We start from the raw sequence: 230,686 nt of genomic DNA, 5'->3' as shown, positions 1-230,686 counted from the left end.
TGTTAGCTAGCATATCGAAGAAAGAAAAGGAAGAACGAGAAAATACATATAAAAAAAGCCGCCGCACCCGTTGCAGGCGCGGCGGCTTTTTGTGGCATCATTACCAGCCTGGATTTTGCTGTAGTTTGGATAAATCAATGTCTTGTTGCGGAATAGGTAGCAAACGCGACTTATTCAACTCAAAGTTGTTGAAGTCAGGGTCGCGGCTTTTCAGCTGGCTTATTCCTGCCTGATCTTTTAGCAAGCCCCAACGTTGCAAGTCAAACCAGCGCAGGCCCTCGCCGGTAAGCTCGGTAATACGCTCGTGCATCAGCTGTGTGCGCAAGCTTTCACGATTGAAGTTACCCGCTACCAACGGTGCTAAGCCGGCACGCTCGCGCACTTGGTTGATAAGGGGAATAGCATCACTTGTTCGGCTTTGCTCATTTAATGCTTCGGCTTGTAGCAGCAGCACATCGGCATAGCGCATCACCCGAAAGTTGATGGGCGAATCGAAGTTCTCTGTGTTGCGGTAATAGTCGGTTTGATATTTACGCCAGTAGACACGCTGCCTATTCGCAAGATCAGGGTAGCGCGACCAGTAGCCTCTGCCATATACAAGCGTATCAGCATCAACAGGTAGCGCAGTGGCAAACTGCCGGCGATTGTAGAAAACGGTAGCCGCCAGGCGCGGATCGCGAGTTCCAGCGGCAGTGCCTTCTTTCAGGAACTCATTCACTACCCAGGTGCGCACTTCCCCATCGCTATACCCTACGCCGAGCGGCCCAAAGAACTGCGAGCGTTGGCCGCCTTCTGAGGAAGTGGCATCGTCGCCATCATTACCGCCAAGCTTAGCGTCCGAATACTGTACTTCAAAGATAGATTCCGAGTTGTTCTCCGAAGTGTGACGGAAATTATCCGTGTATGCGCCGGTCAGGCTGTATTTACCAGAACCTATTACTTTTTGAAACTGGGCGCTGGCATCAGCCCAACGACCATTCTGCATATATGCTTTTGCCAGCAAGGTACGGGCTGCTCCTACCGTTGCCCGGCCTAAGTCGTTGCCAGCGTACGTGTCATATAAATTAGGGGCAGAATCGGAGCCTATTGCTTCCTGCAAATCGGTGTATACTTGCTCCCACACCTGTGCTTCTGTTGCTTGCCCTGACAGTGCAGGCGGATCTATTGGCTCTAGCACCAACGGCACATTACCATAGAGCGACGCTAGATTGAAGTAGAACAGCGCGCGCAGGAAGTGCGCTTCGGCCACTACTCTTCTTTTCAGTCGGGCGTCCATCTCAATGTTAGGCACATTTGCCAACACTTGGTTGGTGCGCCAGATAGCCCGGTAATGGTCGCGCCAGATATTTTGGTTTACCTCGAAGTTGTAGTTGGTGATGATAAACTTCGTGAAGTTGGATAGCTCGCCCCAAGGACTGTTACTCAGCCCCTCGTCGGAGCGCAAGTCATAAGCAAAGTTGAGCCACCGGCGGTAGGTACCCAGTTGCTGCAAACCACTGTAGGCAGCATTAATGCCTTTTACCGCATCGTTGTCGTTGCGCCAGAACAGCTCCGTTACGGTTTCGTTGGGGTTCGTCTGGTCTAGCAGATCTTTTTCGCACCCAGTAGTCAGCAGCAAACCGCCTACCAGTGCAGCAATATGAAGAGGATATCGTTTCATGGAATTTCGAAAGAAGAAAGCTTAGAAGCCAAGCTGTATGCCAGCCGTAAACGTGCGGATGTTGGGGTAGCTGCCGTCGTCTACTCCACGTGCCAGGGTGCCAGCACCGGCTGTTTCGGGGTCATAGCCTTTGTATTTGGTGATGGTAAATATGTTCTGCCCTGTTACATACACCCGCAGGCTGCCTACCCCCTTCAAGCGCTCTAGCGCCGTAGCCGGAATGGTGTAGCCGAGTTGTACCGTTTTCAGGCGTAGATAAGACCCATTTTCCAACCACCGGGTAGAGTTCAACCGAGCATTCTCACCCGCCGATGCCCCAGAAATAATAGCGCGCGGGGTGGTAGTAGAAGGATTCGTTGTTGTCCAAGGGTTCAGGTCGCTACGGTAGTTGCTGTTGTCATCCAGGCGGTCGAGCCACCAGCGGCTAAGGTTCAGAACATTATTGCCCTGCACTCCCTGGAAGAAAGCCGTCACATCGAAGTTGGCATAGCTGGCATTCAGATTCAGGCCATACTGGATTTTCGGGAATACCCGTCCAACGTGTTGAATGTCTTCTGTAGTAATTACCCCATCGCCATTCACATCTTTGTACCGAACATCACCGGGTTGGGCATTGGGCTGGGCACTGCTGGCAATGTCTTCGCCTTGCTGGAAGATACCATCGAACTGGTAGAGGTAGAAAGATCCAAGTTCATACCCGGCTTCTGTGCGTGCCAGCTCGAAATTGTTAAAATTGTTCGAGAAGAAGAATGGATTACCTGCTGCGTCATTTAAACGCGTTACTTTATTACGAATCGTGGTCAGGTTACCACTAACGCCATATTTAAACGTACCACGGCTTTCATTGTAGCCTAAGGCTAGCTCAAAGCCTCTGTTTTCCAAGCGCCCAATAGGCTGGTAGGGGTTGGCACCATCATTACCATAGATTAGCGCGATGGGTGGGTCGACTAGCGCGTTACGAGTTTGCGATACGTAATAATCAGCTGACAATGTGATACGGTCTTCCAGGAAGCCGGCATCAAACCCTATGTTCGCTGTGCGGCGCTCTTCCCACGTAATACCTGGGCTAGCTAAGGCCGTTTGAATCTGACCATTCAGGATAGTTTGGCTAGGCCCCAACGGATAGTTCACATTGGGATTGATGGTCCCCTGATAACGGTAGGATCCTCCGTAAGCGCCGCCAATAAAGTCGTTGCCTAAGCCGCCATAACTAGCACGTAGCTTCAGGTTGCTGATTTTATCGTTTAAGCCTTCAAAGAATGCTTCGCGTGAGATACGCCAACCGGCTGAAGCCGCCCAGAAAGTACCCCATCGGTCAGCGAAACGTGAAACCCCATCTCGGCGGATAGCCCCCGTGAGCAGGTAGCGCTGTTTGTAATCGTAAGTACCCTGGCCAAAGAAGGATTGTTTAGCCCAAGTGTATTGATTGCCCTCTACCTGTGGGGCGGTACTACCAGCGCTCAGCGCCCAGTTGTAGTTGGGTCCGACGCCATAGTCGTTATTTCGACCGCGTGTAAACTCATTGTGCTGACGCTGTACGCTATAACCAGCTACTGCTGTCACATTATGATCTCCAAAGCTTTTGTCAAACGTCAAGGTATTTTCAGCTAGCCCAAAAAGCTCATTCCCTTGGTTTTCGGCATAGTACGACGGGTTATCAGGGTCGCCGAAGCGCCAGAAGCCGTATTGCCGCTTTTCCTGGTCATGGTAGGCATGATACTCCGTAGCTAAGTTCAACCGGTAGCGCAGGAAGCTGAAAATGTCGAACTCACCGTAGATGCTCCCTTGTAACCGGTTGGAAGTACCCGTGTTGTTAAACAGCTTTTGCAGTGCAATCGGGTTGGTGCCGTACGTTGGCGCATTGTTATCCCCATACCCGAAACCACCCGGATGCGTGTTGTCATACACCGGAATGACAGGCAGCATTCGGCCCAGATCGTTGAAGGGCGTGCCATTTAAGCGGGTTTGGTTGGTCCGCGTCAGCAGAGCACTTTCGCCTACCCGTAGGCGTCCGCGGGTGAAGCCGGAATTCAGACGCATGCTGTAGCGCTCGAACTTCGGCCCAACTACTGTTCCCTTCTGGTTGAAATAACCAGCCCCTATCAGAAAATTGCTGGATCCTTTTTCGCCGTTATTGCCACCCGAAAAGCTCAGGTTATAGTCTTGTACTGATCCTTGCTTTATAAACTCTTTCTGCCAATCGGTATCTACTATCTGCCCATTCGGATCTAACTCCCCGTTGGCATTACGACGCGGCAGTGCATTGGCAAAGGGTAAGCGAGCAACACCTGCGTTGTCGTGCGCTTGGTTGTTGATGTTGGCCCACTCCTGTGCATTCATCAGATCATAGGTCTTCCGAATGTTTTGCACCCCGGCGTAGGCGTTGAAGTTAATGGCTGGGGTGCCCGCCTTACCACGCCGCGTAGTGATGATGATGACACCGTTGGCTCCGCTAGATCCGTAGGGAGCCAGAGAAGCCGCGTCTTTCAGCACCTGTACACTTTCTACATCTTGTGGGTTAAAGTCGCGTAGGTTGGTTGTCCACAGACCATCAACCACATAGAGTGGCCCACCACCACTGGAAATAGACCCTACTCCTCGAATGTTCACCACAGGAGCTTGACCTGGTATACCTGTATTGGTAACCTGCACACCGGCTAGGCGCCCTTGAATAGCCTCGCCCAGGGTAGCTACAGGCGCTTGCTTCACCTCGCGCGCTCCCACAGAGGCCACGGAGCCCGTTACATCCTCGCGCTTCTGCGTGAGGTAGCCCACTACCACCACATCGTTCAGCGTCTGGGCATCGGGTGCCAACGAAATGTTAACAGAAGTACGGCCATTCACGGCTACCTCCTGGCTGGTGTAGCCCACGAAAGAAAAAACCACGGTAGCATTGTCTGGTACCGTAAGAGTATACCTACCATCAGCATCGGTTTGGGTGCCATTGCTGGTACCTTTTACAACTACGTTTACACCGGGTAGGCCCGTACCTGTTTCATCTACTACTCGGCCCGATAGGGCTACATCAGCCACTTCAACCGCATCGTGGGTTGCAGTGCGTGCTACTGGCGGCGCTGCGGCCGCCAACGTCATCGGCAAACAGCAGAGTAGCGAGGGTAGCGCTATCTGCTGTAGGTAACGTACATTCTTTTTCATGAGGGATAACTAAAAGGGAAGTGGGAATGGGAAACTTCTTGCAAACGTTTGCTTATAAATCGTCAATAAAATATTCGCAAACGTTTGCACATAAGCAGAAAAAAAGGCCTTAGAGCGCAAATCAACGTACTGATAACGGGAATTTACCAAGATACCGGGTAACCAAGCGAGTCAAAAGAGCACCACCTTGCGCGAAAGAATAAATGCAATTTTAGGTGTTCAGTGCGCTAAATTCAACATTTTACGTTAAATAATTATAATTTAAAGCATTCTATAAGTCTTTGACAGGGAAGTATTGGACTTATAAACCACTACTGACAAAAGACTTATCAACTCTTGAGAACTATTTACTGACAATCGGACAAACGTTTGCGTAAATTTTGTTCTTTTGCATTCATCCTTCTGTTCCATTTACTCTCTGTAATATGCTTTCAGCTACCGTTGAGGCCGCTTTTCGGCAACACTTTTCTGCTACTCCCCTATTGATCCGAGCACCGGGCCGGGTCAATCTGATCGGGGAACACACCGATTACAACAACGGCTTTGTGTTGCCGGCAGCCATCGATAAGGAAATCTGCTTTGCCGTGGCGCTGAATGACCAGTTGGAAGCGCGCTTGTATTCCGTAGATCAGGAGGAGCACTACGTAGTGAACCTGAAGGATGTGCAGCCGGGCAAAACCCAGTGGGCCAACTACCTCAAAGGTGTGGTGGCAGGATTTCAACAGCGGGGCGTTACGGTGCCGGGCTTCGATTGTGCTTTCGGCGGCAACGTGCCCATTGGGGCTGGCTTGTCGTCGTCGGCGGCGGTGGAGTGCGGACTGGCGTTTGCGCTAAATCAGCTGCTTGCTGCCGGTTTCAGTCGGATGGAGCTGGCCCTAATTGGGCAGCAGGCCGAGCACCAGTTTGCGGGCGTGCGCTCCGGCCTGATGGACCAGTTTGCCAGCCTATTCGGCAAAGCCGACCACGTAGTGCGCCTCGACTGCCGCTCGCTGGACTACGAGTATTTCCCGTTCGACACCGCTACCTGCCATATTGTATTGTGCAACTCCGGCGTGAAGCATTCCCTGGCCAGCTCGGAGTACAACACCCGCCGCCAGGAGTGCGAGAAGGGCGTACAGATTCTACAGCAGTACTACCCCGAAATCGAAAGCCTACGCGATGCTACCCTGGCACAACTAGAGCAGCACCGCGAGGAGCTGGGCGATGTAGTATACCGCCGCTGCACCTACGTGGTGCGGGAAAACCAACGCGTAGAAACCGCCTGCCAGCATTTGGTGCAGGGCGACCTAGCCGCATTTGGACAGGAGATGTACGCCTCACACGCCGGACTGCGCGACGATTACGAAGTGAGCTGCCGCGAGCTGGACGTGCTGGTGGAAATTGCCCGCGAAACGCCCGGCATTCTGGGCTCCCGTATGATGGGCGGCGGGTTTGGCGGCTGCACCATCAACCTGGTGCCTACGGAGCTGGTGGACAGTTTCTGCGAGCGGGCAGCGGCTGAATACCAAAGCCGCCTAGGCTTGCACTTGGAGACGTACAAAACCTCCATTGTGGCCGGGGTAGAAGCGTTGCCAACTACCATAGAATCGGAGCGGAAGCCAGATAGCCGACGCTAGCCTGTTGCCATTTTCGGCGGAGGCGGCGCTACCTACGTATGCTTCCTACCCCACCGGCGCCCGCGTAGGGCCTGTTTTTCACCTTTCAGATTCCAGACCGTTATGGCTGAATTCAACTTCAACGACCACCCCCATCGCCGCTTCAACCCCTTGCTGGGGGAGTGGATGCTGGTTTCGCCCCAACGCTCGAAGCGGCCGTGGCAGGGCCAGCAAGAAGAGCCCGACCGGGCCGAGCGCCCCGCTTACGACCCTACCTGCTACCTCTGCCCCGGCAACGTGCGCGCCAACGGCGAGCATAACCCGCAGTATACCGGCACCTTCGTGTTCGACAACGACTTCGCCGCCCTGCAAGCAGATGTACCTGCTGGCGACCTGAACGTGGAAGGACTGCTGCAAGCCAAGGCCGAATCGGGAGTAGGGCGCGTGATTTGCTTCTCGCCCCGCCACGACCTCACCCTACCCGAAATGAGCGTGGAGGCCATCCGTGGGGTAGTGGATGTGTGGGTGGAGCAGTTTCAAGAGCTGGGCGCCCAAACGGACATCAACTACGTGCAGATTTTCGAGAATAAAGGCTTTATGATGGGCTGCTCGAACCCGCACCCGCACGGCCAGATCTGGGCGCAACGCCACGTGCCCGGCGACCCGGCCAAAGAAACCGTGCAGCAAGAAGCGTATTACAAGGAGCACGGCAAGACCCTGCTGGCCGATTACCTGGCCCTAGAGCTACGCACCAAAGAGCGGGTGGTAGTTGAAAATGACCACTTTGTGGTGTTGGTGCCTTTCTGGGCAGCCTGGCCCTACGAAACCCTGGTGCTGCCACGCCGCGTGGTGCAGGATATCACCCAGCTATCGGATGAGGAGCGCACAGCCTTCGCCGACATCATCCGCCGCCTCACCATTCGCTACGACAACCTGTTCCAGACCTCGTTCCCGTACTCCGCCGGCCTGCACCAGCGCCCCACCGACGGCCAGGAGCACGAAAGCTGGCACCTGCACATGCACTTCTACCCGCCGCTACTACGCTCGGCCACCGTGCGCAAGTTCATGGTAGGCTACGAATTGCTGGCCGAAGCCCAGCGCGACATCACCGCTGAGTACGCCGCCCAGCGCCTCCGCGAGCTGCCGGAAGTGCATTACAAGGCTAATTTGTAAGTCAGAGACTGCCTGTCATCCTGAACGCAGTGAAGGACCTTATCACGTTGAACGAGTCGTTAATACGATAATAGTTCAGCGTGATAAGGTCCTTCACTGCGTTCAGGATGACAGATTTTATATCCTTCCCTCGCTCACTTCTCCCCGCTCGGCCGCGCCAGGGGCGTACCCGTCGCTACCGGCACGCCGAAGTTGGGCGTACCGTCGGCGTTCCAGGTGAAGCGTTGGGCGCGGGGCGAGCGGAACCCGCCGCAGCCTTGGCCGGGCTGGTTGTTGGCGTGGTAGAGAATCCAGTCCTGCTTGCCGTCCGGCGACTTGAAGAAGCTGTTGTGGCCGGGCGCGTACACGCCGTTAGTGGGGTTGGCTTGAAACACCGGCTCGGGGCTTTTGGTCCAGCTTTCGGGCTTGGTCAGGTCGCTTTTGGCGGAGGCCGTGAGCATCCCAAGCTTGTAGGAATCAGTCCAGCACCCGCTAGCGGAGTAGATGAGGTAGAGCTTATTGCCGTGGCTAAGCACCTCGGGGCCTTCGTTCACATCTACGTGGGGCGGGTTGCTGGTGGCGCCCAGGTCGCCGTCCTTTTCCCAGGGGTAGGTAGGGGTAGACACCAGCACACGCGGGCCGTCTATGGTCCAGGGGTTTTTCAGGTGGGCCAGGTAGATGTTCTGGCGGCCATTCACGTCGCCTTCCCACCCCGACCATACCATATACAGCTCCTTGTTGTGCTCGAAAATGGAACCATCAATAGCCCACTTGTTGGTAGCGTCGGTGAGCTGGCCTTTGTCGGTCCAGGTGCCTTGCAACGGGTCGGGCGAGTCGTTTTCGAGTACCCAGAGGCGGTGCGTTTGGTTGTTGCCAGCATCGGCGGCATAGTACACGTACCACTTGCCGCGCAGGTAGTGCAGCTCCGGCGCCCATATTTCGCGGGAGTTGGGGCCAGTGGCGGGAGGCGTCCATACCACGCGCTTCTCGGCCGTACCCAACTGGCTCAGCGACTTGGTTTTCCAGAGCGTAATGTTCCGGCCCGTGGTGTGTGTGTAGTAGTAATAGCCGTCGTGGTAGATGCTCCACGGGTCGGCGCCGGAGGGTAGCAGCGGATTAGTGAAAGTAGCCTCTGGAGCTGTAGTCGTAGCAGACGCATCGGCGGGGGCGGTAGCAGCCGGGCGGGTGCAGCCCCCTACCCCGCCTAGCAGTGCTACGCTCAGCAGCAAGCTGCTCAGCCACCGCACAGGTGCTATGCTTCTCATTGGAGGGAGCGTGCGTAAGGAAATTAACAGAGTCATAGCTTATTTACCGTTCAGCTTTTTGATGAGGTCGGCTTCATCCTGGCGGTAGGGCGTGCCGTCTTTGCGGAACACTTCGTGGAACCACTCAATGGGCTCCGAGCCATCGGCCAGGGGCGTATCCCAGGCGTATTTTGTGTTGGTTTTGCCGTCAACCAAGCCCCAGTTGATGGCGCCTACGTTCTCTTTTTTCAGCATGGGCATGGTGGTGGCGAAGCGGCTGTTGCGCGGCCGGGCCATATACTCGGTACAGATCAGTGGGCGGCCGTTGGCTTTCAACAGCTGCACTACCCGGCGGTGCCAGGCTTCTTCCTCGTAATCGTGGTAGGTCACCACATCGGAATGGCCGAGCTGAAAGGCGTTCAGCTTCTCAAAGTCCCAGTTCCACAGGCCAACGCTCAGGGGCTGCGAAGGGTTGACTTCGCGGGCCCAGGCAAAGGTGTTGCGCAGCAGCGGCAACGACGTATCGCCCTTACCGGAGTTGCCGGGCTCATTGTATAAGTCCCAAAGCAAGATGCGCTTATCATTGGCAAACGTGCGCACCACGTCCTGCACGTAGGGCTTCAGGGCCATGAAGGTAGCCGAGTCGCGCGAGGCCGGGTCGCCGGGGTCCTGCACCCAACCCGAGTTATGAATACCGGTTTTGGGCGCCGGCTGTGTGCCGGGCTGCGACGTCTTGTTCCAACAGTCATCAAAAAACACGAAAATCGTCTGGATGTGGTGCTTGTCGGCAATAGCCAGGTAGTCGTTCATGCGTTTCTTGAAGCCCGCCTGGTCTTCTTTCCAGGCCACGCTGTGTAGAAACACGCGCATGGCGTTGAAGCCGATACCCTCGGCCCAGCCTAGCTCCTTATCGATGGTAGCGGGGTCGAAGGTTGCGGCCTGCCACATTTCCAGTTGGTTGATGGCCGTGCTGGGCGTGAAGTTGGCCCCATTAATCCAGGGATGTTGCTTGTACCAGGCGTTGGCCTTGTCGGCCGACCACATCTGGCCGGTGGTGGCCGTAGCTACGGCGCGGCTTTTGGTCTTGGCTTTCGTCTTTTGCGCCTGCGCGCCGGTGGTCGTCAGCAGCGCCAACGACAGATAGAGCAATAGTTTTTTCATAGGGTAGGGAAAGTGGGAATGGAAAGATGAAAAGCGAAAAGGCGAATTATCTGTCATTTCGAACGCAGTGAGAAATCTGAGGTCTGTCAGTAGCTGACGATTCCACCAGTTGCAAGCATCAGATTTCTCACTGCGTTCGAAATGACAATCCCTACCCTACCGACCCGCGGGCCAACGCAGGGGTGTTTCCAACGAAACCGGCACGCCGAAATCGGGCGAGCCATCGGGGCGCCAAGTGAAGGGCTGCATACGGGAACTACGGCCCTCACATTTGCCATCGGCCTGTGATTTCGCGTGGTACACTAGCCAGTCCCGACCGTCGGGCGACTTGGCAAAACCGTTGTGGCCGGTGCCCCACACGTGGTTTTCAGGCGAGGGTTTGAACACCGGCTGCGGTGCCTTGGTCCACGACTCGGCCCGGAGCGGGTCTTGGCCTTTTGCGGCAGTCAGCATGCCCAGCGAGTAGTTGTCGTCCCAGCAGGCGCTGGCCGAGTACACAATAAACAGCTGGCCTTTTTTGCCCTGCAAGAACTCCGGTCCTTCCAGAATCTGCCTACCCCCGCCTTTTTCCCACGCGTAGGTAGGACGGGCGATGATGGCTTCTTTGCTTTGATCAATCGTCCAGGGGTTTTGCAGGGGCGCAATGCAGAGCACGCTTTGCGGCCCCACGTAAGCCGAGTAGAGAAAATACTGCTTGTCGCCGTGTTTGAATACCGAGCCATCGAGGCCAGTATACTTCGTGTTCACTTTGCCTTTGTCTACCCACTGGCCCCGGGTAGGGTCGGCCGAGGCATTTTCCAGCACAAACACGTAGCGGTGGTCATCGTCGGGGTGGGCTTTGTCGGCGGCGGTGTAGTAGAGGTACCACTTGCCCTGGAGGTAATGCAGCTCTGGCGCCCATATCTGGGTGGAGTTAGGACCGGTGGCTGGTGGCATCCAGACCGTAACGGGCTGCGCTTTCCCTACCTCGCTTAGCTGCTGGGTTTTCCAGAGTGCGATGCGGTTGCCGAGCGTATTGGTGTAATAGTAGTACCCGTTGCGTTGCGCTACCCACGGGTCGGGGCCATTGGTTTGCAATGGGTTCGTGAAAGATTGTTGGGCCCACGCTTTTGCTGGCAGCACCACCACTAGCAGGCTCAGAGCTACGCCATACCGCAGTGCCTGCCATACATGCCGGGCAACCAGCTTGCTGGGTTGGCCATGGTGATAAGACAAGCTGGTGGAAGGTTGAACTGTGCTATATTTCATGCAAACGTTTGTCTGAAAACCCAAGAACAATAGTGTATCGAAACAACAGGTTGACTGTTTATAGAAACTGTCTGATGAGATTTCGCATTACATTACTACCCGCGCTAATCAGGATGCATATTTCTATTTGTGGAGTCCTATCCAGATAAGAATCTGCAAGCTAACCGACTTTACCCAATGATGCAAACGTTTGCATATTCGGTGAAAAATGCGCCTATTTGCTGAGAGTATCTACATCACTTCTTGCCTTTTATGCTTTCTCGTCGTCATTTTCTGCAACAGTCAGCTGCTGGCTTGGCTGCGCTGGCTCTTGCTCACCAACAGGTTATGGGTGCGGCCCGCACGTATACCAACCCCGTCTACTCTGGCTCTTTTCCCGACCCTTTCGTGCTACGCCACGGCAAGCGCTATTATGCTTTTGGTACCACTGGCCAAAGCCGCACGAGTGATGGCCGTATTTTCTCGCTGCTTACTTCTGACAATCTAATTGATTGGCAGCCAACGGATGGTGCCCTTCTCCCCCCGCCCGAGGCCGAAGGCGCAGACTTCTGGGCGCCGGAAGTGGTAGAGCATGCGGGCACTTTTTATATGTACTACTCCAAAGGCGGCGGGGCCATTGCTTCCTCCGTGGGTCACCGTCTCTACGTGGCCACCAGTCAGAAACCCGAAGGCCCCTACCAGCAGGTGGCCATGCTGGACGTGCCCGAGAGCAAGTTCACCATCGACGCCCACGCTTTCCGCGACACCGATGGGCAATGGCACCTATTCTACGCCCGCGACTTCACGGACACCGACAACGGCTACCGCCCCGGCACCGGCCTGGCCGTAGACCGCCTCGTAGGCATGACCAAGCTGGCCGGCGAAAGCCGCACCGTGATGCGCGCCCGCCACGACTGGACCGTGTTCGAGAAAAATCGCACCATGCCGCTCTACGACAACCGCACCTTTGCGGAGTGGCACACGCTGGAAGGCCCCTTCGTGCGTCGGCACAAGGGCAAATATTACTGCTTCTACAGCGGTGCTAATTTCCTAACTGACCGCTACGGCGTGGACTACTGCGTGGCCGATACCATCATGGGACCTTACCAGGATACCGGCTCCGACAAAGGTGCCCGCGTGCTCCACTCCATTCCGGGCAAAGTGCGCGGTCCCGGCCACCACTCGCACATCATGAGCCCCAATGGCAAAACCGAGTACCTGGTGTACCACGCCTGGAACGAAGGCATGACCGAACGACAACTGTGTATCGACAAGTTGCTTTGGACCGATCAGGGCCCACGCTGCCAGGGTCCTACCTACACGCCCCAGCCAGCACCTCGGTAGCAGTATCTGCTGTGTTGTTGGCGATGATGTGCGCCCGTAACTGAGCCAGCAGCGCATCCATTCGCAGGTTTTTATTCGTGAGATTGCGCAACAATTTGCGCAACTTTGCGGCAACCGTTGTGCTTCCTTACCCTCCCTCCCTTGGCCCGCACGAAAGCCTCCATTACCGACCTAGCGCAGCAGTTGGGCATCTCCGTTTCCACTGTTTCGCGGGCACTCAGCAACCACCCCAGCATCAGCGACGCCACCAAGCAGCGTGTCTGGAAGCTGGCGAAAGAGCTGCACTACCAGCCCAACCACCTGGCCGCTGGCCTGCGCAAGGGCCGTAGCAAGCTACTGGGCGTGATTGTGCCGCACATTGATGGGCACTTCTTTACACTGGTGGTGAAGGGCATTGAAACGGTAGCCACCAAGGCCGGTTTCAACGTACTCATCTGCCAGTCGAACGAAGATGTGGCCCATGAGCGCCAGAACATCGAAACCCTGCTGGGGGCGCAGGTAGAAGGTATTTTGGTGTCGTTATCGCGCACCACGCGCGACTTCCGGCACTTCGAGAAGGTGCAGCGGCAGCAGATTCCGCTGGTATTTTTTGATCGTGTGCTGGATGGGCTGGATGTGAGTGCCGTGGTACTCGATGACCGCGCCGGCGGCTACCAGTCCACCAAGCACCTCATTCAGCAAGGGTACCGCCGTATTGCGCACTTCGGCGGCCCGCAGCACCTCAATATTTACAAAGACCGGCGCCAGGGCTACCTCGATGCCTTGCGGGAGCACGACCTGCCCGTGGAGGAAGACCTAATCCACATCGGCAACATGAAAATGGAAGATGGAGCGGCTGGTATTGCGCACCTGCTCTCCCTACCCAACCCGCCGGACGCCGTGTTTTCGGCCAGCGACTTTGCCGCCGTGGGTGCCTTGCAGGCGCTCAAGCAGCGCGGCCTGCGCGTACCCCAGGACATGGCCCTGGCCGGTTTCAGCAACGAAACCTTCACGTCCCTCACTGAGCCCATGCTCACCACCATCGACCAGCGCTGCGAGCAGATGGGCCAGGCCGCCGTGCGCCTGTTCCTGGAAATTCTGGCCGAGCCCTCCGGCGACTTCTCGCCCCGCCGCGTAGTGCTCCGCCCCGATTTGCTGGTGCGCGATTCTTCACAAGCGGTATAGGAACGGTGTAGAGACGCATACTTGCGTCTCGTCGTTGAACGATTTAGGCGGCGGACGTTCAACGACGAGACGCAAGTATACGTCTCTACACCGTTCGGCCGGCCGCTACGCTCGGCATACACAGCCCATTAGGCAACCTTCGCGGTACTTTCGCTTCTTTTGCGTCACAATTCCCTTTCCATCTATTTTTCTCTGATGAATAAAGCCTTTTTGCTGAGCTTGGGTCTGTTTCTGACCGCCGCTACTGTGCAAGCACAAACCCCGGCTACGGCTACCAATGTTGCCGAGGCTACCCCCTACCGTGCCACTGCTACGAAGCGCAACGATTTGGTACACACCAAGCTCGATGTACGCTTCGACTATAAAAAGCGCTACCTCTACGGCAAAGAGTGGGTGACGCTAAAGCCCCACGCCTACCCCACCGACTCGCTCCAGCTCGATGCCAAGGGCATGGATATTCAGACAGTGGCCCTGGTGAATGGCAATGCCAATCAGCCGCTGAAATTCACGTACGACGAAGAATTTCTGCGCATCAACCTGGGCAAAACCGTGCAGCCGGGCACCGACTACACAGTGTATATAGAGTACACAGCCAAGCCCGACGAGCTGAAAGTGAAAGGCTCGGCGGCCATTACCGATGCCAAGGGTCTTTATTTCATCAACCCTGACAGCTCGGTGGCCGGCAAGCCCGTGCAAATCTGGACGCAGGGCGAGACGGAAGGCTCCTCGGCGTGGTTCCCGACCATTGACCGGCCCAACCAGAAAACGACCTCGGAGATTTCGATGACCGTGCCCAGCAAGTACGTGACGCTGAGCAACGGCAAAATGACCGACAGCAAGCCCGCCGGCGCCGGCCTCCGCACCGATACCTGGAAGATGGAGCTGCCCCACTCGCCCTACCTGTTTATGATGGCCGTGGGCGACTTCAAAATCACGCACGACACGTGGCGCGGCAAGCCCGTCGATTATTACTTGGAGCCCAAATACGCGCCCTACGCCAAGGAAATCTTTGGCAAAACGCCCGAAATGATGGAGTTCTTCTCAAACCGTCTGGGCGTGGAGTATCCTTGGAACAAGTATGCCCAAGTGGTAGCTCGCGACTACGTGAGCGGCGCCATGGAAAACACTACTGCTACCCTACACGGTGAGGCGGTGGCCGGCACGGCCCGCGAAATGCTGGACCGCCCCTACGGCAGCAGCGAATCTATTGTGGCGCACGAGCTGTTTCACCAGTGGTTTGGCGACTACGTGACGGCCGAGAGTTGGAGCAACCTGACTGTAAACGAGTCATTTGCCGACTTCTCGGAGGCTTTATGGGCCGAGCACAAGTATGGCAAAGACGCCGCCGATGCCCACCGCTTCGGCTACATCCGGCGCTACCTCAGCGGCCCCGGCAACGAGAACAAAGACCTCGTGCGCTTCCACTATGCCGATAAAGAGGATATGTTTGATGGCGTGACCTACCAGAAGGGCGGCGCCATCCTGGACATGCTGCGCACCTACCTCGGCGACGATGTATTCTTTAAATCGCTCACCAAATACCTCACCGACAACAAGTTCGGCAACGGCGAAGCCCACCAGTTGCGCTTGGCCTTCGAGGCCGTGTCGGGTAAGGATTTGAATTGGTTCTTCAACCAGTGGTACTTTGGGGCCGGCCATCCTGTTGTTACCATCGATTACGGCTGGGATGCGACTAAAAAGCAGCAAAGCGTGACCATCAAGCAAACGCAGGAAGGACAGAAGTTTATCCTACCCCTGGCTATTGATGTGTATGTGAAAGGCAAGGCCGAGCGCCACCAAGTGCTAATGACGGAAGGCACGCAAACATTCAGCTTTGCCGCCGCCAGCCAGCCCGAGTTGGTGAACGTGGATGCCACCAAAATGATGCTGTGGCAGAAAACCGACAACAAGCCCTTTAGCGCCTACGTGTATCAATACCAGCACGCGCCCTTGTACCTCGACCGGCGCGAGGCATTGGTAGCGGCCCAGTCGCGGCAGAAGGACGATGCCGCTGCTCGTGCTCTCTTGCTCTCGGCCCTCAACGACAAGTTCTACGGCCTGCGCCTGGCCGCTGCACAGTCGCTGGATTTGAAGAATGCCGATATACGCAAAAAAGCCGCCGACGCGCTGCGCAAACAGCTGAATCAGGAGAAGGAAACCGCCGTGCAGGCCGCCTTGCTCACAAATCTGGCCGTTCTCAACGACAAGCGCGACCAAAAGCTCTACGAAAAGTACCTCGACAACCAGTCGTACAACGTGCAAGGCGCAGCCCTCAACGGCCTGAGCCTGACCAAACCCACTGAGGCCCTGAGCCGCGCCAAAACACTGGAAGCCGATAGCCACGGTGCCCTCACTGAAGCTATTGTGGAAGTATACGCCAAGCAAGGTGACGCGGCGCAATGGCCCTACATTCAAGCGCAGTTCGACGAGGCCGGTGCGCAGCAGCGCATCAACATGCTGGAAGCGATGGACGAGGTGATGGTGCGCACCACCGACCCGGCTGTCTTCAATGCTGCCCTCACCCGCGTGAAAGACCTGGGCATCAAGTACAAGCAGTACGGCATCGACCGGGCGGTGCTGGGCTTGCTGGGTGATGTGCAACAGCGCAAAACCGGTGCTACGGCTACCCAGGCCCAGCAGGAGATTGAAAAAGCTACGCAGGAAATCCAGCAGGCGAAGTAAGACGAGCTTGTGAAGTAGAAAAACCGTCTGTCATCCTGAGCTTGCGAAGGACCTTCTCACGTGTGAACGACAAGCGTAACAACGACTTGTCCTAACGTGATAAGGTCCTTCGCGAGCTCAGGATGACACTTGTTTTTTTGACAGACGGTTTTTCTACCCGTACCTCGCCTACTCATTCACTGAACTTTCCGCCGCTCAAGCGTGTCGGGAGCTATGCGCACGACCACTCTGCTGACGGCTACCGGCTTGCTCCTGCTCGCCGGCTCGGCCCGCACCCTGGCCCAAAGCCTCCCCTCCAACCCTGTTGCCAACGCAGAAACACCCTTTATCCGCAACCTCCGCCCCGACCGGCCCGGCCAAACCGTTACGACGAGCATGCTGTATCCCGGCCAGGTGCAGGTAGAGTTGGGGACGTTGCGCTACGCGCCGCCGGACGGCTTGGGGCCGCGCCGCACGCTTTCGTCGGCCCTATTGCGGGTAGGGTTTTTCAACCACATAGAGTTGCGGGCTTCGCAAGGTTATTTGGCTGATGTTTCCGCACGTCCTACCCTTGGCGATGCGCCGCAACCTAGCCTACCCTCTTATCCCAACGGCTTCGCGCCCCTTACGGTGGGCGCTAAGTTCTTGGCTTCCAGCAACCAAGACGCCCGCTCTCAGGTGGTGCTACTCACTGAGCTGACACTGCCTACCGGTGACGCGTCCTACCTTAATCAAACCTACGAGCCGGCAGCTCGCCTGCTAGTGTCGCAGCAGTTGGGCCAGCGCTACGGCCTGGAGGCCAACGTAGGCTTTCGGCAGCGTGGGTTTCGGGCCGAAGGAACCAGCCAAGGGCAATACCTGGGTACATTGGCCCTAAATGGTGCTATTCTGCCCACCGTTGGCTTTTTTGCGGAAACTTATACCTTCTGGCAACGCACCTACGGTTGGCAGCCGGGCCTCACGGGTGGCCTCTATTGGCGCCCCCTACCCGGCCTGCGCCTCGACCTAAACGCCGGCAACACCTGGCGCGAAGGCCGCGCCGCCCCGCAGGTAGGCGCCGGCCTCAGCGTGCGGCTGCCGAAGTAGTGAGGTGGTGAGATAGTGAGTAAAAAAGGTGTGTCATCCTGAGCTTGCGAAGGACCTTATGTCCACAGAACGAGTCGTTATGACGTCTGTCGTTCACACGTGAGAAGGTCCTTCGCAAGCTCAGGATGACACACCTTTTTTACTCACTATCTCACCACCTCACTATAGCCCTACTCCTTCGCCACGCGTGTGGGCGTTTGCTGACCTGATATGATACCGGTAGCGCTGCGGGCAATGGCGTTGATAACGGCCGTCATATTCTGTAGATCCAGACTCTCGATTTCGTCGTCGACGGAGTGGTAGAGCTTGTCCGTGGGAATCTGGTCGGTGCTGATGGTGTGGGCTGGCACGCCTAGCTTCGCCAGCGTGGCGTTGTCGGAGCGGTAGAACAGGTTTTGCTCGGGATACGGGTCAGGCTCGAAGCGGAATGGCGAGCCTTGCAAGTTCTGCTGCAACAGCGGGCCGAAGTCGCTCCGCTCGTAGCCGGTGATGAAAGCCGTGTTGGGGCCGAACTTCGCTACCTTGCCAATCATCTCAATGTTGAACATCGCTACCACCTTGTCTGGGTCGAGCTGACGAGAGAAATACTGCGAGCCAAACCCACCGATTTCTTCTGCCGTGAAAGCTGCGAAAACTAGCGTGCGGGCGTTCTTTTTCTGCTTTTTTGTAGTACTCAGCCAGGGCCACTACGGCCGTGGTACCGCTGGCGTCGTCGTCGGCACCATTGGCAATGGAGTCGCCGGCTACGGCCTGGGTGATGCCCAGGTGGTCGTAGTGCGCGGAGAAAACCACCATTTCCGGGGCCAGCTTTTTGTCGCGGCCGGGTAGTATCCCTACCACGTTGCGCATAGCAACGGGTTTGATGGTAGTGGTAGCCGTTACGGCGTAGGTAGGCGCAGCACCTTCTAGCGGTGCAGTCGCCAGCAACATTGCAACGGCGTGTGCTGCTGGCTGTTGGGCCTTCACCGACCCCTTATTCAATCCTAGCAACCGCTTAAACTGCGCCTGATGCGCCGGATCGACAATGACCACGGTGTTTTCGTGCAGATCCAGCAACGGCCGCACCACCTGAAACAGATTGTCCTGCGCCCCTACCATCACTGTGCGTATCGTCGCGTCGGTATTTGTCCAGTCCACCTGGGGCAGACCCGAAGAAAGCACGATGTTATCGGGGGGTAGGGCCGTACCATTCAGGGTGGCGGTCCGGGCGCTCGTCTGCGCTTCATAGGCCTCAAACTCCTGCAAAAAATTGTCCTTGGCCGGCAGCGGCTTCAAGCCAATACGCTTGAACTCAGCGGCCAGAAACTGACCAGCTTTCAGGTTGCCGGGGCCGGCGCTAGGGCGGCCGGCCATGTCGTCGGCGGTGAGGGTACGGGCCACGCGCTCCACAGTAGCCGCCGATACGGCCGGTTGCTTTTGGGCGGTGGCCTGAGAGCCAACCAATAGGCCAGCAGCAAGTAAAAAGAAGTGTTTCATAGGACAAGCTTACTGCTTTGCGGTAGGTTCTACAATTGCATCACGTTGTTGGGTCTACTACCCGCAGCAGCGCTATCAAGTCAGCCTCCGATTTGCCCATGCTCTTGTTGCGGTCGGCCTCGCTTTTCAGCTTAGCTGCTAGCTCCGGCGCCGCGCTCTGCAAGGCTTTCAGCGTGAGCTTATTGATGGGCACTACCATGCCATCGGGCCGGCGTAGGTAGTACGTTTCTTTGGTTACCAGCTCGTCATAGCGCTTGTCCTGGCTGTAGGCGCCTTTGTAGCTGGCTTGCTCCAGCTTCTTCTGGTACTGCTTGAGCACCGTGTACTTGCCTTCGTGCAACACCTCCACAAACTCACGGCCCTGCGCCGGTTCCGGAGCCTCCACGAAGCGTCGAAACCGGCGCTCAGGCACCGTGCCGGTAGCATCTGTCAGCACGAAGCTTTTCACGCGGTTCTCGTTCAGCAGCATCGAGTCAGTGCGGGTAGGCTGACGGGCGTAGAGGAGTTGCTGCACCACATCGTATTTCAGCAGCACGGGTTGCAGCTTCACGTCATGGTCGGTGGTGACGACGGCTGGCAGCCAGCGCGCAATAGCGTAAGGCGAGCCTACCAAGCCCTGATATCGCGTATCAATGGTGTATCCCTGTCCACCACGCGCAATGGAGTTGATGTTTTCCTGAGCCATCACGCCGCTGCCGCTGGTAGGCACCTGGCTCACTTGGGCCTTACTTTGTTGGACGGATAATCCTACCAACAACCCGGCGATAATCCCGCCCCAACCAACTGCCCGACGTGTAGTTGCGTACTGCCTCATGGTATTGCTTTTTAGTAGATACTATACTGTTGGTTCTAACGGTTCTGCTTGCGTAGCAGTATCTGCTAGCGTTTCTGGCTGCAACCAATAGCAATCGGCAAGCTAAAAGATTTCATCTTTGTTGCCTATTCCCTCGTTTTTTCCCTCATCTATCTCATGCGTATTTCTTCGTTTTTCGCTTCCGTAATCACCGCGGCACTGCTCGGCAGTTGCGCCGGCCGCGAGCCTGCCGAAACCACTCAAACGCCCACCGCAACCACCACTCCCCTACGCGGTACGTATTGGGTACTCGAGCAACTAGGTGATTCTGCCGTAACTACCCCCGAAAACAGCCAGGAAATATACCTGACATTGGCTGCCGACAGCAGCAACCGCGCCGAAGGACAAGCTGGTTGCAACCGCTTCCGGGGCCGCTTCACTCTGGCTGCCAACGATCAGTTGAGCTTTTCGCCGCTTATGTCGACTAAGATGGCCTGCCCGCGTGTGTCCCTGGAAACCCGCTACCTCAACGCCCTCGAAACAACCACGCGCTATCAGCTAGAAGGTGACACCCTCCGCCTATTGGGTGCCCCTGCAGGTACGCAAGTGGTAGCACAGTTTCACGCCGGCGAAGCGCCGGAGTAGAGTTTATAAAAGCAGTTAGCCGTTGGCTGCTAGCGTTTAGTCTTTCGTTTACTGAAAAGGCTAAACGCTAGCAGCCAACGGCTAACTGCTTTTATAAACTCCTACCCCAATGTCAGTACCAAATCGTCGGCATTCACGAGGGTGCCCTCTTCCAGGGTTACGGCTTCCACGGTGGTATCGTCGGGGGCAGTGATAGTGGTTTCCATCTTCATGGCCTCAATGATGAACAGCGGGGCGTTGCGCTTCACTTCCTGCCCAGGTTCCACCAATACGCGCGACAGCAGCCCCTGCAACGGTGCCCCTACCTGGCGCGGATTGGCTTTATCGGCCTTGGCGTGCTGTACTTTCACCACTTCCACCGAGCGGTCGCGCACTTCCAAGTTGCGGGTTTCGCCATTGATGGAGAAGAACACCGTGCGCTTGCCCTCGTCGTTGGCAATGCCTAGGGAGCGGAATTTTACGATGATGCTCTTGCCGCGGGCAATGTCGATGATGCTTTCCTCGCCCGGTTGCAGGCCGTAGAAAAACAACCGCGTGGGCACCACCGACACGTCGCCGTACTCCTGCACAAAGGCCCAGTATTGCTCAAACACTTTAGGATAGAGCAGGTAGGAAAGCAAGTCCGTGAACTCCACACTCGGCCCAAACTTCTGCTGAAACACCTTCCACTCCGCATCAAAGTCGATGACTTCGAGGTGCTCGTTAGGCCGTTCGGTGTAGGCCGGCTGGCCTTTCAGGATAATCTCCTGCAAGCCCTCGGGCCAACCGCCTTCGGGCTGCCCAATATCGCCGCGAAACAGGCTCTGCACCGATTCGGGGAAGTTTAGCGTCTGGCCTTTGTCCCACACATCCTGGGTGGTAAGGTTGTTGGACACCAGGAACAGCGCCATATCGCCTACTACCTTCGAAGAAGGCGTGACCTTGGTGATGTCGCCAAAGAGCTGATTGACATCGGCAAAGGTCTTTTTGATCAGTTCGAACTTGTCGCCCAGGCCCAGCGCTACAGCTTGCGGGCGCAGGTTGGAGTACTGCCCACCCGGAATTTCGTGCTGGAACACGTCGGCCGACCCAGCTTTCAAGCCCGACTCAAACGGCTGGTAGTAGGTGCGCACGCCTTCCCAGTAGTTGCTGAACTCGTTGAGGCTCTGCTGGTCGAACTCGCGGTGGCGGGGCGTGTGGCGTAGCATCTCCACGGTGGCGTTGAAGTTGGGCTGCGAGGTTAGCCCTGACAGGCTTCCCAAGGCCACGTCAATCACATCCACACCTGCTTCCACAGCCTTGAGGTAGGTAGCGGCTTGCAGGCTGCTGGTGTCGTGGGTGTGCAGGTGAATAGGTAGGCTGATGGTATCGCGCAGGCCGGCAATCAGCTCCTGCGCGGCATAGGGCTTCAGGAGGCCCGCCATATCCTTGATGCACAGAATGTTTGCGCCGGCGTCCTCAATTTGTCGGGCCAGGCGCAGGTAGTAATCGAGGTTGTATTTCTTGTTCTGCGGGTCCAGCAAATCGTTGGTGTAGCAGATGCTAGCCTCGGCCAGCCCCCCCGTCTTCTCGCGCACAAACCGGATGCAGCTTTCCATACCCGGCATCCAGTTCAACGAATCAAAAATGCGGAACACGTCGATGCCGGTTTCCCAGCTCTGCTGCACAAAGCGCTCTACCAGGTTGTCGGGGTAGGCCTTGTAGCCCACGCCGTTGGCGCCCCGAATCAGCATTTGTAGCAGGATGTTGGGCACGGCCTCGCGCAGCTTGGCCAGGCGCTCCCAGGGGTCTTCGTGCAGGAAGCGCAGGGCCACATCGAAGGTAGCACCGCCCCAGCACTCCAGCGAAAACGTCTGGGGGTGCTGCTTGGCGAAGCGCTCCGCCACCTTCAGCATATCAAAGGTGCGCATGCGCGTGGCCAACAGGCTCTGGTGGGCGTCGCGCAGGGTAGTATCGGTGTAGTGAATGAGGGTATCCTCGCGCAGCCACTTGGCAAAGCCCTCAGGACCTAGTTCGGTAAGGCGGTTTTTGGTGCCGGGGGGGTAGGGTGCGGTGGCGTCGTAGTGGGGTAGCTTGGGCTTGGGCAGGTCGCGGGCCGGGTCCTGGGCGCCGTGCACGTCGGGGTTGCCGTTCACGATGATGTCGCCCAGGAAGGTCAGCAGCTTGGTCCCACGGTCTTGGCGCACCTCAAACTTGAATAGCTCGGGATGGTCTTTGATGAAGTCGACGGTGGCGCTACCATTCTGAAAATCAGGGTGCGCCACAATGTTTTGCAGGAACTGAATATTAGTGCGCACACCCCGAATCCGGAACTCCGATAGGGTGCGCAGCATCCGCTCGGCCGCCTCCTTAAGGGTAGGCGCCTGGGCCGACACCTTCACCAGCAGCGAGTCAAAAAACGGCAGAATCTTGGCGCCCTGGTACACCGAGCCCTGGTCCAGCCGGATACCGAAACCGCCCGCCGAGCGGTAGGCCACAATGGTGCCGTAGTCGGGCTTGAAGTCGTTTTCGGGCGCTTCGGTGGTGAGGCGGCACTGCAACGCAAAGCCCGTAATGCGGGGCCGCACCTGCGGGTCGAGGTTGATTTCGGGGTCCTGCAAGTGGTAGCCCGACGCGATGTAAAGCTGGGTTTTGATGAGGTCGACACCCGTGACCATTTCCGTGACAGTGTGCTCTACCTGAATGCGCGGGTTCACCTCAATGAAGTAAATCTCACCTTCCTCCGGCTTCACCAGAAATTCCACCGTGCCCACGTTGTTGTAGTTCACGGCGCGGGCCAGGCGCAGGGCGTAGTCGTATAATTGCTCGCGTAGTTCCTCGGCTAGGCCCAGGGCGGGCGCTACCTCCACTACCTTCTGGAAGCGGCGCTGCACCGAGCAGTCGCGCTCGTAGAGGTGCGTTACGCTGCCGTAGGCGTCGGCCACTACCTGCACCTCAATGTGCTTGGGTTGCTCCACAAACTTCTCAAGGAATACGGTGTCGTCGCCGAATGCTTTCAGGGCTTCGTTGCGGGCCTCGAAGAAGCCTTTCTCCAGCTGGTCGTCGTCGCGGATGACGCGCATGCCTCTACCGCCGCCGCCGCTGGCAGCCTTCAGCATTACGGGGTAGCCGATGCGGTTGGCTTCGGCGCGAGCTGTTTCGAAGTCATTCAACTCTTCTTCACTGCTCTGAATAATAGGCACTTGCTCGCGCAAGGCCACTTCCTTGGCGCGCACCTTGTCGCCGAGCGCCTCCATCACCTCGGGCCGCGGCCCCACGAAGATGATGCCTTCCTCGCCGCAGCGCCGGGCCAGGGTCGCGTTTTCGCTCAAAAACCCGTAGCCGGGGTGGATGGCGTCTACACCGTTGGCTTTGGCTATGCGCAGCAGGCCTTCAATGTCGAGGTAGGGCTTCAGCGGCTCGTCGTCTTCGCCAATCTGATAGGCCTCATCAGCCTTGTAGCGGTGCAGGGAGTAGCGGTCCTCGAAGGTGTATACGGCTACCGTGGTGATGCCCAATTCGGTAGCGGCACGCATTACGCGAATGGCAATTTCGCCCCGATTGGCAACGAGGAGTTTGCGAATGTTCATGAGTAGGTAGTGGTGTTTTAGTCAGCGCGGCCTCAAACTAGGCAATAATTTAACAGAAAGGACAAAAAAGGCTGCTTTTTACGATCAAAATGACAATTATTAGGCACTTCCATTCAATTTTGTACTCATGCACTCACCTTCGCACTCGCTCGGCATAGCCGAGCGAGTGCGAAGGCGATTGTGGGTAGTGCTACGAGCAAGTACGAAAGCAAATACTTGCCGCCAACCGCGGGCCTCGTATATTTGCCCTACCGCTCCCACAACGGAGCACTTATCAAGAAAGGCGGAGGGACAGGCCCTGCGATGCCTTAGCAACCGGTAGTCATAGCTACAAGGTGCTACATCCTGAATCTGCGACAGCAGATGAAGATAAGTTACGAAAGGCTTAGTGCCCCGTTTTGGGGTTTGGCTCTTCTGACTTGTCGGAAGGGCTTTTTTTGGGCCTTTTCGGGAAGAAATCTTGGTGAGATGCTTTGGGGTGGAGGCGAAATTTTCCCTCACCTACGGCAGTAGCCGCTGCCTTGATTTCGTTTTCCGCATGACTCGCTCCGACATCCGTATTGGTTTATTTGGTTTTGGCGTGGTAGGCCAGGGCCTGCACACTGTTTTAGAACGCACGCCCGGCCTGCGCGCCCGCATTGGCCGCATTGGCGTGAAAGACCGCGCCAAGCAGCGCAGCCTACCCACCGAGCTGTTTACGTTCGACCGCGCCGATCTGCTGAATGATGAGTCCTTGAACGTGATTGTGGAGTTGATTGACGACGCTGACAAAGCCTACCACATCGTGACCGAGGCCCTGCGCCGGGGCAAAGCCGTGGTGACGGCCAACAAAAAGATGTTGGCCGAGCACTTGCCCGAGCTGATAGAATTGCAGCGTCAAACCGGCACTCCGTTGCTCTATGAGGCTGCCGCCTGCGCCAGCTTACCCGTCATTCGGAACCTGGAGGAATACTACGACACCGACTTACTGGAAGCGGTGGAGGGCATCATCAACGGCTCCACCAACTACATTCTCACGGCCATGCACCGCGATGCCATTTCCTTTGCCGAGGCCCTAAGCAAGGCGCAGGCGTTGGGCTTCGCCGAGAGCAATCCTGCTTTAGATGTGGAAGGTCTGGACGCCCGCAACAAGCTGGTGCTGCTGCTCACGCACGCGTTCGGACTGGTGACCTCGCCCCAGCAAATCCTAGCCGTGGGCATCGACCGCCTAAGCGACCTGGCCTCGGACTACGCCCGCGAGAAAGGCCTGTCGCTCAAGCTCATTGCCGAGGCTCGCCGCCTCCCCGACGGCAACGTGGCGGCTGCCGTACTGCCTACCCTGGTGCGCCCCGAGCACGAGCTAGCACGGGTGCAGGACGAGTACAACGGCCTTATCACCCAGAGCGGCTTTGCCGACCGACAGTTTTTTCTGGGCCGCGGGGCAGGCGCGGTGCCTACCGCCTCGGCCGTGCTCAGCGACTTGTCGGCCCTTACCTACGGCTACCGTTACGAGTACAAGAAAATCAGCCAGAACATCGACTCAGCCCTGACGCCCGACGCTGCTGAAGTAGACGTGCTGGTGACGTTCACGGACGAGCATGTCCCCCAGGAAGCCGACTTCACGCGGGTGCACGAAACCTTCCGCTCGGCCGTGCGCGGGCATTACCTCACAGGTACCATTGGGCTGGCTCAACTGGCGCAAGCCGAGTGGCTGCGGCTGCCCGGCATTTGCGTAGTGCGCCTCCCTACCCCGTTGCGAGCAGCAGCTACCGCTCGGCCCGCCGATACCCAGCTCGCCGGAGCCGCCGCGTATTTTGCCGAGTAATTGATTGTCTATCAACTTATAGTTCGACGGCTATCGGGAAAGAATCCTGCTAGCTGTCGAGCTTTTTTGAGCTGGTAATAACCACCTACAGCCATTCCTGCGTAGCAGAAACTCAACCGTTCACTTGCTTCGCTTTTCATGGAATTTGCTGATAAGAATATTCTCCTGGTAGGTGCATCCTCCGGTATTGGCTTGGCTACAGCTCACCTGCTGCATGGCCTGAAAGCCAATCTGTTCACGGCCTCGCGGCACGAGTCGCCGGAGCTGGCCGAGTTGGGCACCACCTTCCTACCCCTCGACGTTACGCAGCCCCTTGCCGCTACCGCTTTCGACTCCCTACCCGACACCTTGCACGGTGTGGTATACTGCCCCGGCAGCATTCGGCTACGGCCCTTCGAGCGCATTGCGCCGGCTGATTTTCGGCAGGATTTTGAGCTGAACGTGCTGGGTGCTGTGCAAGTGGTGCAGGCCGTGGTGAAGCGGCTGAAAAAAGCCAATGGCGCTTCCATCGTGCTTTTCAGCACCGTAGCCGCCGAAACGGGCATGAGTTTTCATACCAGCGTGGCCACGGTGAAAGCCGCCGTGGAAGGCCTCACCCGCGCCCTGGCCGCCGAGTATGCTGGCGCTAACATCCGCGTGAACTGCATCGCGCCTTCCCTCACCGATACGCCCCTGGCAGCTACCCTCCTCAACACCCCCGAGAAGGCCGAGGCAAGCGCCAAGCGCCACCCCTTGCAGCGCGTGGGGCAGCCCCAGGATATGGCCTACATGACGTCGTTCCTACTATCCGACCACAGCAGCTTCATCACGGGCCAGGTCTTGCCCGTGCATGGTGGCATGGGCCGGTTGAAGTAAGGCAGTGATGTTTTGTAATCTGTCATCCTGAGCTTGCGAAGGACCTTCTCACGCTAGAACGAGTCGTTGTTACGATGGTCGTTCTACCGTGAGAAGGTCCTTCGCAAGCTCAGGATGACAGATTTTTCAGTTGCATAAGAAACAACCCTTATGAAAATCACGATTTTCTGGCACCGGCGCGACTTGCGCATCACCGATAATACCGGCCTAGCAGCCGCTTTGCAAGACAATGCGCCGGTAATACCGCTGTTCATTTTCGACCGCGACATTCTGGATAAACTGCTCAGCAAGCAGGACGCCCGCGTGACGTTCATTTACGACGCCGTGGAGCAGCTGGCGCAGGAAACCCAGGACAACGGCGGCACCATGCTGGTGTTTTACGGCAAGCCGGAGGAGGTTTTCGAGCAGTTGTTGAAGGACTACGACCTAGCCGCCGTGCACACCAACGAGGACTACGAGCCCTACGCCCGCCAACGAGATGAGGCTATTGGCAAACTGTTGGACAAGCACGATGTGCCCTTTACGACGCACAAAGACCAGGTGATTTTTGCTAAGGACGAGGTGCTAACCAAAGCGGGCACACCGCCTAAAGTATACGGTCCCTACAATAAGGCTTGGCGGGCCGCTTTGCAGGACGACAGCTTCCAGGAACGGCCGTCGCGGCGGTTATTCACCAAGGAAAACCTGCACCATATTGCGCATGCTCCGGCTCGCCCTACCCTCTCTGACATGGGGTTTGAACGCTACGAGCAGCCCGTACCGCCCGCTCGCCTACCCAATAAAAATTACGTAGAGGATTACGACAAAACCCGCAACCGCCTCGCCGACGACCACGGCACCACGCACCGCTCGGTGCACCTGCGCCACGGCACCCTCAGCGTACGGCAGCTAATGAGTCAGGCGCAGGACCTCAACGACAAGCTGCTGGACGAGCTAATCTGGCGCGACTACTTTATGATGTTGCTCTGGCACTTTCCCAATACCGTGGAGGAAAGCTACGACAAGCCCTTTCGGCACATCAAGTGGCGCAACAACCAGGAGGAGTTTGCGGCGTGGTGCGAGGGCCGCACCGGATTTCCGCTGGTAGATGCCGGCATGCGCCAGCTCAATGAAACCGGCTGGATGCACAATCGCGCCCGCATCACCACGGCCAGCTTTCTGATTAAGGATTTGCTGATTGATTGGAAATGGGGCGAGCAGTATTTCGCCGACAAGCTCATCGACTACGACATGAGCAACAACATCGGCAACTGGCAGTGGACGGCCGGCACGGGCGTGGTGTCGGCGCCGTGGTTTCGCATTTTCAGTCCCGAAAGTCAGCTCCAAAAATACGACCCCAAGCTGGAGTACGTGAAGGATTGGATACCCGAGTTTGGCACCGACGCCTACCCCCAGCCGATAGTCGACCACAAGGAGGCCCGCCAACGTGCGCTGGATGCCTACCGCGCCGCTCGTAAATAGGTTTTTATCGGCAACTTAAACCCCTACTCAACGGTTATACCATCATGGAAAAGGAAGCTATCAAACTCGCTTATCTCGACTACGTGCTGCGCAAGGGCCAGCCGCCGGTTTCGGTTTATAAGCTCATGCACAAGCTGGGCGCTACCGAGGCCGAATTCTACCAGCACTACTCTACCTTCGCGGCCATCGACCGCGAGATTTGGGCTGATTTTGGGCGCCAGGCCCGCGCCCGCGCCGCCGAGGAACCCGTGTGGGAGCAGTACGGCGCCCGCGAAAAACTGCTGGGTTTCTACTACACGCTGCTGGAAATTCTGAAGCAAAACCGCAGCTACGCGTTGTGGTCGTTGCGCTACTCGCTATCTAAGATGCCCGGCATGACGCCGCGTATTCTGGACGATTTCCGCCAGGGCTTCGAGCAGTTCGTGGCCGATATTCTGCGCGATGGTCGGCGCACTGAGGAAGTGGCTTCCCGCCCCATGATTCAGGAGAAATACCCCCGCGCCTTCTGGCAGCAGATGCTGTTTGTGCTGGGCTTCTTCGCCAAAGACGATTCCCTGGGCTTCGAGCGCACCGACGCGGCCATCGAAAAAGCCGTGACACTCAGCTTCGACCTGGTAGGCCGCAACACCCTGGACTCTGCCGTGGACTTCGTGCGGTTCCTGGTGCAGAGCCGGTAGGGTTGTTTACTCTTGAAAGAACGTCATTTCGACCAGCGGGAGAAATCTCGCGTGCTAACTCCAGCAGGTAATTACCGAAGCACGCGAGATTTCTCCCGCTGGTCGAAATGACGTTCTATTACTCTATTTCATCCCAATGTCTGATTCTCCTAAGCCGCTCGTTTCCCTACCCACTACTAAAGTGGCACGCGCCGCCCGTTTCGCCAAAACGGGCTTAAACGTGGGCGCCAACTACGTGAAGCACTACGCCAAGCGGGCTGTGGGGGCGGAAAGCGCTACGGCTGATTTGCACCAGGCCAACGCCGAGGAGCTGTACGGCGCGTTGAGCGAGATGAAAGGCTCGGTGCTGAAAGTGGCGCAGATGCTGGCGATGGAGAAGAACATCCTACCCACAGCTTATGCCGAGCAGTTTGCCCAAGCCCAGTACCAAACGCCGCCGTTGTCGGGGCCGCTGATTGTGAAGGCGTTCCGGGATGCGTTTGGCAAGTCGCCTTTTGAGCTATTTGATACGTTTGAGTTGAACGCCCGCCAGGCCGCCAGCATTGGGCAGGTGCACTTTGCTGAGAAGGACGGTAAAGCGTTGGCTGTAAAGGTGCAATATCCCGGCGTGGCCGATAGTATCCGTTCAGATTTGCGGATGGTGAAGCCCGTGGCCCTGCGTGTGTTGGGGCTGGATGAGGCCACTATGCGCCCCTACCTGGAAGAGGTGGAAACCCGCTTGCTGGAGGAAACGGACTATCAGCTGGAACTACGCCGCGGGCAGGAAATTGCGGCCCAGTGCGGCCACATTCCGCACTTGCGCTTTGCAACGTACTACCCTACCCTGTCTGCCGCCCGCATCCTCACGATGGATTGGCTGCCAGGCCAGCACCTCAAGGAGTTCCTGGCAACCAACCCTACCCAGGCGGTACGCAACCAACTCGGGCAGGCGCTTTGGGACTTCTACGCCTACCAGATGCACACGCTGCGCCAGGTGCACGCCGACCCGCACCCCGGTAATTTCCTGCTCGATGCCACGGACGGCGGCACGCTGGGCGTGTTGGATTTTGGCTGCGTGAAGAACATTCCGGCCGATTTCTACCAGCTCTTTTTTGCCCTACTCGACCCGTCCGTACTAGCCGACGACACCCGCCTCACCGACCTGCTCACCCAGCTCGAAGTCCTTCGCCCCGATGATGCTCCTACCCTGCGCGACTTGTATCTGCGCACGCTGCGCATTTCGTTGGAGCTGGTGGCGCGGCCCTTCCATCAGCCCGTATTCAACTTCGGCGACCCGGCGTATATGCAGGCGGTGTACGCCCTTGGCGACGACCTGATGCAGGAACCCGAGCTACGCAAGCAGCGCGAACCGCGCGGTTCGCGACACTTCATCTACGTCAATCGCACCTACGTGGGACTTTACGCGCTGCTAGCTGAGCTAGGCGCCGAAGTGCGAACGGCGTAGGGGCGCGTTGCACACGCCCATCGTTGACAGATACAGGGTAGGCACACTGTCTACCCTTAATTTCCCCTCCATCGGACGCATGCTAAGCGTCCATACTTTTCCCACACGTATGCAAAAACTTCTTTCTCTTTTGGTGTTTTTCTTCAGCGCCACCATGTTCGCCTCGGCGCAAATGACGATGAGCTGCTGCACTAAACCCACCGCCGCTACCGAAGCCTTTGCGATGCTAGCCAATGACGACGCCTTCGTGGGTGGTCACGACGCACCCCTACCCTACACCTACCAGGGCGCCGGCGATATGGTTTCCTACCCTACTCCCGATGGCAAAACGGCCAAGGCGTTTATGCTCAAAAGCGCCACGCCTTCCACCAAATACTTATTCGTGATCCATGAATGGTGGGGCCTGAATGATTACATCAAGCGCGAAGCTGCCGGCTTTGCGCGGGAAATGCCCGGCGTCAACATCATCGCCCTCGACCTCTACGATGGCCAAGTAGCCAGCGCCCCTGCTGAGGCCGGCAAGCTGATGCAGAGTGTGCAAACCAGTCGGGCCGAGGCTATCATCAAAGGTGCTATGCAGTATGCTGGTCCGAAAGCGCAGATTGCTAGCATTGGCTGGTGCTTTGGGGGCGGCTGGTCGTTGCAAACGGCGCTGCTCGCCGGCAAGCAGGCCGTAGGCTGCGTGATGTATTACGGGATGCCCGAGAAAGACGTGGCGCGTTTAAAAACGCTGAACACCGATGTACTCGGCATTTTTGCGTTGCAGGATAAAGGCATTTCGCCCGAAGTAGTGGCGCAGTTCCAGAAAAACATGGCCGCCGCAGGCAAAAAGTTAACCGTGAAAAACTACGATGCTGTACACGCCTTTGCCAACCCCAGCAACCCCAACTACAACAAAGCCTACGCCGACGAAGCCCACGATTTGGCAGTAGCGTATTTGAAGAAAAGCTTCAAGTTGAAGTAAGGATAGGTAGATAGTTATCAGAGAAAAGGCCCTGTCATCCTGAGCTTGCGAAGGACCTTATCACGATAGAACAAGACGTTGCTACGTCAGTCGTTCAGGCGTGATAAGGTCCTTCGCAAGCTCAGGATGACAGGGCCTTTTCTCTGATAACTATCTACCTACCTCTCCCCTACCGCACCGCCAATTGCCAGTTACTAGCCAGTAAGGCCGCCAGTTCGGCTACGCTTTCGGTTAACTGCTCCCAGGAGTTGAGCACAAAATATTGGTCCTGATAGTGCGCCTCAGAATACGGCGTGTGCAGTACAGTAGCCAGATCAAACGGATGGCGCACGTCGGTGCTATTCAGCCAGTGGTGAATCTCGCCTGCCGATGACAGTAAACCCGCGCCGTAGATGCGCGTGCTGCCGCCTTCGGTCACGAGGCCGAACTGCACCGTGAAGCCGTAAAGCCGCGCCAACTTTTGCAGTGCCACCGTGTCGTGCAGGTGCTGGCCGGCCACCCTACCCAAGAAGTGCAGGAAATCGGCAAACGCATGGTCTAGCAGCAAGGGCAAGTGGCCGAAGGCGCAGTGAAACAGATCGGGCTGCTCGATGAAATCGAACTGCTGCATAGACCGAATCCAGGTGGTAACCGGGAACTTGCGGTCGGCTAGCAGGCCAAAAAAGGTAGAAGCATCCAACTCACCACCCACGGGCGCAATCTCCCACCCCGTACGCCGCCGCAGCCGTTCGCTCACTTCCTCGAAGCGAGGAATAGCTGTACGCTGAAAACCAATCTGTTGCAGACCCTGCTCAAATGCTACAGCCGCTCGTTTGTGCAGCAGGGCAGTTTGGCGGTCGAACAAAACTTTCCAGACCAATTGGTCTTGGGTGGTGTAGTGATGGTAGTGTTGCGTATCCATAGCTTTTGGCATAAAAAAAGCCCGGCCTCCGGGAGGAGTCGGGCTTTTGTGGTTTACAGCTTCGTACGTCATGATTAGCTTCCGTACTGGCAATACCGCCCGACTCCGTCCTCCGCGGGACGAATATTCATCAGAGTAAAGCGCTTGACAGATTGTTGCTGCATGACAAAACAAATATAGAGAATATTTTTAATTTGATACTTCTTCTCGAAATATTTTATCAAAAAAAGTTGATTAAATATATAAATTCTTCACATAATATAAACTTACAATAAAATTATTATTTTAAATAAGCCTTTATATTGCCAATTACGCAATAAATCATCCGGGTTTATGGTTTCTTTATCCCTTGGTTAAGTCCAAGCTCGACGGCAGCTATTCCAGCTCCTGCCGCAGGGCATAGACGCGGCGTAGGTTGCGGATCAGGCGCGCCGATTCGGCAAAATTCAGGGTTTGGGCACCGTCAGAGGCAGCTTGCTCCGGCTTTTCGTGGGCTTCGTAGATGATGCCATCGGCACCGGCCATCACGCCAGCTAAGGCCATATCGGCCACATAATCTCGAATACCAATGCCGTGCGAAGGGTCTACGATGACGGGCAGGTGGGTTTTTTCCTTCAGGACAGGTACGGCGTTCAGGTCCAAGGTATTGCGTGAGGCCGTTTCGAACGTACGAATACCCCGCTCGCAGAGAATCAGCTTTTCGTTGCCGCCGGAGAAAACATACTCGGCCGATGACAGCAGCTCTTCAATAGAACCCGAAATCCCCCGCTTAATCATTACGGGCTTGTCCACGCCGCCCAGTGCATCCAGCAGGTTGAAATTCTGCGTGTTGCGGGCGCCTACCTGAAACACGTCTACGTAGTCGTGCATCTCCTCTACCTGCGACACCTGCATCACCTCCGTCACGATTTTGATGCCGTGCTGCCGGGCTAACTGGTGAAATAGTTTCAGCCCATCCATGCCCAGCCCCCGAAATGAGTAAGGCGAGGAACGTGGCTTGAACACGCCGCCGCGCATGATGCGCACGTCATTATCCACCAAGTGCTGCATGATACTTTCCATCTGGGCTTCGCTCTCTATACTGCACGGGCCGGCCGCCAGCGTGAGCGTCCCCTCACCAATGCGCACGCCGTCGCCAAGGTCGAGGACGGTAGGGCGCACGCGCCACTTGCGCGACACCAGCTTGTAGTCGTCCGACACGCGGTGAATGTCCACAATGCCAGGCAGTTGGCCCACCGTGCGAATGTCGAAATCGGCCTTGCCGATGCCGATGAGGTAATGCGCGCGTTGCGTGGTCACCTCCGTGACTTTGTAGTTCACCGCTTTGATGCGGTCGATAATCGCCTCCCGGTTTTCGGAAGAAATGGCGGGTTCTAGTTGAATGAGCATGGAGAAAGTGGCTTGTCATCCTTCGCAAGTTCAGGATGACAGGAAAACAGTTAGTTCAGGACCGATTGCACAAACCGACGGGCAGCGGCGGGGGCGTCGTCTACCCCATCCATTGCTTTAATTAAAGCCGAGCCGATGATGGCACCTTCGGCGTACTGGCAGGCGCGGTCAAAGGACGACTTATCGCCGATGCCGAAGCCGATGAGGCGCGGGTTGCGCAAGTTCATGGCTTCGATGCGCTGGAAGTAGGCTTCCTGCACGCCTTCAGCCTGCCCTTGCTGGCTGCCCGTGGTGCCGGGGCCGGAGACGAGGTAGAGGAAAGAATCGGTCAGCTCGTCGATGCGACGGATGCGCTCAGGCGCGGTTTGGGGCGTGATGAGGAACACCGGCCGCAGGTTGTAGCGGCGGAAAATCTCCTGGTACTCCTCCACGTAATCGTCGAGCGGCAAGTCGGGTAGGATGACGCCATCTACGCCGGCTTCGGCGGCTTCGCGGCAGAAGTTTTCCACCCCAAATTGCATCACCGGATTCAGGTAGCCCATCAGCAGAATGGGCGCATCGGGCACGCGTTGGCGCACGCCTTGCAGTTGGCGGAACAGCACGCGCATGTTCATGCCGTTTTGCAGAGCCACCGTGCCGCTGTGCTGAATCACCGGCCCGTCAGCCAGCGGATCGGAAAAGGGCATCCCGATTTCCACGAGGTCGGCGCCGGCTTCGGTTACGGCTTCAATAAGCGGTACGGTGGCTTCCAGAGTAGGATAACCGGCGGTGAAGTAAACGTTGAGCAACTTCTTACCCTTTTGCTCAAAGGTGGTTTTGATACGGTCTTTCATGGGGTATTTCAGTGTCATCGTTCCGTCTGTCATCCTGAGCTTGCGAAGGACCTTATCTCGTTTGGTTACTCACTGAACGCTTGTCGTTCTACTGTGAGAAGGTCCTTCGCAAGCTCAGGATGACAGACGGAATAATACCAGCCCTTTTTATTTCTGCTCCGTTAGTTTTTCAGCGTATTTCAGGTAGGTTTCCAAATCCTTGTCTCCCCTACCCGAGAGGTTGATGACCACCACATCATCCGGCCCAGCCCCAATTTGGTCGAGGGCGGCCAGGGCGTGCGCAGTTTCGAGGGCCGGAATGATGCCTTCAAGGCGGCTCAGTTCGGCCACGGAGCGCAGGGCATCATCATCGGTGATGGCGATGAAGCGCGCACGGCCCGAGTCGCCGAGGTAGGCGTGCAGGGGGCCGATGCCGGGGTAGTCGAGGCCGGCGGAGAGGGAATAGGGCTCGGTGATTTGGCCGTCCTCGTCCTGCATCAGCAGCGTGCGTGAGCCGTGGATGATACCGGGTTTACCCAGCACCGAGGTAGCCGCCGAGTGGCCGGAATCGACACCGTGCCCGGCTGCTTCCACGGCTACCAGCTTCACCGAAGGCTCGTCGAGGAAGTGATAGAAGGCGCCAGCCGCGTTGGAGCCGCCGCCTACGCAGGCCACCACATAGTTGGGCAGCTCGGAGCCGGTTTTTTCCAGCAGTTGCTTGCGCATTTCCTCACTGATAACGGCCTGCAAACGCGCTACCAGGTCGGGGTACGGGTGCGGGCCTACCACCGAGCCGATGATGTAGTGCGTGTCGACGGGATTCGAAATCCAGTCGCGGATGGCCTCGTTGGTGGCGTCTTTCAGGGTTTTGCTGCCGCTGGTAGCGGGGCGCACCTCGGCCCCCAGCAGGCGCATGCGGTACACGTTGGGCTTCTGGCGCTCCATGTCGATTTCGCCCATATACACAATGCATTCCAGGCCCATAAGGGCGCATACCGTGGCTGTGGCCACGCCGTGCTGGCCGGCACCAGTTTCCGCGATAATACGCTTTTTGCCCAGGCGTTGCGCCAGCAAAATCTGCCCTACCGTGTTGTTCACCTTGTGGGCACCGGTGTGGCACAGGTCCTCGCGCTTCAGGTAGATGCGCGTGTTGTACTTTGCCGACAGCCGTTTCGCCTCAAACAACGGGGTAGGCCGGCCCACGTAATCGCGCAGCAGCTGCTGGTATTCCTGTTGGAAGCTGGGGTCAGCCAGAATATCCAGGTATTGGTTGCGCAGCTCTTCCACGTTGGGGTAGAGCATTTCGGGAATGAAAGCCCCGCCAAACTGGCCGTAGTAGCCGCGGGCATTGGGAGCAAAAGCAGAAGTAGCCATAGGTAGAGCCAAAGGTCGCGCTGGGCGCGCATGGTGGTTGGTAGTTGTAGAAAAAAGCCGCCGTTAGACGCTCGAAATGTTGCTGCCGGGCCGGAGCTTCTGAAACAGCTGACGCAGCTTACCTACGTCCTTCTCGCCGGGCGCCAGTTCGAAGCGGCTATTCAGATCGATGCCGAAGAGGCCGGGTAGGCGTAGCGTTTGCAGTTCCTGCGCGTGCGCCAGATCGAGTCCGCCAGCCAGGAAGTAGGGCACCGACAACGGATACTCAGCCAGCAACTGCCAATCGAAGGTCGTCCCGTTGCCCCCCAGCGCCGGGCCTTTGGTATCGAATAGGAAGTAGTTACAGCAGTTTGCATAAGGCGCTACCTGCGCAAAGTCGAAATCTGCTCCCACCGAAAAAGCCTTGATAATGAGGATGCCCGCCGCACGCAACTCGGCGCACTGCGCAGGCGACTCGTGTCCGTGCAGTTGCACCAAATCGAGGCCGTACTCCTGCACACGCTGTTGGATAACAGGCGTTGTTTCATTCACGAACACACCTACCTTCAGGATAGACGGCGGCAGCTTGGCAAGCATTTTTACGTCGAGCGTCGGCACGACGTAGCGCGGCGACTTCGCGTAAAAGATGAACCCCATAAAGTCCACCCCCAACTTCGCTACCTCCCAGATGTTGTTGTCGGAGCGCATGCCGCACACTTTGATGCGCAGGCCTGGGCTGTTGACGGATGACAAAGGATAGGTAGCAAGTGGAGTAGGAAACATACGGTAGTAGTGGAAATTTAAAGAACAATAGCCGGCTCCGTAGCGCGCAGTTCCTGTATCAGCGCCGCGCAGGCCTTTTCGGGTCGGCTGTGACGCATAAAAGCCTCGCCCATCAGGAAGCCCCGGTAGCCCACGCCACGCAGGTAGGAAATGTCAGCAGCCGAGGTGAGGCCGCTTTCAGTTACTTTCACAAACTCCGCCGGAATCTGCTCGGCTAATGCCACAGAAGTTTCTAGGCTTACGGAGAAATCGTGCAAGTTGCGGTTGTTGACGCCTACTAAGCTTACAGCGTCAGGGTGCAGCGTGCGGGTGAGTTCCTCGGCGTTGTGCACTTCCAGCAGCACTTCCAGTCCCAGCGAACGGGCAAATTTGCCCAAACGGGCTACCTCGTCGGCCGATAGCACGGCGGCAATCAGCAGCACCACATCGGCGCCCATGCTCTTGGCTTCGATGATCTGGTACTCGTCAATCACAAAATCCTTGCGCAGAATAGGGCAGAAATTGTAGCGACGCGCAATGGTCAGGTCCTCGGTTTTACCGCCGAAGAACTCCGTATCCGTCAGCACCGACAAGGCCGAGGCGCCGGCCTGCATGTAGCCTAGGGTAGTGCGCTCCACGGGGGCATACTGGTTGATGAACCCCTTGCTGGGCGACTTGCGCTTGAATTCGGCAATGATGCCGCTGAGGTCGTCGCGAAGCAGGTAGCGGCGCAGGCTCAGCGGCTGCGCGTCCATATAGAGGCTGCGTTCCAGCAATTTAGTGGGCACCAGCTCGCGGCGCTCGGCTACCTCGCGACGCTTGTGGGTGATGATTTTATCGAGAATAGTTTCAGTCGACATCGTGCGGTTGCAGTTTCCCACCGTAGTGCGCCGTAGAAACGCTTCGGCGCGTGGTGGGCGTTCAAACAAAGTGAAATTAAGCGGCCAGTAAGCGGCGCAGCGCCTCGCGGGCCCGCCCCGAATCCAGGGATTCTTGCGCCGCCGCCAGAGCTTGTGCAAAGGTAAACTCCGTTTCGCGACACTGTATGGCCAGGGCCGCATTGGCCGTCACCACGTCGCGCTGGGCGGGCGTGGCCCTACCCTCCAGCACATCCAGAAACAGCCGGGCCGACTCCTCCACCGTGCGTCCACCGGCCAAGCTGGCGGGCGTGGTGGTCGTCAGGCCCAGGTCGGCGGCCGTTACTACCCGCTCACCAGTACTGGTGGCTACCTTGGCTGCGCCGGTTAGCGAGAGTTCATCGTAGCCATCCAGAGCGTGAATCACGGTGTAGCGCGTCTGGGTTTGCTGAAAGAGATATTGATAAAGACGCAGCAGTTCCAGGCTGAACGTGCCCGCTACCTGGTAGCGCGGCCGCGCCGGATTCACCAACGGTCCTAGAATGTTGAAGAACGTACGTACGCCCAGCTCCCGCCGGATAGGCCCAGCGTGGCGCATGGCCGGATGAAACGCCGCCGCGTGCAGAAAGCAAATGTTAGCCCGCTCCAGCTGGCGCTTCAGCACGTCGTTGCCTACCCCAAACTCGATTCCCAAGCTCCCCAACACGTCGGCCGAACCGCATACGGACGACACCCCAATGTTGCCATGCTTGGCTACCGGGTAGCCTGCGCCCGCCACCACAAAGCACGCCAGTGTGCTGATGTTGAGCGTGTCTTTACCGTCGCCACCCGTGCCCACAATGTCCACCACGTCGTGCGTGCCCAATTCCGGGTCGCGGGAAAGTTCGAGCAGCGCGTCGCGGAAGCCCGCCAGCTCCGGCACCGTGATAGGCCGCATCCGGTAAATGGTCATGAAGGCCGCCATTTCGGAGGCGTTAGCACCGCCTTGGCCAATTTGCGTCATGGCCTCACGGGCCTCGGCGTGGGTCAGGGGTTGTTGGTCGAATAAGGTATTGAGAAGGTGTTTCACGTGGGAGGGAATTTTCGAGGTAGGAGCGGCTTGCCGCCGCCCGTGGGAACGACTGGCAAACCTTGAAACAACGAGTAGGTACTTATGCGGAACTGTTAGCTCTAGCGCGTCGCACCGACGGGCGAGGACAACGTGCCCCTACCCTTCCAGCCAGTTTTTCAGCATTTCCTTGCCGTATTCGGTCAGGATAGACTCGGGGTGAAACTGTACGCCGCGCACGTCGTACTCGCGGTGGCGGAAGGCCAGTACTTGGCCCTGCGCATCAATGGCCGTCACTTCCAGTTCGGCGGGTATGGAGTCGGGCTGCACCACCCAGGAGTGGTAGCGCCCTACCTTGAACTGGGTGGGTAGGCCGGCAAACAACCGGTCGTTTCCAGTGACGATATCAGCATCGGTGGCAATGCCGTGCAACACAGCCGGCAGGTTGTAGAGCGTGCCGCCAAAGCTCTCAGCAATGCCCTGGTGGCCCAGGCACACGCCCAGCATGCGCTTGGTAGGTGCGTAGCGCTGGATTACCTGCGGCATCAGGCCCGCATCGGCCGGCACGCCGGGACCGGGCGAGAGCATGATGGCATCGTACTGCTCTACCTCTTCCAGCGTCAGCTTGTCGTTGCGGACGACGGTGGTTTGCTCGCCGTAGCCCAGTTCGCGCAGTAGCTGCACTAGGTTATAGGTAAAGGAATCGTAGTTGTCGAGGACAAGAATTTTCATCAGACTAAAAAGCTAAAGCTGTTCTGAGGTTCACATTTTCCTACCCTACACCTGCTCGGCCTCTTTCAGGGCTTTGCGCAGGGCGGCCAGCTTGTGGTGCACTTCGTTGAGTTCGGAGTTGATATCGGAAGCGGCTACTACCCCGGCACCCGCCTGGAAGTAGAGCTGGTTATCGGTGCTGAGGAAAGAGCGAATCATGATGGCGTGGTTGAAGTCGCCATTGAAGCCCAGGTGGCCCAGGCAGCCGCCATAGTAGCCGCGGGCAGTGGGCTCCAGCTTATCAATAAGCTGCATGGCGCTGTGCTTTGGTGCCCCCGAAAGCGTACCAGCCGGGAAGGTATCGGCCACTACCTGTAGAGGATTGGTGCCGGGCAATAGCTGGGCCGTCACCTCACTCACCAAGTGAATAACGTGGGAGTAAAACTGTATTTCGCGGAACACTTTCACCGCTACCTGGTCGCCGTGGCGGGCCAAATCGTTGCGAGCCAGGTCTACTAGCATCACGTGCTCGGCATTTTCCTTAGGGTCGAGCGCCAGCCGTTCGGCAGCGGCGGCATCCTCGGCATCGTGGCCGGTGCGGCGGAAAGTCCCGGCAATGGGGTACAGGCTGGCTTTGCTACCCTTAATAAGGAGTTGCGTTTCGGGCGAGGAACCGAAAATCTTGAAGTTGCCGTAGTCGAAGTAGAACAGGTAGGGCGAGGGGTTAATGGAGCGCAGCGCCCGGTATACATTGAACTCGTCGCCCGTGAAGCCCTGCTGGAAACGCCGGCTCAACACAATCTGAAATACGTCGCCGCGCAGGCAGTGCTGCTGTCCCTGGGCCAGCACCCGCAAAAATTCTTCGTCGGTCTGATTGGTTTCCACCTCTCCCTGGGTCTGAAACCGAAACTCTGGCAACGAGGGATTACGAATGAGATTGACCAGCCGCTTCAGGCCATCCTCGTCCACAGCGTCGTCTTGCAGCGTGTGCTCAAATACGTACAACTCGTTGCGAAAGTGGTTGAGGGCGATGACGTAGCGGTAGGTGCCGTACAGCATCTCCGGAATATCGCCAGCTGCTTGCTTGGCCGCATTCAAATCGAGATCCTCAAAATGCTGCACCGCCTCGTAACCTAAGTAGCCAAACAGGCCACCGGTTATGAAATCGAAGCCATTTTCTTCGGTCTGGAAGCTCTGTGCAAACTCTTGCAACCGAGCCAATGCCGCGCGGGGCTCGGTTAGCGTTTCGGTGGTAACAGTGCCATCGGGGAAAGTTTGCTTCACTACCCCGCGCTGCACCTCAAAGCGAGCCAGCGGGTCGCAGGCCAGGTAACTGAAGGCGTTCTGCTGGCCGTGGTAGTCGGAGCTTTCCAACAGCAGACAGTTGTCGTATCGGTCGCGCAGGCGCAGGTAGAGGCCCACGGGCGTTACGGTGTCGGCCAGCACCCGTAGGTGGCGAGACTTAAGCGTGAAATGCGGCATTCGGCAGAGCGTAGCGAGGTTGGAGTTGGAGAAGGGCTGAAAAACAGAAAGCCCGGCGGTCGGCCGGGCTTTCTGTTGGAGTATGCGGAGTATTATACTTCACCGCACGCACAGGGTATCCCGTCCGGAGTTTCGGAGAGGCCACCACCAAGCTTGCAGGGAAAGTTGCGTTTTCATCAGTTCAAGAAGCGTCTATTCGACGTGCCACAAAGGTAAGCAGCCGAGTTTACGGCGCAAGTATTTTTTTGGTTTCCGCCGAAATTCCGCCAAATAGCCACGTATAAGCCGCTGGAAACTCGCGGCGCCAGAACCACTCGCTGTGTTTTCCGTCCGCTTGCACTGTGTAATGCAGCTGCCGGCTTGACACGCCAGTTTGGTGCAGTTGGTCGCGCAGCTCGGCCATGTAGGGCACCATGGTTTCGCTTTCCTGTGCGCCGGCCACAAGGTAGAAGCGGGTGGTGTGCTTTGGCCGGGCCTGCCGCACAAAACGGTCCAGCGAATCCTTCGCAAACCACAGGGCTGGCGAAAACACTCCTACCCTACCATATACCTTTGGGTAGTGCAGGGCAGTGTATACGCTAATGAGTGCCCCCATACTGCTACCTCCAATGCCCGTATGGCGTCGGCTGGGGCGGGTGCGGTAGTGCTGGTCGATGTAAGGCTTGAGCGTTTCGACCAAGAAGGCCGCGTACTCCCTACCCTCACCCCCACCATACTGCGGGTTGCGCCAGGGCGAGTACTCGTCCAGGCGCTTGTCGCCGCCGTTGTCTACAGCTACCACTATAGCGGCACGTTTTTCCTGGTTCAAGGTTTCGTCTACGCCCCACTCGCCGCTGAAGCTGGTTGCCTCATCAAATACGTTTTGGCCATCCTGCAAGTACAGCACTGGGTAGCGACGGTGGCTGGTTGTGTAGTCGGATGGCAAGTACACCCACACCCGGCGCGTGCGATGCAACTGGGGCACTGTTACTTCCAGCGTCGTGACGGTAGGGGAAACTGTGTGCAGCTTTTGCGCCTGCACCGATACCGACCAGCAGATTGAAGTTAAGCAGATGCTACTTAGTCGCCCCCACCCTAGCATACGCACTACCGCTGACTTACTCTCGCGCATATTTTCTCTATTCTAGTCTAATTCTAGCTTGACAGCAAATGAGCAAAATTTATAGAGAGGATTTAGCAAAAAACAGTTGCTCACAATCTTTTTTTCAACATACTATCTTCATTTTATACAAATTGCTTTGCAAACTGATTTTCGTTAGTTAAGCAAGGTCTCCTATTCATAACCTGTTCGTAATTAACATACTATATTAAGACTACCCAAACGTTTGCGGTAGCAAATACCCAACGGCACTCGGCAAATGTCCGGGCCTCTACTAAGCGTGTCTTTTGAACACCTAGATCACAATTGTTTTTATAGGTTTTATCATAGTATCTTCGTCTTTACATTCAATTTTGGACGAAAAAAAACCGCTTAAGTAGCCAAAGTGTGTAATTTTTCGTAGGAGCCGAAATCGTTTGCAAATCGGCTCTGCCGAAAGTTAAATTCCCAACCCTAATTGTTTTTCAATGAAACACCCTTACCTGGTGAAACTACTGTTTCTCCTGCTATTTGTGTGCGCTGGTTTCACCGGCGCATTCGCCCAAACCGGCTCCGTGAGTGGCCGCGTATTGGACGAACAAAAACAGGGCTTGCCCGGCGTAACCGTTGTGATAGAAGGCACCTCGCTTGGCAACTCCACCAATGCCGATGGTACCTATTCTATTCAGAATGTGCCCACTGGCCCGCAGACACTGATTATTTCCTTCGTAGGCTATAATACGCAACGCCAACCCATTACGGTAAACAATGGCCAGAACACGGCCGTACCCAACGTGGTAATCGGTGAAAACACCACCCTGTTGAACGAAGCAGTGGTAGTAGGCTACGGCACGCAGCGCAAAGAAGACGTGACGGGTGCCGTGACGCAGATTGATGAGAAGCAATTCGTGAAGGGCCAGGTAACCAACCCCGAGCAGCTGATTCAGGGCAAGGTAGCTGGCGTGCAGATCACGACCGGCGGTGGTGCCCCCGGCTCGGCTACCACCATCCGTATCCGTGGGGGCTCGTCGCTGAATGCCAGCAACGACCCGCTGATTGTAATTGACGGTGTGCCAGTAGACAATAGCGGCGTGAGTGGCGCCGCCAACGCGCTGAGCCTCATCAACCCCAACGACATCGAGACCTACACGGTGTTGAAAGACGCATCGGCCACGGCTATCTACGGCTCGCGTGCCTCGAACGGCGTTATCCTTATCACTACCAAGCGGGGTGTGCAGGGCGAGAAAATAACGGTGAACGTTAGCTCGCTGGCTTCTGTCTCGAAGCGCTACAACTCGGTAGACGTTCTATCGGCCAATCAGCTACGCAATACCGTAGCCAGCGTGGCCCCCACCAAAAGCAATCTGCTGGGTTCCAGCAACACCAACTGGCAGGACGAGATTTTCCGCACGGCTTTCACCTCCGATAACAACGTGAGCGTGGCCGGCGCGGCGGGCAAACTACCCTTCCGGGTTTCGTATGGCAACCTGGAGCAGCAGGGTATTCTGCGCACCAACCGCCTTATTCGTAACACGGGCTCCATCAGCCTCACCCCCGTTCTGTTCGACAACACCTTGAAAGTGAACTTAAACTTGAAGGGTTCGATCATTGATAACAACTTTGCTGACGCTGGTGCCGTTGGTGCAGCCCTGGCCTTCGATCCTACCCAACCCGTGCGCAGCGGCGCCGAAGGCTACGGCGGCTACTTCGAGTACCTGCAAAGCGCCGGCGGTGTGCCCCAACAGAACGTACCCCGCAACCCGGTGGCCCTGCTAGAGCTGCGCCGCGACCGGAGCACCGTGAAGCGGAGCATCGGCAACATTCAGCTGGATTACGCCCTACCCTTCTTCCGCGACCTGCACGCCAACGTGAACCTGGGCTACGACATCACCCGCAGCAACGGCAGCAACTTGGTTGATGCAACGGCCGCGGCTGCGTATTTCAACCGCCCCCTGGACGCTTCTATCACCAACCGTCAGGGTGGCTCATTCAACCGCTACGCCCAGAACCGCGACAACAAGCTGCTAGAAGCCTACCTCAACTACACCAAGCAACTCGGCGGAACCCGCCTGGATGTGCTGGCCGGTTACTCTTACCAGGACTTTGTACGGACTTCGCCCAATCTGCCTACTTACTTGGCCGATGGCACTACCGTTTTCCGGGCGGCACCTGTTAATCCGTTCCGCACGCAATACACCATTCTTTCGTACTACGGCCGCGCTAACCTGAGCATCAACGACCGGTACGTGCTTACGGGTACATTGCGTAACGATGCTTCGTCGCGCTTCTCGCCCGAGAATCGCAACGCCTTGTTTCCCGCCGTTTCGGCCGCGTGGAATATCAAGAACGAGTCGATCCTGAAGGACAACAACACGTTCTCGGACCTGAAATTGCGCGCTGGTTACGGTATCACGGGTCAGCAGGACATCGTGGGTGCTGCGGGCAGCGACTACCCATACATTCAGCGCTACGTTGTGAACTCGCTACAGGCGCAGTATGGCTTCTACAATCCTGCTACTAGTCAGTATGAGTACTATATCCCCTACTCTCCGCAGGGCTTCAACCGCAACCTGAAGTGGGAGCAGACCACCACCTACAACGCCGGTATTGATTATGGTTTCCTGGATGGCCGCCTGAGCGGCTCGGTAGACGTATACTACCGCAAAACCAAAGACCTACTGGCCGTTATTCCTATTCCAATCCTGACCAACTACACCAACCAGCTGGTGTCGAACGTGGGTTCGTTGGAAAACAAAGGTGTCGAGCTGAACCTGAACGCGACGCCGGTACAGGGCGAGCACTGGAACTGGACGCTGAACGCCAACGGTACTTATAACGTGAATAAGATTCTGTCGCTCGGGCCACAGGTAGAAGGCTTTGCCGGTATTGAAAACAATGGCGTAGCTGGCGGTACCGGCACCAACATTGGTATCTACCGGGTAGGCGAGCCGTCTTCGTCTTTCTACGTGTACAAGCAAGTGTACGGAACGGATGGCAAGCCGCTGCAAGACGTGTACGCCGACCTGAACGGTGACGGTATCATTAACAGCAATGACCGGTACGTGTACAAGCAGGCCGCGCCGCCAGTTATCCTGGGCTTCAGCTCCAACGTAAGCTACGACCGCGTGAATCTGGCCTTCACGCTGCGCAGCCAGCTTGGCAGCTATTTATACAATAACGTGAACTCGCAGAACGGTACCTACAATGGTCTCACCAGCCAGCCCACGGTGATAACCAACGCTACCCAAGACGCCCTCTACACGGGTTTCACCAACCTGAAGCAGGAGCGCTATTCCTCGGATTACTACATCCAGAACGCTTCTTTCCTGCGGATGGAGAACATAACCCTGGGCTACGACGCCGGCAAAATAATGGGCAACCGCGGGAATCTGCGCCTGACGGCTGCTGTTCAAAACGTGTTCCTGATCACGAAGTATTCCGGTCTCGATCCGGAGATTTTCAATGGGGTTGACAACAACGTGTATCCCCGCCCCCGCACCTACACGATTGGCCTGAACCTCAGCCTATAATTGTCTCTCTGATTGTATAATGAAAACATCATATATTTTTCGTCGCACTTTGGGCCTGGGCCTTGTTGCCGGTTCGATGCTGGCGGTTACGTCGTGTAATGACGACCTGGACCGCGTACCAACCTACGACCTGAATACGGAGAGCGTATACAAGGATGCCGAGGGCTACCAGCGCGTAGCGGCCAAGGTGTACAGCGGCTTTGCTGTAACGGGTGGCCAAGGTCCTGATGCAACTACGGGTGACATTCTGGGCATTGACCAGGGCACTTCCGACTACGTTCGCTCTTTGTGGAGCGCGCAGGAGCTGACCACCGATGAGGCGGTTATCCAATGGGGTGACCCCGGCGTGCAGGACTGGCACAACATGAACTGGACGTCTAGCGGCGTGCTGATTCGGGGTTTGTACAGCCGCATTCTGTACGAGGTAACGCTCTGCAACGGCTTCCTGGCGCAGGCTACCGATGCCAATCTCAGCAGCCGCGGCATTACGGGTGCTGACCTGACCAACATCCAGCGCCTACGGGCAGAAGTTCGTTTCCTACGGGCTTTGGCGTATTACCACGCTCTGGATTTGTTCGGCAACCCACCCTTCGCCACGGAAAACGACGAGATTGGAGGCACCACTCCGCCCCGTCAAACGACCCGGGCTGAGCTATTCACCTACATCGAATCGGAGCTGAAAGCCATTGACGCCGACCTGGCGGCTCCCGGCCAGAACCTCTATGGCCGCGCCGACAAAGCTGCTGCCTGGACGCTGCTGGCGAAGCTCTATCTCAACGCCAAAGTATACACCGGCACGGAGCGCAACGCTGACTGCGCTACCTACGCCAAACGCGTGATTGACAGCGGTGTATATTCGCTGACGCCGCAATACAAGAACCTGTTCCGGACTGATAATAACACCAGCAAGGAAATTATTTTTCCGATTGTGTACGACGGCAAGCGGACGCAAACCTACGGCGGCACTACCTTCCTGACGCACGCTGCCGTATCGGGCACCGCTAACTCCTTCTGGAATCCGGCTCGCTATGGTATTGATGGTGGTTGGGGCGGTATTCGTACTACTCCCCGCCTATACCAGCAATTCCCAGATACGGCTGCCGATGCGCGGGCTAAGTTTGTGACGGGCGGCCAGGCGTTGGAAGTGACGTCGCAAACCACTTTCACCGATGGCTATGTGCCCATCAAGTTCAAGAACATCTCCTCTACCGGCGCTCCTGGCTCCGATCTGGTGTTCGTGGATACCGACTTCCCGATGTTCCGCTTGGCCGATGTGTACCTGATGTACGCCGAAGCAGCCCTGCGCGGCGGCGGCGACCAGGCCCTGGCTCTCACCTACGTGAACCGTGTGCGGGCGCGGGCATTCAACAATGCCCCTGCTGGCAACATCACCAGCGGGCAGCTCACGCTGGACTTCATCCTGAACGAACGTTCGCGCGAGCTGTACTGGGAGGCTACCCGCCGTACCGACCTGATTCGCTATGAGCGCTTCACCACGGGCGATTACCTGTGGGCCTGGAAAGGCGGTGTGGCCGGTGGCCGGGCCGTATCCGACGACCGTCGCTTGTTCCCACTTCCGTCCGCTGACCTGAGCGTGAACCCCAACCTAACGCAGAACCCAGGTTATTAATAAGCAGGCTGCCAAGCGTCAGTTGGCACTTGGCAGCCTGTCTGGTTCCTTTTTCCGACATTATAATTTCCCACACAATGAAAACTTGGTTTACCAAAATATTGGGAATAGGTGCAGTTGCCCTAGCCCTTACCGCGTGTGAAAAGGACGAAGATAGAGCGGTAATTAGCTCGAATGGCGGGCCGACGCTTACAGCTTCATCTACAGCCCTTGGCGCACTTTCTGCCGACAATGCGGCTAAAGAAGCCGTAGTTTTCAATTGGACCAACGCCGATTACGGCTACCCTGCTGCTGTAACTTACACCTTACAGCTTGACGTGAAGGGTAACAATTTTAAATCACCTAGCGAATTCACTACTACTGCTACCAAGCGGGCATTTACGGTAGCAGAATTAAACAGCACGTTGCTGGCTTTAGGAATTGCGCCGGGCTCAACTGGCCAGCTAGATGCACGTGTGCTCTCAAACGTGAGCAGCAACACTACGTATGCGCAGCAATCAGGCGTTACTTCCGTAACAGCCATGCCCTACTTATCCATCATTGCGTACCCATCATTGTACGTTCCAGGCAAGTACCAAGACTGGGCTCCTGAAAAAGCACCCAAGATAGCCTCGCCGGCCAACAACGGCACGTACGAAGGCTACGTGAATTTCACGGATCCTAACGGCTTCAAGTTTACAAGTGCACCTAACTGGGACAATACCAACTATGGTATTTCGGGCACTATTACGACTGATCCTGCTACGGAGGAGGTTTCGGGGAAACTTTCTTCGACTGGTGGTGACATTTCATTGCCCGCTACAGGCTACTATCGCTTGATAGTAAATGTTCCTAATCTGACGTGGACGGCTACGCCTACTACTTGGGCAGCCATCGGTTCTGCTACCCCCGGCGGGTGGGACAATCAAACGCCGCTAACCTACAATACTGCCACCGGCACTTGGTCGGCTACGATGAACCTGAGTGCTGGCGGTGAAGTTAAATTCAGAGCCAACAACAAATGGGATATCAACTACGGTGACACCAAGGCAGACGGCGTACTGGATGCTGGCGGCGACAACATCAAAGGTCCCACGGCAGCTGGTAGCTACCTGGTTACGCTTGATTTAAGCCAGGGTGCTGGTAACTACACTTACTCTATTCGTAAGAACTAACGTTCTTCACTGACCTATTAAAAAAGGCTCCTGATAATAATCAGGAGCCTTTTTTAATGTTACAACTTATCGATAATATTGATTCTACCGGACATCTTCGATTGCGTTAGTATGAATGCTATTGTAGAGTTCAGTTGGCATGCAATAGAAGCCCTTCTGCCTTACCGCAGCTGCACCGACCCGATATCTACGTGCCGGGCTGCTGGTGCAGCAGGCAACACCACCTGAAGCACCTCGGCATCGGCCAACCGCAACGCCGGGGGCTGCGTGGCGGGCTGAAACGTGAGGGGCAGGAAACTAGGGTAGGGCCGCGGACTTAGCAATAAAGGCGCGGGTCGGAAGCTGGTAAGGGGCACGCGTACGGTCTGGTGGTTGGTACCCAAGGTAATGGTAGCAGCATAAGCGGCGGCGTCTTTGGTCACCAATACTACCTGTATAACCGTACCCGCTTGGCTGGCCTGACCTGTGAGCAGCAACTCTTTGCTGTTGAGCAGGTCCTGATGGCGCCCCTGCACCTTGTCGGTAAAGTATGCTCGCAGGCTCATGGCCGGCCGGTTATCGGCAGCGCCAGCCTCCGTTTGAGGCTTGCCAAACAGGCGCACGGCCAGAGCACCCGTAGCGGGGCTGGTCACGTAGTCAGCGTAGCTGCCCTCGCCAATGCGGCCCAGTTCCACCTGGTCGTAGTCGGTGGCGGCGGTGAACAGGGGAAGCGGCGCGGCAGCTGGCACAATGGCTGTTTCCCAGTGCTCGGGGTGGGCGTAATCCCACTGGCGTGGAGAGCCCGCAACATTGCCTGGAAACGTAGTGGTTTTGCTACCCTGCTTCACCACTACCCAGTACCGCAGCTGACCGGGATATAGCAGATCGGCGGGTACTATCGCCTCAAACAAGGGGTAGGCCCCGCGCTGCATAGGAATGGTTTGGGTGCGGCCGTAGTAATGTTGTGCCACCAGCAATACGCTGTCGGTGGGCGCTAGGCCTACCACGTTGGCGGTGAGGCGCAACGGCTGCCCAGCCGCTACTTGAGGGTAGACCTTGTGCACCACCTGTAGTCCGGCAACGGTGGGCGCGGGTGCCACAAACTCACCCAGCCGCAGCGTACCTAACCGCGTTTGGGAAGTCCAGGCAGTGGTTTTCTGCTGCGAAGCCGCTAGCAGGTATACGCCGGGGCGCACAGCTACTGCTCCGTTGGCGGCCTGCGCCTGGGCAGCATTGCCCTCGTTGAGGCCGCGCACAGTGAACTGTTGCCCCAGATCAGCCAGCGAAATACGTAGCGGCTGCGTGTTCCACTCAATGCGCGTGACGGTGCGCCGCAACGACGCTTGCGCGAAAGGGTCATCCACCTGCACGGCATCGGGCATCACCTCCAGGCGCCACACGCCGGGAGCCAGCTGGTCGAGGAAGTAGGCGCCAGTACCCCCGTAGCCTACCACCGGCGACGACCCTACCCCGGCCACGTGCCGGAGGGCGGCGGGTTTCCGGGGCTCCGTGCGCGTGGTACTAGTGTAATAAAATGCTTCCGGCGTGTTCATCTCACTGAGCTGCTCGCGGTAGCTGATGCGGAAGGCCCCAAACGTAGAATCGGTGGGGTAGGCCGGCGTAGCCTGCCCACGCCTCACCTGCCGAAATACCTGCCCAGCAATTAGTAGGCTCAGGGCTTTCGAGGGAGTGTAGGCCAGGTTCAGGTAGTGCGTTTGGTACTCGGTATTGGCGTAGGCAATGGCCAGGGGGTCGTAGGCAAACTGCGTAGCCCACTGGAAGCCCGCGCCCCGGAAGCTGCGCGCCATGGCCGGGTACATAATAGGCTGCAAAATATCGGCCGACTCAAACTCGTACACCATCTTCGCGTTCGAGGTGAAGCGCTTATCCTGACGGTAGGGAATCGGGTATTGATCGACGTAGGGTAGGAAGTTGCCGCGCAGCGTGTGGCCGCTCACCAGACCTTCGGGATACCACTGGTAGGTGAGGCCGTCCACTTTGGCATTCAGGATGGCTTCGTGCACTTGTGGGTTTTCGGCAATGTTATAGAACACCGGCTTGCGGCAGCCGGTGTTGCGGATGGCAGCGGCCATGCGGTCGGCAAAGGCCGTCACCTGCGCGGCGGGCTCGTGGTAGCGCGGCTCGTTGCACACCTCGAAGGCAATGATGTCGGGGTCTTGGCGGTTGAGCTGCTTGGTGTAGGTGTTGCGGTGGTTGAGGAACTGCGTGAGGTAACGCTCCTGCGCCGCGATGGCGCGCGGGTTGGTGTAGGCCTGGCCTTTGTCGTAAATAGACGAGAAGCCCGTCATGGCCGTGTCGCGCTCGGGGTAGCCGTTGCCCCAGTAGGCAATGGGCGTCAGGATAATTTTAATACCCCGCTCCTTGAGGCGGGCCACCAGAAAATCAAGGAGGCGCAGGTGCTCGTTTTCCAGCAGATTACCTACCGTATCGGTGATTTCCACGTCCCACACGTGCACCCGAAATGCATCGACGCCCAGCCGGGCGAGGTGGTATACGTCCTGTTCGATGGCCTGCTCCGGCGACACGTCCAGGCGCCGGTGGGCACGGTAAGAATAGGCAAACGGCGTGGTATAGTTAACGCCGAACAACGCTACCTCCTGCTTACCCTTTTGCCAGCGTAGCACGCCCTGTTTGTCAACATATACGTCGCCCTTGGGACCTGCCTGCTGTTGCGCCCACGCAGCCGGCGCCACCATCAGAGAGCAAGACAAAAAGAAGAACAACGAGAGAAAAAGCTTCTGCATCAGGAAGATAAAATGGGAGGATGTAAGCGTAAGCCGGCACTCGAGTGAGCGAAGCAGTGCCCGCATCAGGTCACTGACTTTAAAACAGCAGCAAGTTAACGCAAACGTTTGTCTAACCCGGAAAACCAATGCCCCTACTCGCCAACCATTGCGTTGCAGTTTGTTACTATTTGCTCTTTCCCTACCCTCTCAGCAACGCCGGGCTGATTGCGTTGTTTTCGCTGATGTTGATCACTCCCTTTCGCCTTCTTTCGAAACCTGTCTATTCAGCCAATCAGCGGTTTTTTTCTTGCGCCATATCATTGCTTTCCAATAACATCATGGCCAACGGCTTTCAACTACCGAAAACTTTTCCGTGCTTCGCTATTCTGCGCTACGTAGTACGTATGCATTCTACCCCAGGATGCTGCGCATTTCTTCTTTTACTTTCTTCTACCCTACCCATGATCATCATCGCTGACGGCGGCTCCACCAAAACCAACTGGTGCTTAATCGACAACGCGGGCACGCGCATTTATTTCAATACCGAAGGCTACAATCCCTACTTCATCAGCACCCAGGGCATTATTGAGTCACTCGAAACAAGCCTGCCCGACAACCTGGACCTGCCGGCCATTAGTGAGGTGTATTACTACGGTGCCGGTTGCTCTACCCCGGAAAAGGTGGAAACCGTAGCCGCTGCCATGCGCCATGTGTTCAAGCAGTCGGAAGTATACGTGGGACACGATTTGCTGGCCGCCGCCCGCGCTCTGCTGGGTCTGGAAAAGGGCTTTGCTGCCATCCTGGGCACGGGCACCAACACGGCCCTCTACGACGGTAAGGACGTGACGCTGAACATCGACTCGCTGGGCTATTTCCTGGGCGACGAGGGCTCGGGCTCGTTCATTGGCAAGCGTCTGCTGCGCGACTACATGCGCGGCTACCTCCCCGACGGCCTGCAAGAGGCCTTCCAGAAGCAATACGAGCTGGACAACGAGGAAATCTTCGACCGCCTCTACAATCAGCCCCTACCCAACCGCTTCCTCGCTAGCTTCGCCAAGTTCGCCTACGACCACAACAACGTGAGCTACTGCCGCGAAATCGTGTTGGAAGGTTTCAACACGTTCTTCGACAACCTGGTAGTGCACTACCCCAACTACCAGGAATACAGCTTCAACTGCATCGGCTCGGTGGGCTACAACTTCCGCGACGCCCTCACGCAGGCGGCCAAAAACCACAACATGGAAGTCGGCAAAATCATCCGCTCCCCTATTGACGACTTGGTAACCTACCACACCGTACTCAGCAAGAAATAGGTTGATGAGTTGATGCGCTGGTATAGTAGCCAGTCATACTTCGACTCGGCTCAGTAGTACAGACTTTCAAACAAAAAAGGCGGCTCCACTTGGAGCCGCCTTTTTTGTTTGAAAACAATCATCACATCAGCCTAGTGCTGCACCACCAGACGCGTGGTTTGCTGCTGCGTTCCGGCTTGCAAGCGCACGAAGTAGATGCCATTGGCCAGGTTGGCCACGGGCAGCGTCAACTCGTGGGTTCCGCTGGTCTGGCGGCCCGATACAGGTATGGTGCGTACGGTGGCACCCAGCATGTTCTGCACGGTCACCGATACGGTAGGCGCGGCGCTGGTTAGCTCGTAGTAGAGCGTGGCGGTGCTACCCGTGGGGTTAGGCGAGGCTAGCAATTTAAGGCCGCTCATGGCCTGCGCTCCTTTTACGGGCAGCACTGAGTTGGCGGGCTTGGTGATGGGCTTGTTGGTATACACGAAATACTCGCCGGGTTGCAGCGTGATGGTCGCGTTGGCATCAGCCACGTTCATGGGCGTGCTGGTGAGGTAGTTATACCAGGTACCGGTTTGCTGAAATTTGGGGTTGACGGTGGTTGCCGTCACACCGAAGTTGCCAAGCACCGTCACGCTCAGGTCGCCGTTTGATAGGTGAATGGCCTTGGCCTGCCCGGTTAGCTCCTGCGAGAAGGAGGTAAGCGCGGCGAATAAAGGCTGCTTTTTCAGTGCAATCAGGGCGCGGTAGGTGTCATAGAGGTGGCGGCGGTCGGCTTGCTGGTAGTAGTCCCAGCGGATGGGCTTGTTGCTGAGGCGGCAGTCGTTATTGATGGTCGTGCCATCGGCGCACACGTTAATGCTGTAGTCGTAGCCTACCTCTCCAAACTGCCACATCAGGCGCGGACCAGGTATAGTGAAGAAAAAGGCTGCCGCCATCTCGTCGCGCTTCAACCCTGTCGCCAAGTCCTTCACGTTGTAGCTGCCACTGCTGTTGCCGAAAGCTGCATTCTTGAATTGCAGACGCTCTTCGTCGTGGCTTTCCATATAGGTAATCAGGTTGGGCTGGTTCCAGTCGCGCTGCCGATAATAGCCCCAGTTGAAATCCCAGCCGTCGCTATACCCCATCGTGGCTTGGTTGTATGCATGGTTTAGATTGCCCCACAGCATCATACCGTAGTCGGCTAGTTCCTTACCTTCTTGGTTGGCGGCAAATGACTCCAGAATAGGATACGACGTATTGTCGACGCTCATTTGGTAGTCGTAGTACTCTTTCCAAATAGCAATGCGCGTAGGGTCATACACAGCGTCATAGGTGGCCTCCGTTTTCTGCACCTGACTGAAACCACCGGCCAAGTCAAAGCGGTAGCCATCAATGTGATATTCTTGCAGCCAGAACTGCATCACGCGCTTCGTGAAATACTTGGTGTAGGCGCTTTCGTGGTTGAAATCGTAGCCCACATTGTAAGGATGCTTGGCATCCTGGTTGAACCACGGGCTATTGGCAGCAGGTTTGTCGCCATCGAAATACAGCTGCACCATCGGCGACTGGCCGAACGAGTGGTTGAGCACCATGTCCAGCACCACGGCAATGCCGCGGCGGTGGCACTCATCAACCAGCTTCTTAAGGTCATTTTTGGTGCCGTAGTATTTGTCGGGTGCGAAATAGAACGAGGGATTGTAGCCCCAGCTTTCGTTGCCCTCAAACTCGTTGACGGGCATCAGCTCCAACACGTTCACGCCCAGGCGCTGGAGGTAGGCCAGCGAGTCGGTCACGGTTTTGTAGTCGTGGCGGGCTACGAAGTCGCGCACCAGCAGCTCGTATATCACCATGTTGGTGCGGGCCGGGCGCTGAAAGTTGGCGGTGGTCCAGGTGTATTCGGTTGCGCCCGGCGACAATACCGACACAATGCCGCTAGTCTTGCCCGTGGGGTAGGCCTTCAGGTTGGGGTAGGTAACGGCCGGAATGTACTGGTCGTTGTTGGGGTCCAGGACTTTCTCGGTGTAGGGGTCGGCGATGCGCAGGCTGCCGTCTACCAGATACTGGTAGGCGTATTCCGTGCCGGGCGTGAGGCCGTCAAGCTGCACCCACCAGCGGCCGTTTTCGGCGTCGTTGGCGTCGGTGCGCTTCATCAGGGTGGCGGCGGTGGGCTGCCAGTTGTTGAATTCGCCAATCACGTACACGCTCTGCTTGCCGGGCGCCGTCAGGCTCAGAATGGCGGAGGTGCCCCCGTTCAGGTAGGTCACGCCATCTTTCTTAGCGCCGGCGGGTAGGGCGGCCGTGGTGATGGTAGGCTGCACCAGCAGCAGGCGCTGATCCGTAACGGTGGTAGTCCCGTCGTTGGCCGTGAGCATCAGTGTGTTGATGCCGGGCTGCGTAACGGCCACCGTGGCCGAGAGGGAGGTAGTGTTGGCCTGCTGAGCCACCTGCGTACCATTGAGGGTAAGGATAAGGGTAGCCGCCGCCGAGGCCGTAGCCGTCACTGCCACTGAGCCACTGCTCACCAGCACCGGGTTATTGTTGCTCGTGGCCGGCGCCGTAATGCTGGCCTGCAAGGCCGTGGTTTGCGATACATCCAGGAAAATATCGGAATTACCAGTGCCTTTGCCCTCGGGTGTGCCATTGGCCCCACGAAACACCATGGCCAGTTGCCGCACGGTTTCACCGGAGCCTTTCAGGCCGGGGTAATAGTCCTCGGGCACAAAAGTGATGCTGTAACGGTGGTTGCCCAGCGCCGTCATCTTTTCGGCCGCAATGGGCGTACCGAAGCCGTTCGGGTTTTTTACGTGTTTCCAGTCGCTGGGCGTGGTGCTCAGGTTGGTGACGACACCGGTGTAGATGTATACGTCGCCGGTGTAGTTGGCCAGACCAGCGTTGCCTTTGGTGGCGTCAAAGGTGATGGTTACCTGATCCGTTGCGCGGAAAAAGGTAGGAGTAGCCGTCACTACCTGCGCCCAGGAGGCAGACGCACTACCTAGCACCATTAGCAGTAAACAGAAGAGTCGAATTGTTTTCATTCAGAACGTTAAGAAAATGGGAATTTGAAAAGCAGTACGATAACGGATTCGTACGAAAACGCTGTTTTTCGGCTCCGTAATCGTTTGCATAGCAAAGGTACGCATTGTCTTTTCCCAGTATCTAATTGCACCCGCGAATTGTGCGTAGTTTTGCTGCCTGCTACTGCTTGCGCCGCTGTAATGTCCTGTTTTCACTCTCTTTGCTGCTGGTTTTCACTCTGGAGCTTGCTGCTCCTACTTCAGCAACCTGCTCAAGCGCAAGCGCTAGCCCAGTTACGCACGGCACCGCAGCTTTCCGGCTTCTCTTATTCTGCGTCGGCCCCATCTGTCCCGCTTGCCCTAGCCGATTCGGCGCGTCAAGCCCACCTCAACCGCCGCCTACCCCTGCTGGCTGGCGGGTTGGTAGTTACCTACACTGGCCTCACCTACGGCCTCGGCAAAGCCTGGTACACGGGCGAACGAAGCAGATTCCATTGGTTCGACGACTTTCCGGAGTGGAAGCAGATGGACAAAGCCGGCCACTTTTGGGGGGCGTTTCATGAGAGCCGGGGCGCCGTAGACATGCTGCGCTGGGCGGGCCTCGACGACCGTAAAGCCATTTGGTACGGCGGCTTTGTGGGATTCTTACTGCAAAGTCCCATTGAAATTCTCGACGGCCACGACCCCGAGTATGGCGCGTCGGCTACCGATCTGGCGGCTAACTTTCTAGGTTCGGTGGGACTTATTGGGCAACAATTGGCTTGGAATGAGGTGCGCATCATGCCCAAAGTGTCGTTTCATACCACACGCTATGCAGCTATGCGGCCTAACGTGCTGGGTCGCTCCTTCGCCGAGCGTCTACTGAAAGACTACAACGGCCAAACCTACTGGCTGGCCTTCGATGTGGGCGCGTTTATGCCCGCCGCCTCGCGCTGGCCCCGCTGGCTACAGCCAGCAGTGGGCTACAGCGCTCAGCAAATGGTATACAATGATGCCGACGCCAACGCTGCCCTGGGCCTGCGCGCCTACCGCCAATACTACCTCACGTTAGACGTAGACCTGCGCCGCATTCCTACCCGTAGCAAGCTACTACGCCGCGTGTTCTACGTAGCCAGCATCTTCCACCTACCCGCGCCGGCCTTGGAGTACAATAGTCGGCGCGGGTTGGTGCTGCATGGCTTGTATTATTAAGTCTGAACCACGGATTCGCTCGGATTTTTCGGATTACGCGGATTTTGTGGACGCTTGTTTTCCGAGGGTAGCGCTCTGGACTGATCTGTAAGAGCGATAGAACTACCTCAGTACAGTAGCCCAGGGTTTCAACCCTGGGCATGCGCGCCAACCGATAGTTGATAACTCACAGCTGACAACTAACAATTCATCCCTGACAACTAATAAGCAACGCTACCACCGTTTGGCCGTTACTTTTGTTGTATTCTGACATTGAACCCACCCCCTCATAATAGATATGCAAGTAGGAGATAGAGTGCGGCTGCTGACTGGCCGCGAAGAAGGCATTGTTACCCGCCTGCTCGATAATGAGCTGGTAGAAGTTGCCATTGATAACGATTTCACGATTCCGGTGCTGCGCCGGGAGGTGGTAGTGGTAGCCGCAGAAGAGCAGAAAGCCTTCGGCAAAACGGCTGCTGCCGTGGCCAATGAGCGCAAAGCCGCTAGCACTGGGGCCGCCCGCGCTGCGCAGGCCGCCGGCGAAAAGCCCGCAGCAGCATCTGCATCAGGTTCGACTAAAAAAGGAAGTGGTCCTACCTCACCTCCTGTTAAGATTGCCAAAGGTCTGTACTTGGCGCTGGTGCACCAGTCGCCGGAGCTGCTGGCCGTGCACGTCATCAACAACACCGATGCCGACGTGCTCTACACCTACGGCGAGGAGCGCCCCGACGGCACCTACCGTGGCCTGGCATCCGACAAGCTCGATTCCAAAGCTGCTAGCAAGCCGTTGGGCCACTGGCATTTGAAGGATTTCGATAAGTGGCCCGCTGTGCTGGTGCAGCTTCTCCCCCACCAGCTCAACGGCACTACGGCCTACGATCTGCTCAGCAAGCGCACGCAGTTCAAGGCAGCTACCTTCTATAAGAGCCGCCAGCAGGCACCCATCATCCAGAAAGAAGCCTACCTCTTCCAGCTCGACGAGAAACCCGCCGCGCCTCTCGCGCCGCCTACCCCCGAGAAGCTGGCCGAAACCCTAAAGGCCCAGCTCTCCGGCAACGCGCCTGCTAAGCCCGCCACCGTGGCGCCTACCCAGGAGCCCGCCAAAGCCCTAGTGGCCCCGCCCCACGAGCTGGACCTCCACATCGAAGCCTTACGCCCCGAGGGCGCCGAGGGCCTCAGCAACACGGCCATGCTTAAGCTTCAGATGGATACGTTTGAGGATGCGTTGTCGCGGGCGTTGGCTACCAACATGCACGAAATCGTCTTTATCCACGGGGCTGGCAATGGCACGCTGCGCAAAGAGATTCACAAGCAACTGAGCCGCAACAAGGACATCAAGTTCTTTGAGGATGCCCGCAAGGAGAAGTTTGGCTACGGCGCTACCCTGGTGCGGCTGAAATAAGCAGCAACTGCTAGCTTAATAAGAATTCGCCTGTCATCCTGAGCTTGCGAAGGACCTTCTCACGATAGAACAGGACGTTATTACGTCAGTCGTTCTGGCGTGAGAAGGTCCTTCGCAAGCTCAGGATGACAGGCGAGTTTTTTGCGCTTTGGTACGCATAAGGCTTTATAGAAAGCCAGGCTCGCTTATTGCGTACTTTGCGCCATGTTTCGCACCCTTTCTCTCGCTTCTCTGCTGGCGCTTGGTTCCTTTGCTGCGCAAGCGCAACAGCCCCTACCCATCCCGCGCAACCTGGCGGCCACCTATGCCGCTGGCACCCGTGCCGAAAGCGGCCTGCCTGGTCCCAAATACTGGCAAAACACGGCTGATTATACCATCAAGGTCAATTTCAATCCGGCTACCCGCTTGCTGAAAGGCACCGTGGATATTGCCTACCAGAACAACAGCCCCGATTCGCTGCGGCAGTTGGTGTTCAAGCTCTACCCCAACATCTACCAAAAGGGTGCCCCCCGCGACACCCGCTTCGCTGCCGCCGACCTCACCGACGGCGTGCAGATTGAGCAGCTGACCATCAACGGCCAAGCCACCGATGAAAGCGTGCGCCGCATAGATGCCACCAACATGACGGTTTCCGTGCCCAAGGCCATTGGCCCCAAGCAGACAGCCCAAGTAACCGTGGCCTACTCCTACACCCTCAACAAAGGTTCGCACCAACGAACCGGCGAGGTAGAGCCGGGGGCTGACTTTGTGGCCTACTTCTTCCCGCGCATTGCCGTGTACGATGACATCGACGGCTGGAACCGCATTCCGTATACCGGCTCGGCGGAGCTATACAACGACTTCTGCAACTTCAAAGCAGATATCACCGTGCCCAAGGATTTTGTGGTGTGGGCTACCGGCACGCTCACCAACGCTCCGCAGGTGTTGCAAAAGAAATACGCCCAGCGCCTACAAGACGCGGAGAAAAAGGACGACGTTATCACAATTATCAGCGCCGCGGAGGCCAAGCGCAAGAACATCACGACAAATAACGCGCAGAACACCTGGCACTTTGAGGCGCAGGATGTCGTGGATTTCGTGTTTGCTACTTCCGACCACTACGCCTGGCAGGCCAGCAGCTTAGTGGTAGACCCCGCCATCAAGCGCCGTACCCGCGTAGATGCGGCCTACAATCCCAAGCACAAGGATTTTGAAGAAGTGGTGCATTTTGCCCGCCGCACGGTGGAGGCCATGAGCTACACGTTCCCGAAGTGGCCCTTCCCCTACTCCCACGAAACCGTATTCGACGGCCTCGACCAGATGGAGTACCCGATGATGGTGAACGACAACCCCACCAAAACCCGCGAGGACGCCATCACGCTCACCGACCACGAGATTTTTCACACGATGTTCCCGTTCTACATGGGCATCAACGAAACCAAGTACGGTTGGATGGACGAGGGCTGGGCCACCATTGGCGAGTGGATTATCTCACCCCTCATCGACCCTAAGCTGGTAGACGAATATGGCGTGATGCCTTACGCCCGCTTTGCCCATACCGAGCAGGATATGCCTATCGTCACGCTCACCACCCAGCAGTCGGGCACGCCGTTTTACCTCAACTCCTACCCCAAACCCGGCCTGGGCTACCTCTACGTGAAGGACATGCTCGGCGATGAATTGTTTACGAAAGCCCTACACACCTATATCCGCAACTGGCATGGCAAGCACCCCATGCCCTACGACTTCTTCAACTCAATGAACGCCGGTGCGGGCCAAAATATGAACTGGTTCTGGCAGCGCTGGTTCTTCGACCTGGGCTACCCCGATTTGGCCATCCAAACCGTGACCAAGCAAGCCACCGGCTACCAGGTAACGGTAGCGGCCAAAGGCACCAAACCCGTACCAGTAGACCTCACGGTGACCTTCACGGACGGCACCACCACCAAACTGCACCGTTCCGTGGCCGCGTGGCAGTCCGGCAACACCTCCGTCACGCTGGATATCTCAACCACCAAAACGGCCAAGCGCATAGTGCTAGGCAGCACGTATGTGCCGGATAGCTTCCCGAAGGATAATGTGTGGGAGGGTAGGTAATTTATTCAATGTGGCCTGTAGTATCTGAGTAATTCTTTGATTTCGAACAAATCGTTTTCTATTCCGGAACCCTCAAGTACTCGTACAGCCGCTGCACACGACTTATCTAATCCATCTTTTATATCTAAGCTTATCCTTTGACCGTTGCTGATAGCAAGACATAACTTATCTAAGGTAACCGTCATAGATTGGATTACCCCATTTGGGCTTTGCTGGTTCTCTGCCATAAGTAATTCTATTCGGTGAAATTCCTCCGATAGCTTTGTCACAAGTGCCAATAAATTTTGTGAATCCATCATAATAAATGAGTAATAAGAAAGGCCAACCTACAATAGGCTGGCCTTTCTTCTTCAAATAAATACTCCTCTTACAAATGTGCAATCGGGTCGGCGTTGCCGTCGGGGTCATTTTTCACGGTGCCGCTGGTCGTGAAGCTCTTACCCTTCATGAGTAGCACGCCCGCCATGTGTGGAGTAGCCATGGAAGTACCGCTGATGGTGTTGTACCCACCACCCATCCAGGTAGACTGGATGTTTACGCCTGGCATGCAGTAGTCCACCGGTGGGTTGCCGTAGTTGGAGAACGACGCCCAGCTATCGGAGCTGTTCATGGCGGAGATGGTGAAGATGTTGGCACCATTCACGCGGGCGGGCGAGTGGTTGTTGGCATTGTCGGTTTCGTTGCCGGCGGCCAGAGCAAACAGCACGCCGCCTTGAGAGGCACGTAGCACAGCATCGTCGAGGGCCTGCGATACGCCGCCGCCCAGGCTCATATTGGCCACGTCGCCGACTTTGCCGTTGGCGCCTACGTAGTCAACGCCTGCAATAACGCCGGAGTTGGAACCGCTACCACGCGAGTCGAGCACGCGCACTGCCACTACCGAGGCGCCTGCGGCTACCCCTACCACGCCGATGCTATTGTTGAGGGCCGCAATAGTGCCCGCTACGTGCGTGCCGTGGCCGTTGCCATCATCGGGCGAAGTATAACCCTTACCACTGGTCAGGAACGAGCGGCTGCGCGTGGCGTCTACACTCAAGTCGGGGTGGTCCAGGTCGATGCCGGTATCAATTACCCAGGCTGTTTTACCGCTACCGTCGCCGTAGCCTACCCGCGCAATGCCGTAGGGGATGGTTTGAGAAGGAGAAGTAGTGCCACCGCCAGCCGCTGGCTTGCCCAGCGAAATAATTTTATCCTGCTCTATATAGGCCACGCTGGCATCCATGCGCAATTTCGCAGCTTCAGCAGCCGATAGCTTAGCCGAAAAGCCTTTCAGCACGTGCCCGTAGGCATGGCCCACAGCTTGCTCGCTCAACCCGTGCGCTTTCAGCAGACCATATGCCTTGGCTTTCACTTTTTTCACTTTCCCCTCATAGTTATCGGCTGAAGTGGTAGCAACGGCGGCGTCATTCAACACCACAATGTATTGACCGGCTATATCCTCGTCGGCCAATTTAGCGTCGTTTGTTACAGTGGCTACAACTGGTTCCGATGGCATGGCCATTTCGTCGGAGCAGGAAGTGAGGGCAGCCGAGCCAGCCGCTACAGCAGCTATTACAGCCCAGGAGGAGAGGCGCAGGTGATGTACTTTTTTCTGCATGCTACTAAGATTTAGAAAGGAGAGAAAGAGTGTTTGAAAAGATCTAATTGCCAAGTATTCTATAATCAGAAATCGATTACGGATATAATTGGCTCATCAAACTAGCCCTTTTATTAATTTTTTCATATTAAAATGGTAAAAAATAATTTAGGCTATATATTAGAAAACGGCTTTGTTCAATATGGATTTTTGCAAGCCTATTGCCCTGCTATTTCTCATTGCACTACCTTTACTTCTGTAATGAGTCGCTCCACCGCGGCGCCCTTGGGCGACGAGGAAAGTCCGGGCAACGCAGAGCACCCTGCTTCCTAACGGGAAGGACGGAGAAGCGTAAAGCAACTTCGGACAGCCAGTGCCACAGAAAATTACCGCCGTTCTTTGGCTGTTAGCTAGTAGTTGCTAGCTGTTAGCTCTCGTTGTAGAAAAGCTAACAGCTAATAGCCATCAGCCAATAGCTCAAAAAAAGGTAAGGGTGAAAAGGTGCGGTAAGAGCGCACCAGCGGCCGGGTGACCGTGTCGGCTGGGTAAACCTCAGGGGTTGAAAGACCAAATAAGCGGATACGCTCCAGCCTTCGGGCTGGGGCACCGGGCGGCTCGTCCGGCGTCCGTGGGTAGGTTGATGGAGCCTTTCCGCGAGGACTGGCCTAGATAAATGGTGGAGGCGCGGCAACGCGTACAAAACCCGGCTTACAGACTCATTACCAGCAACAAAAAGGCCGCTGCAACAGATGTTGCAGCGGCCTTTTTTGCTCTTAAAAAAGGTGAAGGACCGAGGCTAAGCCCCTACTTTTTCTTCGCAGCGCGGGCAGTCTTCACTTCTCCGGCTTGCACGGCGCTGGCTTTATTGCCAAAGCTGTTGCGCACGTAGGTAAGTACGTCGGCAATTTGCTGGTCGGTGAGGAAGTCGTGGGCGGGCATTACGTTCTGGTAGGATTCGCCGTCAATGTCCTGATCCTCCATGCCATTGAGCAGGATGTTAATGAGGCGGGTTTTATCGCCCAATACGTAGCTCGTCTTGCTAAGAGGCGGGTTCATGTTCTGCACGCCTCCACCGTCGGCCATGTGGCAGGTCAGGCAATTTTGCGTGTATACCTTCTTGCCCGAAGCCAATACTGCCCCCGAAACGGCTGATGCAGCCGGCTTTTGGGTAGGCGTTGCTGGCTTTTTTTGCGCCAGGGTAGGTAGGGAAAGCAGCGCAAAGGCAGCAATTAGGAAAGGGGACTTCATTATTTTTTGTTGTAAACGATACGGTAAATAGTGCCCTTCACGTCGTCGGAGACGTAGAGCGAGCCGTCGGGGCCCTGGGCCAGGCCACAGGGGCGGTGGTCGGCGCGACCAGAGGCCGCTTTCTCGGGCGAGCCGGCAAAGTTGTCGGCAAATACTTCCCAGTTGCCGCTGGGCTTGCCATTTTTGAATGGCTGAAATACGACGAAATAGCCCTTCTGGGGTTCAGGAGCGCGGTTCCAGGAACCGTGGAAGGCAATGAACGCGCCGTTCTTATACTTCTCCGGAAACATGGAGCCGGTGTAGAACAGCAGGCCATTGGGCGCCATGTGGGCGGGGTAGGCCGCCGCCGGGTCGATGTACTTATCGTCCACGGTTTTCTTGCCGTCGCCGCCGTACTCGGGCGCCACCATTTTCTTGTTTAGCTCCTGATTGTAGTAGATGTAAGGCCAGCCCGCGTTATCGCCTTTATCGAGAGCATACATGCACTCCGCCGGGAACTGCGCCGATTCCTTCTCCGTGTATTTGTCGGGAAACAGCGTGTGCAGCTGGTCACGCCCGTGCTGCATCACAAACAGCTTATTGTCTTGCTGATTCCAGTCCAACCCTACCACGTTGCGCAGGCCCGTAGCGTAGCGCATGCCGTCACCGTACTTTTGATTCAGCTTATTAGCCTTGAACTGCCAGATACCACCGGCCGAGTCCAGCACGGGGCAGTTGGGCATGCCCAGGGAGCCGGGGCGCCGGTCGCGCTCCTGGCAGGAGTTGGAGTAGGCGCCCACGTTCACATAAATGTTGCCGCTGTTGTCGAGCACCACCGATTTGCTTTCATGTTGCTTGCGGTTAATAAGGCCCGTTACAATCTTCTCTGGCTGGGTAGGATTCGTTACTTCACCTTTGCTGTCGAGCTTGTAACGGTACACATCCTCATCAGACGAAGCGTAGAGGTAGCCATCCTTGTTGTACATACCCGTACCACCATAGCCACCAAAACCGCCCGCAATGGTGGCTTTGCCAGTGCTGGTGGGGTGTAGTGTCAGGATGCCTTTGCCATCTTTCACCCGGCTCAGCTTCACATATACCACGCCCTGGGGCGTTACGGTGAGGTGGCGGGCACGCCCCCCGGTTTCGGCGGCTACCAGCGCACCGAAGCCAGCTGGCAGCTTCAGGCCGGCGTTATCGGCATCGGGCACTACCCGGGCCGGGGGAGTTAGCGCATACAGCGCAAGGCTACCTGCTACGGCCGTAGCAGGTAGTAAAAAACGAGTCAGGGTGTTTTTCATGGAGGAAAGCGTAGTGATTCTGGCAAATAACGCGGCCGACTGCCGACGGTTGCTTTTGTCGATACGGTAGGACCACCCTAGTACGGATGTGCCTGTAGAAACTACCGGGCAAACTCATTGTTTATTATATGAGTTCCTATGCAAACTAGCATTGCTTTAGCGTTCGTATATACATTTTAGCTCTTGCGCTGGGTAGCCTACCAGCACAGGTATCAGGGCGTCATTCACTTGTTGTGCGGCTGCCCATGGCTTTTTGCTACCTTCGCTCTATTACGCACCTCTCGCTTTCTCTATTTATTTCATGCCCCGTATTCTCATCATCGACGACGAAAAAGCTATTCGGAATACTCTGAAAGAGATTTTGGAATACGAAAGCTACAAAGTCGACCAAGCCGAAGATGGCCCCACTGGCCTCGACATGCTTATTAAAGATAAGTACGACGTTGTGCTCTGCGACATCAAAATGCCCAAGATGGATGGCATTGAGGTGCTGGAGCGCGCCCAAATCGTAGCGCCCGACGCGGCCTTTATCATGATTTCGGCCCACGGCAACATCGACACAGCCGTGGACGCTACAAAAAAAGGCGCCTACGATTTCCTACAAAAGCCGCCAGATCTTAACCGACTACTCATCACCGTGCGCAACGCCCTGGACCGCACCAAGCTAGTGGCCGAAACCAAGACGCTGAAGAAGAAGGTTGCTAAGAACTCGCAGATGGTAGGCACCTCGCCGGCCTTAGAGGTGGTGCGCAAAGCCATCGAGAAGGTAGCCCCTACCGATGCTCGCGTGCTCATCACCGGCCCCAACGGCGCTGGTAAGGAGATGGTGGCCCGCCAACTGCACGAGCTGAGCAGCCGTAACAACGGCCCTATGATTGAGGTAAACTGCGCCGCCATTCCATCCGAACTTATTGAAAGTGAGCTATTTGGCCACGAAAAAGGATCATTTACCTCAGCTGTAAAGCAGCGCATCGGCAAGTTTGAGCAAGCCGACGGCGGCACCTTGTTTCTAGACGAAATCGGGGATATGAGTCTCTCGGCGCAGGCCAAGGTGCTGCGGGCTTTGCAGGAAAACAAGATCACCCGGGTAGGCGGCGAAAAGGAAATTTCGGTGAACGTGCGCGTGCTGGCCGCTACCAACAAGAACCTGTTGCAGGAAATTGCCGACCGCAACTTCCGCGAGGACTTGTACCACCGCCTCTCGGTTATCCTCATTCAGGTGCCGCCGCTCAACGACCGGCGCGAGGATATTCCGGCCCTCATCACCAAGTTCCTGGCCGATATTGCCGGCGACTATGGCAATAAGCCCAAGAAGGTAGACCCCGCCGCCATGAAGTACCTACAAAGCCTCGATTGGCGCGGCAATATCCGCGAACTGCGCAACGTGGTAGAGCGCCTCGTGATTATGAGCGACGATACTATTTCCGAAAGCGACGCCAAGGCGTTTGCGGGGAAATAAGTGAGTTGTTAAGGCGAAAAGGGCGCCTGTCATCCTGAGCTTGCGAAGGACCTTATCACGGGAGAACGACTGGCGTACCAACGACTCGTTCAACTGTCATAAGGTCCTTCGCAAGCTCAGGATGACAATCTTCTTTATTACTAACAACTACCAACCCTACGCCATCTGATTACACCCGCGCACGTCGGAGTTGTCCATCCTACCCAGCACCTCAAACGAGCCGTCGGGGTGCATACGTGCTAGGTCTTTGGTTTCGATGAAGGCGCAACTGTCCACATTGGCGAGGTCGATGACGTTGAGGGCACCGTCGGGGCGGTTGTTGCTGACAGCAAACGGGTCGCTAGGGTCGCGTAGGAGGATGCGCAGCTGGGCGGAGGCGTGGAAGCGGCCGTCGCCGAAGCTGTAGGCTTGGCTCAGCAGTTCAGTCATGCCATACTCGGAGTGGATGCCATTGGGGCCGAAAGCTTGTTGCAGTTCCTGGTGCAGCTCTTCCCGAATCATCTCGCGGCGCCTACCCTTCATGCCGCCGGTTTCCAGTACGGTAAGGTCTTGCAATTCGGGCGCCGGGCCGTACTCGGCCGCTAAATCCAGCAGGGCGTAGCTCACGCCGAAAAGCATGATGCGGCGGTTCGGGTCACGTTTTGCCTCCGCCAGGGTAGCAAGCAAAGCAGCGTGGTCGCGCAGGAAAAATGCCTCGTGCATCTGCCCCGAGCGGCGGGCAAAATCGTCAATCATGGCAACGAGCGACGAGTTGCCCTGCTCCAGGTAGGACGGCAGCAAGGCCAAAAACGTCCAGCTAGTAAGCGGACCGTAGTATTGCTCGAAGATGCGGGCGGCGTTGTCGCGGTAGAGTTGCGGGTCGCGGAGTTGGTGGCGGCTACGCTGTTGCAGGGTGGTGCCGCTGCTCAAGAATAGCTCCTGCCCTTCCCAGGCGTGCGGCTCGGTGCGCACGTCGTGGGTTTTGAAGAATTCGATGGGTAGGAAGGGAATATCGGTGAGCTGCTGCACGGCCTGCGGGTCGCGGCCGAGCTGGGCCAAGTAGGTGGCGTATGGCGGGCAGTGTACGGCCTGATAACGAAAGAGTGCAAGAGCGGTTTCTTCTGCCTGCTCTACCGTTAATTGAGGTAGGGCACGCAGGTAGGTTTGCCGGAAACTCATTGGGATAAGTTGGGGTTAGGAGCGTACAACAAACAAACGCCCGCTTCGTTGGGAAATTTGTACCTTGTTGCCATCTGAAACGTCTTTTTCGGATCTTCTTAGCCGCCTCTTATGCTCACTATTCGTACGCTTGTGCTAGGTGCTTCCTTTTTGCTGGCCGGGGCTGGCTTGTCGTCGTGCCTCACCGCGCCCGATTACCCGGATACGCCCAGTATTGAGTTTGAAAATATCCGTTCGGAACGTGTTGTGGCGGATATTGGCAACTATGATACAGTGACGGTAACGGTATCTTTCCGGGATGGCGACGGCGACTTAGGCCTAGACAATTCAGAAACCAACGCGCCGTATAACCTTAATGACGCTAGCGGGCAGCCGAACAAATTCTATAACAACTACTTCTTTCAGCCGCAAATTCTGCGTGACGGAACATTCGTTGATTTTAACTTCACTGGTTCATTCCGGTACGACAGCCGCTTTCCTCGCATCCCTCCTATCGACCGCAACGAGCCAAAACGCGGCAATCTGAGCTTCGGTCTCCAGATTTTTCAGGGCACTTTCCCGGCCGGCTCCCAAGTGCGTTTCAAGGTTTCCATTGCCGACCGCGCCCTGAACGTAAGCAACGAAGTGATTACGGATCCGATTACGATTCAGTAGGCAATGCCGAAATCGGCCCCTCTAGAACGTCGTTTCGACCAGCGGGAGAAATCTCGCGTGCTCCGGTAATTACCTTCCGGACTCAGTACGCGAGATTTCTCCCGCTGGTCAAAACGACGTTTTGCTTTCAGCCGTCAGCTGGTAACAGCACCCTAATAAATCGCCGGAAACTGCTTCGGGTTGGCTTCGTGCAGCAGTTCGTACACCGTATCAAACACGTCCTCGGCGTTGGGCTTGCTGAAGTAGTCGCCGTCGGAGCCGTAGGGTGGGCGGTGGGCCTGGGCCGAGAGGCAGCGCGGCTGGGCATCGAGGTAGCGGTAGGCCTGCTGCTGATCTAGCACTTGCTGCATCACATAAGAGGTAGCGCCGCCGGGCACATCCTCGTCAGCAAACACCACACGACTGGTTTTGCGCACGCTGTCGGCAATGCTGTGTTGGGTGTCGAAGGGTAATAACGTCTGCACATCAATCACCTCCACCGAAATTCCTACCTCGGCTAGTTGCTGGGCCGCGTCCATGACGATGCGGCACATAGAGCCGTAGGTTACCACCGTCACGTCGGAGCCTTCGCGTAGCACCTCGGGCACGCCCAGGGGTAGGGTAAACTCGCCTACGTTGGTCGGAATCTGCTCTTTGAGCCGGTAGCCATTCAGGCACTCTATCACCAGCGCTGGCTCGTCGGAGCGCAGCAGGGTATTGTAGAAGCCCGCGGCCTGCGTCATATTGCGCGGCACCAGCAGCTTCATCCCCCGGATAGCGCCCAAAATCATCTGTATGGGCGAGCCGGAGTGCCAGATGCCTTCCAGGCGGTGCCCGCGCGTGCGCACGATCAGGGGTGCTTTCTGGCCGCCTTTGGTGCGGTATTGCAGGCTGGCAAGGTCGTCGGAGAGAATTTGGATGGCGTAGAGCAGGTAGTCGAGGTACTGTACCTCGGCAATGGGCCGCAGCCCGCGCAGAGCTGCACCAATGCCCTGGCCCACAATCGTGCACTCGCGGATGCCTGTGTCCGTTACGCGCAACTCGCCAAATTTGGCTTGCAAGCCCGCAAAGGCTTGGTTTACATCGCCGATGCGGCCTACGTCTTCACCGATAGCAAAGATGGTAGGGTCGCGGCGGAAGTTGGCCTCGAAGCAGGCTTGCAGCACCTCGCGGCCGTCTACGGGTGGGGCGTTGCGGGCAAACTCGGCGGGCACTTCTTCAATATTGGGCGTGGCCTGCTCACTCTGGCTGTTCAGGTAGGAGTTGTAGCGGTCGGCGTTGTCGGCTTCGGCTTGCTCCAACCAGTTCAGCAGGTCGCGGCGGGCGGCGCTACGCTGGCCGCGCACTTGGCGCAGCACCCGGCGCACCGTACGTACCATATCGGCCCGGATGGGCGCCGGGTTGAATTGCAGCCCCGACACCATTTCGCGCAGCTCATTCTCGGTGTTGGTTTCGAGCAGGAGTACGTCAAGAAGTTTCACGGCCTCGTCGCGCTCCTGCTTGATGGGATTGAAGAAGGCGTTCCAGGAAGCGGTGCGCGCCTGCTTCACAGTTTCTCTAGCTTCGTTTTCCAGCTGGTCCAGTTCGGCTTCGGAGGCGTGGCCTTCTACCAGCAGCCACTCGCGCATTTTGCGCAGGCAGTCGTGCTCCTCTTCCCAGCCCAGGCGCTCCTGGCTCTTATACCGCTCGTGCGAGCCGCTGGTGCTGTGGCCCTGGGGCTGCGTCACCTCCGTGACGTGGATGAGCACGGGCACGTGCTGCGTGCGGCATACCTCGGCGGCGCGCTGGTAGGTATCAATGAGGGCGGGGTAGTCCCAGCCTTTCACCACAAAAATCTCGAAGCCGTCTTGGCCTTCACCGTCGCGCTGAAAACCAGCTAGAATAGCCGAAATACTCTGTTTGGTAGTCTGATACTCGGCCGGCACCGAAATGCCGTAGTGGTCGTCCCACACCGATACCAGCATCGGAATCTGCAATACGCCGGCCGCGTTGATGGCCTCAAAAAACACGCCCTCCGAGGTGCTGGCGTTGCCGATGGTGCCAAAGGCTACCTCGTTGCCCTTATTAGAAAACTGCGTGAATTGGTGTAGCTCGGGGTTGTTGCGAAACAGCTTGGAAGCGTAGGCCAGCCCTACCAGGCGCGGCATCTGGCCGGCCGTGGGCGAAATATCGGCCGAGGAATTCTTGCTGGTCGCCAGGTTCTGGAACTGCCCGTCCTCATCGAGCAGACGAGTGCCAAAGTGCCCGCCCATGCTCCGGCCCGCCGAAGCTGGGTCGGCCTCGGCGTCGGGGTTGGCATAGAGCTGGGCGAAATACTGCGTCAGCGTCAGCTCGCCAATGGCCAGCATAAAGGTTTGGTCGCGGTAGTAGCCGGCGCGCCAGTCGCCGGGCCGGAAAGCGCGGGCCATAGCCAGCTGCGGCAACTCCTTCCCATCTCCGAAAATGCCAAACTTGGCCTTTCCCATGAATACTTCCTTGCGCCCGGCCAACGAGGCGTGCCGACTTTCCCACCCCAGGCGGTAATCGTGCAGCAAGTCTTCCCGGCGCAAAGCAGTAGCGGTGAGCAGGTCGGCAGTTTCAGGAGTAGTAGACATAAACAAACAGAGAAAAGAGAGACGGGTAGGAATCAGAAGGAAGAACGTATGCGACGCAAAAGTACGGAAAATGCCGGGGCAGGAGCGCGTTGCAATTGGTAGCCTGCGCTCGTGCGGGGGTAGGCCAGGCAATGCGTATCTTTGCCGGAACTGATAGCCTGCCGTTTAAGTTACGACCTCTGAGAGAATTTCGGGCTGCTGACTTCTTCCTGTTTCCTACCTCTTTGCTACGCACGTATGACGATTTCCTTACGCTTAGCTGCCAGCCTGCTGCTGTGCCTTGTGGGCTTCACGGGTGCCCGTGCCCAGGGCGTGATAACATTTCAGGAAGAATTGCACGATTTCGGTAAAGTGCCCGAGGGCACAGTAGCCACTCACGAGTTCAAGTTCAAAAATACCGGCAATCAGCCCCTAGTACTTGGCAACGTGCAGGCCAGCTGCGGCTGCACCACCCCGGAGTGGACGCGCACGCCCATCCTACCCGGCAAAATGGGCGTGGTGAAAGCTATGTACAGCAGCGCCGGTCGGCCGGGCGTGTTCAACAAAACCATCACCGTTACGACCAATACCACCGCGCCTAGCACGGTGCTTACCATTAAGGGCACCGTGCTGAACAAGGAGGAAATTCGGAAGTCGCTTACGCCGGCCGAGCTGGCGGCCGCGCCGCGGGCCGTAGTGGCCCAGCCGGTGCACAACTTCGGCCGCATGGAAGCCGGGCAGCAGCCAGTAGCGCGCTTCGAAGTGCAGAACACGGGCAAGCAGGACCTAGTGTTCAACGGCATCACATCGGGCTGCTATTGCATTGGGTTCAAAACGCCGCCCGCGCCCATTAAACCCGGACAGAAGGGCACCCTGGAAATCATCTACACCCAGCGCAAGCTTGGCGCGATGGTTGACGAGGCCACCCTCACCAGCAACGACCCCCACGGCGACCTGAAACTGACGCTGAAAGCCGAGGTAGTCAAAAGCCTAAACGCCGCCAGCCTAGTGAAAGAAAGCGACGTGAGCGTTCCGTTTAAGTAGTGAGATGGTGAACTAGTGAGTTTGATGTTCTGGTGGCGCTACTTGCGCAAACTATGCCGGTGGCGCAGCTAAAACGCCAAACTCATCCGTTCACCACCTCACCCCTACCTATATTTGCATTTCCTTTTTCAACTTCTCTACTTTTTCCTTCTCAGCCATGTTAATCGGCGTTCCGAAAGAGATTAAAAACAATGAAAACCGCGTAGGTCTGACGCCCGCCGGCGTTGCCGAGCTGCGCAAGCACGGCCATACGGTGTACGTGCAAGCCACGGCCGGTTTGGGCAGCGGCTTTCAGGATGCTGAGTACCAGCAGGCAGGCGCCGAAATGCTGCCGACCATTGAGGACGTGTACGCCACGGCCGACATGATTATCAAAGTAAAGGAGCCCATTCAGCAGGAATATTCGCTGATTAAGGAAGGCCAGCTGCTGTTTACGTATTTCCACTTTGCCAGCAGTGAGGAGCTGACCCACGCTATGCTGGAGCGCAAGGCCGTGTGCCTGGCCTACGAAACTGTGGAGCTGCCCTCGCGCGCCCTACCCCTACTCATTCCAATGAGCGAAGTAGCTGGCCGCATGGCTCCGCAGGAAGGCGCCAAGTACCTGGAGAAACCCCTGAAAGGCCGCGGCATCTTGCTGGGTGGCGTACCCGGCGTGAAGCCCGCGCACGTGCTGGTGCTAGGTGGTGGTATTGTGGGCACGCAGGCTGCGAAGATTGCTGCCGGTCTGGGCGCGCAGGTAACCCTTATGGACATCAGCCTGAACCGTTTGCGTGAGCTGGACGACATCATGCCCAAAAACGTGTCGACGGTGTACAGCAACGAGTACAACATCCGCGAAGCCATCAAAACCGCCGACCTCATTGTGGGCGCTGTGCTGATTCCGGGTGCCAAAGCGCCCCACCTCATCACCCGCGACATGCTGAAGGACATGAAGCCCGGTACCGTGCTCGTAGACGTGGCCGTGGACCAGGGTGGTTGCATCGAAACCTGCCGCCCTACCACGCACGAAGACCCTACCTTCATCATTGATGATGTAGTGCACTATTGCGTAGCCAACATGCCTGGTGCGGTGCCCTACACCTCTACCCTGGCCCTCACCAACGCTACCCTACCCTACGCCGTGAAACTGGCCAACCAGGGCTGGCGCGTGGCTTGCCTGCTCAACGAAGACCTGCAAAAAGGTCTGAACGTGGTGAACGGCGAGGTGGTATACAAAGGCGTAGCCGAAGCCTGGGGCCTCCCCCTGGCCAGCGTTGAATCGGTATTGAAGCCCATGCCGGCGCCGGTTGCGTAAGCTGCTTTTGCCCTAGTAGCACAGTATTATTGAATACTAGAACGTCATTTCGACCAGCGGGAGAAGTCTTGCGTGCTGACGCCAGGTAGTAATTACCGGAGCACGCGAGATTTCTCCCGCTGGTCGAAATGACGTTCGCTTTTGCCTGTCTTTCAGCATGAAAGGAGTTATTTACCAAGGCGAGCCGGTATCGGACGCCGCCACGTTTGCTCGCCTACCCTTGGCGATGCAGAATTACCTGTTGCAGTGCAACGGCCTGCTGGCCTACCAAGGCGGCCTGCACCTGCGTGGCTGCTGCCTGGCGCCCGAGTGGCACTCGTTGCGCCACGCCTGGGAAGGTGAGGCGGCACTGGCCGCCCGCTACCAAAAAGTACGCCCCACCGACATTCCGTTTGCCGAGGATTACGCCGGCAACCAATTCCTGCTGCGCGGTGAGGAAGTGGTATTCCTGGATGCTGAAACCGGCGAAATTGCCTATCTCCAAGTTGATTTTGAGAAGTTTATCCAAGGCGTGGAGAAATTTCCGCAGCAGGCGTTGGGGCTGGAGGTGCTGATTTCCTACCTCAAAGGCGGCGGCCACCTGCGCCCCGGCGAGCTGCTGAGTATTCAGCCGCCGCAGTGCGTGGAGGCGCCCAACCAGCAACGCACGTTGCGCCCTCAGCCCACAGCCGAGCGCCTGGCTTTCCTAGCCAATTTCTACCGTCAGATTCGCAACCTGCCCGACGGGCAGGCCCTACGCATTTCGCCATCAGCCGACCACTAGCCGCTGCCTATGCCTACACTTGCGCTTCGGCTGCTGCTGCGCCGTTTTTCGTTGTTGCTGGCAGTCTATCTGTTGCTGCGCCTCGGCTTTTACTGGGCCAACCACACGACTTTTCAGGAAGCGACGTCCGGACAGGTGTTGCTGGCCTTCTGGCACGGTTTCCGGTTCGATATAGCCGCTTTGCTGCTGCTGAACCTGCCGTGGCTGGTGCTGTCGGTGGTGCCGACGTATGGGCACGGGTGGCAACGGCTGCTGCGCGTGTTGTATGTGCTGTTGAATACGTTGGGTATCGCGCTCAATATTATTGATGCTGAGTATTTCAAGTTTATTGGTCGGCGCACTTCCAATGAGCTTACTACCATCGGCGACGATGTGCGCCGGCAGGCAGGACAGTTGGTAGGGCAGTACTGGTATTTGCTCTTGCCACTGCTGACGCTGCTGGCATTGCTATGGTGGCTGTACCCAATGCCTACCCCATCGGTCATCAGAGAGGAGCAGACGCGCCAGCGCACCCAGCGTCCAGCACGGCGCTACGGCAGTTGGGCGGCGCAGCTCGTGTTGTTGATTGGGTTGATTGTGCTGGGCATCCGAGGGGGGGTTGCAGCTGAAACCCTTACGTACCGGCGCGGCCTTTGTGCAACAGCCAGCGGTGCTAGGCCATTTGGCGCTCAACAGCACCTTCACTTTTATCAAAAGCCTGGGCTACCAGAGCATTGACCATCGGCAGTACTTCGCCTCCGATACTACGCTGCGGCAGGCGCTGGCGGCGCGACCGTTACCGGCCCCTACCCTACCCCCGCGCCCGGACAATGTGGTGGTACTGTTGCTAGAGAGCTTCGCCTCGGAGTATGTGGGGGTCGAAAATAATGGCCGCGGCTACACGCCATTTTTCGATTCGCTGGCTACCCAAGGGCTGTTTTTTTCGGGAGCATTATGCCAATGGGCGGCGCTCTATTGAGGCACTGCCGGCCACGCTGGCGGGGCTGCCGTCGTTGCTGGAAAGCCCGTTTATCACCTCCAACTTCCAGACCGATGAGCTGCACGGCTTGGGCGAAATTCTGACCCGTCAGGGCTACAGCACCAGCATGTATCACGGTGCGCAGAATGGCACGATGGGCTTCAATACCTTTGCTGGGGCCGCTGGTATGCAGCGCTATCTGGGCTTGGAGGAATATCCCAACGCCACCCAAAGTCTCGATTTCGACGGCCACTGGGGTATTTTCGATGAGCCCTACCTTCAGTATTTTGCTCGGCAGCTGGGGCAACAGCAGCAGCCGTTTTTCAGCTTGCTGTTCACGCTCAGCTCGCACGAGCCATTTGGGTTACCGGCCGGTTACGAAAAACGCTTTCCCAAGGGCACGCAGCCTATTCATCGCACCATCGCCTACACCGATTTTGCGCTACGGCAATTTTTCAAAGCAGCGGCCCGGCAGCCGTGGTATCAAAATACGCTGTTTATCCTGCTGGCCGACCATACGTCTCAATCGGACCAACGGGGCTACCAGAATACGCTGGGCGCTTACAAAACGCCGCTATTGCTGTTCCACCCCGGCCACGCCCTACCCCCGGCCGACACGCACCGCATCACACAGCAAGCCGACGTGCCCGCCACCGTGCTCGACTATCTACATCGCGGCGCAGGCGTCCCCCTCCTACCCTTCGGCTACTCCGTGTTCGACCAGGGCACCTCAGGCCGCGCTGTATTTCTGAGTGGCGGCAGCTACTTTTTGGTTCACACTGATTTTGTGACGGAGCTAACGGCTGATAACCAAGTGCGGCTCTACCCCTACCGCACGCACTTCATCCCGGCTACTCCTCTGCCTAACCCTGACCCGCAGAAGTTGCGACAGTATGGAGATGAGTTGAAGGCCTGCGTGCAGTTTTACGTGAATGGATTGGTAGATAACACGATGTATAAATGATGCTGTATCAAGGGAGTCTTTTGACTTGAGTAATACTACCAGGGTATGAACATTACATCAAAAGAACGCCCTGCTAAGCTTATCGAAGCATCTCGCTCTGAACTACTGCAAAAGCCGCTTTTCTGGTAGTATCCAAATATCATAGCACCAACAAAAAGCCCCCACCAGCTTACGCCGGTGGGGGCTTTTCTTGTTACCCTTTCCGTACAGAGCAGCTTAGCGGAGCACAAGCTTCACTTGCTGTATGCCGCTGGCCGTGGTCAGGCGGGCCAGGTAGACGCCGGCGGGTAGGCCAGCGGGCTGCCAGGTTACCTGCACCGGCTGCCCTGCCGTGGCCGTGCCGGTGGGTAGCTGCTGCACCAAGCGGCCGCTCACGTCGTAGATGGCCAGGGTGTAAGCTTGATCCTGAGCTAGCGTGAAGGTCAGCTGCGTTTGGTCGGCGAAGGGGTTGGGGTAGCTGCGCAGGGTCACGGCGGCGCTGGTGTTACCCTCTTCAACCAACGTCAGCGAGGTGCTGGTAGCGGAAGCAGTTAGCGCGCCAGCCGGCTCGGTGCCGTATACTAGCTGGCCTTGTAGGTATACCGTCACACGGGCATTCTCCAGCAGGGTGTTGCCCTTGGCTTGGTAGGAATAGTCGTTGGCCTGTTGGAAGACCGACCAGTCCTGCTTGTAGAGGCGGTACTGAATGTTGCCCGTGCTGCTGAGCGGCCCGAACGTGCCCAGCGCGGCGCTGAAGCGCACCTCGGCGTAGGTTTGCGTGCCCGAGCGGCCCGTTACAACCTGCACGTTGTTGTTGCCCAGTTGAGCGTAATCTACGGCCGAGAGCAGGGCGGCCGTGCCTTCGGGGCTCAGCCAGTAGCGCACCGTTAGGTCCTGGTAGGCGGCGGGGGTGTTGCCCTCGTTGCGCAGTTGCAGGGTAGTGCTGATGGTATTCGACGTAGTAGAAGAAGACGTGTTCTGCACGTACACGCGCAGGTTGCGGGAGGCCGCTACCGGAGCCGGCTCAACGCCCCCTACTAGCAGCCCGTTGCGGTACACTGTGATGCGTGCATTCTTGGTGTAAGCGCTGTTGCTGGCGTAAGAATAATCATCGGCTTCGTTGAAGCTGGTCCAGTTCTGCTTGTAGAAGCGTGCTTGGATGGGGCCAGAGTTGGCACCGGCAGCCAGGTTGCCCGCCGCGGCCGAGAAGCTGTATTCCATGTAACCAAACGCCCCCTGACGCGGCTCTGCGAGCGGCACGTAGCGCAATTGCACGTTATTCGTTCCCAGTTGGGCGTAGTCCACGGCACCCTGTAGGGTAGCGTAGTCTTCGGCCGTCAGCCAGTAGCGCACCGTTAACTGCTGGTAGGGAATGGCCGCGCTGCTCTCGTTGCGCAGTTGCAGGTAGGGCTTGATAGTGTTGTTGGTGAGCTGGCGGTCGGCATCCTGATGCAGCACGCTCAGGCTGGCGGCTGTGGCTTGCACCGTCACCGTAAATGGCTGGCTTACCGTGGCGCAGCTATTGGTGGCCGTGGCTGTCACGGTGGTAGTGCCTACGGAGAAAGTGTAAGGCGAAGTAATCGGCGTTACGGTGCCGTTCTGCACAATAGAGTACGTCAGCTCGGGAGCCGGACTACCTGTAACTGTAGCGGCAAACGCTACGGAGGCACCGGTCTGGCCATACGCAGCCGCTACAGGTGCTAGGGTAGGCACGGTTACTACGGGCGGAGCATTCACCGTTACGGCCTGCGTGTAGGTGTCAGCGCACGTACCCTGCGTAATCGTCAGCGTGGCCAGGTAGGTGCCAGCTGCGGCGTAGGTATGCGTGAAGCTGCCTTTGGTGGTGTAGTCGGTTTTGCCGTCGCCATCCACATCCCAAGCGAACGTAGCATTGCCTTCCACCACCGTAGAGGTGTTGGTGAAGGCCGTGGCCGTGCCAGCGCAAGCAGTAGTAGCCGTAAAGGCTGGCTGAGGCGTTTCGCAGGTGATGCCGGTTTGCACGGTCCGGTAGGTAGTGCCTACCCGGATGCCGTCGATAACCAGCGCTGGAGAGCTAGAGCCTTGGCGCAGGGCCAACGTGCCGATATCGGAGGGCGAAGAGTTACCGGCTTCATTGACGCTGATAGTGGCGGTGGCCGGCTCGGCGGCGGCGTCTGGGTTGATGAATAGCTGGCTCACGTTGCCGCTTTCGTCGAACACATACTTCACTACCAATTGGTAGGTGGTGTTCAGCTCATACTCGGTAGCGGTATAGGTAGCCGCACCGCTGCCGCTGATGCCAAATTGCAGCTTGCCCGTGCTCGTACGGCGTACAAACACCCGCGGCCGGAAGGTGGAGCCCAGGTTGGCAGGACCCAAGTGCAGGAAGTAGTCGCCGGTGGTAGTAGCATTGCTCACGTTCACCAAAAACGACGCATACACCGGCGTGCGGGCATACACCGGCGCAAACGGCCGGTTCACGTCCTCGCCGCTGCCCGTCAGGGCTGTGGCGTTGCCGATGTTGCTGGCGTCGTAGCCGGAGTAGCTCAGGCTGGGCGTTACCACGGTGAGGGCGCGGGAGCCTGCGCCGCTGTGGGCGGTCCAGTTGTTGTCGGTCAGCAGCGTGCCGGCAGGGTATTCAAAGTTCTCCACCAGCAGGAGCTGCGCCGGGGCGGCCGGCGTGGTCTGCTCCAAAGTACCGGGCGCCGTGGTCAGGTAGTTCTCCGCGAAGGGCGTGTTGTTGTCGTTGAACGCTACCACGGCAAACGTGTAGGCCGTGGCGGGACGCAGACCAGTAACCAGCACGCTATCGGCGCTGCCGCTGTACACTACGTAGTTGCCGGTGCCCACTTGGCTACCCTGCCCGAAGGCCGCGTTGGCAGTGTAAGTGGTAGCATCTACGGGCAGCGCATTTACGGCGCTACCCTGGCGCACCAGCACCAGGCGCTTGGCACCGTCGCCACCTGCTAAGTGCAACTGTATGGATGTGCTGGTTACCTGCGTGGCCGTAAGCGTGGGCTGCACGGTAGGCTCGGCGGCTAGCGCCACGGTGGCGGTTGCAAAGGTAAATTCTTCGCCATAGGCCGTGCTTACAGCCGTAGTGGCGTAGGCGCGCACATAGTATGTGGTACCGGGCAACAGGTCAATCAGCTTGCTTGTGAAAGAGCTGGCGCTGGTGCTGTCCACCGTGCGGTTGGTGCCTAGGGTAGGATTCGCCTCCGTACCCCACACAATGCCGCGGGCCGTTACGGGGCTGCCGCCATCATTGGCGATAGTGCCCCCGGTCGTGGCGCTGGTAGTCGCTACAGCCGATACGGCCGTAGTGCTCAGCGTGGCCGGATACACGGGTGCTGTGCCAGTGCCGCTAACCGTTACGGCTTGAGCAGGCTGGCCCGTGCTGGTCACAGGAATAGCGGTCTGATACGCTTGCGCGGCTGTAGGGGCAAAGCGCACGTCGATAGTGGTGCTACCTAAGGTGCCGCCGGTAGGCGCCAGCGAAATGGTGCAGCAGGCAAACGGATTGCTACCTGTACGAATCTCAACACCCGCCGGGGGCGTGAGTAGAACAGGCGCCGTGAGGCCGTTACCGCTCACCGTGAACGACTTAACTGCTGAAGAACCGCCCGCTACCACGCTACCAAAGTCGGCCAAGGTAGTAGTCGAAACGGCTAGCTCCGGCTGGGGGGCCGTCAGGGTGATGGTGATGGGAGTGCTGCGGCCAGTTACGTTGCCGCAGTCGGTGGTGGCGCTGGCTACTACATAGTACGTGCCCACACCAGGAAAATCGGAGCCGCTTACGCGGTAGGAGGATGATGTAGCGTCGGCAATGGGCGTGAACGGACCAGCCGGGCTAGTGCCGTACTCCCAGCTGAACGTAGAAGGCGCGGCGGCAGTGGCCGTCAGCAGATTACCGGTGCCCGTGGTGGCCAGCGTTTGGCTACCCGCAGGCGTTACCGTTACGACGTTGGTAGGCGAAGCCAACGTCACCGTCAGGTCGGTACCGTTGTCGTTGCCGAACGTCGCGGGCGTATCGTTCACCACCCGAATGCGGTAGCCGGTGCCACTGGGCGTGCCAGCCGGCAGCACCGCCGAAACCGGTGAGCTAGTACCTGTGCCGATAATGCTAGCCGTGGTATTCGCCGGAAACACGCCATTGGCGTCCGACAACTGCACCTTGAAAGGGCCGCTGAACGTGCCCGTAGCAGTGAAGGGCACCTCAAACGCGGCGCTGCTAGCACTGGTAGTTAAGCAATAAGAGCCCGCGTAGGCCGAGGGCGTAGTGGTGATGCTGGCCATGGGCGTAGGGGTAGTGCCACCAGCCAGGGTAGGCGTCAGCACTACATCATCCAGCCCAATACCTTGGGCGTTGGTGGCCCCTCCTACCCCCAGGTAGGTCCAGCGCAGGTAGTAGGTAGCATTGGCAGGCAGGTTGAGGCCCGTGATTGTCAGCTGTTTGGTGGCCGAAACAGGTGGGTAGTGGTAGGCGTTGGCACCCGCCGGCAAGCTCTCGGTAGCCGCGGGTTGCGCTTCCCAGGTCACGCCATCGGTACTCACAAAGAACTGCCATTCAAACGCGCGGGTGTTGGTGCGGTACTTCTCCACCGCAAACTGCACCGCCAGGTCCTGAATGGTAGCGCCAGACGTGTTTTGCACGGCCAACAGCACATGGCGCGGCACCGTGTAGCTACCACTGGCCAGAAAGCCAATGGCGCGGTCCGGTGAAGACGCGGCTGCCCCGAAGTTGTAGGTGCCACCCGCCGTGAAGTTATTGCCGTTGGCAGCCTGCGTGAAGGCTGTATAGTTGTTGGCGCTGGTGTAGGTAGGCGCGGCTTCGGCCGAGAACATGAAGCCCACCGGCAGCACACCGGCCGCCGTGGTGCCCAACTCGTTGAAATCAACGGTGGTAGCGGTGCCGGTGAGGGGTAGCTGGGCCTGTGCCGGCAGAGCCAAACTACCTAGCGCCGTAAGCGCCAGCAGCGTACGTACGCGCCCCAGTAGGTGCTGCGCAGGTCGCCGGAAAGAGGAAAGGGTAAAACGTGTATCCATAGAAAAGCGGCAGGGCCGCGACAAACCGTGAAAAATCGGGGATTAATTGGTCGGGCCGTTGTCTACTTTCGCTTCCACCACGGCCTGCACTTCCAGGGGTAGGGCCGACAGCAGATCCAGACCCGTAGCGGCCTCAATGGCGTCCACGGTGGTGCGGTAGTCGCCCCACTGCTCGCTGAGCGTGTTGATGTTCGGCGTGTCGATGGCAATGATGCGGGTGCCGGCCGTGATGCGGGCCGCGTCGTTGTCGCCGACCGGCAAAATCACCAGCACCTTCCACACGCGGCTGGGCACCGTCACGCGGCCCTGGTCGATGGTGGTGGTAGTGCCGCCGTTGCTGCCTGAGCCGCCCACGCCGTAGCTACCCATGATGATATATACCTCGTTGTCAGGCAGTAAAGTACGGCCGTAGTTTTCCAGGTTGGCCCAGGTTTTCTGGTTGTTGTTGGGCGCCTGCGGAATCATGTTCGTCATCAGGAACGTGGCCGAGTTGTTTTCCCGCGTAGAGGTACGGTCGGCGGAGGGGCAGTTGTGGCCCCTATCAAAGCCCGAGCCCGTGTAGCTGCTCGACTGCACCTGGTACCACCCATCGGGCAGGCTGGTGTCGTTGCGGAAGTCGTCTTGGCGCCCTACCCCGCCCCGGTCCGAAGCGTCGAGGTGCCAGCTCACCCAGTTGGGCGTGCCCCGGTCGCGGCTATACGACACGGCGTAATGTGGCTTGTCGAGCAGGTAGTTGTTGGGGTAGCTTGGGTCGGCGGTAGCTCCGCTGGGGTTGCCCAGCGCCAGGTGGGAGTTGTCTACCGACGGCAGCGTAGCGCCGAAAGGCGTCACCGCGAAATCGTCGATGTTCAGCCGCGCCGCGCCGCCCGAGGTCTTGCGAATCTCGAACTTGACGGCACCGGGGATATTGGCCGTGAAGGCAGCGGCCTGCAAGGTGCTGCTGGTGGTAAATACCGTGGCGCCTACCTTGGTCCACTTATCACAGTTACAGGCGGTTTGGGGCTGCGCCCACAGCTCCCAACTGCTGCTGGCATCGGTACCGTAGAGGGCGTGCTGCACCGTGATGGTCGCAGCACCGTTGGGCAGGAAGAACTGCATGGTCAGGCGCCCAGCCTGTTGCAGTCGTACGGCTTGCGCGCCGTTTTTGTGGTCGGCTTCGGCGGCGCCTACTACGGCGTCGGTGAGCAGCCAGGTACCGGAGGGGAATGTCACTTCTCCGGCCGGGTAGGCGGGTTTTGTGCCCGTATCGAAGGTTTCCTGCGTCGCGCCTGTGGGCGTGGTTTGCCCCAGCACGCGCGGTACTGAGAGGGCAAAATAAGACAGGCAGAGCAGCCAAGCGGTGCGGCTACCCAAGCGTAAAGGTGTTGGCATGAAGTAGATAAAAGGATCCAAAACAGCCCCCTACCAGCAGGGGCACAAAACAACGCACAAAGCTACGATGCTCAGTAGGATCCAATCATCACCAAATTGTTAAATCTCGAAATTTTGCACAAAAAATTGACAATATAACAATATTTATACAGCTCGATTCAAAAATTAATACATGTGACATCAAGCAGGCCCCTGCTGTTCACTAGCTATTATTATACTCTATAACCCATTAATTTGAGCATAGAAGCTACTAACTCATTTTTTTACTATGAATATGACTTATCATTCGTTCCCATAATTCCTCCTCTGCTTCAGAATCATAATTGCACTCTACCTTCCTTTATTCGAATCAGCGCGAATATCGTTGTTCAAACTCCTCGCTTTCCCCGAAAAAGCTGCTACCCTGAGAGTTCCATCCTACTTGGGTAGCCCACCAGACTGTTGATACGGGAGGTGCTTCCGGCGTCTGCTCTGCCTTGCTGTGTGGAAACGCTGGCTGGGTTGGTATATGCTGAAGCTGCTTAGGCAGTAGGTCAGGCTGTCATGCTCGATCTACTGCCTAAACAGCTTCGCTACCTATGCTTCACTAAGCAAAGAAAAACGATATATTAGAATACATTCTCACGCAGACTTCTACACCATGACGGAGTTTCAGGAAACGCAAAAAATGACCCAGTGGTGGCTGTGGCTTCTACTCGCAGGAGTTGTTGGAATTTGGGTGTGGGGCATTACGCAGCAAGTTATTCTAGGCCAGCCTTTCGGCAACCATCCTATGTCGAACACAGGGTTGCTGGTTTCCTCTGTCTTTCTAGCAGCCATCGTCGCCTTTTTTTATTCCCTCACCCTCCGCACGAACGTCAACGCGCAAGGAATCCAGCTGCGCTACACTCCGCTAACCAGCACGCAACTAGCCTGGGCTGACATTCAAAAGGCTGAGATCATCCGGTATGGGTTTGTAGGGTATGGCATCAGAGCCTCCCCTACCTACGGCACGGTATACAATGCAAAAGGCAACACCGGCTTGCTGCTGCACAAAAAGAGCGGAGAAACGTTCTTGCTCGGCACGCAACATCCCGAGCAATTAGCGCAGGTAGTAGGCCAGTTTATTCCAATCAGCTCCATCGCTGGCTAAGGCTACTCCACGTGCCCGACGCTGAACAATTCCTGCCCCTTGCTAATAGGCGGCGTGCTACTCATGTACAGCACCACCCCCTTCACCGGCGACACCACATCACCCACCGGATTACCAAATAAATCGGTGATGTAGCCCAGCTTACGGCCTCTGGCGATGAACTCGCCGGCTTTCACCTGGGGGTAGAAAAAGCCTGTGTGCTCGCTCTCGATGGAGGTGCGCTGCTTGATGAGGTAGGGCTGATTTGTTGACGGCGTGCCTTCGGCGATGTGCAGATGCACCAGCAGGTTGTGCAAGGCCTGCTTGATCAGCGCCACGTTCTCGGCTTCGGCCATGCCGAAGCGGCCGCACTCGATATCCGCCGCCGGAATGCCGCGCTTCACGGCTTCGCGGGAGCAATACGTGGCCGGTTGGCCGGTGAGGGTAGGCTCGTTGCCGAACTGAATGACGTAGGGAAATCCCAACGCCACGGCCATCTGCCGGCCCTGCTCCGATAGGGCGGGCGTGTCGAAGTAGTTGTAGTAGCCGGCGTAGGGGCGCAGGTCGTCGTTGGCTTCACCGGCGTGCACGTCGAGCACATAATTGCAGCGGGCCATGATGTCGTTGCCCAGCGTCCAGGCAATGCGCTCGGTGATGGTGCCATCGGCTTTGCCAGGAAATACGCGGTTCAGGTTTTTCTCGTCCTGTGGGTTCACGCGAAGCCGGCGGCCCAGGAACGCGGGCACGTTGGCCAGGTGCACCAGAATCACGGTGCCGCTCAGCTGGGTAGGATCCAGCGTTTGGGCAAACTGCTGCGCGGCTATGATGGGCGGGTACTCGTAGCCATGCACGCCGGCAATGATTCCCAGCACCGGGCCTTTTTTGGTGCCGTGAAACACGCTAACGGGTATCACGGTGCTGTCCTTCCCATCCGTAACGGGCAGCAACACTGACAGCTTCGAGCCGGCTTTAATTGTTTGGTTTTGAAAGACGAAGGGTTTCACCGGCGCGGCAGTGGCACTAGTAAAAGCAGCGAAAAGAGCGAGAAGAAAGAAGAGCGTTCGAGTGAGCATCTTGTGGGAATGAAAGGTTTGCCCTAGGTGTGTGCCGGTCCGACGCCGCAGGCGTCCGACCGGTTGCCGTTGAACGAGCTTCGTGCTGACAACTACGCAACCTATGCAAACAGCAGCAACGGCAACCGGTCGGACGCCTGCGGCGTCGGACCGGCGCACGCCCGGGGCGTAATCATGGAATCAGAAAAGAACACTAGCGCGGCGCTACGGGCCGCGCCCGGAATAGCAGCAGCCCCACGGCACCTACTACCCCCGTGCTCACCAATAGCTTCCACAACCCCTGCACGGCCGTGGGGGTTTCTGAGGTGCTGGTAAAGGTATGGGTAGGCTCGCCGGCGTAGTCGGTGTGGGTGAAAGGGGTTTTGTTGTAGAGGAACGGGTAGTAGTACGCCCGCAGCGCATCGTGGTAGTGCACTACGCTTTGCTGAAAGGCCAGGTGGGTAGGAAGGTCGGTGCCGGCCAGGGCGTTGAGGCTGGTTTGCACGTTGACAGCGGGCGAAAGCCAGTTGAGCTTTTCGACCAACTCGTGGCGCTGGCGCAGGCCAGTGGTGTAAGCGGCCGCCAGGGGCTGCACCGACACGTCGCCGAGGTGCTGGAAGGCATAGTACCAGCGCCACACAAACCGCTCCCGGATGGTAGCCGTGTCGCGCCACTGGGGGTAGAGGGCGAAGAAACGCTGCATGGTTTCAGCCTTAGGCTTGTCCCAACCGCCGTGGATTTCCTCGCGCTGTTTCACCGTCAGCTCGATGCCCTGGGGCACGGGGCGCTTCGCGGCTACGTACACATTCAGGAGGCCGGGTACCAACACCAACAGCAGCAGCCACACCCCCACCAGCGCCACCGCGTTGAAGGCCGATGGCCGCTGCCACGCCGTGACAAGGAGCGCCACCCCGAACCAGAACAAGCAGTACAGCGTCACCAACGCCAGCCACAGCCCTACCCTACCATCCAGCGGCACCCGCGCCCACCCCATCGCCACCGCCGACAGCAACCAAGCCAGCCCGAGCACCAACCCCAGCCGAAACGTGAGCTTGGCCCCTACCACCACGCCGGCCGAAACCGGCTGCGCCAGCAGCAGCGGCAGAATCCCCTGCTCACGCTCGCTCGACAACAGGTTAAAGCACAGCGCAATAATCAGCAGCGGAAATAGGTAGACCAGCACAAAGGCCAGGTCGAAGTTGCCGCTGAGCATCTTGGTGGGGTTCACGTTTTCGGCGGCATAGAGCTGGCCTTGCAGGCCCAACAGCCGCAGCTTCACGTAAGAAGGGTTCACATCGCGCTGGCCCAGCGAGAGGCTTGCCCAGTTTAGCGGGTGGTGCACGGCAAAGGTGGTGTGGTAGTACCCAATTTCGCCGGCGTCGGCAGGCTTTGGGAATTTAACTTTCAGTTCCTCCACGTTATGGTGGGCCAGTGTAGGCAGCTCGGCCAGGTGCTGGCGCTGCCGGTTCAGCTCGGTAGTGCCGTAGTAGATGCCGTAGAGGCCCACCAGCAACACTAGGCCCGTGAGCACTACAAGGCCTTTGGCGGCTTTAAAGTGCCGCCATTCATACTGTACTAAAATCCAGAAAATCTTCATCAGCCTACACAACGGGGGTTTTATCAATCACTTTCAGCCCGAGCCAGCTCAACCCTACGGCCCACAGCAGCAAGGCCAGCGCGGGCAGCAGCAGGTAGCCCAACGCCCAGCCCACGGGCGGCGTCTGGTAGGCAAAGGTGGGAATGGCCTGCCAGGTGGCGGCATCCAGCTTGCGCTCTTTATCGCCATAGCCCATGCTGGCCTGCAAGCCGTTGAGGCGCTGCATGAGCTGGTAGCGGTAATCCTCGGCGGCCTGCTGAAAGTGCACGTAGTGGGCGAAGTCGGACCCAGCCAGGCCCATCGACAGCGGCCGGATGGCCTGGTAGGGATTCAAGAGCCCGGCCCAGTTGGAAATGGCATTTTGCCGCTCGTAGGTGCGCGTGAGGTCGGCAAAATGCTGCTGGTACACCTTACTGGTGTAGGCTTCGCTTTCGGCCATCACCAGCCCGCCCACGCTCACCGGTAGTTTTTCTTCGGACTCGACGCCGTACTGTTTTAGCAGGTTGGCTTTGAGGGCGGCCGTGCGCTGGTCCTGCGGGTCGTGGCCGTTGATGCCTTTCTGGGCCGTTTCGTGCACGTCGGCGTCCATTTGGGCTTTGGTGATGGTGGGGAACAGGGTAGCGCCCAGGTTGGCCGTGGCTTTGGGTAGGATGATGCAGCCCAGCATCCAGCAACCCAGCAGCAGCACCAACGCCGAGCGTCCGTGCCGTTGCCGCGCCGATACGACCACCGTGCCCACTATCCACAGGAAAAAATACACCGCGTAGCTTACTACAAACAAAGCCAGCCGCACCCACACATCGGCGTTGTGGGCAAACGTTTCTTCCCCAAACAGCAGCCACGCGGCCAGCGCCAGCGCCGGCCCTACCACCAGGGCTACGGCCCGGCCGTAGCCCGCAATCTTCCCCCACGCCACTTGCCGCAGCGGCACGCCCTGACTCACGAGCAGCTTCAGCGTACCCGTCTCGCGCTCCTCCGTGAAAGCGCTGAAACACAAGAAAATAATCAGCAGCGGCACCAACACTTGCAGCACAAACGCCACCGTCAGCTCCCCAAACCGAATCAAAGAACCCGACTGCTGGGCCTGGCTGAAATTGACGCTGTTCTGCTGATGCGCTTCCAGAAACACCGAGGCACCCGTGAACGAGTCCAGCCCCGCATCCAAAAAGCTCAGCCCCGAGCGCGGCCTGAAGGCAAACGAGCCGTAGTGCGCCACCCGGTGCGGGTGGCGGTTGGGCTGGTTATGAAACTGGTCGTTAACGGTCTGCTGGGCCACCATGCGCTCCTGTTGCAAGGTGCGGTAGCTGGCCCTACCTACCAGCGTGGCCGCCAGCAGCAGGGCCAGCAGCAACACGCTCAGCACCACAAAGCGCCGGTCGCGCAGGGTACTCGCAAATTCTTTTTGAGCAATGCTCTGTATCATGGGCTAGAACTTTCTGTTTGTTTTGGTGCGAACTGTCCCGCCGGTCCGACGCCGCAGGCGTCCGACCGGTTGTCGTGTGGGGCTTCGTGCTGATGTTGCAGACGCTTGGTGCGAGCGGCGCGGATGCCAGCAGGCGGCAACCGGTCAAACGCCTGCGGCGTCGGACCGGCAGGCGACTACTGCATGTAGGTGAGATAGAGCTGCTCCAGCTCGTTGGCGTTCAATGTGGCCGTGGGGCGCACGTCCACCAGCTCGCCCTCGCGCATAATGCCTACTCGTGTGCCTACCTCCTTGGCTCGGAAGATGTCGTGCGTGGCCATGAATACGGCCGTGCCTTGCTGGCTCAGCTGGCGCAGTAGTTCCGAAAACTCGTTGCTGGCCTTAGGGTCGAGGCCGGAGGTAGGCTCGTCGAGCAGCAGCACCTTGGCGTGCTTGGCCACGGCAATGGCAATGCCTACCTTCTGGCGCATGCCCTTGGAGTAGGTACCCACGCGGCGCTGCACGGCCTCGGCGGGCAGTCCGGCTTGGTCTAGATAGGCCAGCAGTTCCTTCTCTTTATAAGAGAAACCCGCCAGGCTACTGAACAACGACAGATTCTCCAGCCCCGTGAGGTGTGGGTAGAGCATCACGTTTTCGGGAATGTAGGCCAAGTGCTGCTTGATCTTGAGCGGATTGGCGGCCACCTCCAACCCATTCAGGTAGGCCGCCCCAGCCGTCGGCTCAATGAAACCCAGAAACAGGTTGATGGTCGTGCTCTTGCCAGCGCCGTTCTGGCCCAGGAGGCAGAACACTTCGCCGGCTTCAATCTGTAAGTTCAGGCCACGCAACGCCAGCTTATCGGGGTACTGCTTGCGTAGGTCTTTGGCTTCGAGGATGTAGGTCATGTGTTGTTTGTGGTTTAGCACTAGCTCCCCTCCCTTTCTGAGGGGCTGGGATGGCTCTGGCTAGAGTTAAAGAGCTAGATTTAGCATCGTTCTGACAAGTTTTACCACCCCCTACCCCCTCCTTAAAAAAGGAGGGGAGCTAGCTTCTAGAAAGTATACCCCAGCGTCGCCATGAAATTGCGGGGGGCGCCGGGGCTGGTGCGGAAGAAATCGTAGCCACCCACGAAGTAGTACTTGTCGAACACGTTGTTCATGTTCACGTGGAAGTTGAAGCGGTTGATGGTGTAGAACAGCGCCACGTCGGCCACGGTATAGCTGGGCCACTGCGCCCAGTATTCCTCGCCTGTACCCACTGCTTTCACCTGGTTTTCGCTGCGGCGGTTGCCCACGTAGTTGCTGCCTATCCCTACCCCAAAGCCGCGCAAGCCTGGCACTGTGAAGACGTATTTTGCCCACAGGCCGCCCATGTGCTTGGGCGCATTGGCGAGCGGCTGCCCGTCCTCAGCCTGCAAATCGGCGTCCAGCACTTCCGTGCGGTTGAAGGCGTAGTTTAGGTTTAGACTGAGGTTTGGCAGCACGTTGCCGGTTAGCTCTACCTCCGCGCCACGCGAGCGGGCTATTCCGTTTTGACGGTACACCTGCCCGCCCTCGGCCGTGAGGCCGTTGGTGGCTACCAGTTGGTTACGCTTCTCAATCTGATATACCGCCACCGTACCAAACAGCGCCTTATCGAAGAACTCGCCCTTCAAACCAGTTTCCACTTGGTAGCTGGTTTCGGGGCTGAAAGCCGAACTGCGGCCGTAGCGCTCCGGAAAGCGAATGTACTCGGGCTTCAACGGTCGGAAGCCGGAGCTGTAGCTGGCGAAGTAGTTCAGGTTGTCGAGCAGCGAGTAGGTAAGGCCAGCGCGGGGCAGCAAGCGGCGCTGTGGAACAGTGGTAGAACCGTCGGGGTAGTCGCGCTCGTCGGCAAACAGCTCGTAGCGCACGCCCAGCAGCACGCCCAGGCGCGGCGTCACTTCCAGCTGGTCTTGCGCGTAGATGCCCACCGTGTGGTACACCGAGTTGATGTAGTCGACGAAGAACTGCGGCAGGGGCCGGCGGATATACTTGGTCGGGTCCTGGATTTCGTACAGCGGGCTCTTCAAATCAAAGGTCAGCGGAGTGGCCACACCGTTCACCAGCTTTTGCCGGGCCTCAAACATGGTGCTCTGCTTATCAGTATTGAAGCGGATGTAATCGGCGCCTACTACCACTTTGTGGGCAATTGGGCCGGTGTTGCGGTTCAGCGAGAAGTAGGTCGAGAGGTTTTTGGTGTACTCCTCGGCGCGGCGATCGAAGTAGCGCAGGTTCACAACTGTGTTGGCGGGCGCATCGGCAAAGCTGTTCAGGGTGCGGTGCTCGCTCAGGTTCTCGTTGTAAGTGAAGTCGAGGTAGGACGCGCTCAGCGTCAGCCAATCCGTGAATTTGTGCGTGAGCGAGGCGTTCAGGTAGTAGGTGTTGGTGCGGAAGTAGTCGCTGGGCTGGCTCAGCGTCAAGGAGCGCGACGTCGCGTACAAGTCGTTGGCCCGGATGGGTAGGCCGCGGTCCAGGTAGCCATCAATGTGGGTATACACCAACTCGGCGTTCAGCGTAGTTTTGTCCGACACCAGAAAGGTCACCGTGGGCGCTATCATCAGCGACTTGGTGTCGTTCACGTCGCGGAAGGTGTTGGTTTTTTCGTAGCCCGCGTTGAAGCGGTAGAGCACGTTCTTCTGCTCGTTGAGCGGCCCAGTGAAGTCAGCCGTAGCGCGGGTAGTATTAAAGCTGCCCGTGGAAAACGTAACGGCCTTGCGAGCTTCGGCCAGCGGCTTTTTCGTGACCATGTTGATGGTACCACCGGGGTTGATGTCGCCAAACAGCGCCGCGCCGGGGCCTTTCAGCACCTCCACCCGCTCCAGGTTCACCGTGAGTGGCGCTTGCGTAAACGAGTTACCGTAGCTGAAACCCGAGCGCAGGCCGTTCAGCAGCCGGAAGCCACTTTCGTAGCCGTTGCGGAAGCCGCGCACGGTAAAGTCATCGTAGTGCGAGTATTGCGCCACGCCGGCCACGTTGCGCACCACATCAGTAAGGCGAAATACCTGCCGGTCCTCCATCAGCTCCTTGGTCACAGTCGAGATGGACTGCGGCACGTCGATAAGCGCCGTGGCCGTGCGCGTGCCCACAAAGCTGTAGTCACTCTTATAGGTAGTCTCTTTACGGCCCAGTACTTCCACCTCCTGCAAGGCGTTGGAGCTGGCGTTCAGCCGTATTTCGACGGTGGCACGGGGTGCCTCGGCCGTGAGCAGCACCGTGCGGCGCTCCTCGCTGAAGTTGAGGGTGCGTGTGACGAGCGTTATTTGCTCCAGCGGCAGCTGATCGAGCGTAAAGCGGCCCTGCACATCGGTGAGGGCAGAAAAGCGCCCCGTGGTTTCTAATACTGATACGCCCTCAATGGGCTTATTATCGGCGCTGAGAATGCGCCCTGTAATCTGTCCTTGCTGTTGCGCGAAGGTCAACAGTGGCATCAACCAGAAGAAAGCGAATAAAAGTTGTCGCATAAAAGTGCTGTGAAACCTATGGCGTACGCCCAGGCCGGCCACTAGGAAGTGGCAGTTGAGAGAAGAAATTGAAGGGATGGCTCGCAAAGCGAGACTAGGCGCGGCAACCGCTAGCGCATTGCAACCTTACAAAGGCGCCCGAATAGCAATTGAGAATAGGCATGCTACCCTTCTTCGGGCCTAGTGGGCTACGTGCAAACGCTACCCACACACGATAAGATGAAGGTATGTTGCACTTAAAAAGGTAGCCCGAAACCGACGTAGAGCCCGAAGGACAATCGGTACAGAAACACGGTAGTAGTTCGGCAGAATAAGTCAGCTTGCTACCGAAACAAGACTACCCCACTGGCGGCCCACGTAAGGCAGGTCGGCATCCAGTATAAGAGACGCGATGTACAGCAGCCAACGGCCGATAGCAACGGTAGGCCGGCGCGCGCCACGGTGCTGCTATGCGCAATGTAGCTACACGCTGGAGAGGCGCATCATAAAAATGCTCCACCGCACAATGCTGGTGCTGAGGCGTTAACAAGGCCTTGGCGTTACCCTGGCTTGCCACTGCCCGAGCCGGCTCGACGGTGGTATGCTTATGCGCGTGCAGGCTCAACACAGCCGTCTCTGGCGTTAGAATACGCCCGAGCAACAGCAGCAGCCACCAGGCTACTAGTTGATGACGGCAAGCTCGTGTTAGCAGCAACGCATGAAAACTAGATGAACCACAAAGGTAGGCAGGCATTTTACAATGCAACTCTGTTGCGGCATAAAAATATCTTCCGCGTCTCTATTCCTGCCTTCCTCTAATTTGCAGAAGCTGCTTCAACACTAGTTGCCAGATGCTGGCCCCTACCCTGCCACCACGTAAGGGGGCACTTCGCTCAGCCGCTCGTTGGTGCGCTGCTCAAAATCGACGCGCCAGCAATAGTGCTCCAGGCCATTGGTGAGCAGCAGCAGCGGCGCCCCGATGGTTTGGTTGTAGGTAGCCGCCTGCATAGCCACCGCGGCCGTAATAGGAACGGAGGGCGCTTTACACTCTACCAACAGCAGGGGTTTGCCGTGGGCATCGTAAGCACAGAGGTCGGTGCGTTTGCGGCGCTGGTTGTAGGCGTGGCCGCGTTCCAGAGAAAGCAGGCCCAGTGGGTAGCCCAGGTGGCCGGTAAGGTAGTGTACCACGTGCTGGCGCACCCATTCTTCGGGCGTTAGAACTACATGCTTACGGCGCAGCACGTCCCAGATTAGGATATTTCCGCCCGAATTTGTAACTTTGTAGTCGAAAGGCGGCAGGTTTAAGGCTTGCATCACCTCCAAAGGTACGGCCCAGAACTTCGGTTCCCGCTTTTTTCGCTCCGTGCCGTCGTATCCTGATTTTTCAGGGACCGACGGTTTTTTTGTACCCGGATACATGGTTGTATGGCTATATGTTTGAATGGTTGTTTTCACAACCGGTTACTTCGCTACACCCAAAATCCGTGGAGCATGTGGGGCGTCGTGCTGAGCGCAGTCGAAGCATGACAACAAAAACAACAATTTAACAATCAATAACTTAAACTTAAAAATCACTCTATGAAAACAAAAGCTGACATTGTAGAAAACTGGTTACCGCGCTACACGGGCGTACCCCTGAAGGATTTTGGACAGTACATCCTGCTCACCAACTTCTTGAACTACGTGCACATGTTTGCCGAGCAGTTCGGGGTAGAGGTGCAGGGTCTCGATAAACCCATGCAAACGGCCACTGCCGACGGCATCACCATCATCAACTTCGGGATGGGCTCGCCCATGGCAGCTACCGTAATGGATTTGCTCTCAGCCGTGAAGCCCAAGGCAGCGCTGTTTCTGGGTAAGTGCGGCGGCTTGAAAAGCAAGACCAAGCTCGGCGACCTGATCCTACCCATTGCTGCCATCCGGGGCGAGGGTACTTCCGACGACTACCTGCCCGCCGAGATTCCCGCCCTACCCTCCTTCCGGTTGCAGCGTGCGGTATCCTCTACTATCAAGAAGTACGAAAAGGACTACTGGACCGGCACCGTATACACCACCAACCGCCGCGTGTGGGAGCACGACACGGCCTTTAAAGACTACCTGCGCCAGATTCGGGCCATGGCGGTGGATATGGAAACGGCCACCATTTTCACAGTAGGCTTCGTGAACGAGATTCCGCACGGCGCGCTGCTGCTAGTGAGCGACAACCCCATGACGCCCGACGGCGTGAAAACGTCCGAGAGCGACAAGAAAGTAACCGCCGATTTCGTGACCACGCACCTGCAAATCGGCATCGAGTCGCTGCTGGAGCTGCGCAACTCCGGCGAATCGGTGAAGCACATGCGCTTCGAGTAAGGAGTTCCGACCTGCGCTTTCGGCCCTGCCCTACCCGGCAGGGCTTTTTTTGTGGGTTGTAATCATCTGTTATCCCTACCTTATCTGTCATCTTTGATCTGGTGTCTGCTTGCGAAGGACCTTATCACGGTAGAACAACAGGCGTAACAACGACTCGTTCTCGCGTGATAAGGTCCTTCACAAGCTCAGGATGACAATGACAAGTGGAGTTGGGATGACAGATAGGCATTGTACCTTTCCGCTTTCTTTCTGCTTCCTCTATGACCCGACGCCTACTACCGCTTCTGTTTCTGCTTCCGTTTCTGGGTTGCCAGTCTACCAACCGCCAGCAAGCCGATCTGCTGGTATACAACGCCACCGTGTACACCGTTGACTCCACCTTCAGCAACGCGCAGGCGTTTGTGGTGCAGGACGGCAAGTTTGTGGCAGTGGGCGCAGCCGATGCGTTGCGGGCGAAGTATCAGGCGAAGGAGGAAGTGGATGCCAACGGCCAGTTCATCTACCCCGGCTTCTACGACGCGCACTGCCACTTCTACCGCTATGCCCTAGGCCTGCGCTCCGCCGACCTGGTAGGCACTGAATCGTGGCCTGCGGTGGTAGGGCGCCTGACCCAGCACCACCAGGAGCAGCCCGATGCCACCTGGCTTACGGGTCGTGGCTGGGACCAAAACGATTGGCCCCGCAAGCAATTTCCTACCAAAGACACCCTAGACGCGCTGTTTCCCGGCACGCCCGTGTTCATTACCCGCGTGGATGGGCACGCTGCCCTGGCCAACCAAGCTGCCCTCGATTTGGCCGGCATCACGGCCAACACGCCTATTAGTGGCGGCGTGATTGGTCGCGACCGGCAGGGCAAGCTTACGGGCTTGCTGGTGGATAACGCCGTGAAGCTGGTATCGGCTAGAGTGCCGGACCCTACCCCTACCGAGGCCGAAGAGGCCCTGCTGCAAGCCCAGCAGAACTGCGTGGCCGTGGGCCTCACCAGCCTCGCCGATGCCGGCCTGGACCGCACCGACATTGAGCGCATGGCCGCCTTGCAGAAGCTCGGCAAGTTGAAGCTGCGCCTCTACGCCATGCTCAACCCTACCCCCGAAAACAAGGCCTATTACCTACCCAAAGGCCCGGTGTTTCAGGACCGGATGACCATCTGCTCCTTTAAGGTGTACGCCGATGGAGCGCTGGGCTCGCGCGGCGCTAGTTTGCTGGCGCCCTACACCGACCACCCCGAGGAAACCGGCTTCCTGCTCCAACACCCCGAGTACTACCGCGACTTAGCGAAAGAATTGGCTGCCACCAAGTTTCAGATGAATACCCACGCCATCGGCGACTCTAGCAACCGCCTGCTGCTGGATATTTACGGCGCCGCGCTCCAAGGCCAAACCGACCGGCGCTGGCGCATCGAGCACGCCCAGGTGGTCAGCCGGGCCGATATTCCAAAGTTTGGTCAGTATCACATTGTGCCCTCCATTCAGCCTACCCACGCCACCTCCGATATGTACTGGGCCGGCGAGCGGCTGGGCCAGCAACGCCTCGAAACCGCCTACGCCTACCAGGAGTTACTGAAGCAATACGGCCAGGTAGCGCTGGGCAGCGACTTCCCGGTGGAGGACATCAATCCGCTCTATGGTTTCCATGCGGCCGTGGCCCGGCAAGACGCCAAGAACTACCCCACTGGCGGTTTTCAGATGAGCAATGCCCTGAGTCGCCCCGACGCCCTGCGCGGCATGACCACCTGGGCCGCCCACGCCGCCTTCGAGGAAAAACAGAAAGGCCAGATTAAGCCCGGCATGGCCGCCGATTTTGTGGTACTAGATACGGACTTGCTGCAAGCCCCCAACGACAAGTTGCGCGCTGCCAAAGTGCGCCAAACCTGGATTGCCGGCGAGCAAGTGTTTTCAATTAAAAAGAAGAATTAAATGCTGGGATGGCGCGGGGCTGTGCCTCGCGCCATCCCAGCATTTCTAATCCCTACTTCTCGTCGGCACTAGGGCCATAGAGGCCGGGTATTGGGATATCGAGTAGGCGCAGGTACACGGTGAGCTGGCCGCGGTGGTGGATGCTGTGGTTGAAGCCCATAAGGCGGATAGCCGTGGCTTTGGGCCACTCAAACACGGTATGCTCGCCGCGGTGCAGGCGGAAGTTTTCGGTCAGCTGTTCGTCGTTGGAGGCCTGTAGGGCCTGGCGCAGGGTGGCACTGTACTCGTCGAAGCGGGCCAGCAGTTCCTCGTGGCTGGTGGGCGTGGGGCCGGGCTTCGGGCCGTTGGGGTCGAGGAAGTCGCGGGAGGCGTACTCTACGAAGAGCTGTTTGAATGCTAGCAGGTTTACGACGTGCGTAGCCAGTTGCCAGAGCGTCATGCTTTTGGGGTGCGGGCGGTAGTCGGCTTGGTCGTGGGGGACGCGTTCTAGCACCCGGCGGGTACTAGCTAGCTCGTGGTCCAGTTCGCTCAGGATATTCTGTTGGATGGAGGAGGTGTGCATGCGTAATGGGAAAAAGTGAAAACAGATCAATAAACCCAAAACTCGTAAAAAGTTATGGATCGAAGAGCCGCGGATCTGGTTCTATCTAGCTGCCTTTTCGTCCGTTTTCGGCGGTTTGGTTCGCTTTCCTTGCACAGGATAGGCCAGGAGGGTAGGCTGCACTACGGACCGTAGCTTATTGGCTCAGAAGCTGGAAGGGACCTGCACTTGCTGTTTTTTTGATAGTATGCGGTCCGAAACGTTCTATTCCCTCTTTCCCTGATTGCATGAAACTGATCCGCTACGGCCAGCCCGGCCATGAAAAACCCGGTATTCTACTCCACAACCAGCCCTATGATGTATCAGCCTTTGGCGAGGACTACAACGAGGCGTTTTTTGCCAACGGTGGCTTACAACGCCTCGCCGAGTTTGTCCAAAGTCACGAAGGCCGGCTCACGCCTCTCGCCGATGGCGAGCGGCTAGGACCGCCGGTAGCGCGGCCGTCTAAAATCCTGTGCATCGGCCTCAACTACGCCGACCACGCCAAGGAAACCGGCGCCACGCCCCCGCCCGAGCCGGTGCTGTTTATGAAATCAACCACCTCCTACATCGGCCCGCACGACGACATCATTATTCCCAAAAACTCGGTGAAAACCGACTGGGAAGTGGAGCTGGCCGTGGTGATTGGCAAGCGCGCCAGCTACGTAGAAGAGGCCGACGCAGCCGATTACATTGCCGGCTACGCCCTGCACAACGACTTGTCGGAAAGGGAGTTTCAGCTGGAACGTAGCGGCACCTGGGACAAGGGCAAGGGCTGCGACACCTTTGCGCCGGTAGGCCCGTTTCTGGCAACTCCCGACGAGGTAGGCGACGTGGACAACCTGCGTTTGTGGCTGTCGGTGAACGGTAAAATGATGCAGGACGGCACCACCGCCAACCTCATTTTCAAGATTCCCTTCCTGATTTCCTACCTCAGCCAATTCATGACCCTGCTGCCCGGCGACATCATCTCCACCGGTACGCCGGCCGGGGTAGGGCTAGGCTTCAACCCGCCCGTGTACCTAAAGCCCGGCGACGTAGTGGAGCTGGGTATCGACGGCCTGGGCACCGCCCGCCAGCAGGTGAAAGCGTATGGCCAGAATTGACGCTCACCAGCATTTCTGGCACTTCGACGCCGTGCGCGACGCCTGGATAACGCCCGACATGGCCGCTATCCAGCGCGACTTCCTCCCCACCGATCTGGCGCCGCTGCTCCAACAGCACAACCTGGATGGCTGCGTGGCGGTGCAGGCCAGCCAAAGCGAGGCCGAAACCGACTGGCTGCTGACGCTGGCCGACGAGCATGCCTTTATCCGGGGGGTGGTGGGCTGGGTGGATTTGCAGGCCGACAACGTGGCTGAGCGCCTAGCCCGCTACGCGCAGTTTGAGAAGCTGAAAGGCTTCCGGCACGTGTTACAAGGTGAGGAAGACCGCGCCCTGATGCTACGGCCCTCGTTTCGGCGCGGGCTCGCGGCGTTGTTCGACGCGGGCTTCACCTACGATCTACTGATTTTGCCCGACCAGCTTGGCTACGCCGCCGAGCTGGCCGAGGCCTTCCCTACCCAGCCCTTCGTGGTCGACCACCTGGCCAAGCCCCTCATCAAAGCCGGCACGCTGGAACCGTGGGCGCAGGACATTCGGGCACTAGCCGCGCACGAAAACGTGCTGTGCAAGGTGTCCGGCCTGGTCACGGAGGCCGACTGGCAACACTGGCAGCCCCAGGACTTCCATCCCTACCTCGACGTGGTATTCGAAGCCTTTGGACCCCAGCGGCTCCTGTTTGGCTCCGACTGGCCCGTGTGCAACGTGGCCGGGGGCTATGCCCGCCTGGTGGAGTTGATCGAAGACTACCTCCGCGCCTTTTCGACCGCCGAGCAAGCCCAGTTCTGGGGCGAAAATGCTGCCGCTTTCTATCGACTTTAAAAGCTATTCGAGCTGGAACGGTGTAGAGACGCATACTTGCGTCTCGTCGTTGAACGACCGGATGCATATTACTTTCCGAATGACTCCAACGTGGTACAAATGGCGCGACTGACGAGACGCAAATATGCGTCTCTACATTGCTCAATCATCAACTCAAATAGTCTACAACCTCCCACCCCATGGATTTACAACTTCAGAATCAGGTTATTATCGTCAGCGGCGGGGCCAAGGGCATCGGCGAGGGCATTGTGCGGGTGCTGGCTGCTGAGGGGGCCATTCCGGTTATCATCGGGCGCAACGAAACCGATAACCAGCAAGTGGTAGCCGACGTAACCGCCGCGGGCGGCCAGGCCGGCCAGATAGTCGCCGAGCTATCGGACCCCGCCGAGTGCGCCCGCGCCGTGCAGGCCGTAGTAGAGCAATTTGGCCGCATCGATGGCCTGGTGAACAACGCCGGCGTGAACGACGGCGTGAGCCTGGAACACGGTACGTATGAGCTGTTTATGCGCAGCCTGCACCGCAACATGGTGCATTACTACCTGCTGGCCCACCACGCGCTGCCGGAGCTGAAGAAGTCGAAGGGCGCCATCCTAAACATCACCTCCAAAACCGCCGAAACGGGCCAGGGCAACACCTCCGCCTACGCTGCTGCCAACGGTGGCCGCAACGCTCTCACCCGCGAGTGGGCGGTGGAATTGCTGAAATACGGTATCCGCGTGAATGCCCTGGTGGTAGCCGAATGCTGGACGCCCGCCTATGAAACCTGGATTCAAACCCTACCTAATCCCGAGGAGAAGCTCCACGAAATCACTAGCAAGATTCCGCTGGAAAACCGCATGACCACAGCTGAGGAAATTGCCAACACTACCGCATTCCTACTCTCACCGCGCAGCAGCCATACCACCGGCCAGATTGTGCACGTGGACGGCGGCTACGTACATCTCGACCGCGCCCTCGCTAACGCTTAGTAGGTAGCCATGGCGCGGGGCACAGCCCCGTGTCTACTAATCGCAGGCCTCTGGCCTGCCGTCGTCTGCGCCACTAGGTCTAGTGTTCTAGCGGTGCAGGCCAGAGGCCTGCGATTAGTAGACACGGGGCACAGCCCCGCGCCATATTCGCCTGTCTATAGCTTGCCACTGTATCATCCTACCAACTATTCGTGAATACCCTCGTCTGCTCCGCGCCCACCCAACTCGCCTACGAGCACCGTCCCACCCCTACCCTACGGCCCGGCGATGCCTTGCTGCGCATCCGTCGCATTGGCATTTGCGGTACCGATTTGCACGCGTTTGAGGGCACGCAACCCTTTTTCTCCTACCCCCGCGTGCTGGGCCACGAGCTGGCCGCCGAAATTGTAGCCCCCGGCGACGCCACCGACTTTCAGGTTGGCGAAGCGGTTACGTTCATCCCCTACTTTGGCTGCGGCACGTGCATAGCCTGCCGGCGCGGCCTACCCAACTGCTGCGTGCAGATGCAAGTATGTGGCGTGCACCTCGACGGCGGCATGACCGAACTACTGGGCGTGCCCGCCGCCGCGCTGGTGCACGGCAACAGCCTCACTTTCGATGAGTTGGCGCTTGTGGAGCCGCTGGCCATCGGGGCGCACGGCGTGCGCCGGGCTGGGGTGCAACCCGGCGAGTTTGTGTTGGTGGTAGGTGCTGGCCCCATTGGGCTGGGCGTGATGGAGTTTGCCCGCATTGCCGGCGCGCACGTCATTGCCCTCGACCTCAATGAGCAGCGCCTCGACTTCTGCCGCTCGGCCCTGGGCGTGACGCATACCATCAACGCCGGCGATGCAGACGTGGCCGAGCAACTCCGCCACATCACCCACGGCGACATGCCCACAGTAGTCATCGACGCTACAGGCAGCCAGCGGGCCATCAACAATGCGTTTCAGTACCTGGCCCACGGCGGCCGTTTTGTGCTGGTAGGCTTGCAGAAGGGCGATATCAGCTTTTCGCACCCCGAGTTTCACAAGCGCGAGGCCACGCTTATGAGCAGCCGCAACGCCACCCGCGCCGATTTTGAACACGTGCTGCACGCCATGCACCAGGGCCTGGTGCAGCCTACCACCTACATCACCCACCGCGTGCCGTTCGGGCAGGCCAAGGACGTGTTTGCTAGTTGGCTCGACCCCGCCACGGGTGTTATTAAGGCTATGATAGAAGTGGAATAAGCCCTCCTCCGCAAGCCAACTACGGCATGTTCACGGTAGGATGCATCACACCCCAAAGCATATAGCCTATAGCTCCTTAGCGGGCATGGCTACGATGGGGGTAGCGGGCGGCGGACCGGGAAAAGCATCGGTGTTGGCAGGGTCTTCGCGCAACTTTTTGCCGCGCAGTTGAAGCAGGAAAATCAACCCCAGAATGAAGAACACGATGAGGGCGAGGATGCTGTTGCGCATGGAGCCCGTAATCTGAGCAATAACGCCGAACACAGCCGTACCAATGACAATGCTCAGCTTCTCCGTCACGTCGAAGAAGCTGAAAAAGGCGGCTGTATTGGGAGTATTTTCAGGGATAATCTTGGAGTAAGTGGAACGCGACAGGCTTTGCACGGCGCCCATGGTAAGGCCAATCACCGAGGCTAGGGCGTAGAACGACCAACCGGCCTGTACGAAGTAACCCGCAATGCAGATGAAAGCCCAGATGACCACCGACCAACTTAATGCACGCGTGTTGCCAATGCGCTCTGAGAGCTTAGCAAACAGGTAGGCGCCTAGAATGCCTACTACTTGCAACAGGAGAATAGTGACAATCAGGGCGGTACTTTCGAGGTGCAGCTCTTTGTCGCCGAAGATGGTGGCTACGTACATCACCGTTTGCACCCCCATGTTGTAGGTGAAATAGGCCAGCAGGAAAATCTTGAGATTGGGGAGCTGCTTGAGTTGGTCCCATACCTTGCTCAACTCGTGGAAGCCATTGAGCAGCCAGCCCGAGTCGGAGGTGGCGCCGGCTGGGCGGCCGGGGTCGGCGGGCAGCGAGAAGAATGTGATTTGGGCGAAACCAGCCCACCAGATACCCGTCAGCAAAAAGCTCAGCCGCGTGGCGAAGGCCTTTTCAATACCCAGCGCTTCGTTGAAGGTGACTAGCAACAGGCAGATAACGAGCAACAAAACGGAGCCGATGTACCCCATTGAGAAGCCCCGCGCCGACAAGGAATCGTACTGTTCTTCCGAAGAAATGATGGGCAAATAGCTGTTATAGAATACGATAGACCCTGAAAAGCCGATGGTAGCCGCGATAAAGATGAACGTGCTGAGCGTGAGCGTTTCTGGGGTGAAGAAGTACAATGCCGCGCAAGAGGCAGCTCCCAGGTAGCAAAACACCTGCATGAACAATTTCTTACGTCCGGAGAAGTCGGCTAGCGATGTCAGAAACGGACTGACCAGAGCTATCAGCAGGAAGGCAGCCGAAATGGCGTACGTCAGCAGCGACGAGCCGGGCACTTCTACTCCTAAGAAATTGACAACGTCCGTTTTAGGACTTAGCTCCTCTGTGATGCTGCCCCAATAAATGGGAAAAATGGAACTGGTAATTACCAGTGGATACACCGAGTTGGCCCAGTCGTAAAACGTCCAGCCGCGGGTGATGCGCTTATCGTCTTTGGGTACGCTCTGAAAGCCCGCATCGGGGGCAGGAGTAGCGGTAGCACTCATACAATCATAGGATTAGGGAGGGAAAGCAGGACAAATAACGGGATTCCGGCGCCCCGGTTGTTGCCGTCGGGCTCAAACATACAATATCCCGATGTGCTACTCCTATTTCCCCAGCAAAGCCGCGTACTGCGCCTCCGTATCTACATCAACTGCTCCAGCTGGGAACGGCACGGTGGCTACCCACGCCGGGTGCTGGCGCAGCAGTTGCTGCGCTCCCGCCGCGTCGGGCAATGCTTGTAGCAAGGGCAGCACGCTTTCCCCAAACAATACCGGCACCCCACGCACCGAGCCGTACTCAGTTGCCACGATGGGCTGCTGGGTGGCTATCTGCGCCACCACCAACTGCTGTAGCAGGGTAGGCGTTATGTGGGGCTGGTCGCAGAGCAGCACGAGGACGCTGGTTGGTGCTGGCTGGTGCTGTTGCAACTCCGCCAAACCTGTTTTCAGCGAAGCGCCCATGCCTGTTTGCCAAGTAGGGCAATGCACCGTTTGCACAGCTAGGTCTGCTAATTCCGGTAACAACTCCTCGTGCAATGCGCCCGTTACGACAACAACCGGCCCCAGCACCGCTTCTACGGCCGTGGTAGCAGCTCGGCGTAAGAGGCTTTGTCCTTCGTATGGGAGCAACTGTTTAGGCCGCCCCAAACGAGACGACGAGCCTGCTGCCAGCAATAGTACGCCCACTACGGGCAGAGAAGAATCCTGACTTTCTGACACTAGCGTATTGATAGTCAAGGCCCCTACCCTCCTAACTCGCACACCGCCGATACGGCCGCGCTAGCGGCCAGCTCTCCATCAGAAGCAATGCGGTGGTGAATGGGGTGCGGCGAGTCACGCAGGAATCCGGCCGGCCGGCCAGCCAGTACAGCTTGTATTTCGGCTACAATGGAAAGGGCAATTTCTTCAGGGGTTTCGCTACCCAGGTTTAGGCCGATGGGGCTGTGCAATCGTTGTTGCAGGCGCTGAGCGGCATCGGGCACATCCTTTTCCAATTCCTCCAACAAACGCAGATACTTTTTGCGCGGACCTAGCAGACCGATGTACGGCGTAGGCGCATTGAGCAAATGGCGCAAAGCAGCTAAATCGTAGTAATAATTGTGGGTCATGAGCAGGGCGAAGCTTCCGTCTTGCGGTAGGGTAGAAACCTGATCTACGGGTACTACATGCACCGCTTCGGCCTCGGGAAAGCGTGTGGCCTGCGCCAGTCCGGGGCGACCATCCACTACGCGCACGCGCCATCCTAGGGTAGCGGCCATGCGTACTACGGGTTTCACATCGTTGCCGGCCCCGAAAATCAGCAGGCGCACGGGTGGCCGCAGAATTTCCAGGCTCACGCGTACTTGTCCTATTTCTGAGGGGTAGCTGCGGGTAGCTGGTTGGTTGTCGGCCAACGCCTGCTGGGCATCGGCCAAGATACGTTCGTATAGCGCCGAGTGGGTCGGTAGGTTGCCTTGCACCGCGCCGCTGGTTGTGAGGAGCAGCCGCTCCCCTACCCTGACCGGGGCCGTGGAGGGGCCATCCAGGTGAAAAACAGTAGCGACTACAGCTGGTTCTTCTACCCCTTCCCACCAGTTGCGCAACAACTCCAATGGATTGCTGACATTGTCGAAAGCCAACGGCTCCAGCAAAATCTGCACGATGCCCTGACAGCCCAGCGCCGAGCCAAATTGCAGGTCGTCGTCGGGGTCGGTGGAATCGTAAGTGACGACGGTAGGCTGTTGGCGCTGGATGCACTGGCGGGCGCGGCGGCGGGCATCACCTTCGAGGCAGCCGCCGCTGATGGCACCCGTAAGCTGACCATCGGCTGTTACCAGCATGCGGGCACCCGGCCGGCGGTAGGCCGAGCCAGCCAGATCAACCACCGTAGCCAGCGCGCACGGCCTACCCGCCGCACGGTGCGCGTCGTAGGCGATGAGAAGGCGTTGGAGTTCAGTCATGATTTAATTCACTACTGCTGTCATCCTGAGCTTGCGAAGGACCTTCTCACGATAGAACGGTGAAAAGGTCCTCCAAGCTCAGGATGATAAGCTTCTATATCTTCAAGTCTACGCCGAAGTGCGCAGGGCTTGCAGCATTTTGTCTGGCGTCATGGGGAGGCTGCGCATGCGCTTGCCGGTGGCGTTGTATACGGCGTTGGCAACGGCGGCGGCCACGCCCACAATCCCGATTTCCCCGATGCCCTTCACGCCCAGCGCATTAATGTAAGGGTCCTTTTCCGGCACAAACTCGATTTTCATGTCGGGAATGTCGGCATTGACGGGAATGTGGTACTCGGCCAAGTTGTGATTGGTGTAGCGGGCGTAGTTGGGGTCACGGAAAGTCTCTTCCATCAGCGCCGAGCCAATCCCGAAAATAGCGCCGCCGTAGAGCTGGCTTGTAGCAGTTTTCAGGTTGAGCACCTGCCCTACCCCGTGCACCCCTACCCAGCGCGTCACGCGGATGGTACCGAAGTCTGGATCGACCTCCACCTCGCAGAAGTGGGCGCCGAACGAATGCATAGAGTGGCCCGAAGGCTTCTTTTCCTCACCCTTTTCGTTCTTACCACCTGGCTCCTCGGGGCTTCCAGCTGCGCCGCCTGCCGCAGCAAAATGCTTTTCCTCGTAGCCAGAGCCATACTTGCCCATGGCCATGCCCTCGATGTCGGTCATGCCGCTGCGCGAGAGGGCGGCCACCAGGGTTTCGCCTTTTTGCGGGTTCTTTTTCAAGAACATGCGGCCCAGCTCTACCTTCACATCAGTAGGCTTGGCCTTGTACAGCGGTGATTTTTTGTCGCCTACGGCCATATCAATCACCTTTTTCCACAGGTCTTCAGCCGCTGCCATAATGGACGACGACACCGTGCCTGCTGCTTGCGAGCCGCCCGAACCGGGAGCGGTGGGCAGGCGCGTATCACCTAGCTCGAACCGCACTTTTTCGGGTGGTAGGCCTAGCGCATCGGCGCCTACCTGCGTCATCACGGTCCAGGTTCCGGTACCCAGGTCGGTGGCGCCGCTCTGCACCACAGCGTGGCCGTCGGCAAATAGGCGTACGCGGGCCGTGCCCTGCGCGCTGTGCACGGGATAGGTGGCTGTTGCCATGCCCATACCTACCAACTTCTTGCCCCGGCGGGTTTGGCCGGGCTTGGGGTTGCGCTTGCTCCACCCAAACAGCTCAGCGCCACGGGCGTAGCACTCTTTCAACGACTTGCTGGACCAAGGCTTACCATTGTCGCTGTAGTCTTTATCGGCGTAGTTGAGGAGGCGGAATTGTAGCGGGTCCATGTTGAGTTGGTGGGCTAGATCGTCCATGGAGCTTTCGAGCGCAAACGAACCGGGAGCCTCGCCGGGGGCACGCATCCACACCGAAGTCATCACGTTGGCGCGGGCCAACTCGTAGCGAGCCGAGAAGTTCGGGCACGCGTACAGCATGTTCACCACCTTGCTGTTCGACTCGGCATAGTTGTCCCAGGGCGAAGTCGTCGATTTTTTCTCGTGGATCATCGACACCAGTTTGCCTTCCTGAGTAGCGCCTATTTTCAGGGTTTGCTCCTGGTCTTCGCGGTGGCCTACCGAGGTATACATCTGCGGACGCGTGAGTACCAGCCGCAACGGCCGGTTCACGGCGCGGGCCGCCAATACTGTCAGAATCGTATGGGGCCAGAACGAGCCTTTGCACCCGAAACCGCCACCCAGGTGGTGCGTCACAATGCGTATCTGGTCACGCGGAATACCCAGCAGATTCGCCAAAGAGCCCTGGCTCATCGTGATGTTCTGGGTCGATTCGTAGACCGTCAGCCGGTCGCTACCCTCCCATACGGCGGTGGTAGCGGCAGGCTCCATGGGGTTGTGGTGGTTGATGGCGTGCACGTAGGTAGCTTCGTGCTTCACCGGCGCGCTGGCATAGGCCGTCTCGGGGTTGCCGCGCACCTTGTGCCCATCGGTCTTGCCGTTCTGAATCTTCTGCGGATCAAACAGATCAGCCTTCGGATCGTGGTAGGAGTCGATGGGCTTTTCCACCTGATACGATACCTTGATGAGGGCCGCCGCCTGGGTAGCGCGCTCCAGCGTGTCGGCCACCACCAGGGCCACGGGCTCACCGGCGTAGTGAATTTCGGCGTCTTGCATGGGCAGGTACGACTGCGCCGCCTGCCACTTTTTCTCTTCCTTAAGGGCGCTGGGCACCTTGGCTGGCTTCGGGATATTCTGGTAGGTGAGAATACTGATAACGCCTGGTTCTTTAGCCGCCGCCGAGGTGTCGATATTAGTTATCTTCCCTTTCGCTATATCGCTGGTTTTCAGCACACCGTGCACCAGGCCGTTCACCGGATACTCGGCCGAGTAGCGGGCAGCACCCATCACCTTTGCCCGACCATCTACGCGGTCCATGGGCTTGCCTACCGCATTAACGGGGGGCAGAGTAGGTTCAAAAAAATTGGTTTCCATATAGGTAGGAGCGTCTTGCAGGCACCCGTTTATCGTTGCTGTTGCTGATGCGTCAATCCAAATCGTTTTTCGTGGTGGGGTGTGGCACCCGCCTTATACCGGCCTTGTTCTACCGGTTTACGGGCGCGTGCAATGCGCCCCTACCCCTTGGCGGCTACCTCGGTCAAGGCACGCACCAGCGTATTTTGCACCATCTCTATTTTGAAGGCATTGTGCTCGTAGGGTTGCGCACCGCGCACCGCAGCGGCGGCCGCAGCCCGGAAAGTAGCCTCGTTAGCAGGCTTGCCCACTAGCATCTGTTCCGCCTCTTTCGAGCGCCAGGGCTGGGCCCCTACCCCACCCAGCGCCACCCGCGCCGAGCGAATAGTACCACCCTGCACATCAAGCCCCACGGCGGCCGACGTCAGCGCGTAGGCGTAGCTGGCCCGGTCGCGCACCTTCATATACAGCGACTTGCGGGCGTGCTCGGCCTTGGGCACCGTCACGGCCACAATCAGCTCGTCGGCTTCCAAAGTATTTTCAATGTGGGGCGTTTTGCCGGGTAGGCGGTAAAACTCGGTGATGGGCACGCGGCGCTGTTTGCCTTTGGCGTTTTCCAACGTCAGGACAGCATCCAGGGCAATAAGGGCCACAGACAAGTCGCCGGGGTAGCTGGTGGCAATGCAGGCATCGGAAGTACCCAGGATGGCTAGGTTACGGTTGTCGCCTTCCTTGGCGGGGCAGCCGGTACCGGGCTCGCGCTTGTTGCAGGGGAAAGCAGTATCACGGAAGTAGGGGCACCGGGTGCGCTGCAAAATGTTGCCGCCAATGCTGGCCATGTTGCGCAGCTGCGCCGACGCCGCCAGTAGCAACGACTGCGAAATGGCTGGGTACTGGTCTACTACTAGTTTGTGCTCGCCCACGTCGCTCATGCGCTCTAGGGCGCCAATGCGTAGGCCGTCGTTGCTTTGTTCGATGCCCTTGAAAGGCAGCATATTCACGTCAATCAGCTGATTGTGGTTTTCCACGTTCAGCTTCATCAGGTCGATCAGGGTGGTGCCCCCGGCAATAAACGCCGATGATTTATCGTCGCGTTTGGCCCCGGTGGCTTCTTTGGCCTTGGAGGCCTGGAGGTAGGAGAAGTTATTCATAATCAATTACGCCTTCATGCTTTTTTTCAGCCTCCAGAATGGCAGCTGTGATGTTGGGGTAGGCGCTGCAACGGCACAGGTTGCCGCTCATCCATTCCCGCACTTCGGCCTCGGAGCCAGCATGGCCCTCCTTCACGCAAGCAACGCCCGACATAATCTGACCCGGTGTGCAATACCCGCACTGGAACCCGTCGTGCTTCAGGAAAGCCTCCTGCATGGGGTGCAGCGTGTCGCCCTGCGCCAATCCTTCAATGGTGGTGATTTCCTTGCCTTGGTTCATCACAGCCAGGCTAAGGCAGCTCACGATGCGGCGGCCGTCTACGTGCACGGTGCAGGCACCACATTGGCCATGGTCGCAACCTTTCTTGCTACCGGTCAAGCCCATATACTCGCGCAGGGCATCGAGCAAGCTAACGCGAGGCTCCAGTTGCAGCGTGCGGACGGTGCCGTTCACTTTCAACTGTACCGGCGACACGCCCGCTACTTTTTTGGAAAGCGCTGTGAGGCGTTCGGCCTGGCTAATGAAGGGCGGCGCCATCACCAGACCCAGGATGCCCCCAGCCTGCTTCATGAAATTCCGCCGCGAGCCATCGTTGGGCGTAACTCCGAGGTTATTGCCGCTCTGGTCGGCCGGAGAATCGTTATACATCAGAAAGAAGAGTTTAATGAGAAATTAGGTGGAGGGGGCTACGCTCAGAAGGTAGCGTTGGCACATCCTACAACTGTTGCCGAAATGCGTTTGTTTGGTAATCGCTTACTTAGAATCTATCTTAATTAGCAGATTCACAATATTTTATATTTGAAAAGCAAGCAGCCTCTGGTCTACGGCTATGCCGAAAAGTTGGTTGCAAGCAATTAGATATCTGTTGCCTTATTGGTGGTTGGCAACTGGTATCTTTGTCGGCCGGATCTGCTTGTGCCTGAGCAGTCGGCGGGGCGTAGCGCCCTACCGCTTTATCCCTCAGTTGCTTGCCCGTTCTTTTGTCTATGCCTGCTTCTTTTCTGCGCTTCTCTGGTTTGGCTGCTTTGCTGCTGGCCGCCGCTTGTACCAGCAACAAAAACCTGGAGCAGGACAGCCCCCAGGTCAGCGCCGAGGTGGTAGCCCCTACCCCGCCAGCCGCCCGACCCAAGGCACCCCGCCTAGCGCAGCTGGATACCATGCATTTCTCGCCTCAGTTCATCCGTAGCTTTCAGGAAGCCAACAAGGCCGAAACCACCTTCGACGTGCACGGCGGCTGGCTCCTGCTCAGCCCCACCGACTCCGTGGCGTTTCCAGTGGCCGAGCTGCCCGCAAACGCGCCCGTGGTATACGCCGCCACCGATAAGGGCCGTACGTATCGGCTCACGCTCACGCGCCGCAATTATTCCACGGTGCACTACGTGGCCGAAGCACGCCAGGGCAATAAGCTACTAAGCCGGCAAATCGGCTTGGCTGACCTGAATCCGAGCTTCTTTGCAGACATCGAAATCCCAAAGGATAGTGAAACGGGCCTACCCTATAGCGGCTACGAGTTTCAGGCCACCGCGCCTCAGCAACAGGGGTTTGCTGTCCTTATTGGCCGCAGTCAGGATGCCGACAAAGCGCAGGTATACGGTGGAACTCAACCGCAGCAAAGCGCGTGGCACAACCTGCCTACCCTGCGGCGGCAGTAGGGTGTTGGTTGTGGGATGTGAGTTATTAGCGAAAAAGGCGTCTGTCATCCTGAGCTTGCGAAGGACCTTATCACGCATGAACGACCATCGTAACAACGACTCGTTCCGCAGGCATAAGGTCCTTCGCAAGCTCAGGATGACAGACGCTTTTGCATTTGTATCTGACAACTGATAATTAATAACCCACAACTCTCTTACAACTCTTCAGCTGGGTGTTTGTCTTTGCGGCGGGGTTGTAAAAGCTTGGCAATCAATCCAGTCCAGCCGGTTTGGTGGCTGGCGCCGAGGCCGCTGCCTGTATCGCCGTTGAAGTACTCGTGAAACAGGAGATAATCCTTGAAATGCGGGTCTGTTTGTAGTTGCTTGTTGTCGCCTAGGGCCGGGCGCTTGCCTTCTGCGTTGCGCAGAAACAGGTTGCTCAGGCGCTCCGTCAGGGCGTCGGCCACGGCTAGCAGCGATACATACTGGTTGGAACCCGCAGGGTATTCTACCACGAAGTCGTCGCCATAGTAGTGATGAAACCGCTGCAACGATTCGATAATCAAGAAGTTGACTGGAAACCAGATAGGTCCGCGCCAGTTGGAGTTGCCCCCAAAAAGGTCCGACTGCGACTCGCCCGGCTCGTAGCCTACGGTGAAGCTCTTGCCATCGGCTTTGTACACATACGGGTGCTCCAAGTGGTAGCGCGAGAGGGCGCGCACGCCATACTCCGAAAGGAACTCCGCCGTATCTAACATGCGGGCCAGCAGGCGCTTCACGCGGTGACCGCGCAGCAAGGATAGCAGGCGGGTAGCGCCCTCCCCCGGCTGCTGCCAGTGCGACACCAGCTTGGCCAGATCGGGGCGGTGAGTCAGAAACCAGTCCATGCGCTCCTTGAAACGGGGCAGCTCCTGCAACATATCATCATTGAGTACCTCCACGGCAAACAGCGGAATCAGCCCTACCATGGAGCGCACCTTCAGCATCTGGCGGCCCCGGTCGGGCGAGTTCAGCACGTCGTAGTAGAACTCGTCCTCTTCGTCCCAGAGCGAATAACCACCCCCTACTTTGGTCATGGCCTCGGCGATGTAGAGGAAGTGCTCGAAGAACTTGCTGGCCATGTCTTGGTACACGGGATTGGTGCGGGCCAACTCCAGGGCAATGCGCATCATATCCAGGGCAAACATGGCCATCCAGCTGGTGCCATCGGCCTGCTCGATGAACACGCCCTTGGGCAGATCGGCGCTCCGGTCGAACACGCCAATGTTATCGAGCCCCAGAAAGCCACCCTCGAACACGTTGCGATTTTCGGCATCCTTGCGGTTCACCCACCACGTAAAGTTTAGCAGCAAGCGATGAAATACCGACTCTAGGAATTTTGTATCGCCTTTGCCACCTCGGTTTTTCTGATCGATTTTGTACACCCGCCACGTGGCCCAGGCATGCACGGGCGGGTTCACGTCCTCAAACTTCCATTCGTAGGCGGGCAGCTGGCCGTTGGGCTGCATGTACCAGTCGCGGGTGAGCAGGCGCAGTTGCTGCTTGGCAAACTCCGCATCCAGTACCGCCAACGGCAAGCAGTGAAACGCCAGATCCCAGGAGGCATACCACGGGTACTCCCAAGTGTCTGGCATCGAGATGATGTCGGCATTATTGAGAGTCGTCCAATTGTGGTTGCGACCCTCCTTGCGCTGGGGCGGCGGTGGGGGTAGGGCCGGGTCGCCCTCCAGCCACTGGCGCACATTATAATAGTAGAACTGTTTGCTCCAGAGCATGCCCGCATACGCCTGCCGCTGAATGTTGCGGGCGTCGTCGTTGCGCATATCGCGCTGCACTACCTCGTAATACGCATCAGCTTCTTCGCTGCGCTGCTGTACCAAGTCATCGAACTCAGCAAAAGGTTCGTCTATGTTAGGCGCGGCCAAGCGCAGGCGCACCACGCGTTCCTCGCCAGCCGGAATGGTTAGGGAGTAGCGCACGGCCGCCTTGGTGCCACAGAGCGCCGGATTTACGGCCTGTTCGTGCCCATATACCACATAATCGTTGATGCCGTCCTTGAAATACTGCGTATTGGAGGGGGCGTTGTAGAGGCGCTGGGGTATTGGTTTCGTTGTCGCAGAACAGCAGTTCGGGCTCACCATCGTAGTAGAGGCGCCGCTCACCCAGTTCCCGATGGTTGATGGTGATGCTGCTACCTTCCTCAGCTGCCTGCAACTGCGGGCGGTAGTCGTCGTACCCCCACGCCCAAGTATTCCGAAACCATAACTGGGTAGCACCTGCACGGTGGCTTCCTCGGGGCCACGGTTGCATACTTTTAGCTGAACCAGAATATCTTCCGGGCCGGCTTTAGCATACTCAATGAAGACATCGAAATATCGGTTTTCCTTGAAAATGGCCGTATCCAGCAACTCAAACTCCGTTTTGTGCCGCCCCCGGCGCGCATTTTCTTGCACCAGCCACTCATACGGAAACGCACGTTGCGGATACTTGTAGAGCATCTGCATATAGGAGTGCGACGGCGTGTTGTCAAGGTAGTAATACAACTCCTTCACGTCCTCGCCGTGGTTACCCTCGGGGCCGCTCAACCCAAACAACCGCTCTTTCAGAATAGGGTCTTGACCGTTCCAGAGCGCCACTGATAGGCATAACAGTTGGTCATCGTCGCAGATGCCGCCAATGCCATCTTCGCCCCAGCGGTAGGCCTTGCTGCGGGCCATGTCGTGGGTGATGTAGTTCCAGGCGTTGCCATCGGGGCTATAGTCCTCGCGCACCGTGCCCCACTGCCGCTCCGAAAGGTAGGGGCCAAACCGCCGCCAGGGTGTTTCGGGATTGTCGATTTGGGCCAACCGGTGGTGTTCGGGGCTCTGTTCTTTTGTGGTCATACTACTTCAATTGCCGATTTCGCAAGTATGTACTGCTCCATCACATTCCAAACAATGGCCAGTGATGGAGCAGTAGCAGGTCAGCAATGATGGTTAGCCATTATCGGCAAAGCCGGGGTAGAGAGTCATACCGCCATCGGCAAAAAGGGTAGTGCCCGTCACGTAGTCCGACTCGTCGGAGGCCAGCCAGGCGGCTACCTCCCCAATGTCGTCGGGCTGACCAATGCGGCCATATGGAATCAGTTCCAGCAGTTTGTTGAGTGCTTTCTTCGTGCCCCAGGCTTCTTCGTTGATGGGCGTCTGAATCGCGCCCGGCCCAATGCTGTTCACTCGGACTTTGTGTGGCGCCAATTCTTGCGCCATGCTTTTCATCATCAGCATGATGCCGCCCTTCGACGTAGCGTAGTTGACGTGCCCGGCCCACGGAATCACCTCGTGCACAGAGCTCATGCAGATGATTTTGCCAGCTGCCTTCGAAATTTTTGGTTGCACGCCGCGCTTCACAAATTCGCGGGCAGCTTCGCGGGCACACAGAAACTGACCCGTCAGGTTTACGTTGAGGACGGCATTCCACTCGTCCAGGGTCATATCCAGAAAGCTGGCATCTTTCTGAATACCAGAATTGTTGACCAGGATATGCAGCGTGCCGTAGCGCTTCTTGATATCCTCGAACATCGCCAACACCTCGGGCTCTTTGCTCACATCGGCGCGCACAGCGTAGGCCTCGCCGCCTATTTTTTCGATGGCCGCCACGGTTTTATCGGCGCCTTCTTCGTCGCTGTGGTAGTTCACGACCACCTTTGCGCCGTCGGCGGCCAGGGCCAGGCATACCCCTACCCCAATGCCCGAACTGCCGCCCGTTACCAGTGCCACCTGATTGCGCAACCGTGGTTGTGCCTTCATTTCTATAGCCATATGCAAAGTCAAAAAAAGAGAAAACGGAATAATCCGTAGACTGCTAAATGACCCCGCAGGTTACAGGAATGTGGTAAAACAGCTCAATAGTTGCCACTGAGAACGGGCCGTTTGATTCGCGGCCTTAGCGGCTACGGTAGAGCTATGCGCTTTCTAATTTGTCGTTTGCAACTCTACACTTTTTTATTTGACAATCAGCAACCTCTGTCTAACCGCTGCTTGTCCGGCAATCTGAATTTCAAGTATATACAGCCCCGCCGGAAGTGCCGCCAGCGAGTGTGTAGTCGTACCAGCAGCAGCGTATCCCATATACACCACTTGCCCGGCCCCATTTATAATCTGAAAGGTGGCAGCAGCAGCCAGATGCAGCGTCAGGTGCTCTCCTATCGGGTTCGGGAAATAGACAGCCGGCTTTTCTGATGACAGCGCCGCGATGGAGCGCGTGGGCGTATTGGTGGCGTGTTCGTCTGTATCTATCTGCCGCAGCCGGTAGGTAGCCGCTTCGTCACCAAGGGTAGTGTCAAGGTAGCGATAAGCCTGCGCCTGTGTGGTGGTACCATGGCCAAGTAGGCTGCCTAGCAGCGTGAACGTTTTATCATCGGTACTGCGCCACACTTCAAACCGCGCACTGTTCAGCTCCGTGGCCGTAGTCCAGCGCAACAGCGCCCCAGTAGCGCAACGTTGTGCTGTAAACGATGTTAGCTCAACTGGTAATGGGTTTTCAGAAACAACAGAACTGGTGCTAGCCAGTGCAAACCAACTGAACGAGGTGAACTCACCTGACGTAACGGTGCCGCTACTAGCGGTACCCGAGTAGGCACTTCGGCCGATATTACTCCAGGCGTTGTTGTTGTTCTTGGCAATGACCAGAGAACCAGCTTCGGGAGCATTCACAAAATCATCAGCGCCATAGCTTACCGTCACGGTACCGGCAAAATCGCCGGCAGCCGGGGCGGGCGTGGGCGTGATTTCGAAATAGCGCACCCGACTCACTCGCGTCAGGCCACCGCTCAAGCTGCCTATACCGCCTTCTTCTACCTGCGTGGCTGTGAAGGTGGTAGGCGAGGCCAACTTTGTGATGGTAAGCACAATCGGCCGATACATATTGCCCCGAACTCCTACCCTACCCAGTGGGAACCGTAAGCTACCGGCGCCATTGGCCACACACGCCACCGGCCCATTAATGAAGCTATCCGCTGATCCTCCGCTCGTTGTGGCTCCCGCAGCCAGCGTCAACGTATTAACGGTGCTGGTAATGAGCGGCCCCGCCGTGAGTTGCAGCGTGCCGTTTACCATCACAGGCGTTGCCAGCAGCACCCCACTGGGATTGTTTATTTGCAGCGTTACGCCGGCACTCAGGTAGCTATCGGTTCCCACGGCGCCAAGGGTAGCCCCGCTGATGGTTTGGGGTAGCACGCCATTCAGTACCAATTGGCCCTTAGCCGGCGCGCTCGTATTGGTAGGTGCAAAGCGTAGCGCACCTTGTACATTTAGGTTACCGGCTATTTTCAACTCTCCCGTTACGTTGGGCGCAAATACCACTCCTGGCTCAATTACCAAGTCGCCGCGGATGGTTAGGGCAGTGCTGCTGCCTGTATAGCTGGTGATATTGGTGGCGGCAGGATTGGCGCGCAGCACCAGCGTAGGATAGCTGCGCTTACCTATGGAGAGAGTAGTGGAAAACGTGGTGTTGGAAAGACGAAATTCCAACGGCCAGCCTCGGTTCCGGTAACAGGCGCTATGTTTTCTACTACCGTTGCGTGCCCGCGGTTGGTGTAGTGCTGATAGGTACCGCCATTGTAGATATATACGGTAGGATTGCTGCCTTCTACTGTTAGCCCCGCGCCGGAGCTATTGCTGTTGCCGGTACTGTTCGTGACAGTGCCTTTGTTGTAAATGGCTAGGGCTACCTCGTTTGCGGTGCTACGCGCTAATCTCAGGGCACTGCCATTGGTATTGAGCACAGGTATCTCGAAGCTAATAGCTTCCCCACCTCCCGGATTGACCACCAGCGACTGAATGGAAACGGCAGGCTCTACCGTGGCAACGGTGGTGGTGGTAGATTGTAGCAGTACTTTGTAGCCAGCCGTTACAAACGTGTGGTCCAGCACCACATCGGTGGCGGTAGTAGGCACCGCGTCGTTGCTCCAGTTGGCCGCATCAAACCAGTAGTTGGTGCCCGCGCCACCGTCCCAGCGCACGGTCTGGGTGTTTGTAACCGGCGCATTAGCCATTCCCGAAACAGCTACTCCTGCCGAGGTACTACCACTGGTATTGGTAATGGTGCCCGCAATAGTACCAGCCGTGGTGCTACGCAGTACCACGTATACCGTAGCGGTCAGACTACCCCCCACCGGAGCGCCGGTAGTGACGAATGTGGTATAGGGTCCGCCCGAAGCCAGGGCCACAGCATACCCTGTCGGCGCGGTGACAGTAATGGCGGCACCCAGGCCACTCCCCGTAAGGGTATAGCTCTGTTCATCCGAATCAACGCCGGTTGTGGTTACAAAATTGGCAAGGGAAGAAGGTGAAGCCGTGAGCGTAGTACCGCAATTGTTGGCTGGTGAGCTGCTATTGCGTGGGCCGGGCGGGCCTGCTGTAAAATCGTTCTGATTGTTGTCGGTGTCGGTGCAGCCGTTGCTGCTTCTGCCAACACTTAGCACAGCACTCGACGCTGGCGTAGGCTGATTACCTTCAGAATCGTTCGTTCCGTTTCCGTAGCCCACAAAATCCACCACGTTGCTTCCCGTAGAACCCGTTACAACCGTGGCATTGTTTGCCAAGGCTACCTTGCCAGCAGCCATGGCCATACTGATTGCTCCTGTTGCATCCGGCGCGGGCAAATTGGCGCCAACACTTCCACCGCTAGCCAGTTGGATTAGATAGTAACGACCAGGGGCAATGGTACCCGTAAGGCTAAAGCTTGCCGAAAAATTGCTGGTCGAAGCCGCATACTGCAGCGTCCAGCCACTCAAGTCAACGGTGGTGTTGCCACGGTTGAACAGCTCCACAAAATCGTTCTTGTAAGTAGCCCCACCATTACCGCCGCCGCCATACACTTGACTTATTACGATGGAGGAACTGACAGCCGGTCGGGCGCTGTGCGTTTGCTGCGCCCAACTGTGCAAGGGCGCTGCTGCGAGCAGCCCTACCAGCACAAATACTATTTTCTGGTACAGGCATCTTTGCTGCACCACACGGATATTCATACTGCAAAAGGATTAATTACCAAACACAAACAATAGATACCAAGCTATTTATATACATACAAAAGATGATCCAACAGTATTCAGCAAGACGCTCATTATCGTAAAACACAAAAGCACCCCAAACCTAGGCTTGGGGCGCTTTTAGTAAGTGTACTAGTTAAGTTACTCCTTCACTATTTTCCGGGTTACTTTTCCTGAGGCTGTCTCTACAGTTACCAGATATGTGCCGGTACGCAGAACGCTCAACGACACAGTATTAGAAGCATCCAGCGTGCGAGTCAGCAACGTCCGCCCCGTTAGATCAGTTACTGTTACACGAGCCCCTACCAGCGACTCGCTGGTGCTGATGTTGAGCACGTCACGGGCAGGGTTGGGGTAGAAGGTTACTTCGCGGGCAGCTTCTATGTTAGTGATAGCAGCTACCGGCGAGTAAGCAAACGTACCATCTTCGTCTACCTGCTTCAAGCGGTAGTAAGAAGTGCCTGAGAGCGGCTGCGCATCAAGTGCTGTGTATACTGTTGCGCCGCCTTTAGAGCCTTGGCCTTTCACAAACTGTAATACGGTGAACTGTTCACCATCCTGGCTGCGCTGCACCTCAAAGCCTTTATTGTTTTTCTCGCTGGCCGTAGCCCAGTCCAGCTTCACACCGCCGGCCGTAAGCTTAGCAGCAAACGACTTCAGTTCTACAGGTAGCGGGTTACCTGGCGAAATAGCATCCACTGGTACTATCTGGGTAGGTAGTGTTGGCGTGCGGTAGTTTTCAGCACCTGGTACCGATAGTCGCTGACCTAAATTGTTAACCGATACATAGTTATAATCGAATACGTAGAAGTAATATTGCTGATTAGGGTCTAGTCCTTTTACCACTGCCTGGTCGCCAGTACCTGTATAAACAGCGTAATAACCAGGTGCTACAGTATCACCCTGACCGAAGGTGCCATCTGTAGCCAAATAGCTTTGACCATCCTGGGGCTGTGAGTTGCCGCTTAGAGAGTTGGAGAGACTAGCAATGATAAGGCGTCCTTCACCCGAGCCATTCACGGCTCCTCCTTGCGTTGGGGAGAAAAACACAGTGGCAGTTGAGCCGTTGCGGGTTACACTAATGGTTGTTTGTACGGTAGGCTCGTTATCGAGCGCTCTACCACTGAGGCCACCATTCACCAAGAAATCCTGGAAGGTTTTGACCTTAAAGTCCTCACTACGGAATTGCAGCTTCGAGGTGGCATCCCCAATGTGCGTAGGCTTATACCGTACGTACACTACCTGATCAACGCTATAGGTATTTGTGTTTGGAGTGAACGTTACTGTCTGGCCAAAATCAGCATCATTCTGAGTCAGCGAAATCTGAAACTGATCCTGTAGTGGGTTGTTGAACTGACTAGGTTGAGTCAGCACCTCTGCTATGGTAATCGCCTGACGAACCCGCACAGCACGTACCGTAACAGCCACCAGATTCGATACTGTCCCAACAACTACGTTGTTGATCTGCGGCGTTTGCACCACAATTTCAACCGAAGGAGCACTGAAGCCTTTTACTTGCACGGCCGCGCCCACAGCGGGGTCGCTGGTGTTGGAAATGCTGGCCGGATCGGGTTGATCACTTGCAACAGAAGGCAGATAACGAACATAAATAGATACCGGATTCTGGAATCCGTCACCAGTAGCATTGTTCCGCACCACCGTGATTGTATTGCCAGTGATATCCTTTCCATTGGCATCCTTTAAACTGGCAAAGTCTGCTTCTTGTAACGCTACCTGGAAGTTGTTGGGAGCCTTCACTGTAATATCCCGAATTAGGCCCTGGCCATTCAGCTTGTAAGACTGCGTTGCAGAAGCTACCCCAGGCACCGTTGAGAAATCGGTCAGCGTATTGTCGGCCGATATGGTAGCCGCAACACCATTGCTGTTTGCTACCACATTCACTACCTTATTAGGCGCACCGCTATTAGGGCTGCTGACCGTAATTGTACCAGCATAGCTACCTGCGGTAAGCGTGCCACCCAATCGTACTTCAATTATACGCTCGCTTACATTACCATCCACAGGCTGGAATACTAATGGCTTAGATTCAAAATCGCCAATCCCTGCTGCCCGAATCTCAATATTAGGGTTTGAGGAAGCAGAACTAGCGGGCGTCAGCACCAGCGGGTTGGTTCCCAGTAGCGTACCACCCACCTTGAACGTCAGCACCTGCGCCGAGCCGTTTGAGGAGACCGAACCGAAATCCAGCGTTGCTGGGTCGGGGTTGATAAAGACATCGGCTACCGTAGGAGCCGGTAAGCCGTTGCCATTCACTTGCAAAATGGAATTAACCGTTGTACCCGAAGCAGCAGCAATGACGGCAGCCCGGTTGCCAGCGGTGGAAGGCGAGAACTGCACCTGTAGTTCGGTGCTGCTCAGAGTACCAGCGGTACCGGTCAGAGTCACTTGCGACCCAAAGGCTCCTGTTGTGCCACGCCGGATCAGAAACTCGTTTGAAGGCGAGTTAACAATAATTGTGTTGTTATCGAGATTTTGCCCGCTCACGAAGAAAGAAACCGCATCGGATGAGCGTCCAACCTGGGTATCGGAGAACGTGATATTGGCAGGCGAAACCGTCACAACGGGAGCTGGGGCAACGCCAGTACCTGATAGAGCAACAAACTGCGTAGTTGCGCCGGTGCCGACAAAAGACATATTGCCACTAAATACGCCGGCCGTTACGGGTGCAAAGCGCACTTCTACCACAGCATTCACAGCACCATTAGCCTGTGTGAGCGTCAGCGTGTTGCCAGCGGAGAGGAAAGCAGCATCGCCCTGCTTGCGAAACTCATAACCTGTTGGTACCTGCACGGAAATATCGCTCATCAGGCTGCTACCCTGCACGACAACGCTCTGAATATTTGATTTTGTATTCGTTTCCACGTTGCCAAAGGACAACGTAGCGGGCGAAACAGCAATAGTTGGCGCAACCGCCGTTCCACTCACTGCAACTGTTTTCTGCGTGACGCCTGTAGTATTAAACGTAATCTGCCCGCTGTATGTGCCTGCAGCCGTTGGATTGAATACCACTTCTACTACTGAATTGATAGCCCCGTTGGTTGGCGTCAGCATAAGGGTAGCACCCTCTGCCAGGTAAGCAGCGTCGCCTTGTTTTGCGAATCCGGTAACCGGATGGTGCGACAACGTTGATAGCAGACGTTAAGCCACTACCCGAAACGCTAATTGTTTGGGAGGCTGATTGCGCATTAATGGCAGTGTTAGTAAAACCTAATGACGGCGGATTAACAGTGAAGTTGGGCGCAACAGTAGCGGATAGAGCTACATCATCAATGGCAATGTAGTCGCCAGTAGGACCAGTACTATTATTTTTTCCTTTACGCGTAAAGCGTATGGCTATAGCATCTGCTGTGTTTCCATTAAAAGGATTGATAATACTGATAGCACTCCACCCATCAGTCTGCAGAGCGTTATCAATGGCAGCAGACGGGATAGAAGTATAAATAGGGTTTCTAGCTGCTGGGTTTAGAGAATATTCTGCTATAAAATCCCCTGGAACGGATGCAATACCCGGCGTTGCATACAAGTTAAACCTCAGTACTATGTTCGTTAACTGAGAAGTGTTAATTCTAAAAATAGAGAAAGTACGATTATCCGCTGGCAATTCTTCAGCGCTACCCCCAGTGACAGGATCTATATTACCGAAATAGATGAATGAACCCTGTGAACCTGGAGATGGTGGTATATAAGGATCTGATTTGATTAGAGTAGCATTACCAGCAAAGGTGAATCTGCCACTGTTGTCAAAATTGTTATCCGTGTTTGCCTGCACAACAGTTTTAGGTCCTGCCGTACCAAACGTCTCTGTGAACGTCTGCGCCCAACTATTGACTGCTGAACTCAACAGTAAGAGTAACACTGCAACCCAAGGTCGAGCATATCTTCCCCAAGGTAAACTGTACAATTTTTTCATAGTGAATGGAAAAAGGAGGTTCTTTAAGAATATGCTTTTTTCTGGAGCATGAGATTTGTGCTTCTACGCAGTAAGTCTATTCTATATCATAAACATTTAATGAAAATTTATGATTTATCAAATAAACCCCAAAAGAACAGGCTTTGCTATTCTTTCCTTTTAAGAAGCCATAATTCATGCCAAGCCCCGTAATGAGACAATGAATACGTATTATTCCAATCTGTGCAATATTGATTTATAATACTTTGCGTTATGACTATTCCCAAGCTAAGTACAATTATTAGCCAGCGTACTTGCTTTCGCAACGCAAAATAAGGGATATAACTTTCCCAATTAGACAGCCTCAGACATCAGAAACTATCTATTCCCAAAGCGGATATAATTCCAAGTCTACCTCCTGCCCAAAGAAAATGCGGGTGCTCTCCTCAAAACTGCGCGTGAAGTCGGATACGTAAAAATGGTGATGCGGGCGAGTGGAGGCCGAAGCCAATAGCTGATGCTTTGTTAGCATCTCTTTCAGTGCCAGTGCTACCACATCAGAGGGGTCGAGCACGTCGATACGATCCTGATAAAAATGCGTTATCTGCTCCCGAATCAGCGGATAGTGGGTGCAGGCTAACACTAGGGCCTCAATGGCTTCAAGCGACGAGTCGGATAAATAGTTCTGGATAACGCTTTCACTGATCGCGTTATCGAAAAAGCCCTCCTCTACCATAGGGGCCAGCAGTGGGGTGGCCAGCGCGTGTAGTTCAATTCCGACGGCCAAGTCGTCAATCTTTTTACGGTAGACGTTGGAGCCTACTGTTTGCTTGGTACCAATCAGGCCGATGGTACGTCCGGCGTAGTGCTGCCCTACATACGCCACAATAGGATCTATAACATTCAGCACTAAGGCTTTACTACCCACGTATTCGCGCACTAGCTCATAGGCCGCCGCTGAGGCTGAGTTACAAGCAATGAGAATGGCCTTGCACTGCTGCCGAAGCAGCACGTCGCAGATCTTGACAGAATACGCTTGAATGGCCGCGGTCGACTTGTCGCCGTAGGGCAAATGCGCCGTATCTCCAAAATAGACCAGTCGCTCGTGGGGTAGGGCGCGGTTTACGGCCCGGGCTACCGTGAGGCCGCCAATACCACTGTCGAAAATGCCGATGGGGCGTGATGCAAACTCAGGAGAAGGCGCCATAACAGGCACGAAGGTAAGGTCTTTCTCCCGGTCAGCCTTATTGTTGGTTGCTGGTTTTGCAAAGCAAATTATTTCCAATCAGGGTAGGTAGCATTCTCAAATAAGCGCATCCGGTTGGCACCATTCAAGTCAACGATCCAGACTTCGGGCACTGAGCGGGCCACGTTGTTTACCTGCACGAAAATCACCTTGCTCCCATCTGGCGCGTAGTGCGGCAACACATCATTGAAACCCAATGGCTTACTATTAGCGGCACTCGCTCCAGAACCTGTCCCAGCCGAAATATCAACCAGGTTGCTACCATCCAATAGCTGAGAGAAGATGTGTGCGTTGAGTTGCCGACCGGTTCCATCGTCGTACCCATCTACGTCGCGGGTGTAAAGCAGGCGGCGCCCGTCGACGCTGAATGACGGTGAATCGAGGCGGCCCGGCAAATTCCCTATTGCCAGGGTCAGGCCTGTGCCATCGGGCTTGAGGTAGTACAACTCAGAATCATAGACACTGACGCCCACTGTTTGCACCACAATCCGATTGCCTTGGCTTGTCCAGTCGCATTCACGGAAGTGCCGCTCGGCGGGGGCTGTGGCTATCAGTGTTAGGCCTGTACCGTCGCGGTTGATGCGGTAAAGCTTGTTGTAGCTACTATACAATAGCTGCGACCCGTCGGGCGACCAGCAATAGCCCGTACCAAAATTGAAGTAGCCTTCCACGGGCAGCTGCGTAATCTGCCGTTGATCCGACCCGTCGCGGTTCATCGTATATAGCTGATACTGCCCGGTGGCGTTGGAAGCATACGCTATCCGGTCGCGGTTGGGACTCAGCCGCGGCGCGGTTTCTACAGAAGCGGAGGTGGTCAGGCGCAGTAGCATGCTGCCCGTAGTGTTGGAAGAATAAATATCTGTGTTTCCGTTTACCTCGCGGGCGAATAGGTAGCGATTATCGGGTAGGGCACCCGTAGTAAAGCTCCACAGATTGGAGCGTGTAGCGGCTCCACTCCCATTCCGGATCGTTACTTGCCAGAAGTAGGTGGTGTTGTACTGCAAGCCGGTGGCGCGCACGGTAGTATCGCGAGAGTTGGTGAGCAGCTGGCGCCGAACAGTGGAGTTGCTTTCGTATAGCAGCACATCGTAGCGCAGAGAGTCGCTGAGGAGTGCAGGGCGCACCGGGTGCCACTCCAGCGTCACATCGGGGCCAGGCACGTTGGCCTGGTCGGCGGGCGCGGGCCGGGTAGGCGCGGCGGGCGCGGTGGCCGTCTGGCTTTTGGTGAGAATAATGGCTACTTGGGCCGTCTGGTTTTCCTCTACTGTAATGGTAGTAGTAGCAGGTTGATATTCCGTTTTGGAAGCTGTAATGGCGAGGCGCCCGGTAGGCACTCGCTCTAGCAAAAAACTCCCCTGCGCATCGGTTACTACGGCCGAGGTAGCAGGTGTAGTGCTAATGGCAACGTTGGCAAGGGGCTGGTTGGTGCGGGCATCGCGTAGCACACCCGACACGTTCCCGTAATACACAGGCTCTACCGGAGTGTCTTCGCAAGCGCTTAGCGTCAGCCAGCAGAAACAACAGAACAGCCAATGGTACCAGGTTGCGCGTACATAATGAAGCATCACAGCAATATGATAAAGAGTGGGTGGTAGGGAACGGGTAGGGCGAACGACATGCGGCTATGCAGCACCGAGATAAGCAGGCTAGTGAGTGGGCGTAGACTGCCACACTGAGTCGCGGGCTAACAGAACACCGGCGTGGGTGAAAATGCGCAACCGTCCAGCATAGGCACCACCCGCATCTACTGTGATATGCGAAAGCCGCACCGTCTGACCAGGCAGCAACTCAAACTCGCCGCTTTGTCGACTCGTTGCCTGTCCACCCTGGCTTTTTTTTGCCACCACCAACTCGTAGCGGTAGCTGGCTGGCTGGGTGCTCTGGCTACGGCAATACCCGGTGATGCGTAATTGAACCGCATCACGCTCCAGCGCAATTTTCGCCTCGCAAGGTTTTTCCCTATCCTGAAAGGCCAATAAACAGCCAGGAAGCAGCACGTGTAGTATATGTTTTATCATACGCTAACCAAGTAGGTGGTCTGCTTTTCAGCAGCATGGGGTGGAAAGCATTATTAATCGAGACTAGGGTAGGCTAATCGTACAGCATGGCTTTAGCACCGCTGCCCGCAATGGGAAAGACCAACCTGATGGGCTGGTCTTTCCTACTGTACTGGGGCTGCCTATTACTGCCCTACTTTGCCCTGCTCAATGCTCAGACGAATGCCGTTGCCGCGCATTTCGATACTGTAGCCCTGCGGCACCGCTGGGCCCGCATCGCGCGTGTTCAGCAAATTGTTGTTGCCTTCTTGCAACACGCTGTATTCCATATTGGAGGTTTGGGCTTGACGGTTCAACAGGTTGCCATTGCCTTTCTGCACGAGGGTAGTCAGGTTCTGGTCGCCGAGTACCTCGCTCACGGCCATATTGTCTTGGCCTTGCTGGGTGATGCGGGTGGTATTGCCCGTGCCCGTTTGCACAATGTAGGCTTTGTTCAGGCTCCCTACCTGCTCAATGAAGGCCCGATTGGTCTGGTTGCCTGCATTTTGCTGGGTAGTGAGGGCCAAGTTGCTATTGCCCTGCTGCACAATTTCCGACAGGTTTTGCAGGTTCACGAGCAACGGTACGGGCAGGTTTTTCCAGTTGGCCCCCAGGTCTTCCACCAGCCGCTGCTCAGGGGTAGCGGCTTCGCTGCGGCCAAGCTGCTGGCCCAGTACGGGGTAAGCGCCCCAGCTTAGCAAGCCACTCAGTACCAAAAGCAGTGCGTATTTCATGGTTTTTCAGAGAAAGGGTACTCTTGCTTTGCCATTGCTAAAGCCGTAGCTGGGTGCTGCTCCCCGGCGAGAGACTTACGCACCCAGCTGGCTAGGCAGGCGGCCAGAGTACCACCCGCCACTGCTTAGCGACGGTCTTGCGAAACAATAGCGGCGTTGGAGTTGCCGCCTTGCTGAATGGAGCTGCGCTGATATTGGTCACCGCTCATAATGACGCCGCTTGCCAGCGTTTTGCCCTGAAGCGTAACGGCCGTATTAAGATCACCTGTCTGCTGCTGCACGGCGGTGCTGTAGTTGGTATGCTGAAAAACATCCCCACTGTTGCTGTTGCCTTGCTGGTCTTGCGAGGAAAGGTTGTTGTTGCCGTACTGGTTGAGGTTGGCAATGTTGTCGTTACCCACGCCAGTTCCTGTGCCTTGCTGACGCTGCTGTGCCCAGTTGTTATTGCCGTTTTCAGTGCTGCCGGGAGTATACGAACCATCTACCTGGTCTACGTTGATGCCAGCTTTGTTGCGGCTGCCGTTCTGTAGTTGAATCGTTGTGTTTTGGCTACCCCATACAATGGTCTGTGCTTGGTTGCTAGTACCGGTTTGCACCTGAAGCCCGTAGTTGCGGTTGCCTTCGCGTTGGTAAAGTTGGGCGTTATTCTTGGTGCCACTTTGGTCTACCACAGCCACGTTATTATCACCACGGTCTTTAGCAGGCGCGCCCGATGCCTGGCCCTGAATTACCACCGAGCAGTTATCAATAGATGCCAACGATGGAGCGCTGTAATTAGGATTGGGGTTGCTTTGATTCACAGGCCGAGCGTTCAAGCTAATCGTTTCGCAGCCGATGCAATCATTCACGTTACGGAACTCAGCGCGGGTACCAGTCTGTGCATGGGCGGCTCCAGCCAATAGCACAGCACCTGCAAGCAAAAGTTGAATCTTTTTCATGTTGGAGGTATAAGTATGATTATGTTGTGTTTTAGCAACAGATACCCTCTGCCGCTATCAGAAAATTTTTCTTGCTCTTTCCGGAAGAACAAGTCAAATATAGGGGTGTGAAACAAAACCGCAAACGATTTTGTATTGAAATAATATTTTTTTATGTAAAAATAATTATACTATTAGCGGTTATTAGTACTAATCCTTTTCCTACTCTCAAAACAGTACTATTCCACTGTTTTCACCATATTTTTTTCTTCTAATTACCAGCCGTTTTCGGACGCCTTTTTGCGTTGCCTATTATATAGGTCAACCCCACTTGTAGGGAGGTGGTGTTATCGTTGTACTGGCCCACGCTTGCGCCGTCTAGGTTGTCGCGCAGAAATAGCCGCCCGTCGGCGCTGCCGGTAGCGCACCACTTGCCGCTTAGCTGATACTCCAGGCCCACGCCCAGGGTAGCGTGGGGCACTATCCCGCGCGGGCCGGTCTCGTTGCCGCGGCCGTGCTGCGTAGCCCCTCCGGCCAGCGTTAGGTAGGGCGAGAGCCGGTCGGTGGGTAGCAGGCGCATCTGCACGCCCGCCTCGGCGTAATAGATTGTCTGGTCGAAGAAGCGCTCTGTGGCCAAGCGCCCGCCTCCAACCGACACAAAGGGTAGCCAGCGGCCACCTTCCAGCTGGTACAGCAGTTTGCCCTGCATTACGGGCGTAACACGCGGATTGGCAAAGTCGCCGGCGTAGCGTTGGGCGCCTGCCGTGAGGGTGGCGTGAACGGCCGGATGGCGCTCCAGCACCTGCCGGCCCAGCACGTCGTAGTGCAGGCCATACTCCCGCTCGCGTACATAGGCCAGCATTTTGCTACCCGTGCGCTCCGTCGAGTCCTGCACCGCCCACAGGTTTAGCTGAATACCTTCGAATACCAAGGCTTGCACAGCCTTCTCAATGGCATCCTTCACGGCCATCTCGCTGGGCTCGTTGTAGGTGAAGCCGGTTTCGGTTTCCAGCAGCCGCTTAAACTTCACGAAGCGAAACAGGCTGGCGTCTACCTGCTGCGACAAAATGGTTTTGGACGTGTATACGGTCTTCAAAATCTGGCCGGTGCTGGTGCTGATGGCCCGCAGGTACACCGTCACGCGGTCTTGCCGGTATTGCCCGGAGGCACCCGCCCCAAAGTAGCGCAGGCCGGCCCCGCCGGTCAGCATATTGGCATCGTACGATATGATGCCGCCCTCCAGGATTACGCCCGCAAACAGCAGCGGAGGAAGCACCGGCTGCTTCACACCAGTTTGCTCGGCAAACTCGGCGCGCGTGGAGCGAATGATTTTGCGCTCGTTAAGCAGGTTGCCCAGGTTTTCGCGCTCAATCGGGTCAAACCACCCCGATTCTTCCAAGGCTTTCAGCAAAATGGTGGTAGCCCCCTGCGTGATGGCCGTGGAGAAGCTAGACCCATTGAGTTGGGGCTTGTATTGGCCGGTTTGGTCTCGAAACTTATACACAGCCACTACCGTGCGGGCTTTAGGGGCGGGCAGGTTTCGCATCTCGCGGTTGGCGTTTACCTCGGCACCCAACCGGGCGCGCTCCGTGCCGAAAGGCTGGTGAAAATAGGGCGTGCAGCCAGCCAACAGCAGGCCGCATACTACAGGTAGGTAGCGGAGTAAGCGTAGATTCATACGGGTGGGATGGGGCGGGTAAACGAACTGATAGCAGCGGGTAGGCAGCCCGCGCCTACGGGATATTAGGGATAGTGACGGTGGTTTGGTTGCCGGTGGCCGGGTCAGAAATCTGGATAACCACCCCCGCGCTTCCCGGCGTCACCTGAATCTGGTAGCCGCCTACTTGGTAAGTGCCCGCCTTCACGGTGCTACCCTGCCCAAACTGCGAGGTAATAAACCGGTCTGTTAGCTGACTCAAAATCTGCCGGTTCAGGCCCGCCGCAAAGTCGGCCAGCGGGTCGGTGGCAGTTTGTGCGCGGCTGCTGTTGGGGTCTTTGTTGGTATCCTGGGCCGTGGCGGCGCTCAGCATCCAGGAATAGTTGAAGGAGTTGCCGCCCCCAAAATTGGGGTTCTTCGGCTCATATATGAAATCTTGCGCCTGCGCAAAACCCGGCAGCAGGTACACACTCAGCAGCACCAAACAGAAGCGAAGCATTTTCATGGGAGAAGGGTAGATAAGAGGGTGGAGAGATAAGTGGCTGTAGTAGGGTAGGACGGCGGCTAGTATACTTCCAGGGTGCGCCGCTCGCCCCGCTCCAGCTGGCGGCTGATTTCCTGACTGGTTTGCAGGTATTCTATTGCCAGAGCAATGGCCTGATTGGCAGCTTCCTCTACCAACTCCTGCCGCGGTTGCAACGGAAATTCAAGCAAGTCTTCGTTGTTGACGCTCACGGCTACCAAGGCCGAGTTGCCGCGGGCCGGTCGCTCGCTGATCGTCACCAGAAAGTCTTGCACACCCACGGGCGCCTCGAAGCCGGCGTAGAAGGCATCGTAGAAATCGTGGCCAATCTTCGTCACCGTCTGGTCCATTACCAGGCCGCTCGCTTCGGGGCCACCAATAGGCGCCTGAGTGGACTGGAGCGAATCGGCGCGGAGCAGTAGGCGCAGGGCCTCTTCCACTTTCTTGGGAGAGAGTTGCCGACTTTCTTGTTTGCCCGGCAGCTTGGAATCTGCTTTGGAGGGCTGGTTTACACGCACCGGTGCCCGGCGCTCAGCTTGCCCATAGGTAGTGGGCATACCCAGCAGCCCTACCCAGCATAACAAGCCGCCACATACCCGAACTATAGCAGAAATCCCCGCGATGTTCATACAATTGTCTTATTCTTATGCGATATGACTTACTTTAAATAAAACTCAATTCCTGTACATACAGAGATAAAAGCCAATAAATAACTCAAAAATGGCTTTATCGGACGGTTCACATAAATGTAACTGTCTGATAAAATAATACAACTCCCGCAACCTTTATTTGCATTATAATTATTAATTAATCAATATTTTATCGAATAAATCATATAATATACACCGTGCTTTGCTTGGGATTTACATCAGGCGCACTAAACGCATACTTATCAGCCTTTCATCCGCCAGGACTGGATAATTGCGCTGCTGTTTTTCCTCAACCATGTGAAATGCAGAGAGACAGGAAGCTTTAGGATGGTCCTTATCTTACCTTTGTAGCATGAATCTGCTTTCCGCTGAGAATATCTCGAAAAATTACGCCGACCGTTGGTTGTTCCGCGACCTGAACTTTGGCCTGCAACAAGGGCAGCGCGTGGCGCTGGTCGGCATCAACGGCACCGGCAAAACCACGTTGCTGCGCATTCTGGCCAGTATTGAGCCCGGCGATACGGGCTCGGTGAGCGTGCGCAAGGAAACACGCGTGGCCTTCCTGGGCCAGCAGCCTGTGTTCGACGAAAACCTGACGGTAGAAGAAACCATCTTTGCCAGCCAAAACGCTACCCTCGCTGCCATCCGCGACTACGAGCACGTGGTAAACGACCCCAACCACTCGCCCAACGAGCTGCAACGGGTGCTGGAGCTGATGGACACGCACAATGCCTGGGACTACGACTCGCAGGTGAAGCAGATTCTGGGCCGACTGGGTATCCTGGGTGAATTGCTGGAACGTAAGGTCAGCAACTTGTCGGGTGGGCAGCGCAAGCGTGTGGCCCTAGCCCGCGTGCTGATTGAGGAGCCCGATGTACTGATTCTGGACGAGCCTACCAACCACCTCGACCTCGATACCATTGAGTGGCTCGAAAACCGCTTGGCCTCCCCTACCCTCACGCTGCTGATGGTAACCCACGACCGCTATTTCCTGGATAAAGTAGCCAACGAAATTGTGGAGCTGGACCAGGGCCGCGTGCACCGATACCAGGGCAACTACTCCTACTTCGTAGAGAAGAAAGCCGAGCGTGAGCAGATGGAAACCGTGGAGGTGGAAAAAGCCCGCAACCTGTTGCGCAAGGAATTGGAGTGGATGCGCCGCCAGCCCCAGGCCCGCGGCACCAAGCAGAAAGCCCGCATCGACGCGTTCTACGAAACGCAGGAGAAGGCCAAAACCAAGATTGGCGGTCCGCAGCTGGAGTTGTCGGTGAAAACGACCCGCCAGGGCGGCAAGATCATTGAGGTAGAGCACCTGCACAAGCAGTTTGGCGACCATGTGGTGCTGGACGATTTCAGCTACGTGTTCAAGAAAAAGGACCGCATTGGCCTAATTGGGCCGAATGGTGCGGGCAAGTCTACCCTGCTCAACATGCTCACGGGCCGCTTGGCGCCCGACTCGGGTACCGTAGATGCGGGCCAGACTACCGTATTTGGCTACTACACCCAAACCGAGCTGGAATTCGATGAATCGCAGCGTGTGATTGACATTGTGAAGGAAGTGGCCGAGGTAGTGGAAATGGCCAACGGCGACGTGGTAACGGCTTCGCAGTTTTTGCAGCACTTCCAGTTCCCGCCGGCGCAGCAGTATACGTTGGTAAGCAAGCTGAGCGGAGGCGAGAAGCGCCGCTTGCAACTATTGCGTGTACTCATCAAGAACCCCAACTTCCTGATTCTGGACGAGCCGACCAACGACCTAGACATCATCACGCTGAATATCCTGGAAGATTTCCTCCTAAATTTCGCGGGCTGTCTGCTTATCGTGTCGCACGACCGCTACTTTATGGATGCGCTGGTGGAGCACGTATTTGTGCTGGAGCCAGGCGGCGTGATGCACAACTTCCCCGGCAACTACACCGACTACCGCGAGTGGCAGAAAGAGCACAACACGGCCGAGTATCAGCAGCAAGCTGCCAAAACGGCCAAAGCCGCTGCTGGGGTGGCGCCTGTTGCCGCCCCGGCAGCCCCTACCCCTGCGGCGACGCCCAAGCGCAAGGCCTCTTTCGCTGAAAAGAAGGAATACGAAACGCTGGAAGCTGCCATTGAGCAATTGGAAAACGAGAAGCAGCAACTCGTAGACAAGCTCAGCAGCGGCAGCGGCACACCCCAGGAGTTGGCCGACTGGGCGGCCCGCCTTAAGAAAATTGATACAGAGTTGGATACCAAAGGCGAACGGTGGCTAGAGCTAGCCGAATTCGTGTAGACAATCTCCACAAAGCAAAAGCGCCGACTCCCACGAGCCGGCGCTTTTGCTTTCTGAAGCTACTGCTTCGTCCGGTCTTGCGTGAAATCGAACGTGGCGGGCTGCTGCTCGTTGACAGGCACTACTACCCGAATAACATCGGCCGCATCGGTGCGCGGAAAGTAAACGTAGCCGCGGATGTACTGGCCCGGTGGCAACGTGTTTTTGCGCAACAGCCGTTGCTCTACCTCCTCCTTCGTGTATCGTACCTGGTCGGCCGCTATGCTGTGGTCTATGCGGTGGTTGGTGTAGTAGTCTCGCTCGCTTTGCTGCCGTTCCTCGCGCTCGTCTATCTCTTTCTCCGTCTCTTCTTTCTTGATGCTGGCCACATTTTCTGTAATGTGGCTTAGCGTGGTGAGCAATTCGCCGAAACTGACTTTGGTGGCTTCTTTGGATTCGTACGCCAGCTGCGTTTCCAGTTGCTGCATGCGTTGCTCTGGGTCGATGGCCGCTACACGCCCCGGCACATTGGTGGCGGTACCTGCCGTTGCGGCCTGGGTAACCACGGGTTGGTAGTAAAACTGCTCGGGGGCCACCAAAATAGGCTGCGAGGAGCCATTTTCTACTACTGCCTCAAACACCAACTCTCTACCTTCATACCGCACGAAGCTCATTTGCACCAGCATACTGTCCTGCTCTTGCAGCATCATTTCGCGTCCTTCATACCAGATAGTATCCGCCGCCGTGGGTTTCATGGTGAGGAAGTAAGACGGTCCGCACGCGCTTAGAAAGCCGCCCAGCATGAATACAGATAGGAGTTGAGGTAATTTCATAATGGGTAGCAAGCTAAAGGGTAATTCTGATAGAACTGAGCATTTTTTAGCAAGTCATCTTCTATCTGTCATGCTTCGACAAGCGGACGCCAAATCAAGCATGACGTTTTGGCGATTCTCTAAACAGATTCAGTTACGCTAACGGAATATGCGGCATATAATATATAAAACAAAACCCAGGCTACGCTAGCGCAACCTGGGTTTCAACAGTAGATTCTTTCTAGCTTATGCTTTCCACACCTCCTGACGCACGGTCTTGCCTACCGTCAGAAAAAGGCGAGTAGGGTTAGGTATCAAAGTAAGACGGGCTTCCTTGCCGGAGTATTTCTCCGAGTCGATCCAGACACCTTCTTTGGGGGTAGGCTCGCCGCTGATGTTGGCGGGCAGGTAGGCCGTGGGCAGCAGCACGTCGGTATCGGAGCCCAGGTCGTCGTGTACTTTCTCCAGCGCTTCTTCCAGAAACTGGCCGTACTCGTCGTTGAAATCATCTTCCAGATCGTGCAGTTCTTCTTCTACGTCGTCGTAGCGGGCGTCGTCGTAGGTGAGGGTTTGCAGTTCCTGCTTTTTCTCAATCAGGGTAACGAGGGCTTGGTTTAGTTCAGTAACGTTCATAGGTGGTACAACGGCGGAGGTTAGAGTTAACGATACAAAGGTGGGGAGGAATCCCTACATTTCTACGGTGGCAGGGCGTAGAAACCCACGAAGGGCCTACCGGCAGACTAGTATACGGGCCAACGAACAGTTGTTTTCGCAAGTTCGCTCCAGGCCTCTTTTACGTAGTAACGGAGATTCGCCAGTGCTTTTCGCGCTGATATTGTGTAAACCTCTTTTCTTTACCGCCGTTCTCAAAAGACCGACTTTTTTTACTTCCACAATTCCCTTTTATGGCTCTCTCCCCCGACGTTCAGCAGAAAATCAATACCTGGCTCTCCGGCAACTACGATGCGACCACCAAAGCCGATATCCAACAGCTGGTAGCCACCGGCCAGGACGATGCGCTCAACGATGCCTTCTACCGCGACCTGGAGTTTGGTACCGGTGGCCTGCGCGGCGTGATGGGCGCCGGCTCCAACCGCATGAACCGCTACACGCTGGGCATGGCCACGCAGGGCCTAAGCAACTACTTGCTGCACTCGTTTGGCGGCCAGGAAATTAAAGTGGCCATTGCCCACGACTCGCGTAACAACAGCAAAGAGTTTGCGCGCATTGCGGCCGATATCTTCTCGGCCAACGGCATCACGGTGTATTTGTTTGATGCCCTGCGCCCTACCCCAGAGCTGTCGTTTGCCATCCGCTACCTGGGCTGCCAAAGCGGCTGCGTTATCACGGCTTCGCACAACCCCAAGGAGTACAACGGCTTCAAGGTGTACTGGAACGACGGCGCCCAAGTGGTAGCACCGCACGATAAGAACATCATTGAGGAGGTGCAGAGCATTCAGTCGGTGGATAAGGTGAGGTTCCAGGCCGACGAGTCGAAGATTCACCTGATTGGGCCGGAGCTGGACGAGGCCTACCTCCGGCAGGTACAGCAGCTCAGCATCAACCCGGCCGCTATTCAGCGCCAGTCGGACCTGAAAATCGTATTTACCCCACTACATGGCACCGGCATCACGCTGGTACCGAAAGCATTGGAGCGCTTTGGCTTCCAGAACGTGCACGTGGTGCAGGAGCAGGCTACCCCCGACGGCAACTTCCCTACGGTGCAGTCGCCGAACCCCGAGGAAAAGGCTGCTATGCAATTAGCGCTAGATCAGGCTAAAGCCTTGGACGCCGACATTGTGCTAGCCACTGACCCCGACGCTGACCGCGTGGGCATGGGTGTGAAAAACGACAAAGGCGAATGGGTGCTGCTGAACGGCAACCAGACAGCTGCCCTACTCACGCAATATATGCTGTCGGCCCGCAAGCAGGCTGGCAAGATGACCGATAAGGACTTCATCGTGTATACGATTGTGACCAGCGACGTGCTGGGCGACATTGCGAATCGCTACCAGGTGACGGCCTACAACACGCTCACGGGCTTCAAATACATTGCCGGCATCATCCGCGACCTGGAGGGTAAGGAAACGTATATCTGCGGCGGTGAGGAAAGCTATGGCTTTATGATTGGCGATTTTGTGCGCGATAAAGATGCTGTATCGGCGTGTGCGCTGGTGGCCGAAATGGCGGCCGTGGCCAAAGACAAAGGCCGCACGCTCTACGAAGAAATGGTGCAGATGTACGCCGACTACGGCCTATACAAAGAACACCTGATTTCGCTGACCAAGAAGGGCCAGCGCGGCGCCGAGGAAATTCAGGAGATGATGCGCGACCTGCGCGCCAACCCGCCCGCTACCATCGCCGGCTCGCCAGTGGTGGAAATCCGGGATTACAAAACCGGCAAAATCACGGATCAGAAAACCGGCCAAACCACCGACACTGGCTTGGAAAGCAGCAATGTATTGCAGTTCCTGACCGAAGACGGCAGCAAAATTTCGGCCCGTCCCAGCGGCACCGAGCCCAAAATTAAGTTTTACTTCAGCGTGAAGCAACCCTTGAAATCTACTGTGGATTTCGACTTGGCCGACCGTACGTTGGATCAGCGCATTCAGGCGATTATCGAGGATATGCAGTTGAAATAGGGTTAATTTAGGTCCTGATAGACTAAAAAAAGGCCTGTCATCCTGAGTGGGGCGAAGGACCTTCTCATGCGTGAACGACAATCGTGTTAACGACTCGTTCACGCATGAGAAGGTCCTTCGCTCCACTCAGGATGATAGGCCTTTTTCATTTTTACACTACTCTCTACCCCAGCCCTACCCTATATCTGCCGCTTCAAGCGCAGGCTCGTAGAGAACAGCTCCCCATTGGGGCGGCGCACGATGAATATCAATTCGCGCTTGTCGCCGGAGTGTAGCAGGCGGCTGATTTGCGTGAGCGTCATGTTGCCGGTAGGCTGCATGTTGATGATGAGTAATTCGTCGTCGGGTTGCAGGCCGGCGGCGGCGGCGGGCGAGCCGGGCTCTACTTTCAAAATGAGGTAGCGGTGGTAGTCGGTACCAACCGCCAGCAAGTCAATGCCGCTCATATCGTGCTCGAAGGGGTCGTGGTAGAGCGCGTTGGGGCGCAGCAGCAGCACGCCCCGCTGGTAGTCGATGATGGTGGTGAAGCGCTTGAGCAGCTCGAAGCCCAGGCCACCGTCGCGCGGCACGGTGGTCTTTAGGCGTACTTCCTGCGCATCGGGGAAGGATGTGAGGAGCGACTTCACCCGGTAGCGCCCCAGCTGCATGCTCTGTACCCGCGCCAGGTAGCCGTTGATGTTGCCACTCAGGCCTAGCCCTAGCTGCGCCCGCAGCCGACGTTGGGGTAGGGGAATATCAGACGCCGAGCCGGTTTCCAGCGACAGGGCATGACCCGCGCCCGTGTCCAGAAGCAGTTTTAGGGGCATCGTCAGGGTGTCGTTGAGCTGCACGGCGGTGGTTAGGTAGGTGCGATTGGCTCGCAGCGTTAGTGGAATGCGGGCCCACCGCCGCGAGCGGGGCGCCCGGTAGCGGGTAGGGTCGTGGAGGTAGAGCAGGGCCGGGTCGGCGTGGATTTCCACCACAAAACTCTGGAACACATCATAGCCCAAAATGCCGTGAATGGGCATTCCTACATAGGCCGACAAATTGAGTATGTCCTCCGAAAGCGTGAAGAACGTGAGGGCCGGTGCTACCGCGCCTGGCAGCTGCACTTGCACGCTATCTACACGGTAGGCCAGCAGCGGCTGCTCCGATTCGCCGGCGCCCATCAGCCGGATTTCCTCGCCGGTGCGCAGTTGCAGGAAGTTTTTTACGGCCGGATCGGTGAGAATAGAAATCCCTACCCCCGAATCGAGCAGAAAATTGTACGGCCCCTGCCCATTGAGCCGGGCACTCACAATAACCAGGTTGCGCTGCAACAGAAACGGCAGGCTGATGCGGCGCGCCCGTGGCCGCTCGAACCGAAAGGCTGGCTTTTCCTGCGCTACCAATGGCCCAGCGCTTAGCAGCAGCGCCGCCAGCAGCCACAAACGACTACCCTGAAAAATCAGTGTAAGTACTTGAACCAAGAGCATACAGGGTAGGAAAGGGCGTTGGGTAAGATACGCAAAAAACGTACGCGCCGCCACTTCACCCCTACCCTAGCCTACTCCGGCAATTCCCACACACCCTGCGGATTGTAGTGCAGCGCTCCGCCCTGGATGTGCAGCGGTGCCGCCACGTTGTTGTGGTACAGCTGGCCCGTGCCCAGGCCCTGCGGAAAGCCATCCATTACGTACTGCCCGGCAAACTGACTGATGGCATTCAGCCCCACATTGGACTCCAGCGCCGAGGTCAGCCACCAGCCAATGCTCAGCTGGTTGGCCGTGTGCAGCCACTGGAGCGTGCGTTGCAGCCCACCCAGTAGGGTTGGTTTCAGGATGATGTAGGCCGGCCGGATTGTCGAGAGCAACGCCGTTTGTTCTTCGGCCGGTATCCCAATCAACTCCTCATCCAGAGCCACCGGCACCGGCGACTCTTGGCAAATGCGAGCCATTTCCGGCCACTGCCCTGCCCGAATGGGCTGTTCGATGGAGTGAATAGCAAACTCGCTGAGCGCCGTTAGCTTGGCCAGCGCCTCGGCGGGTGCAAAGGCCCCGTTGGCATCCACACGTAGCGTCAACTCATCGGGGCCGGCCACCGCCCGGATTTCGCGCAGCAGCTGCAATTCCGTGGCAAAATCCAGACTTCCGATTTTCAGCTTCAGGCAGGAGTAGCCGTCGGCCAGCTTTTTCTGGATCTGCTCGCGCATGAAGGCCGCGTCGCCCATCCACACCAGCCCGTTAATGGGTAGGCCCGCCTCGCCCCGGCTGAACGGCGTATCGTAGAGCAAGCGTCGGCCGCCGTGTTGCAGGTCAAGCAGGGCCGTTTCGAGGGCGAAGCGCAGGGCCGGCAGGTCTTCTCCCACCAACTGGTGCGCGTGTTCGGGTAGTAGCTCTGCCAGGGCACGCCGGTTGAACTCGGCACACAACGCCTGAATTTGCGCCTCGAAACCGGGGCCATAGTCGGGGCTGAGGCCAGCTAGTGGGGCGGCCTCGCCCAGCCCTACCACGCTGGGCTGAGCTGTGTCGTGCACGTGCAGGTACCAGGCCACGTGCTCGGTGAGGGCGCCGCGCGAGGTGCGGGCCGGGAAGTTGAAGCGAAGCGGGCGGTGCGAGTAGCGGAGCGTAAGCATAGAAAATCGGTGGCGTGTGGGCCGTCGGTACACAACAGCGCACGTTGATTTCGGTTGGCTGCCACAAAAAAATAAACCCTTGGCTTAGCCAAGGGTTTACGCATGTAGTAAGTATAGCAACTACCTAGCGGGTAGCCGTCTCCGGACGTGTGCGGCTGGCCATACCACCTTTGCGGCCGGCAGCGCGAGCCTCTTCCGAGGTGAAACGGTGTCCGCGGCCGCTGGCGTGCGAGGCTTTTCCACCTTCGCTGGCAATGCGGCGCTGCTGCTCAGGGTCCATGGCGGCAAAACCGCGGGGGCTCTTCGTAACTGTTTTGTTGGCCCGGCGCTGTGCTGGACGACGAGTGGTTGTGGAGGAAGTGGCGTTGGTTTGCATAGCGCTTAGTGGTAAAAGGATGAAGAATAGAACTTGCCATCTGCGTAAGCAAGTCAGGACAAGAGACGATAAAAAGAAAAGAAAGGACCGCTTTTATGCCTATAAATCAAGGTTTATACTGAACAGTATAGTTACTTACCGCACCACGCCGCGATAAATACGGATGAGCTTGCAGAGAGCTGTATTTATCACAATTCGTTGTCCAACGCCTACCTTTTGCCGTACGTATTAACAACCTGCCAACTCCACTAGTATGTCTACCACTGCTTCCCCAACTACCGTTACCACTACCCCTACCACCCTCAATACCAACTGGCTAACCCGCTACCAAGCCGTGCGCGAGCAATCGGTGGCGCTGTGCCACCCGTTGCTGGCCGAGGATACCGTGGTGCAGCCTACCCTCGATGTGAGCCCACCCAAATGGCACTTGGCGCACATGAGCTGGTTTTTTGAGACGTTCCTGCTGCGCGAATACCTGCCGGGCTACACGGTATTCCACCCCGAATACGCCTACCTGTTTAACTCCTATTATAACTCGCTGGGCAGCCGCGTGAACCGTGCCGACCGCGGCACCATCTCGCGCCCACCGCTGGCCGATGTGTACGCCTACCGCGCCCACGTAGACGCGCACATGGCTCAACTGCTGGCCCTAGCCGACACCCTACCCGCCACGTTTGCCGAGCTGTTTGAGTTGGGTTTGCAGCACGAGCAGCAGCACCAGGAGCTGCTGGCTACGGACATCAAATACATTCTGAGCACCAGCCCGTTGGCACCCGCCTACCTACCCGCGCCAGCCGACCAGAAACCAGCTACCTCAGCCCCCGCCGCTACCTGGCTGCCTGTAACCGGAGGCATCCAGCGTATGGGCCACGAGGGTACTGGCTTTTGCTTCGACAACGAGCTACCGGTACACGATACCTACGTGGCTGACTTCGAGTTACAAAACCGCCTGGTAACCAACGCCGAATACCTGGAATTCATACAGGCCGGCGGCTACAAGGATTTCCGCTATTGGCTGGGCGAAGGCTGGGAACTGGTGCAGCGCGAAGGCTGGCAGGCTCCCTTGTATTGGGTGGAGAGAGATGGGCAATGGCTGCGCTTCACCCACCACGGCTTGCAACCCCTGAACATGGCCGCGCCGGTCACGCAAATCAGCTTTTACGAGGCTGATGCCTACGCGCAGTGGTCCGGCCACCGCTTGCCCACGGAACAGGAATGGGAAATTGCGGCCCGACAGTTTCAGCCTACCACGGCGGCCGGCACCTTCCTGGAAAGCGGCCTCTTTGACCCGCAGCCCCTCCCCGCCGATGCCGACCCCAGCCAGTGCCACCAGCTCCTCGGCGACGCTTGGGAATGGACGTATTCGCCCTACCATCCCTACCCTGGCTACCAGCGTGCGGCTGGGGCACTGGGCGAGTACAACGGCAAGTTTATGGTGAACCAGCTGGTACTGCGCGGCGGCTCCTGCGCCACCCCCGAAAGCCACATTCGCCCTACCTACCGCAACTTCTTCCACGCCGATAAGCGCTGGCAGTTCACGGGTATTCGCTTGGCCCGGTAACGTCTGTCATCCTGAGCATGTGGCGCATCAAGCCAGTGTCGAAGGACCTTATCACGATTGAACGACAGACGTAGCAACGACTCGTTCTGCGGGCATAAGGTCCTTCGCTGCACTCAGGATGACAATCTCATTGTAAAACCGCACCCGATACTTTTTCTTTCATGCCCCACCTCTCCTCCCCTACCTCCACTGAGCCAGCAGCACCCGCTTCTGCTACTGATCTGGGCCAGCACGTAGCCGACGGCCTGAGCCGCACGCCCAAAATGCTGTCGTCGATGTATTTCTACGACGACGAGGGTAGCCGACTGTTTCAGCAGATTATGGCGCTGCCGGAGTACTACCCTACTCGCACCGAGTTTGCCTTGCTCACGACGCACCAGGCCGCCATTGCCGATGCACTACGCCCCACAGCCGCCGACGAGCATTTTTTTCTAGTGGAGTTGGGAGCTGGTGACGGTCTAAAAACCAAGATCTTACTCCGTCATCTACTCGATACCGGCGCCCGTTTCACCTACGTGCCGGTAGATATTTCGACGGGTGCGTTGGATGGCTTAGTAGCCAGCCTGACCGACGAGCTACCGACGCTACCCGTGGAGCCCGTAACGGCCGATTACGCCGATGCGCTGACGCTGCTGGCCGCCCGGCCCGGCCGCAAAGCGGTGTTGTTTCTGGGCTCCAACATCGGCAACTTCCTACCCAAGGATCGGCATGAATTCCTGCGGAGCGTAGCCCGGCCGCTTTCGTCCGACGACCGGCTGCTCATTGGCTTCGACTTACAAAAAGACCCGCGCCTGATTCGGGCGGCGTACGACGATACACAGGGCATTACGGCGGCGTTCAACTTCAATTTGCTCAAGCGCCTGAACCGCGAGTTGGGTGCCGATTTCGACTTGGAGCATTGGCAGCACTACACCGATTATGACCCGCTGAGCGGGGCTGTGCGCTCCTTTTTGGTGAGTACCCGCGCCCAAACGGTGCAGTTTGCCGCCCTGGATTTGCACGTGAAGTTTGCGGCCTGGGAGATGATTCATACCGAAAACTCCTACAAGTTCACCCTACCCCAAATCGAGCAGCTGGGCCAGGATGTCGGGCTCACACTGGTGCATTCCTTCTCGGATGCGCAGGCTTATTTCGCCGACGTGGTGCTGGCACCTGAGTAGCCGCGGCCTAGCTTGCGGCTTCCTTTCTATCTTCTGACTTCTCTGGTATATGTCCTCTTCGCTTCTGGTTAGTCTGGCTTCTGGCTACGGCCCCTACCCTACCCCGCCGTGGCGGTGGAAGCGGCTACGGCTGCTCTGCGCAGCAACCGGGCCCTGCCCGTATCGGCGGCCGAAGGACAACCGGAATTACGGGCGGCTCTGGCGTCGCACTACCGGCAGTGGGGCGCCACCCACGTCACGCCCGAGCACGTGGTGGTGACGCCCGGCGGCAAAGCGGGTCTGCTCACGCTGCTGCAAGCCGTGCTGCAACCCGGCGACGAAGTGCTGGTGCCGACGCCCGCGTGGTTTGGCTTCTGGGAGGTGATTCAGCGGGCGGGCGGCGTGGTGCGGCTGCTCCCGCTTTCTGCTGATGATAACTACGCCTTTACCCCGGCGCAACTCGCGGAGGCCTTCACGCCCCGCACCCGCGTGCTACTGCTCACCAATCCCAACAACCCCACCGGCCGCCTCTACACGCGGGCCGAGGTAGGGGCGCTGCTGGAAGTCACGCAGCAACACCCGGAGCTACTGGTGCTCTCCGATGAAATCTACGACCTGGTGCAGTTTGGCGAGGACCCAACTCCTACCCTGCTTTCCTTCCCTGACCCGCACGCGCAACACTTGGTGCTCAACGGCTTCTCGAAGTCGCTGGAGTTGGTGGGCTGGGGTGTGGGCTACCTGGTAGTGCCGCCAGCGCTGGCCCGCAAGTGTGCGGCCATTCAGTTTGCCACCGGCAAATCGGTGCCCGCGCCGGCCCAGGCGGCAGCCCAAGCGGCCGTAGAAGCCGCCGCTGCCATTGCGGCCGACCTGTTGGCCCGGCTGGCGCCCAACCGGGCCCAGCTCTTGTACGCCCTGGCTGCCCTACCCCACGTGCCCGCCCTACCCCCGCCGGCCGGCACCTACTACGCCTTCCCCGATTTGCGCGCCTACCTACCTCCAGCCGAATCGAAAGAGGTTGCTTCGGCTGCCCTGGTGACCCATCTAAAATCCAACGGGGTAGAGGTGGTAGACGGCACCAGTTGCGGCACGCCGGGCTTTGTGCGGCTTTCATACGCCGTAGAGCCCGCGGTGCTGACTGAGGCCCTGGCCCGGCTGCGAATGGCGCTAGAAGCAATGCGCAAGTGAATTTAGAGCGCTGTCGGTTACCCCACCCCCGTCCCCTCCCCTCCGGGAGAGGGGTGCGTTCTGACGAATCATTCTGATGTTGATTGGCACCCCTCTCCCGGAGGGGAGGGGCTGGGGGTGGGGTGAACGGCAGTGCTCCGCATTACGCTACCTTTGCCGGCCCATTCATCTGCTTGCTATGTCTTTCACCGCGCTTCGTCCACACATTAAACCCACCTTGCTGCTGGCTTACCCGGTGGTCCTGAGCCAGTTGGGCCACGTGCTCGTCAACGTCTGCGACAGTGTGATGGTAGGCCACATTGACCCGCCTGCGTTGGCGGCTACGTCTTTGGCCGCAATTTCGTTGGGTGTGAGCACGAGCACGGTAGGGCTAGTGTTAGGCTTAGGTGTGTCGTTGGGCATCACGCCGCTGGTAGCCGCAGCCAATGGCCGCCGCGACGTGCCTGCGCTGGGCAGGCTGCTGGTGAATGGTGTGTGGCTGTGCCTGGCGGCCGGTCTGGTGCTGGCGCTGCTGGGCTTTGCCCTAACGCCGCTGCTGCGCTACCTGAACCAGCCGGCGGCTGTAGAGGCCCTGGCCCGCCCCTGGATTCAGGTCTTGTTCCTGTCCTACGTGCCGCTGATGCTGTTTCAGGCGTTCAAGCAGTTTGCCGAAGGTCTGGGCCTCACCCGCCAAGCCATGTACTTGTCCATCATGGCCAACGTAGTGAATGCCTTCCTATGCTACGTCCTGATTTTCGGCCACTTCGGTATAGCCCCAATGGGGCTGATGGGCTCGGCCTGGGCCACGCTCACGGCGCGCATTCTGATGGCCGTGCTCATGGGCACCTACGTGCTGCGGGCGGCCCGCCTGCAACCCTACCGCGAAGCAGCCAGCACGCAGTTCCTCCCCGATGTCGTTACGCTGCGCCGGTTGTTGGGCCTGGGCGCGCCCATTGGGGTGCAGATGATGTTCGAAATGGGCGCCTTCAGCTTTTCCGCCATCATGATTGGCTGGTTGGGCGCTACGCCGCTGGCTGCCCACCAGATTGCCATCAACGTAGCTTCCGTTACCTATATGGCGGCCAGCGGCATTGCGGCCGCGGCCACCGTGCGGGTAGGTAACTTCTACGGCTTCGGCGACGGCCCCGGCGCCCGACAGGCGGGCTTTACAGCCTATTGGCTCACCTTCCTGTTTATGGGCACGATGGGCCTCATACTGGTAGCAGGCCGCCAGGTGATTCCCTACCTATACAACGACACAACCCTGGTGGTAGAGCAAGCCGCTGGCTTGCTACTTATTGCCGCGCTGTTTCAGGTATCCGATGGCTTGCAGGTGGTAGGGCTGGGCGCGCTGCGCGGTCTGGAAGATGTAAAAGTACCTTCTATAGTGGCCTTGCTGGCATATTGGGCGGTAGGGCTGCCCATAGGCTATGGCCTGGGCTTCGGGCTGGGCTGGGGTGCAACCGGCGTATGGGTAGGGCTACTCACCGGCCTCACGCTGGTAGCGGGCGTGCTGCTCTGGCGCTTCCGGCAGCACAGCGCCCAAACGCCGGCAGCCGTGAGTTCGGAACGGATTGTAATGGCGCATTGAGTGGTGAGGTTGTGAATAAAGAATACGGCTGTCATCCTGAGCTTGCGAAGGACCTTCTCATGTTAGAACGAGTCGTTGGTTACGCTTGTCGTTCACGCGTGATAAGGTCCTTCGCAAGCTCAGGATGACAGACGCTTCTGCATTTGCAACCTCACAACTCACCATCTCACTATCTTGCAACTAAAAAACTCCCTTTCAGCGTTGGCACGGAAGTAGTATTCCTGTCTGCCATGTCCTTCTTCTCGTTTTTGTTGCCTAGCCTGCTGCTGGGCGGCTTTTTTTTCCGTTCCTACGCCCGCCCAAACCGCGCCTCCTAAGCCCGAGGTTATTGCGTGGTCGGCGCAACGCAAGCTCACCTGGGCCGATTTCAAGACTAAGCCTACCCCTGCTGACCGCTTGGCGGCCCTCACCTCAGCCAATATTGATGTGCAGGTGGGCTGCAAGGATTTCGTGTTTTCCTCGCAGGTGCAGGCTGTCTTTATGCCCACTGAATCGTGGGTACGAGAGGCCACCAAGGCCAGCCCCGAGCTGCTGCGCCACGAGCAGCTGCACTTCGATATCACGGAGCTGTATGCTCGCCGCATGCGCCAGAAGCTGAGCCAAACGCAGTTCGATTGCCAGCATCTGCAACCCAAGTTTCAGAACCTGACCAAAGCCATGTTTTCGGAGTGGCAGCGCGAGGAAGCCCGCTACGACCAGGCCACCAACCACGGCCTGAACAAGCCGCAACAGCAGCTATGGGAAACCCAGGTGCAGCAAAAGCTGGCGCAGTTGGAGCAGTTCGCCTTGGCGCAATAAGAACCGTTGACCTTGCGTGAAGTGCTACCTTGGCGTTACGTATGGCAGAATCCACCACTCCCGCTCCCCTTTCTTGGGACGAATTCACGCGCGTCGACTTGCGCGTGGGCACCATTGTAGAAGCCCGCGAATTCCCGCAGGCGCGTAAGCCAGCCTACCAGTTGCTGGTTGATCTAGGACCTAAAATCGGCCTAAAACAATCCAGCGCCCAGATTACGCACCATTATCAGCCTTCAGACCTCATAGGCTGCCAAGTGTGGTGCGTGGTCAACTTCCCGCCCAAACAAATCGGCCCGTTTCGCTCCGAGGTACTCGTGACGGGCACACCCGATGCCGATGGGCATATTGTGCTGGCCACAGTGGCTAGCCCTGTGCCCAACGGCAGCCGTTTATTATAAGAATGGTGAAGTTTTGAACCTACACTCGCATTCCATGCTCTCCTGCACTCACTCGGCTATGCCGAGTGAGTGCGAACAATAGCTATTTCGTTTGATTGTTCTGGCTGGCTTCTTCCAGCTTCTTTTCGCGGGCCGCCAGGCTATCGATAATTTCCCCGTAGATACCATCCAAGTCTTTGTCGTGGATGGCGTAGTAGCGGTAGCTCTGCTGAAAGACCGAATCCGTGACTTGGTGCTGCTGCAATACCAGGCGCTGCTGCTCGTTGTAGAGCGCCCGCGCTGAATCGGTGCTCAGGCGGCCCGACTCGATGCGCGCTTCCAAGATGTGCAGGTCGATGAGGATGCCGCGCATCTGTTCTTTGGAGAGCAGTTGGGCGGGTGGTACGGCCATTTCGGGCCGGTCGCAACTGCTCAGCAACAGGCTCAAAGACAGCAGGGCGTAGGATAAAAGAGTTTTCACGTGGGCAAAGTTAGCCAGATCCCGTAGTTTAGCCGTGATGAATACGCCCGAATCCACGCCTTTCCAGCAACTTGTGCGCCGTTTGCGGCAAATGGAGATACGTATTCTCAAAACTGCCGACGCGCAGCTACAGGGCGATTTCAGCTCGGTGTTCAAGGGCACGGGGTTGGAGTTTGATGATGTACGTCTCTACCAATACGGCGACGAGGTGCGCGCCATCGACTGGGCCGTATCCAGCAAAGGCCACGGCACGTTCGTCAAGACGTACAAGGAAGAACGCGAACAGTCGGTTTTATTGCTGCTTGATGTGAGTGCCTCGCAGCAGGTAGGCGCCCAAGGTAGGCGCAAGCTCGATGTGGGTCGCGACATCTGCGGCCTGTTGGCGCTGGCTGCCGCCCGGCAAGAGGCACAACTGGGCATTTTTGCGTTTTCGGATCAAAAAGAACTGTTTCTGTCGCCGGGCAAGGGTATTCGGCACGCCTACGCCCTCATTAAGCGGTTGTTTGACCTGGAGCCCCGCTCGCGCCAAACCAACGTAGCCGAGGGCATCAAGCAGGCACTGGGCCTATTGAAGCGACGCAGCATTGTGCTCTTGATTTCGGATTTCATCGACACCAACTACGAGCGGGAGCTGACCATGCTGGCTCGCAAGCACGACCTGATTGTGGTGCAGCTGCTGGACCAGCGCGAGCGGGAGTTTCCGCCTCTGGGCATCATTCCGCTGCTCGACCAGGAAACCGGCCGCACCGTGTGGACCAACACGTCCTCGGCGGCGTTTCGGGCGCGCTACCGGGCCACCTACGAGCAAACCCGTGAGCAAATCGGGCAAATTTGCCGGCGCCACCGCACCGAGTTTCTATCCATTGCCACCGACTCCGACTTTGTGCCGCAGCTGGTGAGTTTGTTTCGGAGGCGCAACCAGCGGGGCGGCCGTGGGTAATCGCGCCGCCTGGGTAGGGCCGCTACTGGCGGTGCTCTTGTTGCTATCTGGTAGCACCGCATACGGACAAACCGCGCCTCGCACCGACACCTTGCCGCGTGGCCGTTTCGTGCAGCCTACCGTGCGCGTGGGCCAGCCCATTCGCTACGAGCTAACCTACCGCCACGCGCCAAACCTGGAAGTAATTTTCCCGGATTCGACGGCCAGTTTTGCGCCGTTTGAGCTGATTCGGCGTTCCTACCAGCCCACCCGCACCCGCCAGGGCCGCAGCCTCGACCGCACTGTGTACCTGCTGCGCACCTTTTCCCTGGACCCCGTGCAGCACCTGCGCCTGCCTGTGCTGGTGCTGCGCGGCCGCGATACGCTCACGGTGCCCGCCCTCCCCGACTCGGTGCAGCTAACGCGCACGGCGGCTCCTTTACAACCCGGTGTTCCTACCCCTACCCTCCGCGCTAATGTGCAACCACTGCCCATAGAAGCGCGCTTCAACTACCCCTACTGGCTGGCGGGCTTCGCAGTGTTGGCACTCGTGGCCGGGGGGCTGGTTCTGGGCTTTCGCAAGGGCCTGCGTCGGCGCTACCAGCGGTACCGCCGACGCAAAAACCACGCGTATTTCCTCACGCAGTATGCCCGCCACATCGAGCGGTTTGAGCTGTCGCGCTCCCTCACCAATATGGAGCGCGCCATCACGCTCTGGAAAAACTACCTCAGCACCCTCGAAAACAACAGCATCAACAGCCTGACTACCCGCGAGATAGTAGCGCACTACCACCACGACCCACGCGTGGCCCAGGCCTTGCACCTGGCCGACCGCATGATCTACGGCAACCAGCTGATGGAAGAAGAAACCGAAAGTCCGCTGGTATTCGACCTACTGCGCGAGTTTGCAGAAGTGCGCTACCAGGCCGATGAGCGCTCATTAAATCCAGCACGAGGGTAACTTTGGAACTGCGCTATCCTAACGTAGAATCTGCTCTGTTCAGCGGATGAGTTCCTAGCCTACTCACAGAGCTTTGCGAAAAGCCAGGAGCGTCAGGCCTACGTGCCTCTTGAAGAAGATGTTGAAGCAGGACACATACTAGAAGTATAAACAGTTACTTACCAGCTGTATTTGTAGTAGGTTTGAAAACAGTGCGCAACGCTTTCAGCGCGGCTGGATGATAGATTGTTGCGTGCGTTTCCTCGGGCATGGGTTCGTAATACCACCGGATAGTGCGCTTCGCTGCCTTCAGCGCGGATGGTAGCCGGCGCGACTCGGGAATCTGGGCATCATCGCTGCTGGAGGCAACATACACCGTTTTTGCCGGACCGCTGTAGCCCTGTAGCATGGCCTTAGCTTGGTCTACTAACTGGCCCTTGTTCCACCACAGGCTAGGATCAAAGGCAATGTACGTATCGAAGAGCTCGGGCTCCAAAAACAGTGTTTCCAGCACAAACAAGCCCGCTAACGACTCCCCCATGATGGCCGTTTCGGCAGCGGTGTGGTATCGCTCCCGGATTAGGGGCATGAGCTCCGTGCGAATAAACAGCCGGAATGCGGCCGACCCGCCTACCTGTGGGGCAATCTTCCGATCTTCTTCGCTGTTGGTGGGGCCGGTTAGGTCGCGCCGGCGCTGGGTATTTTCAATTCCGACCAATATAAACGGGCGCATGGTTCCATTGCCCGTGAGCACCTGCACCAAACCTGCCACGTGCAGGAAGTCTTCTTGCTGCCCGCCATCGGGCATGTACAGCACAGGCAGCCGGATGGCGGCTGAATCGGTATAACCCGGTGGTACATACACGTTGATGCGGCGCGTTTCGTGCAGCGCCTCCGACGGCAGCGTGAAGGTTTGCCCAATGGTCAGGGGCGTGGACGCTGTTTGGGCATGCGCCGCGGGGTAACAGCTCACAAAGAGCAACAGGGCGCAGAGTGCAAAGAGACGACTAGCTTTCACAAGAAAGAGAATAGTATAAGATGCCGGAAGGAGCCGCGAAGGTACGCGAATGAGCCAAGGGCCCGCTAGGCCTCGCGCTTATCCCTTGTATTCTAGGCATGAGAAGAATCGGTTATTGCTGCTAGCCTTTCCCTGCTCGTGCAGGTACACGTCGTACCAAACTACATGCTTAGAGCAAAGAGGCCTACCCCTACTGCGCCTTTCATCTGCTCGGTTTATATACTTTGCCAAAGATTTATCTTCTCGCCTGTATAGCCGATCTGATGCCAGGAACACACAACAAGGAGCTAGCCACTCCACCCCACTACCCCGTCTTAGACGGTCTTCGCGGGGTTGCGGCCATCATCGTGGTTACCTTTCATCTGACCGAGCCACTGGGAACCGGACACCTGGATATTCTGGTCAATCACGGCTATTTGGCGGTCGACTTCTTCTTCCTGCTATCTGGCTTCGTGATTGGCTACGCTTATGATGACCGTTGGTACAAGATGAGCGTAGGCGGTTTTCTAAAACGCCGGGTCGCACGCCTCCAACCTATGGTAGTGCTGGGAATGACCCTCGGCGCCATCGGCTTCTATTTCACTGATTCTACCATCTGGCCACTCATTCATACGGTTCCCGTCTGGAAGATGCTGCTGGTGCTGCTCATTGGGTATACCATCCTACCCGTGCCGCTGTCGCTGGATATACGGGGCTGGCAAGAGATGCACCCTTTGAATAGCGTAGGCTGGTCGTTGTTCTTCGAATACGTGGCGAACCTATTGTATGCCATCTGGATCCGGAAATTTTCCAACACCGCTTTATGCATCCTGGTCGGCATCGCGGCTATTGCCCTAGCTCATTTGGCCATCACCAACGGCGACGTTAGTGGCGGCTGGACGCTGAATGTGGAACAGGTTCGCATTGGACTCACCCGCACGATGTTCCCTTTCGGGGCCGGGCTGTTGCTTTCCCGGGTAGCCAAGCCCACGGGGCGCATACGCAACGCCTTTTTCTGGTGCAGCCTGCTACTGGCTATTCTTCTGTATATGCCGCGCCTGGGCGGCGCGACGCATCTGTGGCTGAACGGACTTTATGAATCGGTGTGCATTATCCTCCTTTTTCCGCTCATCGTCTACCTGGGTGCCAGTAGCGCGGTGCAAACGCACCACGAGAGCAGACTATGTAGGTTTCTGGGCGACCTATTCTACCCGCTTTACCTGGTGCACTACCCGCTAGTCTATTTTTATGTTGCCTGGATCAGCAATCATCCAGGCACCACGCTCACGCAGGCGTGGCCCTATGCGCTACTTATCTTACTAGGCGGAATCGTGCTGGCTTATGCTGCCTTGAAGTGGTATGATGAACCGGTTCGCAAGTGGTTATGGAGAAAACTTGTGTAGGCTCGGAATATTGGAATACGTGTGGCCAAGGCGCTGGCATCAGCTACCTATCGCTGTCTGTCCTTATTCTACAGCACTCGTAGCGAGGCACTTGAACTGCTTTTTTGCTTAGGACTAGTTTCGTAGGCAGCAAAAAACCTGTACCTTCTCCGGCATCGTACCGCAGCGCACGCTTCGCAGAGACGCTTCGCAGAGCATTGGATGGCCTACCCCGGTCACCAGATCACGAAGCCGCTCGTCACTAGGACTACCTTCCCACCCATACTCCACATCCTATGCAAACGAACCACGTTACGTACCGCCCCCAACCCCAGGCCTCCGTGCCTTCTAGCCTACGGCACACCCTGCGCCGGAGTATTCTGCCAGCCGTGCTGCTGAGTCTGCTTTCGGGCTGTCAAGAGGAGGTTTTCACCGACAGTGACGCAACAGGCGGAATAGCCCCTACCCAGGTCAGCGCGCTGGCCGTCGTTCCCAAAAGCGAAGCGCTGCTGGCGCTGACTAGCTACGACAACAAGTACTACAACCAGTACGGCACGTATGGCCCTACCTTCAAGGCCAACTATTGGTTTGATCTGGCTAAGACCCGGCGCATGGACTTCTGGACCCAAGCCGAAGCCATCGAAACCGTCATCGATGCATACAATGTCAACCCGACGACCGAGTATAAAAACAAAATTCAGTACCTCTACAACGGCATGCGCGATGCCCACGGCCTGCTGTGGAGCAGCAACGAGTTCAACGACGACATCATCTGGGGCTCTCTGATGTGCATCCGCGCCTACGAGATCTGGAACGACGGGGGCATGCTGGATATGGCCCGGCAGAACTTTGACCTGGTGTGGGCCCGCGGCTGGGACACCACGCTGGGCGGGGGCCTGTGGTGGAAAACCGACAAGCTCTCCAAAAACACCTGCGTGAATGCGCCGGCCGTGATTTGCGCCATGCGGCTCTACAAAGCCACCGGCGACGTGAGCTACCGCAACAAAGCCAAGATGATTATGGACTGGCTGGTGCCGCAGATGTATGTGCCCGCCACCGGCGAAGTGAAAGGGGCAGTGAACAAAGCGGGCCAAATCACGGAGGGCGCTTTGCTGTATACCCAAGGCACCTTCATTGGGGCCGCCAATGAATTGCGCCCTTACTACAGCAGCCCCGACTACCGGGCCATGGGGGTCCAGGCGATGAACTACGCTCGCACCAGCTTATCCAAGTCGCCCGGCGGTATTTTGCAGGATGAAGACGCCGTACTGGACATTCAGGGAGGCAAGTCCATCTTTGCGCGGTGGGCCTGCATCTTCGTGAAAGACACCGGCACCGCCTCCACGTACGGTCCGTGGCTAGACCTAAATGCTAGCCAGGCGTGGTCGATCCGCAACTCAAACGGCATCATGTGGAATTTGTGGAGTACGCGCACCTCCGACACGGACAACCTGAACTCGTGGCGCACGAATGGCGGCGTGTCCATGATGCTCAACCTCTACCGCTTCCGATAGCTTAAGTGGGTAAGAAGTCAGATAAGAGCTACCCCTAAGAGAAGCATGAAAGCCCCTCCGATGAGGGGCTTTCTCGTTTTTATGGTGGAATGATGTGACCCGAAGTAGCGCCTCGTTAGCTCTGAGTTCAATTCCCATTAGATAAGCCCGAGAGGAAAGCCCCCTTAAATGAAGATTACATGAAACATAGTTGCACATTTAACATTAATTATCTTAATATTGCATCAATGTTTCATGTAATATTCATTCAAGGCAGTTTGCTCTTATGAAATTCAACCTTTCCACCTCTACCTTTTTACTGGCGTTACTTGCCACGGCAACGTTGTCTTCGTGCGACGACAACGACTCAGATGCCGCACCTGACGTAGCTGCTACTGAGCAGGAGCATCGTTACGTACGGGTATTGGTAAGCGACGAGCAAGACACCAAGCTCACGCAAATAACTCCCTTCGATGCTTCGGTGACCTCCTTCAACACCAAGTTTCCGCTGGCCAACCTGTACACCACAGCCTCTGGCCGTTTTGCAACGGTGCTGTATCAGAGCCAAAACATGGTGGAAGTATTTGATACAGGGCTAGAGTCGCACGTAGACCATGTGGATGTGAAGGGTACGCCGAAATGGGCTGCCATTACGGCCAATGGCGCGAAGCCTACCCATTTCAAAAGCAAAGGCACCGAGTCGCTGATTTTCAACGACGGCGACGGCACCCTCAGCGTTGGTAATGACGCCGATTTTCATACGCCGGGCGCAACGTTCAAGACCATCAATGCTGGACTGCTGCCACACCACGGGGCTATGGCCCAGTTCGACAATGGCAACTACGCCGTCACGGTTGCCCCTACCTCTGGTGCCAGCCCTACCAGTGTGCGCGTAGTCAGCAGCACGGGTAGCCTAGTGCACGCCTCTACCCTGACAACCGGGAGCATCCATGGCAACGCCACCGACGGGCAGAACGCCGTATTTGGCTGTTTTACTACCTCTGCTAATACTTCGGGCAGCGTGTTGGTGGTGAAACAGTCGGGCGAGCAGCGCCTGATTGCTAACCCAGCCGATTTTGGCGCTTTCCGTCTGGCCAGCGTCTATTATGCCAAGGCAGCCAATAAGTTTATTGGCTACGTGGCCACCAAAGGCGCCTATTTCATCGACCTGGGCACCGACCGGATTACGCCCATCTATACTGGCAATGATGCCATACAGTGCAAGGTAGACCAGGCGGGCAGCAACCTGCTGATTCTTACCCTTGATGGAAAGCTGCGCGTATACGACCTCGCCACCGGCACCCTGAGAAAGGAAGGCCAGGCCATTCCCGCTACCCCAGCCGCCGATACCTACAAGCCGGTTTTGGAAGCTACGGAGCGCTACGCCTACATTGCCGTGCCGACGCTGGGCGAGGTGCACCAAGTGAAGCTCACCGATTTTGGCAGCGTGACGAAACATAAAGTATCGGCCCGGCCGGTGCGCCTCACGGTGGCTGGCTTCGAGAGCAGCACTTCACACTAACTCCTCGTGGCCTACCCGGCCAGCGACAGATAGAGTAGTATATTTGGCAAAGACTTCCGTGGCGGAAGGATATAGCAGGCCGTGCCTGCCGTATTCCGCACACGGAAGTCTTTTGCCGTCTACCCTGCCCTTCTCTATTCTATGCTCGAACAGCTTTGGCACCGCTTGCTGGCCCCTTTCCTGGACGCGTTGCGCTACTCTACGCTGACGGGCTACACCTGGCAGGAGCCGCGCTTGTTGCTCCTGATACCGGTGGTGCCGCTGCTCTTTGTGGTGCGCTGGGCGCTGACCTACCGCCGCCGGGCCCGGCTGGGAGTGGCCTTTGTGGGGGGTAGGGTGCGCCAGGATTGGTCGGCGCTGCTGCGTTTTGTGCCCGATGTGGTGCTGGCCCTCAGCCTGATGTTTGGCCTAGTGGCGCTGGCCCGCCCTCAACGCACCGACGAGCGCGTGGTGCAAACAGGAGAAGGCATTGACTTGCTGCTGGTGCTGGACGTATCGGGCTCGATGGAGCTGGGCGACCTGCGCCCCAACCGCCTGGAAGCCGCCAAGCGCCTGGCCCGCGAGTTTGTGGACAGCCGCGCCGGCGACCGGGTAGGGCTGGTGGTGTTTGCTGGCGATGCCTACTCCCTGGCCCCCCTCACCACCGACTACGACCTGCTGCGCGACGAGCTGCGCAACCTACACTTGGGTATGATTGCCAACGACGGCACGGCCATTGGCTCGGCGCTGGGCGTGGCCACCAACCGCCTTCGGGCTTCGCGCAGCCGTACCAAAGTGTGCATCTTGCTTTCCGACGGCGAGAATACTGCCGGCAGCCTCGACCCGCTCACGGCTGCCCAGCTGGCCCACGCCTACGGCCTGAAGATCTACACCATCGGCCTGGGCCGCGACGGCACCGTGCCCTTCGGCACCGACCCCGCGGGCCGCACCCGCTACGTGGAAACCCGCCTCGACGAAACCACCATGCGCCAAATTGCGCAGGCCGGCGAAGGCCAGTTCTTCCGTGCCACCGACAACGCCGGCCTGCGCCAGGTGTTTCGGCGTATCAATCAGTACGAGAAGTCCGAAATCAAGCAAACACGCTACCGCAATACCAAGGATTACTACCGCATCTACCTGGGGTGGTGCGTGTTGCTGTATTTGGGGTGGCTGGGGTTGAAGAATACGTTTCTGACGAATGCGCTGGAGGATTAAGTCCGACCTTATCTCTTACCCCACGGCGGCAGTGCCTACCTTTGCCGCATGAGCATTGCCGAGAACATTCAGCACATAGAAACCGAGCTGGCCGGAACAACGGCCCGGCTGGTGGTCGTCACGAAAACCCACCCGGTAGCGAAGCTGCAAGAAGCCTATAAGGCCGGTGCGCGGCTGTTTGGCGAAAACAAGGTGCAGGAGATGGTGGCCAAGCAACCCGAGCTGCCCGCCGATATTGAGTGGCACCTCATTGGGCACCTGCAAACCAATAAGGTGAAGCAGCTGGCGCCCTTCGTGCATACCATTCAGAGCATCGACAGCTTAAAACTGCTGTTGGAAATTGACAAGCGGGCCGCCCAGCACGACCGGGTGGTGAACGGCCTACTGCAATTCCACATTGCCGACGAGGAAACCAAAACCGGCCTCAGCTTCGCGGAAGCCGAAGAAATGCTGCAATCCGACGAGTACCAGCAGCTCCGTCACGTGCGCCTAACGGGCGTGATGGGTGTGGCTACCTTCACCGATGATGTGGCCCAGCTCCGCCGCGAGTTCCAGACGCTGCGCGGCTACTTCGAGCAGCTCAAGAGCCGCTTTTTCGCCGAGGCCGACCATTTCCGGGAAATCTCCATGGGTATGAGCGCCGACTACTCCTTGGCTATTGAAGAGGGTAGCACCCTGGTGCGGGTAGGCAGCGCTATTTTTGGCGCACGGGGGTAAACTCGCATGCTTCTAAAGATTGTCATTTCGACCAGCGGGAGAAATCTCGCATGCTGACGCAAGAACGTTATGCTGAGCGTATGCGGAGCCGTAGTCGAAGCATTTCTCCTGTAAGCAATTACTACCACACGAGATTTCTCCCGCTGGTCGAAATGACGCTCTCCCCATTCAACATTCAACCCTTAAAAATCAACACATCAACATGACTGCCCGACTTATTCTACAACTTGCTGCCCTGCTTGGCGCTCTGGGCGTGGGCATTGGCGCGTTTGGCGCGCACGGCTTGCGTGCGATGCTGGAAGCCACCGGCCGCTTCGATACGTTTGAAACCGCCGTGCGCTACCAGTTCTACCACACGCTGAGCCTGTTGGCAGTGGGCGTACTGCTGTACGTGCGGCCCGAGTTGCGCTTACTGGGCACCACGGCCGGGCTGTGGCTGGGCGGCATCCTGATTTTCAGTGGGTCGTTGTACGTGCTTTGCTTCACGGGTATCAAATGGCTGGGCGCCGTTACGCCGCTGGGTGGTCTGCTGTTTATTGCCGGCTGGATTACGCTGTTGCTGGCTGCCCGCCAGCTGTAGACGGCCACACTACCAATGCGAAGCCCCCTGCACGACCAGTTGCCTATACAACCGGTCGTGCAGGGGGCTTCGCGCTGCCAGCTAGTTCAGCCCTACCTTCCCCTTCACAGATTCAAACAGCTTTTTCGAATCGAACCCTACCCCTTGCTTGAACACGAGTTCCGTGTTGCGCACCTGGCGGATGTCCTGCTCCACGTCGCCAGCCACCAGCACTAGGTCGGCCTGCTTGCCTACTTCTACAGAGCCGATTTGGGCAGCCCGGCCGAGGTAGGTGGCACCGTTTAGAGTTGAAATTTTGATGGCCTGCGCCGGCGTGAAACCAGCTTCGACTAGCAGCTCCACTTGGCGGCGGTTAGCGTAGCCGGCCACCGTGCGACCGGCGCCGGTGGGGTCGGTGCCGGCCACCAGCAGACCGCCGGCGTCGTAGAACATCTTTTCCCAGGCCATCTCCTTTTTGAATAGCGCCGCGCTGGCCGAGTCGCGGCCCTGGTTGCGCTGCCAGGTGGTTTGCTCGCGCTCTTGGAGCTGCGGAATCAGCGCTTCCAGGCCGCCACCCAGCACCACCTCGCGGCCCGTGTAGGGCTCAAACACGGGTAGGGTCGATGTGAGGGCGACCTTCTTGCTAATCAGAAACTGAATGAGCGCCTTCATCTCGGGGCTGTTCTCGGGTAGGTTTTGCAGGCCGCGGTGCGAGGTAGGATAATCACACACATCGGGTTGATGGTTAGGCTCGAAGTCGGAGCTGGCCATGAAGCCGTGCTCCAGGTTGTCGATGCCCAGCTCGGCGGCCTCGCGGTAGGTGATGGCGCACAGGTGGCCCGTTATTTTGAGGTGGCGCGGGTGCGCCACGCTTACCACAGCGGCTAGGTCGGCGCGGGTGGCATGCATGTACATCTTGAACGACGTGCAGCCCCGGTCGGCCCAGTAGGTGGCGGTGCGGGCGGCGTCTTCGGGGCCGTGCACCGTGTTCAGGGCCGGAATATCCATACCGGGCTCCTCAATGTAGGGCGCCGTCACATCGATGCTCGGCCCAATGAGCTTGCCTTCCCCAATCAGGCGCTGAATGGCCAGGTCCGTTTGCGGCTCTACGCTGCCGGCCGTGCGGATGGTGGTAGCGCCTCCAGCCAGGTACAGGCGCGGAAACGAGTAGGGCATCTCGGCAATGTTGAAGAAGCTGCCTGCCGGCATGGTGTAGTAGAGGTGCTCGTGCAGCATCACGAAGCCCGGCAGCAACGTTTTGCCCGCCCCACTAATGATTTCGGCCTCCTTCGGCACCTTCACTTTACTGGCCTTGCCTACCTGCGTGATGCGGCCCTCCTGAAACACCACTGTCTGGTGTGCCTGCGCTGGCCGACCGGTACCGTCGATGAGCTTCACGTCGGTAATAGCTACCACATTGCCTTTCACCTTGATGTATTCGCTGACTTGCGGCGTGAACGTGGTTTGCGCGTGGGCCGACGCGGCGAAGACAGTGGCTGAAAGAAGTAGAAGTCGTGCAAGCATAGGAAGAGGGATTTGGTGAGGAAGATAAGGAGCGGAACTCCAACCATGACAACCGACTCGGAACACTGCCACATCGCCACCAAATCAGATTGTGCGTAGAAGCCTACCACGGCTGTTTACAGGCCACCTCTTCTCTCGGCTTATCGGCTTTCATGACCATTCCTGTTCTTATTATTTTACTGGGCTTCCTCATCTTTCTGGGGCACTACCTGGCGCAGCTGTTTGAGCGCACCCGCATTCCGGATGTGTTGGGCCTGCTGCTCGTGGGCGTGTTGCTGGGGCCCGTGCTGCACCTGTTAAACCCCGCAGATTTTGGGCAGGCCGGTCGTGTGTTCAGCAACGTGGTGCTGGTGTTCATTCTGTTTGAAAGCGGCCTGGAAGTGCGCTTCGAGCAGTTGCGGGCGGCACTCCGGGGCACGTTGACGCTCACCACCCTCAACTTTATCGTTACCACGGCACTCATAGCGGGTCTGGCGCAATTGTTCACCCCACTCGATGTGCTCAGTTCCTTTATTCTGGGTTCTATTTTGGGAGGAACCTCTTCGGCAGTAGTGACCACCCTCGCCCGCCAAGCGGCCGTAGAGGAGCGCACAACGACTACCCTGGTCATGGAATCGGCGCTGAGCGACGTGTACACGCTGGCTATTCCTATTGCCCTCATCAGCTTTTACACGGGCTCGGCGCTGACGGCTCGTACTATCTTCGACCATATACTGGCTTCCCCCGTGGTAGCAGTAATAGCGGGCGTGGGTGGTGGCTACTTGTGGTCGGTACTGCTGAACCGAATTCCTACCCTGCACAAAACCAGCTTCTCCACGCCCGCCTTCGTTTTTATTTTGTACGGCCTGGTCGAACTATTGGAGTTCAGCGGTCCGATTGCCGTGCTGTTTTTCAGCATCACGCTGGGCAATGTGGCGCTATTGCGCCCTAAGCCCTTGCCCCACTACTTCGCGCCGCGTCAGGTAGAGCTCACAGCGGCTGAAAAGGTTTTTTTTGCAGAAATCGTGTTTTTGCTACGCACTTTTTTCTTCGTGTACGTGGGTGCTTCCATTGTTTTCGACAATATCAACTTACTCCTACTCGGGGTAGGCTTCACGGTGCTACTATTTCTGGTGCGCATCCCGGTGGTGTGGCTGTCAGCCGATGCCACCACGCCTGTATTAGACAAGTCGGTGATGAGCATTCTGATTCCGAAGGGACTGGGTGCGGCCGTGTTGGCTACCCTACCCTTACAGCGAGGCATGGCTACGGGCGCTGCTATTCAAACCATTGTGTTTGCCGTTATCATGGCTACCACTGTGCTGTGTACCATCCTTTTCTTCTTGCTTGAAAAAGGCTGGATACTACCTTTTTACCGGTTGTTTTTCAAAGCACCGCCCGCCACCAACGCAGCCCAATCGTCATCGTCGCTTGTACCCTAGCTGGGGCGCCCAGCCTCCTACTTCCAGTTTTTCAGAAGCCGCCGCATCATCACAATCTCGCCGGTATGGTAGGCGGTGTGGTCGGCAATGAGTAGGGCCTCGCGTAGTAGCGTTTGGCCGGTGCCGTGCGGAATGGGCGCCAGCAGATCCTGCGCGGGGTCGCGCAGCAGGGCAATGAACCGCTCCCGGTCTTCCCGGATTTGCGTGAGCGTTTGCTGCCATTGCTCCTCCGTGGCGTTGGCGTCGCGGGCGGGCCAGTACCCATCGGGCCACTTGGGCGACTCGTGCGTTTCCTGCATCGAAAACTCCAGAATATCCCACTGCGCAATGCGCACATGCTCAGCTAATTGCCAGATGGTGTAAGGCATATCCGGCACGTGCCTATTGAAGACCAACAGCGGTACATCGACGCAGGCTTCTTCAAAGGTGATGTGGGCGTTAGCCTCTGTTAGCAGGCTGATTAAGTGGTCCACGAGGGCTTCGCGGGTGTTCTGTTCCATAGCTAAGAAGTTGAAGGAGTGTGAGGCAGTATACGCAAAAACTACCACGACAGAAACCAAAAATGGCCCGACTCATTTCTGAGCCGGGCCATTGGTAGCCGCAAGCAGTTGCCTTACGACTTCTTCTTGGCTTTCATTTTAGCGTCGCCGATTTTGGCTTTCTCCTTGCCGTCGGTAGACATGGCAGAAGTGGTCATGGCGGCGGCGTCTTTCACCTCGCCTACCAACGATACCATGGCATTGCCAGCAGCAGAGTTCGACTCGATGGTCAGCACTTTGTTCTGCATGCCCATTTTGCCAGCGCTGTTGAATTTGGCCGTTACGGAGCCGGTTTTGCCGGGCATCACCGGGTCGCGGGTCCAGTCGGGAGTGGTGCAGCCGCAGCTTACGCCGATGTTGGAAATCACCAGCGGCGCGGTGCCCGTGTTCTTGAACTTGAAGGTGTGTTCTACGATGCCGCCTTGCGCCACGGAGCCGAAATCGTACTTCGACTCTTCGAATTGAATATTGGGGCCGGCTACTTTAGCCTGGGCGTTGGCGGGGGCAACTGTTTGAGCCTGAGCCGCGAAGCCAGCCATCGACAGCGACAAAGCAAGGAAGAGTATCTTTTTCATGATGCTAGAACGTTTGGTAGGTAGCGTAGAACAAAGTTAAGATTTTCGCACTGACAGCCAAGAACTTTGCCAGTTTGGGGGTGTAACCAAGGTAGGCCGGTTGAAGTTCAGAAAGGTTGATGTGTTGATGAGTTAATGTGCTGATGTGGTGATGCATTGTCATCCTGAGCGGAGCGAAGGACCTTTTCACGCAAGAACAACAGGCGTCACAACGACTCGTTCTACGGGCATAAGGTCCTTCGCAGGCTCAGGATGACAGACGCTTTTCACTTCACAAACTCACAACTTCACCACTTCCCTACTCTTCACTCTTCACATCAGCAATTAGCTTCTGGTTGAAATTCAACAAGAACAGCCGCTCCGAGGCGCGGGTGATGGCCGTGTAGAGCCAGCGCGCAAACTCGGAGTTCACCATATCTTCTTTCAAAAAGCCGTGGTCGACGAACACGGCTTGCCACTGGCCACCCTGGGCTTTGTGGCAGGTGAGGGCGTAGGCGAATTTCACCTGCAAGGCGTTCAGGAACGGGTCCTTGCGCAGGGCGGCCGACTTGTCGCGCTTGGTGGTGAGGTGGGCATAATCTAAGCCCACGGCGTCGTAGAGGGCTTTGTTGCGGTCGGCGGGTAGGGCGGGGCTTTCGGTGTGCAGGGTATCGAGCAGCAGCTTCACCTCCTGCTCGGGCTCGTCGGGATAGTCTACGAAGCGCACGCGGGCGTCGGCAAAGTGAAACCCGAACTCTTCGGTGCGCCGCACGATTTTGGTGACCTGCACGAAGTCGCCGTTGGCCAGAAAGCCCATTTCGGAGTCGTTAGGCAGCCAGAAGTAGTTGTTGCGCACCACCATCAGGTAGTCGCCCGACTCAATCTCGTCCTCGGCCTCAAACAGAATGCGCCGGATGTACTGGTTGTACTGGTTGGCGTTTTTGTTGGAGCGGCAAATGATGGTGGTGTTTTCGTGGCCGAAGTTCTTGTAAGCCCACCGCAAGCCGTCTTCCAGCTTGTCGCCGCCCATCTTGAAAATGTCGCGGTAGCCACTGGTAAAGAACTGAATATGGGGCGCTTCCTCGCGCAGCTCTTCGCGCAGGATGGTAGCATTCACCAAAATACCCGACTCCTCGGCCTGGCGCATCACCTGGCGCAGCTCCACCGAATCGACGGCAGCGCGGAAGCGGTGACGCAGCAGCTCAGGGTCGAGAGCAGGACTCAGGAGCTGGCCCACCGGCGGCAGCTGGGCCGTATCGCCAATGAGCAGCAGGCGGTTGGTGGGCTTCTCGAACACGTAGCCCAACAGGTCGTCGAGCAGGCCGTTTTCGCCGAACGCCTTTTCATCGGAAATCATGGAGGCCTCGTCCACGATGTAGAGCATGTCGGCGGTGCGGTTGGGCTGGCGCTGGAAGTTGAGTCGGTCGGAGGCCGCGCCGCCGGTTTGCCGGTAGATTTTCTTGTGGATGGTGCTGGCCGCTACTCCCGAGTACACGCTCATTACTTTGGCCGCGCGGCCGGTAGGCGCCATCAGGGTGTACTTGCGGCCGCGCTGTTGGAGCCATTGCACGAGAGCACTCACCACAGTGGTTTTGCCGGTACCGGCGTAGCCGCGCAGCACAAAGGCCTTGCGGCCGGGCAGCTCATCTTTCAGAAACACATCGAGCTTCTGAAAAAGCAGGGCCTGATCCTGGGTAGGCTCGTAAGGAAAATAGTCGCGGACGGAAGGAATTCTGACGGATAGCATAGGCTGCAAAGATACAACGCTGTTCTTGGCGATGGGGAAAGCACCGTTGTTGAACAACACGATGAAACCCGGTATCCGTCCTCAACTTCTTGCCCTCCACAGCAGCCGGCGTAACTTGGCGCGTTCAAGCACTACGCTACCCTACTCCTACTAATTAAGAAGCTCCTGCTTGAACTAGTCAGGAATGGTGTAGAGACGCATCCTTGCGTCTCGTCGTCCGCACCGCGTGGCCGAAATCGTTCAACGACGAGACGTAAGTATACGTCTCTACATCGTTATACATACCTTTTTAGCTAACTTAAATAGCCTCTAAGAAAGCATGAAGCAGCCGTCGAGACGACGATTCATCAAGCAAAGCACGGGCGCCCTGCTCGGCACGATGGTTCCAGGGCCTATTAACTATGTATGGGGTGCGCCCGTTGCTACCCTCACGGTGCATCCAGACCAGTCTTTAGGGGAAATATCACCCCTTATTTATGGTCAGTTCATCGAGCACCTGGGTAGGGCCATCTACGGCGGCATCTATGACGACCAGAAGCACCGCTTCCGGTCCGATGTGCTGGAGAAAGTGCGCGGGCTGCGGCCGCCGTTGCTGCGCTACCCCGGCGGCACCGTCACCAAAATCTACCACTGGAAAGATGGGGTAGGCAAGCACCGGCCGGTGCGCAAAAACCTGATTTGGGGCGGGCTCGACAACAACCACATGGGCACGGACGAGTTTATGCAGTACTGCCGGCAGTTGGGGGCGGCTCCATTTCTGACCGTGAATATGTCGACGGGCACGGCCGAGGAAGCCGCCGAGTGGGTGGAATATTGCAACGGCACGGGCACCTACTACGCCACCCAACGCCAAAAAAACGGCCACGCCGCACCCTACCAGGTGCGGTACTGGGGCCTGGGCAATGAGGAGGCCGCGAAGGAAGACGCCGGCACCCTGCAAAACCCGCAGGACTACATCAAAAAAGCCTGGTACTACGCCAAGCTGATGAAGCTGCAAGACCCGTCTATCCAGCTGATACTGGTAGGCGACAAACCCGACTGGAATCAGCAGATCTTACAGGAGCTGCACCCCATCTGCGACTACCTTTCCCTGCACCTCTACGCCAGCTCCAAGCCCGGCGACCCGGCCTCGCTGTTCACTTCCATTGCGGCCATGGAAGCCAGCATTAAAGCCACGGCTGCTCAGATCAAGGAATATGCGCCGGCTACTGTCGAGACGTTCAGCAAGTGGTATCGCTTCTCGCCGCGGCAGCAGCCGGTGAAGATTGCCATTGATGAATGGGGCATTTGGGAAGCCGGGGGCCGCGGGGCTTACAACCTGGAAATGGACTACACCTGGAACCACGCGCTGGGCGTGGCGGCTTTCTTAAACATGTTTCAGCGCCACGCGGCGGCTATTGGCCTGGCTACCTGGGCGCAGACCGTAAACGTGCTGGCCCCCATCATGACCAACGAAACCACCAGCATCTGCCAGACCATTTACTACCCCTTGGCCTTGTACCGCAAGCTGTGTGGCCCTACCAGCGTGGCCGTCACAATTGCAGGCGCGGAGCACCTGGACGTGGCCGCCTCTACCGACGGCAAGACGCTTACCGTGGCCATTGTGCAGCCCAACGGCCAAGCCACCGATATCCGGCTTAATGCGCCTACCACCGGCAGCTGGACAGCCCACGAGCTAACGGCTCCTTCCCTAGAATCGATGAACACGCTGCAAACGCCCGACACGAACGTGGTCAGCTACCAGAAGCGGGCCCTACCCTCTGGCACCACCACCTACACCGTGGCCGGGCATAATATTGTGCTGCTGCAAGCGCCGCTCCGGTAACCGGGGCCGTATGTGTTGCTACTTCCACTAAGCCTATGGTCTTTCCTGCTCCTACCCGTGCGTTGCGCTATCTAGTGGTAGCGGTGCTGCTGTCTGCCTGCGCCGGCGCGCGGCAGTCGGGGCAATCGTTGCGCGTGGAGGCGGGCTACTGCGACCCGCCCCACCTCATTGCCGACGACCCAGCTTTTCTACCCCTACCCAGTATGCAGCTCCTGCTGCGCGACAGCCTACTATCGAAGCGGTTTTCGCAGCGCAGCTTGTTGCTGGCCAATGCGGCCGGCGTGCTGCCGCAGCTGCACGAGCTGGTGCGCCTGGAGCGCGCCACGCCCACCGGCAACGCCCGTAGCGAGCAGTACCAGGCTCAGCAGCAACGCATTCTAACGCGCTTGCTCCTCCTCTCTACCACCATTGCCAGCGTGGCCGCCGAGCTGGACTGCGAAGGCGAGCGGGCCGACCAGGTAGCCAGCTACCTCACTGAGCACGCCAACCGACGCGAACAGCGCCTTACGGTGCTTTCCATTGCGGTGGGGGCGGCTTCGGGCATTGCCACTACCGTACTAGAGGGGCGCACGGCGCAGTATGCTTTTGGCATTGGAGGTGGCCTGGCCACAGCCATTCTGGGCGTGCTCACGCTCACTTCAAACCCCACGGTGCTCTTCACGCATCCGCGCAATTTGCTGGCCGATATCTGGCAGGAAGCGCCGCAATCGAATGCCTACCCGCCGGCGGTGTGGTATGTGCTCACGGAGCCGGCGTTCAGTAATCAGGGGCAGTCGTCGCTGGCGCACAATGCGCGCCGCCGCTGGCAGCACTACGGCCAGCTAGAGCGCCCCGACTCCCGCAAGGGTCGGGCGCAACTGGAGCTGCTCTTCGGCGGCGGCGGACACTACGATGCCAACGCCCTGCACCTGCGGGCCGATATGCTGAACGAGTTGCAAGCCTCGGTGCGGCTGATCAATCAGGATTTGCGGGGCCTGCTGCAAGAGCTGACGCCCCCTGGGCAATAAACTACCATCAGTACAAGCAGTTATTTTCCTACCCTACTTTTTTCAGGGCATCTCTAATGGTCCTCTAATGTTACGCTTTGGGTAGGGTCGTACCTTTGCAGTGAAATTATCCGATGCTGATAGCCAACGTTTTGTCTATTATCAGCATCTAGTTACTACGCGTAGCGACGACTAGCCTATGAAGATTTTGTTGGTAGAAGATGAGCTGAAGGTGGTCACGGTCCTGAAAAAAGGATTTGAGGAGGAAGAGTATGCCGTAGATGTGGCATTTGATGGCAAAACGGGCCATTTGATGTCGCTGAGCAATCAGTACGACATCATTGTGCTTGACATCAGCCTACCCATCTTCAATGGCTACGAGCTGTGCGAGCTGATCCGTCGGCGCAACGTGCACGTGCCCATCCTCATGCTCACGGCCCTGGGCACTACCGACAACAAGGTGGAAGCTTTGAACCTGGGCGCCGACGACTACGTGGTGAAGCCCTTCGAGTTCAAGGAGCTGCTGGCCCGCGTGCGGGCACTCACCCGCCGGGCCAACCCCGACTACGGCCCCACCCTGCTGCAAGCCGACAACCTGGAGCTGAACACCCTAACTAAGGTAGTGCGGAGCGGCGACACCCAAATTAGCCTCACGGCGCGGGAGTTTTCGTTGCTGGAACTGCTGCTGCAACACAAAAACGAAGTGCTTTCCCGCACCTACATTGCCGAGCAGGTGTGGGCGCTCAACTTTGATACGGGCACCAACGTGGTGGATGTCTACATCAACTACCTGCGCAATAAAATCGACAAGCCCTTCAAGCGCCGCCTCATCCAAACAGTGGTAGGCATGGGCTACAGTCTGCGGGACAGTGAGTAGTGAAATGGTGAAGTTGTGAGTTTGTGAAATGGTAAGTGAGAATACGGCTGTCATCCTGAGCATTCCGCGCATCAAGCGGCGACGAAGGACCCTCTCACGCTAAAACGACCAACGTTGCAACGACTTGTTCTGCGGGCATAAGGTCCTTCGCACGCTCAGGATGACAGCCGTATTCTCACTCACCATTTCACAAACTCACAACTTCACCATTTCACCCATGACCATCCGAAACCGACTGGCGCTGCAATTCACCCTGCTGGTAGGGCTGCTGCTGGGAGGCGGTTTGGGCACGGTCTACTACCTTTCCTGGCAGAATACGCACAAGCTCTACGAGCAGCGCCTGCAAGAGCGCGCCTACACGGCGGCCACCCTTTTTCTGGAAGCCGACGAGCAAAGTCCGGTTAGTATAGAGCGGGCGCGCACGCGTTTTCAGCGCAACCTAAATGCAGAAGTCGTTGGTATTTACGACGATAAGAACCAGGCACGCTTTGGCACCGCGCCCAACGCGGCCTTCACCCCGGCCCTGCTGGCGCGCGTACGCCGCACTCACCACGTGAGCCAGCGCCGCCACGAGGAGCAGTTGGTGGGCATCTACTACCCCGATAACCAGGGCAACTTCTGCATCATGGTGGCGGCCGTAGACCGCTCTGGGCAGCAGCGGCTGGCGCACCTGCGCCTGGTGTCGGGAGGGGTGCTGCTGATGGGGATGATCCTGAGCTTCGTGCTGGGCCGGTGGTTTGCGCGTACGGCCCTGGCGCCCATCAGCCAATTGGTCCATCATGCCCAGCGCGTGGGCGCGTCGGATCTGCACCTGAATCTACCCGGCCCACCGCCACCCGACGAGCTGGGCGAGCTGTCGGCTACCCTCGATTTGATGCTGCAACGCCTGAAGCACTCCTTTGAACAGCAACAGAGCTTCATCAACAACGCCTCGCACGAACTGCGCACCCCGCTCACGGCCATGATTGGCGAGCTGGAAATTACGCTGGCCCGCCCGCGCCCGGCCGACGTGTACGCCGACGCGCTACGCTCGGCCCTGGCCGATGCGCATAAGCTGAAGGAAATCATCAGCCGCCTCTTGCAGCTGGCGCAGTTGGGCTCGGGCGAGGCGCGGCTGCCGGAGGGCGGCACCGTTCGGCTCGACGAGGTGCTGTTTGAGGCCTGCGAGGAGGCTACCCTGCTACAGGAAAACAACCGGGTACGCATTACGCTAGGTGACCTGCCTGAAGACGCGACCCTCCTAACCGTGCCCGGCGACCGGCACTTGTTCCGGCTGGCACTCAGCAACTTGATCGACAACGCCTGCAAGTTCTCGGAAGGCCCCGTATTGTGCTCCCTAGCCTACGCGCCGGGGCGGGTGACCTTTGCCATTACGGATAACGGCATCGGTATTGCGCCGGCCGATTTGCAACACGTGCGACAGACGTTTTTCCGGGCGGCCAATGCCCACGGGTTTCGCGGGTACGGAGTAGGGCTGGCTTTGGCCGCCAATATTTTCAGCCTACATGGCGCCACCTTGGAAATAGAATCGGAGTTGCACAAAGGCACCACCATGCGCGTGGTGCTGGCGGTGTAGTTCGGGAAAATCGGTGGGTCATTGCTAGGGTGTAGAGACGCATAGTTGCGTCTTGTCGTTGAACGATTTCGGCCATCTGGCGCGGGCGACGAGACGCAAGTATGCATCTCTACACCGTTCAATAGGTAACGCAAACGGCTCTAAGGGTATCGGCTTGGTACTTGGTTAGAGACGCTGGAGGGTAGGCGCTCCGTGGCTGCTACTCTAATCTGATTCTAATACTCTTCTAATAAGCTTATAATCTCTGCCCCCTATATAGCTGGTAATTTTGCATTGTCCTTTGGATCCCCTCCCAAGATCATGCAAATACACCTGTTTATTAGCGTTTTACTAATCAGCCTGCTTGGTATTTTACCGAGCCACGCGCAGTCGCCGGCATTGCCAGGGGCGGCAATGGCCTCGGTTGCTACCGATACCTTGGCGCTTACCCTACCCCAGGCCGAAGCCGCTTTTCTGAATACCAACTTTGCCTTGCTGGCCGAGCGATTCAACATTCCGGCGGCCCAGGCCGACGTGGTGCAGGCCCGCCTGTTCGACAACCCGGAAATCTCGCTGGAGCGTAACCTGTTCAACCCCTACAACGGCCGTTTCTTCGAAGGCAATGAAGATCGGTTTCAGGTGGTAGGCGGCATTGAGCAGGTGATTCAGTTGGGCGGCAAGCGACGCAAAGCTGTTGACTTTGCCCGCACCGGCGTGGCCATTGCCGAGCTGGAATTCACCGACTTAGTACGCACGCTGCGCTACGAGCTGCGCGAAAACTTCGTGACGCTGTTCTACCGCCAGCAAACGCAGGCCATGTACGCCCGGCAGATCGACGCCTTGCAGCAGACGCTCAACATCACGCAGCGTCAGTACCAACGCGGCAACGTGGCCCTAAAAGAGGTAGTGCGCCTGAAAACGCAGCTATTCGAGCTGGAAAGCGAGCTGAAAGACCTGCGCAACGACATCTCCGAAGACCAAGCCGAACTGAACCTTCTGCTGGGCAGCCGCCAGCCGCGCTACCTGCGCCCCGCCCTACCCGCCACGGCTCCTAACAGCCTGCGCCTGAACACGCTCCCGCTCGCGCAGGCCCTGGAAACGGCCCGCGCCAACCGTCCCGATCTGCAAGCTGCCGCCGCCACCGTGCAACAGCAGGAGCAGAACGTGCGCCTGCAAAAAAGCCTGGCCGTGCCCGACCTGAACGTGGGCACGTTCTACGACCACAATGGCGCTGTGGGCAAGCACTACACCGGCCTCACGGTGGGCATGCCCCTACCCCTGTTTAACCGCAACCAAGGAGGCATCAAGCTGGCCCAGGCGCAGCGCCAGGGTAGCGAGCAGCTGCTCCATCAGCAGGAAGCGGCCGTGGTGAACGAGGTGACGCAGGCCTACCGCAAAGCCCAGGAAGCTGAGCGCATTTCCGATGCTTTCCCGTCCGAGTACTTCACCGATGCCGATGAGCTGCTCGATGGCGTGCTACGCAGCTATCAGCGCAAAGCCATTGGCCTGCTGGAATTCCTCGACTTTCTGGATTCCTACAAATCGGGTGTCATTCAGCTAAACCAAAGCCGCGCCGAGCGCCTCAACGCCTTCGACAAGCTCAATGAGCAGCTTGGCCAGCAGGTGCTTAACTACTAACTCTACTCCGGTTACCCCACCCCCGGCCCCTCCCCTCCGGGAGAGGGGTGCCAGACGACTGATTTGCCAGAACGCACCCCTCTCCCGGAGGGGAGGGGCCGGGGGTGGGGTCAACCTTTGAACTTCTATGCAACTCCCTTCCTACTTTTCTATGCGCCACTTTACCCTGAGCCTGCTGCTGGCAGCCAGCCTCGCGGCCTGCTCGGAGCACAACCCCGACGCGCCCGCGGCTGCCACTGCGGCATCTGCGCCCGTTGTTTCCGATTCGCTGCTGGCGCGCATCACGCTGGATACCGTGCGCCAGCGTCCCGTGATTAACGAGCTGAAGCTCACCGCCAAAATTGCCTACGACGAGTCGCGGGTGAACAAGGTGTTTCCGCTGGTGGGCGGCATCGTGACGAAGGTGAACGTGTCGCTGGGCCAGTACGTGAAGGCCGGGCAGGTGCTGGCCGAACTGGAAAGCACCGACATTGCCAACTTCCGCTCCGAGTCGACCACAGCTACGGTGGAGCTGGCCAAAACCCGGCAAGAGTTGGCCTCTACCAAGGAGCTGTACGAAGACGGTCTGGCATCGGCGCGGGAGTACCAACTGGCCCAGCAGGAGGTGCGCCGCGCTCAGGCGGAGGTACAGAAAAAACCGGCAGATTGGCGCTATTTACGGCACCCAGCAAAGCCAGGGCGCCGCGCGCTACCTGGTGAAGGCGCCGGCCGCGGGCTTCGTGGTGGAAAAAACCGTGAACCCACGCACCCAGCTACGCTCCGACAACGACCAACCGATGTTCGTCATTTCGGACCTAAATACGGTGTGGGCGCTAGCCAGCGTGTACGAAGACGACATTTCCCGCGTGCAGCCCGGCACCCCGGCCGTGGTAAAAACCCTGGCCTACCCCAACGAGCCCGTGGAAGGTAAAATCGACCCGGCTTTTAGCGCCCTCGACCCCGACAGCCGCGTGCTGACGGTGCGTGTGCCCTTGCAAAACCCCGGCAACAAGCTGAAACCGGAGATGTTCGCCACCGTCACGGTGTCGGCGCCCACGGGGACCAGCAAGCTCAGCGTGCCGTCGTCGGCGCTGGTGTTTGAGCGCAGCCGCAGCTACGTGCTGGTATTTAAAGACCGGGAGCACATCGAAACCCGCAACGTGGAAACCACCGGCACCGCCGGCGGCTACACCTACCTCAACGGCGGCGTAGAGCCCGGCGAACGGGTCATTTCGCGTAACGCGCTGCTGCTCTTTCATACGCTGAATCAGTAGTTTTTAGCTGTTAGCTATTGGCTGTTAGCTAACAGCTTGAAAAACGGCCTAACAGCTAACAGCCAATAGCTAACAGCTCAAAAAATCATGCATAAATTCATCCACGGCATTCTGGGGTTTTCGCTCCGGAACCGCTACTTTATTTTCTTCTGCACGGCCCTGGTGGTGGTGGCGGGGCTGTATAGCTACCGGCGCACGCCCATCGATGCCTTCCCCGACGTAACCAATACCCAGGTCACGATTATCACGCAGTGGCCGGGGCGCTCGGCCGAGGAAATCGAGAAGTTTATTACGCTGCCCATTGAGGTGGCCCTGAACCCGGCGCAGAAGAAAACCAATATCCGCTCGACTACCCTCTTTGGGTTATCGGTGGTGAAGGTGGTGTTCGACGACGACGTGGACGATGCCTTTGCCCGCGTGCAGGTCAACAACCTGCTACCCTCCGCCGAGCTGCCCGAGGGCATCGACCCCGAAGTGGAGCCGCCCTACGGCCCGACCGGCGAGATTTTTCGCTACACCCTGGAAAGCGAGAAGTACGATGTGCGCGAGCTGAAAACCATCCAGGACTGGGTGATTGACCGCCGCATTAAAGCCGTGCCCGGCGTGGCCGATGTGAACAGCTTCGGCGGCGAGGTGAAGAGCTACGAAATCAGCATCAACCCGCGCCGTTTGGCCGAGTACGACATCACGCCCCTCGACGTGTACGAGTCGGTGGCACGCTCCAACATCAACGTGGGCGGCGACATCATCGAGAAAAACGACGAGGCCTACGTGGTGCGCGGCATTGGCTTGCTGAGCACGATGGAAGACATCCGCACCATCATCATCAAGAATGTCAATGGCACGCCCATTCTGGTGCGCAACGTGGCCGAGGTGCGCGAGTCGGCCCTACCCCGCCTGGGCCAGGTAGGCCTGGATATGAACCCCGACGTGGTGGAAGGCATCGTGGTGATGCGCAAGGGCGAAAACCCCTCGGAAGTCATTAAGCGCCTAAACGATAAGGTAGACGAGCTGAACGACAAAATTCTGCCGGCCGACGTGAAAATCCGCACGTTCTACAACCGCGAAACGCTCATCGGCTTTGCCGTGGGCACGGTGCAGCACAACCTGGTGGAAGGCATTGTGCTGGTCACGCTGGTGGTGCTGCTGTTTATGGCCGACTGGCGCACCACGGTGGTGGTGTCGGTGGTGATTCCGCTGGCCTTGCTATTTGCCTTTATCTGCCTGCGGCTGAAGGGCATGAGTGCCAACCTGCTGAGCATGGGCGCCATCGACTTCGGTATCATCGTGGACGGCGCGGTGGTGATGGTGGAGGGCATTTTTGTGGCCCTCGACCACCTGGCGCACAAGGTAGGGATGGAGAAATTCAACCGCCTGGCCAAGCTGCGCCTCATCCGCAAAACCGGCACCGAGATGGGCAAAACCATCTTCACGGCCAAGCTCATCATCATCACGGCCCTCCTACCCATTTTCTCCTTCGAGAAGGTAGAGGGCAAGATGTTCTCGCCCCTGGCCTGGACGCTGGGCTTTGCCTTGCTGGGCGCCCTCATCACCACGCTGACCTTAGTGCCGGTGCTGGCGAGCATGCTGCTCAACAAGAACGTGCGGGAGAAGAACAATCCGTTCATCAACTTCGTGACGCGCAACAGCCTCCGCATTTTCCGGCGCGTGTACCACAACAAGGCTGTTAGCCTGGGCTTTGCGGCCGTGTGGCTGGTTGTAGGCATTGGGGCGTTCCGGCTGCTGGGCACCGAGTTCCTACCCCAGCTCGACGAAGGCTCGCTGTACGTGCGCGCCTCGCTGCCGATGAGCATTTCGCTGGAAAAATCGGTGGAGCTGACGCAGGAAATGCGCAAAACCCTAGGCTCATTCAGCCAGGTAAAGCAGGTGCTCAGCCAAACCGGCCGCCCCAACGACGGCACCGACCCCACGGGCTTCTACAACGTGGAGTTTCACGTGGATACCAAGCACATTCCGGAGCTGAAAAAAACCGGCCTACCGCGAAGCCCTCATCGACAGCATGCAACACAAGCTGCACGCCATTCTGCCCACGGTGGTGTTCAACTTCTCGCAGCCCATTCAGGACAACGTGGAGGAGGCCGTGTCGGGCGTGAAGGGCTCCATTGCCGTAAAGATTTTCGGCGACGACCTACCCTTCCTCGACCAAAAAGCCGACAGCGTGTACGCCATTCTGAAGGGCGTGCGCGGCATTGAGGACCTGGGCGTGGTGCGCAACCTGGGCCAGCCCGAGTTGCACGTGGAGCTGGACGAGCAGCGCATGGCCCGCTACGGCGTGAGCAAAGCCGACGCCAACGCGGTGGTGGAAATGGCCATCGGCGGCAAGGAGGCCTCGCAGCTCTACGAGGGCGAGCGGCGCTTCAGCATTCGGGTGCGCTACCAGCCCGAGTTCCGCAAAACCGAGGAGGAAATCGGCCGCCTGATGGTGCCTACCCTCAACGGCTCGCAGATTCCGCTGCGCGAGATTTCCTCTATCAATCTGCTCACCGGTCCGTCGCTCATCTTCCGCGACGACACCGAGCGGTTCATCGCCATCAAGTTCTCAGTGCGAGGCCGCGATATGGGCTCTACCATTGAGGAGGCGCAACAGAAAGTGAATGCGCAAGTGCCCCTACCCAAGGGCTTTTCCTACGCCTGGGCCGGCGACTTCGAGAACCAGGAGCGCGCCACCCAGCGCTTGGCCGTGGTGGTGCCCATCTCGTTACTGCTGATTTTCTTCATCCTATTTGTGCTGTTTGGCAATATGAAGGATGCCGGACTGGTGCTCCTGAACGTGCCCTTCGCCATTACGGGCGGCATTGCGGCCCTGCTGCTTACGGATACCAATTTCAGCATCTCGGCCGGTATTGGCTTCATCGCCCTGTTCGGTATCTGTATCCAAGACGGCGTGATTCTGATTACCGTCTTCAAGCAGAATATTCTGAAGAAAATGCCGCTGGATGATGCTATTTACGAGGGTGTTACCTCGCGTATCCGGCCGGTGCTGATGACGGCCATGATGGCGGCCATCGGTCTGTTTCCGGCGGCTATTAGCACTGGCATCGGCTCCCAAACGCAGAAGCCGCTGGCCATTGTGGTGATTGGCGGGTTGGTGACTTCCACCATCCTCACGCTGTTCATTTTCCCACTGATTTTTGAGCGCACGCACCAAGGCTACCGTCGTCGCCAGGAAAAATTGGCTGCGGGCTAGTCTCTGGCGCCTACCCCCAACGCCGGGTAGTATGCGTAGCTGCGCGTACTACCCGGCACTGTCTTGCAACACCTTCCGCCTCTAACTTTCTAGCACTATGATTCTTGCCCCTTTCGTCTTCCTACCGCCTTCCTTGCAAATGCAGGTTGCTGGCACGCTCCGCGCCGAAGTTGACGCCCACCCCAATGCCCCCGACACCGCCACGGATTGGGTAGCGCTGCTCAAGGCCGTGAACCCGGTGCTGCGTTGGAGCCCCGCCAGCAACAGCCTGGAGCTATCCGACGACAGTTGGCAGCAGTTGCTTCATTACGCCGCGCCTTCGGTGCACACTGCCTCGGCCTCATCGACGCAGTAAGAAGCAGCAGGAAAGTTGTTCGCGTTACTCATTGAACGGTGTAGAGACGCATACTTGCGTCTCGTCGTTGAAGGATTCAAGCGGCCGACGTTAAACGACATTGTACAGGTAGTTAACTCAAACAGCCCATAGATAACCAGGAGTGTCGTTTCTCAACATCGTATAGCTCCACTGTAGTGGGAATAGTTGGACGAAACCGGGTATTCAAACTAAAAAATATAACAATTCCGTAAAGACTAGAGAATATCCAAGTAATCCTGAAAAAGGAAGTTTGAGGTAGTTCCAAGTAGCTGATTATCAGCAGAGCGCCACCGGGCATTTTGTCCAATAAAAGGCAGCTTCATTTTACGGATTTGTGTTGATGGATTTATCTTCTAGCCTACAACTACCCCTACCCACCACCCGCCTTTTACGCTTGCGGCGGGTAGCGTTTCCGCTGCTGCGGCAGCTGGCACAGCTGCGCCAGTTGCAGCGCCTGTATAATGAGGTAGAGAACTGCTCGGGCCTGGAATTTGTGGCGGCGGTGCTCACCCAACTGCGTATTGAGGTGCGCGTAGAAGCCGCCGAGCTACGCCGCGTGCCCACCACGGGTGCCTTTGTGGCTGTGGCCAACCACCCCAGCGGCCTGCTCGATGGGCTGGTGCTGCTGCACGTGCTGGGCAAGGTACGCCCCGAGCTGCGGGCCGTAGCCAACGAGGCCCTGGCGCCCTTACTGACCCAGCTACGCGAGCATCTTGTACTGGTGAAGCCCGATGCAGGACAGTTTCAGCGCAACGTGCCCAGCGTGCGGAAGCTGCTCCGGTTTCTGCAAAATGACGTGCCCCTGCTCCTGTTTCCGGCGGGTGCCGTGGCCCACCGTACCACGCCCTTCGGGACGGCAGCAGAACCCGAATGGAACCCGACAGCTGAACGCCTGCTGGTGGCCGCCCGCGTGCCCGTACTACCTGTTTGGGTGAGCGGTCAGAACAGCCTGTCGTTTAGCTGGCTGGGGCTATTGCACCCATTGCTGCGCACGTTGCGCCTCCCGGCCGAACTGCTCAACAAGCAAGGTACCACGGTGCACGTGCGCCTGGGGCGCCCGCTGCTGCCCACGGAGCAGCAGCGCTTTCAGCCGACAGAGTTATTACCCTTTCTGAAGGCGCAGGTGCACGCCCTGGGTTCGGCAATGGCGGCACCTACCGTGGCCCTACCCTGCGCCCCGCCCCTAGTGGCCGAAACCTGCGCCACCCTAATCGCGAACGAACTAGCCGCCCTACGCCCTAAGCGCCGCGTGCTGGTGAGCGGCCCGTGGGAAGTGTACGTAGCTAAAAGCCGCGAAATACCCAACGTACTCCGCGAAATTGGCCGGCTGCGCGAGTTGACATTCCGGCGCATTGGCGAAGGCACCCAGCAGCCCACCGACTTCGACTCCTACGACACCTATTACCGCCACCTGTTTCTCTACGACCGACGGGCGGGCTGCCTAGTAGGAGCCTACCGCGTGGGGCCGGGCCGCAATATTCTGCGCCAGCACGGCCGGCGCGGGTTCTATTTGCATTCGTTGTTTCGGCTGAAGAAAGGGCTGAAGCCGCTGCTGAGCGAGTCGCTGGAGCTGGGCCGGTCGTTTGTGCGGCCCGAGTACCAGCAGCAGCCCCTACCCTTGCTGCTACTCTGGAAAGGCATTGCCGCCTACCTCGCAGACCACCCCGAGTACCGCTACCTGATTGGCCCCGTGAGCATTAGCAACAATTTCTCACCCGTGTCAAAAGCGGTGATGGTGGATTTCATCCGTCGGCATTGCTTCGACGAGGAACTGGCGGCCCACGTGCAGCCACGCAAGCAATTCCGCTACCGCCCCCTCACCGGCGATTCCGACACAACGGCCACCCTGCAACAAGGCCTCGACAGCGTGGAGGCCCTCAACCAACTGATCGGGGCGCTGGAACCCAGCGGCCTGGGCGTGCCGGCGCTGCTGCGGCACTACATCCGCCAGAATGCCCGTTTCGTGGGCTTCAACCTCGACCCCGCGTTCAGCAACGTCCTCGACGGCTTCGTAGTCCTCGACGCCTACGACCTCCCCGAGCGCACGCACCGTTTGCTGGAACGGGGGTAAAGTTTAGCGGTTAGCTGATGGCTTTTAGCTGATAGCTTTCCGTTGAATAAAAGCTATCAGCTAACAGCCATCAGCTAACCGCTAAATCTATATTACGCCCCCATAACACCTAATTCATAGTAGAACAGGACCTTTGAGTTGAATCAACGGACTGACGCTATGCATGCTCCCACCACGATTCCGCTCCTGCGCCGGCTACTGAGCTGGCTGGGCTATGTGCTGTTCCAGCTGGTGCTGGTGGTGCTCTACGGCCTGCACCTCATTCGGGCGTTTCGTTCGCCGTTCCGGGCCAACGAGCTGCCGCCTCGCCAACTGCGCCCCCGTTTCTGGGCCCGCCCGGCTATCGGATGAGCAAGGCCACGCCCCGTCGCCGGCTTGATGTCGTCGTTATCTCCGACGTGCACCTGGGCACCTACGGCTGCCACGCCGCCGAGCTGCTGCGCTACCTACGCAGCGTGCGACCCAAAGTACTGGTGCTCAACGGTGATATTGTTGACATCTGGCAGTTCAGCAAAAACTACTGGCCCCCGGCGCACATGCGCGTGGTGCGCCATCTGGTAGGACTGCTGGCCAAGGGCACGCGCATTCACTACCTCACCGGCAACCACGACGAGCTGCTGCGCCGCTTTGCTGGCACTCGCCTTGGAGCGCTTTCCATTGCCAACAAGGTAGTACTCGACCTGCCTCACGGTAAAACCTGGCTGTTTCACGGCGATGTGTTCGACGTGACCATGCGCCACGCCCGCTGGCTGGCCCGATTGGGCGCCCACGGCTACGACACGCTGATTTTGCTGAATCGCTTGGTCAATTTTCTACTGGCGAAGGTAGGCCGGCCCGCGGGTGGCGCTGTCGAAGGCGGTGAAAAACCGGGTGAAGGGAGCCGTGAGTTTGATGGGCGACTTTGAGCAGACTGCCGCTACCATCGCCGCCGACGCGGGCTACCGCTACGTAGCCTGCGGGCACATCCATCAGCCTACCATCAAACCAGTACAAACAGAGCGCGGCGAGGTAACCTACCTCAACTCCGGCGACTGGGTAGAGAACCTGACGGCCCTGGAGTACACCGCCGCCACCGGCTGGCAGCTCTACCACTACGCCACCGACCCTGCCATGCAGCTTCCCGCCCTACCCGACCCCGACGACCTCGACACGGACAACGCTCTGCTCGCCAACCTGTTGGCTGAATTCAACATACCGCAGGAGTAAGTAGAGACGCATACTTGCGTCTCATCGTCCGCACCGCGTGGCCGTAATCGTTCAACAACGAGACGCAAGTATGCGTCTCTACATCGCATTCTGATAATCAACACGCTTCTATGCCCCGCATTCTCTACGCTATCCAAGGCACCGGCAATGGTCATCTGAGCCGCGCCTTGGATATCGTGCCTTTGTTGCAAGAACGCGCCAGTCACCTCGACGTGCTGGTAAGTGGTCCTGCTACAGACATTTCCCTACCCTTCCCGGTGCAGTACCGCTGCCACGGCATGGGCTTCATCTTTGGCAAAAAAGGCGGCATCAACTTCGCCAAAACGTTTTGGCAACTGAACTCGGCGGCCTTCGTGCGCGAGTTGCGCGCGCTGCCGCTGGATAAGTACGATGTGATTATCAGCGACTTTGAGCCGGTATCGGCGTGGGCGTGCCGGCTGCACCACCGGCCGTGCGTGGCGCTTAGTCACCAGAGCGCCGTGTTGCACCCGGCCGCACCCCGCCCCAAGCGCCCCGATCCGGTGGGTAGGGCAGTGCTGCGGCACTACGCGCCCGCCACGGCCCACTACGGCTTTCACTTTGCGGCGTATGCGCCCGGCATTCATACGCCCGTTATCCGGCAGCAAGTGCGGGAGCTGGTGCCCGAGCAGCGGGAGCACTACACGGTGTATCTGCCTGCTTTTGAGGAAGAATTGCTGGTGACGCGGTTGCGCTACCTAAGCCGCACCGTACGCTGGGAGGTGTTCTCGAAACACAGTGTCCGCGAGGCCGAATACGGCAACGTGCGCGTGCGCCCCGTGAGCGGCGCGGCCTTCACCCAAAGCCTGGCGCACAGCGCGGGCGTGCTCTGCGGCGCCGGCTTCGAAACGCCTGCCGAGGCCCTATACTTGGGCAAGAAGCTGTTGGTGGTGCCTATGAAGAACCAGTACGAGCAAGCCTGCAACGCCGCCGCGCTGGCCAAAATGGGCGTACCCGTCGTTAAAAATCTGAAAGACAAGCACCTCGACGCGCTCGACCATTGGCTGCTCCAGGGCCGCCCCATCCCCGTGCACTACCCCGACGAGACCGGTCGCATTCTGGATACTCTGCTGCAAGAGCACGCACCCGTGTCTGCGCCCACTATCTTTATATAGAGTGGTTTCGGAGACGCTGTGCACGGTGTAGAGACGCATACTTGCGTCTCGTCCTTGCTGATGTTGTTGTAACCGCGCAGGTATGAATAGTCTTGGTCGTTCAACGACGAGACGCAAGTATGCGTCTCTACACCGTGCAACGGTCATCCAGTTTGATGCAAACAGCTTCTGAAGGTATTGCCTTTCTATCGTTTCGTTCATGAGTACCCTACCCGCCGCGTTCTTTCCGCCAACCACTCCACCGCTCTACTCCCGCCCCGATTTCGGGCCGGATTTTCAGTGGGGTGTGTCGACGGCCGCCTACCAGATAGAAGGTAGCTGGAATGCCGAAGAAAAGGGCTGGAGCATCTGGGACGCCTTTGTGCGCGGCCGCCGCGCCATCAAAGGCCGCGAAACCGCCGACGTAGCCTGCGACTTCTACCAGCGCTGGCCCAGCGACCTGGACCTCATGCAGCAATTGGGCATTCCCAACTTTCGCTTCTCAGCGGCTTGGTCGCGGGTGCTGCCCGCGGGAACCGGCCCAGTAAATCCGAAAGGCCTGGACTTCTACGACCGTCTGGTAGATGGCTGCCTGGCCCGCGGCATCACGCCCTGGCTCACCGTGTATCACTGGGATTTGCCGCTGGCCTTGCAGCAGCAAGGCGGCTGGACCAACCGCGCGGTAGTGGGCTGGCTGGTCGACTACGCCCAGGTGCTGGCCCGCCGCCTCGGCGACCGGGTGCAGCACTGGATGGTGCTCAACGAGCCCATGGTATTCACCGGAGCCGGGCATTTGCTGGGCATCCATGCGCCGGGTAGGCGCAGCCTGGGCGCGTTTCTGGCCGCTACCCACCACGCTACGCTGGCCCAGGCCAAGGGGGGCCGGGCGCTGCGGGCAGCGTTACCGGCTTCTGCCCAAATTGGCACTACCTTCTCGTGCTCCTACCTCACGCCCTGGCGGGCCGGCCTGCCCCGCGACGAGCGCGCCACGCGCCGCGCCGATGCCATTCTCAACCGCCTGTTTGTCGAGCCTACCCTGGGCCTGGGCTACCCTACCGCCGAGGCCCCCTTGCTGAACCGCTTGGAACGTTACATGCAGCCCGGCGACGAGGAGCGTTTGCCCTTTGCATTTGACTTTTGGGGAGTGCAGAATTACACCCGCGAGGTGGTGCGGCACTCGCCCTACGTGCCGCTGCTGTGGGCCAACCTGGTAGGAGCCGCCCGGCGCGGCGTGCCCTACACGCAAATGGGCTGGGAGGTATTTCCCGAAAGCCTCTACCATATGCTCCGCCAGTTTAGCGCGTATCCGCAGGCCCCGCGTCTACTGGTTACCGAAAACGGCGCAGCCTTCCCCGATATAGTAACCTCTGATAAGCAAGTACACGACGTAGCCCGCCAAGCCTACCTGCAAGCCTGCATCGGGCAGGTGTTGCGGGCCCGGCGCGACGGCGTGCCCGTTGAGGGTTACTTCGCGTGGTCTTTCACCGACAACTTTGAGTGGGCCGAAGGCTACGAGCCGCGCTTCGGCCTAGTCCACATCGACTACGCTACCCAGCAGCGTATTGTAAAGGACTCGGGCTGGTGGTATCAGCAGTTGCTAGCCGGCGAAGCAGTTGCCACTGCTCCTACCTTTAGCAGCGCTGCAGAGCAGCCGTCTATCTATTGATTGGTCTTTATAACCAAGCTATTCAAGAAGCCTCTAGACGGTCATTCCTAAACCCTTTTAACGCCATCCGCCCTTTGTTCCAGCCGCTTCTAAAACAAAACCCCGACGTTGCAGCGTCGGGGTTTTTCGTTGAAAAAGCACTGGTGTCATTCACCTAGCACCCTGCTTTTTCCGGTGGCAAAATTGCCATTCTTGTATGACGCCTGTGTGAAGCTCAGATTAATCTATGTAGAAGTTAGTACCCTGTATTCTGCTTCAGCTGACCGTTCAGCGTCAGCTCCGTAGTTGGGATGGGGTAGATACGGCGGTAGGTTTCGGCATTGGTTTTCATACCCTGTCCCCACACCGATTCCCACTTGCCGAAGCGGATCAGGTCGTTGCGGCGCCAGCCTTCCCAGGCCATTTCGCGGCTGCGCTCCTCAAACAGGGTAGGCAAATCCACCGTGGTGAGGGCGGGCACCTGAGCGCGGGTGCGAATCTGGTTTACCAAGTCTTTGGCCGTGGCGCCGTCGGGGTCCTGGCCGCCACGCAGGATGGCTTCGGCTTTCATCAGCAGCACATCGGCGTAGCGGAACAGCACCAGGTCGTTGCCCTGGTCGCGGGAGGTGGAGGACTTATCGGGGTAGTATTTGATGTTGCGCGTGCCCTGGGCTTTGCCCAGCTCGTCGTTGCCCACGTCGAACTTGGCCGCATCGCGGAAGGTAAGGCGGTCCGACAGCTCCAAGTGGTAGCTGATGGCGGCGTTACCATCGGCGCCGGTGTAGCGCGAGTCGAGGCCCTTCTTGGTAGTAGCAATCAGGATGGGCGTGCGGCCGTCGTTGAGGTATTGCTTGCCGGCCAGCCACTGCTGGTTGCGGGTATCGGTGGGCTCTTTGTAGAGGGCGTAAAACTCAGGCCAGGTCAGGCTGGCGTTGCTGGGCGTGAAGAGCAGGCCGAACTTGTCCTTCATCTGCTGGTGCAAGGCAAAGCGCGACATCATATTGCCCTGGGCCAAATTGGCATCAAACGGCACGGCAAAGATGATTTCCGCTACCTGCGGCCCATTTTCCACCGCAAATACATCCAGATAGTTAGCGGCCAGGCTGTACTTTTTGCCTTTGATGATGGCGTTGCACGCCGCAATGGCCTCGGTGTAGCGCGGCTGCCCAATGTATACCTCCGCATTGAGGTAGAGCTTGGCCAGCAAGGCCTGGGCCGTGCCCTGGGTAGGGCGGCCGTAGGTCTGGGCCGACACGGTGGCCGACAGGTTGGGTAGGGCCGCCTTCAACTCGCTTTCAATGTACTCGAACACCTGTTGGCGGGTAGCATTTGTCGGCTGCTCGGCGCTGCCAAACTCCGGCACCAGCGGAATATTGCCGTACAGGTCCATCATCAGGTAGTAGTACAGCGCCCGCATAGTGCGCAGCTCGGCCGTAAACTGCGTCTTGAAATCGCCATCAGCTGTATTCTGAAACAAGGCTAATGTGCGGTTGCAGGTGCTGATGCCGCTGAAACCCCACTCCCACGCCGTGCGCACAAACTGGTTTTGGGGGTCCCAGGTGTGTAGGCTGAGCTGTTGGTAACGGGCACCGTCGTAGTAGTTGCCGTTGCGGGCTACAATCACGGCTTCGTCGGTGCTGAGTTCCTGGAGGTTCCAGTAGGCCTTCGCCACTTCGTCGCGCATCTGACTGTACACCGGCCCCGAGGCGGCGATAAACTGCTCGGGCGTGGTGAGGAAGTTACTGGGCGTGTATTCCGATTCGATGGGCGCATCAAGGTCGGTGCAGCCAGCCGAGAACAGCAGGGCCGTGAGGGCGCCGGCCAGGGGAAGACGTATGATTTTTGTAGTCATGGGTAGTCGATGGTTGTGTGGACTCCACCCCCGGCCCCTCCCCTCCGGGAGAGGGGTGCCAGTCGTCAGCTGTTAGCTAATAGCTCTATCAGAACGCACCCCTCTCCCGGAGGGGAGGGGCCGGGGGGGGGGGGGGGGGGTCACGGCTTAAAATTCCAGGTTCACGCCCAGCACGTAGGAGCGGGTTTTGGGGTAGAAGTTGTTGTTGTCGAGGCCGGGCGTGAGGCCGCCCAGGTTCATCTCGGGGTCGATACCGCGGTACTTGGTGAGGGTAAACAGGTTTTGGGTGGTGAGGTACACGCGGGCACGCTTCACGTACTCGTTTTTGATGGGCAGATTGTAGCCCAGCGTGGCGTTATCGAGGCGCAGGTAGGCGCCGCTTTCCAGGTAGCGGTCGGAGTAGTAGTTGGCGCGGTTGTCGTTGTAGGGCTCGTTCAGCGAGAAGACCGGCAGGTTGTTGGCCGTCGATTGGGCTGGGATGTTCTGGTTGGCCAGCGTGGCATTCAGGATTTTATTGCCTGTTACGCCGCGCAGGAAGAAGTTGAGGTCCAGGCGTTTCCAGCTCACGGTGTTGCTCACGCCGTAGAGCAGCGTGGGCTGGGCATTGCCTTGGTAGCGGTATTCGGCCAGGGTAGGCGAGCCGGTGGTGGTGCCGTCGGCCTTGTAAAACAACGACAAGCCGTTCTCGTCGCGGCCCGCGTACTCGGGCAAAAAGAACTGCCCGATGGGGTAGCCCGTTTTCACGATTTGCGTGGAAATGCCGCTCTGGCCCGAGCCGCCGGGGTAGGCCGTGTACACCTGGTCGAGGCGGAACTGGTCATTGGCCAGCTTCTCTACCTTGTTCACGTTGTGGGCCAGGTTGCCGCTTATGTTCCACTGAAAGTCAGCTGTTTGCACCGGCGTTGCGTTCAGCGTAAGCTCCAGGCCCCGGTTGCTGATTTCGCCCACGTTGGCGTAGAGCGTGTTCACGAAGTATTGCGTCGTCGAGACGGGGTAGTTCCAGATCAGGTCGGAGGTACGTTTGTCGTACACCTCCACCGTGCCGCTGAGGCGGTTGCCCAGCAGGCCGAAGTCCAGCCCTACGTTCAGCATAGCCGTCGACTCCCACTTCAAATCCGGGTTGGGGTTTTGCGTCGGGCCGATGGCCTTGATGAAGCTGCCATTATAATAGAACGTACCCACGCTGCTGTAGCGCTGGGTGGCAATCAACGGGTCGAAGCCCAGCGAGTTGCCCGTAATGCCGTAGCCCACGCGTAATTTCAGCTCCGTGAGCTTGCTCTGGCCTGCCAAAAAGTCCTCGCGGGCAATGTTCCAGGCCAGCGAGGCCGCCGGAAACGTGCCCCAGCGGTTGTTCTGCCCAAACGCCGACGACCCATCGCGCCGCACCGATACTTGCAAAAAGTAGCGGTCCAAGAGGCCGTAGTTCACGCGGGAGTACAGCGAAATCAGGCGCAGGGTAGAGATACCCAGGCTGTAGCCGGCAATGGCCGCGTCGTAGTTGGGCGTCACGCCGTTGGGGTTGCCCAGACCTAAGTTGTTGTAGCCCAGCTGGTCCGACACAAACCCGCGGGTATCGGTCTGGAAACCGTCGCCGTTTTTGTCTTCCTGCCAGGAGTAGCCCACCAGCAGTTTCAGGTCGTGGGTGGCGGTGTTGAGGGGATTGTAGGTCAGGTAGTTTTCCAGAATCTTGCGGGTGTTTTCCAGGCTGTAGCGCCGGGCCAGGCCCTTGGCGGCCAGGCCGGTCACGTTGTTGGCGTTCGGCACCGGCGACTCCCGGCTCTGGTAGGCCCCGCCCTTCACCGACTCGTTTTGCATGCTCAGGCTGAGCGTGTTGGTGAGGTTGGGTAGAATGGTGAGCTGGGCGCTGGCATTGCCGAGCAGGGTGTTGATTTTGCGCTCTTCGCTGTTCTGGTTCAGCAGCGCCACCGGGTTGTAGTACTGCGTGCGCGTCAGGTTTTCCTTGTAGGTGCCGTCGGGGTTTTGGATGTTGGTGGTGGGCAAATGGTTGAACATGTTGCGGTACACCAGATCCGAAATCAGGTGCTGCGTGAGCAGGGAGTTGGTCAGCGTGAAACGCAGTTGCAGCTTGTCTTTCAGCGTTTTCTGATCGAGGTTGATCTTGCCGATGATTCGCTCGCTGTCCGACGTATTCATCACGCCCTGGCGCTTGAAGTAGTTGACGCTGGCGTTGAAGGCCGACTTCTCGGAGCCGCCGCCGTAGCTGATGGTGTGGTTGTGGCTGATGCCGGTGCGCATCACCTCCTTCTGCCAGTCGGTGTTGGTGCCCTCGTCGTTGTCGGCGGGGCTGAGGCTCTTGCCGTTGGCCTCCAGGTAGTTGCGCAGCTGGTCGCCGCTCAGCATGTCAATGGTATTCGACACCCGCTCTACCCCCACGTAGCCGCTGTAGGTCACGGCCGCGCTGGGCTTCTGCCGCCGCGTGGTGATGATGATAACGCCGTTGGCGGCCCGCGCCCCGTAAATGGCGGTGGCCGAAGCATCTTTCAGCACATCAATGCTCACAATATCGTCAGGCGCCACCAGGTTGATGGAGGCCGCCGGCACGCCGTCAATCACGTAAAACGGCTCCTGCGCCTGCCCCGTCCGCAACGACGACGCCCCGCGCAGAACCACCGTGGGCGTGGCGTTCGGATCGCCGCTGCGGGTGATGTTCAGGCCGGCCACCTTGCCTTGCAGCACCTGGTCGGGGGTAGCCACCACGCCGCGGTTGAACTCGCGCGGCTCCACGTTGGTGATGGAGCTGGTGACTTCGCCCTTTTTCACCGCGCCGTAGCCAATCACCACCACGTCGTTGAGCAGCTTGTTGTCCTCGGCCAGCGCCACGTCGATGCTGGTTTGCTCGCCTACCGTTACTTCTTTAGCCACGTAGCCCATAAAGGAGAAAACCAGCGTTGTGGCTTCCTCGGGCACTACCAGGGCGTAGCGGCCCTCAGCGTCGGTCACGGTGCCGGTGGAGGTGCCCTTGGCCATGACCGTCACGCCGGGTAGGGCCGTGCCCGAGCGGGCATCCGTGATGCGGCCCTTCACCTCCCGCGCCGCTTTGCGCGGAGTGCTGGGTGCTTGTGGGGTAGCGTCGGGCTTCAAGATGATAACGCCCTGGGTTTCCTCCAGGTGCAGGGGCGTGCGGCGCGTCATTTGGCGGATGATGTCGCCTACCTTGGCGGCGCGGAACTCGGCTGCTTCCACGCGGGCCTGTTGCACATCGCGGGCCTCATACACAATGTTGACGCCGGTTTCGCGCTGGAGGCGCTGCAAGGCCGTCGCCAACGACCCCGCCGGTACGGCGAAGTAGGCCACTTCGGTAGTGGCTTTCTGGGCAAACCCCAGGTGGGGCAGCGTGGTGGTAGCCCCCAGCAGGGCGCCCGTGAGCAGCAGCCGGCGGCCGCGCTGTCGGCAATACGTCAAGAAGTCGAAGTGTAGCATAAAAGGTCGGTTTTGGGCAAGGCGTGGCCCGGCAGGCGGTTTTTGCCTGGGGTGAAAAAGCAGGAAAAGGAATGCGCTCAGCAGCCTACTCTACCCGGTAGGTAGTGGCCGAAACTTTGGTGATGCGCAGGTGGTGGCGCTGCAACAGCACATTGAGCACGTCGGTAATCTGGTCGGCGGAAAGCTTCGGATCCAATGTGCCCGAGAGGGCCACGGCCGGCACCTCGGGCCGCACCTGAAACCGCACGGGGTAGTAATTTTCCAGCAGCAGCAGAATTTCGGGCAAGGAGGCTTGCGCAAACGTCAGCAACTGGCCGGTAGGCAGGGCGTCGGTGTATTCGTTGTGGGTAAGCGTATGTTTTTGATTATTCGATGTATAGACAAGCTGATCGTGCGGGTGCAGCACGCCCAGCACGGTATCTTGGCGGGCTACCTGCACCCGGCCGGTGCGCACCAGCACGGTAGTAGCCAGAAGCTGAGGGTAGGCCTTTACCAGGAAAGATGTGCCCAGCACCTTCACCGCCACTTTGCCCGTGCGCACCACAAAAGGCTGCCGTGGACTTTTAGTGACGGCGAAAAACGCTTCGCCGCACAGTTGCACGGCGCGCACGGCCCCAAAGCGGGTCGCGCACGTCAGCTCCGAGCGTGGCCGCAGCCACACGTGGCTGCTATCGGGAAGCACGATTTCGCGCTGCTCCCCTACCCCCGTGGCGTAGTGCAGCTCACCTGGCAACGAGCGCCACCACGCCACAGCGCCCAGCAGCAACAACGGCACCAGCACCGCCGCCACCCGCAGGGCCGGCCACAGCCGCCGCAACCGCGCCACCGGCTGCGTACGGGCCTGGATTCCCGCCAGAATCCGGGCCCGCAGCGCCGCGTCTGCTTCCTGATTGATGAGCGCGTCATCGTCGGGGGTAGCAGCTACCAGCGCATCCAGCCACTGCTCCCGTTGCTGCTCAGCTGGTTGCGAAGTGAGGCGGCTTCGCAGGTAGCGTTGCAGGCGGGAAGGCAGGCGACGGAAGCGGGAATGCGAGGGCTTCATAAGAGAGTTGCACAAGCCCGCGGCAGTAACCATTCGCCAGGCCCGATGTAACGAAAGCTTAATATTCGAGGAGGGATACCTCACTCCTAGGGAGCGGGGGAGCCAACGATTATATAAGAAACTATCTGTGTTACTTACTGCACGGTGTAAAGACGCATACTTGCGTCTCGTCGTTGAACGATTTCGTGCATATGGCGCAGACGACAAGACGCAAATATGCGTCTCTACACCGTTTCGGCCACCTTTTTAGCTAAACCAAACAGCTCCGGAACTACCGGTATTTCTTGTTGGATTTAGAACTCAGTACCTCCACGATGGGCTGGCCGGTGCAGGCGCTGGGCAGCTTGCTTTCCACCAGCATAGCGGCCGTAGGGGCAATATCGGTGATGGAGTGGGGTTCGTAGCTGATGCCGGGCGCGATACCGGCCCCAAACCACAACAGGGGCACGTGGCTGTCGTAGAGGTAGCCCGAGCCGTGAGTGGCCCCTACCCCCAGTTCCCAGGTCCAGCCGGGTTCCAGCTCGAAGCGCACATCACCAAAGCGCTTGTAATAGAGGCCATTCTGAAGCTTCTTTTCGAGGAACGCGCCGGTGCTGCTAGTGAGCAGCTGCGCGGTGGTATTCACCTGGGCAATGCCGTCCTGGTCGCGGAGGTAGTCGGCTAGCAGGTCCTGCACGCGGGCCAGCTCCAGCTTGCGGCTGGCAATAAGGGGGCGGTTGAGGTAGTACATGTTGTTGCGCTCCGCCTCAATCCACTGGCCTGGCCCTAGCTGCTGGGTGAGGTAGGCGGCCGCGCCCTGGTTGAGGGTAGCGTGGTGCTGCGCGCCGCTGGGGGCGTGGTGCTGGGCCAGGTACTTGGGCACTTCGCTGGCGCCGTGGTCGGCGGTCAGGAAGATGGTGTAGTTGCCCTTGCCCACAGTTTTGTCGAGGGCTTGCAGCAGGCGCGCAATTTCCAGGTCGAGGCGCAGGTACAAATCGTTTTCTTCTTTGGAAAGCGGCCCGAAGGTGTGGCCCACGGCATCGGGGCTGGAGTAGCTGATGGCCAGCAAATCGGGCACGTCGTCGCGGCCCAGGTCGGTGTTGGCGAGGGCCGCCAGGGCCAGGTCCGTGAGCAGGTTGTCGCCGAAGGGTGAGACGTTGACCGCCTCGTAGGCCGGCGGGTTTTGCGGGGCCAGCTTGCCCAGCTCGTAGGGAAAGGTAGCGGCGGTTTTCCCCTTGAATATCTTCTCGTAGGCGTTGGAATCGGCCACGCTGTTGAGGTAGGCCTCGGGGCCGCGCAGAGGCGTCCAGGTTTGCTGGCGGTAATAGTCGGCCTTTTTCTGGGCGTTGAAGTCGGCTACCCACTTGGGCAGCGTGGGCATGTAGTAGGTGCTGGAAACGAAGTCGCCGGTGTTGATATCGAACCAGAACGCGCCATCGGCCATGTGCCCGGCCGGCAGCGCCGACGCCCGGTCTTTCAACGACAGCGCAATCACCTTGCTGCGGCCATTGGACACCATTTTCATCTCGTCGCCCAGGGTGGTGCTCACCTGGTTGCGGGCCGATACGCCCATGCTCCGGGTGGTAGTGCCCACCAGCTGCACGGTGGTGTCGTCGGTGCAGTATATGTCGCGGCGCAGGCGCCGGTCGTACCAGGAGTTGCCCACAATGCCGTGGTAACGCGGCGTGGTGCCCGTGTACACCGAGGAGTGGCCGGGGCCAGTCACGGTTGGGATGTAGTTGTAGTGGGTGTTGCGGCACTGAAACCCCTCGCGCAACAGACGCTTGAAACCGTCGTTGCCCATTTGGTCGAGGTAGCGCGGCAGGTAATCGGCCCGCATCTGGTCGACCATGATGCCCACCATCAGCTTGGGCTTTTTGGTGCCTTGGGCGAGCAAAGCAGGGGCGCTACCTAGCAGGAGCGCAGAAAGAACTAGTTTTCGTAACATACACAGGATGAGGCACTACTGCGCAGCTAGGCGCCACGCCGCAGGTACCAGAGCAGGGAAAGAAAAATGCGCAACACGACTGTTGCGGCGGGTAGGCGGCGGACTGCTTGCTTTCCCGGCCGGGGCGGCCGCCTACCCGTATCAGTTGCAGTCCGCGGCATTTTCAACCATCGCCTACCCCTGATTTAACGAAGAGGTAACATGGGGACCTCCGTTCTATCCCACCATTAGCTCAACAGCTTGACGAGGTAGGGAGAAAGCTTATGCAGAGCGCTGTTCATCTGGTTGCGCACGGTTTGCTCAGATGTGGCGAAGCGCTCAGCAATTTCCTTCACCGAAAAATCGTGGAGCATGCTTAGCAAGAACACTTCTTTCTCCTTGGGTGGCAGCGCCTGGGCCCGCGCCTGCACGGCGGCCAGCGTGTCGTGGCTCACGAGGTGGCGCAGGGTAGGCTCGGTGCTGATTTCCTGAGCGGCCCCGAAGTGCTGCAAGTGGCGGCTGCGGATGTCCGCGTCGCGGAAACGGGTGAGGATTTTCTTGCGCAATGCGCCGAGCAGGTAGCCCTGGGCGTTGGTTTGCACGTGCAGCTGGGCGCGGTTGGCCCACAGGTCGCAGAATAGCTCCTGGGTGATATCCTCGGCGTCGGGGGCGTGGCGCAACACCTTATAGGCGTACCGGTACAACTCCCGCCAGTGCGCTTCGAACAGCTGCTCGAAGGCTTGGTAGTCGTTGGTGCGGATTCGCTCCAGTAGCTCAAGTAGGGTATCAGTAGCCACAGCGCATTCTTTGCGCCAAAGGTAGAAGGCCAAACATGCGATAAGAGGGGCGATACGCAGATATCACACAGGCTTTACCGCCCGGTAACACGACCGTAACACAGCCAAAAGGAGGCGCTAGGTCCGACAACCGTTGGTAACAATTACTTGATAACGGCGAAATATATACGACACAACGCGAGCCTTCCTTTGTGGCGTCCAAAGACCTCCCGGAGCTACTCCGCCGCGAATAGCCACCGCACAACCGCTTGCGACCTACGCAGATTTAGTTCGATAAATCATTAGTAAACAGCCTTATCCGATTATACTACCACGAATCTTGTTGGTGGTTTTCGCTGATTTGCTTGCTCTGCGCGCTGATACGTTTCGGGGGTCTTTTTGTTTCCGCCACTTCTCTCTGCTTCTATGCCAAAACACGTACAGCTACGACCACACCGAGCCGCAGGCAAGCGGACGGTTGTAACGCTTGTTGCCCTGAGTCTAACGGGTTCGGCCGTGGCCGCCCGGCCCCTACCCTACTCGCACGGGCAGCCAGCAACGGAAGCGCTTCCGCTGCTGGTTGCTACCCCGGTTACCGGCCGCATCACCGACAAAGCCGGCCAGCCCCTACCCGGCGTAACCGTGCTGGTGAAGGGCACCAACACCGGCACCACCACCGACACAGACGGCCGCTTTCAGCTGACAGTAGAAGACCCCGCCCAGGCGGTCTTGGTGGTATCATTTATCGGCTACGAAAAGCAGGAGCTGCGCGTGGCCGACCAAACGGACTTCGCTATTACGCTCTCCGATGCCACTACTGGTCTGGATGAGGTGGTCGTAATCGGCTACGGCACAGCGAAGCGCGAAAACGTGACCACGGCCATTGCCACCCTACCCAACCCCGAAAAACAGGCCCAGCGCCCTATCTCCACGGTGCAGGATATGTTGCAGGGCAACGTGGCCGGTGTGACGGTGGTGCAAAACGGCGGCGACCCCTCGGCCACGGCGCGGGTAGTAATTCGCGGGGCGGGCTCGATTAATGCCGAAGACCCACTGTATGTGGTGGACGGCATGCCTTACTACGGCGGGCCGATTAACCCCAACGATATTGCCAGCCTCACAGTGCTGAAAGACGCCGCCGCGGCCGCCATCTATGGCGCGCAGGCTGCGTCGGGTGTCATCGTCATCACCACCAAGAGCGGTAAGGCCGGCGTGCCCCGCGTGACTATCGACACGTACCAGGGCTGGCAGTCAGCCTACAAGCTGCCCCACGCCCTGAACGCCGCCGAGCAGGCCGCCGCCTACAACCAAGCCGCCGACAACGCCGGGGTAGGCCGCCCCGCCGCCCACGACGCCACCAAGAACCCCTGGGGTCAGATCACGCGCACCGACTGGATTGACGAGATTTTCCGCACCGGCAGCATCTACAACCTGAACGCCACCGTGAGCGGGGGCAACGAGCGCGGCCGCTTCCTGACCTCCTTCGGCTACCACAACCGCGAGGGGTTGCTGCTGAATACCAATCTGAAGCGCTACACCCTGCGCCTGAAATCGGACTACGACATCAGCCCCAAGATTACGGTGGGCCAGAACGTGTACGTGAACCAGCGCAATGCCCGCGGCACCAACACCAGCAGCAGCTATTCAGGGAGCATCATCAACGCCATTTACATGCCCTCGGCAGCGCCCGTGCGCAACGAGGACGGCACGTTTGGGGGCGTTACGCCGATGTCGCCGGCACCGGAGTTTAAATTTGCCGGTGCCTACGGCGACGTGTACAACCCGGTGGCCCTACTGGAGCGTCCTACCGTGAACAGCCCGTTGCTGAACCTGAATGGCATTGGTTACGTGGAGTACAACCCGCTGAACAATCTGAAATTCCGCAGTAGCTTCAGCCTGGATTTGCAGCGCGAGTCCTACAAGCGCTTTGATCCGCGCATTCCGGAGCCGGGCCGCTCCAACACCATGAACTACCTGACCCAGAGCCAGGGCGACCGGCGCCGCTGGATTTGGGACAACCAGGTGAGCTACCAGAAAACGCTGGGCAAGCACTTCTTCGACCTCACGGCCGTATACTCGGCCCAGCGCACCAACTACGAGTACTACTCGGTTCAGGCGCAGAACTTCGACCGCGAAGACGACTGGTACCAGTACATCGGCAATGCCAAAGAGTTTGTGCAGCGCCCTACCAGCGACGTGTGGCAGGACGCCCTGACCTCGGCCATCGGCCGCCTCACCTACAGCTACGACGACCGCTACTTCCTGACCGGCAGCGTACGCCGCGACCAAACCTCGCGCCTCTCGCGCTATAATTCTGACTACTTCCCGGCCATTTCCGGCGCTTGGAAGATTTCTTCGGAGTCGTTTTTCCAGGTAGCGCCGATTCAGACGCTGAAGCTGCGCGGCTCGTGGGGGCAGATCGGCAATATTCAGTCGGTGGCCTACTACGCGTATAATGTGCCGCTCGTAACGGGTCAGTCCTACCTAGGCAGCACGCCGGGGTACAGCACGGGCTATTATATTAATAAGCAGTCGAATCCCAACCTGAAATGGGAGCGGTCCGAGACGTTTGACGTGGGCCTGGACGTGGGTATGCTGGATAATCGCCTGACAATCACCGCCGATTACTTCCAGAAATACACCCGCGGCCTGATCTTCGCCGTGGCGCCCAACACCAGCGCCGGGGTAGGCGAAGGCGCTACTTCCAACGTGGGCACTGTGCTGAACAAGGGCGTGGAGCTGGGTATTGGCTACAACGACCAGGTAGGCGACTTCCGCTACCAGCTGAACGGCAACATTGCTACCCTCAAAAACCGCGTGCAGGACCTCGACGGCTACGGCGCCGACTTCATCCAGCACGGCGACAACGTGCGCAGCCAACTCTACCCCTACCGCTCGGCGCCGGGGCAGCCGCTGTATTCTTACTATTTGATTCCCAACGAAGGCCTGTTCCAGTCGGCGCAGGAGGTGGCGGCCTACACCAACGGCGAGGGCAAGCAGATTCAGCCCAATGCCAAGCCCGGCGACCTGAAGTTCCGCGACGTGAACGGCGACGGCCGCATTGACGACAACGACCGGGTATACAAAGGCAACGGCATGCCCAAGCTCACCTACGGCCTCACGCTAGGCGGGCAGTGGAAAGGCTTCGACCTGAGCATGTTCTGGCAGGGGGTGAGCGGCGTGGAGCTGTTCAACGCCTATAAATTCTCGACCTACAACGCCGGCTTGCAGGGCTACAACCTCGACCGCCGCGTGCTGAACGCCTGGACCCCGGAAAACACCGACACCGACATTCCGCGCCTCTCCACCAACGACGCCAACCAGAACTTCAGCCGTGTATCGGACTGGTACCTGGAAAACGGCTCCTACCTGCGCCTGAAAAACCTGAGCATCGGCTACACCCTACCCGCTGCCCTTACGGACCGCGTGCGCACCGGCGCTAGCCTGCGCTTCTACGCCACCGCCGAAAACCTGGTGACCTTCACGCAGTACTCCGGCCTCGACCCTGAGGTAGGCGGCATCGGCCTCGACGTGGGCACTTACCCCCTGCCCCGCACTTTCACCATTGGTTTGAATTTGGGGATTTAGCAGTCACCCCACCCCCCGGCCCCCTCCCCTCCGGGAGAGGGGGAGCCTGACGATTCGACTGTTAGCTATTAGTTATTGGCTGCTAGCTCTTGTTCAACGAAAAGCTAACCGCTAGCAGCCATCAGCTAATAGCTCCGGTAAAGGCTCCCCCTCTCCCGGAGGGGAGGGGGCCGGGGGGTGGGGTCCACACCAGCACAACTCTCATGAAACGCACATACGCTACCCTCCTCTTCACCTCGCTCCTCCTCGGTGTCGCTACCAGCTGCCAGGACGAGTTCACCGACCTCACGCCCCAGGGCACTATTACGGACGCCAACTTCTGGAAAACCGACGCCGATGCTGTGGCCGCTTCCAACGCGCTGTACACCTACATGCGCGACGACGACATGTTTGGGCGCGGGTTTTTCTGGCTGATTAATGCCTCCGATGACATGGTGACCGGCCGCGTGCGGGCCACCGCTGCCAACGTGCGCAACTTCACGGCCACCGGCAACGAGGGCGACACCAACAAGATGTACGGCTACTCCTACCGGGTTATCCGCCGCTGCAACGAGATTCTGAAGAACGTGCCCGGTATGAGCATCAGTGAGAGTCTGAAAAACCGGGTGCTGGGCGAAGCCTATTTTATGCGGGCCTTCACCTACTTCCACATTGCTACCCGCTACGGCGACCAGCGCGCCGGCGTGCCCATCGTGACGGTAGACAACATGGACCAAAACGAGTTTCCGCGCCCCGCCAGCGTGGTAGAAAACTACCAGTTGATGGAGCAGGACTTCAAGAAAGCCGCTGAGCTGCTGCCGCTGGTCACCGCGTATTCCGGCGCCGATTTGGGTAGGGCGCATAAGGACGCAGCCATGGCTTATCTCACCAAAACCTACGCTTTCTGGGCGCAGTACGACAAGAGCAAGTGGGCCGAAGCCGAGAAGGCTGCCGATGCCGTGGCCAATTCCGGCTCGGGTAGGGCACTGCTGAACACCGGCCAGCCGCAGCAGGACTTCCACAGCGTGTTCACCATCCCGAACAACTGGTCCTCGGAGTACATTTGGTCGGTGGTGTCGGGCAAGCAAGATGGCAGCATTTTGCCGGGCGTGCTGCTCGAAAACAAGGGCTGGGGCCAGTACAACGGCTGGGGCTACTTCCAGCCTACCCTGGAGTTGTACCAGGAGTTTGAGGCCAACGACCCGCGCCTGAAAGCCACTATTCTCACCTTCGGCGACGAGTTTACGTACCTGGGCGCCACCAAGCGCTACTCGTCTACCAACTCGCTCACGGGCTTTCAGTTCAGCAAGTACATGCAGCCCTACGAAACGCCCGTGGCTGCCCACCTGAACGCCAACGGCGACAAGCCCACCACCGACCTGAACGTGCCGCTGATGCGCTACGCCGAGGTGCTGCTGCTGAAAGCCGAAGCCCAAATCATGCAGGGCAAAAGCGGCGACGCGGCCCTAAACGCCGTGCGTAGCCGTGCTGGCCTGGCCCCCAAAACCGGCGCTACCCTCGCCGACCTCAAGCACGAGCGGCGCGTGGAGCTGGCCGGCGAGTTTGCCGACCGACACGCCGACCTCGTGCGCTGGGGCGACGCTCAGGCCGCCTACGCCAAGCCCCAGCATGGCCGCCAGTACGCCGACCAATCTAATCCTGCTTCCACTTATAAGGTAGTAGAAGTGTGGCCCGCCCGCACTTTCAACCCCGCCATCCACCACGTGTGGCCCATCCCCCCTACTGACCTTGCCAACTCAAAGATTGCGCAGAATCAGGGGTGGTAGATGCCCAAACGTTGTAGACTCGATTGATGTAGAGATGCATACTTGCGTCTCGTCGTTGAACGTCACCGCTCAGATCGTTCAACGGCGAGACGCAAGTATGCATCTCTACATCGTTCTTATGCAGTACATGATAAAAACCATTGCCTCCGCCAGCCTAAGCCTGCTGTTCGTCACCGCCGTCCACGCCCAAACGCCGCGCTTTCAACCCGCGCCACCACTGGAGCAGGGCCATTCCCACAACGACTACTGGCGCCCGCACCCGCTATTTGATGCGTTGCAGCTTGGTTTTAAGAGCGTGGAAGCCGATGTATTCTTGATTGACAGCACCTTGCAGGTAGGCCACGAACGCGCCGCCCTACACCCCAGCCGAACCCTGCAAAGCCTCTACCTCGACCCGCTGCGCCAACTCAACGGTCAGTTCTACACGAAGCCCGCCGAGCTGTGGCTGTATGTCGATTTCAAGAACGACGGTCCTGCTACCTACGCCCGGCTGCATCAGATCCTCAGCCGCTACCGCAACATGCTGTCTACCCCGCAGCAGCCGCGGCCCAGTGGAGTGCGTGTGATTCTCACCGGCGGCTACCCTCGTCAGCAAATCCTGGCTGACCCCAACCGACTGGTGTTCCTCGATGGGCAACTGACTGATTTGCAGCCGGAGTTAGCGGCCAATATTCCCGCCGTGAATGGCAACTGGAAGAAGACTTTTCAGTGGGACGGGGTAGGGCCAATGCCCGCTGCCGAAGCTGCCCGCCTGCGCCAACTCAACAACCATGCTGTGCGCAGTGGTCAGAAAATACGATTCTGGGACCTGCCTGCCGCCACCGCCGCCCAGCGCCAGGCTGTATGGCGCGAGTTGCTGCGCTACCCCGCCCTACTGGTAGGCGCCGACGAGCTATCGGAGCTAAAGCAAGTTGTTGACAACCAACGCGGCGCGGCTTCGCGCAAGTAGAGCAGCTTTGCTCTGAAATCCTTATCCCTCCTTCCTTATACATCATGCATTCTTTCCGTCACTTCCTGCTATTCAGCAGCCTTGGCCTATGTGCGTGCGGGTCGTCCCAGTCGCCGCCGTCCCGTAGCGCCATGATTGAGGCCATCAAGCACCTACCCGACCAAGCCACGAAGGCCGATGAGCCGCTGTATAAGCGCGAGTATCAGTCGCCTGACGCCTACCCTGTGCCAGACCTGGTGCCCTATGCTGGTCCGCGCAAGCCCATTAAGAACATCATTCTGATGATTGGCGACGGCATGGGACCGGCGCAGGTTACGGGCGGGTTGCTAGCCAACCACGGCCGCTTATTTATGCAGCAGGCGCAGGCCACGGGCTTTAGCATCACCCAAAACCAATACGGCAAGATTACTGACTCGGCAGCCAGCGCTACAGCTATGGCTACTGGCCACAAAACCTACAACGCTGCCATTGGCGTGGACTCGCTGGGGCACGAGTTTCGCTCTATTATGTGGGATGCGCGGGAGCATGGCAAATCCACCGGCATGGTAGTGGCCTGCGAGCTGACCGACGCTACCCCCGCCTGCTTCGCCGTGACCCATCCCAACCGCAACGACCAAGAAGCCATTGCTGCCAAGTACCTTTCAGCTCCCATCGACTTCATGTACGCCGGCGGCCTGCGCTACTTCACCCAGCGCCAGGACCACGCCGATTTGCTACCGCAGTGGCGCCAAAAAGGCTATCAGGTAGTCACCAAACCTAGCGACATAGCTACCATCACCGGCCCCAAAGCCGTGGCCCTGCTTGCCGAAAATGGCCCACCAGCTGTGGCCGAACGCACCGCCGCCTACATCAACCAAGGCGTGGACAAGGCACTGGAGGTGCTCAGCAAAAACAAAAATGGCTTTTTTCTGATGATTGAAGGCTCGCAGATCGATGACGCCGGTCACTTCAACAACGCCACCCAAAACGTGCAGGAAGTACTGGACTTCGACCAGCAGGTAGGCAAGGCATTCCGGTTTGCGGCCGCCAACGGCGAAACCCTCGTCATTGTGACGGCCGACCACGAAACCGGCGGCTATAGCATTGTGGGCGGCAGTTCAGCGAGCGGCAAGATAGCGGCCAATTTTGCTACCAATAAGCACTCCGCCGTGATGGTGCCCGTGTTTGCTTATGGAGTAGGCAGCGAGTTATTCACGGGTATGTATGAGAACACCGAAATCTATTATCGAATTAAAAAAGCACTAGGCTGGAATACGGTTGAAAATAATTGATTTCGAACTTATTCAAAAAATCTATTTAGATATAGTTAAAACACCATCTGAGCTTGTCGAAGCATGGCGCTTTAACTATATCTAAATAGATTTTTATTTATCAAATTATGATGATTCTCAAGAATGTTTATTGTTTAAATAATATAAAATACAATAGAGTAAGGATAGTAAAATAGATATTTGCTCAAGCTCTATTCTATTCACCTTTCAAGCGCTTGAGTATGAAACGTTCCTTACCCTTCCTTTCCGCCATTGCCGCCACGCTATCGTTGGCTTCTTGCGACAAGCAGGAAATTATGGCCCCTGCTGCCGGGCCCGGCGCCACTGCTACTACCCAGTCAGCCGTGGCCTACTCCCTGAATAACTGGATGGGAGCCGTTGACGCTAACCTGTCTCTGTCGCAATTGAGCATTCCTGGCACCCACGACTCGGGGGCACGGTTTGAGCCGATTTCTGGTACGGCTAAATGCCAGACCTTGACCATCGGGGAGCAGCTCACGGCTGGGGTACGCTTCCTCGACATCCGCTGCCGCCACATCGACAACAGCTTTGCCATTCATCACGGTGCTGTGTACCAAAACCTGAACTTCGATGATGTGCGTGCGGCCTGCCTGGCCTTTTTACAGGCCAACCCTACGGAGTGTATCATCATGTCAATCAAGGAGGAACACACACCCAGCAACAATACCCGCACCTTCGAGCAGACGCTGAACACCTACCTGCAACAGAACCCCGACAAGTGGTACCTGAGCGCTACCGTGCCCACGCTAGGACAAGTGCGCGGTAAGATTGTGCTGCTTCGTCGCTTCTCTGCTACTACTACCCCGAAGGGCATCGACGCTACCGCCTGGGCTGATAATACCACCTTCAGCATCAATACGGCGCAGGCGCAGCTGAGGGTACAAGACCAGTATAAAGTGCCCGACAACGCCGCCAAGTGGACGGCTATGACGACCCTGCTTAACGAGGCCAAGGCCGCGGCGCCTGGCCGCCTCTACCTCAACTATGCCAGCGGCTACAAGCCCGGCTTGTTTGGCATTCCCAACATCAACACGGTGGCCAACGATATCAACCCGCGCGTTTCCACCTTTTTCAGTGCACAAACTACCGGGCACTTCGGCATTATCCCAATGGATTTCGCAGAGGCCAGCCGAAATAATTTAATTGTTAAGACCAATTTCTAACAGAATTTTAAAAGCACGTTACGTGTATTAGAATATATACACGTAACGTGCTTTATTATTTCATTATCACAAAGTCAATTAATTACTAATAAATAATCAATTGTAAAAGAAAAAAAGCCATGCAAAATATTTTGTTTCCTTCCTGCCCGCTCACGACAACAGATAAGCCCGCGCCGCTTTCTGCGCCGCCGCAGCCTACTACCATACGTCGCCTCCTGAGCATTTCTATGGCACTACAGCTAAGTGGAGCGCCTGCCCCTACCGCCGCCACCCGAATTTTGCTGGCCCGCTACGTGGCCGGCCACCTCTCCCTCACCGACATCTTGCCTGAGCTCTGGTAGAGTGGTCCGGCCACGCCTGTTAGCCTATGTACCGAGTGAGAAGTCGAATACCACCCGGGAGCCATCGGGCGCAATGGCCAGCACCTGAATGATGCCGTTTTGGGCGGAGAGCAAGGCCCGATCTATATCCTGGGGGCTGTCAACGGTTTTGCCATTGATGAAGGCAATGATGGTACCGCTGGGAATCCCTACCTGGTCGAAGAAACCGCCCCGCCGGACTTCCTTTACCAACACACCTGCCTGTAGGTTCAGTTGCTGCTTTATAGCATCGGGCACGGGGGCGAAACTGGCCCCGAGCTTGTTGTAGATTTTTTCCAGATCGGCGTTGCCCCTGGCCGTAGCGGTGGCTTCTTCGCCTTTGAGCGTGGCCGAGGTAGTGCGGCGCTGCTTGTCGCGCAGATACGTGAGCTTCACCACATCGCCGGGCCGGTGCCGGGCAATCCTTTCCGAAAACTCAGCCGACGAATTCAGCTGCACACCGTCGATGCTCTGGATAACGTCGCCTTCCTGCAAGCCGGCCGCAGCCGCCGCGCTGTTGTCGAGCACTCCTGTTATATAGACACCCTTCACCACGCCCGGTTGAAGCCCCTGCTGGAGCAAATACTGCGCTTCGACGGCCGGCGCCGGGAACGACACGCCCAATAAGCCCCGCTTCACGGTACCGTACTTGCGCAAATCACCCAGAATTTTGCGGGCCAGGTTCACGGGGATGGCAAACGCGTAGCCGGCGTAGCTGCCGGTTTGCGAGGCAATAGCCGAGTTGATGCCAATCAGCTCGCCATCGGTATTTACCAGCGCACCGCCACTGTTTCCAGGGTTAATGGCCGCATCGGTCTGAATAAACGACTCGATGCCGGTGTTGCCGGAGGGTGCCGCGTAGCCGTTCTGGCTGGGCCGATTGATGATGCCGATGCTGCGGGCCTTGGCACTCACAATGCCAGCCGTAACCGTGGTGTTCAAGGAAAACGGATATCCTACGGCCACTACCCACTCCCCTACCTGCACGTTGTCGGAGTTGCCTAACCGGATGCTTGGCAGGCTATCGGCCTCTATTTTGAGTAGGGCCAGGTCGGTGTTCGGGTCGCGGCCAATTAGCTTGGCCGGGAACTGCCGGTTGTCGGGCAACACTACTTCAATCTGCGAGGCGTTTTCTACCACGTGATTATTGGTGGCAATGTAGCCGTTGCCGGTAATCAACACCCCCGAGCCGGACGCCATAGCTGGCCCACGCCCCGAGGGTGCACCGTAGCCCTGTCCAACCCCGGTGGAATAGCTACCGGAACCTTCGTAAGTAGTTTTGATGTGGACTACCGCCGGCGTGGCGGCCTTGGAAGCCTTTACGAAGTTACCCATGCCGCCGGAGGTTGCACTGGCAGGGGTGTCGTCTGACGTGGGAGTGGTTCTTACGGTATCGTCTGCAAAAAACGCGGTGGTGTTGCGCTCGTTGGTATCCCTGCTCTCCTCCTGGTCTTGTCTGTTGGTGCAGCTTACAGCTGCTAATTGCGCCAGGTAGAGGCTACTAAGAAGTAAAATAGTCGCTGATTTTCTCATGAAATTGGTGCTGTGTATAGCCCTGAAACCTCCTGTCTGACTCGAGTGCCAAGCAAGAGTTACCCATACCTGCGATAGAGGCTAACCATCTGAACGCAATTTCTTCTATATAGGGTGCGTCTGTTAGATAAGGTAGGGAAGCACTATTCAGCATAGGTAAACAGCTTACAATTATCTTTTTCAACTATAAAGTACAGTCTACCAACATAACAGAGCCAGAAGAAACGGGTTCGGGAGATACGTACTATAACTCCCTGTGTATAAGCATACAAACCTTTATACAAGAAGTCACTATTCTAAGGAGGCATCTACTTAATAAAGCGTAAATAGACGAATAATGAATATTATTATAATACAATTACAACTTGATTTATAGATAGTTAGAAGCACTTAAATGTTATCCTTATATAAAGTAGTCTATTTTTTCTCTAGTTCCTGCAACCTATTAGAACTAATCAAGTATATGGACACAGATGTTGAATCAATATGATTTATCACAGATACTATTCTAAAGTCAAATATAATAGTCATATTTTTTAACAAATAAACTATATTTGCCTCAGTATTAGTGATTCATCATTAACAGTACTACTTCCGACCTTTCCTTAGTCCATACCACCCAGGATTGCTTCAGTCGCCAACCTTTCATTTTGATGTATGGAACGTTACACTTACTACAGTAACTCACAAAGGCTCATTTTACCCATCGTTGACAGCCTGATTATTTTCGGGGTTTTTCGCTTGACGGCGCACCAACTGCTAGGCACCTGGCAGTTCGACGGGTACTACTCGCTATTTTTTGCGGTGTTTGCCCTGCTCTGGTGGATTATCTCGGGTCAGTACGCTAATATCTACCGCGTCGACCGGCTGATTTCTTACCCGGAGAAGCTGCGCAACCTGCTACTGGCCTTCATGATTCATGCCGCCGTGCTGATGTCCGGCGCTCTGGTTTTGAAGGTATACTGGCTGCCCATGTCCTACCTGATGGCCATGTATGGCGCTATGATGGTGGGTATTGTAGCAGGTCGTTTCCTGCTAGCCTTCTTGCGCCGCACCTACCAACAGCATTTTGCTCGCCCGCACAGCCGCTTCGTTATTGCGGGCACTAGCAGCAGCGCCCGGCAGCTTCAAGAGTTCTTGACCGTGCACGACCCAGTAGGCAACCAGTTCATGGGCTTCTTCACCGACGATACTGTGCCCCAGGGTATGGAGCACATGATGCGCGGCGGCGTTGATAACCTGAAGGACTTCTGCAAGCAGAATCAGATTGACGAAATCTACTTTGCTATGCCACTGGACCAGCACGACCTGATCCAGGACCTCTCGGGCTTTGCCGACGACCACTTCATTTCTTTCCGCATTATTCCTGACTTCCAGGGCACCATGCGGCAGGACATCAACGTGTACTACTACAACCACCTGCCTATTCTGACCGTGCGTCAGCATCCTCTAGGCTTCCGGCCCAACCAGTTGATGAAGCGTGCCTTTGATATTGCCTTCTCGGGTGCGGTTATCTTGCTTGCTTTCCCGATCATCATGCCTATCCTGGCGCTGATCATTAAGCTGGATTCGAAAGGCCCTGTGTTTTTCAAGCAGATGCGTCCCGGCAAGCGGAACCAGCTATTCCCATGCTACAAGCTGCGCACCATGCGCACGGATATGGTAGTGGAGCTACAGGCAACGAAAGGTGATGCTCGTATCACCCGTGTAGGTCAGTTCTTGCGCAAGACCAGTCTCGACGAGCTGCCACAGTTCTTCAACGTACTGCTGGGCCACATGTCGGTGGTAGGACCACGCCCTAACATGGTGTCGCAGCTGGAAGAATACTCCAAGCAGATTCGCACGTATCCGATGCGCCACACCGTAACGCCGGGTATCACGGGCTACGCTCAGGTAAACGGTTACCGCGGCGAGACCCGCGCCGATGGCGCCATGGAGAAGCGCGTGGAGTACGACCTGAAATACGTAGAGAACTGGTCGTTCCTACTCGATCTGAAAATCATTGGTAAGACGGTTTGGAACATGGTACACGGCGAAGAAAACGCCTACTAGATTTCCTGCGCCTCCTGCTTTCGTATGTTACCCAAACGTCTTGTTTTAAATTCCGGCATCTCTACGGGCACTTTCCCAGAGTTTGTCGACACCATTCTGCAATTGGGCGCGGCCCGCACCTCGGCCTACGTATGTTGCGCTAATGTGCATATGCTGGTAGAAGCCCACCGCGACGCTGAGTTTCGCCAGGTACTAGCCGATGCCGATGTAGTAACGCCCGATGGCAGCCCCGTAGCCGGGGCCGTAGGGTGGTTCCACGGCAAGCGCCAGGAGCGCGTGGCTGGTATGGACCTCACTCCTGCCCTACTAGCCGAAGCTGAACGTCGTGGGCAATCGGTGTACTTCTATGGTACTACGGATGCCGTCCTAGCTAAAATCAGGGAGCGGATTGAGCGTGAGCTGCCTAATCTGCGCATTGCGGGTATGGTGTCTCCTCCCTTCCGCAAGCTGACGCCAGAAGAAGAAGAAGCGCACGTAGCTGCCATCAACGAAGCTGACCCCGACCTGCTCTTTGTAGCCTTAGGTTGCCCGCGCCAGGAAAAATGGATGGCCGCCCATCGGGGCCGTATCAAAGCCTGCATGCTGGGGGTAGGACAAGCCTTCCTGACCTACGCTGGCCTGGAGCAACGCCTACCTGCCTGGGCACGGCGCTTGTGGCTGGAATGGGCCTACCGCCTGTGGCTGGAGCCGCGCCGCCTGTGGCGCCGCTACTTGGTTACCAACTCACACTTCATCTACCTGATAGCCCGCAAGGCACTAGCCCGTAGCTAGATAATAGGTATTCTACCTCTCTGAGTAGACACAAAAAAAGGTCGTCCGTTTGGACGACCTTTTTTTGTGTAGCTATTGGTTGATTAGCGGCTAATCACCAAGCGCTTGGTGTAGTTGTGCCCAGGACCAGCCACACGCAACACATAGTTACCAATTGGCAGGTTTGCCGTAGACAGTGGCAAGTAGTTACTGCCACTCACCACCGACTGCACGTAATGCGCTATTTCCTGACCTTGCAAGTTGAGTATGCTGATAGTGACACTACCTGCTTGCTCGAAGGGAGCAGCAATGGTCGTCTGCACGTTGGCTGGATTCGGGAAGACGCTGAATTCCGTTACGCTTGCGGCAACATTGCTTTCGGCACCCGTAACGGATAGTCCCGAGACGGTGCTGTTGCTGCTGCTTACGGCGCTAAAGCTGTTCTGTACGCGTACTAGCTCCACATCGTCAAAGTAGAGCCACTGCCCGCCGGCACCGGCCTTCGAATATACGCCTACCTCGCACTGCCCGTTTGTAACTTGAATGCCGCTTATTTCTATCTGCGTCCAGTTGTTGTTAGCACCGATATTAGCCGTGCGCGCGGCCCCGCCGTAGTTCCGGGCCTGTAGCTGTACAGTGTTCTGCCCGCCGCTGCACTTGGCCCATACCCGCAAGGTATAGGTACCGTCGGCTAGTCCACTCACCATCTGGTAAGTATACACCTCGTAGGCCTCGGGCCGGTAGTGTGTGGCGTGGTACAGCCCCGAGTGTGCCCCCGGATAGATTTCTGTGTAGTCGGCGTTGTCGCTGCTGCCGTTGCCAGGCGTCGTGCTCCAGCGGCTAGGGGTTTGGGTAGGGAATAAGTTGTCATCGAAGCTTGCGTTCAGGACAGTGTTGCTACCTTCGCTGGTGCCACCACTGGTCTGCGCTACGAATTCCACGTCGTCGAAGTAGATCCACTGCCCACCGCCATCAGCGTTGGAGTAGAAGCCAATCTCGCACTCGCCTTTGCTGACGGTGATGTCCCTTATCTCGACCTGCGTCCAGTTGCCGCTCACTCCGCCGTTGGTGGCCCCAATGCTGACCGTGCGCTGGCTGCCGCCATAGTTCTTCACCAGCATTTGTGCTGCGTTCTGTCCGCCGGCCCCTTTCACCCAGGCGCGCAGTGTGTACTGGCCCGCGGGCAGGTTGCGCAGGGTCTGGTAGGTGTAGACCTCGTAGCTACCCGGCCGGTAGTGCGTGCCGTGGTAGGTGCCCGTGCGGGCCGTGGGGTAGGTCTCGGTGTAGGAGGCGTTTGTGCCCGTGCCGTTCCCGGTCCACGTCTGCCAACCCGTAGGCGACTCCGTGCCCCGGCCATCGGCGTCGAAGCTCGGGTTCACCACGTAGTTGCTACCCGTAGACGGCGCCGGCGCGCTTGGTGTAGGTAGTACCACTGTGCCCACTACCGTAACTGTTACGGCGCTGGAAGTGGTAGTAGCCCCGTCATCGTCCGTTGCTACGGCCGTTAACGACAGCGTACCAATGCCAACTGGCTTCCAGCTAAGCTGATAAGGCGCCGATGTCTTCTCTCCTATCTTAGTGGTGCCACTATAGAATTCTACCTTTCTAATAGAGCCGTCCGAGTCGCCGGTGTTGGCCGTTAGCGTTAGAGAATTGCCGAGCGTCAGGTTGTTGACTGTAGCGCTCAGGCCTACTTTTGGAAATACGTTGGGTACTGCAGGTGTGCCAGATTGTGCCACAAACTCCACGTCGTCGAAGTAGATCCACTGCCCACCGCCACCGGCGTTGGAGTAGAAGCCAATCTCGCACTCGCCTTTGCTGACGGCGATGTCCCTTATCTCGACCTGCGTCCAGTTGCCGCTCACTCCGCCGTTGGTGGCCCCAATGCTGACCGTGCGCTGGCTGCCGCCGTAGTTCATCACCCGCATTTGTGCTGCGTTCTGTCCGCCGGCCCCTTTCACCCAGGCGCGCAGTGTGTACTGGCCCGCGGGCAGGTTGCGCAGGGTCTGGTAGGTGTAGACCTCGTAGCTACCCGGCCGGTAGTGCGTGCCGTGGTAGGTGCCCGTGCGGGCCGTGGGGTAGGTCTCGGTGTAGGAGGCGTTTGTGCCCGTGCCGTTCCCGGTCCACGTCTGCCAACCCGTAGGCGACTCCGTGCCCCGGCCATCGGCGTCGAAGCTCGGGTTCACCACGTAGTTGCTACCCGTCGATGGTGCTGGTACACTCGGCGTGGTATCTTCATCCCCATCCTCGGGTCCGACGGTGATGTTGCGTTGCTGTAGCTTTTGCTGCCAGCGCACGTCCTCGCCCCGCTCCGTGTCCACCGTCACCGGGTTGGGCAAGGCCTCCACCGCGCAGCTCGCGCACGCCCCCGGGCTCACGTCCTGCCGGCCGTTCTGCCCCCCCTTGCTCATGTACCCCACCACCGTGCGCTCCACCCGGTTGTTGAAGAACACGTTGCCCGGCAGCTTGTAGTAGTTGAAGATCGAGGTGCCCGCCCACGTGCTCGGCAAACGCGTGCCGTCCGCCAAGAGCCCGCTCGTAACCAGCCGGTTGTCGTGGTAGTAGATGTCGTGGCCCGCGGCAATGTTCATGGCCGCGTTGCACGTGCTCACGAACTGGTTCTCGTACGCCTCCACAAACGCCGTCACCTCCGAGGCGTTGCCGTTGCCGTCCGTGGTCATGCCCGTGCCCGTGTAGCCCGTGCCCGTGGCCGGAAACGGGTAGGCCCCGAACACGAAGTTGTTGTGCACCCGGATCGGGCTGCTGCTCGTGCCCGAGCTGGCGTACAGGTTGATGTTGTCCTCCACCAGGCTCTGGTTGGCCGTGTTGCGCACCTCGTTGTAGCTGATCTCCACCCCGGGCAGGCTGCGCACCGTGTTCAGAATCACAAAGCTGGCGCGCGTGCTGCCTTGGTTGCCGCGCCAGCGCCCGTCGATGTTGCGCGCCTGGTTGTAGCGCACCAGCAAAGGCTGGCCCACCCCGGCCACGCCCCCACTCGTGCTCCAGCGGTCGATGTTCAGGCCGCTGGTCTGCTCGAAGTAGTTGTGCTCGATCCACAGGCGGCGCGCCCGGTAGCTGTTCACGAAGCGGCCCCGCCCCACGCCCGTGCGGCTGGGCTCCAGGCCGTAGCCGCGGCAGTTGCGCACGATCAGGTTCGCGCCCTCGCCCGAGACGATCAAATCGCCCGCCCCGGCCAGTGTGCAGTTCACCAGCTGCACGGGCTCCGTGGTGGCGATGCGCACGCACGGCACCGAGCTGTCCAGGCTCCGATATGACCCACTATATACCCCGCCCTTCGTGATTGTAATAGGACTGCTATAAGTTATATTCGGAGCTTGTGCTTGCACTACCATTGGTAGCAGCATCACATATACGACGATTACAAGTCCCAGCGATAGCAGCTGATTGTACCAGCTCTTAGAGCTTCTTTTTTTGGCAGAGAAAGTAAGTTGCTTTCGCATCTGTCAAGTATAAAGTTCAACAAGCGTAGAATCCCAAATAAATCCTATTATTTAGCTTCTACAATTGTAAAGATAGTGCTGAAGATGATATTTGTATAAATCCTGAACATAGCAATAGATATATGTTGTAGCATTTTTATTGTCTATTCAACTAAGTATTTCACGCATAATAATTCCTTAATCGAAGCGGGTTATATATAAATAAAAGTAAATATTCAAAAGAGCATTTATATATGAAAACGGCCAAATAGGTGATGTTGACGCGGTAAGTCGCATCTTTTTCTCTCTATTGGAACTTAATCCAATTAAGAAAAAACCAGTAAAATCTAAAATTTAATTGTATTATTTCTTGCTGACTCAACAATAAAATTCGGCGCAATTAGCAATATTATTCGTCTAATTCGTCACGACAAATGACCAAATTTTATTACTAACTATTTTACTCGTTAAATCGTAGCAGCCTCTTGTTTCAGTAGTTGATATGCGCAAATACGAATACAACAGTTTGCAGCAAGCACGGTAATTTATTATCCGTTACGATGTTCTCTAAATTGAGCAATGACTGCAATTGTGCCGTTGTCTTCGGATGGTGAAAGACAGTCGATCTATCCTTATTACAGTGTAGCTAGCAAACCTTTACGTCCGTTGCGCTATTCTCTGGGCGATGCAAGTGTATTACTAGGCACCTGTTTCTTGCTTTTTTCGCTTGCCTCGGGTCCGACGGTGATGTTGCGTTGCTGTAGCTTTTGCTGCCAGCGCACGTCCTCGCCCCGCTCCGTGTCCACCGTCACCGGGTTGGGCAAGGCCTCCGCCGCGCAGCTCGCGCACGCCCCCGGGCTCACGTCCTGCCGGCCGTTCTGCCCCCCCTTGCTCATGTACCCCACCACCGTGCGCTCCACCCGGTTGTTGAAGAACACGTTGCCCGGCAGCTTGTAGTAGTTGAAGATCGAGGTGCCCGCCCACGTGCTCGGCAAACGCGTGCCGTCCGCCAAGAGCCCGCTCGTAACCAGCCGGTTGTCGTGGTAGTAGATGTCGTGGCCCGCGGCAATGTTCATGGCCGCGTTGCACGTGCTCACGAACTGGTTCTCGTACGCCTCCACAAACGCCGTCACCTCCGAGGCGTTGCCGTTGCCGTCCGTGGTCATGCCCGTGCCCGTGTAGCCCGTGCCCGTGGCCGGAAACGGGTAGGCCCCGAACACGAAGTTGTTGTGCACCCGGATCGGGCTGCTGCTCGTGCCCGAGCTGGCGTACAGGTTGATGTTGTCCTCCACCAGGCTCTGGTTGGCCGTGTTGCGCACCTCGTTGTAGCTGATCTCCACCCCGGGCAGGCTGCGCACCGTGTTCAGAATCACAAAGCTGGCGCGCGTGCTGCCTTGGTTGCCGCGCCAGCGCCCGTCGATGTTGCGCGCCTGGTTGTAGCGCACCAGCAAAGGCTGGCCCACCCCGGCCACGCCCCCACTCGTGCTCCAGCGGTCGATGTTCAGGCCGCTGGTCTGCTCGAAGTAGTTGTGCTCGATCCACAGGCGGCGCGCCCGGTAGCTGTTCACGAAGCGGCCCCGCCCCACGCCCGTGCGGCTGGGCTCCAGGCCGTAGCCGCGGCAGTTGCGCACGATCAGGTTCGCGCCCTCGCCCGAGACGATCAAATCGCCCGCCCCGGCCAGTGTGCAGTTCACCAGCTGCACGGGCTCCGTGGTGGCGATGCGCACGCACGGCACCGAGCTGTCCAGGCTCCGGTACGACCCACTATATACTCCGCCTTTGGTAATAACCAGTACGTTTTCTTCTTGATCCTTCTGAGCTGAGCTTTGGCCGCACGCTGGCAAGAAGCCGCAGCTTATCAAAAGAACCAAGTAGAACAGGCGCAGGTAGGACATGGACTAGTCGGTCAGAAGACCCAAAAAAAGAAGGGATGGTGGCGCCATCCCTTCGTTGTTGTTTAGTGGAGGAAGTACCCGACCACCCGCCGGGCGTAGCCGTTCAGCAGGAAGTACGGCAAGTAGGGCGCCGGGCAATTCTTCAGGGCAAAGTGGGTGAAGTTCACCATGTTGCCCCCACCCCGAATACCGAACAGATGTTGGTAGTAGCCTTTCAGACTGCGGTGTTTGCGGGTGAGCGTCTGGCCGCTTTCCTCAGGGTAGGTGCGTAGGGTAGCGTTGTAGTTGAGGTAGTTTGGGAAACCGTTGCGGCGGGCTACGCTGGTGTAATCGAAGTCGGCTAGGTAGTGCGGCAGACGCTTTTCGTCGAACAGGCCGATTTTGTCGAACACAGCTTTCGGAATCAGCAGGCCGCGGCCGGGCAGGTAGGTAACTTCGTGCAAGCCGGTCCGCTGCTCGGGGGGTAGGACTTCGAGCAAGTCGCGGCGTGTGTTGCTGCGGAAGTTCAGGGTTTCGCCGCCGTAGATAGGCTCGCCGGTGGCGGCGTCTAGCTCCAGAGCGCCCAGCACCGCCTGCGGATTGCGCTCGGCATCGAGCAGCATTTGCTCTACAAAACGCGGATCGGTCACCACATCGTTATTGAGGGTCATGACGCGGGTAGCACCCAACTCCAACGCCCGCCGAATGCCTAGGTTCACGCCTGCCGTCCAGAACAGGTTACCGTCGCCGGTTACAACTATCACTTCTGGAAACTCATCGGCCAGCATCTGGTCGGTGCCATCCGTCGAGCCATCGTCCACGACAATCGTGCGGAACGACTGGTTGGTTTGTGCCCGCAACGACAGCAGGCATTCGCGGGTAAATTCTTTGCGGTTGAAAACGGGTATGACGACGTAAAGCATTACAAAAGGGGTAGTGAGCTGTAGAGAACTAACTCTGCTTTGTGGGTTTGAGGCGACCTCAATCAGGTGTTTTTCAACACCGCCAATTGAGGTACTGCTTCTTCAATCAACTGCATGATGCGCTGACTACGGGCCGGCCAAATTTGCGTGCGGGCAAAAGCATAACCGGCTTGTCCCATCGCGACGCGGCGCTCCGGGTGGTCGTAGCAGTATTCCACGGCACGGGCCAGAGCTGTTACGGTTTCGTCGGGCGTCGTTACCGGCACCTTGATGGCAGCATCAGTGGGTATAAAATCGCGGGCACCCTGGTGGTTGAGCGTAATAATGGGTAGGCCCGCACCCATAGCTTCCAGGAACTGCGAGGCGAAGGAATCGCGCAGGCTGGCGAACATGAAAACATCGTGCGTCAGGAATACCTCCCGCACTTCGGCCCATGGCAGGCTGCCACGCCAGGTTACACGCTCCGTAAGGCCCCGCTGCCGCAGCATTTCGGATAGCTCTGCTCCTACCGGTCCATCGCCTACGATGGTCAGGTGATACGGCACCCGCGCCGCCACCTTGGCCAGCGCATCGAGCACAAGGGGTAGGGCTTTGCGGTGAATCAAGCGTCCCAGCCACAGCAAACGTAGCTGAGCGGCTGGCTCGCGCACCGGAAATTGGGCGGGCAGAAAGGATTCTGGCAAGCCTGAATCCAGGAACAGTTCTACCCGCCGGGCACCTAGTGCCTGGACTTTCTCGGCGGTTTCATTATTTGTAGTCAGTACCAACGCCGCGTGCCGGATGCTCTGGCGCACGTTTCGGTCGCTGGCCATCAGCACCCGGCTGATGGTATTGCGCATGGTTTCCGATTTAAACCAGTCGGGAATGTAGGACTGGAATGAGCGAGGCGTTTGCTGCCCGCCACCCAATGGCCCGATAACTAAGGGTTTACCTACCCGCCACAGCCACGAAGCCATTTGCAGACTACCGTAAGTAGCGTGGTGTATCAGATCGAACCCAACCGTAGCTTCCAGCTTGCGCGCTGCGCGCCATGCCTGGTACTGCCACACCATGTAGTGTAGGTACACGCCAAACTGCCACCGATAGAGGTAGTCTACCCAGCTCGGCACGGCCACGTACACGAAATGCAATCTGTCCCGATTTTCCGGCGTGGAATGCTTTGCCAAATACGCTTCTATATCGGCCCGTTCGTCGGGGCGGGTGAAGCACCATACCTCATGCCCATGCCGTAGCCACTCCTGCGTCCAGTGGTAGCCAATGCCATTTTCCCCACCCTTCGTGGGGTTGCAGGCATACGCTGAGAGCAGAACGTTCATGATGACAGGGTGTTTGCAGGCACGGCTTCCGGGGTAGGCACCGCTGATTTTGCTTTGGGACTTTGCAAGCCCGAGGCCACGGGCTTCTGCCCGGCGAAAACCCGCCGCACGATGGCCGACAAACGGCTGCGCAAAAACTCGTTGAAGCGTTTCCGGTCGCGGGGCCGGTCCAGGCGCACGTAAGCGGGGTGCTGTAGCGGGAAGCTCAGCTCCTGCGCGGGTAGGGCACCCATCATGTCGCCGTCGTCGTGGGTGTGGGTGGAGTTATTGCCGAAGCCGATATTGCCCACCAGATTCACGGCGGGCACAATGTATAGGCCTGAGTTCATGGCAATGGTATACTCCCACTGGTAGTCCCACACGTCGGGCGGCGAGGGCAGGGCCAGTACGCCGCGCATCTTGCCCAGGCGGTAGCGCTTTTCCAGCGCACTGCTGAATACACCGTCAAAAGCGCCGCTGGCAACGGCCTCTCGGAAGCCCGACAAGTGGTAATCGTACATGTCCCAGGCACGACGCCAAGTGGCCCAGCCCCAACTGTTGCGCTGTTCCGAGAAGTAGTAGGAAGGCGCACCGGGTGCGAGCGGCTGTTGGGCCTCAGAGCCAAAGTTGTTGCCGCCAATGTGCATCACGCGGGTATCGTCGCGGTAGCGAACCAGCAGCTCCTGGCAAAACCGGAAGAAGCTGGGCGAGGGCACGCAGTCGTCTTCCAGAATAATGCCTTCCGTTTCATGGCTGAAAAACCAGGTGATGGCCGTGACAGGCCCTACCCCGCAGTTCAGGTTTTTTTCCTGAAACAGTGTGAACACTTCGCAGGGCCAATCCACTTCCTCCACAATGGCGCGGGTTTCGGCGCAGCGCACGGCGTCGGTGGGGTGGTTGGGGCGTGGGCCGTCGGCGGCCACGTAGAGCCGAGTAGGTCGCGCCTGACGGATGGTATCAAATACGCGCCGGGTGGTATCGGGCCGGCTGAAAATCAGCAGCAGCACCGGTGTATCCAAAGCCGTATCAGCAGACGGAGTAGCAGAGGGGGTCATAGCAGAACAGGTAGCAGTAGCAGTCGCCCCTGGTAGAGCGATGTCGGCAGTATCTAAGCAGTGGCAGCCACAGCGGGTGCGGCAGCGGCCGTCGGCACCGAATCGCGCACGGCTTCGTACATCGCTATGGTGCGCTGGATGATGGTATCAGGATTATGCCGCTCCTGTGCTACGGCCTGGGCCTGAGTGACAATGCGCTGGCGCAGAGCCGGATCGTGGTAGAGGCGCAGGGTCTGGCGGGCCAGGCTGGCGGGCGTCAGGTCGCAGAGCAAGCCGGTTTCGCCTTCGGTAATCAGCGAGGCTACCCCACCCACGTCGGAAGCCACCACAGGCATGCCCATCAATTGGGCTTCACACACGCTATTGGGACTGTTATCGATGTAGGAAGGATGCAGCAGACAGAACGATTCGCGGCACAGACGGGCCAGGCCGGCTCCCGTCTGGAACGGGCGGCATTCCACATGCTCAGGGCCAATGTGCTGCAAGTTATATTGGGTGGCTACCGCAGCCACGTCGGCCGGCTCCAGGCGACCCACAATCACGAGGCGCAACTCGGGGGCTTGCTGGCGGATGAGGTCGAAGCCCATCAGCATTTCCTTGAAGCCTTTGATTTCCTGCTTACCCCCAACAAACAACGCCTGTGGCCGGGCGGGTTGCGGCGGCGCGGGCTTATCGGCCTCCTCAAAAAACTCGGGCCGAATGGTCTCCCAGTTATGGAAGATGCGGGCGCCGGGGCTCAGGCGCTTGGTGTGCGACTTATCCCAATCGGTGCGGCAAGAGAAGTTGTGTACCGTTGGCAGGTAGCGCTTTTCGTAGAAACCTGCCAGCGTCCACAGAAACTTCAGCATCGAAAACTTCTTGGGCACTACCTTCGCGTATTCCGACACAATGCCCTGCACCGACAGCACCATGGGCGCAGGTAGGCCGGCCGTCATGGCGGGCAGTTGCAGCTCCGAGCCGTGCAGGTGCAGCACGTCATACTCCTTATAATGCTGGCGCAGGTACTTCTTCACAATGGCAATGCGCCATTGGTAGAGCGTCAGAATATCGGTGCGCACCTTGGGCACTTTCAGGTAGATGAAATGCATGCCGTCGCGGTCGAATTCATCCACGGGCTTGTCGATGCGGTGCGTCCAGTTCAGAATGGTTAGCTCCACACCGGGCTGCCGACGCAATAGTTCTGCCAGCGTGCCTACCCACGGAACGGGGTGCGCCGCGGGCTCAGAAGGGTGAGGGTAAGGGGCAAGCCAGAGAATCTTCATAGCAAAACGAAATAATAGGCAGACAGCGGGATTAGATAGGTAGCGCCTGGGCGGGTGCCCGGCGTGGCTGCGCCGCAGACCGTGGCTGTATCGCAAGGTCGTCGGGCATGGGCTCGGCTAGAGCGGCTAACATCAGGCCAATTAGGCCATAGTGGTAGGTAGACCAGTCATAGGATGTGCCGAACACCACTAGGCTAATAAAGAAGGCCACCAGCGCGGCCATATCCGCGTCTAAAGCACGGGAGCGAAGCAAACGCCGTGTGATTAGCACAATGGGCACCAACACCACCAGCAGAACACCCACAAGGCCGAAGTAAAAAGCGCGGTCGAGGTAGAAGTTGTGGAAGTGATGACCAGTCCGGTCTTTCCACATGGGCATGTCGCTGCTGGGGTCATAGAATTGCATGGGCACTTCGAAACCTTCGAGGCGCCAGCCGGCTATGGGGCGTTCTTCTACCAACGGTATGTAGGACTCAATCTGCTTGAGGCGCCAACTGCCGGTGCCTTGCTTGTCGGCGTTAGCAATGTCATCGATACTTTGCTCAAAGCGGGTGACTACCTGCGGATTATCTAGCACCAGCATGGTGATACCCAACGACCCCAAAATGAATGGGATGACGAGAAGCATTACCATTTTGACAGGGGAGAACCGCGCTAGCCGTGCACGGCGCAGCAGCCATACATCAATCGGAATGGCGATGAACATGGCAATCCAGACCGAGCGGTGCTGCAAGAAAATCACCAGCGGCATACACACGAACACGACCAACAGCGAAGCAAGCGAGTTGCGCAGCAAATAGTTGTTTAGACTGAGTAGAATTACCAGCACAAATAGGTAGGCCGACGCAGCATTGAAACCCCGCTCATTCTCCACAAAGGCACTCAGACTCAACGACTCCCGGTGAAACAACACAAGATTACCGAGTGAAACCAGCAGGATAACCGTGCTAAGCTGTTGCATAGGTGGCAGGCCGTGACGCCGGTAGAAGCCGTAGATGCCGAAAATCATCAGCAGCACAAACAGCTTGTTGAATACGTGGGCGTACTCCAGCACCGAGCCCCAGCCGGCGTATGACTCCAGCATCATCCCGCCAATCACCAGCAATACGGCTATCAACCACTTGCGCATCAAGGGTTCGAAGTAGCGCCAGTAGAACCAGATGCTGACCAGCGACCCGGCCAACAGAGCGTATACCAGAAACTTCAACTCTCCCGGCTCCTGGTCCACCCGATCAGCTCCGAACGCAAACTCCCAGAAGGCCTTACTGGTAGCCAGTATTGCCAAGATGGGGAGGAGCGCAAGAAAGTTTAGCTTGATTTTCATGGAGTACGGAAGTATGCCGGCAAATCAGTGCGCCTCGACGGCGGGCAGGGGCTGCGCGGGAGTAGTGGCTTTTGCCGAACGGTTGGCGGTTGGGTCAGGCAATTGTCGAGCCTGCTCGAAGAAAGCCAGCGTATTAGCAAGCATCACATGGGCGTCGAAGTGCGTGCGCCCAAAGGCATGCTGCCGCTGCCGCAACTGCTCCAATTCGGCAGGATTCGTCAGTAGGTTTTGCAAGCGGCCTGCCAACTCGGCAGGCGGAGTAGCCACTGGCACCAGCGCTTCGGGGGTAGGCGCGAGTAGCTCGGGGATGCCCCCTACCGCTAGCGCCACGGCCGGGCACTCGGTAGCCATGGCTTCGAGCAACACCAGTGGGCAGTTTTCGCGGGTGGCGGCGTGCACGTAGAGGTCGGCAGTGCGCAGCAAGGCCATTATCTCGCGGTGGTAGCCCAACAACACCACGTGCTGCTCTAGGCCGGCCGCGGTAATCTGCTGACGCAGATGCTCTTCGTCCTCGCCTTTGCCTACCAGTACCAGCACAAAGTCAGCGTATTGTTGCCGGAGCGCGTTGGCTACCTGCACTAGGTAGCGTTGGTTTTTGCGTGGCTCTAGCTGCCCTACGTTTAGTATGATAGCGCGGCCGGGGAACATCGCCCGCAGGTCGGGCACGCCGGCTGGGAGGGCAGGCGCCGCGGGCGGGGTCATGGCCACACCGTTGTAGACCACGGTGGCCTGCGCATCGGCCGGTAGCCAGGGCAATGTGCGTTGCAGCACGTAATCAGACACCCCGATGAAAACCCGGGTTTTCTGCAACAGAAACGTGTACCAGCGGTGTAGGGCTCGTGCCGTGCGGCCTGAGAGGTGCAGTTGGTGCACCAACTCCTCAGCCGGATGGTCGTTGAAATGGCCGGTCACAATTACCGGCGCCTGGTCGCGCAGGGCGAGGCGGGCGGCCCACCCGCTGCTCACATCCTGGGCATTCACCACGTCGTAGCGGGCAGTGCGGTCGATGGCAAAATAGATTTCGGCCACGAAGCCTAGCTCTATTCCCATTCGGGCACCCGCCTGACCAAATAGGCCCAGCGCACGGCGGAAGGCTCCAATGGCGCGGCGCACCGCGGGGCGCAGGCTGGCCTGCGTTACCACCGTGACGGTGTGACCTTCACGCTGGAGTTGCTCGGCCAACCGCTCGTAGTGCACGCGCACCCCAGAAGGGGCTCCCGGAACCATCAACGAAGTCAGCAGAATATTCATGGCGTGAGGGAGCTGGTAAGCGGTTCGAAAGAAGGAAACAGTGGCTGCTGACGCTCTAAAAAGGTAGCATAGCGCGCTAGGCTGGCATGGATGGGAGTAGGCAGGCCCGCCACGTTACGCAGGCGGTTCAAACCTTGCTGCAAGTGTGGATGCAGCTCGCTGGAAGGCCAGCGCAGCACCACAATACCCAAGGCCAGGCCGCCCATGGCAATCTGTGCGATGAGTGTAACCAGCGCCGGGCTACCCACGGCGCGCAGCCCCAGCGACACAACCAAAATTCCTACCCCTACGGCAGCAGCGTTTAGCAGACCAGGCAAATACATGGCCAGCAGCTGCCGGTACCGGATACCAATATCATTGTGCGTGATGCGCATGTACAAGAACGTCCGCACAATTTCGCCTGTGCCGATGGCGGCGGCAATGCCCAGCAGGCCATAGTCGCGCAGTAGCCAGAACATGCTCGTAAGCAGTACCATGAACTCCAAGTTCAGAATTACTTTCTGCCGAAGGTTGGCCCGCGCATCGGCCACAATACCCGCGAACATAGTGGTCATACTCAAGGGAATAGCGAAGCACAACATCCGCAGAATCGGCACTGAGTCCATCCATTTCGGGCCGAGCAGTACCCGCACCATTTCGGGAGCGGCCACGGCTACCCCGGCACACATCGGCAGGATGAGGGTAGCCACTAGCGTGCTGCTTTTCAGATAAAGCGCCCGCACGCGCGGCACGTCTTCCTGAATTTTGCTGAATGCCGGAAAGGCTACCCGTGCCAGGCTGTTGGTAAGGAAATACATGGGCAGATACAGCAGCATGTAGGCGCGGTTGTAGATACCCAGCAGCGTACTGCCTAGCAGGCGACCAATCAGCAGCGTGTCGAGGTTGCCATTTACAAACTCCAGGAAGCTAATGACCGACACCTTGCTACCGTAGCCAAGCAACTTCGCATACGGCTCGCGGCTGAAAATGAGCTGGATAGAGTGGCGCACCAGCGCGTAGCTCATCAGGGTAGCAAACAGCTGCTGCGCTAGGCTGGCCGCAATCAGGCTCCAAACGCCCATTCCGGCCCAGGCCATCGTAATGCCTACCCCGCCGTAGCCCAAGATATAGGCTATCACATCCACTTTGGCAATAGAGTCGAAGCGCATTTCGCGCCGGAGCAAGCTGGCGGCAGTGGTGCCAATGCCTACCAGAACAAAGCCTAAGGCTTGCATCCGTACGATGGGCACTACGGCTTCGTTTTTTAGAAAAAAACACCGATAATGGTGCCAGCAACCAGGCCAGCGCCGCTACTCCAATGCTCAATCCAATGGAAGCCGTGAAGGCCGCCCGGATATCCGTCTTGCTGATTTCAGGGCGTTGCACCAGCGCGTGGCCCAGGCCCATTTCGGCAAAGTAGCTGCCGAAGCGCAGCACCACGCCCGACATGGCCACCAGACCAAACGCAGCCGGGTCCAACAGGCGCGCCATTACCGCCGTGTAGCCAATCTGCATCAGTGCGTTGGCCACAGTGGCAGCGGTGGTCCACTGCACACCCCGCACGGCTGCCGATGCTACATTGCTAGAGGTTACTGCCATTTAGTTGTGCGTTAGATAGTTGTCAGTCAGTGGTTGTCAGTTATAAGTTGTCAGGTTCAACGACAACTTATAACTGACAACCACTTAACTCACTAGCTGCCGTAGTTATAGGCTTTGGTTTTGTAGCGGTATTCGTAGGTGTTAGCGAAGTGCACATCGTTGATAACGGTGTACAACTGCTTTACCTTCTGGTCGCGATACAGCTCGTCGATTTGCCCTACCATCTCGCGGTCGGTGTAGTTCTGGCGTACCACGTATAGGTTGGCATCCAGATGCTGAAGCAGCACGAAGAACTCCGATACATAGCCCATCGGAGGAATATCTACCATTAGGTAGTCGTACTCTTCCTTAAGCAGTAGAATCAAATCTTCCAGACGCTTGGACTCCAGCAGCTCCGTGGGGTTATGCGGAATCGGGCCGCAGGCCAGCACGTCTAGGTTAGGAATATCCGTTACGATGCGAGCTTCTTCCAGCGTGCTCTGGCCACTCAGGTAGGTGCTCAGGCCCTGGGGGGCTCTGGCATCGATACCCAGGTAGGGAGCCACGGCTGGGCGGCGCATGTCGCATTCCAGCAAAATCACACGGCGGCCGCTACGGGCCAACTCGGCGGCCAAGTGCACAGAGCAGAAGGTTTTGCCCTCGCCCGGTACCGATGACGTAACGCCGATAACGCGCTTATCGAGGCCAGCCGAGAGGTATTGCAGGTTCACCCGAATCGAGCGAAAAGCTTCCACAATGGGGCTGCGTGGGTCCTGGGTCTGTACGCGGCGGTCTTTGCTAGTGCCGTGAGGAATCACGCCCAACAGCGGAATATCCGTGATGCGCGCTAGGTCTTCTTTGCCCTGCACGCGGCGGTTGGTCTTGTCGATCAGCAGCACCAGTCCGGTAGGAATAGCTAGGCCAGCCAACAGAGCCAGCAGGGCTACCAGCGGCGGCTTGGGCGCCGCTGGGCCAAGGCCGGTTTGCCGGGCCGGGTCTACTATTTTCTTGTCGGTAGTGTTGGTAGCTAGAGCAATAGCAGCTTCGTTGCGCTTTTGTACCAGAAAGCTATAGTTCTTCTCGGTAGATTCGCTCGTGGTTTGCAGCGAATTCAACTGACGCTCATTTTCGGGGGTGCTGCTCAGCTGGCTACGCACAGCGCTCAGTTGCTGGTCCAGGTCGCGCAGGGCAATTTCGGAGGTGCGCGTTAAACTACCCAGGGTCTGAATCAACTGCTCCTTAGTGGTGCTGATTTCCTCATCTAGCGCTACTACCTGCGGGTTGATGTCGCTGGCATTCACGGCTAGCACAGCGCGCTTATTGTTTAACTCTGTGAGTTGCTCAATCAAGTGCGTAACCGTAGGATCGGAAATGCCGGCGCTGCTGAGCGTAGCTACTTGCGACTTGCCGCGGTGCTGCCGCAGATAGGATAGCATACTCTCGTAGAATTTCTGATCGGTGGCCACACGAGCACGCATGGTACCCAGTTGTGCCTGCTGCTGAATATCTACGCCCGACTGCACCCCTACGTCTACTACATTCCGCGAAGCCCGGAAGGAGCTGAGGTTAGCTGTGGAGCGGGAGCGAGAATTTGACAGTTTACCAATCTCATTGTCCAGAAAAGCAATCGTCTTGCGGCCCGTCTCGTTCTTCTGATTCAGGTCGTCCTGCACGTAAGTGGTCATCAGCGTGTTCAGGAATCGCTGCTCTTTATCGGGCACACTACCCCGAATGCTCAAGAGCAGAATCCGCGACTCGTGCTCAGTGGGTTGCACTTTCAGGCGCTGTTGATAGTCAGCAGTCAGGCTGCTCATATCATTCATCCGGAAGAAATACTGCTCGCTGCCAGTGGCAGGGTAGCCCGGCTCGGGGTTGATAACAACCGATAGCAAAGGCGTGCGAAGCGTATCGCCGGCACCAATAGTCTGATCGAACTTTACGTCTTCTACCTCGCGCACCAGTTCTCCGGAAAACAACTGACGTAGCTCGCCTTTGTCGGCTTCGGCATGCACCCGGAAGCGACCATCAGCCAGCGATTCTACATAGATGGGTACTCCCGTCAGTTGTGGTTTGTCGGCCAGGGCCTGCACCTGAAACGGCACGCCTCCCATGGCGCGCTCACGCACCTTCAGCTTGCGCACCGAGTTCAGCCACGAATCGGGCACGGCGTAATAGCTTACCCCAAACGGCAGCTGCTCCAGCGTGCGGCGCACCATATCGGCCGAGGTAAGCAAGCCTACCTCGTCTTCAATCTTTACCGCGCGCTGCTTATTGTTATCAAGCAGTTGCAGCAGCTCTTGGGTTTGTTTCGAGCCGGTCGACTGGTCGCCGATCAGCATGGTAGACTGGTAGTCGTACACCGGCGATTTCACGGCCAGATACAGCCACGCACCCAAGCCTGCCAGTAGCAAGCAGCCCACAAACCACGCCCAACGCCGGCGGAGCTTGAAGAAAAGCTCGTGTAAATCTATTTCCTCCGAGAAGGCAGAACGGTTTTCCATACCAGATAGTCCTTATTAGGTTAGTAGCAATAAGTAGATAGTCCAGCGAACTTCTCTACTTGAGAATGAAGCCCAGCAACAGCACAACGGACGAGATGCCGGCGAAAACTAGGGCTAGGTTGCCGACATTGGCCCGGGTAGTACGTGCTTTCATCGGCTCCACATACAGCGCATCGTTGGGGAGCAGGTAGTAGTAGGGCGACTGTAGCAGTTTAGGGTCGGTGAGGTTGATGAGCACAACTTCCGGACCGTTTAAGGTTTGCCGCACCAGTTTCACGTTTTCGCGGTTACCAAATTCCGTTAGGTCGCCTGCCATGCCTAGGCCTTCCAGGATAGTAGCCTGCGGGTTGTAGATGAAATAGCGGCCTGGCGAGCGAACCTCGCCCAGCACCGTAATTTTGAAGCTCAGCAGCTTTACCAGCACGTTTACGTTGAGCACGTAATTGCTGATGTTCTTCTGAACCAGCGTTTGCGCCTGGCTGATATCCAGGCCCTGTACTTTCAGCTTGCCCACGGTGGGTAGGCTAATGTTGCCGTCTTCGCCGATGGGGTAGCCAGTCAGGTACAGCGTGCCAGGGTCACCGGAGTTCATGATTTGCGTGCCCGTGATATTGAACGGCTCTGTCAGCTTAGAATCGGCGCCTTGCACCCGAATACTAAGCACATCACCAGGTTGCAACCGGTAGTTGGGCCGGGGATTGCTTACAGCCACTGGGGCTTTCACAGAATAGCTACTGCTTTGCAAGTAGGGTAGCTTTTCCTGCACCACGCAGCTTTGCAGACTTACTGCCCAAACAATCAGAAATAAAAGCAGACTCGAGCGGAGTGGTAAACGCATAAACGCGGGGTAAGAAAATTGCGAAATGAGGGAGTGATTGATGACGTGCAAGAAGACTAGTAGGATTTTTCTAAATATAACAGCATCCTATCTTTATCGCTTATGTAGCAAAGTTAAGACACAAAAGGCTGCTATTTATTATTTATCGTATAAAATATATGTATATGTTAAGGTAATAAAGTAATAACACGCCTGCCCATGGTAACAAGGCCTCACACAGCACAAGTGCATAATTTTAGCTATTTCCAAGACCCATACGTGACATCCTAATTAGCGTTACATAAGATACGTTTTACTTTTAGCACCCAGATTTCGAGAGTACACGTATAGGGCACACCTTTTTTCATTTTTTGTCTCCGATAGATACTATTGATCCTCTACGCATGGCAACCTATAAATACTTGTATATCTGACAGAAAGCCAAATAGCAACCTTTTCGAAGCCTACCCCTTTCTCTTGGTAGGCACATCCACTTCATATTGCCATTACCAGTAGCAGATTAATTTTCTGCAGTTACTCAGTTTATGGATTCTACCGACGTTGTGATTGTAGGAGCAGGCGCAGCCGGACTACTAGCGGCCCGCACGCTGGCCCAGGCCGGGCGGCAAGTGCTGGTGCTGGAAGCCCGCGACCGAGTAGGCGGCCGGGTACATACTTGCACGCCGGCGGGCTTCAGTGCCCCCATAGAAATGGGCGCCGAGTTTTTGCACGGCGCGGTGCCTCTCACGCGTGCTTTGTTGGCCGAGGCCGGCCAGACGTGTTATGATTCTACCGGACGGGCTTACGCCGTGCGGCAAGGGCAACTGCGGGTAGACGACAACTTCTTCGAGCACCTGCCGCAACTGCTTGATAAGCTCCAAACACTCTCGCACGACCTGACGCTGGCCGACTTCCTGCACCAAGATTTTTCGGGGGAGGAGCACCGTGGTCTGCGCGAAATGGCCATGCAATTTGCTGAAGGCTACGACGCAGCCGACCCGACACGCGTGAGCGCATGGGCCTTGCGCGACGAGTGGGCCACGGGCGACGCCGACGACTCGCCGCGCCCTGTAGGCGGCTACGGCCCGCTGCTGGACTGGCTGGCCCAGCAAGCACAGGAAGCCGGCGCTACGCTGCACCTGTCGCGGCCGGTGCAAGAAATTCAGTGGCAGCCGGGGCAGGTACTGATTATTGATCAGCAGGGTCAGCGCTACCAGGCCCGCCAGTTATTGCTTACGGTGCCCTTAGGGGTGTGGCAGCAGCCAGCAGATCAGGCAGGTCACCTGCGCTTCACGCCCGAGTTACCCGAGTACCGAGCAGCTGCGGCCGCACTAGGCTTTGGCGTGGTTACCAAGTTTGCGCTGGAATTTCGGGAGCCTGTTTGGGAGGCCAAGATGCCCGAAATGGAGTTTCTCTTCTCCGATGCCTCCGTACCTACCTGGTGGAGTCAACAGCCCGACACACGCCCCCTACTAACGGGCTGGCTGGCTGGACCAGCCGCCGAGCGCCTGCGTCAGCATTCAGACGAGCAGTTGTTACAGCACGCGTTGGATTCGTTAGCGTATTTGCTGGATACTACGGCCGCTGCGCTCCGCCAGCAGCTCCAAGCGTGGCACGTAGCCAACTGGGGAGCCGACCCGCTAGCACGGGGGGCCTACTCCTACCCTACTGTACAGGCAGCCTCGGCCCGCGCCCTGCTGACCACGCCCATCGCCAGCACCTTGTTTTTTGCCGGCGAAGGGTTGTACGAAGGCCCAGCAGCCGGAACGGTTGAAGCCGCGCTAGTGAGCGGCCAAGAGGTGGCGCGGGCTATGCTGGCGTAGTAGCCTACCCCAGGCTTTGCAGCCAAGCATCGGCCTCCGACATGAGCGAGAAACGCTTGTAGGTTAGCTGAGCTGGTGAAATAGAAATCACGGATTGCGTTGATAACCGATGAATTGGATCATCGCCCTCCACAATGGCGCAGTAAGCAAAATTCGCTTCTGCAATGGCCCGCGGCACCCAATTGGTAGCAATCCACTGCTGAGCTTCAGCCGAAAGGGGCCGCCGGCCGCCGTGCTCCGATAGAATTTTGGTGGCCCCAGTGCGCAGCAATAGTAGCAGCACCTGCTCGTAGAATGCCTCCAAGGCCATTTGGGTGATGCGCTCGGCGCTCCAAGCCAAATGCATATACCCTATTGTATTGTAGAGCAAACGTCCCGCCTCGTTTTGATAAAACTGGGTTCCACGCGCCTGTATCAGTGTGTTCATACCTTGCAACTGCCTCCTGCGAATACCAGGAACTGGGCCTTATGTGCAAGGAGCCTGCCACCTTCATTATCGGCACTCAAATTTACACTGCCTGCAATTATGGCAGCACCGGATGGAATTGTAGGTTTTTTTGTATCCAGTGCTTGGCCTCGACAATAGTAGGCTGCGTTACGGGCTGTATCTCGTACTCTTGGCTTGCTAGTGTTTTAGCGCTGTAACTGGACGCAGCAATCTGCCCAAATACGTTTTCCGACTGCACAATACAGATATGGCGGACACCTGCGGCATAGGCACGCGGATTCCAGTCGGTATTCAGCCAGTGTTGGTCGTCGGAGGTTAGGGCACTCATCTGGCGGGTGTCGGCCAGCCAGCCCAAGGGAGAAGTTCGCTTAGACTCTTCTTCATAGCAGACCAACGCTTCGTTCATCATAGACTGAAACTGCTGTCGATTAGCGAAAGAATGCCACTGGGTGGTGATGCAAGGCACCTCCGGATCGAACAGCACGGAACCATAAGAATAAGCAGCCAGTGTAATATCAGCCATGAGAGGAGCAAGTAATAGGCCGGTCTTGGCAGCCGGGTGGGGTAGGGCAATAAATAGAAGCGCAGGAGCGCTACCTACGCTCGTATTTGCATAAGGTTACAGTAGGAGATACTGTAGCGCTTACTGCGCGCCCAAATTGTCGGCAATCGTGCGTACAGCTTCGCTTAGATACGTGGGCACCTCGGCAGTAGGTTGCAGCAGGCGCAACAAGTAGAGGTACTTACGGCGGCCATCGGCCAGCATATCGGGCGTCACCTCCACCGTGAACACACCGAATGGCTCAAATTTCTGCACCCCTACCAGCAAGAAACGGTCGGCGTGCAGGGCATCTAGGTAGAAGGCGGCCTGGCGGTCGTAGTCGAAACCGGTACACTGGGCGCGAAAATGCTCGTAGTCGCGGGCACCGGTGGTTTTAAAGTCGATAATGGTATACGGCTGATTGGGCTGGTCTACCACCAGATCGGCGCGGAGCTTACATAGAGTGTTGGTAGTGGGCTCCGTGAACAGACAGCTGGGCTCGGGCACCCCTACCTCCAGCAGCTGGCGCAACTCGGGTTGCAGCTTCACGCCTTCCACCAGCCACCACACCAGCGTGTCGTTGAGGCCAGGCTGGCCGGGTTGGTACTGCTCAGGCTCCAACAGGGCCGTATGGAAAGCAGTGCCAAAGCTGAGGGCACTCTGGTTGCCGGGCGTGCGGGGTAGGCGGCCATTCAGGGCGTCGCGCAAGCGCGATAAATCGGAATTGGCCACGGCCGGCAGGGCGCGGTAGTCGTCGTAGGGTAGGCGGAGCAGGTCGGGGCGGCGCGCTGGGTCAGTTGGATAAGTCACGGGCAAAGAACACGAATCGGCGGTAAATAACTCCGCTGTGCTTGGTAAAACCCTGTGTATACGCAACAGTTTTATCCTAGCGTTTCCATGCCGTTCTTTGTGGGACAGTTGTTAGTTGTCGGTAGGTAGATGTTAGCTGCGAATGCTTTGAGTGAAACTACCCCGTGACAATTGACAACTACCCACTGACAACTTTCTGACCTGATGTCATTTCACCTGCCGGCGGATTTGCTTGACCGCCCTACCCCTTATTACCTCTACGACCTAAGCCTGTTGGAGCGGACGCTCCACACGCTGCAACAAGCTGCCCAGGCGCACAACGTGCAGGTGCATTATGCCCTCAAAGCCAACGCCAACCTGCCCGTGTTGGAACGCGTGCGGCAGGCCGGTTTCGGAGCCGACTGCGTGAGCGGCAACGAGGTACAGCGCGCCCTGGATGCCGGCTTTGCCCCCGACCATATTGTGTTTGCTGGGGTAGGAAAATCGGATGCCGAAATCAACCTGGCGCTAGCGGCCGATATCTGGTGCTTCAACGCCGAGTCGGGACAAGAGCTGGAGGTGTTGAACGAGTTGGCTGGCGCACAAGGCCGACGTGCCCGCGTGGCGCTGCGCGTGAACCCCAATGTGGATGCACATACTCACCACTACATCACCACTGGCTTGGATGCCAACAAGTTCGGTATCAATCTAGCCGATTTGCCGGCCACTGTGGAGTTGCTGGAATCCTTACCCCACCTGGAGTTGGTAGGCCTGCACGCCCACATTGGCTCGCAGATTACCAACCTGAGTGTGTTCGAGAAGCTCAGTCACAAGATCAACGAGTTGCAAACCTGGCTGGAAGAAAAAGGCTACCACCTCCCCCACCTCAATGTGGGCGGCGGCCTGGGCATCAACTACGACGACCCCGACACCGACCCCATCCCTGATTTTGAAGCCTATTTTGCGGCCTTCGATCAGCACCTGCACCGCCGCACCGGCCAGCAGGTGCACGTGGAGCTGGGCCGCTCGGTGGTGGCGCAGTGCGGCACGCTCGTGAGTCGGGTGCTCTATGTGAAGCAAAGTCAGCAGACCAATTTCGCCATCCTCGACGCGGGCATGACGGAGCTGATTCGCCCGGCCCTCTACGGCAGCCACCACCACATCCAGAACGTGACCAGCACCGCCGAAACCGAGAAGACCTACGATGTAGTAGGCCCCATCTGCGAGTCGTCGGATACGTTCGGCAAAGGCATCCTCCTACCCGAAACCAAGCGTGGCGACCTGATAGCCCTGCGCTCAGCCGGTGCCTACGGCGAGGTCATGTCCTCCGAATACAACCTCCGCGAGAAAACGACTCCGGTGTATGTGGGGTAACTTTGTTGAGTAAGTGAGAGAAAAGACGGCTGTCATCCTGAGCGCAGCGAAGGACCTTATCACGCTTGAACGACTATCGTAACAACGACTCATTCAAGCGTGATAAGGTCCTTCGCTGCGCTCAGGATGACACACGTTTTCCTATTCACCACTTCACCAATACAACGTCCATTTGCCTACCTTCTCCTGATGCTGGGTGTAGCGGAGCAGGGGTTTACGTCCTTCTGGCAGGTCACCTTTTACGAGAAGGGCGGGGTGCTGGCGGAGGAGGCTGTCGAGGGCGGGCTCCTGCTGGGCATCGCGCAGGTTGAGAAGGTTTTGCTGCCAGGCCTTCGTTGGCTCGAACTGCGTTTCGCGGGCCAGAGCATCGTTGCCGTCGTAGAGGGACACGGGTAGGCGGCCCGTGGCAAACGCCAGGGACGGTAGTAACTCATTGTAGACCAGCACAGGACGCTGCGTTAGGTGGTGCTGGTGCAGCAGCTCGGCCAGCGGACGACTACCGTTGAACAGCAGCTCGTTTTGCCGCAGAATGGGCTTGGCAGCCAGTAGCAGCACCACCGTGAATAAGGCCGGCAACATCAGCAGCCGTGGCGCCATACGTACTTCATCCCACAAGACTAGGGTAGCCACAATCAGGACTACGCCCGCAGCCGGCCAGATGGCCGTAAAGGGTGTAATTTCCAACGGAAACTTGCTGTCGATTGCCAGTATCGGCAGTATGCACAGCGCGGCCAGAATGAGGCCGTACAGAATACCGAAGCCGCCGTACCAGCGTTCCAGGGCGCCATCGGTGCAGCGGCCCAGGTAGTAGGCCGTGAGCAGCGCTACCCCCGGAAACACCGGCAACACGTACAGCAGCAACTTGGAGCTGGACAGCGAGAAAAACACCAGCGGTACCACCACCCAGAAAATGAGCACGTTGCGCCATTGCTGCGGCACCGTGGCCCAGCGCGTGCGCACCACCTGCGTCACCAAGGCCACTGACCACGGCAAACTGGTAGCAGGGGCCAGCACCAAATAGAACCACCACGGCTTGCTGCGATGAAACGTGGCCGCATTGGCGAAGCGCTCCACGGTGTGTTCGTAGAGAAAATAGCGTATGAACACCGGATTTTCCATCACCAGGTAGATATACCAGCTCAGCCCTACCAGCACAAACAGCCCGATACCCGCCGCGTGGTGCCAGGTGAAGGGCCGCCGCGCTTGTTCTCGCTTGAAGTAAAACCCAATCACCGCCATCAGCGGCAGCACAAAACCCACGGGGCCTTTGGTGAGGAAGGCCAGCCCCAGCCCTACCCAAAACAGGTACAATGCCCAGCGGCGTCCATCGTGGTAGTAGCGCAAAATACCGTACGCAGCGGCCAGCTCCAGTGTAGCCAGGTAGGCATCGGTGGTGACGTTGAGGGCCGAGATGAGCACCACGGGTAAGGTGCCGTAGATGACGGCCGCGCCCAGAGCCCGCGCCCGGTCGCCAGCGAAAAGCAGTAGCCCCACGGCATACACCAGATACACTTGCAGCAGCACGGCCAACACTGGCAGCAACCGGGCACCCAGGGCCGAGTGGTTGGCCAGCGCCAGCCCTGCCGCCGTGAGCCAGTACGTGAGGGGCGGCTTATGAAAGTGCTGAATGCCCAGCAGGCGCGGGTGCAGCCAGTCTTGCCCCGTGAGCATCTCCCGCCCGATTTCGGCGTAGCGGGCCTCGCTGCTTTCCAGCGGCCCCCAGCTGTTCAGCCCTACCAAAAAGGCCAGTCCCAGGGCCAGAATAAACAGCCAAAGCCAGAGGCGGGAAGTAATAGAACTCGGCATAAGCAACAGAATCAGACTGCAATGTTACCCAAAAAGCCGCGGGTATGAGTCGCAAAACATGCCGGAGCTAGTGGCGCGGGGTGGCCCTACCCCGCGCCTTGGCTACAGTAGCCCTTATTTTATAGCAAACTAACTATCTGACAATTCGTTACTTCAGTATCACTCTTGCCATTCCTACCCATGAAAATTCTGCTCACTGGCGCTACCGGCTACATTGGCCAGCGGCTGCTGCCCTTGCTGGTTGATGCGGGCCATCAGGTGGTGTGCCTGGTACGCGACCCGCGCCGTTTTGAACTGTCCGAGTCGCTAAAAAACCGGGTGGAGGTAGCCACCGGTGACCTGCTTCAGCCCGACTCGCTGGCCGATTTGCCCCTCGATATCGACGCGGCCTACTACCTGGTCCATTCCATGAGTGGACACGACACCAACTTTTTCCGGGCCGAGCAGGAGTCGGCGCGGCACTTTGTGGCCTACCTCAACCGCACACCGGCGAAGCAGGTTATCTACCTGTCCGGCATTGCCAACGACCGCGCCCTGAGCACCCACCTTCGCTCGCGCCGGGCGGTGGAGAAGGTGCTAAAGAGCGCCCAAACGGCCCAGCTCACCGTGCTGCGGGCCAGCATTATTATTGGGTCGGGGTCAGCTTCGTTCGAGATTATCCGGGATTTGGTGGAGAAGCTGCCCGTAATGGTCACGCCGCGCTGGTTGCAGTCGCGCTGCCAGCCGCTGGGCGTGCGCGATGTGATGTTCTACCTCACGGCAGTGCTGGATAACCCGGCGTGCCTGGGCAAGTCGTTCGATCTGGGCGGACCCGACGTGCTGACGTACCGCGAGATGCTGCTGGATCTGGCCCGCGTGCGGGGCTACCGCCGTCTGGTACTCACGGTGCCCGTGCTCACGCCACGGCTGTCGTCGTGGTGGCTGTATTTGGTTACCAGCACTACCTTTTCACTGGCCCAAAGCCTGGTAGAAAGCCTGCGCAACGACACAGTGGCCGACCCCAAACGCAGCATTGCCAAGGCTGTGCCCCACACCTGCATGAGCTACGAGGAATCGTTGCAGCTGGCTTTCCAGCGCATCGAGCAAAACGAAGTGGTGAGCAGCTGGAGCGATGCCCTGAGCAGCGGCGTGATGGAACGCCACTTTATGGACCACATGCAGCTACCCCAATACGGCGTGCTGCGCGACTGCCAGGAACTCCGTTTCTGGCGCGACCCTGAGGAAGTGCGCCAGAACGTGTGGCGCATTGGCGGCGACCGAGGCTGGTACAAGGTAGACTGGCTGTGGCGCCTGCGCGGCCTGCTGGATAAGCTGGTAGGCGGCGTGGGTCTGCGCCGCGGCCGCCGCTCCCCCACCGACCTGCGCGCCGGCGACCCGCTGGATTTCTGGCGGGTGCTGGTAGCTGACCGCCGGGCGCGGCGCCTGCTCCTCTACGCCGAAATGAAGCTTCCAGGCGAAGCGTGGCTCCAGTTCCGCATCCTACCCAACGACGACGGCACGCACACGCTGGAGCAGCTGGCAGTCTTTCGACCGCGGGGGCTGGCTGGGCGGCTGTATTGGTATGCGCTGGTACCGTTTCACTTCATCATTTTTAAAGGCATGATTGAAAACATTGTGCAGTACGGCGATACTACACCGGCCGCGCAGCCCGTTCCGCGCCTGCTACCTCAGCCAGGTTAAGGCACGTCACAAAGAATTGGAACGCAGGATATCCTTTTCTTTTCGTGTAATACATTGATAATTAAATTATAACGCAGCCTGATCAGCTTTTTTAAAAGTCTGATCAGGCTGTTTCTTTGTCTGCGTATGTGCTACCCGGCGGGTAGCTTTACTCTTGTTACCTTCCTATCCACTATCGGGTTAGCTTGTGTTGCGGCTGGTACCCCTATCGTACCCCGCTCATCCTTACGCACGATGCAGAAGCGCCCCGGCGAGTAACCGTCCGGGGCGCCTTTATTTCTGCATTTGTCCGCGCCGCCTTCGTCGGCGCACTTGCCTGGCCATCTCTTTTTATCCTATCGATGTATCCCTACCCCCTACCGGCCCCTGTGCTCCCCTCCCCACACGGGCACGTCTACTACACGGAGTTTTATATGCTGGCCTTTGCTCTAGGGCAGCCGCTGCTGCTGTGGGCCGGCTACCGGCGCGGCTATGCGTGGCGGCCGTGGCTGGTGTTACTGGCGGCATCTACGCTGGCCTTCATTCTGGGCACTAAGCTCATTGCTCTACCTTTAGCCGACTGGCCCGCCATTTTGGCGGGCCAACCCTGGCCCACCGACCCCGCTCGCTCGGTGCTGGGCGGCGCCATAGCAGGCACGCTAGCCCTACTGGCCCTACGCCGCTGGCTGGGTTTCTCCTGGCACGTGTTCGATGTGTTTGCCCTGCCCATGTGCCTCACACTGGCGGTGCAGGGAGTAGGGTGCCTGCTCACGGGCTGCTGTTTCGGCGAACTGGCCGAAGCCGGCCCCGCTATCCGATACGCTCCCGACACCCTGCCCTACCTCTGGCAGCTTCAGCGGGGCCAGCTCGCGGCCACTGCTGCGGCGTCGTTGCCGGTGGTACCTATTCAGCTCTATTCCTTGCTGCTGTATGTGGGGGTAGGCGTGGTGGTGCTGGCTACGCGGCGGCGCGTATGGCCTGGTGGTAGCCGCTACCTGCTCTATCTGGGCATGGTGCTGGCTGGGCGCTTTGTGCTCGAATGCTGGCGCGACCCAGCCGGCGAGCAGGTAGGCGGCGCTACTTTGGTGCTAGCAGGCGTGGCCCTCAAACAAGTGCAGTGGGTGCTGCTACCTATAGCCCTGACGGCTCTGGGCTGGTGGGCTATCCGTATTCGCCAACTTGATCAAGTGACAGTTGCTACCCCACCATTGGTGCAGCCTGCACGAAACCTAGTAACGGTGGCGGGCCTGCTCCTACTCACCGCACTATTGGGCCCCGGCGCCCTCACCCTACCCGAGGTAGTATCCGTGAAAGCAACCCTACTACTGGTAGTGGGCATGGAAGCAGCTTGTCTGTTGCGCGGGTATCAGCCCCGAGTAGCCTACCTGCCGCTGGCGTTGGCACTGTTGATTGGCGTGCTGACCAGCCAGAAAGCTGCGCCCGACAGCACGCGCAACCGCTATTTCACCTTCAGCCCCGCTTTCATGCAGGGCAAATATGACCAGGATTTGCAGGAAGCTGCTAGTTCAGGAGGCTGTTCTGGCGGCGGCGGCCCCGCCATTCGGCGCGCCTATTACCACCGCTACCAGGTGGCCGGTGGCGGTATTTCCTACACCGATGCCGATGACCCGGATGGCAACCGCCGCTTGTTTGGAGCAGAAGTGCTGATGGGTACTGAGCGCATCGGCTACCGCGAGCTGGACCTCAACGGCTCCTTCCTCACCTCCGACGAAACCGGCCACGCCAATAAGTCGCTGTTCGACCTGCACCTATTTGCGGAGCGCGACCGAGTACTAGGCAACGCTGGCACTTTGGGCATAGGCTACCGCCTGGGATTTCACGCAGGCAACCTGGGCTACCGGGCCGACGATGCCCGCGATATCACGTTCACCGAGCGGCACATGATTTTGTCACCCGACCTCATGCTCTGGATTGGACGGCGCGACCGATTCTTTGTGCAAGCCGATATGGGCCGTAGTGTAAATGGTTTGGGTACCATCGGCAGCACCTTCAGCCTGGGTTCGGGCTTTGGCCAAACCCACGGCAGCTTTGCGCAGGGCGGTGTGGCATTCGACGAGGCCAGGTTGGGCATTACCCAGAAAGCTACAGCCTTTGTGAGTGGCAACGTGCGTCTGGGCAATAGTGGCTTGTGGGTAGAGCCCTACGCGGCCACTAGTTTTAGCCGGACGCACCGGCTTAGCCTGCGCCTGCACTACCGGCTGCCCGTGCAGGGCAGCAACCGCTGATACAATAACAAACTTACTATTTGCCAACCCCTACCCGTTACCTTGCGTACGTTGGGGCTATACTCATCGGGTTTATCGCTACCCTGAGTGCTTCCGAGGTACTATTCCTCTCCCTCCCCCGCTCTGCTTTCTGCCTGCCATTGCCGAAGCCCCACCCGCGGCCCCGCGTTCTAAAACGGCTTTTTGATGCAACACTTTCAAACACTTCTGGATACCTTACCTGCCTGGCTCGGCAACGTGCTATTGGGCGTTGCTGCCATTGCGGGCGGACTCTTATTGCGCGGGTTGCTTACCAAGGCTCTGCGCTACTACCGCAGCTTTTCAGATGGCTTCATCGTCAATTCGCTGATTCGTCGTCTGCGGCAACCGCTCAATTTCTTCATTCCGGTTCTGATTCTGGTCCTGATTCTGCCGCTGATGACGCTAGAGCCGCCCGCGCACCGCACGGCCACGCGGGTCCTGGGAATTCTGGCCACGGCGGGCTTTGCCTGGGTACTCATTCGGCTGGTGTATGTGGGCGAAGAATTTGTGTACCACAGCTACGACCTGACCAAGGACAACAACATCAAGGAGCGTAAGATCCGGACGCAGCTCCAGTTCATTCGACGGCTGGCTGTTATCGGCATTGGACTGCTGGCGGTGGCGGCCATTCTACTCAGCTTCGATAGTGTGCGACGCATCGGCGCGGGCCTGCTGACGGGGGTAGGAGTTGGCGGTATTATCGTCGGTTTTGCGGCCCAACGGTCGTTGGCCAACTTACTGGCCGGCTTCCAGATTGCCTTCACCCAACCCATTCGCATTGATGATGTGCTGGTGGTAGAGGGCGAGTGGGGTCGGGTAGAGGAAATTACGCTCACCTACGTGGTACTGCAAATCTGGGATCAGCGCCGCCTGATTTTGCCCATCAACTACTTCATTGAGAAACCTTTCCAGAACTGGACGCGCATCTCGGCCGAGATTCTGGGTACGGTGTTTATCTACACCGATTACACCCTACCCGTGTCCGCCCTGCGCGAGGAACTTACGCGCCTGCTGAAAGCCAGCCCGCTCTGGGACCAGCGCGTGAATACACTGCAAGTCACGGATTCCAAGGAAAGCACCCTGGAAATCAGAGCCCTGATGAGCGCCCGCAACTCGTCCGACGCATTCGATCTACGGTGTTTTGTACGCGAGCATCTGGTGCAGTTCATCCGCGAAAACTACCCCGAGGCCCTACCCCGCACTCGCGCCGAGCTGTCGTACGCTGACCAGAGCCTGCTGGGCAGCCGCCCCGATTTCCTCCCCGCCGTAGCCGACCATCGGTAGCGCAGTTAGTTGAGCGTCACGCGCCTTCTAGCATCTATTTACATTGTCATCCTGAGCGGAGCGAAGGACCTTCTCATGTGAGAACGAGTCGTTAGTGCGCTTGTCATTCTCACGTGAGAAGGTCCTTCGCTCCGCTCAGGATGACAGCATTAGCAGTCCCTCCCCTACCCACTTACTTGTATCAACACAAGCATAGCCACCACCACGGCCACGTAAATACCCAGCGCCAGCCATTCGGCCCGATTCTTAAAATCGTAGGGAAACAGGGTGCGGGCACGCTGCTGCACCCAGTAGGAAGCCAGGAAGCCAAAGGCCGTCAGCCCCAATCCCAGCCCCTGCGGAATCACCTGCCGGAACATTAGCAGCAAGGCTACCAAGGGTAGCAACCCGATTAAGTAGCCCAGCAAACGCGCGGCAAAAAGAGTATTGGGCATAGCAGAAAACGGGTTGTTTTTAAATGTAGAGAGGCGAACATCCGGCTATGGCAAACCGCGGGGCCGTTTGCGCCGCTTGATGCGTTTAATGGTTTTTCGCCAGGGCTCCCTAGGTGGCTGCGACTCGCGCAGGGCTTTGCGCTCGGCCCGCTTTTGCGTGCGCACGGGTAGGCGAGCCGTGAGCCGCTCACGCGTGTAGCGCGCCCAGTGCGACACCGGAATATTGTGCGCGTGGCGCATGATGTGCATCACCTCGCGCCGCTGCATAGTGCTCACGCCGCGCAGCCCGCGCGCGAGCATAAATTGCCGCAGCTCGTCCACCATCAACAGGCCACCCAGGGCTGTGCGCTCCACAGCCGAGTTGTAGCCCGCTTTGCGGTGCGTAACGATGCCTTCTTCCGTGGCCACCATCACGCCTACCCATTCTGGCAGCAGGGGCATCAACTTGGGTAGGTGCTTTTCGGTCACCACAAACGTGACGAAATCGTACACCAGCATGTAGTGCCCTAACTGGTGAACAACCCGCTGCATGGTGTCGCCGGCGCCTTTAATTTCGTAGCAGTGCATAAACTGCTCGGTGATGTGCACAAGGTCGGCACGGGTGCCCCCGGTGGGCAATTCTTCAATATACACGCCTTCGGTGAGCAGCGGATACAGCAGAGCACGGATGGCAGGATCGTTCATAGGTAAAGTAAAATGATGATAGTCGTAATGTAGTAAACAGAAGGATTTGGGCCATGCGGCACCTTAAAGTATGGCAAGTAGGCGGCCGTCACCTACCCTTTCTCGAACACGGGCTCTATCCTACCTTCGGCGTTGAGTTGCAGCGCCGCCGCGTACCGCTCGCCGGTCCGGCTCGACACGAAGCCGCGAATCGTGCCGGTTTTGCCCTTGCGCAGCAACTGATTCATCTGCACGTCGCTCAGCTTTTTGCCGCCCCACTCAAACGGCGCCCGAAACTGGCAGTCCTCACGGAAACGCGAGCAGCCCCAGGCGGCATTGCCGCGCAGCATAGTGCCCAGCTTGCACACCGGGCACGGAATCTGGCCGGGGTCGGTGGGGGTAGTAGGCTTGCTCTCGGCAGCGCGTACCAGTTCTAGCTGGTACTGGGGCGTGAGGCGCACGGCCGCGTCAAACTTCTGCCCGTCGTCGCCTAAGTAGCCTTTGATAACGGGCGTGCGGCCTTTGGCAAGCAATACACTTACTTGCTTGTCGGTGAGCTTCTTCCCGGCAAACTCGACGGCCATACGAAACTGGCAGTTCTCGCGGAAACGTGAGCACCCAAACGCCGCTTTGCCGCGCAGGATGCCACCCGTCTGGCACTTCGGACATGGGCCGAGGCCAATGGTTGGCTGTTGGCTGTTGACTGCTGGCTGTTGGCTTCTTGCTGGCGCTTGGCTCCCCCCCGAGGCTGGGAGGGTAGGATCTGCAATCAGCCGGCGCGAACCGTCGTGCTTTACCTCGTGCACCACCTCACGCACCAGACTTTTCAGCTCGTCTAGGAAATGGTCGGGCTGCAAGTCGCCGCCTTCAATCTGGCGCAGCTTCTTTTCCCACTGCCCGGTCAGCTCCGCCGATTTCAGGGTAGGGTTCCGAATCAGACCAATCAACTCTACCCCAGTGGGCGTGGGTATAATGCGCTTCTTCTCGCGCCGAATGTAGCCGCGCTTGAACAGCGTTTCGATGATGTTGGCGCGGGTACTAGGCCGGCCAATTCCGTTTTCCTTCATGGCCTGGCGCAACTCGTCATCGTCGATGTTGCGGCCGGCGGTTTCCATGCCGCGCAGCAGCATGGCCTCGGTGTACTCGCGCGGGGGCTGCGTCATTTTCTGGTCGAGGCGCGGTTTGTGCGGGCCGCTCTCATCCTTCACGAAGTTGGGTAGCACGGTGCTCACCACGTCGTCGCTGTCGGCCTCGCCGGGGGCTTTGGGGGCGCTGGGCGCTTGTTGTTTCTCGGGGTCACCGTACACTACGCGCCAGCCGGGATTCAAAATCTGCCTACCCCGCACCCGGAAAGGGTAGCCGGCTGCCTCGGCCGTCACAGTGGTATTCGACACCTCACAGTCGGGGTAGAACGCGGCCAGGAAGCGGCGCACGATGATGTCGTACACGCTGTGCTCCTGGCTACCCAGGCCGCCAGCGCTAGCGCCAGTTGGGATGATGGCGTGGTGGTCCGTCACCTTCTGGTTGTTGAACACCTTGGTGCTCTTGCGGATTTTAGCGGCCAGCAGCAGCTGCGTGAGGCTGTGGTAGGCGCCCAAGCCTTTCAGGATGCCCGCAATTTTGGGGTACTGATCGTCGGGTAGGAAGGTGGTGTCTACGCGCGGGTAGCTCACTACCTTTTTCTCGTAGAGGCTCTGCACCGTGCGCAGCGTATCCTCGGCCGATAAGCCCAACTGGTTGTTGCACTGCACCTGCAACGAGGTCAGGTCGAACAGCGCCGGCGGCGACTCATAGCCTTTCTTGATTTCGACGCCCGTAATAGTTAGCGGCACGTCTTTCACGGCGGCCATAGCCGTGTTAGCTTCTTCCTCGCTCACGAAATAGCCGCGGGCTTTTAGGCGGGCTTTTTCGTCGGGCTCGTCGTCCTCGGCCTTGCCTTTTTTGGGCGGAGCCACGTGGCTGAACATGGTGCCGCGGTACTCCGTGCGCAGCACCCAGTAGGGCTCCGGCTTGAAATTCTGAATCTCATGGTAGCGGTCGACGAGCAGAGCCAGGGTAGGCGTTTGCACACGGCCCAGGCTCAGCACCTGCCCACGGCCGGGGGCGTATTTCAGCGTGAAGAGGCGAGTAGCATTCAGCCCCAGCAGCCAGTCGCCCACGGCGCGGCTCTTGCCGGCCTGGTAGAGCCGGTCGAACTCGGCACCATCGCGCAGATTAGCAAACCCCTGGCGGATAGCTTCTTCCGTAAGCGAGGAAATCCAGAGGCGCTTGAAAGGCTTGCGGTACTTGGCCTCCGTCAGCACCCAGCGCTGAATCACTTCTCCCTCCTGCCCAGCGTCGCCGCAGTTGATGACTTCCTCGGCCGCGTCGAGCAGCTTTTTGATGACGTTGAACTGCCGCACTACGCCATCGTCGCGGCGCATGAGCTTGATGCCGAAGTTGTCGGGCATCATGGGCAGGTCGTGGATGCTCCAGCGTTTCCACTCGGGGCGGTAGTCCTCGGGTTCCTTGAGCTGGCAGAAGTGCCCAAACGTCCAAGTGACCTGGTAGCCGTTGCCCTCGTAGTAGCCGTCCATTTTGCGGTTGGCCCCTAGTACGTTGGCAATTTCACGGGCCACGCTGGGCTTCTCGGCAATACAAACCTTCATCGTCGATTTTGCAGATGTTGCTGAGGTAATCTCAGCGAATAATCAACAAAGATACGGCGCAGAAAGGTCGATTAATCAGTCTCGCTTTCCTGAGCGGTTCCACACACCAAGCTCCGGCTGCTTCTGCCTGCTAGGTAGGACGTTGTCTTTCAACCAGCAAGCTTTCCTCGCGCAGCCCTTATATTGGCCGTATGCATCAAGAACCTATTCGCACGGCGGGGCAACCGTTAGGCACCGCCACCAAAGCCCTGATTATGCTGCACGGCCGGGGCGCCAGCGCCGCCGATATCCTGTCGCTGGGCCGGCATCTGCACGTTGGCGCCTACGCCCTGCTTGCCCCGCAGGCCACGCAGCACACATGGTACCCGCAGTCTTTTCTGGCGCCAACCGCCCAAAAC

General features: G+C 57.8%; 167 protein-coding genes, 1 other RNA gene, 6 pseudogenes and 1 riboswitch (2 of these 175 cut by a window edge). Of the genes and pseudogenes, 82 read left to right on the top strand and 92 right to left on the bottom strand.

Features of this window, described 5'->3' with window-relative positions:
• From F1C16_RS04250 to F1C16_RS04240, 3 genes are all read right to left on the bottom strand, one after another.
• On the bottom strand, positions 1 to 13 hold the 5' portion of the coding sequence (locus tag F1C16_RS04250; RefSeq protein WP_185283119.1) for a family 43 glycosylhydrolase. The gene continues 1,070 nt to the left of window position 1, outside the view; the window shows 13 of its 1,083 coding nt (coding positions 1-13); the start codon lies at positions 11 to 13; its stop codon lies beyond the left edge, outside the window.
• Positions 14 to 100: 87 nt separating this feature from the next.
• Positions 101 to 1,660 (bottom strand): RagB/SusD family nutrient uptake outer membrane protein, encoded by a 1,560-nt coding sequence (locus F1C16_RS04245; RefSeq protein WP_185283118.1) that lies wholly within the window; start codon positions 1,658 to 1,660, stop codon positions 101 to 103.
• Positions 1,661 to 1,681: 21 nt separating this feature from the next.
• A complete protein-coding gene (locus tag F1C16_RS04240; RefSeq protein WP_185283117.1) occupies positions 1,682 to 4,816 on the bottom strand; it encodes a TonB-dependent receptor in 3,135 nt (1,044 codons plus the stop codon).
• Between the two features lie 425 nt (positions 4,817 to 5,241).
• On the opposite strand from F1C16_RS04240, the gene galK reads away from it, so the two are divergent.
• Positions 5,242 to 6,432 carry a galactokinase gene (galK, locus tag F1C16_RS04235; protein WP_185283116.1) on the top strand — a complete coding sequence of 397 codons (1,191 nt, stop codon included), beginning with the start codon at positions 5,242 to 5,244 and terminating at the stop codon, positions 6,430 to 6,432.
• 102 nt (positions 6,433 to 6,534) lie between these two features.
• Positions 6,535 to 7,584, top strand: coding sequence for a UDP-glucose--hexose-1-phosphate uridylyltransferase (locus tag F1C16_RS04230; RefSeq protein WP_185283115.1), 1,050 nt, complete (start codon positions 6,535 to 6,537; stop codon positions 7,582 to 7,584).
• Positions 7,585 to 7,718: 134 nt separating this feature from the next.
• On the opposite strand, the gene F1C16_RS04225 is transcribed toward F1C16_RS04230, so the two are convergent.
• The 3 genes from F1C16_RS04225 to F1C16_RS04215 all read right to left on the bottom strand — a co-directional run bounded on the left by F1C16_RS04225 (position 7,719) and on the right by F1C16_RS04215 (position 11,183).
• Positions 7,719 to 8,828 (bottom strand): family 43 glycosylhydrolase, encoded by a 1,110-nt coding sequence (locus F1C16_RS04225; protein WP_185283114.1) that lies wholly within the window; start codon positions 8,826 to 8,828, stop codon positions 7,719 to 7,721.
• A 39-nt stretch (positions 8,829 to 8,867) separates the two neighbouring features.
• Complete coding sequence (locus tag F1C16_RS04220) at positions 8,868 to 9,968, bottom strand: cellulase family glycosylhydrolase (RefSeq protein ID WP_185283113.1); 1,101 nt, start codon at positions 9,966 to 9,968, stop codon at positions 8,868 to 8,870.
• 156 nt (positions 9,969 to 10,124) lie between these two features.
• Positions 10,125 to 11,183, bottom strand: coding sequence for a family 43 glycosylhydrolase (locus F1C16_RS04215; RefSeq protein WP_219733400.1), 1,059 nt, complete (start codon positions 11,181 to 11,183; stop codon positions 10,125 to 10,127).
• Between the two features lie 285 nt (positions 11,184 to 11,468).
• On the opposite strand from F1C16_RS04215, the gene F1C16_RS04210 reads away from it, so the two are divergent.
• The 4 genes from F1C16_RS04210 to F1C16_RS04195 all read left to right on the top strand — a co-directional run bounded on the left by F1C16_RS04210 (position 11,469) and on the right by F1C16_RS04195 (position 17,450).
• Positions 11,469 to 12,539 carry a glycoside hydrolase family 43 protein gene (locus tag F1C16_RS04210; RefSeq protein ID WP_185283111.1) on the top strand — a complete coding sequence of 357 codons (1,071 nt, stop codon included), beginning with the start codon at positions 11,469 to 11,471 and terminating at the stop codon, positions 12,537 to 12,539.
• A gap of 141 nt (positions 12,540 to 12,680) precedes the next feature.
• Entirely contained in the window at positions 12,681 to 13,703 is a 1,023-nt protein-coding gene (locus F1C16_RS04205) for a LacI family DNA-binding transcriptional regulator (protein WP_185283110.1), read from the top strand.
• 195 nt (positions 13,704 to 13,898) lie between these two features.
• Complete coding sequence (locus F1C16_RS04200) at positions 13,899 to 16,385, top strand: M1 family metallopeptidase (protein WP_185283109.1); 2,487 nt, start codon at positions 13,899 to 13,901, stop codon at positions 16,383 to 16,385.
• 213 nt (positions 16,386 to 16,598) lie between these two features.
• A complete protein-coding gene (locus F1C16_RS04195) occupies positions 16,599 to 17,450 on the top strand; it encodes a transporter (protein ID WP_185283108.1) in 852 nt (283 codons plus the stop codon).
• 170 nt (positions 17,451 to 17,620) lie between these two features.
• On the opposite strand, the gene F1C16_RS22795 is transcribed toward F1C16_RS04195, so the two are convergent.
• From F1C16_RS22795 to F1C16_RS04185, 3 genes are read right to left on the bottom strand one after another with little or no spacing between them, the layout of a single operon-like run.
• Positions 17,621 to 18,058 carry a M28 family peptidase gene (locus tag F1C16_RS22795; RefSeq protein WP_219733492.1) on the bottom strand — a complete coding sequence of 146 codons (438 nt, stop codon included), beginning with the start codon at positions 18,056 to 18,058 and terminating at the stop codon, positions 17,621 to 17,623.
• Positions 17,985 to 18,926, bottom strand: a complete 942-nt coding sequence (locus tag F1C16_RS23290) for a M28 family peptidase (protein ID WP_219733399.1) — start codon at positions 18,924 to 18,926, stop codon at positions 17,985 to 17,987. Before F1C16_RS23290 ends, F1C16_RS22795 begins: the two co-directional genes overlap by 74 nt.
• A 40-nt stretch (positions 18,927 to 18,966) precedes the next feature.
• Positions 18,967 to 19,740, bottom strand: coding sequence for a hypothetical protein (locus F1C16_RS04185; RefSeq protein ID WP_185283107.1), 774 nt, complete (start codon positions 19,738 to 19,740; stop codon positions 18,967 to 18,969).
• 156 nt (positions 19,741 to 19,896) lie between these two features.
• Here F1C16_RS04185 and F1C16_RS04180 point away from each other — a divergent pair, with 156 nt between their 5' ends.
• Positions 19,897 to 20,364: an META domain-containing protein gene (locus F1C16_RS04180; RefSeq protein ID WP_185283106.1), complete on the top strand. Its 468-nt coding sequence runs from the start codon at positions 19,897 to 19,899 to the stop codon at positions 20,362 to 20,364.
• A 101-nt stretch (positions 20,365 to 20,465) separates the two neighbouring features.
• Here the strand turns inward: F1C16_RS04180 and F1C16_RS04175 are convergent, their stop codons facing one another.
• Positions 20,466 to 23,912: a pyruvate carboxylase gene (locus F1C16_RS04175; RefSeq protein ID WP_185283105.1), complete on the bottom strand. Its 3,447-nt coding sequence runs from the start codon at positions 23,910 to 23,912 to the stop codon at positions 20,466 to 20,468.
• 268 nt (positions 23,913 to 24,180) lie between these two features.
• A riboswitch (SAM riboswitch) is annotated at positions 24,181 to 24,288 on the top strand.
• A 162-nt stretch (positions 24,289 to 24,450) separates the two neighbouring features.
• On the opposite strand from F1C16_RS04175, the gene F1C16_RS04170 reads away from it, so the two are divergent.
• The 6 genes from F1C16_RS04170 to F1C16_RS04145 all read left to right on the top strand — a co-directional run bounded on the left by F1C16_RS04170 (position 24,451) and on the right by F1C16_RS04145 (position 31,117).
• Positions 24,451 to 25,716, top strand: coding sequence for a homoserine dehydrogenase (locus F1C16_RS04170; protein WP_185283104.1), 1,266 nt, complete (start codon positions 24,451 to 24,453; stop codon positions 25,714 to 25,716).
• Between the two features lie 138 nt (positions 25,717 to 25,854).
• Positions 25,855 to 26,571: an SDR family NAD(P)-dependent oxidoreductase gene (locus F1C16_RS04165; RefSeq protein WP_185283103.1), complete on the top strand. Its 717-nt coding sequence runs from the start codon at positions 25,855 to 25,857 to the stop codon at positions 26,569 to 26,571.
• Positions 26,572 to 26,721: 150 nt separating this feature from the next.
• Positions 26,722 to 28,032, top strand: a complete 1,311-nt coding sequence (locus tag F1C16_RS04160) for a deoxyribodipyrimidine photo-lyase (RefSeq protein WP_185283102.1) — start codon at positions 26,722 to 26,724, stop codon at positions 28,030 to 28,032.
• A gap of 44 nt (positions 28,033 to 28,076) precedes the next feature.
• A complete protein-coding gene (locus F1C16_RS04155) occupies positions 28,077 to 28,709 on the top strand; it encodes a TetR family transcriptional regulator C-terminal domain-containing protein (RefSeq protein ID WP_185283101.1) in 633 nt (210 codons plus the stop codon).
• A 136-nt stretch (positions 28,710 to 28,845) separates the two neighbouring features.
• Complete coding sequence (locus F1C16_RS04150) at positions 28,846 to 30,153, top strand: AarF/ABC1/UbiB kinase family protein (RefSeq protein ID WP_185283100.1); 1,308 nt, start codon at positions 28,846 to 28,848, stop codon at positions 30,151 to 30,153.
• Positions 30,154 to 30,262: 109 nt separating this feature from the next.
• Positions 30,263 to 31,117, top strand: a complete 855-nt coding sequence (locus tag F1C16_RS04145; protein WP_185283099.1) for a dienelactone hydrolase family protein — start codon at positions 30,263 to 30,265, stop codon at positions 31,115 to 31,117.
• A gap of 169 nt (positions 31,118 to 31,286) precedes the next feature.
• On the opposite strand, the gene F1C16_RS04140 is transcribed toward F1C16_RS04145, so the two are convergent.
• From F1C16_RS04140 to F1C16_RS04095, 10 genes are all read right to left on the bottom strand, one after another.
• On the bottom strand, positions 31,287 to 32,018 hold the full coding sequence (locus F1C16_RS04140) for a phenylalanine 4-monooxygenase (RefSeq protein ID WP_243900078.1): 732 nt from the start codon (positions 32,016 to 32,018) through the stop codon (positions 31,287 to 31,289).
• Between the two features lie 375 nt (positions 32,019 to 32,393).
• The gene (aroF, locus tag F1C16_RS04135) at positions 32,394 to 33,407 is read right to left on the bottom strand and encodes a 3-deoxy-7-phosphoheptulonate synthase (protein ID WP_185283097.1); all 1,014 of its coding nucleotides are present in this window, start codon (positions 33,405 to 33,407) and stop codon (positions 32,394 to 32,396) included.
• 50 nt (positions 33,408 to 33,457) lie between these two features.
• The gene (gene trpA / locus F1C16_RS04130) at positions 33,458 to 34,240 is read right to left on the bottom strand and encodes a tryptophan synthase subunit alpha (RefSeq protein WP_246601763.1); all 783 of its coding nucleotides are present in this window, start codon (positions 34,238 to 34,240) and stop codon (positions 33,458 to 33,460) included.
• Positions 34,241 to 34,387: 147 nt separating this feature from the next.
• On the bottom strand, positions 34,388 to 35,593 hold the full coding sequence (gene trpB, locus F1C16_RS04125) for a tryptophan synthase subunit beta (protein ID WP_185283096.1): 1,206 nt from the start codon (positions 35,591 to 35,593) through the stop codon (positions 34,388 to 34,390).
• Between the two features lie 63 nt (positions 35,594 to 35,656).
• Positions 35,657 to 36,355 (bottom strand): phosphoribosylanthranilate isomerase, encoded by a 699-nt coding sequence (locus F1C16_RS04120; protein WP_185283095.1) that lies wholly within the window; start codon positions 36,353 to 36,355, stop codon positions 35,657 to 35,659.
• A gap of 17 nt (positions 36,356 to 36,372) precedes the next feature.
• Positions 36,373 to 37,194 carry an indole-3-glycerol phosphate synthase TrpC gene (gene trpC / locus F1C16_RS04115; protein WP_185283094.1) on the bottom strand — a complete coding sequence of 274 codons (822 nt, stop codon included), beginning with the start codon at positions 37,192 to 37,194 and terminating at the stop codon, positions 36,373 to 36,375.
• A gap of 76 nt (positions 37,195 to 37,270) precedes the next feature.
• Entirely contained in the window at positions 37,271 to 38,260 is a 990-nt protein-coding gene (trpD, locus tag F1C16_RS04110) for an anthranilate phosphoribosyltransferase (protein WP_185283093.1), read from the bottom strand.
• A gap of 138 nt (positions 38,261 to 38,398) precedes the next feature.
• On the bottom strand, positions 38,399 to 38,971 hold the full coding sequence (locus F1C16_RS04105; RefSeq protein ID WP_185283092.1) for an aminodeoxychorismate/anthranilate synthase component II: 573 nt from the start codon (positions 38,969 to 38,971) through the stop codon (positions 38,399 to 38,401).
• Between the two features lie 45 nt (positions 38,972 to 39,016).
• Positions 39,017 to 40,432, bottom strand: a complete 1,416-nt coding sequence (locus F1C16_RS04100) for an anthranilate synthase component I family protein (protein ID WP_185283091.1) — start codon at positions 40,430 to 40,432, stop codon at positions 39,017 to 39,019.
• 226 nt (positions 40,433 to 40,658) lie between these two features.
• A complete protein-coding gene (locus F1C16_RS04095; RefSeq protein WP_185283090.1) occupies positions 40,659 to 41,543 on the bottom strand; it encodes an alpha/beta hydrolase in 885 nt (294 codons plus the stop codon).
• A 455-nt stretch (positions 41,544 to 41,998) separates the two neighbouring features.
• On the opposite strand from F1C16_RS04095, the gene F1C16_RS04090 reads away from it, so the two are divergent.
• The 3 genes from F1C16_RS04090 to F1C16_RS04080 all read left to right on the top strand — a co-directional run bounded on the left by F1C16_RS04090 (position 41,999) and on the right by F1C16_RS04080 (position 47,824).
• Positions 41,999 to 45,040 (top strand): TonB-dependent receptor, encoded by a 3,042-nt coding sequence (locus F1C16_RS04090; protein WP_185283089.1) that lies wholly within the window; start codon positions 41,999 to 42,001, stop codon positions 45,038 to 45,040.
• Positions 45,041 to 45,059: 19 nt separating this feature from the next.
• Positions 45,060 to 46,670 carry a RagB/SusD family nutrient uptake outer membrane protein gene (locus tag F1C16_RS04085; protein ID WP_185283088.1) on the top strand — a complete coding sequence of 537 codons (1,611 nt, stop codon included), beginning with the start codon at positions 45,060 to 45,062 and terminating at the stop codon, positions 46,668 to 46,670.
• A 77-nt stretch (positions 46,671 to 46,747) separates the two neighbouring features.
• Positions 46,748 to 47,824 carry a SusE domain-containing protein gene (locus tag F1C16_RS04080; RefSeq protein ID WP_185283087.1) on the top strand — a complete coding sequence of 359 codons (1,077 nt, stop codon included), beginning with the start codon at positions 46,748 to 46,750 and terminating at the stop codon, positions 47,822 to 47,824.
• 161 nt (positions 47,825 to 47,985) lie between these two features.
• Here F1C16_RS04080 and F1C16_RS04075 read toward each other — a convergent pair whose 3' ends face one another.
• Positions 47,986 to 50,568 carry a cellulase family glycosylhydrolase gene (locus tag F1C16_RS04075; RefSeq protein ID WP_185283086.1) on the bottom strand — a complete coding sequence of 861 codons (2,583 nt, stop codon included), beginning with the start codon at positions 50,566 to 50,568 and terminating at the stop codon, positions 47,986 to 47,988.
• A 443-nt stretch (positions 50,569 to 51,011) separates the two neighbouring features.
• Here F1C16_RS04075 and F1C16_RS04070 point away from each other — a divergent pair, with 443 nt between their 5' ends.
• The gene (locus tag F1C16_RS04070) at positions 51,012 to 51,863 is read left to right on the top strand and encodes an N-acetylglucosamine kinase (protein ID WP_185283085.1); all 852 of its coding nucleotides are present in this window, start codon (positions 51,012 to 51,014) and stop codon (positions 51,861 to 51,863) included.
• Between the two features lie 131 nt (positions 51,864 to 51,994).
• Here F1C16_RS04070 and F1C16_RS04065 read toward each other — a convergent pair whose 3' ends face one another.
• Positions 51,995 to 54,862 carry an alpha-amylase family glycosyl hydrolase gene (locus F1C16_RS04065; protein ID WP_185283084.1) on the bottom strand — a complete coding sequence of 956 codons (2,868 nt, stop codon included), beginning with the start codon at positions 54,860 to 54,862 and terminating at the stop codon, positions 51,995 to 51,997.
• A 225-nt stretch (positions 54,863 to 55,087) separates the two neighbouring features.
• Between F1C16_RS04065 and F1C16_RS04060 the strand changes: the two genes are divergently transcribed.
• From F1C16_RS04060 to F1C16_RS04050, 3 genes are all read left to right on the top strand, one after another.
• Entirely contained in the window at positions 55,088 to 56,032 is a 945-nt protein-coding gene (locus tag F1C16_RS04060; protein WP_258049024.1) for a YfiM family protein, read from the top strand.
• Positions 56,033 to 56,309: 277 nt separating this feature from the next.
• Positions 56,310 to 57,413 (top strand): Smr/MutS family protein, encoded by a 1,104-nt coding sequence (locus F1C16_RS04055; protein ID WP_185283083.1) that lies wholly within the window; start codon positions 56,310 to 56,312, stop codon positions 57,411 to 57,413.
• A 204-nt stretch (positions 57,414 to 57,617) separates the two neighbouring features.
• Positions 57,618 to 59,489, top strand: a complete 1,872-nt coding sequence (locus tag F1C16_RS04050) for a M1 family metallopeptidase (protein WP_185283082.1) — start codon at positions 57,618 to 57,620, stop codon at positions 59,487 to 59,489.
• Between the two features lie 367 nt (positions 59,490 to 59,856).
• Here F1C16_RS04050 and F1C16_RS04045 read toward each other — a convergent pair whose 3' ends face one another.
• Positions 59,857 to 61,086, bottom strand: a complete 1,230-nt coding sequence (locus F1C16_RS04045; RefSeq protein ID WP_258049023.1) for a S8 family serine peptidase — start codon at positions 61,084 to 61,086, stop codon at positions 59,857 to 59,859.
• Between the two features lie 237 nt (positions 61,087 to 61,323).
• On the opposite strand from F1C16_RS04045, the gene rnpB reads away from it, so the two are divergent.
• Positions 61,324 to 61,792: RNase P RNA component class A (rnpB, locus tag F1C16_RS04040), an RNA gene on the top strand.
• A gap of 77 nt (positions 61,793 to 61,869) precedes the next feature.
• Here rnpB and F1C16_RS04035 read toward each other — a convergent pair.
• Both F1C16_RS04035 and F1C16_RS04030 read right to left on the bottom strand, forming a co-directional pair.
• A complete protein-coding gene (locus tag F1C16_RS04035; protein WP_185283081.1) occupies positions 61,870 to 62,313 on the bottom strand; it encodes a cytochrome c in 444 nt (147 codons plus the stop codon).
• Positions 62,313 to 63,593: a sorbosone dehydrogenase family protein gene (locus tag F1C16_RS04030; RefSeq protein WP_185283080.1), complete on the bottom strand. Its 1,281-nt coding sequence runs from the start codon at positions 63,591 to 63,593 to the stop codon at positions 62,313 to 62,315. The genes F1C16_RS04035 and F1C16_RS04030 overlap by 1 nt, the downstream gene beginning before the upstream one ends.
• 301 nt (positions 63,594 to 63,894) lie before the next feature.
• Between F1C16_RS04030 and F1C16_RS04025 the strand changes: the two genes are divergently transcribed.
• A complete protein-coding gene (locus tag F1C16_RS04025; RefSeq protein WP_185283079.1) occupies positions 63,895 to 65,052 on the top strand; it encodes a sigma-54 dependent transcriptional regulator in 1,158 nt (385 codons plus the stop codon).
• Between the two features lie 156 nt (positions 65,053 to 65,208).
• Here the strand turns inward: F1C16_RS04025 and F1C16_RS04020 are convergent, their stop codons facing one another.
• Complete coding sequence (locus F1C16_RS04020; protein ID WP_185283078.1) at positions 65,209 to 66,210, bottom strand: acyl transferase; 1,002 nt, start codon at positions 66,208 to 66,210, stop codon at positions 65,209 to 65,211.
• Between the two features lie 111 nt (positions 66,211 to 66,321).
• Here F1C16_RS04020 and F1C16_RS04015 point away from each other — a divergent pair, with 111 nt between their 5' ends.
• Complete coding sequence (locus tag F1C16_RS04015) at positions 66,322 to 66,864, top strand: hypothetical protein (RefSeq protein WP_185283077.1); 543 nt, start codon at positions 66,322 to 66,324, stop codon at positions 66,862 to 66,864.
• 152 nt (positions 66,865 to 67,016) lie between these two features.
• On the opposite strand, the gene F1C16_RS04010 is transcribed toward F1C16_RS04015, so the two are convergent.
• Positions 67,017 to 69,437: a thiamine pyrophosphate-dependent enzyme gene (locus F1C16_RS04010; protein ID WP_185283076.1), complete on the bottom strand. Its 2,421-nt coding sequence runs from the start codon at positions 69,435 to 69,437 to the stop codon at positions 67,017 to 67,019.
• Between the two features lie 237 nt (positions 69,438 to 69,674).
• Here F1C16_RS04010 and F1C16_RS04005 point away from each other — a divergent pair, with 237 nt between their 5' ends.
• From F1C16_RS04005 to F1C16_RS03980, 5 genes and pseudogenes are all read left to right on the top strand, one after another.
• Positions 69,675 to 70,460 (top strand): DUF1573 domain-containing protein, encoded by a 786-nt coding sequence (locus F1C16_RS04005; RefSeq protein ID WP_185283075.1) that lies wholly within the window; start codon positions 69,675 to 69,677, stop codon positions 70,458 to 70,460.
• A gap of 157 nt (positions 70,461 to 70,617) precedes the next feature.
• Complete coding sequence (gene ald / locus F1C16_RS04000; RefSeq protein ID WP_185283074.1) at positions 70,618 to 71,754, top strand: alanine dehydrogenase; 1,137 nt, start codon at positions 70,618 to 70,620, stop codon at positions 71,752 to 71,754.
• Between the two features lie 157 nt (positions 71,755 to 71,911).
• Positions 71,912 to 72,517 carry an SMI1/KNR4 family protein gene (locus F1C16_RS03995; RefSeq protein ID WP_185283073.1) on the top strand — a complete coding sequence of 202 codons (606 nt, stop codon included), beginning with the start codon at positions 71,912 to 71,914 and terminating at the stop codon, positions 72,515 to 72,517.
• A gap of 9 nt (positions 72,518 to 72,526) precedes the next feature.
• Positions 72,527 to 73,234, top strand: coding sequence for a hypothetical protein (locus F1C16_RS03990; protein ID WP_185283072.1), 708 nt, complete (start codon positions 72,527 to 72,529; stop codon positions 73,232 to 73,234).
• Positions 73,152 to 74,439: pseudogene (locus F1C16_RS03980) on the top strand (LTA synthase family protein). The gene F1C16_RS03990 and the pseudogene F1C16_RS03980 overlap by 83 nt, the downstream one beginning before the upstream one ends.
• 216 nt (positions 74,440 to 74,655) lie before the next feature.
• On the opposite strand, the gene F1C16_RS03975 reads toward F1C16_RS03980, so the two are convergent.
• Positions 74,656 to 79,443, bottom strand: a complete 4,788-nt coding sequence (locus F1C16_RS03975; protein WP_185283069.1) for a cellulose binding domain-containing protein — start codon at positions 79,441 to 79,443, stop codon at positions 74,656 to 74,658.
• Positions 79,444 to 79,485: 42 nt separating this feature from the next.
• Positions 79,486 to 80,814 carry a DNA/RNA non-specific endonuclease gene (locus tag F1C16_RS03970; RefSeq protein WP_258049022.1) on the bottom strand — a complete coding sequence of 443 codons (1,329 nt, stop codon included), beginning with the start codon at positions 80,812 to 80,814 and terminating at the stop codon, positions 79,486 to 79,488.
• Between the two features lie 640 nt (positions 80,815 to 81,454).
• Here F1C16_RS03970 and F1C16_RS03965 point away from each other — a divergent pair.
• Entirely contained in the window at positions 81,455 to 81,946 is a 492-nt protein-coding gene (locus F1C16_RS03965) for a hypothetical protein (protein ID WP_185283068.1), read from the top strand.
• A 2-nt stretch (positions 81,947 to 81,948) separates the two neighbouring features.
• On the opposite strand, the gene F1C16_RS03960 is transcribed toward F1C16_RS03965, so the two are convergent.
• The 6 genes from F1C16_RS03960 to F1C16_RS03935 all read right to left on the bottom strand — a co-directional run bounded on the left by F1C16_RS03960 (position 81,949) and on the right by F1C16_RS03935 (position 90,750).
• On the bottom strand, positions 81,949 to 82,998 hold the full coding sequence (locus F1C16_RS03960) for a succinylglutamate desuccinylase/aspartoacylase family protein (RefSeq protein WP_185283067.1): 1,050 nt from the start codon (positions 82,996 to 82,998) through the stop codon (positions 81,949 to 81,951).
• 193 nt (positions 82,999 to 83,191) lie between these two features.
• The gene (locus F1C16_RS03955; protein WP_185283066.1) at positions 83,192 to 84,574 is read right to left on the bottom strand and encodes a DUF3526 domain-containing protein; all 1,383 of its coding nucleotides are present in this window, start codon (positions 84,572 to 84,574) and stop codon (positions 83,192 to 83,194) included.
• A gap of 4 nt (positions 84,575 to 84,578) precedes the next feature.
• Positions 84,579 to 85,997 (bottom strand): DUF3526 domain-containing protein, encoded by a 1,419-nt coding sequence (locus F1C16_RS03950; protein ID WP_185283065.1) that lies wholly within the window; start codon positions 85,995 to 85,997, stop codon positions 84,579 to 84,581.
• Positions 85,998 to 86,173: 176 nt separating this feature from the next.
• Entirely contained in the window at positions 86,174 to 86,881 is a 708-nt protein-coding gene (locus F1C16_RS03945) for an ABC transporter ATP-binding protein (RefSeq protein WP_308461647.1), read from the bottom strand.
• A gap of 146 nt (positions 86,882 to 87,027) precedes the next feature.
• A complete protein-coding gene (locus F1C16_RS03940; RefSeq protein ID WP_185283064.1) occupies positions 87,028 to 89,457 on the bottom strand; it encodes a TonB-dependent receptor in 2,430 nt (809 codons plus the stop codon).
• A gap of 840 nt (positions 89,458 to 90,297) precedes the next feature.
• A complete protein-coding gene (locus F1C16_RS03935) occupies positions 90,298 to 90,750 on the bottom strand; it encodes a type I restriction enzyme HsdR N-terminal domain-containing protein (protein WP_185283063.1) in 453 nt (150 codons plus the stop codon).
• Between the two features lie 264 nt (positions 90,751 to 91,014).
• On the opposite strand from F1C16_RS03935, the gene F1C16_RS03930 reads away from it, so the two are divergent.
• Both F1C16_RS03930 and F1C16_RS03925 read left to right on the top strand, forming a co-directional pair.
• Positions 91,015 to 91,788 (top strand): AMP nucleosidase, encoded by a 774-nt coding sequence (locus F1C16_RS03930; RefSeq protein ID WP_185283062.1) that lies wholly within the window; start codon positions 91,015 to 91,017, stop codon positions 91,786 to 91,788.
• 260 nt (positions 91,789 to 92,048) lie between these two features.
• Complete coding sequence (locus F1C16_RS03925; RefSeq protein WP_185283061.1) at positions 92,049 to 93,704, top strand: amidohydrolase; 1,656 nt, start codon at positions 92,049 to 92,051, stop codon at positions 93,702 to 93,704.
• A 52-nt stretch (positions 93,705 to 93,756) separates the two neighbouring features.
• On the opposite strand, the gene F1C16_RS03920 is transcribed toward F1C16_RS03925, so the two are convergent.
• On the bottom strand, positions 93,757 to 94,266 hold the full coding sequence (locus tag F1C16_RS03920) for a DinB family protein (RefSeq protein ID WP_185283060.1): 510 nt from the start codon (positions 94,264 to 94,266) through the stop codon (positions 93,757 to 93,759).
• Between the two features lie 266 nt (positions 94,267 to 94,532).
• On the opposite strand from F1C16_RS03920, the gene F1C16_RS03915 reads away from it, so the two are divergent.
• From F1C16_RS03915 to F1C16_RS03900, 4 genes are all read left to right on the top strand, one after another.
• The gene (locus F1C16_RS03915; protein WP_185283059.1) at positions 94,533 to 95,390 is read left to right on the top strand and encodes a fumarylacetoacetate hydrolase family protein; all 858 of its coding nucleotides are present in this window, start codon (positions 94,533 to 94,535) and stop codon (positions 95,388 to 95,390) included.
• Positions 95,377 to 96,207: an amidohydrolase gene (locus tag F1C16_RS03910; RefSeq protein ID WP_185283058.1), complete on the top strand. Its 831-nt coding sequence runs from the start codon at positions 95,377 to 95,379 to the stop codon at positions 96,205 to 96,207. Before F1C16_RS03915 ends, F1C16_RS03910 begins: the two co-directional genes overlap by 14 nt.
• A gap of 179 nt (positions 96,208 to 96,386) precedes the next feature.
• Positions 96,387 to 97,175 (top strand): SDR family oxidoreductase, encoded by a 789-nt coding sequence (locus tag F1C16_RS03905; protein WP_185283057.1) that lies wholly within the window; start codon positions 96,387 to 96,389, stop codon positions 97,173 to 97,175.
• A 191-nt stretch (positions 97,176 to 97,366) separates the two neighbouring features.
• Positions 97,367 to 98,383 carry a zinc-binding alcohol dehydrogenase family protein gene (locus F1C16_RS03900; protein WP_185283056.1) on the top strand — a complete coding sequence of 339 codons (1,017 nt, stop codon included), beginning with the start codon at positions 97,367 to 97,369 and terminating at the stop codon, positions 98,381 to 98,383.
• Positions 98,384 to 98,449: 66 nt separating this feature from the next.
• Here F1C16_RS03900 and F1C16_RS03895 read toward each other — a convergent pair whose 3' ends face one another.
• The 6 genes from F1C16_RS03895 to F1C16_RS03870 all read right to left on the bottom strand — a co-directional run bounded on the left by F1C16_RS03895 (position 98,450) and on the right by F1C16_RS03870 (position 106,068).
• A complete protein-coding gene (locus tag F1C16_RS03895) occupies positions 98,450 to 99,868 on the bottom strand; it encodes an MFS transporter (RefSeq protein WP_185283055.1) in 1,419 nt (472 codons plus the stop codon).
• A gap of 102 nt (positions 99,869 to 99,970) precedes the next feature.
• Entirely contained in the window at positions 99,971 to 100,585 is a 615-nt protein-coding gene (locus F1C16_RS03890; protein ID WP_185283054.1) for an NTP transferase domain-containing protein, read from the bottom strand.
• 23 nt (positions 100,586 to 100,608) lie between these two features.
• Positions 100,609 to 101,805 carry an XdhC/CoxI family protein gene (locus F1C16_RS03885; protein ID WP_185283053.1) on the bottom strand — a complete coding sequence of 399 codons (1,197 nt, stop codon included), beginning with the start codon at positions 101,803 to 101,805 and terminating at the stop codon, positions 100,609 to 100,611.
• A 108-nt stretch (positions 101,806 to 101,913) separates the two neighbouring features.
• On the bottom strand, positions 101,914 to 104,289 hold the full coding sequence (locus F1C16_RS03880) for a xanthine dehydrogenase family protein molybdopterin-binding subunit (protein WP_185283052.1): 2,376 nt from the start codon (positions 104,287 to 104,289) through the stop codon (positions 101,914 to 101,916).
• A 140-nt stretch (positions 104,290 to 104,429) separates the two neighbouring features.
• Positions 104,430 to 105,419 (bottom strand): xanthine dehydrogenase family protein subunit M, encoded by a 990-nt coding sequence (locus tag F1C16_RS03875; protein WP_185283051.1) that lies wholly within the window; start codon positions 105,417 to 105,419, stop codon positions 104,430 to 104,432.
• The gene (locus F1C16_RS03870; RefSeq protein ID WP_219733397.1) at positions 105,412 to 106,068 is read right to left on the bottom strand and encodes a (2Fe-2S)-binding protein; all 657 of its coding nucleotides are present in this window, start codon (positions 106,066 to 106,068) and stop codon (positions 105,412 to 105,414) included. Before F1C16_RS03870 ends, F1C16_RS03875 begins: the two co-directional genes overlap by 8 nt.
• Before the next feature lie 338 nt (positions 106,069 to 106,406).
• Here F1C16_RS03870 and F1C16_RS03865 point away from each other — a divergent pair, with 338 nt between their 5' ends.
• Positions 106,407 to 107,072 (top strand): hypothetical protein, encoded by a 666-nt coding sequence (locus F1C16_RS03865; protein WP_185283050.1) that lies wholly within the window; start codon positions 106,407 to 106,409, stop codon positions 107,070 to 107,072.
• Positions 107,073 to 107,266: 194 nt separating this feature from the next.
• Here the strand turns inward: F1C16_RS03865 and F1C16_RS03860 are convergent.
• The 14 genes and pseudogenes from F1C16_RS03860 to F1C16_RS03795 all read right to left on the bottom strand — a co-directional run bounded on the left by F1C16_RS03860 (position 107,267) and on the right by F1C16_RS03795 (position 125,658).
• Positions 107,267 to 109,933 (bottom strand): annotated as a pseudogene (locus F1C16_RS03860) (glucosidase).
• Positions 109,934 to 110,026: 93 nt separating this feature from the next.
• A complete protein-coding gene (locus F1C16_RS03855) occupies positions 110,027 to 110,848 on the bottom strand; it encodes an SDR family oxidoreductase (protein WP_258049020.1) in 822 nt (273 codons plus the stop codon).
• Between the two features lie 183 nt (positions 110,849 to 111,031).
• Positions 111,032 to 112,558 (bottom strand): T9SS type A sorting domain-containing protein, encoded by a 1,527-nt coding sequence (locus tag F1C16_RS03850; protein ID WP_185283049.1) that lies wholly within the window; start codon positions 112,556 to 112,558, stop codon positions 111,032 to 111,034.
• Positions 112,510 to 114,057 (bottom strand): lamin tail domain-containing protein, encoded by a 1,548-nt coding sequence (locus F1C16_RS03845; RefSeq protein ID WP_185283048.1) that lies wholly within the window; start codon positions 114,055 to 114,057, stop codon positions 112,510 to 112,512. Before F1C16_RS03845 ends, F1C16_RS03850 begins: the two co-directional genes overlap by 49 nt.
• A 162-nt stretch (positions 114,058 to 114,219) precedes the next feature.
• Positions 114,220 to 117,150 carry a T9SS type A sorting domain-containing protein gene (locus F1C16_RS03840; RefSeq protein WP_185283047.1) on the bottom strand — a complete coding sequence of 977 codons (2,931 nt, stop codon included), beginning with the start codon at positions 117,148 to 117,150 and terminating at the stop codon, positions 114,220 to 114,222.
• Positions 117,056 to 118,009, bottom strand: a complete 954-nt coding sequence (locus F1C16_RS03835; RefSeq protein ID WP_185283046.1) for a hypothetical protein — start codon at positions 118,007 to 118,009, stop codon at positions 117,056 to 117,058. The genes F1C16_RS03840 and F1C16_RS03835 overlap by 95 nt, the downstream gene beginning before the upstream one ends.
• 361 nt (positions 118,010 to 118,370) lie before the next feature.
• Positions 118,371 to 119,195 (bottom strand): glutamate racemase, encoded by an 825-nt coding sequence (gene murI / locus F1C16_RS03830; protein WP_185283045.1) that lies wholly within the window; start codon positions 119,193 to 119,195, stop codon positions 118,371 to 118,373.
• A gap of 68 nt (positions 119,196 to 119,263) precedes the next feature.
• Complete coding sequence (locus F1C16_RS03825) at positions 119,264 to 120,703, bottom strand: carboxypeptidase-like regulatory domain-containing protein (protein ID WP_185283044.1); 1,440 nt, start codon at positions 120,701 to 120,703, stop codon at positions 119,264 to 119,266.
• 177 nt (positions 120,704 to 120,880) lie between these two features.
• Positions 120,881 to 121,252: a curli-like amyloid fiber formation chaperone CsgH gene (gene csgH / locus F1C16_RS03820; protein ID WP_185283043.1), complete on the bottom strand. Its 372-nt coding sequence runs from the start codon at positions 121,250 to 121,252 to the stop codon at positions 120,881 to 120,883.
• 164 nt (positions 121,253 to 121,416) lie between these two features.
• Complete coding sequence (locus F1C16_RS03815) at positions 121,417 to 122,004, bottom strand: hypothetical protein (protein WP_185283042.1); 588 nt, start codon at positions 122,002 to 122,004, stop codon at positions 121,417 to 121,419.
• A 125-nt stretch (positions 122,005 to 122,129) separates the two neighbouring features.
• Positions 122,130 to 122,942: a hypothetical protein gene (locus F1C16_RS03810; protein ID WP_185283041.1), complete on the bottom strand. Its 813-nt coding sequence runs from the start codon at positions 122,940 to 122,942 to the stop codon at positions 122,130 to 122,132.
• 250 nt (positions 122,943 to 123,192) lie between these two features.
• A complete protein-coding gene (locus F1C16_RS03805) occupies positions 123,193 to 124,599 on the bottom strand; it encodes a CsgG/HfaB family protein (RefSeq protein ID WP_185283040.1) in 1,407 nt (468 codons plus the stop codon).
• Between the two features lie 55 nt (positions 124,600 to 124,654).
• The gene (locus F1C16_RS03800) at positions 124,655 to 125,083 is read right to left on the bottom strand and encodes a curli production assembly/transport component CsgF (protein WP_258049019.1); all 429 of its coding nucleotides are present in this window, start codon (positions 125,081 to 125,083) and stop codon (positions 124,655 to 124,657) included.
• Positions 125,084 to 125,142: 59 nt separating this feature from the next.
• Positions 125,143 to 125,658, bottom strand: a complete 516-nt coding sequence (locus F1C16_RS03795; RefSeq protein WP_185283039.1) for a CsgE family curli-type amyloid fiber assembly protein — start codon at positions 125,656 to 125,658, stop codon at positions 125,143 to 125,145.
• A gap of 445 nt (positions 125,659 to 126,103) precedes the next feature.
• Between F1C16_RS03795 and F1C16_RS03790 the strand changes: the two genes are divergently transcribed.
• The gene (locus F1C16_RS03790) at positions 126,104 to 128,011 is read left to right on the top strand and encodes an ABC-F family ATP-binding cassette domain-containing protein (protein ID WP_185283038.1); all 1,908 of its coding nucleotides are present in this window, start codon (positions 126,104 to 126,106) and stop codon (positions 128,009 to 128,011) included.
• A 59-nt stretch (positions 128,012 to 128,070) separates the two neighbouring features.
• Here F1C16_RS03790 and F1C16_RS03785 read toward each other — a convergent pair whose 3' ends face one another.
• On the bottom strand, positions 128,071 to 128,823 hold the full coding sequence (locus F1C16_RS03785; RefSeq protein WP_185283037.1) for a hypothetical protein: 753 nt from the start codon (positions 128,821 to 128,823) through the stop codon (positions 128,071 to 128,073).
• Between the two features lie 225 nt (positions 128,824 to 129,048).
• A complete protein-coding gene (locus F1C16_RS03780; RefSeq protein WP_185283036.1) occupies positions 129,049 to 129,435 on the bottom strand; it encodes a hypothetical protein in 387 nt (128 codons plus the stop codon).
• A gap of 272 nt (positions 129,436 to 129,707) precedes the next feature.
• Here F1C16_RS03780 and F1C16_RS03775 point away from each other — a divergent pair, with 272 nt between their 5' ends.
• A complete protein-coding gene (locus F1C16_RS03775) occupies positions 129,708 to 131,444 on the top strand; it encodes a phospho-sugar mutase (protein WP_185283035.1) in 1,737 nt (578 codons plus the stop codon).
• 179 nt (positions 131,445 to 131,623) lie between these two features.
• Here the strand turns inward: F1C16_RS03775 and F1C16_RS03770 are convergent, their stop codons facing one another.
• The 3 genes from F1C16_RS03770 to F1C16_RS03760 form a co-directional block, all read right to left on the bottom strand.
• Positions 131,624 to 132,898, bottom strand: coding sequence for an aspartyl protease family protein (locus F1C16_RS03770; protein ID WP_185283034.1), 1,275 nt, complete (start codon positions 132,896 to 132,898; stop codon positions 131,624 to 131,626).
• Positions 132,899 to 132,969: 71 nt separating this feature from the next.
• A complete protein-coding gene (locus F1C16_RS03765) occupies positions 132,970 to 134,037 on the bottom strand; it encodes an o-succinylbenzoate synthase (RefSeq protein WP_185283033.1) in 1,068 nt (355 codons plus the stop codon).
• Between the two features lie 124 nt (positions 134,038 to 134,161).
• Complete coding sequence (locus F1C16_RS03760; protein WP_185283032.1) at positions 134,162 to 134,413, bottom strand: KGG domain-containing protein; 252 nt, start codon at positions 134,411 to 134,413, stop codon at positions 134,162 to 134,164.
• A gap of 253 nt (positions 134,414 to 134,666) precedes the next feature.
• Between F1C16_RS03760 and egtB the strand changes: the two genes are divergently transcribed.
• The 6 genes from egtB (at position 134,667) to F1C16_RS03730 (ending at position 141,064) form a co-directional block, all read left to right on the top strand.
• Entirely contained in the window at positions 134,667 to 135,974 is a 1,308-nt protein-coding gene (egtB, locus tag F1C16_RS03755; protein ID WP_185283031.1) for an ergothioneine biosynthesis protein EgtB, read from the top strand.
• A 161-nt stretch (positions 135,975 to 136,135) separates the two neighbouring features.
• Positions 136,136 to 137,134, top strand: coding sequence for an L-histidine N(alpha)-methyltransferase (gene egtD, locus F1C16_RS03750; protein WP_185283030.1), 999 nt, complete (start codon positions 136,136 to 136,138; stop codon positions 137,132 to 137,134).
• 108 nt (positions 137,135 to 137,242) lie between these two features.
• Positions 137,243 to 138,298 carry a pyridoxal phosphate-dependent aminotransferase gene (locus F1C16_RS03745; protein ID WP_185283029.1) on the top strand — a complete coding sequence of 352 codons (1,056 nt, stop codon included), beginning with the start codon at positions 137,243 to 137,245 and terminating at the stop codon, positions 138,296 to 138,298.
• Between the two features lie 178 nt (positions 138,299 to 138,476).
• On the top strand, positions 138,477 to 139,868 hold the full coding sequence (locus F1C16_RS03740; RefSeq protein ID WP_185283028.1) for an MATE family efflux transporter: 1,392 nt from the start codon (positions 138,477 to 138,479) through the stop codon (positions 139,866 to 139,868).
• Positions 139,869 to 140,264: 396 nt separating this feature from the next.
• Positions 140,265 to 140,666, top strand: a complete 402-nt coding sequence (locus F1C16_RS03735) for a DUF922 domain-containing protein (RefSeq protein WP_185283027.1) — start codon at positions 140,265 to 140,267, stop codon at positions 140,664 to 140,666.
• 41 nt (positions 140,667 to 140,707) lie between these two features.
• Positions 140,708 to 141,064, top strand: a complete 357-nt coding sequence (locus tag F1C16_RS03730; RefSeq protein ID WP_185283026.1) for a tRNA-binding protein — start codon at positions 140,708 to 140,710, stop codon at positions 141,062 to 141,064.
• 82 nt (positions 141,065 to 141,146) lie between these two features.
• On the opposite strand, the gene F1C16_RS03725 is transcribed toward F1C16_RS03730, so the two are convergent.
• On the bottom strand, positions 141,147 to 141,524 hold the full coding sequence (locus F1C16_RS03725) for a DUF4296 domain-containing protein (protein ID WP_185283025.1): 378 nt from the start codon (positions 141,522 to 141,524) through the stop codon (positions 141,147 to 141,149).
• 37 nt (positions 141,525 to 141,561) lie between these two features.
• Here F1C16_RS03725 and F1C16_RS03720 point away from each other — a divergent pair, with 37 nt between their 5' ends.
• Both F1C16_RS03720 and F1C16_RS03715 read left to right on the top strand, forming a co-directional pair.
• On the top strand, positions 141,562 to 142,464 hold the full coding sequence (locus tag F1C16_RS03720) for a DUF58 domain-containing protein (protein ID WP_185283024.1): 903 nt from the start codon (positions 141,562 to 141,564) through the stop codon (positions 142,462 to 142,464).
• Positions 142,457 to 143,404 carry a hypothetical protein gene (locus F1C16_RS03715; RefSeq protein ID WP_185283023.1) on the top strand — a complete coding sequence of 316 codons (948 nt, stop codon included), beginning with the start codon at positions 142,457 to 142,459 and terminating at the stop codon, positions 143,402 to 143,404. Before F1C16_RS03720 ends, F1C16_RS03715 begins: the two co-directional genes overlap by 8 nt.
• A gap of 154 nt (positions 143,405 to 143,558) precedes the next feature.
• Here F1C16_RS03715 and F1C16_RS03710 read toward each other — a convergent pair whose 3' ends face one another.
• On the bottom strand, positions 143,559 to 144,356 hold the full coding sequence (locus tag F1C16_RS03710; RefSeq protein ID WP_219733395.1) for an alpha/beta hydrolase: 798 nt from the start codon (positions 144,354 to 144,356) through the stop codon (positions 143,559 to 143,561).
• A 308-nt stretch (positions 144,357 to 144,664) separates the two neighbouring features.
• On the opposite strand from F1C16_RS03710, the gene F1C16_RS03705 reads away from it, so the two are divergent.
• From F1C16_RS03705 to F1C16_RS03680, 6 genes are all read left to right on the top strand, one after another.
• Positions 144,665 to 145,783, top strand: a complete 1,119-nt coding sequence (locus F1C16_RS03705; protein WP_185283021.1) for an acyltransferase — start codon at positions 144,665 to 144,667, stop codon at positions 145,781 to 145,783.
• 275 nt (positions 145,784 to 146,058) lie between these two features.
• Positions 146,059 to 147,276 (top strand): glycoside hydrolase family 76 protein, encoded by a 1,218-nt coding sequence (locus F1C16_RS03700; RefSeq protein WP_185283020.1) that lies wholly within the window; start codon positions 146,059 to 146,061, stop codon positions 147,274 to 147,276.
• 265 nt (positions 147,277 to 147,541) lie between these two features.
• The gene (locus F1C16_RS03695) at positions 147,542 to 148,777 is read left to right on the top strand and encodes a hypothetical protein (RefSeq protein WP_185283019.1); all 1,236 of its coding nucleotides are present in this window, start codon (positions 147,542 to 147,544) and stop codon (positions 148,775 to 148,777) included.
• A 141-nt stretch (positions 148,778 to 148,918) separates the two neighbouring features.
• Positions 148,919 to 149,971: a VWA domain-containing protein gene (locus tag F1C16_RS03690; RefSeq protein ID WP_258049018.1), complete on the top strand. Its 1,053-nt coding sequence runs from the start codon at positions 148,919 to 148,921 to the stop codon at positions 149,969 to 149,971.
• Positions 149,972 to 150,019: 48 nt separating this feature from the next.
• Complete coding sequence (locus tag F1C16_RS03685) at positions 150,020 to 150,688, top strand: YggS family pyridoxal phosphate-dependent enzyme (protein WP_185283018.1); 669 nt, start codon at positions 150,020 to 150,022, stop codon at positions 150,686 to 150,688.
• Between the two features lie 202 nt (positions 150,689 to 150,890).
• The gene (locus F1C16_RS03680) at positions 150,891 to 151,268 is read left to right on the top strand and encodes a DUF423 domain-containing protein (protein WP_185283017.1); all 378 of its coding nucleotides are present in this window, start codon (positions 150,891 to 150,893) and stop codon (positions 151,266 to 151,268) included.
• Positions 151,269 to 151,349: 81 nt separating this feature from the next.
• On the opposite strand, the gene F1C16_RS03675 is transcribed toward F1C16_RS03680, so the two are convergent.
• Complete coding sequence (locus F1C16_RS03675; RefSeq protein WP_185283016.1) at positions 151,350 to 152,771, bottom strand: amidohydrolase family protein; 1,422 nt, start codon at positions 152,769 to 152,771, stop codon at positions 151,350 to 151,352.
• A 152-nt stretch (positions 152,772 to 152,923) separates the two neighbouring features.
• Here F1C16_RS03675 and F1C16_RS03670 point away from each other — a divergent pair, with 152 nt between their 5' ends.
• On the top strand, positions 152,924 to 154,192 hold the full coding sequence (locus tag F1C16_RS03670) for a cation:proton antiporter (protein WP_185283015.1): 1,269 nt from the start codon (positions 152,924 to 152,926) through the stop codon (positions 154,190 to 154,192).
• A 17-nt stretch (positions 154,193 to 154,209) separates the two neighbouring features.
• Here F1C16_RS03670 and F1C16_RS03665 read toward each other — a convergent pair whose 3' ends face one another.
• From F1C16_RS03665 to F1C16_RS03655, 3 genes are all read right to left on the bottom strand, one after another.
• Complete coding sequence (locus F1C16_RS03665) at positions 154,210 to 154,692, bottom strand: DinB family protein (protein ID WP_185283014.1); 483 nt, start codon at positions 154,690 to 154,692, stop codon at positions 154,210 to 154,212.
• A gap of 113 nt (positions 154,693 to 154,805) precedes the next feature.
• Positions 154,806 to 155,306, bottom strand: coding sequence for a DUF1573 domain-containing protein (locus F1C16_RS03660; protein WP_185283013.1), 501 nt, complete (start codon positions 155,304 to 155,306; stop codon positions 154,806 to 154,808).
• A 298-nt stretch (positions 155,307 to 155,604) separates the two neighbouring features.
• Complete coding sequence (locus F1C16_RS03655) at positions 155,605 to 157,032, bottom strand: ATP-dependent RecD-like DNA helicase (RefSeq protein WP_185283012.1); 1,428 nt, start codon at positions 157,030 to 157,032, stop codon at positions 155,605 to 155,607.
• A 319-nt stretch (positions 157,033 to 157,351) separates the two neighbouring features.
• On the opposite strand from F1C16_RS03655, the gene F1C16_RS03650 reads away from it, so the two are divergent.
• The 15 genes and pseudogenes from F1C16_RS03650 (at position 157,352) to F1C16_RS03585 (ending at position 174,805) form a co-directional block, all read left to right on the top strand.
• The gene (locus tag F1C16_RS03650) at positions 157,352 to 158,857 is read left to right on the top strand and encodes an alpha-L-arabinofuranosidase C-terminal domain-containing protein (protein ID WP_185283011.1); all 1,506 of its coding nucleotides are present in this window, start codon (positions 157,352 to 157,354) and stop codon (positions 158,855 to 158,857) included.
• Positions 158,858 to 158,892: 35 nt separating this feature from the next.
• On the top strand, positions 158,893 to 159,864 hold the full coding sequence (locus F1C16_RS03645; protein ID WP_258049017.1) for a hypothetical protein: 972 nt from the start codon (positions 158,893 to 158,895) through the stop codon (positions 159,862 to 159,864).
• Between the two features lie 178 nt (positions 159,865 to 160,042).
• A complete protein-coding gene (locus F1C16_RS03640) occupies positions 160,043 to 160,720 on the top strand; it encodes a response regulator transcription factor (protein ID WP_185283010.1) in 678 nt (225 codons plus the stop codon).
• A gap of 217 nt (positions 160,721 to 160,937) precedes the next feature.
• Positions 160,938 to 162,296, top strand: a complete 1,359-nt coding sequence (locus F1C16_RS03635) for a HAMP domain-containing sensor histidine kinase (RefSeq protein WP_185283009.1) — start codon at positions 160,938 to 160,940, stop codon at positions 162,294 to 162,296.
• A gap of 300 nt (positions 162,297 to 162,596) precedes the next feature.
• Positions 162,597 to 163,913 carry a TolC family protein gene (locus F1C16_RS03630; protein ID WP_185283008.1) on the top strand — a complete coding sequence of 439 codons (1,317 nt, stop codon included), beginning with the start codon at positions 162,597 to 162,599 and terminating at the stop codon, positions 163,911 to 163,913.
• 127 nt (positions 163,914 to 164,040) lie between these two features.
• Positions 164,041 to 164,520 (top strand): annotated as a pseudogene (locus F1C16_RS22915) (efflux RND transporter periplasmic adaptor subunit); the annotation flags it as partial.
• Positions 164,521 to 164,608: 88 nt separating this feature from the next.
• Complete coding sequence (locus tag F1C16_RS03620; RefSeq protein WP_258049015.1) at positions 164,609 to 165,166, top strand: efflux RND transporter periplasmic adaptor subunit; 558 nt, start codon at positions 164,609 to 164,611, stop codon at positions 165,164 to 165,166.
• A gap of 87 nt (positions 165,167 to 165,253) precedes the next feature.
• Positions 165,254 to 168,374: pseudogene (locus F1C16_RS03615) on the top strand (efflux RND transporter permease subunit).
• A gap of 97 nt (positions 168,375 to 168,471) precedes the next feature.
• Positions 168,472 to 168,729, top strand: coding sequence for a hypothetical protein (locus F1C16_RS03610; RefSeq protein WP_185283006.1), 258 nt, complete (start codon positions 168,472 to 168,474; stop codon positions 168,727 to 168,729).
• A gap of 361 nt (positions 168,730 to 169,090) precedes the next feature.
• Positions 169,091 to 170,821 carry a lysophospholipid acyltransferase family protein gene (locus tag F1C16_RS03605; RefSeq protein WP_185283005.1) on the top strand — a complete coding sequence of 577 codons (1,731 nt, stop codon included), beginning with the start codon at positions 169,091 to 169,093 and terminating at the stop codon, positions 170,819 to 170,821.
• A 159-nt stretch (positions 170,822 to 170,980) separates the two neighbouring features.
• Positions 170,981 to 171,172, top strand: a complete 192-nt coding sequence (locus F1C16_RS03600) for a hypothetical protein (RefSeq protein ID WP_185283004.1) — start codon at positions 170,981 to 170,983, stop codon at positions 171,170 to 171,172.
• Positions 171,169 to 171,726, top strand: a complete 558-nt coding sequence (locus F1C16_RS22785) for a UDP-2,3-diacylglucosamine diphosphatase (protein ID WP_219733394.1) — start codon at positions 171,169 to 171,171, stop codon at positions 171,724 to 171,726. The genes F1C16_RS03600 and F1C16_RS22785 overlap by 4 nt, the downstream gene beginning before the upstream one ends.
• Positions 171,713 to 172,027, top strand: coding sequence for a UDP-2,3-diacylglucosamine diphosphatase (locus F1C16_RS22780; protein WP_219733393.1), 315 nt, complete (start codon positions 171,713 to 171,715; stop codon positions 172,025 to 172,027). The genes F1C16_RS22785 and F1C16_RS22780 overlap by 14 nt, the downstream gene beginning before the upstream one ends.
• 110 nt (positions 172,028 to 172,137) lie before the next feature.
• A complete protein-coding gene (locus F1C16_RS03590) occupies positions 172,138 to 173,160 on the top strand; it encodes a glycosyltransferase family protein (protein WP_185283003.1) in 1,023 nt (340 codons plus the stop codon).
• A gap of 199 nt (positions 173,161 to 173,359) precedes the next feature.
• Positions 173,360 to 174,805: a GH1 family beta-glucosidase gene (locus tag F1C16_RS03585; RefSeq protein ID WP_185283002.1), complete on the top strand. Its 1,446-nt coding sequence runs from the start codon at positions 173,360 to 173,362 to the stop codon at positions 174,803 to 174,805.
• Positions 174,806 to 175,040: 235 nt separating this feature from the next.
• On the opposite strand, the gene F1C16_RS03580 is transcribed toward F1C16_RS03585, so the two are convergent.
• The 5 genes from F1C16_RS03580 to F1C16_RS03560 all read right to left on the bottom strand — a co-directional run bounded on the left by F1C16_RS03580 (position 175,041) and on the right by F1C16_RS03560 (position 183,855).
• On the bottom strand, positions 175,041 to 176,636 hold the full coding sequence (locus F1C16_RS03580) for a RagB/SusD family nutrient uptake outer membrane protein (RefSeq protein ID WP_185283001.1): 1,596 nt from the start codon (positions 176,634 to 176,636) through the stop codon (positions 175,041 to 175,043).
• 147 nt (positions 176,637 to 176,783) lie between these two features.
• On the bottom strand, positions 176,784 to 180,077 hold the full coding sequence (locus tag F1C16_RS03575; protein WP_185283000.1) for a TonB-dependent receptor: 3,294 nt from the start codon (positions 180,075 to 180,077) through the stop codon (positions 176,784 to 176,786).
• An 85-nt stretch (positions 180,078 to 180,162) separates the two neighbouring features.
• Positions 180,163 to 181,119: a FecR family protein gene (locus F1C16_RS03570; protein ID WP_185282999.1), complete on the bottom strand. Its 957-nt coding sequence runs from the start codon at positions 181,117 to 181,119 to the stop codon at positions 180,163 to 180,165.
• A 271-nt stretch (positions 181,120 to 181,390) separates the two neighbouring features.
• Entirely contained in the window at positions 181,391 to 183,046 is a 1,656-nt protein-coding gene (gene pafA / locus F1C16_RS03565) for an alkaline phosphatase PafA (RefSeq protein ID WP_185282998.1), read from the bottom strand.
• A gap of 227 nt (positions 183,047 to 183,273) precedes the next feature.
• On the bottom strand, positions 183,274 to 183,855 hold the full coding sequence (locus F1C16_RS03560) for an RNA polymerase sigma factor (protein ID WP_185282997.1): 582 nt from the start codon (positions 183,853 to 183,855) through the stop codon (positions 183,274 to 183,276).
• A gap of 372 nt (positions 183,856 to 184,227) precedes the next feature.
• On the opposite strand from F1C16_RS03560, the gene F1C16_RS03555 reads away from it, so the two are divergent.
• The 6 genes from F1C16_RS03555 (at position 184,228) to F1C16_RS03530 (ending at position 192,900) form a co-directional block, all read left to right on the top strand.
• The gene (locus F1C16_RS03555) at positions 184,228 to 187,389 is read left to right on the top strand and encodes a TonB-dependent receptor (protein ID WP_185282996.1); all 3,162 of its coding nucleotides are present in this window, start codon (positions 184,228 to 184,230) and stop codon (positions 187,387 to 187,389) included.
• A 203-nt stretch (positions 187,390 to 187,592) separates the two neighbouring features.
• Positions 187,593 to 189,155, top strand: coding sequence for a RagB/SusD family nutrient uptake outer membrane protein (locus tag F1C16_RS03550; protein WP_185282995.1), 1,563 nt, complete (start codon positions 187,593 to 187,595; stop codon positions 189,153 to 189,155).
• Between the two features lie 127 nt (positions 189,156 to 189,282).
• Positions 189,283 to 190,104 carry a hypothetical protein gene (locus F1C16_RS03545; RefSeq protein ID WP_185282994.1) on the top strand — a complete coding sequence of 274 codons (822 nt, stop codon included), beginning with the start codon at positions 189,283 to 189,285 and terminating at the stop codon, positions 190,102 to 190,104.
• Positions 190,105 to 190,148: 44 nt separating this feature from the next.
• Positions 190,149 to 191,375, top strand: coding sequence for an alkaline phosphatase (locus F1C16_RS03540; RefSeq protein ID WP_185282993.1), 1,227 nt, complete (start codon positions 190,149 to 190,151; stop codon positions 191,373 to 191,375).
• A gap of 221 nt (positions 191,376 to 191,596) precedes the next feature.
• The gene (locus F1C16_RS03535) at positions 191,597 to 192,559 is read left to right on the top strand and encodes a phosphatidylinositol-specific phospholipase C (protein WP_185282992.1); all 963 of its coding nucleotides are present in this window, start codon (positions 191,597 to 191,599) and stop codon (positions 192,557 to 192,559) included.
• 119 nt (positions 192,560 to 192,678) lie between these two features.
• Positions 192,679 to 192,900, top strand: coding sequence for a hypothetical protein (locus F1C16_RS03530; RefSeq protein WP_185282991.1), 222 nt, complete (start codon positions 192,679 to 192,681; stop codon positions 192,898 to 192,900).
• A 24-nt stretch (positions 192,901 to 192,924) separates the two neighbouring features.
• Here F1C16_RS03530 and F1C16_RS03525 read toward each other — a convergent pair whose 3' ends face one another.
• Positions 192,925 to 194,253: a trypsin-like peptidase domain-containing protein gene (locus F1C16_RS03525; RefSeq protein WP_219733392.1), complete on the bottom strand. Its 1,329-nt coding sequence runs from the start codon at positions 194,251 to 194,253 to the stop codon at positions 192,925 to 192,927.
• 855 nt (positions 194,254 to 195,108) lie between these two features.
• Here F1C16_RS03525 and F1C16_RS03520 point away from each other — a divergent pair.
• The gene (locus F1C16_RS03520) at positions 195,109 to 196,503 is read left to right on the top strand and encodes an undecaprenyl-phosphate glucose phosphotransferase (protein ID WP_185282989.1); all 1,395 of its coding nucleotides are present in this window, start codon (positions 195,109 to 195,111) and stop codon (positions 196,501 to 196,503) included.
• Positions 196,504 to 196,527: 24 nt separating this feature from the next.
• Positions 196,528 to 197,274: a WecB/TagA/CpsF family glycosyltransferase gene (locus tag F1C16_RS03515; protein ID WP_185282988.1), complete on the top strand. Its 747-nt coding sequence runs from the start codon at positions 196,528 to 196,530 to the stop codon at positions 197,272 to 197,274.
• Between the two features lie 83 nt (positions 197,275 to 197,357).
• On the opposite strand, the gene F1C16_RS03510 is transcribed toward F1C16_RS03515, so the two are convergent.
• The 12 genes and pseudogenes from F1C16_RS03510 to F1C16_RS03460 all read right to left on the bottom strand — a co-directional run bounded on the left by F1C16_RS03510 (position 197,358) and on the right by F1C16_RS03460 (position 214,573).
• A complete protein-coding gene (locus F1C16_RS03510) occupies positions 197,358 to 200,495 on the bottom strand; it encodes an Ig-like domain-containing protein (RefSeq protein WP_185282987.1) in 3,138 nt (1,045 codons plus the stop codon).
• 869 nt (positions 200,496 to 201,364) lie between these two features.
• On the bottom strand, positions 201,365 to 202,588 hold the full coding sequence (locus F1C16_RS03505) for a hypothetical protein (protein ID WP_185282986.1): 1,224 nt from the start codon (positions 202,586 to 202,588) through the stop codon (positions 201,365 to 201,367).
• A 62-nt stretch (positions 202,589 to 202,650) separates the two neighbouring features.
• Positions 202,651 to 203,490, bottom strand: coding sequence for a glycosyltransferase family 2 protein (locus F1C16_RS03500; RefSeq protein ID WP_185282985.1), 840 nt, complete (start codon positions 203,488 to 203,490; stop codon positions 202,651 to 202,653).
• A 62-nt stretch (positions 203,491 to 203,552) separates the two neighbouring features.
• On the bottom strand, positions 203,553 to 204,806 hold the full coding sequence (locus F1C16_RS03495; protein WP_185282984.1) for a glycosyltransferase family 4 protein: 1,254 nt from the start codon (positions 204,804 to 204,806) through the stop codon (positions 203,553 to 203,555).
• Positions 204,803 to 205,840, bottom strand: coding sequence for a nucleotide-diphospho-sugar transferase (locus F1C16_RS03490; RefSeq protein WP_185282983.1), 1,038 nt, complete (start codon positions 205,838 to 205,840; stop codon positions 204,803 to 204,805). The genes F1C16_RS03495 and F1C16_RS03490 overlap by 4 nt, the downstream gene beginning before the upstream one ends.
• 53 nt (positions 205,841 to 205,893) lie before the next feature.
• Positions 205,894 to 207,102 carry a glycosyltransferase family 4 protein gene (locus tag F1C16_RS03485; RefSeq protein WP_185282982.1) on the bottom strand — a complete coding sequence of 403 codons (1,209 nt, stop codon included), beginning with the start codon at positions 207,100 to 207,102 and terminating at the stop codon, positions 205,894 to 205,896.
• Between the two features lie 31 nt (positions 207,103 to 207,133).
• The gene (locus tag F1C16_RS03480; protein WP_185282981.1) at positions 207,134 to 208,426 is read right to left on the bottom strand and encodes an O-antigen ligase; all 1,293 of its coding nucleotides are present in this window, start codon (positions 208,424 to 208,426) and stop codon (positions 207,134 to 207,136) included.
• A gap of 24 nt (positions 208,427 to 208,450) precedes the next feature.
• Positions 208,451 to 209,677, bottom strand: coding sequence for a glycosyltransferase family 4 protein (locus F1C16_RS03475; protein ID WP_185282980.1), 1,227 nt, complete (start codon positions 209,675 to 209,677; stop codon positions 208,451 to 208,453).
• Positions 209,674 to 210,915: pseudogene (locus F1C16_RS22910) on the bottom strand (lipopolysaccharide biosynthesis protein); the annotation flags it as partial. The pseudogene F1C16_RS22910 and the gene F1C16_RS03475, both read right to left, overlap by 4 nt.
• 28 nt (positions 210,916 to 210,943) lie before the next feature.
• Positions 210,944 to 211,255: pseudogene (locus F1C16_RS23285) on the bottom strand (oligosaccharide flippase family protein); the annotation flags it as partial.
• A gap of 92 nt (positions 211,256 to 211,347) precedes the next feature.
• The gene (locus tag F1C16_RS03465) at positions 211,348 to 213,735 is read right to left on the bottom strand and encodes a polysaccharide biosynthesis tyrosine autokinase (RefSeq protein WP_185282978.1); all 2,388 of its coding nucleotides are present in this window, start codon (positions 213,733 to 213,735) and stop codon (positions 211,348 to 211,350) included.
• Between the two features lie 55 nt (positions 213,736 to 213,790).
• A complete protein-coding gene (locus F1C16_RS03460; protein ID WP_185282977.1) occupies positions 213,791 to 214,573 on the bottom strand; it encodes a polysaccharide biosynthesis/export family protein in 783 nt (260 codons plus the stop codon).
• Between the two features lie 524 nt (positions 214,574 to 215,097).
• Between F1C16_RS03460 and F1C16_RS03455 the strand changes: the two genes are divergently transcribed.
• A complete protein-coding gene (locus F1C16_RS03455; RefSeq protein WP_185282976.1) occupies positions 215,098 to 216,375 on the top strand; it encodes an NAD(P)/FAD-dependent oxidoreductase in 1,278 nt (425 codons plus the stop codon).
• A 4-nt stretch (positions 216,376 to 216,379) separates the two neighbouring features.
• Here F1C16_RS03455 and F1C16_RS03450 read toward each other — a convergent pair whose 3' ends face one another.
• The 3 genes from F1C16_RS03450 to F1C16_RS03440 all read right to left on the bottom strand — a co-directional run bounded on the left by F1C16_RS03450 (position 216,380) and on the right by F1C16_RS03440 (position 218,174).
• Complete coding sequence (locus F1C16_RS03450; RefSeq protein ID WP_185282975.1) at positions 216,380 to 216,721, bottom strand: hypothetical protein; 342 nt, start codon at positions 216,719 to 216,721, stop codon at positions 216,380 to 216,382.
• A 178-nt stretch (positions 216,722 to 216,899) separates the two neighbouring features.
• Positions 216,900 to 217,346, bottom strand: coding sequence for a hypothetical protein (locus tag F1C16_RS03445; protein ID WP_185282974.1), 447 nt, complete (start codon positions 217,344 to 217,346; stop codon positions 216,900 to 216,902).
• A 120-nt stretch (positions 217,347 to 217,466) separates the two neighbouring features.
• Positions 217,467 to 218,174: a PD-(D/E)XK nuclease-like domain-containing protein gene (locus tag F1C16_RS03440; protein WP_185282973.1), complete on the bottom strand. Its 708-nt coding sequence runs from the start codon at positions 218,172 to 218,174 to the stop codon at positions 217,467 to 217,469.
• 204 nt (positions 218,175 to 218,378) lie between these two features.
• On the opposite strand from F1C16_RS03440, the gene lysA reads away from it, so the two are divergent.
• Positions 218,379 to 219,527, top strand: coding sequence for a diaminopimelate decarboxylase (gene lysA, locus F1C16_RS03435; protein WP_185282972.1), 1,149 nt, complete (start codon positions 218,379 to 218,381; stop codon positions 219,525 to 219,527).
• A gap of 153 nt (positions 219,528 to 219,680) precedes the next feature.
• On the opposite strand, the gene F1C16_RS03430 is transcribed toward lysA, so the two are convergent.
• Positions 219,681 to 221,333: a glycosyltransferase family 39 protein gene (locus tag F1C16_RS03430; protein ID WP_185282971.1), complete on the bottom strand. Its 1,653-nt coding sequence runs from the start codon at positions 221,331 to 221,333 to the stop codon at positions 219,681 to 219,683.
• Positions 221,334 to 221,513: 180 nt separating this feature from the next.
• Between F1C16_RS03430 and F1C16_RS03425 the strand changes: the two genes are divergently transcribed.
• The 3 genes from F1C16_RS03425 to F1C16_RS03415 all read left to right on the top strand — a co-directional run bounded on the left by F1C16_RS03425 (position 221,514) and on the right by F1C16_RS03415 (position 226,543).
• Positions 221,514 to 223,013 (top strand): SDR family oxidoreductase, encoded by a 1,500-nt coding sequence (locus F1C16_RS03425; RefSeq protein WP_185282970.1) that lies wholly within the window; start codon positions 221,514 to 221,516, stop codon positions 223,011 to 223,013.
• A gap of 368 nt (positions 223,014 to 223,381) precedes the next feature.
• Positions 223,382 to 225,238, top strand: a complete 1,857-nt coding sequence (locus tag F1C16_RS03420; protein ID WP_185282969.1) for a prolipoprotein diacylglyceryl transferase family protein — start codon at positions 223,382 to 223,384, stop codon at positions 225,236 to 225,238.
• Between the two features lie 186 nt (positions 225,239 to 225,424).
• Entirely contained in the window at positions 225,425 to 226,543 is a 1,119-nt protein-coding gene (locus F1C16_RS03415) for a mechanosensitive ion channel family protein (protein WP_185282968.1), read from the top strand.
• Between the two features lie 164 nt (positions 226,544 to 226,707).
• Here the strand turns inward: F1C16_RS03415 and F1C16_RS03410 are convergent, their stop codons facing one another.
• The 3 genes from F1C16_RS03410 to F1C16_RS03400 form a co-directional block, all read right to left on the bottom strand.
• Positions 226,708 to 226,977 carry a hypothetical protein gene (locus F1C16_RS03410; protein ID WP_185282967.1) on the bottom strand — a complete coding sequence of 90 codons (270 nt, stop codon included), beginning with the start codon at positions 226,975 to 226,977 and terminating at the stop codon, positions 226,708 to 226,710.
• A 45-nt stretch (positions 226,978 to 227,022) separates the two neighbouring features.
• Positions 227,023 to 227,661, bottom strand: coding sequence for a sce7726 family protein (locus F1C16_RS03405; protein WP_185282966.1), 639 nt, complete (start codon positions 227,659 to 227,661; stop codon positions 227,023 to 227,025).
• A gap of 92 nt (positions 227,662 to 227,753) precedes the next feature.
• Positions 227,754 to 230,288, bottom strand: a complete 2,535-nt coding sequence (locus tag F1C16_RS03400; protein ID WP_185282965.1) for a type IA DNA topoisomerase — start codon at positions 230,286 to 230,288, stop codon at positions 227,754 to 227,756.
• Positions 230,289 to 230,479: 191 nt separating this feature from the next.
• On the opposite strand from F1C16_RS03400, the gene F1C16_RS03395 reads away from it, so the two are divergent.
• A protein-coding gene (locus F1C16_RS03395; RefSeq protein ID WP_185282964.1) for an alpha/beta hydrolase crosses the window boundary here: on the top strand, positions 230,480 to 230,686 show its 5' portion. Its footprint extends 414 nt past the window's final position; only the first 207 of its 621 coding nucleotides appear in the window; the start codon lies at positions 230,480 to 230,482; the stop codon falls past the right edge of the window.

Source organism: Hymenobacter sp. NBH84, assembly GCF_014217645.1.
Classification (GTDB): domain Bacteria; phylum Bacteroidota; class Bacteroidia; order Cytophagales; family Hymenobacteraceae; genus Hymenobacter; species Hymenobacter profundi.
The sequence above is the reverse complement of the archived record's forward strand: the minus strand, read 5'-3'. Positions and strand labels throughout refer to the sequence as shown.

Coding starts and splice junctions, on each gene's coding strand:
- F1C16_RS03520 (WP_185282989.1), top strand. CDS start 195,109: ATGGAACGTTACACTTACTACAGTAACTCACAAAGGCTCATTTTACCC.
- F1C16_RS04145 (WP_185283099.1), top strand. CDS start 30,263: ATGCAAAAACTTCTTTCTCTTTTGGTGTTTTTCTTCAGCGCCACCATG.
- galK (WP_185283116.1), top strand. CDS start 5,242: ATGCTTTCAGCTACCGTTGAGGCCGCTTTTCGGCAACACTTTTCTGCT.
- F1C16_RS04100 (WP_185283091.1), bottom strand. CDS start 40,432: ATGCCGCATTTCACGCTTAAGTCTCGCCACCTACGGGTGCTGGCCGAC.
- F1C16_RS03460 (WP_185282977.1), bottom strand. CDS start 214,573: ATGCGTTTACCACTCCGCTCGAGTCTGCTTTTATTTCTGATTGTTTGG.
- F1C16_RS03895 (WP_185283055.1), bottom strand. CDS start 99,868: ATGAGTGCTACCGCTACTCCTGCCCCCGATGCGGGCTTTCAGAGCGTA.
- F1C16_RS03505 (WP_185282986.1), bottom strand. CDS start 202,588: ATGTCCTACCTGCGCCTGTTCTACTTGGTTCTTTTGATAAGCTGCGGC.
- F1C16_RS03930 (WP_185283062.1), top strand. CDS start 91,015: ATGAAAACAAAAGCTGACATTGTAGAAAACTGGTTACCGCGCTACACG.
- F1C16_RS03555 (WP_185282996.1), top strand. CDS start 184,228: ATGCCAAAACACGTACAGCTACGACCACACCGAGCCGCAGGCAAGCGG.
- F1C16_RS03775 (WP_185283035.1), top strand. CDS start 129,708: ATGGCTCTCTCCCCCGACGTTCAGCAGAAAATCAATACCTGGCTCTCC.
- F1C16_RS04005 (WP_185283075.1), top strand. CDS start 69,675: ATGACGATTTCCTTACGCTTAGCTGCCAGCCTGCTGCTGTGCCTTGTG.
- csgH (WP_185283043.1), bottom strand. CDS start 121,252: ATGATAAAACATATACTACACGTGCTGCTTCCTGGCTGTTTATTGGCC.
- F1C16_RS03950 (WP_185283065.1), bottom strand. CDS start 85,997: ATGATACAGAGCATTGCTCAAAAAGAATTTGCGAGTACCCTGCGCGAC.
- F1C16_RS04015 (WP_185283077.1), top strand. CDS start 66,322: ATGCTCACTATTCGTACGCTTGTGCTAGGTGCTTCCTTTTTGCTGGCC.
- F1C16_RS03675 (WP_185283016.1), bottom strand. CDS start 152,771: ATGCTTGCACGACTTCTACTTCTTTCAGCCACTGTCTTCGCCGCGTCG.
- F1C16_RS04080 (WP_185283087.1), top strand. CDS start 46,748: ATGAAAACTTGGTTTACCAAAATATTGGGAATAGGTGCAGTTGCCCTA.
- F1C16_RS03740 (WP_185283028.1), top strand. CDS start 138,477: ATGTCTTTCACCGCGCTTCGTCCACACATTAAACCCACCTTGCTGCTG.
- F1C16_RS03610 (WP_185283006.1), top strand. CDS start 168,472: ATGATTCTTGCCCCTTTCGTCTTCCTACCGCCTTCCTTGCAAATGCAG.
- F1C16_RS03970 (WP_258049022.1), bottom strand. CDS start 80,814: ATGCCAACACCTTTACGCTTGGGTAGCCGCACCGCTTGGCTGCTCTGC.
- F1C16_RS03425 (WP_185282970.1), top strand. CDS start 221,514: ATGAAAATTCTGCTCACTGGCGCTACCGGCTACATTGGCCAGCGGCTG.
- F1C16_RS03785 (WP_185283037.1), bottom strand. CDS start 128,823: ATGAAATTACCTCAACTCCTATCTGTATTCATGCTGGGCGGCTTTCTA.
- F1C16_RS03415 (WP_185282968.1), top strand. CDS start 225,425: ATGCAACACTTTCAAACACTTCTGGATACCTTACCTGCCTGGCTCGGC.
- trpC (WP_185283094.1), bottom strand. CDS start 37,194: ATGTCGACTGAAACTATTCTCGATAAAATCATCACCCACAAGCGTCGC.
- F1C16_RS03870 (WP_219733397.1), bottom strand. CDS start 106,068: ATGTATAACGATTCTCCGGCCGACCAGAGCGGCAATAACCTCGGAGTT.
- F1C16_RS04155 (WP_185283101.1), top strand. CDS start 28,077: ATGGAAAAGGAAGCTATCAAACTCGCTTATCTCGACTACGTGCTGCGC.
- F1C16_RS03965 (WP_185283068.1), top strand. CDS start 81,455: ATGACGGAGTTTCAGGAAACGCAAAAAATGACCCAGTGGTGGCTGTGG.
- F1C16_RS03600 (WP_185283004.1), top strand. CDS start 170,981: ATGCATGCTCCCACCACGATTCCGCTCCTGCGCCGGCTACTGAGCTGG.
- F1C16_RS04140 (WP_243900078.1), bottom strand. CDS start 32,018: ATGGATACGCAACACTACCATCACTACACCACCCAAGACCAATTGGTC.
- F1C16_RS03690 (WP_258049018.1), top strand. CDS start 148,919: ATGCTCGAACAGCTTTGGCACCGCTTGCTGGCCCCTTTCCTGGACGCG.
- F1C16_RS03445 (WP_185282974.1), bottom strand. CDS start 217,346: ATGGCTGATATTACACTGGCTGCTTATTCTTATGGTTCCGTGCTGTTC.
- F1C16_RS03400 (WP_185282965.1), bottom strand. CDS start 230,288: ATGAAGGTTTGTATTGCCGAGAAGCCCAGCGTGGCCCGTGAAATTGCC.
- F1C16_RS03535 (WP_185282992.1), top strand. CDS start 191,597: ATGAAACGTTCCTTACCCTTCCTTTCCGCCATTGCCGCCACGCTATCG.
- F1C16_RS03945 (WP_308461647.1), bottom strand. CDS start 86,881: ATGACCTACATCCTCGAAGCCAAAGACCTACGCAAGCAGTACCCCGAT.
- trpA (WP_246601763.1), bottom strand. CDS start 34,240: ATGAAAGACCGTATCAAAACCACCTTTGAGCAAAAGGGTAAGAAGTTG.
- F1C16_RS03845 (WP_185283048.1), bottom strand. CDS start 114,057: ATGAATATCCGTGTGGTGCAGCAAAGATGCCTGTACCAGAAAATAGTA.
- F1C16_RS03720 (WP_185283024.1), top strand. CDS start 141,562: ATGAATACGCCCGAATCCACGCCTTTCCAGCAACTTGTGCGCCGTTTG.
- F1C16_RS03655 (WP_185283012.1), bottom strand. CDS start 157,032: ATGCTATCCGTCAGAATTCCTTCCGTCCGCGACTATTTTCCTTACGAG.
- F1C16_RS03650 (WP_185283011.1), top strand. CDS start 157,352: ATGAAGCAGCCGTCGAGACGACGATTCATCAAGCAAAGCACGGGCGCC.
- F1C16_RS03880 (WP_185283052.1), bottom strand. CDS start 104,289: ATGGAAACCAATTTTTTTGAACCTACTCTGCCCCCCGTTAATGCGGTA.
- F1C16_RS03815 (WP_185283042.1), bottom strand. CDS start 122,004: ATGAAATACGCACTGCTTTTGGTACTGAGTGGCTTGCTAAGCTGGGGC.
- F1C16_RS03590 (WP_185283003.1), top strand. CDS start 172,138: ATGCCCCGCATTCTCTACGCTATCCAAGGCACCGGCAATGGTCATCTG.
- F1C16_RS03800 (WP_258049019.1), bottom strand. CDS start 125,083: ATGAAAATGCTTCGCTTCTGTTTGGTGCTGCTGAGTGTGTACCTGCTG.
- F1C16_RS04150 (WP_185283100.1), top strand. CDS start 28,846: ATGTCTGATTCTCCTAAGCCGCTCGTTTCCCTACCCACTACTAAAGTG.
- F1C16_RS03855 (WP_258049020.1), bottom strand. CDS start 110,848: ATGGCTATAGAAATGAAGGCACAACCACGGTTGCGCAATCAGGTGGCA.
- F1C16_RS04170 (WP_185283104.1), top strand. CDS start 24,451: ATGACTCGCTCCGACATCCGTATTGGTTTATTTGGTTTTGGCGTGGTA.
- F1C16_RS03925 (WP_185283061.1), top strand. CDS start 92,049: ATGACCCGACGCCTACTACCGCTTCTGTTTCTGCTTCCGTTTCTGGGT.
- F1C16_RS03975 (WP_185283069.1), bottom strand. CDS start 79,443: ATGGATACACGTTTTACCCTTTCCTCTTTCCGGCGACCTGCGCAGCAC.
- F1C16_RS04105 (WP_185283092.1), bottom strand. CDS start 38,971: ATGAAAATTCTTGTCCTCGACAACTACGATTCCTTTACCTATAACCTA.
- F1C16_RS04020 (WP_185283078.1), bottom strand. CDS start 66,210: ATGAGTTTCCGGCAAACCTACCTGCGTGCCCTACCTCAATTAACGGTA.
- F1C16_RS03905 (WP_185283057.1), top strand. CDS start 96,387: ATGGATTTACAACTTCAGAATCAGGTTATTATCGTCAGCGGCGGGGCC.
- F1C16_RS03455 (WP_185282976.1), top strand. CDS start 215,098: ATGGATTCTACCGACGTTGTGATTGTAGGAGCAGGCGCAGCCGGACTA.
- F1C16_RS03935 (WP_185283063.1), bottom strand. CDS start 90,750: ATGCAAGCCTTAAACCTGCCGCCTTTCGACTACAAAGTTACAAATTCG.
- F1C16_RS03780 (WP_185283036.1), bottom strand. CDS start 129,435: ATGAACGTTACTGAACTAAACCAAGCCCTCGTTACCCTGATTGAGAAA.
- F1C16_RS03405 (WP_185282966.1), bottom strand. CDS start 227,661: ATGAACGATCCTGCCATCCGTGCTCTGCTGTATCCGCTGCTCACCGAA.
- F1C16_RS03480 (WP_185282981.1), bottom strand. CDS start 208,426: ATGAAAATCAAGCTAAACTTTCTTGCGCTCCTCCCCATCTTGGCAATA.
- F1C16_RS04010 (WP_185283076.1), bottom strand. CDS start 69,437: ATGTCTACTACTCCTGAAACTGCCGACCTGCTCACCGCTACTGCTTTG.
- F1C16_RS03810 (WP_185283041.1), bottom strand. CDS start 122,942: ATGAAAAAGATTCAACTTTTGCTTGCAGGTGCTGTGCTATTGGCTGGA.
- F1C16_RS04070 (WP_185283085.1), top strand. CDS start 51,012: ATGATCATCATCGCTGACGGCGGCTCCACCAAAACCAACTGGTGCTTA.
- F1C16_RS04095 (WP_185283090.1), bottom strand. CDS start 41,543: ATGCGCGAGAGTAAGTCAGCGGTAGTGCGTATGCTAGGGTGGGGGCGA.
- F1C16_RS04120 (WP_185283095.1), bottom strand. CDS start 36,355: ATGTTTCCTACTCCACTTGCTACCTATCCTTTGTCATCCGTCAACAGC.
- F1C16_RS03515 (WP_185282988.1), top strand. CDS start 196,528: ATGTTACCCAAACGTCTTGTTTTAAATTCCGGCATCTCTACGGGCACT.
- F1C16_RS03920 (WP_185283060.1), bottom strand. CDS start 94,266: ATGCACACCTCCTCCATCCAACAGAATATCCTGAGCGAACTGGACCAC.
- F1C16_RS03730 (WP_185283026.1), top strand. CDS start 140,708: ATGGCAGAATCCACCACTCCCGCTCCCCTTTCTTGGGACGAATTCACG.
- F1C16_RS03835 (WP_185283046.1), bottom strand. CDS start 118,009: ATGAAAAAATTGTACAGTTTACCTTGGGGAAGATATGCTCGACCTTGG.
- F1C16_RS03540 (WP_185282993.1), top strand. CDS start 190,149: ATGCATTCTTTCCGTCACTTCCTGCTATTCAGCAGCCTTGGCCTATGT.
- F1C16_RS03865 (WP_185283050.1), top strand. CDS start 106,407: ATGCCTGCTTCTTTTCTGCGCTTCTCTGGTTTGGCTGCTTTGCTGCTG.
- F1C16_RS03955 (WP_185283066.1), bottom strand. CDS start 84,574: ATGAAGATTTTCTGGATTTTAGTACAGTATGAATGGCGGCACTTTAAA.
- F1C16_RS04200 (WP_185283109.1), top strand. CDS start 13,899: ATGAATAAAGCCTTTTTGCTGAGCTTGGGTCTGTTTCTGACCGCCGCT.
- F1C16_RS03585 (WP_185283002.1), top strand. CDS start 173,360: ATGAGTACCCTACCCGCCGCGTTCTTTCCGCCAACCACTCCACCGCTC.
- F1C16_RS04025 (WP_185283079.1), top strand. CDS start 63,895: ATGCCCCGTATTCTCATCATCGACGACGAAAAAGCTATTCGGAATACT.
- F1C16_RS03550 (WP_185282995.1), top strand. CDS start 187,593: ATGAAACGCACATACGCTACCCTCCTCTTCACCTCGCTCCTCCTCGGT.
- F1C16_RS04230 (WP_185283115.1), top strand. CDS start 6,535: ATGGCTGAATTCAACTTCAACGACCACCCCCATCGCCGCTTCAACCCC.
- F1C16_RS04165 (WP_185283103.1), top strand. CDS start 25,855: ATGGAATTTGCTGATAAGAATATTCTCCTGGTAGGTGCATCCTCCGGT.
- F1C16_RS03575 (WP_185283000.1), bottom strand. CDS start 180,077: ATGCTACACTTCGACTTCTTGACGTATTGCCGACAGCGCGGCCGCCGG.
- F1C16_RS03660 (WP_185283013.1), bottom strand. CDS start 155,306: ATGAAAAAGATACTCTTCCTTGCTTTGTCGCTGTCGATGGCTGGCTTC.
- F1C16_RS04075 (WP_185283086.1), bottom strand. CDS start 50,568: ATGCAGAAGCTTTTTCTCTCGTTGTTCTTCTTTTTGTCTTGCTCTCTG.
- F1C16_RS04220 (WP_185283113.1), bottom strand. CDS start 9,968: ATGAAAAAACTATTGCTCTATCTGTCGTTGGCGCTGCTGACGACCACC.
- F1C16_RS04065 (WP_185283084.1), bottom strand. CDS start 54,862: ATGAAAACAATTCGACTCTTCTGTTTACTGCTAATGGTGCTAGGTAGT.
- F1C16_RS03640 (WP_185283010.1), top strand. CDS start 160,043: ATGAAGATTTTGTTGGTAGAAGATGAGCTGAAGGTGGTCACGGTCCTG.
- F1C16_RS03885 (WP_185283053.1), bottom strand. CDS start 101,805: ATGACTGAACTCCAACGCCTTCTCATCGCCTACGACGCGCACCGTGCG.
- murI (WP_185283045.1), bottom strand. CDS start 119,195: ATGGCGCCTTCTCCTGAGTTTGCATCACGCCCCATCGGCATTTTCGAC.
- F1C16_RS04090 (WP_185283089.1), top strand. CDS start 41,999: ATGAAACACCCTTACCTGGTGAAACTACTGTTTCTCCTGCTATTTGTG.
- F1C16_RS03605 (WP_185283005.1), top strand. CDS start 169,091: ATGGATTTATCTTCTAGCCTACAACTACCCCTACCCACCACCCGCCTT.
- F1C16_RS04160 (WP_185283102.1), top strand. CDS start 26,722: ATGAAAATCACGATTTTCTGGCACCGGCGCGACTTGCGCATCACCGAT.
- egtB (WP_185283031.1), top strand. CDS start 134,667: ATGTCTACCACTGCTTCCCCAACTACCGTTACCACTACCCCTACCACC.
- F1C16_RS04185 (WP_185283107.1), bottom strand. CDS start 19,740: ATGAGGCAGTACGCAACTACACGTCGGGCAGTTGGTTGGGGCGGGATT.
- F1C16_RS03545 (WP_185282994.1), top strand. CDS start 189,283: ATGATAAAAACCATTGCCTCCGCCAGCCTAAGCCTGCTGTTCGTCACC.
- F1C16_RS03665 (WP_185283014.1), bottom strand. CDS start 154,692: ATGGAACAGAACACCCGCGAAGCCCTCGTGGACCACTTAATCAGCCTG.
- ald (WP_185283074.1), top strand. CDS start 70,618: ATGTTAATCGGCGTTCCGAAAGAGATTAAAAACAATGAAAACCGCGTA.
- egtD (WP_185283030.1), top strand. CDS start 136,136: ATGCCCCACCTCTCCTCCCCTACCTCCACTGAGCCAGCAGCACCCGCT.
- F1C16_RS04045 (WP_258049023.1), bottom strand. CDS start 61,086: ATGCAGAAAAAAGTACATCACCTGCGCCTCTCCTCCTGGGCTGTAATA.
- F1C16_RS03790 (WP_185283038.1), top strand. CDS start 126,104: ATGAATCTGCTTTCCGCTGAGAATATCTCGAAAAATTACGCCGACCGT.
- F1C16_RS03530 (WP_185282991.1), top strand. CDS start 192,679: ATGCAAAATATTTTGTTTCCTTCCTGCCCGCTCACGACAACAGATAAG.
- F1C16_RS03450 (WP_185282975.1), bottom strand. CDS start 216,721: ATGCATTTGGCTTGGAGCGCCGAGCGCATCACCCAAATGGCCTTGGAG.
- F1C16_RS04035 (WP_185283081.1), bottom strand. CDS start 62,313: ATGAAGTCCCCTTTCCTAATTGCTGCCTTTGCGCTGCTTTCCCTACCT.
- F1C16_RS03490 (WP_185282983.1), bottom strand. CDS start 205,840: ATGACCCCCTCTGCTACTCCGTCTGCTGATACGGCTTTGGATACACCG.
- F1C16_RS03580 (WP_185283001.1), bottom strand. CDS start 176,636: ATGACTACAAAAATCATACGTCTTCCCCTGGCCGGCGCCCTCACGGCC.
- F1C16_RS03840 (WP_185283047.1), bottom strand. CDS start 117,150: ATGCTGACGCCAACCAACGGGGCTATCAATTCAGTAGTAGAAGTGGTA.
- F1C16_RS04055 (WP_185283083.1), top strand. CDS start 56,310: ATGCAAGTAGGAGATAGAGTGCGGCTGCTGACTGGCCGCGAAGAAGGC.
- F1C16_RS04240 (WP_185283117.1), bottom strand. CDS start 4,816: ATGAAAAAGAATGTACGTTACCTACAGCAGATAGCGCTACCCTCGCTA.
- F1C16_RS03645 (WP_258049017.1), top strand. CDS start 158,893: ATGGTCTTTCCTGCTCCTACCCGTGCGTTGCGCTATCTAGTGGTAGCG.
- F1C16_RS03485 (WP_185282982.1), bottom strand. CDS start 207,102: ATGAAGATTCTCTGGCTTGCCCCTTACCCTCACCCTTCTGAGCCCGCG.
- F1C16_RS04210 (WP_185283111.1), top strand. CDS start 11,469: ATGCTTTCTCGTCGTCATTTTCTGCAACAGTCAGCTGCTGGCTTGGCT.
- F1C16_RS03670 (WP_185283015.1), top strand. CDS start 152,924: ATGACCATTCCTGTTCTTATTATTTTACTGGGCTTCCTCATCTTTCTG.
- F1C16_RS03990 (WP_185283072.1), top strand. CDS start 72,527: ATGCCTACACTTGCGCTTCGGCTGCTGCTGCGCCGTTTTTCGTTGTTG.
- F1C16_RS23290 (WP_219733399.1), bottom strand. CDS start 18,926: ATGAAACACTTCTTTTTACTTGCTGCTGGCCTATTGGTTGGCTCTCAG.
- F1C16_RS03410 (WP_185282967.1), bottom strand. CDS start 226,977: ATGCCCAATACTCTTTTTGCCGCGCGTTTGCTGGGCTACTTAATCGGG.
- F1C16_RS04195 (WP_185283108.1), top strand. CDS start 16,599: ATGCGCACGACCACTCTGCTGACGGCTACCGGCTTGCTCCTGCTCGCC.
- F1C16_RS03805 (WP_185283040.1), bottom strand. CDS start 124,599: ATGAATCTACGCTTACTCCGCTACCTACCTGTAGTATGCGGCCTGCTG.
- F1C16_RS03875 (WP_185283051.1), bottom strand. CDS start 105,419: ATGAATAACTTCTCCTACCTCCAGGCCTCCAAGGCCAAAGAAGCCACC.
- F1C16_RS03430 (WP_185282971.1), bottom strand. CDS start 221,333: ATGCCGAGTTCTATTACTTCCCGCCTCTGGCTTTGGCTGTTTATTCTG.
- F1C16_RS03685 (WP_185283018.1), top strand. CDS start 150,020: ATGAGCATTGCCGAGAACATTCAGCACATAGAAACCGAGCTGGCCGGA.
- F1C16_RS04245 (WP_185283118.1), bottom strand. CDS start 1,660: ATGAAACGATATCCTCTTCATATTGCTGCACTGGTAGGCGGTTTGCTG.
- pafA (WP_185282998.1), bottom strand. CDS start 183,046: ATGTTACGAAAACTAGTTCTTTCTGCGCTCCTGCTAGGTAGCGCCCCT.
- F1C16_RS04050 (WP_185283082.1), top strand. CDS start 57,618: ATGTTTCGCACCCTTTCTCTCGCTTCTCTGCTGGCGCTTGGTTCCTTT.
- F1C16_RS03915 (WP_185283059.1), top strand. CDS start 94,533: ATGAAACTGATCCGCTACGGCCAGCCCGGCCATGAAAAACCCGGTATT.
- F1C16_RS03475 (WP_185282980.1), bottom strand. CDS start 209,677: ATGAATATTCTGCTGACTTCGTTGATGGTTCCGGGAGCCCCTTCTGGG.
- F1C16_RS03705 (WP_185283021.1), top strand. CDS start 144,665: ATGCCAGGAACACACAACAAGGAGCTAGCCACTCCACCCCACTACCCC.
- F1C16_RS03700 (WP_185283020.1), top strand. CDS start 146,059: ATGCAAACGAACCACGTTACGTACCGCCCCCAACCCCAGGCCTCCGTG.
- F1C16_RS03770 (WP_185283034.1), bottom strand. CDS start 132,898: ATGCTCTTGGTTCAAGTACTTACACTGATTTTTCAGGGTAGTCGTTTG.
- F1C16_RS04180 (WP_185283106.1), top strand. CDS start 19,897: ATGCGTATTTCTTCGTTTTTCGCTTCCGTAATCACCGCGGCACTGCTC.
- F1C16_RS03760 (WP_185283032.1), bottom strand. CDS start 134,413: ATGCAAACCAACGCCACTTCCTCCACAACCACTCGTCGTCCAGCACAG.
- F1C16_RS04030 (WP_185283080.1), bottom strand. CDS start 63,593: ATGAAAAACACCCTGACTCGTTTTTTACTACCTGCTACGGCCGTAGCA.
- F1C16_RS03465 (WP_185282978.1), bottom strand. CDS start 213,735: ATGGAAAACCGTTCTGCCTTCTCGGAGGAAATAGATTTACACGAGCTT.
- F1C16_RS03940 (WP_185283064.1), bottom strand. CDS start 89,457: ATGCGACAACTTTTATTCGCTTTCTTCTGGTTGATGCCACTGTTGACC.
- F1C16_RS03680 (WP_185283017.1), top strand. CDS start 150,891: ATGACTGCCCGACTTATTCTACAACTTGCTGCCCTGCTTGGCGCTCTG.
- F1C16_RS22785 (WP_219733394.1), top strand. CDS start 171,169: ATGAGCAAGGCCACGCCCCGTCGCCGGCTTGATGTCGTCGTTATCTCC.
- F1C16_RS03635 (WP_185283009.1), top strand. CDS start 160,938: ATGACCATCCGAAACCGACTGGCGCTGCAATTCACCCTGCTGGTAGGG.
- F1C16_RS03500 (WP_185282985.1), bottom strand. CDS start 203,490: ATGCTTTACGTCGTCATACCCGTTTTCAACCGCAAAGAATTTACCCGC.
- F1C16_RS03570 (WP_185282999.1), bottom strand. CDS start 181,119: ATGAAGCCCTCGCATTCCCGCTTCCGTCGCCTGCCTTCCCGCCTGCAA.
- F1C16_RS04175 (WP_185283105.1), bottom strand. CDS start 23,912: ATGAACATTCGCAAACTCCTCGTTGCCAATCGGGGCGAAATTGCCATT.
- F1C16_RS04085 (WP_185283088.1), top strand. CDS start 45,060: ATGAAAACATCATATATTTTTCGTCGCACTTTGGGCCTGGGCCTTGTT.
- F1C16_RS04225 (WP_185283114.1), bottom strand. CDS start 8,828: ATGAGAAGCATAGCACCTGTGCGGTGGCTGAGCAGCTTGCTGCTGAGC.
- F1C16_RS03995 (WP_185283073.1), top strand. CDS start 71,912: ATGAAAGGAGTTATTTACCAAGGCGAGCCGGTATCGGACGCCGCCACG.
- F1C16_RS03495 (WP_185282984.1), bottom strand. CDS start 204,806: ATGAACGTTCTGCTCTCAGCGTATGCCTGCAACCCCACGAAGGGTGGG.
- F1C16_RS03630 (WP_185283008.1), top strand. CDS start 162,597: ATGCAAATACACCTGTTTATTAGCGTTTTACTAATCAGCCTGCTTGGT.
- F1C16_RS03795 (WP_185283039.1), bottom strand. CDS start 125,658: ATGCCCACTACCTATGGGCAAGCTGAGCGCCGGGCACCGGTGCGTGTA.
- F1C16_RS03765 (WP_185283033.1), bottom strand. CDS start 134,037: ATGCTTACGCTCCGCTACTCGCACCGCCCGCTTCGCTTCAACTTCCCG.
- F1C16_RS22780 (WP_219733393.1), top strand. CDS start 171,713: ATGGGCGACTTTGAGCAGACTGCCGCTACCATCGCCGCCGACGCGGGC.
- F1C16_RS03525 (WP_219733392.1), bottom strand. CDS start 194,253: ATGGGTAACTTCGTAAAGGCTTCCAAGGCCGCCACGCCGGCGGTAGTC.
- F1C16_RS03695 (WP_185283019.1), top strand. CDS start 147,542: ATGAAATTCAACCTTTCCACCTCTACCTTTTTACTGGCGTTACTTGCC.
- F1C16_RS03960 (WP_185283067.1), bottom strand. CDS start 82,998: ATGCTCACTCGAACGCTCTTCTTTCTTCTCGCTCTTTTCGCTGCTTTT.
- trpB (WP_185283096.1), bottom strand. CDS start 35,593: ATGGCTACTTCTGCTTTTGCTCCCAATGCCCGCGGCTACTACGGCCAG.
- lysA (WP_185282972.1), top strand. CDS start 218,379: ATGTCATTTCACCTGCCGGCGGATTTGCTTGACCGCCCTACCCCTTAT.
- F1C16_RS03910 (WP_185283058.1), top strand. CDS start 95,377: ATGGCCAGAATTGACGCTCACCAGCATTTCTGGCACTTCGACGCCGTG.
- aroF (WP_185283097.1), bottom strand. CDS start 33,407: ATGCTCATTCAACTAGAACCCGCCATTTCTTCCGAAAACCGGGAGGCG.